Origin of the sequence: Variovorax sp. OK212 (assembly GCF_900112425.1) — a bacterium.
In the GTDB taxonomy this organism is placed as follows: domain Bacteria; phylum Pseudomonadota; class Gammaproteobacteria; order Burkholderiales; family Burkholderiaceae_C; genus Variovorax.
In genome coordinates this window covers 1-230009 of the sequence record NZ_FOLP01000004.1, presented here as the reverse complement: position 1 = coordinate 230009, position 230009 = coordinate 1, and the positions used below count along the sequence as shown (strand labels likewise).

Genomic DNA, 230009 nt, shown 5'->3' with positions numbered 1-230009 from the left:
CCGACCGCGAAGTCGCAGATGTCGATCATTTCCTGCACCTCGCCCGCGCCTTCGGACGGGATCTTGCCGGCCTCCAGCGTGACCAGGCGGCCCAGGTCGGCCTTGGCGGCGCGCAGCTCTTCGCCCAGCAGGCGCACCAGCTCGCCGCGGCGCGGGGCCGGCACGTTGCGCCAGGCCTTGTACGCGTCGTGCGCGCGGCCGATGGCGGCGGTGGCGTCCGCCGGCGAGGTTTGCGGCACCTGCGCGACCACCTCGCCGGTGACCGGCGAGCGCACCGTCAGCTCGCCGCCGGTATGGGCGGCACGGGGCACGCCGAGGCGCTCGAGCAGCTGTGCGACTTCGGTGGCTACGGGAAGGGAGGTGTGGGCTTCGGACATGGACGCGCTCCGGGAAGGAGGTGGAACAAGAAGGCAAAGGGGGTGCGGGACCCGGCCAATATCAGCGAATCCCGCGCGCTTGCCTAGTGAAAATATGGAAGGACTTGATGCGTTTGGCGAATGAACTACGGGGTCACATCTTCGTTCAACGCACGATGCATGGCGGCCCACAGGCCACCCACAGGCCCCCTGCACAATCGGCACGTGCCCCGAACCCCGCCCGACCTATCGCCCAAGCCCTACTGGCTCTACCTGCTGGAATGCGAAGGCGGCGTGTACTACGCGGGCATCGCGCTCGACGTGGAGCAGCGCTTCTTCCAGCATGTCTTCGGACTCGGCGCCAAGTTCACGCGCGCGCGGCCACCGCTGCGCGTGCTGGCGGCCCGCGAGTACCCCGACAAGGGCGCCGCGCTGCGGGCGGAGATCAGGCTCAAGGCGCTGCCGCGCGCACGCAAGCTGGCCTTCTTCGACGCGTAGCCGGCCTTTCGGTCGAAATTCAGGCCGGCGCGTCCGGCAGGCTGATCCGCTGCGCCGCCGGCGAGCCCGCGAGGCTCTGCGCGGGCCGCCGCAGCGTCGCATCGAACGGGTTGATCCTCGGCCCGATGGCCGCCGCCTCGCGCTTGAGCAGGTCGACCACCGTCGGCATGCGGTCGGCGTTGAGCCGGTCGGCGATGGTGCCCACGCTCAGCGCCGCCACGGCGCGCCCTTCGCGGTCGAGGATCGGCACGGCCACGCCGGCCATGCCTTCGAGCAGGCCGGTGTTGCGCCCCGCATAGCCGTTCTGGCGCACGCGCTCGATCTCGGTGCGCAGGTAGACCTCGTCGTACACGCCGTACTCGCGCACCCGCGACAGGTTGAAGCGGATCACTTCCTCGCGCTCGGCCTCGGGCAGGAACGCCAGGATGGCCAGCGCGCCCTGCCCCACGCCCAGCGCAATGCGCCCGCCGATGTCGCCGGTGAACGAGCGGATCGGAAACGGCCCCTCGCTGCGGTCCAGGCAGATGGCGTCGAAGCCGCTGCGCGCCAATAGGAAGATGCTGTCGCCCAGGCTCGCGCACAGCCGCAGCAGCACCGGGCGGCAGATGGAGCGCAGGTCGCCGGGGTTGCCCGCGCTGGCCGCGAGCGCGAAGAAGTCGATGCTCAGGCGGTAGAGCTTGCTGCGCTCGTCCTGCTCGACCATGCCCTCGGCCATGAGCGACTGCAGCAAACGGTGCGTGGTGGCCTGGGTGAGGCCCACCGACCGCGCGATCTGGGTCACGCGGCCGCCCTCGGCCTGCACCGCGCCGAGCGCGCGGATCACCGAAAACACGCGCGGCACGCCGCCGCTGGACGCCGCCGTGGCCGGGGTGCTCGCCGGGGTGTTCGCCAAAGTGCTTTCCATACCTTGCTCCTGCAGAATCAGATCCATTGTTTCAGGTCATCATATTCCATTGAACGGAATAAATTGAAGAAAGATTCTGATTAATGGAATACCCGAGGCGATCTGGCGCAATCGTTGCAATAGAGTGAATCGAAAGCAGCCAGCCGTCCATGGCCCGCACCAAGATGAACCGTGGTGCCTCCAGCCCTCTTTTCGCCCCCGCAGAAAGGCACCGTTCCATGTCATTCCTCCGGCTCACCGACGTGACCAAGTTCTACGGCACCACCCGCGCGGTCTCGGCCATGAACCTCACGGTGGAAAAAGGCGAGTTCGTCTCGCTGCTCGGCCCGTCGGGCTGCGGCAAGACCACCACGCTGCAGATGATTGCGGGCTTCGAGGCCGTGAGCAGCGGGCGCATCGAACTTGCGGGCAAGGACATCACGCACGCCAAGGCCAACACGCGCGGCCTGGGCATCGTGTTCCAGACCTACGCGCTGTTCCCGCACATGACGGTGGCCGACAACGTGAGCTTCGGCCTGGAGATGCGCAAGATGCCCAAGGCCGAGCGCACCGAACGCGTGAAGCAGGCGCTGGCGCTGGTGCACCTGGAGGCGCACGCCGCGCGCTACCCGCGCGAGCTCTCGGGCGGCCAGCGGCAGCGCGTGGCGCTGGCCCGCGCGCTGGTGATCGAGCCGCCGGTGCTGCTGCTGGACGAGCCGCTGTCCAACCTGGACGCCAAGCTGCGCGAAGAGATGCAGTTCGAGCTGCGCCAGATCCAGCGCAAGGTGGGCACCACCACGGTGATGGTCACGCACGACCAGAGCGAGGCCATGTCCATCAGCGACCGCGTGGTGGTGATGGAAGGCGGCTGCGCCACGCAGATCGACCATCCGCAGCGCGTGTACGAACACCCGAGCACGCGCTTCATCTCCACCTTCGTGGGCAAGGCCAACCTGCTGGACTGCCGCGTGTCCGGCAGCGGCGCCACGCGCACCTGCGTGGAAGTGGGCGCGCTGTCGCTCGACGTGGACGACACCGGCTTCAGCGTCGACGCCGCGGCGCTGCTGAGCGTGCGGCCCGAAAAGCTGCAGCTGGTGGCGCCGGGCCGCGGCCGGCTCGACGGCGAGGTGCAGGAGCGCTTCTTCCTCGGCAGCCAGTGGCTCTACCGCGTGGCCACGCCCGTGGGCGACCTCACGGTGCTCAGCCCCAACGACGGGCGCGACGCGCTGGAAGAAGGCGCGCGCACCGGCATCGACTGGCCCGCGCACTGCATGCGGCTGCTGCCGGCGGACGCCGGCGCGGCCAAGGCGGTTGCCGCATGAGCACCTTGCAGAACAAGGCCACCCCGTGGTGGCTCTCCGGCCCCGCGCTGCTGCTGTTCACCGCGCTGCTGGTGGTGCCGCTGCTGCTCACCGCGGTGCTGTCGTTCAACGTGTACGACCCGGCCACGGGCCCGAAGGCCGGCGAGTTCACGCTCGAGCACTACGCGCTGGTGTTCTCCGACTCGTACTACCTGGGCATCTTCTGGCGCACCTTCTGGGTCTCGGGCCTGGTCACGCTGATCTGCGTGCTGGTCGGCGCGCCCGAGGCCTATGTGCTCAGCCGCATGCGCAACCCGTGGCGCTCGGTGCTGCTGCTGGTGGTGCTGGCGCCGCTGCTGGTGTCGGTGGTGGTGCGGGCCTTCGGCTGGAGCATGCTGCTCGGGCCCGAGGGCGCGGTGAACGGCCTGCTGCAGCTGGTGGGCATCGGCCCGGTGAAGATCCTCTACACCAACGCGGCGGTGGTCATTGCGCTGGTGCACGTGATGCTGCCCTTCATGGTGATTCCGGTGTGGACCTCGCTGCAGAAGCTCGACCCCGGCGTGGAGAACGCGGCCCTGTCGCTCAACGCCACGCCCTTCACCACGCTGCGGCGCATCGTGCTGCCGCAGGTGATGCCGGGCATTCTCTCGGGCAGCCTGATCGTGTTCGGCCTGGCCGCGAGTTCGTTCGCGATTCCGGGCCTGCTGGGCGGGCGCCGGCTCAAGATGGTCGCGACCATCGTCTACGACGAATATTTGAGCGAACTCAACTGGCCGCTGGGCGCCGCGGTGGCGCTGGTGTTGCTGGTGGCCAACCTGGTCGTGATGCTGAGCTACAACCGCCTCGTAGAAGGCCGCTACAAGAAAGCGCTGGGCTGAAGCGATGAACAAGAACGGCCCCATCGCGCTCGCGTTCAACGCGCTCGTCATCGTCTTCATGCTGGCACCGCTGGTGGTGGTGTGCATCGTGGCGTTCACGCCCGAGAACACGCTGACCATTCCGACCACCCACTTCTCGCTGCGCTGGTTCAAGGCGGTGTTCGCGCACCCCGACTTCATGCAGTCGTTCTGGAACAGCCTGTGGCTCGCGCTGAGCTCGGCCACCATCGCCACGCTGCTGGCGGTGCCGGCCGGCATGGCGATCACGCGCTACGAGTTCCCGGGGCGCGACTTTCTCAACGGACTGTTCCTGTCGCCGCTGATCGTGCCGCACCTGGTGCTGGGCGTGGCGCTGCTGCGGCTGTTCGCGCTGGTCGGCGGCACGGGCAGCTTCGCCTGGCTGGTGATGGCGCACGCGCTCATCGTCACGCCGTACACGCTGCGGCTGGTGGTGGCGGCGCTGGTGGGCTTCGACCGCAGCGCCGAGCAGGCCGCACTCTCCTTGGGCGCGAGCCAGGCCACGGTGTTCCGCCGCATCACGCTGCCGATGATCCTGCCGGGCGTCACGGGCGGCTGGCTGCTGTCGTTCATCAACAGCTTCGACGAAGTGACGATGTCGATCTTCGTGACTTCGCCCAGCACGGTGACGCTGCCGGTGCGCATGTACATGTACGCAACCGAGTCGATCGATCCGCTGATGGCGGCCGTGTCGGCGCTGATGGTGGCGGTGACGGCCGCGGCAATGATCGTGCTCGACCGCGTGTACGGCCTGGACCGCGTGCTGGTGGGGCGCAGATAGATGACGAAGACCTCCCCTGCCTTGCTGCACCGCGTGGCCGAGACCACCGGGCGCGACGCCGTGCCCTTCACGCTCGACGGCGCACCGGCCAGCGCCCTGGCCGGCGACACCGTGCTGACCGCCGTGCTCACCCAATGCGGCCAGCTGCGGCGCAACGAATTCAGCGGCCTGCCGCGCGCGGGCTTCTGCATGATGGGCGCCTGCCAGGACTGCTGGATCGCCACCGCCGAAGGCGAACGGCTGCGCGCCTGCTCGACCTTCATCGCGCCCGGCATGGCGCTGGTCACCGGAAAGAACGGCGCATGACCGCTGCAAGCGAACTCCGTCCCGTGATCGTGGGCGCCGGCCCGGCCGGCGTGCGCGCCGCGCAGACGCTGGTGGCGCACGGCCTGCGGCCCGTGGTGATCGACGAGGCGCCGCGCGCCGGCGGCCAGATCTACCGCCGCCCGCCCGCGGGCCTGGCGCAGCGCACCGCGAAGACGCTCTACGGCTTCGAGTCGAAGCGCGCCGATGCGCTGCACGCGGCCTTCGACGGCCTGCGCGGGCGCATCGAACACCACCCCGACAGCCTCGTGTGGAACGCGCAGGACGGCCAGCTCGACGTGATGCACGGCCCCACGCAAGCCACCCGCCAGGTGCCCTACAGCCACCTGGTCGTGGCCACCGGCGCCACCGACCGCGTGCTGCCGGTGCCGGGCTGGACGCTGCCCGGCGTCTACACGCTGGGCGGCGCGCAGGTGGCGCTCAAGTTCCAGGGCTGCGCCATCGGGCGGCGCGTGGTGTTCATGGGCACCGGGCCGCTGCTGTACCTGGTGGCCTACCAGTATGCGAAGACCGGCGTGGACGTGGCCGCGGTGCTCGACACCGCGCGCCTTGCGGACCAGATCGCCGCCACGCCCGCGATGCTCACGCAACCCGCGGTGTTCGCCAAGGGCGTGTACTACGTCGGCTGGCTGCGCGCGCACGGCGTGGCGCTGCACAGCGGCGTGCGGCCGTTGCGCGTGCTCGGCGACGACGCGCAGAGCCGCGTGACCGGGGTGGCCTGGCAGGACGGCAACGCCGAACGCACGCTGGCCTGCGACGCCATCGGCTTCGGCTACGCGCTGCGCTCCGAGACGCAACTGGCCGACCTGCTCGGCTGCCGCTTCGACTACGCGCCCATGCACCGCGCGCACCTGCCGGTGCGCGACGCGGCGGGCCGCGCGAGCGTGCCGGGCGTGTACCTCGCGGGCGATGGCGCCGGCATCATGGGCGCGGACGCGGCCGAATGGGCCGGCGAGCGCGCGGCACTGGCGCTGCTCGCGGACAACGGCGTCGCGATCGACACCGCGCGCGCGGCGCAACTCGAACGCCGGCTCGACAGGCTCACGGGCTTTCGCCGTGGCCTGGAGCGCGCCTTCCCGGTGCCGCAGGACTGGGCCGCGCACGCGCCCGACGACCTCGTGGTCTGCCGCTGCGAGAACGTGACCGCGGGCACCTTGCGCCAGACCGTGGCCGTGAACGGCGCGAACGAGATGAACCGGCTCAAGGCGCTGTCGCGCGTGGGCATGGGCCGCTGCCAGGGCCGCATGTGCGGCGTGGCCGCGGCCGAGATCCTCGCGCATGCCACGCAGCAGCCGCTGCAGCAGGTCGGCCGGCTGCGCGGGCAGGCGCCGATCAAGCCGATTCCGATCCGGCTCGTGCCGGCCGAAGGGAGCGGCACATGAGCACCCGCCCGTTCACCGTTCTTCGGTCCTGGTCTTGCCCCCGCCCCAACCCTCCCCCGGAAGGGGAGGGAGAAAGACAGGGAGCACCCGCATGAGCACGATCCAGAAACTGCGAACGGACGTCGTCATCGTCGGCGGCGGCATCGTCGGCGCCTCGGCCGCGCTCGCGCTGCGCCGCATGGGGGCCGCCGTGGTGCTGCTGGAGCGCGACCTGTGCGGCTCGCGCTCCAGCGGCGTGAACTTCGGCGGCGTGCGCCGCCAGGGCCGCCCGGTGAGCCAGCTGCCGCTCGCGCAGCGCGCGCACCGCATCTGGGCCCAGCTGCCCGCGCTGCTGGGCACCGACGGCGAGTACATCCGCTCGGGCCATTTCAAGATCGCGCGCAGCGAAGCCGACATGGCCTCGCTGGAGCGCTACCGGGCGCTCAGCAGCGACTTCGACCTGGGCCTCGAACTCATCTCCGCCGCGCGCCTGCGCACGCAGTGCCCCTGGCTCGGCACGCGCGCGGTGGGCGGCTCGCTGTGCCTCGAGGACGGGCAGGCCAACCCGCGGCTGGTGTCGCCGGCCTTCGCGCTCGCCGCGCAGCGCGCGGGCGCGCAGGTGCTGGAGCGCCACAAGGTCGAAGAGGTGGCGCACGACGGCGAACTGTTCATGGTGCGCGCCGCGCATGCGCAAGGCACGCTCGAAGTGCAGGCCCCCGTGCTGCTCAACTGCGCTGGCGCATGGGCCGGCGCCATTGCCGCCCAGTTCGGCGAGACACCGCCGCTGACCTGGCGCAGCCCGCTGATGGCCGTGACCGAACCGGTGGCGCACTTCATGGACTGGAGCCTGGGCGTGGAGGGCGGCGGCATCTACTGCCGCCAGGTCGAACGCGGCAACCTGGTGATCGGCGGGGGCAACGGCCTCACGCTCGGCCCCGACCGCGCGCGCGCCGAGCGCGAGGGCATTGCGCTGCTCGCGCAGCAGGCCGTGGAACTGCTGCCCGCGCTGCGCCATGCGCACATCATCCGCACCTGGGGCGGCACCGAGGGCTACCTGCCCGACCGCCAGCCGGTGCTCGGGCCCAGCCGCACCACGCCCGGCCTGTTCCACGGCTTCGGCTTCTCGGGCGCGGGCTTCCAGATCGGCCCGGCCGCCGGCGAGGTGCTGGCCGACCTCGCGCGCGACGGGCATACCGAGACCCCCATCGACGCCTTCGCCATCGAGCGCTTCGACACGCCGCCCGTTTCCCTGTCCGCCACGGTTTCCGCCGTTCCCACCGCATCCCCCACCTGAACTTGATTGGAGAGCATCACCATGTCCCGCACCGCCAAGTCCCCAACGTCCCTCCTCCTCCTCGCCGCGCTGCTCGCAGCCACCGGCGTCGCCAGCGCCCAGACCAGGACGCTCTACATCGGCATGAACGGCGGCACCATGGAGAAGGCGTACACGCAGTACGTGTTCCCGGCCTTCGAGAAGGCCTACGGCGCCAAGGTGGTGGTGGTGCCGGGCACCTCCTCCGACATCCTGGCCAAGGCGCAGGCCAACAAGGACAAGCCGCAGATGCACGTGATGTTCCTGGACGACGGCATCATGGTGCGCGCCATCGGCATGGGCCTGTGCCAGAAGCAGAAGCCCAGCCAGTCGCTCAGCGAGATCTACCCGGCCGCGCGCTTCAAGGACGACATGGCCAGCGGCGTGAGCCTGGGCATGACGGGCCTGGCCTACAACGCCAAGATGTTCAAGGAAAAGGGCTGGGCGCCGCCCACCTCGTGGATGGACCTGGCCGACCCCAAGTACAAGGGCAAGGTGGTGTTCCAGTCGATGTCGTCCTCGTCCTTCGGCCTGCACGGCTTCCTGATGTTCAACCGCATCCAGGGCGGCAACGACAAGAACGTGGAACCCGGCTTCAAGGCCTGGCCCACCACGGTGGGGCCGAACGTGCTGGAGTACATCCCGAGCTCGGCCAAGCTGTCGGAGATGGTGCAGACCGGCGAGGCCGCCATCTTCCCGCTCACGCCCACGGCCGTGGCGGCGCTCAAGACCAAGGGCATTCCGGTGGAGTACGCGCCCCCCAAGGAAGGCGCGGTCGTGCTCATGGTGGGCCAGTGCGTGATTGCCAACAACAGCGAGCCCGAGCTGTCGCAGAAGCTCGCCGAGTTCCTGCTGAGCCCGGTGGCGCAGGCCAACGTGCTGCAGTACGGCGCGCAGATCCCGACCAACCCCAAGACCCCGGCCGAGGGTGAAGGCGCCGCGCAGGTGGCCGACATCAACAAGTGGATGAAGACGGCCGTGACCATCGACTGGGAAAGCATCAACGCGAACCGGCCCGCGTGGAACGCGCGCTGGAACAAGACGATCGAGCGCTGAACCCGCGCGCCCGAGCGCCCGAGCGCCCGAGGGCGTGACGGTGAGCGCTGCGGGCGCCAGCTAGCGCGACGTCTTCAGGTCGATGATCGTGCGCTGGTCGCGCAACGACGACTCGGAGCGCCTGAACATCGGCGTCGCGCCCTCGCGCTCGGTGGCCGCGGGCGGCGGCATGGCCATGGCGCGGGCCTTTGCAGACGCCTGGCTCGGCGCCTTGGCGCCCGCGACGATGCGGCGGAAGGTCGACATCACGGTCTTCTCGTCGTCGTCGAAGTCGCCGTGGTGCATGGCGCCCGAGGCGCTCTGCGAATCGTCCGGCTGGTTGTTCGGCGCGAGCACCAGCTCGGCGCCGAGCTTCTGGAAGGTCTGGCGCAGGTCCGCGTCGATCCAGCGTTCCATGCCCAGGATGGGCTCGCCCTCGCGGAACAGCGGAATGCGCGCCTCCTTCTCGAAGGCCGCCGACACCAGGTACAGCAGCGACTTGTTGTAGATCTTTCCGCAGTTGTCGTCGCGCTCGGTCTTGTCGCTGAGCGCGAACACGGCCATCTTGCCGAGCGTGCCCTTCTGCATCGCCGGCAGGTAGGCCGAACGGAACAGTTCCACCGTGCAGGCCGGTGCCCACAGCGTGCAGGTCTGCACCTTCAGGCCGCGGTCGTTGAGCAGCTTGACCACCGGCGCGAGCAGGATCGAGCCCGCGCTGTGGCCCACCATGTGGATCTCCAGGCCCGGCAGCTTCTGCGCGAGCGCCTTCAGGTGGTCGGCCACCAGCACCGCCGCCCCGCCGGGGCCACCAGTGGCCAGTGCGTTCTGCTTCATCTCGTCCCACGCCGACTTGCCCGTGAGCACGCGCGCCAGCGGCTCCAGCGCGTCGTCCAGCCGGTCGAGCATGAAGTCCTTGGTGGCGTCGAGCGCGCCTTCGGGCCGCCGGCGGCTCACCGTGTCCTTGAGGATGTTGGTGACGGTGGTCCAGTAGTCGGTGCGCCAGATGAAGGCCAGCGGGTACACGTTGCCGCCCAGCAGCGGCGGGCGGTACTCGGCCAGGCGCTGCGTGGCGGCCTGCTCGCTCACCAGCCCGCCGTGCGCATACAGCAGGATGCGCGGCTTGTCCCAGCCCTGGGTCACGCGCGGAATGTCGTCCTCGAAGATGCGCGCGAGCTCGGCCTCGGTGCAGCCGTAGTCGCCGCCCGCCTTGAGCATGCCGTTGTTGCCCACGCTCACGATGTGCGGGCGCAGGTCGGCGAACGAGTAGGCGTTCGACTGCGCGGCCGCCGCGGCATGCACCGCCGCGATCGACTCGAGCCGGCGCAGCGTGACCGGCGCGCCGAGCCGCGCCACCCAGGTGTCGCTGCCGTTCTCGAGCCAGTCGTCGTAGCTGATGCGCGCGAAGCCCTGCCGGCCCCAGCCCGCGCCCCACGAATTCTGCAGCCAGAAGCCCTGGTCGTCGAAGGCCACGATGGCGAAGGCATGGCCGCCGGTGATGGTGGGCGACTGCGTGATGACGCCGTCGGCGCCGACGGCGTTCCAGCCCGCGTGCACGGTGCAGGTGACGTACAGGATGCCGACCTCCGCCAGCGCGGAGTGCATGGCCACGATGTCCTTGTGGTTCACGCGGAAGTAGGCGCCCAGCGGCCGGCGCAGCGCGTCGGAGGTGCGTGCGTCGGTCAGGCCCTGCGGGTCGCTCTTCTTCGCGGGCTTGTAGGGGAACAGCGTCTCGGAGCACACGCCGTGCTTGTGCCAGCCCTTCATCGCACCGCGCGCGCTGGAGCCGCTGTAGTTCTCGCCCGGCCACTCGTCGTAGCGGCGCGCCAGTTCGTAGAACATGCGCGGGCTCACCGGCACGTTGTCGGGTATCACGCGGCGGCGCAGCAGCAGGTAGTTGGCCACCGTGGCCAGCCCGAAGCCGGTGCACGCGCCTTCGCTGCCCTGGTCGAGGATGGGCACGCCGTAGTCGATGTAGTCGCCCAGCGGCACGTGCGTGGGCACCTCGATGAGCGTGGGCGTGTACATGAGGTCGCGGAAGTCGAGCGTGTCGGGGCGGGCGTCGAGCACGCGTTCGGGCGTGCCCGCATCCGCGGCGGCGCCGGCTTGCGCCGAAGCCGGGCGCTTCTTCGCGCGGCCCGTGGACGGCTTGGCCGCCACCGGTTCTTTCGCGGCCTGCGCCGCCGTGTCGAGGGCGATCAGCTCGGGGCCGCGTTCGAGCGCGTCGGCCGCTGCCGTGCCGGCGCGGGCCTTGGCGCTCCTGCCGGAACCTGCGCCGGCACCTGCACCGGCACCTGTACCCGCGCGTGCCGAAGCCTGCACCGGCGCGCTCGCGCCCAGCACCTGCCTGGCCACCGCATAGAAGCGCTCGCGGTCGGCCGCGCCGTTCTGCCCGCCGTTGATGCGCTGCGTCACCTCCGTGAAGTTGCCCGCGTCGGCCAGCGCGTTGAGGCCCTTGCGCTCCCAGAACAGCCCCGCGACGGAGAAGGCGACCTCGGGCGTCGCGGCCTGGTCGGGGTTGCCCACCAGGTCCAGCCCCATCAGGTCGCCGAAGGTCTTGTAGTTGGCGCGCCCGGTGATCTGGATCGGCCCGCGCCCCTTGAAGCGCCGGCCGTCGCCGGGCTGCGTGTTGCCCAGCCTGCGCGCGAGGTCGCTGGGCGGCTCGTAGCGTTTCTGCGCGGCGGTCGGCCCCCAGATCTCCTCCATGAACTGCAGCTCGCCCGACTCGTGCGCCAGTTGCGCGAGAAAGGCCGCCATGCGCAACGGCGTGTCGATGCCGTGCGCGCTCATGGCGTCGTTGAGCGGCTGCAGGAACAGCGCGCGGCGGCGCTGCGAGGCGTTGCGCATGATCTGCGCAAGTTGGAGATCGGTCAGCATGGGAAGGGCTCCTTCGGGCGACGACGTGTCGCAAGCTGTGCGGCCTGCGCATCTTTCCGCTTGCGGGCGGCGAAGGAAATTCCACGAACTGCGTATGCCGAAGGTGGAGCCCGGCTGTAACGCTTCGTGCGCCGCGGTTCAGGGCGTCACGGGCCGTACGGCCTTCACGCGCTTCGCGCGCTTCACGGGCTTCACGGGCTTCAAGGTCCGCGCGGCGCGATCTTCGCCAGCAGCACCGGCAGGCACAGCACGTACACCGCCGCGCCCGCGAGCCACACGATGCCCGGGAAGGTGGCGCGGTACGCGAAGTACAGCGGGCTGATCAGCAGCGGCCCGAGCACCGCGGCCAGGCTGGTGATGCTCGCGAGCACGCCCTGCAGCCGCCCCTGGTGGTCCTCGCCCACGCGCGACGACAGCGAGGAGCGCAGCGCCGGCGCGGCGACACCTCCCAGGCACAGCACCGGCAGCAGCGCGAGCGCCATCCAGCCGCGCGTGGCGAAGGCGATCAGCGCGTAGGCCGTGAAGTCGGCGGCGGTGCCGATGGCGATGGTCGCGCGCTCGCCCCAGCGCTCGGCCACCGGACCGGCCACGAAGGCCTGCATCAGCGCATGGAACAGCCCGAAGCACGCGAGCGAGAGGCCGACCATGGTGCCGTTCCAGGCGAACTTGTCCTCGCCGTAGATGACCCATGTCGTGCCGGCGACCTCGCCCACCAGCACCAGCACCCCGAACACGCCGAGCATCGGCAGCAGCGCCGGAAAGCCCGCGGCCCAGCGCAGCGGCGCGAGCGGATGCAGCACGCCGCGGTCGAAGGGCTGCGCCACGAGCGCCGGCGGGCGCGACTCGCGCAGCAGCAGCAGGCCCGCCAGGAAGGTCAGGCCGTTGAGCACCGCGGCCGCGACGAAGGGCAGCCGCACGCCGTGGTCGCCGAGCACGCCGCCGATCGCCGGCCCGGCGATGAAGCCCAGCCCGAAGCACGCGCCCATGCGGCCGAACCAGCGCGCGCGCTGGTGCTCGGGCGTGAGGTCGGCAATGGCGGCCGAGGCCACCGCCATGCTCGCGCCGGTCATGCCCGCGACGGCGCGGCCCACGAACAGCATCCACAGCGAGGGCGCGAAGGCCATGAAGAGCGCGTCGATGGCCGCGCCCGCCACCGAGACGAGCAGCACCGGCCGGCGGCCGAAGCGGTCGCTGAGCGCGCCGAGCACGGGCGCGCAGAGGAACTGCATCAGCGCGTAGAGCGAAAGAAAGGCGCCGAAGCGCCAACCGAGGTCGCCGGTGTGGCCGACCTCGCGCAGCAGGCCCGGCACGATCGGCATGACCAAGCTGATGCCGACGGCGTCGAGCGTGACAATCGCCAGGATCACGGCATGCGCGTGGCGGCTGCTGCTCGCCGGAGCGGGTGGGGAATCGTTGAAATTTATCATTGATAAGGAAATTATCAGCGATAAATTCTGGCGTGTGAAGCACCCGCGCACGTCACCGTCCGCACCATCCACACTCCAGCACACCCATCGGCACACCTACATCGGCATGAAACTGGACCGCGAAACGATCCTCGAGGCGGCGCTCGCGCTGCTCGACGAGGTCGGCATGGACAAGCTCAGCACCCGGCTCCTGGCCGAGCGGCTCGGCGTACAGCAGCCCGCGCTGTACTGGCATTTCCGCAACAAGCGCGCGCTGCTCGACGCGATGAACGGCGAGATCCTGCACCGCGCGCACGAGCGCAAGCTGCCGTTGCCCGGCGAGACCTGGGACGCGTTCCTGCGCGAGAACGCGCGCAGCTTTCGCCGCGCGCTGCTGGCGCGGCGCGACGGCGCGCGGCTGCATGCCGGCTCCGAGCCCGACCCGGGCGACCTCGACATGGTCGAGGCCCAGATCGCGGCCGTGGTCGGCTTGGGCGTGCCCGTGGTGCAAGCGATGACGCTGCTGATTGCGCTGGGCCGCTACACCGTGGGCTGCGTGCTCGAGCAACAGGCCACGCCGCCCGACGCGGCCGCGCAGCAGCAGGCGCTCGATGCCGCCGCGGCCTCGCACCCGCTGCTGGCCGAGGCGTTCGCCAGCTACCGCCGGGCCGGGCCCGACGCGCTGTTCGAGATCGGCGTGGACCTGATGCTCGAAGGCGCGAAGGCGCGCCTGGCAGAGGACTCGCCCGAGGCGCCCGCCCCTGCCCCTACCCCACCCGCCCCCAAGCGGCGCAGCCCCGCGCCGCGCCGCTGAAGGCGGCTCGGCCTCAGCCCTTCACGAAGGCCAGCAGGTCGGGGTTGATCACGTCCGCGTGCGTGGACAGCATGCCGTGCGGGTAGCCGTCGTAGCTCTTGAGCGTGCCGTGCTTGAGCAGCTTGGCCGACAGCGGGCCCGAGTCCGCATAGGGCACGACCTGGTCGTCGGTGCCGTGCATCACGAGCACGGGCACGTCGATCTTCTTCAGGTCTTCGGTGAAGTCGGTCTCCGAGAACGCCTTGATGCACTCGTAGTGCGCGTTGGCCGCGCCCATCATGCCCTGCAGCCACCAGCGGTCGATCAGGCCCTGCGAGACCTTCGCGCCCGGCCGGTTGAAGCCGTAGAACGGGCCGGTGGGCACGTCGATGAAGAACTGCGCGCGGTTGGCCGCGAGCGCGGCCCTGAAGCCGTCGAACACCTCCAGCGGCAGGCCGCCGGGGTTGGCCGGCGTCTTCAGCATGATGGGCGGCACGGCGCTCACCAGCACCGCCTTGGCCACGCGGCCCGGCTTGGCGCGGGCCACATAGCGCGCCACTTCGCCGCCGCCCGTGGAGTGGCCGATGTGCACGGCGTTCTTCAGGTCCAGGGCGTCGGTCAGTGCGGCGACGTCCGCCGCGTAGGTGTCCATCTCGTGTCCGTCCGCGGTCTGCGAGGAGCGGCCGTGGCCGCGGCGGTCGTGCGCGATCACGCGGTAGCCCTTGCCGACGAAGAACAGCATCTGCGTGTCCCAGTCGTCCGCGCTCAGCGGCCAGCCGTGGTGAAAGACGATGGGCTGCGCGTTGCGCGGTCCCCAGTCCTTGTAGAAGATGTTCGCGCCGTCCTTGGTGGTGACAAAGCTCATGGGAGATCCTTTCAAGTGGTTGGGAACCGGTGGCGCCGCGTGTTTGGGCGCGGCAGCCGCTGTTGAAGTACCGAAGGCGGACGCGGACACGATGCCGGCCGCACCCGCCAGAATACGGCGCCGCGATGCACCTGTCGTGTCTGCCGTGCCGGTCTCGGGGGTCGTGTGGGTGTCGGACATGCTTCTTTCCTGGCTGGGTTGTGCGCCGGCGAACGCGGAATTGCTGCGCCGGGCACGAGACTGTCGGCCAAACGGCGCGGCGCATCTTGAACAAAATGCCGGTGCCTTTCACGTTCTCACCGGTGCTCGACGCGCGGTGCGGGCCGGTCTAGAGTCGCCGTTCTTCCACCCCTCAGCCGCAACCCCCATGACGCGCCATTCCGCTGCCCCGTTCCGCCGGACGGGCTCCTCCGCCCGCCGCGGCGGGCAGGCCGCGCCATGAGCCCGCCGCCGGCGGACTGGTTGCTGCGCGGCGCCGGCAACGGCGGCCTGGAGCGCATCGAGGCCTTCTTCCAGGGCGACGCGTACGCCCTGCACCGCCACGACACCTACGCCATCGGCTGCACCATGGCCGGCGTGCAGTCGTTCACCTACCGCGCCTCGCTGCGCCACAGCCTGGCCGGCAACACGGTCGTGCTGCATCCCGACGAAGTGCACGACGGCCACGCCGGCACGGACGAAGGCTTTCGCTACCGGATGCTGTACGTGGAGCCGGCACGGCTGCAGCAGGCGCTGGGCGGTGTGGCCTTGCCCTTTGTCACGGGCGGCGTGTCCACCGACCGGCGCCTCGCCCACGCGGCGCGGGCGCTGCTGGACCACCTGGACTCCCCGCTGGAAGCGCTCGAGGAAGACGACGCGGTGCTTTCGCTGGCCCTCGCCTTGCAGGCCGCCGCCGGGTCGCCTGAACGCAAGGTGGCGGGCGACTTTCGCGCGGCCCGGATCGCGCGCGAATTCATCCACGACGAGCCCGATCGCGTCGTCACGCTGGACGCGCTCGCCGCGGCGGCGGGGCGTGACCGCTGGAGCCTCTCGCGCGACTTTCGCGCCTTCTTCGGCACGAGCCCCTACCGCTACGTCACGCTGCGCCGGCTCGACCGCGCCCGCGGCCACATGCTGGCGGGCCGGCCGCTGGCCGATTGCGCGGCCCTGGCGGGGTTCGCCGACCAGAGCCACATGACGCGGCAGTTCGCGGAGGCCTTCGGCGTGACACCGGCGCGGTGGCTGCGCATCTTCAGGGCCGGGCACGACCTCACGAACGACGCACGATCGTTCAAGACGACCGGTGGAGGGCCTTCTAGAGTGCGGTTCGATTGAATCTTCAGGACCGCCAAGCGCCATGACACCGACCCACACCGTCCACACCATCCCCACGCCTGCTGCCCGCACCTACGCCAGCGTCAACCTCGCCCACAAGCTGTCGCTGCTGCACGAACACTGGTCGCAGCGCGTCGTCGCCGAGATGAACGACTACCAGTTCAAGATCGCCAAGCTGCAGGGCGACTTCGTGTGGCACAGCCACGCCGACACCGACGAGTGCTTCCTCGTCGTGGCCGGCGAACTGCGGATCGATTTCCGCGACGGCGCCGTCACGCTGCGCACCGGCGAGATGTTCGTGGTGCCCAAGGGCGTGGAACACAAGCCGTTCGCGAGCGGCGAAACGCACGTCCTGCTGGTGGAGCCGCGCGGCGTGGTCAACACCGGCGACGCGGAAAGCGACCGCACCCGAGCGAACGACGTGTGGATCTGACGCGGGCTCAGCGGTTGTCTTCGACGATCCAGCCCGCGGCCTTCTCGGCCATCATCAAGGTCGGGCTGTTGGTGTTGCCGCTGGTGATGGTGGGCATCGCGCCCGCATCGACCACGCGCAGGCCGTGCACGCCGCGCACGCGCAGGCGCGAATCGAGCACCGCCATCGGGTCGGCATCGGCGCCCATCCGGGTCGTGCCCACCGGGTGGAAGATGGTGGTGGCGATGTCGCCGGCCAGGCGCGCCAGGTCTTCGTCGGTCTGGTACTGCGCGCCGGGCTTCCATTCCTGCGGCTTGTATTTGGCCAGCGCGGGCTGCTCGGCGATGCGGCGCGTCACGCGCAGCGAGTCGGCCGCCACCTTGCGGTCTTCGTCGGTGCTCAGGTAGTTGGGCGCGATGGCCGGCGCGTCTTCGAAGCGCTTGCTCTTGATGCGCACCGAGCCCCGGCTGGTTGGGTTGAGGTTGCACACGCTCGCGGTGAAGGCCGGGAAGCTGTGCAGCGGATCGCCGAAGGCGTCGAGCGACAGCGGCTGCACGTGGTACTGCAGATTGGGCCACTCGCACTCGGGCGAGCTGCGCGTGAAGGCGCCGAGCTGCGAGGGCGCCATGCTCATCGGGCCGCTGCGCTTGAGCAGGTATTCGAGGCCGATCTTCGCCTTGCCCACCATCGACGAGGCCATCACGTTGAGCGTGGGGGCGCCGTCGATCTTGTAGACAGCACGAATCTGCAGGTGGTCCTGCAGGTTGGCGCCCACGCCCGGCGCGTCGAGCACCACGTCGATGCCGTGCTGGCGCAGCAACTCGGCAGGGCCCACGCCCGAGAGCTGCAGGATCTGCGGCGAGCCGATGGCGCCCGCGCTCAGCACCACCTCGCGCGAGGCGGTGGCGGTGGTCATCTCGGTGCCGTTCCACACCTCGGCGCCGGTGCAGCGGCGCGTGCCGTCGGGCAGGGTCTCGAACAGCAGGCGCGAGACCTGCGCGCCGGTCCACAGCTCGAAGTTGGGCCGGCCGTAGCAGGTCGGGCGCAGGAAGGCCTTGGCGGTGTTCCAGCGCCAGCCGTTCTTCTGGTTGACCTGGAAGTAGCCCACGCCCTCGTTGCTGCCGCGGTTGAAATCGGTGGAGTGCGGCACGCCGGCCTGCACCGCGGCCTCGGCGAAGGCGTCGAGGATGTCCCAGCGCAGGCGCTGCTTTTCCACCCGCCATTCGCCGCCCGCGCCGTGCATCTCGTTGGCGCCCAGGTAGTGGTCTTCGTGCTTCTTGAAGGCCGGCAGCACGTTCTGCCAGCGCCAGCCTTCGTCGCCGGTCACGTCGGCCCAGTGCTCGTAGTCGCGCGACTGGCCGCGCATGTAGATCATGCCGTTGATGCTCGAGCTGCCGCCCAGCGTCTTGCCGCGCGGATAGCGCAGCACGCGGCCGTTCAGGCCCGCGTCGGGCTCGGTGCTGTAGAGCCAGTCGGTGCGCGGGTTGCCGATGCAGTACAGGTAGCCCACCGGGATGTGGATCCAGTGGTAGTCGTCCTTGCGGCCCGCCTCGATCAGCAGCACGCGCTTGTGCTTGTCGGCGCTCAGCCGGTTGGCCATGAGCGAGCCCGCGGTGCCGGCGCCGATGATGATGTAGTCGAAGGTGTTGTCGTTGTCTCTCATCTTTTTTCTCAGGGTTTCACGGTCATGGTCTGGGCGGTGCCCTCGCCGAAAACTTCGGGTGCGTACATGGCCTCGGCGCGCACCGGCGGCAGCTTGAACTCGCCCGCGTTGTTCAGCCGCACGGTGTACTCCACGCGCCAGTTGCCGCGCGGCACGTAGCGGAAGTAGGCACGGTAGCTGTCGGTGGCGCGCTCGATGTAGCTGGGCCAGGCCCAGCCCGCGCCGCTTTCGTCGCGCTGCGCGAGCTTGCTTTCGCGGCCCAGGCCGCGCCCGAGCTGGCTGGCACCCGAAGGCACGGCGTCGCGCACCACCACCCAGGTCTGCTCGGCGGTGGATTCGAGGTCGAGCCGCACGCGGTAGACATCGCCCACCGACCACTGGCCCTTGCGCTTCTGCTCCACCGGCGTGACGCTGCGGCGCACCACGAGGCCGTTGGCCACGGGCTGCGCGTTGCGCACAGCGGCCAGCGTGCTGACGGTGGCCCAGGGCTTGCCGTTGCCTTCGTGGCGAAGCTGCAGCGTGCCCTGCGCCGCTTGTGCGGGCCACGGCAGCAGCATGCCCGGCGCCTTGGCGTCGGCCCATGCGGCATCGCGCGTGGTGCGGCCCAGCGTGGCGCGCGTGGCGCCGTCGACCGGACCGGCCTCGAACTGCTGCTGGAAGCGGCGCAGCGCCACCGTGCTCCAGGCGTTGCCGGTGGTGGTGCCCCAGCGGCCCGCGTTCTGCCGGCCGACCAGGCCCTGCGTGATGAGCGGTGCGTCGGCCTTCCAGGCCGCGTCGGTCTCGGCCCACTTCTGCGCCAGCAGCGCCATGCGCGCGGCGGTGCTGTCGCCGCTCCACATGAACCACCACCAGTGCAGCGCCGACTCGTCGCGCCAGCGCAGCCGCGTGCCCTGCACGTCGAAGCGGCTGCGCAGCTGCGCGCCGGCCTGCTGCAGTGCGGCGTCGCGTTCGGCGCCGGCGGGCATGGCCATGAGCGTGCGCGACCAGTCGACCAGCGACTGGGCCGAGAGCGCGTCGAGCGCCTTCGGCCGCACCACGATCTTCGCGCGTCCATGCTCCACCAGCGTGGCCTGCGCGGCGAGCTGCTGCGGCTCGAGGTCGTTGCGCGGCGCCCAGTCCTGCGCGCCCAGGCGGCCCTGCAGCAGGGCGTCGAGCGCGTCGAGCATGCGGCCGCGCTGCGCCTCGGGCACCGGCCAGTCCTTGGCGCGGGCCAGGTCGAGCAGCTGCACGGTGAGCATCTCGCTGCCTGCCAAGGTGGCCTCCGGGAAGTAGCGCGCCAGGCCCTTGCCGTCGAGGTACTTCGGCAGCTCGGCCATGAGCTTGTCCCAGCCCGCGCGGTCGTCGAGCGAGACGAAGCGCGAGCTCTGCTGCTCGAGGCACATGTACGGGTACTGCGCCATCCAGCGCATCGACTCGGCCAGCGCGGCGTCGACCAGGCTGGACTGCAGCGCGACGCGCACGCCGCCGGTGAGCGGCACCGCGTCGCGCGGCTGCACGACGGGCACGGCACCGGCGTCGGCCACCGCCAGCAGCGTCGATTGCCGCACGGTGGCGGCCAGCGCGGGCACCACGCGTTGGGCGATCTCCAGCGCGTCGCGTTCGCCACCGCCCTGCGCGCCGATGCGCCAGCGCAGCATGCCGGCACCCGCGGGCACGGCCACGGGCCACAGCACTTCCTGCGTCTGGCCGGGCGCGAGCTGCACGCGGCGTTCGATCTTCAGGCCGCGCGCGGCCAGCGCGTCGGCGGGCACCACGTCGCGCGCGCCCGGCCAGTCGCCGTCGGGCTCGACGGCCGCTTCGGCCTTGAGCACCACGGCCAGCGGACCGGCGCCGGTGTTGCGCAGGCTGAGCTTCTGCACGATGGCGTCGTCCGCGCGCAGCAGCTCGGGCAGGCCGCTGAAGATCTGCAGCGGCTGGGTGCTGGTGATCGTGGTCTCGCCCTGGCCGAACTGCGCCTCGCCCGCGCTGGCGATGGCGACGATGCGGAACTGCGTGAGCGCGTCGTTCAGCGGCACGGTGACGCGGGCGATGCCCCGGGCGTCTGTGCGCAGGTCGGTGCGCCAGAGGACCAGCGAAGACAGGTCGCTGCGCGGCGGGGGCGGTTCGTCGGCCCCGCCACCGGGCTTGGCGACGCGCATCGCTGCAACGGCGGCCGGTGCCGGCACGGCGCCGAACGCGCCGCGGTCGGCCTCGTCGTTGGGCTGGTGCTGCGGCTGCGGACCGGTCTCGACGCGGCGCAGCAGCCGGGTGTCGAGCGCCGTGCTGGTCACGGCGTTGCCGCGCGCCGCGAACATGACCTTGGCCAGCGACCAGGTGTCGTTGGGCTTGAGCGCCAGCAGGGCCTGGTCGAGCGCCACCAGCGTGACGCGCGCGTCGGCCAGGGGCTGGCCGGCGGCGTCGCGCACCGTGACTTCCATCGGCACCTGCGTGCGCGGCCGCGCCACGGCGGCCGTGGGCCGCACACTGACCGACAGCGTCCAGGCCTCGGGGCGCACCGGCACGTCGGCGCGTTGCGTGCTGGCGATGGGCTCGTCCTTGCCGGCGCCCTGCAGCGGGTACACATAGCGCGCGGCCAGGTGCACGTTGGGCGCGTGCTGCGCGGTGAGCGGCAGGTCGATGCGCTGCTCCATCGCGCCGAGCACATGCACGCTGGCGGCAATGACGCCTTCGCGCTCGGTGGTGAGCAGCAGGTACGCCGGCAGGCGCTCGGGGCGCGCGACGACGAGCGCCGTGTCGCCGGGTCCGTACGACGGTCCGTTCTCCAGCTTCAGCGCGGAGCGCGCCGCGGCCTCCTGCCAGCCCAGCGCCCAGCGGTACTGCAGCATGGCCGTGCGCACGACGGCGCGGCTGTGCTTCAGGCTGGCGGCGCTGGCGTTGAACAGCCACAGCTCGCTCACCTGCTTGTGTTCCTGCACGGCGGGCAGTTGCCATTCGCACGACCACTGGCCCTGCGCGTCGGTGCGGGTGCTGCACACGTCCACCTCGGGGCCGAGGTCGGTGAAGCGCTGGCGGCCGCTGTTCCAGTCGCGCTGCACCGGCTTGACGCGCACGGTGACGGGCTCGTCGGCCAGCGGCTGGTCCTTGTCGTCGAGCGCGATGCCTTCCACGGCCTGCGCCCGGTCGCGGTCCTTCGCGCGCATGCGCAGGCCGAGCTTCATGCGGTCGGGCCACAGCATGGTGCCGGCGCCCACCGTCTGCGTCTCGCCGTTCGGGTCCTGGAACTTGAGTTCGGTCTGCAGCAGCATCGGCCGCTCCAGCGGCGGCGCCTTGAGCCGCAGCTGCGCCTTGCCGGCGGCGTCGAGCTTCGTGGATTGCACCGCGATGGCCGGCGGCGTGGTCAGCGCGGCATCGGCGTCTTCCTCATAGAAGGTGTAGCCGGGGCGCGGGCCCTGCACGTCGCGCGTCCAGCCCTGCTGCACGGTCACCGGCAGGCCGGCGGCCGCGCCGCCCGCGAAGTAGCTCAGCCGCGCATCGACCACCGCGAGCTGCGCATCGCGCTCCCACAGCGCCCTGGCGCGCAGCTCGCTGTCGAACACCGGGGTGCGGAACTCCTCGACCTGGAACTGCGTGCTGGCCAGCTGCCGCCCGCCCTGCGACACCGCCACCGTGTAGACGCCGAGCCTGGCGGCGACGGGAATCGTCCACTGGTGCGAGGCGCTGCCGTCGGCGCCCAGCGGCACGCTCGCGGTGTGCACCTTGTCGCTCCAGCCGTAGCGGATCTCCACGTCGAGCGTGCCCGCCGGCGGCAGCGCGAAGCCGCGGCTTTCGAGCAGCCGCACCACGTGCTGCATGCTCACCGTCTCGCCGGCCTTGAACAGGGTGCGGTCGAGCACGGTGTGGGCGCGGACGTTCTGCGCGTTGCGCCCGGCGTAGAAGCCGTTCCACCCGGGCGAGACCTGCATCAGCGCCATGTCGTCGCCGGCGCGCACCACCACCCAGGGGCTGTTGTTGCCGCCACCGCCACCGAAGCGCGGCGCCACGGGGCGCGCGCTGTCGTAGCGGCACGCGAGCTTGCCGCGCAGGGCTTCGCCGGGCTGCGCCAGGCCCTGCGCATCGGTCTTGCCGCGCCAGAGCAGCTCGCGGTTGCACGCGTACACGGCCACGTCGGCACCGGCCACGGGCTTCGCGCTGTCGAAGGCGGTGACCCAGATCACCGACGCGCCGCCGTCGCTGAAGCTCGCGCCGGGGTTGAGGTTGGTGGCCTGCACCACCGCATAGCGCTGGCGCGGCGCGGTGTCGCGCGCCTGGCCGGCGGGCAGCGCCCGCGTGTCGATGTACTGCGCGAACGCGGCGCTGTCGGCGCGCACCACATGCAGGCCGGGCGCGGTGAGCGGCACGCCGACGAATTCCATCGCGCCGCCGCGGGTGTCGAGCGTCGAGGTGCGGGGCGCGCCGGCCCTGGTGTTCAGCTGGTCGGAGGGCCACTGGCCGTCCTGCTGGCCTTGCAGCAACTCGATGGCGTAGGCCTCGATGCCCGCGCCCATCTCGCCGCCCAGGCGCCATTGCCGCAGCGGCAGCGACTTCTCGGCGTGGCGCACCGCGAAGGCGGCCACCGCCTCGGACTTGCCAGGTTGCCACGGCATCACCGCCAACGGGTTGGCCACGCCGAGGTACGGCGGCAGGCGCGCGAACTCGACGGTCTTCGGAAACTCCGCCGCATTGGCCAGCGGCCGGCCGAGCACGTCGCGGAAATCCTCGGGCAGCCGCACGGTGAACCGGGTGCCTTCGCCGAAGCCGTTCTTCGCGGGCGGCACCTGCAGTTGGCGCACCTCGTCGCGGCGCCACCGGTCGACGACGTCGAACGGCAGCTCCGCGCCCGACGCGTCGGTCAGCCGGAACATGCCGGCGCGGGCCGGACCGATGCCGCCCGAGAAGTTCAGCATGACCGGCTGGCGCGGGTCGCAGGCCTTCTGGCCCGCCGGGTAGTCGAGCACCGTGCAGGAGAGCTGGGCCGTGAAGCGGGGGCGCACGGTGTAGTTGAAGCGCTTCGGCTCGGCGTTGCCGGCGCCCGCCTGGCTCAGGCGAAGCTGCGCGCCTTCGGGCAGCGGCTGCGCGCAACGCAGCCCGAGCGCATACGAAGTGCCCTTCGGCGCGGCGCGCACGGCCACCGCCAATGCATCGCCGGTGACGGCCACCGCGGGCTGGCGCAGCACCTTGTCGCCGTCGCGCTGCTCGCAGCTGAAGCCCGCGGCCAGTGCCTGCGGATCGCCGGTCGGCTGCGGGTCGATGTGCTGCAGCAGGAAGACCTGGTCGGGGGCGACTTCCGCGCCCTCGCCGGGGTAGGAGGCAAAGAAACCGTAGGGGCCGGCAACGAAGCTGGCCGCGGGCGGCGGGGTCACCGCGTCGCCGGCCAATGTCTTGAGGCCGGGCTTGAAGACGACGTTGCAGCGCGTGCCGCCGCGCACGTCCTTCGCGAACTCGAAGGCCCAGGCGCGCGGGCCGATCCAGCGCGCGCGGCCTTCGGGGGTCTGGGGGGAACATTGGAGCGTGGCCGGCTCGGCGCCGTCGCTCTGGCCGAGGGGCACCATGTCGGCGTCGAAGCGCACCGACACCTGCCGCACGTCGCGCGCCTCGCCTTGCGGGCTCACGCCGAGCACGCCGGCCGCATGCAGCGGCGGCGCCGCGAACGCCGCGGCGAACGCGGTCGCAAGGGCCAGCAGGCGCCACGGCGCGCCGCCGGCAGGCAGGGGGAAAGTCTTGTTCTTCGTGCGGTTCGCGGCCATCGTCTCCTCGCTCCTCTCTGGGTGTTCTGGAATTGGACCTAAAAGGCGTCCATGTTTCTAACTGTTCATTGCGAACTCTACGAAAGAAAAACTTCAGAACCGCAGGAGGAAGGAAAACCCGGCCCGGCACTGCACCGGGTCCGGGGGCCGCGCACGCGGACGGGAGCGGCTTACTTGGCCGTGGGCATCACGAACTCGGCGCCCTTGCCGATGCTCTCGGGCCAGCGCTGCATGACCGACTTCTGCTTCGTGTAGAAGCGCACGCCCTCTTCGCCGTAGGCGTGCATGTCGCCGAACAGCGAGCGCTTCCAGCCGCCGAAGCCGTGCCAGGCCATGGGCACGGGAATCGGCACGTTGATGCCGACCATGCCCACCTGGATGCGGCGGCTGAACTCGCGCGCCACGTTGCCGTCGCGGGTGAAGCAGCTCACGCCGTTGCCGAATTCATGCGCATTGACGAGGTCGACGGCGTCCTTGAAGTTGGCCACGCGCACGCAGCCGAGCACCGGGCCGAAGATCTCTTCCTTGTAGATGCGCATCTCGGGCGTGACGTGGTCGAACAGCGTGCCGCCCATCCAGAAGCCGTCGCCGCAGCCTTCGCCGGCCTTGCTGCCGTCGAAGCCGCGGCCGTCGACCAGCAGCTTCGCGCCTTCCTTCTCGCCCAGGTCGATGTAGCCCGTGATGCGCTCGTGCGCGGCACGCGTGACGATCGGGCCCATCTCGGCGGCGAGGTTGGTGCCGTTGAGCACCTGCAGCGCACGGGTGCGCTCGACCAGCTTGGGAATGATCTTGTCGGCCACGTCGCCCACCAGCACCGCCACCGAAATGGCCATGCAGCGTTCGCCGGCCGAGCCGTAGCCCGCGCCGATGAGGGCGTCCACGGTCTGGTCGATGTCGGCGTCGGGCAGCACCACCATGTGGTTCTTCGCGCCGCCCAGGGCCTGCACGCGCTTGCCGTGGCGCGCGCCGGTTTCGTAGATGTAGTTGGCGATGGGCGTGGAGCCCACGAAGCTGATGGCCTTCACGTCGGGGTGCTCGAGCAGCGCGTCGACGGCGACCTTGTCGCCCTGCACCACGTTGAACACGCCGTCGGGCAGGCCGGCTTCCTTCAGCAGCTCGGCCATGCGCAGCGAGGCGCTCGGGTCGGTCGGGCTGGGCTTGAGCACGAAGGTGTTGCCCGCGGCAATGGCCACCGGGAACATCCACATCGGCACCATCACCGGGAAGTTGAACGGCGTGATGCCGGCGACCACGCCCAGGGGCTGGCGCAGCGTCCAGTTGTCGATGCCGGTGGAGACCTGGTCGGTGAAGTCGCCCTTGAGCAGCTGCGGAATGCCGCAGGCGAACTCGACGATGTCGATGCCGCGGCTGACTTCGCCCTGCGCATCGGTGAAGACCTTGCCGTGCTCGGCGGTGATGAGGTGGGCCAGCTCGTCCTTGTGCTCGTTGAGCAGCTGCAGGAACTTGAACATGACGCGCGCGCGGCGGATGGGCGGCGTGTCGGCCCAGGCCGGGAAGGCGGCCTGCGCGGCGGCCACCGCGGTGGCGACCTGCGCGGCATCGGCCAGGCCGGCCTTGCCGGTGACGGCGCCGGTGGCGGGGTTGGTCACGTCCTGCGTGCGGCCGGAGGTGTTGGCGGCGGGCTTGCCGGCGATGAAATGGTCGATGGAGGTGGACATGAGAAGGGCTCTCGCAGGCGAAGGGATGGGAGGGATGCGGCCAGTTTAGGCAGCGAGCCGGCCCTCGCCTAGTCACGAGGCTTGAACTTATTGTTCATCCTGGCGAACAATGCAAGCATGAAACCTCAAAATATCGAGGCGCTGTGGACGCACCTGCACTGGCTCACGGTGCTCGCGCAGCAGGGCAGCTTCACGGCCGCGGCGCTGCGCCTGGGCGTGAGCAAGGCGGCCATGAGCCAGCGCATTGCCGAGCTCGAACGCGCGGCCGGCGCGCCATTGGTGCAGCGCACCACGCGCAGCGTGCGGCTCACCGAGGCGGGCCAGCGGCTGGTGGAAGACATGCGCGGGCCGTTCGAGCAGATCGCCCACAGCTTTGCCGGCGTGCGCGACCTGGCGGGTGTGCCGCGCGGGCTGGTGCGGGTGACGGCGCCGGTGGCCTTCGCGCGCCAGCAGCTGGTGCCGCGGCTGGCCGACTTTTTGCGCGCGCAGCCCGAGGTGCGCATCGAGCTCGACCTGTCGGACCGGCTCAGTTCGCTGGCCATGGAAGGCTTCGACCTGGCCATTCGCCACACGGCCGCGCCGCCCGACACGCACGTGGCCTGGACGCTGTGCGAAACCCGCTCGGTGCTGGTGGCGAGCCGCGCCTACCTGCGACGGCGCGGCACACCGCGCGAACCGCAGGCGCTGGCCGACCACGACTGCCTGCACTACCCGCGCGCGCAGGACACGCCGACCTGGCATTTCGAGGCGAAGACGTCTGCGCCGCGCATCACGGTGCCGGTGTCGGGCCCGCTGGTCGCCAACAACAGCGAGGCGCTGCGCGACGCCGCCCTGAGCGGGCTGGGCATTGCGCTGGTGCCCGACTTCAGCGCCCAGTCGGCGCTGCAGTCGGGCAAGCTGCAGCAGGTGCTGCCGCAGTGGCGCTCGGTAGGCGCGTTCGGCGAGCGGCTGTATGCGATCCGGCCCTACGCCACCCACGTGCCGCAGGCGGTGACGGCCTTCGTCGGCTGGCTGCGCGCGACCCTCGCGGCGGGCTTCGCGGCCTGAAGCGGCGCTCCAGCAAACATGAAGAACGCATGAAGAAAATGGCGGCAGCCGGCCCGCGGGCGGGGATTCTGAAAGGAAACTGAAAAAACGGCGTGGCGCCCTACGCAAACGAAGGGTCTGCGACACACGACGCACGGATGCACCCGGTTACGATGCGCGCTTCCCCCTGCTTTTTTTGTTAACTTTCCCTCTCCTTTCTCTCTCGTCCGCCCTATGTCCCCTGCCACATCGCCTGCCGACGCCTCAGCCGCCGACAGCGCGTGGCCCCGCGTCGGGCAGCGCGAGCAGGACGGCCGGCAATGGACGGTGGCCAGCGGCCGCTGGACCACGCTGGCGATGTCGTCCAAGCCGGCCTGGCAGGCGCTGTCAAAAAGCCTGAAAGACGCGCCCGCCGCCGACGACCGCGCCTGGGACCTGCGCCCGATCGAGCAGCTCGACCACATCGGCGCGCAGCTGCTGTGGGAGCACTGGCGCCACCAGTGGCCGGCCACGCTCGAGATGTCGCCCCAGCACAAGGCGGTGCTCGACCAGGTGGCGCAGTACACCGTTTCCACGCCGGCCGAACCCGCGCCTTCGCTGAACGAGCGCATCCGCGCGTTCGCGCACCACGGGCCGCGCGCCATGTTCGTCATGCGCGACCTGACCGGGCTGGTCGGCCAGCTCGCGCTGGACATCGGCACGCTGATCCGCGCGCCGCACCGCGGGCCGTGGCGCGACTTCTCGGGGCACCTCTACCAGTTCGGCGCCACGGCGCTGCACATCACGGCGCTGGTCGGCCTGCTGATCGGCGTGGTGCTGGCCTACCTGATCTCGCAGCAACTGCGCCAGTACGGCGCCGAGAGCTTCGTGGTGAACATCCTCGGGCTGTCGCTGGTGCGCGAGCTCGGGCCGGTGCTGGCGGCCGTGCTGATCGCGGGGCGCTCGGGCTCGGCCATCACGGCGCAGATCGGCGTGATGCGGGTGACGGAAGAACTCGACGCCATGCGCGTGATGGGCATTCCGCACGGCTTTCGGCTGGTGATGCCGCGCGTGCTGGCGCTGGCCATCGCGATGCCGCTGATCAGCCTGTGGACCTCGATGGCCGCGCTGGCGGGCGGCATGATGGCGGCCGACGCGGCGCTGGACATCTCGCCGGCCTACTTTCTCTCCGCGCTGCCGCGCGCGGTGCCCATTTCGAACCTGTGGCTGGCCATGGCCAAGTCGGCGGTGTTCGGCGTGATGATCGCGCTGATCGGCTGCTACTTCGGCATGAAGGTGAAGCCCAACACCGAGAGCCTCGGGCGCGGCACCACCTCGTCGGTGGTGACGTCGATCACCGCGGTGATCCTGGTCGACGCGTTGTTCGCCGTGCTCTTCAAGGGCATCGGTTTCAGGGCCTGACACCATGAGCATGCCCGTGCGTCCCGACACCGACGCCACCGTGGTGGACATCCGCGGCCTGTGGACCGTGTTCCAGACCGCCGACGGCGAACAGGTGGTGCACCGCGACCTGCAGCTGCACATCGACCGCGGCGAGGTGCTGTCGCTGGTGGGCGGCTCGGGCACCGGCAAGACGGTGCTGCTGCGGCAGATTCTCGGGCTGGAAAAACCCACGCGCGGCAACGTCGAGGTGCTGGGCCAGGAGCCCGGCGAACTCAGCGCCTCGGGCGCGGCCAACGTGGGCATGCTGTTCCAGCACGGCGCGCTGTTCTCGGCCTTCAGCGTGCTGGAGAACATCGCCTTTCCGCTGCGCGAGCTCAAGCTGCTGCCCGACGAACTCATCCGCCACGCGGCGCTGGTGAAGCTGCAGATGGTGGGCCTGGGCCCGCAGCATGCGAACAAGAGCCCGTCGGACCTGTCGGGCGGCATGATCAAGCGCGTGGCGCTGGCGCGCGCGCTCATCATGGACCCGCCGCTGCTGCTGCTGGACGAGCCCACGGCCGGCCTCGACCCCGAGGCCTCCGACAGTTTCTGCGACCTGCTGCGCGGCCTGCACCGCGAGCTGGGCCTCACGGTGGTGATGGTCACGCACGACCTGGACACGCTGTTCGACCTGAGCACCCGCATCGCGGTGCTGGCCGACCAGAAGGTGATCGTCTCCGGCGCGGCGCGCGAGGTCATCGCGTATCCGCATCCGTTCATCCACGAATACTTTCTCGGCGGGCGCGGCCAGCGCGCCCTGGAAGCGCTGCATGACAAACCCGCCGGCGCCCCCGACGCATCCGGTACACAAGAGACGCAGCCCGCCCCGCAGGCGGGCCGCTGAAAGGTAGGTAGCCACCATGGAAAACAAGGCCCATGCCCTCGCCGCCGGCGCCTTCGTGCTCGGCTTGATCGCCGCGCTCGTCGCGCTGGTGATCTGGTTCACGCGCGACAACACCGTGCGCAACGTCTACGAGCTGTCCACGCGCGAGGCCGTCAGCGGCCTGCAGCCGCAGGCCATGGTGCGTTACCGCGGCATCGCGGTGGGCAAGGTGACCTCGATCGACTTCGACCCCAAGGTCGCGGGCAATGTGCGCGTGCGCATCACGGTCGACGAGCGCGTGCCGCTCACCACCTCCAGCTTTGCCACGCTGAGCTACCAGGGCGTGACCGGCCTGGCCTTCATCGCGCTGGACGACAAGGGCGAGTCGAAGGTGGCGCTGAAGCCCGACAACGACGACCCGCCGCGCATTCCGCTCAAGCCCTCGATGCTGGCGCAGCTGCAGGACCGCGGCGAAGCCATCATCAACCAGGTGGAAGAAGTGACCAAGCGCGCCAACCAGCTGCTGAGCGACCCCAACCAGAAGCGCGCGGCCGATGCGCTGGAGAACATCGCGGCTGCCTCGGCCAGCGCCAACACGCTGCTCAAGACGCTGGACAACACCGTGAAGACCGGCCTGAACCCGGCGCTGACGAAGCTGCCGGACACCATGGCCTCGGTGAAGAAGGCGGCCAGCGACGTCTCGCGCGTGGCCAACAACTTCAACACCACCGTGGGCCGCCTGAACGCGCCCGACGGCCCGGTGGAGCGCCTGAGCGACGGCACCAAGGCGCTGGCGCAGGCGGTGGATTCGTTCAACGCGGCCACGCTGCCGCGCGTGAACCGCGTGGCCGACGACACCTCGCACGCCGTGCGCCGGCTGGGCCGGGCGGCGGACAGCATCAACGACAACCCGCAATCGCTGCTGTTCGGCAACGGCGGCGCGGCGGCGGGCCCGGGCGAACCGGGTTTCAGCGCGCCGGCCGCGGCGCGGCCCTGACAGCGGACCCCGGGAGCGCAGGAGCACCGACCATGAACACCATCCGATCCCTGACCACGCCGCTGGCCCTCGGCCTCGTGCTGCTGGCCGCCGGCTGCGGCGCGCTGCCCGACAAGCCCCAGCGCGCCACCCTGTACGACTTCGGCCCCGGCGTGCCCGCGGCATCGGCCACCGGCACCACCGTGGCCAATGCCGCGCCCGCCACGCTGCCCACGCTGGCGCTGGCCGAGTTCGAGGCCAACGCCCGGCTCGACGGCACGCAGATCCTGTACCGCCTGGGCTATGCCGACGTGAACGAGTTGCGCCCCTACGGCCAGTCGCGCTGGAGCCTGCCGCCCGCGCAGCTGCTGCGCCAGCGGCTGCGCGACACGCTCTCCGAGCGCCGCATGGTGCTGGGCCCGGAAGAAAGCGCGACCATCGCGCGCGGCAAGGGCGAGGTGCCCGACATGCTGCGCATCTCGCTCGAGGAGTTCAGCCACTACTTCGACTCGGCCAGCGCCAGCACGGGCCTGGTGCGGCTGCGCGCCACGCTGGTCCGCAGCAGCACGGGCGGCGACCGCGTGCTGGGCCAGCGCCTGTTCACCGTGCGCCGCCCCGCCCCCAGCGCCGACGCGCCCGGCGGCGTGAAGGCGCTGATTTCGGCCAGCGACGGCGCGGTGGCCGAGGTGGTGCAGTGGGTGGACCAGTTGCAGCGGCAACAGCCCAGGCAGTAACCTGCGCCCACCTGAATTCATCTGAACCCCAGAGGCGCTACCCCATGAACGCAACACGCATCGTCGGCATCCTGCTGATCGTGGCGGGCATCGCCGCCCTGGCCCTCGGCAGCTTCAGCTTCACCAAGGAAACCCACCAGGCCAAGCTCGGCCCGCTGGAGTTCTCGCTGAAGGAGAAGGAAACGGTCAACCTGCCGGTGTGGGCCGGCGTGGCTGTGATCGCGGTGGGCGGGGCGCTGCTGCTGTTCGGCGGCAGGAAAAGTTGAAGCGCTGGCTAGCTTGAAGCGCGCTTGAAGGGCTGAAGCGCTTCAGCCCAGGCCCGCCAGCAGCTTCGGCAGCAGCTCTTCCGAGGTTCCGCGCAGCACCGCCGAGGCCGCATCGTCCAGGTGCGGCAGCGGCTCCACATTCAGCGTGACCAGCCGCGCGCCATGCGCCAGCGCGGTCTGCGGCAGCTCGGCCGCCGGGTAGACGATGGTGGTGCTGCCGACCACCATGAACAGGTCGCACTCCTGCGCCGCCACCTGCGCGTCGAGCAGCACGCCGGCATTGAGCATCTCGCCGAACATCACCACGTCGGGCCGCGCATGCGAGCCGCAGCGCAGGCAGCGGTGAAAGGGCCACGGGCCGCTGCGGTTGCCGCAATGGTCGCAGCGCCAGCGGCGCAGCGAGCCGTGCAGCTCGAGCACATCCTGCCCGCCGGCCTGGGTGAGCAGGCCGTCGACGTTCTGCGTGACCAGCCGCGTGGCCGGGCGCAGGCGCTGCAGCTGCGCCAGCGCGGCATGGCCCGGGTTGGGCAGCGCCGACTCGATCACCGACAGGCGCTGCGCCCAGAATCTGGTGAAGCCGGACGGGTCGCGCGCGAGGTCTTCGGCGTGGGAGAACTGCAGGGCGTTCTGGCTTTTCCAGAGGCCGTCGGCGTCGCGGTAGGTCGGAATGCCGGAGGCGCGCGACAGGCCCGCGCCCGAGAAGACGACGGTGCGCCGCGCGTTGCGCAGCAGTTCGATGGCGGTCTGGAGGGAAGAGGAAAGATCGGGTGTGACTGGCGTCATCGCTCTGGTCTGGGGGAAATCGCCGAGGCTCAAGCTGAGGTGGGGGAAGCCGGGGAAGCTGGGGAAGTGGGAGCGGGGGCGCCCAGGCGCTGCGACACGGTGTCCGCGCAGGCCTTGAGCGCACGGGCGATCTCGCCGTCCCACGCGGTGTTGAAGATGGCGGCCGAGCCGATGGCGGTCACGGCCAGCACGATGGCGCCAGTGTGGTCGAAGACGGGCGCGGCCATGGCACTGACCCCCTCGATGACCTCGCCGTCGGAGCGGCTGATGCCGTGCGCGCGCACTTCCCGCAGCTGGCTTTGGAAATCGCTCCACGACGGCAGCGGCTGCACCGGCGGCATGCCGGCGGGCGGTGGCGGCTCGGCCTTGCGTTGCTTCTGGCGCTGGCGCTCTTCCTCGAGCAGCCGGCGCACCACCTCGGCGTCGAGGTAGGTCGCGAACACGCGGCCCGAGGCGGTGTTGGTCAGCGAGAACACCGTGCCATGGCGCATGTTCACGTGCACCGGCGAGGGCGACTCGGCCGTGCGCACGATGGTCGCGCCGCGCGCGCCCCACACGGCCAGCGCCACGGTGTGGCCGATCTGCTGGGCCAGCTGCGCGATCAGCGGGGTCGCGATGTGCACCGGGTCGGCCTGCTGCAGGCTGATGAGCCCCAGTTGCAAGGCAAGCGGGCCGAGCAGATAGTGGCCGCTGGCGCGGTCCTGCTCGATCAGGCCCAGGCGCCCGAAGCTGACCATGTACGGGTGCGCCTTGGCGGGCGTCATGTCGGCCTCGCGCGCGAGGTCCTTCAGCGCCATGGGGCGGCCGTGGTGCACCAGCGCGCGCAGCAGCTGTCCGCCGACTTCGATGCTCTGGATGCCGCGCTGGGCGCGGTCGGTGTCATTGGCTGCCATGGCCCGCCCGTCGTTCGTTCATGAAGAAGGGATTAGACATTAACTGATCCGAGGCTTACACTGCGAAAATTCGTTCAGAGCAAATTCATTCGCGTTAGACGAATTACTTTCGAACCGATTCAGATCCATCCCACCCTGCGACCCCACCGGAGACAACGATGAGCCAAACCAAGAAATTCGCCAGCCAAGCCGACATGGAAGAGAAGAAGGTCACCTTCAGCCAGATCTCGGAACATGCCTGGGCCTACACCGCCGAGGGCGACCCCAACACCGGCATCATCATTGGCGACGACTGCGTGCTGGTGGCCGACACCCAGGCCACGCCCGCCATGGCCGCCGACGTGGTGCGCCGCATCCGCGAAGTGACGGACAAGCCCATCCGGTACGTGGTGCTCACCCACTACCACGCGGTGCGCGTGCTGGGCGCGGCCGGCTACTTCGACAAGGGCGCCGGCCACATCCTGGCCAGCCAGGACACGCGCGACCTGATCGTGGAGCGCGGCGAGGAAGACAAGGCCAGCGAAATCGGCCGCTTCCCGCGCCTGTTCCAGAACGTGGAGAGCGTGCCCCCGGGCCTGACCTGGCCCACCATGACCTTCACCGGCAAGATGACGCTGTGGCTCGGCAAGCTCGAGGTGCAACTCATCCAGCTGGGCCGCGGCCACACCAAGGGCGACACCGTGGTCTGGCTGCCGCAGGAGCGCACGCTGCTGTCGGGCGACCTGGTGGAGTTCGGCGCCACGCCGTACGCCGGCGACGCCTACTTCAAGGACTGGCCGCAGACGCTGGACAACATCGCCGCGCTGAAGCCCGCCGCGCTGGTGCCGGGCCGCGGCGCCGCGCTGACCACGCCGGCCGAGGTGGCCGAGGGCCTGACGGGCACGCGCAACTTCATCTCCGACGTGTACGCCAGCGTGCAGGAAGGCGTGAAGGCCGGGCGCGACCTGAACGCGGTCTACAAGGACACCTACGAGAAGCTCAAGCCCAAGTACAGCCAGTGGGTGATCTTCGACCACTGCATGCCGTTCGACGTGAGCCGCGCGTACGACGAAGCCTCGGGCCATGCGGACCCGCGCGTGTGGACCGCGCAGCGCGACATCGACATGTGGAAGGCCCTGGAGGGCTGATCGGCATTCGCTCCCTCCCCTCCGGGGGAGGGCAGGGATGGGGGCGGACGGCCTCGAGCGCCGCGCGGCATTGAAGGCCGCTTGCCCCCATCCCAGCCTTCCCCCGGAAGGGGAAGGAGCAAAGACAGAAGACACAAGAGACACGGAGACAACACGTGATCGACTATCAAAGTCTGCGCTTCGACTACCGCCACCATGCCGACCAGGACGCGGCCACGCCCGCACGCCACCCGGTCGTGATCGTCGGCGCGGGCCCCGTGGGCCTCACGCTGGCCATCGACCTCGCGCTGCGGCAGGTGCCCGTGGTGCTGCTGGACAACGACAACACGCTCTCCAGCGGCTCGCGCGCGATCTGCTTCGCCAAGCGCACGCTGGAGGTGTTCGACCGCCTGGGCTGCGGCGACCGCATGGTCGACAAGGGCGTGTCGTGGAACGTGGGCAAGGTGTTCTTCCACGACGAGCAGGTCTACCGCTTCGACCTGCTGCCCGAGCCCGGCCACGAGCGCCCGGCCTTCATCAACCTGCAGCAGTACTACGTGGAGGGCTACCTGGTCGAGCGCGCGGCCACGCTGCCGCTGATCGACCTGCGCTGGAACCACAAGGTGACGGGCATCGAGCAGCGCGACGACGGCGCGGTGCTCACCGTGGAAACGCCCGACGGCAACTACCTGCTGCAGGCCGACCACGTCGCCGCCTGCGACGGCTCGCGCTCCAACCTGCGCCAGCTGCTGGGCCAGGAGGCCAAGGGCCGCGTGTTCCGCGACCGCTTCCTGATCGCCGACATCACCATGGACGCGCAGTTGCCCACCGAGCGCCGCTTCTGGTTCGACCCCTCGTTCCACCCCGGCCAGAGCGTGCTGCTGCACAAGCAGGCCGACGGCATGTGGCGCATCGACTTCCAGCTCGGCTGGGACGCCGACCCGGTGGAAGAGCGCAAGCCCGAGAACATCACGCCGCGCGTGCGCGCGCTGCTCGACAGCATCGGCTTCGCGGACGTGCAGTTCCAGATCGGCTGGGCCAGCGTCTACACCTTCGCCTGCCAGCGCATGGAGCGCTTTCGCCATGGCCGCGTGCTGTTCGCGGGCGACTCGGCGCACGGCGTGTCGCCCTTCGGCGCGCGCGGCGCCAACTCGGGCGTGCAGGACGCGGACAACCTCGCCTGGAAGCTCGCGGCCGTGGTGCAGGGCCAGGCGCCCGACGCGCTGCTGGACACCTACGCCAGCGAACGCGAGTTCGCGGCCGACGAGAACATCCGCAACTCCACGCGCGCCACCGACTTCATCACGCCCAAGAGCGAGGTCAGCCGGCTGTTCCGCGACGCGGTGCTGGAACTGACGAAGCGCCATGCCTTTGCGCGCACGCTGGTCAACAGCGGGCGGCTGTCGGTGGCCACGGTGCTGCGCGATTCGCCGCTGAACACCACCGATGCCGACACCTTCGCCGGCGCGATGATGCCGGGCGCCGCGGCGGCCGATGCGCCGGTGGCGCGCGCCGACGGCAGCACCGGCTGGCTGCTGCGCGAATGCCATGTGGCGCGGTTCACCGCGCTGGTGTTCGGCCAGGGCGAGGCCGCCGAGCGCAGCCTGCAGGTGCTGCAGACCAGCGACCTGGCACTGCACGTGGTGCGCGTGGAAGGCGGCGGCGCCGACGGCCAACTGGCCACCCAGCGCTACGACGCGCAGCCCGGCACCGTGTACCTGCTGCGGCCCGACCAGCACGTGTGCGCGCGCTGGCGCCGGCCCACGGCGGCGAACATCCGCGCGGCCGCCGACCGCGCACTGGCCAAGGCAACCCCATGAGCGCCATGCAGCAACACCTGATCACCACGCCCAACCTCGAGGCGCCCGACGACTTCTACGAGGCGCTCATCGAGGCGCACCAGGGCCTTTCCACCGAGGAAAGCCACGCCTTCAATGCGCGCCTCGTGCTCGTGCTGGCCAACCACGTCGGCGCGCTGGCCGTGCTGCGCGAGGCCTTCGACGCGGCGCGCGCCGGCTGAGCGGCCCGCACAGACACATGCACATCCAACCTCATCGCGATTTTTTCGAAAGAGAAAGCACATGACCCAAGCAACCCTTGCTTCCGAGCGGCGCTACCAGAGCGGCTTCGGCAACGAGTACGCCTCCGAGGCCGTGCCCGGCGCCCTGCCCCAGGGCCGCAACAACCCGCAGCGCGGCCCCTTCGACCTGTACACCGAGCTGCTCTCGGGCACCGCCTTCACCGCGCCGCGCCACGAGAACCGCCGCACCTGGCTGTACCGCCGCCAGCCCTCGGTGGTGTCGGGCCGCTACCAGCCGTACGCGCAGGCGCACTGGAGCACCGGCGCCGACCGCGAGGTGGCGCTGCCGCCCGAGCCGATGCGCTGGCACCCGATGCCGCTGGACGGCGCGGCCGAGGCCGACTTCATCGACGGCATGCACACCGTCGCGGCCAACGGCGATGCGGAGTCGCAGGTCGGCATCGGCTCGCTGATGTACGTGGCGGGCCGCTCGATGGAGCGCCGCGCCTTCGTCAACGCCGACGGCGAAATGCTGCTGGTGCCCCAGCAAGGCCGCCTCGTCATCACCACCGAACTCGGCGTGCTTGAAGTGAAGCCCGGTGAAATCGCCGTGCTGCCGCGCGGCATGGCGTTCAAGGTCGCATTGCCTGATGGGCTCTCGCGCGGCTACGTCTGCGAGAACTACGGCGCGCATTTCCGCCTGCCGGAGCTGGGCCCGATCGGCTCGAACGGCCTGGCCAACGCGCGCGACTTCCAGGCGCCCGTGGCGGCCTTCGAGGCTGAAGAAGGCGCCTACGAGATCGTCAAGAAATTCGGCGGCCGCTTCTGGCAGGCTCCGATGAAGCAGACGCCCTTCAACGTGGTCGCCTGGCACGGCAACCTGTCGCCGGTGAAGTACGACACGGCGCACTTCATGGCGATCGGCTCGATCAGCTTCGACCATCCCGATCCGTCGATCTTCACCGTGCTGACCTCGCCCAGCGACACGCCCGGCACGGCCAACTGCGACTTCGTGATCTTCCCGCCGCGCTGGATGGTCATGGAGAACACCTTCCGGCCGCCCTGGTTCCACCGCAACCTCATGAGCGAGTTCATGGGCCTGGTGCTGGGCGAGTACGACGCCAAGCCGGGCGGCTTCAAGCCCGGCGGCGCGAGCCTGCACAACTGCATGGTGCCGCACGGCCCCGACGAGGAAGCCTTCGACAAGGCCACCCGCGCCGACCTGAAGCCGCACAAGCTGGACAACACGCTGGCCTTCATGTTCGAGAGCCGCTACCGCTTCATTCCGACCAATTTCGCACTCCAGAGCCCCGCGCTCGACGCCGACTACGCCGACTGCTGGGCCGGCCTCAAAGATCAATTCAAAGCATGAAGAACGCATTCACCCTCACCCGCCGTGCAGCGGCCGTCGCGCTGCTCGCCGCACCTTTCCTTGCGCATGCGGCGGACTACCCGACCAAGCCCATCCGCTTCGTCGTGCCCTACAGCCCCGGCGGCACCACCGACCTGGTGGCGCGCACCGTGGGCCAGAAGGTGTCGGAGAAGCTGGGCCAGCCGGTGCTGATCGACAACCGCGGCGGCGCGGGCGGCAACATCGGCATGGACGCCGTGGCCAAGGCCGCGCCCGACGGCTACACCATCGGCTTCGGCGCCATCTCGACCAACGCGCTGAACCCGCACATCTACAAGTCGATGGCCTTCGACCCGCGCAAGGACTTCACCGCCATCAGCCTGCTGGGCACCTCGACCATCGTGCTGGAAGTGCCGGCGGTCTCGCCCATCAAGACCGTGCCCGAGCTGATCGCGGCCGCCAGGAAGAACCCCGGCATGCCCTACGCCACCGCGGGCGCCGGCACCTCGATGAACCTGGCCGGCGTGATGTTCGCGCAGATGACCGGCACCGACCTCGTGCACGTCGCCTACAAGGGCAGCGGCCCGGCCATCACCGACATGCTGGGCAACAACATCGGCGTGATGTTCGACAACCTGCCGGCCTCGCTGCCGCACATCCAGTCGGGCAAGCTGCGCGCACTGGCCGTGGCGGGCCCCGCGCGCTCGCCCTCGCTGCCCGACGTGCCGACCATGGCCGAAGCCGGGCTCAAGGGCTATGCGCTGGACCCCTGGTTCGGCGTGTACGGCCCGGCGAAGCTGCCGGCGCCGATCGTGAAGGCGCTGAACGAGGCCTTCGTGGAAGCGCTCGCCATGCCCGACGTGAAGGCCAAGCTGCAGCAGGCCGGCTTCTCGCCGCGCGGCTCCAACGCGCAGGAACTGGCCACGCTGAGCGAGACCGAATACAAGCGCCTGGGCGATGTGGCCAAAAAGGCCGGCATGACGGCCGATTGAACCGATTCACAGAAAGACATCCATGACCGCACTCAACGCCACCCATGACCCGAAGCTGCGCAGCTGGGTCGCCTCGGCCAATGACGCCGGCACCGACTTCCCGGTGCAGAACCTGCCCTTCGGGCGCTTCCGCACCGCGGGCAGCAGCGAAGCCTTCCGCATCGGCGTGGCCATCGGCGACCAGGTGCTCGACCTGCGCGCCACCGGCCTCGTCGACACCGACGACATGAACGTGCTGATGGACGCCAGCGTGAAGGACCGCCAGGCCCTGCGCGCCGCCATCTCCGCCGGCCTGGCCGAAGGCAGCGACAAGCAGGCCGCATGGTCGAAGGCGCTGCTCGCGCAGGCCAAGGCCGAGATGACCGTGCCTTGCCGCATCGGCGACTACACCGACTTCTACACCGGCATCCACCACGCCACCACCATCGGCAAGCTGTTCCGCCCCGACCAGCCGCTGATGCCCAACTACAAGTGGGTGCCCATCGGCTACCACGGCCGTGCGTCGTCCATCGGCGTGAGCGGCCAGAGTTTCAAGCGCCCGCAGGGCCAGACCAAGGCGCCCGATGCCGCGTCGCCGAGCTTCGGCCCGTCGAAGCGGCTCGACTACGAACTGGAGCTGGGCTTCCTGGTGGGCCGCGGCAATGCGCAGGGCGAGCCGATTGCCATCGGCGAGGCCGAAGACCACCTGTTCGGCGTGACGCTGCTCAACGACTGGTCGGCGCGCGACCTGCAGGCCTGGGAATACCAGCCGCTGGGCCCGTTCCTGTCGAAGAACTTCGCCAGCACGCTGTCGCCGTGGATCGTGACGACCGAAGCGCTGGCGCCGTTCCGCGCCAGGTTCGAGCGCCCCGCCGGCGACCCGCAACCGCTGCCCTACCTCGACTCGGCCGCCAACCGCGAGAGCGGCGCGCTCGACATCACGCTCGAAGTGCTGCTGCAGACCGCGAAGATGCGCGCCGAAGGCGTTGCGCCCGTGCGCCTCACGCGCGGCAACACCACCGAAGCCGCCTACTGGACCGCCGCGCAGCTCATCGCGCACCATACGGTGAACGGTTGCAACCTGCAGCCGGGCGACATGCTGGGCTCGGGCACGCTGTCGGGCCCGAAGCCGGACGAAGCGGGTTCGCTGATCGAGCTGACGCTGGGCGGCAAGCAGCCGATCACGCTGCCGAACGGCGAGAAGCGCACGTTCCTGGAAGACGGGGACACGCTGGTGATGCGCGGGTACTGCGAGCGTGCGGGCGCGGTGCGCATCGGGCTGGGTGAAGTCGCGGGGACCGTGGTCGCCTGAGGCTTCGGTACGGTTCCCTTTCCTCGCGTTGTCCCCTCTCCCTCTGGGAGAGGGTCAGGGTGAGGGCAGCGGCCTCAAACATCGCGCGGACTTGATGGCCGCATGCCCCCACCCTCCCCCGGGAGGCGAGGAAGCAAGACGAATCAGGGCGCGGCCGCCGGCGTTGCAACAGGCGACGGCCACGCCACTTCGCTTGCCACGCGCGGCTTGCCGATCGGCGCGGTCGCCTTGCCGATCTTCATCGCGGCCAGGTCGGCCTCGCTCGGGTACTGGTTCGCGAGCCAGTAGTCGAACACGCGGCGCGCAATGGGCGCCGCGGCACCGGCGCCCCAGCCGGCGTTTTCCACGATCACCGCAATGGCGATCTTCGGGTCGTTCACCGGCGCGAAGCCCATGAACAGCGCGTGGTCGCGCTGGTGCTCTTCGAGCGCGCGGGCGTTGTACTTGGTGTTCTGCGCCTGCGTCACGGCCTGCGCCGTGCCGGTCTTGCCGGCCGCCTGGTAGAGCGCGCCCGCGAACACGCCGCGCGCCGTGCCGCTGGTGACCACGCTGGTCAGGCCTTCGCGGATCACCGAGATGGCCGCCGGCGTGTAGCCGAGGTTTTCCGCCGGCACCGGCGGCAGCGGCACCACCTGCCCGCTCACTGTATTGCGCGTGGCCAGCACCAGGTGCGGCCGGTGCTTGATGCCGCCGTCGGCCACGATGGAGGTGGCCTGCGCCAGCTGCAGCATCGTGAACGCGTTGTAGCCCTGCCCGATGCCCAGCGAGATGGTTTCGCCCGCGTACCACTTCTTCTGCTCGGGGCGCTTGTAGGTATTGCGCTTCCACTCGGTGCTGGGCAGCACGCCGCGCACCTCGCCGCCCAGGTCGATGCCGGTGATCTGGCCGAAGCCCAGCGGCTTCATGGAGTCGTGGATCAGGTCCACGCCCATCTCGTTGGCCAGCGAATAGAAATAGATGTTGCTCGACAGCTGGATCGCGCGGCGCATGTCCACGCCGCCCAGGTTGCCTTCGGGGCTGCCGAAGCGGTGGCCGCCGAAGTTGAAGAAGCCGGGGTCGTTCACCACCACGCTGGGGCCGCGCTTGCCCGTCTGCAGCGCCGCCAGCGCCATGAAGGGCTTGTAGGTGGAGCCGGGCGGGTAGGTGCCGCGCAGGGCGCGGTTCAGGAGCGGCTTGTCCAGCGACTCGGTCAGCGCCGCCCAGCTCTCGTTGTCGATGCCCTCGACGAACAGGTTGGGGTCGAAGGTGGGCTTGCTCACGAAGGCCAGCACCTCGCCCGTCTTGGGGTCGATGGCCACCACCGCACCGCGCCGCTCGCCGAACATGTCTTCGACCAGCTTCTGCAGCTTGATGTCCATCGACAGCATCACGGTGTTGCCGGGCGTGGCCGGATGGCTCGCCAGGCGGCGCACCGCGCGCCCGCCGGCCGAGGTCTCCATCTGCTCGACGCCGGTCTGGCCGTGCAGCGTCTTCTCGTAGCTCTGCTCGATGCCGAGCTTGCCGATGTAGTCGGTGCCCTTGTAGTTGGCCTGCTCTTCCTCGTCCCAGTCTTCCATCGCGACCTTCTCGCGCTGGTTGATGCGCCCGATGTAGCCGAGCACGTGCGAGGCGAGCTCGCCCTGCGGATAGTTGCGGAACAGCCGCGCCTTGATTTCCACGCCCGGGAAGCGGTAGCGCTGCGCCGCGAAGCGCGCGACCTCTTCGTCGCTCAGGCGGGTGCGGATGGGAATGGAGTCGAAGCTGCGCGAGTCTTCGCGCAGGCGCTTGAAGCGGCGGCGGTCGCGCGGCGACACCTCGAGCACCTGGGTCAGGCTGTCGATGGTTTCATCGACGTCGGCCACCTTCGAGGGCGTGATCTCCAGCGTGTAGGCCGAATAGTTGGAGGCCAGCACGATGCCGTTGCGGTCGAGGATCAGGCCGCGGTTGGGCACCACCGGCACCACGGCCGTGCGATTGCTCTCGGCCTGCTCGGCCAGGTCTTCATGGCGCGTGACCTGCAGGTAGATCAGCCGCGCGCACAGCAGGCTGAAGGCGAACAACACCGCCATGCCGATGACGATCACGCGGCGCTTGAAGCGCGCGAGGTCGGCGGCGACGTTGCGGATTTCGGTCATGGCGGTGGGAGCTTAGGCGCGTGCAAGTGCTTTTGGCAAATGCACATGCACAAGGCACATGCAGGCAGCAGATGCGGGCAGCAGGGCTTAGAGGGGGCGGTTCTCGTCCGGTTCCGGCGTGCGGCGCTGGGGGGCAAGTAACAGTGCTGTTGCCAGAGGCCACAGCGCAGCTTCTATCGCGGGCGAGACCAGCACCGTCCAGCCGGGGAACACCCCGCCGCCGATCATGCGCGTGACCACCTCGATCAGCTGCGACAGCGCGAACAGCGGCAGCACCTGCAGCGCCTGCGAGAGCACCGGGTACCACAGCAGGCGCCGGTGGATGGTGATCGCGAAGAAGCCCAGCGTGGTGTAGGACAGCGCATGCTGGCCGAGCATCGACGACTGGTGCACGTCCATGCACAGGCCGAAGACGAAGGCCGCGCCGATGCCCACGCGCGAGGGCTGGTGCACGCCCCAGAACACGATCACCAGCGCCAGCAGGTCGGGCATCCAGACCGCGCGGCCGATGGGAACCATGTTGACGAGCAGCGCCACCACGAGGCTCGACCACATGAAGAAGGGGCTGACGGGCAGCAGCAGCTGCTGCTGGCCTGGTCGCTTGATCACCGGCGTTCCCCCTGCTTCTTCTCGTTCTTGCCCGCGCCGGGCTTGCCTTCGGGCCGCTTGCGCGGCGTGGCCGCGGGCGCGGCGGGCGGCGGCGCGGCCGGGTTGCCCGTGGGGGCCAGCACCAGCACGTAGCGCGCGGCCATCACATGGGCCAGCGGCACGCAGTAGATGCGGGCGAAGGCCGAGTCGGCGCGCCGTTCGATGCGCTCGATCTTGGCCACCGGCAGGCCGGCGGGATAGATGCCGTCGACGCCGCTGGTGGAGAGCAGGTCGCCCTCCTGCAGGTCGGCGTTGGCGGCCATGAAGCGCAGCTCCAGCCCGCCGCCGTGCGCCGAGGCGTCGCCGAAGGCCACGCTGCGCACGCCGGTGCGGGTGTTCTGCACGGGAATGGACAGGTCGCGGTCGATCACCAGCGTGACCTCGCTCGTGAACGGCAGCACCTGCGTGACCTGGCCGAGCACGCCGCGCGAATCGATCACCGGCGAGCCGGGCGCCACGCCCTGGGCGAGGCCCTGGTCGATGACGATCTTGCGGGTGTACGGGTCGGCCGCGTCGTAGAGCACCTCGGCGGCGCGGCCCGGCGTGGTGGTGGTCTGGCGCAGCTCGAGCAGCTCGCGCAGGCGGGCGTTGTCCTGCGCCAGCGTGTCGGCCTGCGCGGCGCGTTCGGCCTGCATCATGAGCGCCTTGCGGGCGTCGTCCTCGTTGCGCTGCGCGGTCTGCAGGTCTTCGAAGTAGCGCCCGCCGCCCAGCACCGCCTGCACCGGCTTCAGCGCCATCCATTGCACGGGGTAGAGCACCGCGCCGAGGCCCGCTCGGATCGGTTGCACGATGTGGAAGCGGGCGTCGGCCACCATGAGGAACAGGGCCAGCGCGCCGAAGAAGATCAGCTTGCTGAGCGCCGACTGCCCCTGGTTGAACAGGGGGGGCGCTGTGCGATCGAGCGTGCCCAGAGGCATGAGTTCAGACCCGGCGGTGGTGCGGAATCAAATAACAAAAAGCCGGCCTGCGCAAGCAGAGGCCGGCGATGAGGACGGGGGTCCGGTCACTCACTCGTGAAGATGCTTCCGAGACGGTCCATGCGCTCCAGCGCGATGCCGCAGCCGCGCACCACGCAGGTCAGCGGGTCTTCGGCCACCAGCACCGGCAGGCCGGTTTCCTCGGCCAGCAGGCGGTCCAGGTCGCGCAGCAGCGCGCCGCCGCCGGTCAGCATCATGCCGCGTTCGGCGATGTCGGCGCCCAGTTCGGGAGGCGTCTGCTCGAGCGCGTTCTTCACGGCCGAGACGATGTTGTTCAGCGGATCGGTCAGGGCTTCCAGCACTTCGTTGCTGCTGATGGTGAAGCTGCGCGGCACGCCTTCGGAAAGGTTGCGGCCCTTGACTTCCATTTCCTTGACTTCGGAGCCCGGGAAGGCCGAGCCGATGTTCTTCTTGATGACTTCGGCCGTCGGCTCGCCGATCAGCATGCCGTAGTTGCGGCGGATGTAGTTGATGATGGCTTCGTCGAAGCGGTCGCCGCCCACGCGCACGGAGCCCTTGTAGACCATGCCGCCCAGCGAGATGACGCCCACTTCGGTGGTGCCGCCGCCGATGTCCACCACCATCGAGCCCGAGGCTTCGCTGACGGGCAGGCCGGCGCCGATGGCCGCGGCCATGGGTTCCTCGATGAGGTAGACCGACGTGGCGCCCGCCGCTTCGGCGGCGTCCTTGATGGCGCGGCGCTCGACCTGGGTCGAGCCGCAGGGCACGCAGATGATGATGCGCGGGCTCGGCGTGAGCAGCGTGCGCGGGTGCACCATCTTGATGAACTGCTTGATCATCTGCTCGGTGATCACGAAGTCGGCGATGACGCCGTCCTTCATCGGGCGGATGGCCTCGATGTTGCCGGGCACCTTGCCCAGCATGGCCTTGGCCTCGCGGCCGACGGCCTGGATCACCTTCTTGCCGTGGGGGCCACCTTCGTGGCGGATCGCGACGACCGAGGGCTCGTCCAGCACGATGCCCTTGTTGCGGGCGAATATCAGGGTGTTGGCGGTGCCGAGGTCAATCGCCAGGTCGGTGGAGAAGTACCGACGGAAAGCTCCAAACATGTGCGGAATCCTCTGAGCACGGCCTGCGCACCGGCAGGTCGTCGCTCTATTTTTTGGGTCGTTTGACGGGGTGGATTGATCGTTTTTGGCGCAAAAGCCGGCGTGTTCGCGGGGGTTGCGGCAAAGGCGGGATAATACCCGAATCCCCTCTGATTCCTGTACTAGCACCCGCTTCGGCGTGCGATTCCCCCGCTTTTTTGGGCCGTCCCGTCATATGTCACTTTCCGCATCCGATATTGCGCGCATCGCCTCGCTGGCGAGGCTGCAGCTTGCCCCCGATGAAAGCGAGCGCATGCTCAACCAGATCAACGGCTTCTTCGACCTGGTCGAACGCATGCGTTCGGTGGACACCGCCGGCGTCGAGCCGCTGGCCCACCCCGTGGCGGCGCTCGAAGACATCACGCTGCGCCTGCGCGACGACGTGGTCAGCGAGCCCAACAACCGCGAAGCCAACCAGAAGAGCGCCCCGGCCGTCGAAGCCGGCCTGTTCCTCGTGCCCAAGGTGATCGAATAATGAGCAGCAGCGGTGAATTGCATCAATTGAGCGTGGTCGCGCTGGCCAAGGCGCTGGCCGAACGCAAGGTCTCGGCCGTCGAGGCCTCGCAGGTTTTCCTGGGCCGCATGAAGGCCCACCAGTCGCTGGGCACCTTCGTGGACGTCAATGAAGAGGTCACGCTGGCCCAGGCCCGCGCCGCCGACGCGCTGATCGCCGCCGGCAACGCCCCGGCGCTGGCCGGCGTGCCGATTGCGCACAAGGACATCTTCGTCACCACCGATTTCGCCACCACCGCCGGCTCGAAGATGCTGGCGGGCTACCGCTCGCCGTTCGACGCGACCGTGGTGCGCCGCCTGGCCGAGGCCGGCGCGGTCACGCTGGGCAAGCTGAGCTGCGACGAATTCGCCATGGGCTCGGCCAACGAGAACGTCGCCGTGCCCGCCGTGGGCCACGACACCGCCGTGCCGGTGCAGAACCCCTGGAACCGCGAGCGCATTCCGGGCGGCTCGTCCGGCGCCAGCGCGGCCGCCGTGGCGGCGCGCCTGGCGCCCGCGGCCACCGGCACCGACACCGGCGGCTCCATTCGCCAGCCGGCGTCGTTCTGCGGCGTCACCGGCATCAAGCCGACCTATGGGCGCGCCTCGCGCTACGGCATGGTGGCCTTCGCGTCGAGCCTCGACCAGGCCGGCCCGATGGCCCGCTCGGCCGAAGACTGCGCGCTGCTGCTGTCGGCCTTCTGCGGCCCCGACCTCGACCGCGATTCCACCTCCATCGACAAGCCCGCCGAAGACTTCAGCCGCTCGCTGAACGACTCGCTCGAAGGCCTGCGCATCGGCGTGCCGAAGGAGTTCTTCGGCGAAGGCGTGGCACCCGGCGTGCGCGCGGCCGTGGACGCGGCGCTCGCGCAGTACGAGAAGCTCGGCGCCAGGCGCGTCGAGGTCAGCCTGCCGCGCACCGAGCTGTCGATTCCCGTGTACTACATCCTCGCGGCCGCCGAAGCATCGAGCAACCTGAGCCGCTTCGACGGTGTGAAGTTCGGCCACCGCGCCAAGGACTATTTCGACCCCGCGAGCAAGAAGAGCCCGCTCACGCAGATGTACGAACGCACGCGCGCCGAAGGCTTCGGCGACGAGGTGAAGCGCCGCATCATGATCGGCACCTACGTGCTCTCGCACGGCTACTACGACGCGTACTACCTGCAGGCGCAGAAGGTGCGCCGCATGATCGCCGACGACTTCCAGCAGGCCTTCAGGCAGTGCGACGTGATCGCCGGCCCCGCCGCGCCCACCACCGCGTGGAAGCTCGGCGAACACGGCGACGACCCGGTGGCCGACTACCTGGCCGACATCTTCACGCTGCCCGCCTCGCTGGCCGGCCTGCCGGGCATGAGCGTGCCCGCGGGCTTCGACAGCGGCATGCCCGTGGGCCTGCAGCTGATCGGCAACTACTTCGGCGAAGCGAAGCTGCTCAACGCAGCGCACCGCTTCCAGCAGGCCACCGACTGGCATGCACGCACGCCGGAGGGCTTCTGACATGAGCGAGACCGTGAACACATTCGAAGCACAACAACAGGGCCGCCCGACCGGCCCGCTGGTGCGCGGCTATGAAGTCATCATCGGCTTCGAGACGCACGCCCAGCTGTCGACGAACAGCAAGATCTTCAGCCGCGCCTCCACCGCCTTCGGCGCCGAGCCCAACACGCAGGCCTGCGCCGTCGACCTGGCGCTGCCCGGCACGCTGCCCGTGATGAACAAGGGCGCGGTCGAACGCGCCATCAGGCTCGGCCTGGCGCTGGGCTCGCACATTGCGCCGCGCAGCGTGTTCGCGCGCAAGAACTACTTCTACCCCGACCTGCCCAAGGGCTACCAGATCAGCCAGTTCGAGATTCCGGTGGTGCAGGGCGGCACGGTGTCATTCTTCCTCGGCGAAGAGCAGAAGACCGTGCGCCTGGTGCGCGCCCACCTCGAGGAAGACGCGGGCAAGTCGCTGCACGAGGACTTCATCGGGCAGAGCGGCATCGACCTGAACCGCGCCGGCACGCCGCTGCTCGAAATCGTGACCGAGCCCGACATGCGCTCCACCGCCGAGGCCGTGGCCTATGCGAAGGAGCTGCACAAGATCGTGACGTGGATCGGCATCTGCGACGGCAACATGCAGGAAGGCAGTTTCCGCTGCGACGCCAACGTGTCGGTGCGCAAGCCCGGCGACAAGCTCGGCACGCGGCGCGAGATCAAGAACCTCAACAGCTTCAAGCACATGCAGCAGGCGATCGACTACGAGATCCGCTGGCAGATCGAGGAGATCGAGGACGGCCGCAAGATCGAGCAGGCCACCGTGCTGTTCAACGAAGGCACCGGCGAGACGCGTGCGATGCGCGCCAAGGAAGACTCGGCCGACTACCGCTACTTTCCCGACCCCGACCTGCCGCCGCTGGTGATCGCCGCCGACTGGATCGAACGCGTGAAGGCCGAGATGCCCGAACTGCCGCGCGCCATGGCCGAGCGCTACGTGAGCACGCACGGCCTGTCGGCCTACGACGCCGCGCAGCTCACGCAGAGCGCCGCGCTGGCCGGCTACTTCGACGAAGCCGTGAGCGCGGGCGCCACGCCCAAGCTCGCGAGCAACTGGATCACCGGCGAGATGGCGCGCCGCCTGAACGCCGCCGAGATCGGCATCGAGGCCGCGCCCGTGAAGGCGCAGCAGCTGGGCCAGCTGGTCAAGCGCATCGCCGACGGCACGCTGCCGAACAACGCCGCGCGCCAGGTGTTCGACGCCCTGTGGACCGGCGAAGGCAGCGATGTCGACGCGATCATCGAGGCGAAGGACCTGAAGCCGATGGCCGACACCGGCGCGCTCGACACGATCCTCGACGAGGTGATTGCGAAGAACGCGAAGAATGTCGAGGAGTACCGCGGCGGCAAGGAAAAGGCGCTGAACGCCCTGGTGGGCCAGGTCATGAAGGCCAGCGGCGGCAAGGCCAACCCGGCGCAGGTCACCGAGCTGCTCAAGGCCAAGCTGGCCGCCTGATCGAAGGAAAAAAGCCTGGGCCTTGCGCAAGGCCCAGGCGGGCTCAACCGGGGGGCATCTACGACCCCGTCGGCCTCAGCGCGGGTTGCCGCCGTTCTGCGGCGTCCACAGACCCTTGAGCCGCGTGCGCTCTTCGTCGAAGCGCGCATTCACCCGCTTCTTCTCTTCTTCCTGCTCCGAGATGAAGCGGTTCTGCACGGCCACGCTCTGCGTGTTGTCCTCGAGCTTGCGGCGCACCGCGCCGGGCGCCTTGGTCGGGTCCTGCTTGTAGAACTCCATCTCCTCGTCGATCTTCTTGCGGTCTTCGCCCAGTTCCGCAATGCGCTTGCGCGCCGCCTGGCTCACCACGTCGACCTGCGCCAGCGCCTCGGCGCGCTCGCGGTCGTGCGTGGTGGCGTTCGGGTAGCGCACCAGCAAGGCCCGCTCGCGGCGGCGCTCGTCGGTGATGCGCGCCGCCTGCACGGCGGCTTCACGGGCGCGGTCTTCGCGCTCCTGCAGCTCGCGCGCCGTGTAGGTCGGCTCGATCTTGCGGCGCACCGAGCCGCTCGGGTTCAGTTCGCGCTGCTCGCGGTCGCTGCACTCGGCAATGGGCCGGTCGGCCGTGAGCGTGCGCCCGCGCGCGTCGGTGCAGGTGAAGATGCCGGCGCCCGCGCCTTCCAGTTTCTGCGTTTGCGCATGCAGCGCGCCGCAGAAAAACAGGGACGAGGTTGCCAGGAGCGTGAACGCCGTCGCCAGCAGGCGAGCCGGTTTGCCGTGATCGCGTGCGTGCATCGGGCTGTGCCTCAGCTGGCGCCGTAGCGCGTGCGGTAGGCCAGCACGCGCTCGTGGTGCGCGCCCAGGTCGGCCGCGGCATTGCCCGAGAGGTAGCTCAGCAGGTCGTCCAGCGTGGCGATGGCGATCACCGACAGGCCGAGCTGGTTGCGCACGTACTGCACGGCGCTGTGGTTCACGTCGACACCGTTCTCGGTGGCCTTCTCCTGCCGGTCGAGCGCGATGGCCACGGCATGCGGCGTGGCGCCGGCGGCCTGGATGGCGGCGATCGACTCGCGCACCGCGGTGCCGGCGGACATGACGTCGTCGACGATCAGCACGCGGCCCTGCAGCGGCGCGCCCACCAGGTTGCCGCCCTCGCCGTGCGCCTTGGCTTCCTTGCGGTTGTAGGCAAAGGGGTAGTTGCGACCGCGCCGCGCGAGCTCCGCGGCCACCGTGGCGCCCAGCGGAATGCCCTTGTAGGCGGGGCCGAAGATCATGTCGAATTCGAGCCCGCTCTCGATCAGCCGGTCTGCATAGAATCCGGCCAGACGGGCGATCTTGCCGCCGTCGTCGAAGAGCCCCGAATTGAAGAAATAAGGACTCATTCGACCGGCTTTGGTCTTGAATTCGCCGAAGCGCAGCACGCCGGCATCCAATGCGAACTGGACGAAGTCCTGTGCGACCGCGCTGCTTTTCTCACCATCTACAGCCATCGGAAATTCCTTGTGTTCAAACTGACCAGTCTCAATCTCAATGGCCTGCGTTCGGCCGCTACCAAAGGCGTGGCCGACTGGGTGGCCGAACTTGCGCCGGATTGTATTTGCATGCAGGAGATCCGGGTCCAGGCCAGCGACATCGAAGGCCGTTTCGAGGAGATGGCCGGCCTCAAGGGCCATTTCCACTTCGCCGAGAAAAAAGGATACGCCGGCACGGCCGTCTACACCAAGCACGCACCGAGCCAGGTGGTGGTGGGCTGGGGCGACGCCGAGTTCGACGCCGAGGGCCGCTACCTCGAGCTGCGCTTCGATACGCCCAAGCGCAAGTTCTCGGTCATCAGCTGCTACTTCCCCAGCGGCAGCTCGGGCGAGGAGCGCCAGCAGGCCAAGTTCCGCTTCCTGAAGGGCTTCTTCCCGCACCTGCTGGCGCTGAAGAAGGAGCGCGAGTTCGTGCTGTGTGGCGACATCAACATTGCCCACCAGCAGATCGACCTGAAGAACTGGCGCGGCAACCAGAAGAACAGCGGCTTCCTGCCCGAGGAGCGCGCCTGGATGACCCGCCTGCTCGACGCCGGCACCGACGGCGCGGGCCTGGTGGACGTGTACCGCATGCTCAAGCCCGAGACCACCGCCGACGCCTACACCTGGTGGAGCAACCGCGGCCAGGCCTACGCGAACAACGTGGGGTGGCGGCTGGACTACCACCTGGCCACGCCGGCCATCGGCGCGCTGGCCCGCACCGAGCAGATCTACAAGACCGTGAAGTTCTCGGACCACGCGCCGATCACGGTGGACTACGACTTCACGCTGTAAGCCGGCCCTTCAGCCGCGCCCCCGGCCTCGGCCCAGGCTTCAGCGCGACAGCGCGGGCAGCGCCTTCTCCAGTGTCGCCACGAAGGCCTGCATGGCCTCCGTTTCGTGTGCGCCGCGCTTGGCGATGCGATAGAAGTCGAGCCCGACCTTCGGCTTGGTCAGCACGTCGGTGCGCACGCGGTGGCGGCGGCAGGCCGCGAGTGCAAAGGTCGGCATCACGGCCGTGCCGAAGCCGGCCTCCACCATCGAGATCAGCGTGCCGAAGAAGTTGAACGCCGGACGCTGCGCGTCGGCCAGGCCGATGGCGCCCAGGTGCTGGTCGATCACCTTCTGGATCGGGTTGCCCGGTGGCAGGCCGATGAGCTCGTCGCCGCGCAATGCCGACCACGGCGCCTGGCCGAAGGCCGGGGTCGCACGGCTTGCATCGCCGTCGTTGCCGCCATTGCCGCCATTGCCGCCATTGCCATCATCGACCGGCGCCACCCGCATCAGGTGAAAGCGCCCGACCGGCGTGCGTTGCAGGCCCGGTGCGGCCTTGAAGAAGAAACCCAGCCCCATGTCGGCGTCGCCCGCCGCCACCATGGCCTCGACGTCGCGCAGGTCGGCGTCGAACAGGCGCAGGCTCACCTGCGGGTGCGCCGCGTGGAAGCTGTTGAACACGCGCGGCAGCAGGTGCGACGACACCAGCGGCGTGGCCGCGATGCGCAGCGTGCGGCGCGCCGCCTCGCCCGCCGCGCCCAGCTCGGCCGCCACGTCGTCCAGGTCGGTCACCAGCCGCTCCACCACCGGCAGCAGCCGACGGCCTTCGGGCGTGAGGCTCACCACGCGCGTGGTGCGGTCGAACAGCCGGCAGCCCAGCTGCTTTTCCATCTCGCGCACCAGGATGCTCAGCCCCGCCTGCGTGATGTGCGCCTGCTCGGCCGCGCGCGTGAAGTTGCCGATGCGCGCCACGTGCAGGAACGCGCGCATCTGGCGGGTCGACAGGTTCATAAGCATTCATGATAAATCCATATCACATCTAAATTTCCCAAATGGTTGATCTGCGTTCCTAATCCGGCCCGAGACAACCCCGGGCGCAACGCGCGCATTCACCATGAGCAACGAAGTCATCATCCTGGGCGCCGGCATCGGCGGCCTGACCCTGGCGCTGAGCCTGCACCAGGCCGGCATCGCCTGCCGCGTGTACGAGGCCGTGCCCGAACTCAAGCCGCTGGGCGTGGGCATCAACCTGCTGCCGCACGCGGTGCGCGAACTCACCGAACTCGGCCTGCTGCCCGCGCTCGACAAGGTCGGCGTGCGCACGCAGGAGGCCGTGTTCTTCACCGAGCACGGCCAGCTGGTCTTTCGCGAAGCCGCGGGCCAGCACGCGGGCTACGACTGGCCGCAGTTCTCCATCCACCGCGGCGACCTGCAGACGGTGCTGTACGAAGAGACGCTCAGGCGCCTGGGCCCCGACAGCGTGGTGTGCGCGCGCCGCTGCACCGGCGTCGAGCAGGACGCGCAAGGCGTCACCGTGCACTTCGCCGACGCGCCCTCGGTGCGCGGCGCGGTCGCGGTCGGCTGCGACGGCATCCACTCGGCGCTGCGCAAGCAGCTCTACCCGAACGAAGGCGCGCCGCGCTATTCGGGCGTGAACATGTGGCGCGGCACCACGCGCTGGAAGCCGTTCCTCTCGGGCGGCAGCATGGTGCGCGCGGGCTGGCTCACGGTCGGCAAGATGGTGATCTACCCGATCCGCAACGACATCGACGCCGAGGGCCACCAGCTCGTCAACTGGGTCGCCGAGATCCATGCGCCGCAACCCGCGCTGCGCGACTGGAGCCGCGCCGGCCGCCTCGAGGACTTCCTGCCGGCCTTCGCCGACTGGCACTTCGACTGGCTCGACGTGCCCGCGCTGATCCGCGCGTCCGACACCATCCTGGAGTACCCGATGGTCGACCAGGACCCGCTGCCGCGCTGGACCCACGGGCGCCTCACGCTGCTGGGCGACGCCGCGCACCCGATGGTGCCGCGCGGCTCCAACGGCGCGGGCCAGGCCATCATCGACGCGCGCTTCCTCGCCGGCGCGCTGAAGGACATGGGCGTGAGCCCCGCCGCGCTCGAGGACTACGACCGCGTGCGCGTCAAGGCCACCACCGACGTGGTGCTGACCAACCGCAGCAACCCGCCCGACACCATCCTGCGCGAGGTGTACGAACGCGCGGGCGGCAAGCGTTTCGAGAAGATCGAGGACGTCGTGCCCGTCGCCGAGTTGCAGGCCATCTCGGACAACTACAAGCGCGTGGCCGGCTACGACCCGGTCGCACTGAAGGCCCGGCCTTCCTTCCTTTGACATTCGAACATTCCCGGAAGAACACGGAGACAACGACATGCGTTCAATGCGCTCACTGACCAAGACCCTCGCCACCCTGCTCGCCGCCGCCGGCATGGCCACCGCCGCGCACGCCTGGCCCGACCAGCCCATCACGCTGGTGGTGCCCTACACGCCCGGCACCGGCATCGACCTCGTGGCACGCCAGCTCTCGGCGCGCCTGCCCGCCCTGCTGGGCCAGCCGGTGATCGTGGAGAACGTGGCCGGTGCCAGCGGCAACATCGGCAGCGAGCGCGTGGCGCGCGCCAAGCCCGACGGCTACACGTTGATGGTGCAGGTCAATACGCTGGTGATGAACCGCAGCCTCTACAAGTCGCTGAGCTACGACCCCGTGGCCGACTTCGCGCCGGTGTCGCTCACCTCGTGGGGCACGCTGCTGCTGGTGACCAACCCGAACGTGCAGAAGGTCACGTCGGTGCAGCAGATGGTGAGCGCGGCCAAGGCCGCGCCCGGCAAGCTGACCTACGCCACGCCCGGCGTGGGCACGCCGCACCACCTGTCGATGGCGCTGCTGATGCAGGGCACCGGCACCGAGATGCTGCACGTGCCCTACAAGGGCACGGCCGGCGCGGTGACCGACCTGCTGGGCGGGCGCATCGACTACATGTTCCTGCCGGTGCACGTGGCGCTGCAGCACATCCAGGTCGGCAAGCTCAAGGCCATTGCCACCGGCAGCGGCAAGCGCCTGGCGCAACTGCCCGACGTGCCCACCCTGGCCGAGGCCGGCGTGACCGCCGACAACGTGGACATGTGGTACGGCGTGCTCGCGCCGAAGGGCACGCCGGCGGACGTTGTCGCGCGGCTCAACACCGAGATCGCGAAGGTGCTGAAGCAGCCGGACGTGGCGAAGTCGTTCGAGTCGCAGGGCATGGTGCCGGCCAGCTCGACGCCGGCGGAGTTCGGCGCGCTGATGAAGAAGGATGCGGACCGCTGGGCCAGCGTGGTGAAGCGCGGAAACATCACTGCGGACTGAGCCCGGTCTTTTCCTTTGGTATTTCTCCCTCCCCTCCCGGGGGAGGGCCGGGGTGGGGCACGACGGCTTTTGAGAAGGTTGCTGCCTGTGCGTAGGCCGCTTTCCCCCATCCCAGCCTTCCCCCGGAAGGGGAAGGAGCAAGACCCCTCAGCGCGGCGCCGGCGCCTTGCCCGCATGCCGCGCCAGATGCACCTGGTGCAGCGTGATCTTGCGCACCTCGGCCTGGCTGGTCTCGATGTGCGCGCGCAGCAGCATCGCGGCCTGGTCGCCGCGGTTCGCGCGGATGGCCTTCAAGATCTTCGCGTGTTCGTCGTAGGTGGCGTCGATGCGCGGCTGCTTGGTGAAGTCGAGCCGGCGGATGATGCGGATGCGGTCCGTCACGTCGCCGTGCACGCGCGCCATCTCGGCATTGCCGGCGGCCGCCACCAGCGCGCAGTGAAAGGCCTCGTCCCACTGCGCCACCTGCGCCATGTCGCTGCTGCGCTGCGCCGCGGGCACCAGCCAGATGTCGGCCAGCGTGTCGAGCAGGCCGCGGTCGATGTGGCGATCGGTTTCGCACAGCCGGTGCACGGCGGTGGTCTCCAGCACCATGCGCAAATCGTAGAGCTGCTCGAACTGCTCGAAGTCGAACGGCAGCACGCGCCAGCCGCTGCGAAACAGCACCTCGACGAAGCCCTCCTGCTGCAGCCTGAACAGCGCCTGGCGCACCGGCGTGCGAGACACGCCGAGCCGGTCGCTGATCTCGTTCTCGGTGAAGCGGTCGCCCGGCACCAGGATGAACTCGGCCACGTCGCGCTTGAGCTGCGCGTAGACCTCGTCGGCCCGCGTGCGGAAAACCGTCGCGTCGACAGTGGGGGCGACGGCGGCGGCGGCGGGGGCTGAAGGTTCGGGACGGGGTCGGACGGTAGACACGGGTGGGATGTTAGTCGTTGGCGCCGTGGTCACGACGGCGTGTTCAGCGCACCAGGCGCATCCAGTGCGTCCAGCAGCGCGACGCTCGGCGCGGTCCAGCCGACGATGCCGCCCTGCGCGCGCACCATGTCGAGCGTGGCCGCCTTGAACGCCGGAAAGTAGCTCTCGGTGCAATCCTCGAGCAGCAGGCTGTCGTAGCCGCGGTCGTTGGCTTCGCGCATGCTGGTCTGCACGCACACCTCTGTCGTCACGCCGCCGAACAGCAGGTGCGTGATGCCGCGCTGCCGCAGCAGGTCGTGCAGCCCGGTGGCGTAGAACGCGCCCTTGCCCGGCTTGTCGATGACGACCTCGCCGTCGACCGGCGCCAGCGCATCGATGATCTGGTTGCCCGGCTCGCCCGTCACCAGGATGCGGCCCATCGGACCCTCGTCGCCGATGCGCAGCGTGGGGTTGCCGCGGTTGCGCTTGGCGGGCGGACAGTCCGACAGATCGGCGGCATGCGCCTCGCGCGTGTGCACCACGAGGCCGCCGGCCCGGCGCCAGGCGCGCAGCGCTCGCTGCGTGGCCGGCACGATGGCCTCCAGCAGCGACACGTCGTTGCCCAGCGTCTCGCCGAAGCCGCCGGGCTCGATGAAGTCGCGCTGCATGTCGATGAGCACCAGCGCCGTGCGGGCGACGTCGAATTCGTAGGGGAAGGGGTTGGCTTGCTCGATGCGCATGGTGCGGCTCGCTGGTTGTTTCAACGCGAATGCGGCGCTCAGGCCGCGGCCCTCGCGACATGCGCGGGCTCGTGGTGCCCGCCACCCATGTGCGCGCCGATCACATGCCGCTCGGCGCCCGCGGCCGGCGTCTCGAACACGATCTGCCCCTCGCTCATCACCACGATGCGGTCGGCCAGCTCCAGCAGTTCGTCGAGGTCCTCGCTGACCAGCAGCACCGCCCCGCCCTTCTCGCGCACCTGCACGATGCGCGAGTGGATCTCCGCAACGGCCGCGAAGTCGAGACCGAACACCGGGTTCGCGGCAATCAGCACGTTGATGTCGCCGGCCAGCTCGCGCGCCAGCACCGCGCGCTGCACGTTGCCGCCGGACAGGCTGCGAATCGGCGCGCCCTCGCCCTGCGTCTTCACGCCGTACTCGGCGATCCATTCGCGCGCCCGGCTGCGCCAGTACGGAAAGCTCAGCACGCCGCCGCGCGACAGCGGCGGCCGGTCGAAATCGCGCAGCGCCATGTTCTCCGCCACGCTGAGGTCGCCGACGCAGGCATTGCGCAGCGGCTCCTCGGGCAGGCTGCGCACCTTGAGCTCGCGGTTCTCCGCGCGGTGCGCGCCGTAGGGCCGGCCCATCACCGTGACCTTGCCCGCCAGGCGCGGGCGTTGGCCGACGAGGGCTTCGACGAGTTCGCGCTGCCCGTTGCCCGACACACCGGCCACGCCGAGGATTTCGCCGGCGCGCACGGACAGGCTCAGGTCGTGCAGCGCCAGCGTGCCGCGGTCGCCCTGTGCCTTGAGGCCTTCGACCTTCAGCGCGACAGGCGCATCGGCAGGCAAGGGCTTGCGGCTGACCGGTGCCTGCGAAGACGACTGCGCCTGCTCGCCGCCCATCATGGCCTGCGCCAGTTGCGCCGGGCTCGTGTCCACCACGCGGCAGTGGTGCACCGCCTTGCCGCGCCGCAGCACCGTCACGCTGTCGGCATACGCCATCACCTCACGGAACTTGTGCGTGATGATCAGCACCGTGCACAGCCCGCTGCGCGCGAACTCGCGCACATGGCCCAGCACCTCGTCGGCCTCCTGCGGCGTGAGCACGGAAGTGGGCTCGTCGAGGATCAGCAGGCGCGGCTTCAGGTACAGCTGCTTCAACAGCTCGAGCTTCTGTTTCTCGCCAGCGGCCAGCTCCGACGGCCGCACGTCGAGGTCGAGGCTGAACGGCGTGGTCGCCAAAAAGGCCTCGAGTTCCGCGCGCTTCGTTTTCCAGTCGATCAGCGCGGGCGTCTTGCCGCCCGCGAGCAACAGGTTCTCGGCCACCGTCATGCCCGGCGCCAGCGTGAAGTGCTGGTACACCATGCCGATGCCCAGCGCGCGCGCCACGATCGGGTTGGCGATGTCCTGCTCGCGCCCGTCGATGAGGATGCTGCCCTCCTCCGCGCGCTGGAAGCCCGCCACGCACTTCACCAGCGTGCTCTTGCCCGCGCCGTTCTCGCCCAGCAGCGCATGCACCGTGCCGGGCTCGACGCGCATCGTCACGCTGTCCATCGCGGTGAAGGCGCCGAAGCGCTTGGTCAGCCGGTAGGTGTCGAGCGCGAGTGCGCCGCTGCCCATGGGCAGGCCGCCGATGGCGTGGGGAGAGATTGCGCTCATGGCATTCATGGCGTTCAGCCCAGCGTGGCCAGCAAGGCCCGGGAGGTGGCGTGCGCGCCGAACACGCCGCCCTGCATCGTGACCATCTTCAGCGCCGCCAGGTGGTTGCCATGGTCCGTCGCAGCGGTGCAGTCCGACAGCAGCAGGCACTCGAAGCCGCGGTCGTTCGCATCGCGCATCGTCGTGTGCACGCACACGTCGGTCGTGATGCCCGCCAGGATCAGGTTCTCGATGCCGCGCGTGCGCAGGATGAGTTCCAGGTCCGTCGCATAGAACGAGCCCTTGCCGGGCTTGTCGATCACCACCTCGCCCGGCAGCGGCGCCAGCTCCGGAATGATTTCCCAGCCCGGCTGGCCGCGCACCAGGATGCGCCCGCACGGCCCGTCGTCGCCGATGCCCACGCCGTTCGCGCCGATCTGCCGCGAGCGCCAGCGCTTGTTGGCCGGCAGGTCGCCCAGGTCGGGCCGGTGGCCTTCGCGCGTGTGGATGATGTGATAGCCCAGCGGGCGCAAGGCGGCCAGCGTGCGCGCGATGGGCTGGATCGGCGCCTGCACCAGCGACAGGTCGTAGCCCATCACGTCGACATAGCCGCCCTTGCCGCAGAAATCGGTCTGCATGTCGATCACGATCAGCGCGGTGTTGTCGGGTCGCAGCGCGCCGTTGTACGGCCAGGCGTAGGGCTCGGCCGCCACGTGGCGCTCGGTGGTGTTGGCGATGGTGGTGGTCATGGTTTTCGCGTCATACCCGGTAGTTGCGCTCGGGCGGCGCGAAGCCGCAACTGGTGCCGTCGGTCACCTTCACCTCGGCGCTCCACGGCAGCTTGTAGGTGCCCGCGGCCATGTCGCGCATGTAGGTGTACGGGCAGTCCTGGGCGCCGCCCTTCACCGCCACGTAGCCGCGGTGGTACAGCTGGTAGATGTTGTTCTCCACGCCCCAGCCCGTGCGCGCCTCGCGCACCAGGTCGGGCCGCAGCTCGGCGGTGACGATCTCGTCGACACGCCCGCCGCCCTCGGCCAGCACCGTGCCGTCGAAACGGCAGAACATGCCCTCGCCCATCGAGTCGAAGCTGCCGTCGCTGCCGCTGAGGCACACGCTCGCGGTGTAGGCCAGGTTGCAGAAGGCGTTGGCCTGGTTGGTGATCTTCCACGCATGGCGGATGGGCGCGGTGTAGCCCGCGGTGCGCAGGATGATGTCCGCGCCCTTGTACGCGGCCTCGCGCGCCATCTCCGGGAACATGCCGTCGTGGCAGATGATGAGCGACAGCGTGCTGCCGTTGGGCCCTTCGCACACCGGAATGCCGAGGTTGCCCGGCTCCCAGGGCTCCACCGGCACCCACGGGTGCAGCTTGCGGTAGTAGAGCTTGACGGCGCCCTGGTCGTCGATGATCAGCCCGCTGTTGTACGGGTTGCCGCCGGGGTTGGCCTCCATGATGGAGAAGCAGCCCCAGATGCGGTGCTCGATGCAGGCCTGTTTGAAGGCCGCCACCTCGGGGCCGTCGAGCGTGCACATGATCTCGGGGCTGGTGTCCATCGACAGGCCGTGCAGCGCGTACTCGGGGAACACCACGAGGTCCATCGTGCCCTGGTTGCGGCGCGCCTTGCCCACCATGTCGCAGATGCGCCGCGTCTGCGCGGCCAGGTCGGCCGGTGTCTTCACGTTGGGCAACTGCAGTTGCACCAGGCCGACGACCACGCCGTGCGCCGATTTGTTGAGACCTCCGAGACCGCTCATGGCATTCAGCTCCTTGTCGATGAAAGTTCGCCGGGGCTGCCGACGGCCGCGCTGCCCGGCTTGCAGGTGAACACCAGGATCACCAGCGTGAGCACGTAGGGCACGGTGTTGAAGAGGTGGTAGCCCCAGCCGATGCCGATGGACTGCAGCGCCGGCCCGATGGCGCCCGCGCCGCCGAACAGCAGCGCCGCACCCACGCAGCGCAGCGGGCTCCAGCGCGCGAAGATCACCAGCGCCACGGCGATCAGGCCCTGGCCGCTGGAGATGCCTTCGTTCCAGCTGCCCGGATAGAACAGCGTGAGCGACGCCCCGCCAAGGCCCGCGATGAAGCCGCCCGCCGTGGTCGCCGCGATGCGCAGGCCCGACACCGAATAGCCGAGCGCGCGCGTGGCCTGCGCAGAGTCGCCCGCCATGCGCACCAGCAGGCCGGCACGCGTGCGCGCGAAGCCCCACCACAGCAACACCGCGAGCGCCACGCCGATGGGCACCAGCGCGTTGAGCTGCAGCGCCGAGCGCACCACCGTGTTGTCGCTCCAGAAGCCCAATGGAATGGCGGGAATCTGCGGCGCCTGCGGCTGGATGAGCGGCTTGCCCAGGTAGAAGGCGAGCCCCGTGCCCAGCAGCATCAGCGCGATGCCGGTGGCCACGTCGTTCACGCGGTCCAGCGAACACAGCAGGCCGTGCAGCAGCGCGAGCAAGGCGCCCGCCACCGCGCCGATCAGCACGCCGAGCCAGGCCGAGTCGGTGAGGTACGCGCCGCCGAAGGCCGCCATGGCCGACAGCACCAGCACGCCTTCGAGCCCGAGGTTGATGCGGCCCGATTTTTCGGTGAGGCACTCGCCCAGGCTCACGAACAGGAACGGCGCGCCCACGCGCAATGCGCCGCCCACGATGCCCGCCACCAGCGCGATCCATTGGTCGGCGGTCATGCAAGAGCACTCCTGTCGTAATGCTTCGCCTCGGGCAGCATCCGGTCGCCGAACTTCTTCCAGTTGACCGTGCGCAGCCCTTCGCTCGCAAGGATCAGCACGAAGGCGATGCCCTGCAGCACCAGCACCGACGCGTCGGGCAGGCCGACCCGGCGCTGCAGCAGGCTGCCCGCCGCGCCGAAGCCGCCGAACAGGATGGCCACCGGCACGATGGCCACCGGGTTGTGCCGCGCGATGAACGACACCAGGATGCCCGCGTAGCCGTAGCCCGCGATCAGCGAGGCATTGGCGTTGGTGTGCACCGCCGCCACTTCGACCGCGCCCGCGAGCCCCGCGCATGCACCGCCGAGGCCGCAGGCCGAAAGAATGAGCCGCGTGGCCGGCAGGCCCACCAGCTGCGCGGTGCGCGGGTTGCCGCCCACCACGCGCACCGAGAAGCCCGAGGCCGTGGCGCGCAGCCACCAGCCCAGCCCCAGGCACGCCACCACGCCGATCGCCAGGCCCCAGTGCACGTCGGAACCCCCGATGCCGCCGATCAGCATGCCCTCGTTCAGCGCATAGGTGGACGGCTTGTTCAGGCTCGCCGGATCGCGCAGCGGCCCTTCGACCAGGTGCTTGAAGATGCCGATGGCGATGTAGGCCAGCAGCAGGCTGCTGATGGTTTCGTTGATGCCGCGGAACTGGCGCAGCCAGCCCGCGAGCATGATCCACAGCGCGCCGGCCACCGCCCCCGCGATGCACACGGCGACCGTGCCGACGACGTTGCCGGGCAGCGGCACCGCATGCGCGAGCGCCGCGCAGGCCAGCCCGCCGAACACCAGCGCGCCTTCGCCGCCGATGATGATCAGCCCGGCGCGCGCGGGCAGCGCCACGCACAACGCGGTGAGCATCAGCGGCGCGGCGCGCTGCAGCGTGTTCTGCCAGGAGAACCAGTCGCCGAACGCGCCCTTGAACAGCGTGGTCCACACCTCCACCGGGTCGACCCCGGCGAAGGCCACCACCAGGCCGAACAGCAGCAGCGCCGCCGCGATGGCGAACACCGGCAAAGAGAATTCCTTGAGTGCGTGGCGCATGATTTTTCAGTGAAATCGGCCGCCGCCGGGCCACCCCAAGGCGGGCCGAGCCTCCCCCTCGGGGGGTGGCGAAGCACACGCAGCGGCAAGCCGGGGGGCTGACATTTCTAGACGGAGCCGACCACGCCTTCGACCAGGTAGTTCATCTTCTCGAGCTCGAGGTCGGTCTGCTTGAGCACCTTGCCCGCCGGCACCACCACCGCGCCCTTGTTGTCCTTGATGCCGTCCTTGAAGATGTCGAAGCTGCCCGCGATCATCTTCGCCTTGATGTCGTCGGCCTGCTTCTTCGCGGCGTCCGGCACCATGGGGCCGTAGGCCGACATCTTCACGTAGCCCTCCTTCAGGCCGCCGCGCAGGAAGTTGGGATGCGGCTTGCCGGCCTGCGCGGCCTCGATGGTGGTCTTGTACGCAGTGAGCCAGTTCCACTCGGCCCCGGTGAGGTAGGCGTTGGGTGCCAGCTTGGCCTGGCTCGCGTGGTAGCCGCAGACCATCTTGCCGCGCTTGGCGGCTGTCTCGACCACCACCTTGGGGCCGTCCACGTGCATGGTGAACACGTCGCAGCCCTGGTCGGCCAGGCTGTTGGTGGCCTCGGCCTCCTTCACCGCCATCGACCAGTCGCCCGTGAAGATCACGCTGCAGGTGATGTTCGGCTTGACCGAGCGCGCACCGAGCGTGAAGGCGTTGATGTTGCGCAGCACCTGCGGAATGGGCTTGGCCGCGACGAAGGCGATCTTGTTGCTCTTCGTCATGTGCGCGGCGATCACGCCATTGAGAAACTGGCACTCGTCGATGTAGCCGAAGAAGCTGCCCACGTTCTTCGGGTGCTTGCCTTCGGTCCAGAGGCCGCCGCAGTGCGAGAAGCGCACGTCGGGGTTCTTCGGCGCCACGGCCAGGATGTGCGGATCGAAGTAGCCGAAGGACGTGGGGAACAGCAGCTTGGCGCCGTCCTGCGAGATCATGCCGGCCATGGTCTTCTGCACGGCGGCGGTCTCGGGCACGTTCTCTTCCTCGACCACCTTGATGCCGGGGAGCTTCTTGATCTCGGCGGCGGCCATGGCGTGCGCCTGGTTGTAGCCGTAGTCGTCGCGCGCGCCGACGTAGATCACGCCCACGGTCAACGCTTTGGCCTGCGCACCGGCCAGGGCGCTCCAGCCCCCGAGCGAGCCGGCGGCGCCCAGCGCGGCCAGGGTCTTCAGGGAATCACGGCGGTTGAATTGACTGGTCATCACGTACTCCGTTCTTGGAAACAGTTGGGGTGGGTGCAAGGAAATCGTGGCCTCAGCCCAGCAGGCTGACGTGCGCCGAGACCACGCGCCAGCCTTCGGGCGTGCGCATCCAGGTCTGGCTCTGGCGGCCGGTGCGCCCGGCGCCCTCGCGGCGGAACTCGCAGTTGGCGGTGGCGAAGTCACGGCCGTAGCTGGTGATGACGGTGATGAGCAGCTCGCGCGCCAGCCCCTGCGACGGGCGCGAGGCGCGAAAGGCGCGGATCTCGTCGTAGCCGTACAGGTTCTCGGTGGCGCCGTAGCGCAGCGTGGTCGGGCTGTTCCAGAACAGCTCGTCGAGCACCTCGACCTTGTTGTTGACCAGCGCGTCTTCGTAGCGCGCGAAGGCCGCCTTCACTTCGGCCAGCACGTCGGGCAGGTTGATGTCGCTCGCGTTCATGCGGGGGTCTTCTCCGGGGTCAGCGCGGCGACGGGCGCATGCGCCACGCCGGCCGCTTCGAGCGCCGCGGCCACGCGCAGCACGAGGTCTTCGCGCCAGGGCGCACCGATCACCTGCACGCCGATCGGCAAGTTGGCGTGCGCGCCCCACACCGGCACCGCGCACACCGGCAGGCCGATGCACGAGAAGGGCTGGGTCAGCAGGCCCATGTTCGGGCGCACCGGCAGCGGGTGGCCGTTGACCTCGAAGGTCTCGGCGCCGATGGGCGTGGCCGCGCTGGGCGTGGCCGGCGCCAGCAGGATGTCGTAGCGGCCGAACAGCCGCGCCACCGCTTCGGCATAGGCCAGGCGCACGCGCTGCGCGCGCGACACCCAGGCCGCCGGCAGCAGCGCGCCCGCGAGGAAGCGGTCGCGCGAGAGCGGCTCGAAGTCGTGCGCGCGGCGGCGCAGGTCGGCCAGGTGCAGCGCGGCGCCTTCGGCGTTGGTGATGAGGAACGCGGCGGCGCGCCCCGCCTCGACCATCGGCAGCTCGACGCTGCCCGGCGAGACGATCGCGCCCAATGCCTCGGCCACGCGGTCGACGGCGGCCGACGCCTCGGCGCCCGCGCGCTCGCGGAAGTAGCCGCCGAGCACGCCGACACGCAAGCCGCGCGTGCCGTGGCCCAGCGAAGGCGACACGGGCTCGGCGGCGCGTTGCGCGCAGCCGGGGTCGTGCGGGCCGCCCGCTTCTTCGGGCCCCTGCATCGCGTCGTACACCCGCGCCAGGTCGCGCGCCGAGCGGGCGAACGGGCCGAGGTGGTCCAGGCTCGACACGAACGGAAAGCTGCCGGTGCGCGGCAGCCGCCCGAAGGTGGGCTTCAGGCCGAACACGCCGCACAGCGAGGCCGGCACGCGGATCGAGCCGTTGGTATCGGAGCCCAGCGTCAGCGGCACCTGCCCGGCCGCCACGGCCGCACCCGAGCCGCCCGAGGAACCGCCCGCGATGCGCGTGAGGTCGTGCGGGTTGCGCGTGGGGCCTTCGTGGCTGTTCTCGGTGGTGAAGCCGTAGGCGTACTCGTCCATGTTGAGCGCGCCGACCAGCACGGCGCCCGCGCGCTCGAGCCGGCGCACCAGCGCGGCGTCGGCGCGGGCGGGCGCGGTCTGGTGTTCGATCTTCGAGCCGGCGAGCGTGGGCAGGCCGGCGATGTCGAACAGGTTCTTCACCGCGAAGGGCACGCCCAGCAGCGGCAGTTCGCGGGTGCGCGCGCCGTTGGCCGAGGCGAGCGATGCATCGACCTGCGCGGCGCGGCGCAGCGCGCGCTCGGACAGCACCGACGTAAAGGCGTTGACCCGGTCGTCGGTCGCGTCCACGCGCGCCAGGCTGGCCTGCACCAGCGCGGTGGCGCTGGCGGTGCCGGCGCGCACCGCATCGGCCATGGCGCAGGCGTCGCGCCCCAGCAGCTCGGCGGCGCTCATGCTTCTTTCTCCTCGGGCGCGACGGGCGCGAAATGCACGGCGGATTCGGCCGACATCGACAGCGGCACGGCCTCGATCAGTGCGGCGAAATCGGCGGCGAGCGCGAAATAGCGCAGCACGCCGGGCCGGTGGGCGGGCGACAGCGGCAGTTCGAGCGCCGCGGCGGCGGCGGCTACATAGCTTTCGATCTGTGTGGGGGTCATGGTCATCGCGTTGCTCCTGCTGAAGGCGCCCTAGCGGCGAACCTCGCGCTGGAAGATGTCCAGGCTGAGCTTCTTCATGGCGACGAAGCTCTCGGTGCTCAACGTCTCCACGGTGCGCGGGCGCGCATCGCCATAACGCAAGATCTCGGCCACCCTGGTGGGCCGCTTGGTGAGCAGCAGCACTTCGTCGGCGAGGTACACGGCCTCTTCCAGGTCGTGCGACACCAGCAGCATGGTGGTGCCGGTCTGCATGAACACCTCCTGCAGCTTCTCGCGGATGAAGAGGGTCATCTCGAAATCGAGCGCGGAAAACGGCTCGTCGAGGAACAGCACCTCGGGGTTGGGTGCCAGCGCGCGCATGATCGACGCGGTCTGCTGCTGGCCGCCCGAGAGCTCGTACGGAAAGCGCTTCAAGTCGAACTTCACGTCGAAGGACGCCACCAGTTCTTCCATGCGGCGGTCGACCTCGGCCTTGCTGCGGCCTTCGAGCTTCAGCGGGTAGGCGATGTTGTCGATGGTGCGCATCCACGGGAACATCGCCTCGCGGTAGTTCTGGAACACGTAGCCGATCTTGGTGTCCTTGCGCTGCTTGCCGTCGAACAAAATCTCGCCCGCGTCGATGGGAATCAGCCCCGCGATCATGTTGATGAGCGTGGACTTGCCGCAGCCGTTGGGGCCGAACACCGAGACGATGGCCTGCTTGGGAATGTCGAGGTCGAAGTTCTCGTACAGCGGCCAGCCCGCGAAGTACTTGGTGAGCCCGCGGATGGTGATGTGCGTGCCGGCCGGGCCGGGCCTGAACGCGGGCTTGGGCACGTCGGCGTACACCGGGCCGTTGATGACGATCTCGGGCGTGACTTTCATCGACCGCTCCAGTGCACGATGCGGCGCTCGGCAACAAGAAAAAGAATGTTGAGCGCATAGCCCAGCGCGCCGGCCGCGAGGATCGCCGCGTACATGCTCTTCACGTTGAGCACCTGCTGCGCGTCGATGATGCGGTGGCCCAGGCCGGTGTCGGAGCCGATGAACATCTCGGCCACGATGACGATCACCAGCGCCATCGACACCGCGGAGCGCAGGCCCACGAAGCTGGGCTGCAGGCTCTCCCAGATCAGCACGTCCTTGAAGACCTGCCAGCGCGAGGCGCCCATGACCTTCGCGGCCATCACGCGCTGCTTGCGTGCGTTCATCACGCCGTAGGCGCTGTTGAACACCACGATGAGCAGCGCGCCGAAGGCCGCGATGGCGATCTTGTTGACGTCGCTCACGCCGAAGATCAGCAGGAACAGCGGGATCAGCGCGGAAGAAGGCGTGGAGCGGAAGAAGTCGATCAGGAACTCCACGCTGCGGTAGGCCTTCTCGTTGCTGCCGAGCAGCACGCCCAGCGGCACGCCGACCACCGCCGCGATGAGGAAGGCCTGCAGCGTGCGCCACACGGTCATGGCGAAGTCGGTGAGCAGCGGTCCGCCCGCGAGCCCCGTGATCAGCGCCGCGATGGTGTCGGCGGGCGTGGGCAGAAGAATGGGCTTGATGAAGCCCAGGCGCACCACCAGGTCCCACGCGATGAACAGCACCACGGGTCCGATGAAGGGCAGCAGCCGGTCGCGCAGCGGCGTACGGGGCACGGCGGTGGCGGCACCGGCGGCCGGCGGGGTCCACGGCGCGGCCGTGGTCGGGCTTGCGTCGGCCATGCTCAGGCCTTGTAGAGAAGGCCGTCCACCGCGACCTTCTTCTCGAAGATGCCCTTCTCGGTGAACAGGTCGTAGAACTTCTGGAAGTACGCCACGTCGCTGGGCTTGAACTCGTTGTAGAGCATGTACGACGCGAGCGGCACTTCGGCCGTGAGCTTGCCTTCGATGGCGGTGTAGCCCTTCATGAACTGGCGCGCTTCGTCGGGCTTGGTGCGCACCAGCTCCACGCCGCGCGCATAGGCGGCGATGTACTTCTTCGCCACCTCGGGGTTCTTCTTGATGAACTCGGTGGTGAGGCTGGCCGCGCCGCCGTGCCACGGCGCCATCGGGTCGCCCAGGATGTATTTGGCGACCACGCCGGCCTCGATGACGCGCGTGGTGCCGTTCATGCGGCCCACGGTGCCGGTGGGCTCCAGCGTGTAGCAGGCGTCGACCTGGCCCGCCACCAGCGCGGCCACGTGCTGGCCGATGGGCAGCTCGCTCACGCTCGCGCCCTTGGCGCCGGCGCGCTCCAGCATGGTCTTGCACAGCGTGACGTTCTGGATGCCGGGGCCCGAGGCGACCTTCTTGCCGGCCAGCTCGGCCATGCTCTTGATGGGGCTGTCCTTGGCCACGATGAACTCGTCGAGCACGAACTTGGCGTTGCTCGGGTTGGTGCAGAAGATCTTGAAGAGACCCGGCTGCGCGATCTCGCCGATGGCGAGGTTGGCCGAGCCGGTGCCGTTGGCGCTGCCGTCGCAGCGCCCGGCGAGCATGCCTTCCATGACCTGCTGGGCGCCGGCGAACTTGAGCGGCTCGACGTCGAGGCCGGCTTCCTTGAAGTAGCCCTTGTCCACGGCCGCGAAGAACGGCAGGCCGGCGGCCACCGGCCAGAAGCCGATGCGCAGCTTGGGCGTGCCCTGCGCGCGCACGATGGCGGGCGCGGCCAGCACGGCCAGGCCCGCGGCGCCGGCCTGCAGCAATCGGCGGCGGCGGTGCGACGCGGATGGTTTGTCTTGGGTGCTCATCAGGGCTCCTGGGTCAAGGTCAAAGAGAAGAAGGAGAAAAAGAAGAAGGGGTGGTGCGGCTCGCGACGTAGGCACGCCAGCCGCCATGCGAAGTCACGTCCTGCGCGCCGGCCAGTGCATGGCCTTCGCAGATGAAGCCCTTCACCCAGCTGCCGTCGGCCAGCTCGACGCTGCCGAGGCCCAGGGGCGGCGGGATCAGCGCGAGGAAGCTGCCGACCTGCGCGAGGGGCACGGCCCAGACTTCGAGCGCGATGGCGGCGCCTTCACTGCCCTCACTACCTTCACCACCTTCGGCCACGCGCTGCAGGCCGGGCTTGGGCGGCACGGTGCCGGGCAGCGCATGCAGGCGATAGGCCGGCGCGGTGGTGGTGGCGCGCAGCAGCGTGGCGCCGCGCTCGGTGAGCTGGCTGTTGAGCGGCATGCCCGACAGGTGCGCGCCGACGACGGCGATCGGCAGCAGGTCGGCACCCTCGGCGGCGAGCCCCGGAATGGCGCGCATCGCCGGCAGCGGCGTGCCCGTTGCGCCCTGCGGGAGGCCGGTGGAGTGATGAAAGCGCTGGCCCAGATCGGCCAATGCCAGGTCGCTGCCGCAGGGCCCGATCAGCGTGATGCCGAACGGCAGGCCGTCGGCGCGCAGGCTGCCGGGCACCGAGAGCGCGGCGTAGTCGAGCAGGTTGACGAAGTTGGTGTACGCGCCCAGGTTGCGGTTGAGCACGACCGGGTCGGCGCGCATCTGCTCGCGCGTGTAGTGCGTGGGCGCGGTGGGCACCACCAGCACGTCGATGTGGCGCCACATGGGCTCGACCTGCTGGGCAATGGCGCGCAGGCGGGTCTGCGCGTCGAACACGTCGGCGGCGGTGTAGCCCTGGCCCTGGGCGAGGATGCCGCGCACGGGCTCGATCACCTCTTGCGCATGGGCGTCGAAGAACGAACGCACCGCGGCGTAGCGCTCGGCGACCAGCGCGCTTTCGTACAGCAGCGCGGCCGCCTCGGCCAGCGGCGCGTAGGGAATGGTGACGGGCGAGCCGCCCAGGGCCAGCAGCCGCGCGGTGGCGTCGTTGAAGGCCTGCTCGGCGGCGGTGTCGCCGAAGAAGCTCAGCGTGTCGGGCACGCCGAAGTTGAAGCGCGCGGGCAGCGGCTGGCGGCGCAATGGCAGGTCGCGCGAGAAGTCCCGCGAGTACGGGTCGCGCGCATCATGGCCGGCGGCGGCCAGCAGCACATCGACGGCGGTGGCGACGGTGCGCGCGAAGATGGAAACGCAGTCGGCGCTCTGCGCCGCGGGCACCACGCCGAAGGCGCTCAGCAGCCCGCGCGAGGGCTTCAGCCCGACGATGTTGTTGAGCCCGGCCGGCACGCGGCCCGAGCCGGCGGTGTCGGTGCCGAGCGCGAAGTCGACCTCGCCGGCCGCCACCACGTAGGCCGAGCCCGAGCTGGAGCCGCCCGAGACGTAGCGTGCGTCGAAGGCATTGGGCACCTCGCCGTACGGCGAGCGCGTGCCGTTCAGGCCGCAGGCGAACTGGTCGAGGTTGGTCTTGCCGGCCAGCGATGCACCGGCTTCGAGCAGGCGCTGCACCACGGTCGCATGAACCGAGGGGTGCCGCTCGAAGGCCGGGCAGGCGGCGGTGGTGGGCACGCCGGCCACGTCGATGTTGTCCTTGACCGCGAAGCGCAGGCCGGCGAGCGGCAGGGCGAAACCGAGGGCATCGCCGGCCCGTGCGTGCGCGACGGGTTGCGCGAACTTCGCGATCCAGGCGGCGGCAGGCGATCCGTTTTCTTCATGCACCATCATCAGGCATCCAAACTTGTGTACAAGTCGAGATGCAAGCGGCGTGCCAGCGGGAATGGGTGTTGGATTGGCTCCTTCCTCTCCCGGGGGAAGGTTGGGATGGGGGGCAGGCCTTCGATCAGGCGCCGTGGTTGTTCGAAGGCCGTCATGCCCCCACCCCTGCCCTCCCCCGGGAGGGGAGGGAGAAATGCAGGCAGCCTGCGATGCACGACATGTGTCTTGCTCCTTCCCCTTCCGGGGGAAGGTTGGGATGGGGGCAGGCCTTCGATCAGGCGCCGTGGTTGTTCGAAGGCCGTCGTGCCCCCACCCCGCCCTCCCCTGGGAGGGAACGGAGAAAGGCAAGCAGCCTGCGATGCACGACGTGTGTCTTGCTCCTTCCCCTTCCGGGGGAAGGTTGGGATGGGGGCGCGCCTTCGATCAGGCGCCGTGGTTGTTCGAAGGCCGTCGTGCCCCCACCCCGCCCTTCCCCGGGAGGGGAGGGAGAAAGGCAAGCAGCCTGCGATGCACGACGTGTGTCTTGCTCCTTCCCCTTCCGGGGGAAGGCTGGGATGAGGGCGCGCCTTCGATCAGGCGCCGCGCTTATTCGAAAGCCGTCGTGCCCCCACCCCTGCCCTCCCCCGGAAGGGGAGGGAGAAACTCAGCTCTTCCTGGCGTCGCGGTAGAGCTTCTCCACCTTCGGCAAATTCGCCTCCAGCTTCGCAATGCGGTCCGGCCCGGTCGGGTGCGTCGACAGGAAATTCAATCCGCCCTGGTTCTTGGAGGCCGTGGCCATCTTCTGCCACAGCGACACCGACGCCTTCGGATCGAAGCCCGCGCGCGCGGCGAGCTCCAGGCCCACCAGGTCGGCCTCCGTCTCGTCGCTGCGGCTGAACTTGAGGGTGATGAGCTGCGTGCCGGCGCGCGCCGCCAGATCGCCCACCTGCCCCAGGCCGAGCAATTGCGCACCGATGGAGAGCGCCGCGCCGGTGCCCGCGCTCTTGGCCATGCGGGCGCGCGCGTGCTCGCGCAGCGCGTGGGCCATCTCGTGGCCCATGACCATGGCGACTTCGTCGTCGCTGAGCTTGAGCTGCTCGAGGATGCCGGTGAAGAAGGCGATCTTGCCGCCGGGCATGCAGAAGGCGTTGATCTGCTTGCTGCCGATCAGGTTGACCTCCCACTTCCACTCGCGGGCACGTGCGTTCCACGGCGTGGCGAAGGGAATGAGGCGGTTCGCGATGGCGCGCAGGCGCTGCAGCTGCGGGTTGCCGTCGCCCGCCAGCGCGCCCTTGGCGCGTGCCTGTTCGAGCAGCTGGCCGTACTGCTGAACGCCGGCCGCCTCGATCTTGTCGGCGGGCACGAGGTTGCGCGCCATCGAGGCATTGCCGACGTTGACCTGCGCCAGCGCCGCGCCGCTCAGGGCCGTGCCGGCCACGCCGGCCGCGGCCAGCAGGAAGGCCCGCCGTGGATTCCAGGGCGACGCCGCGGCCGGCGCGGCGAATTCGGAGCGATCGCATCGTATGCACATAGGGGCCGGATCATAGGAACAAATGAAGACAAACGGCGCCCCGATGGCCCCCGTCACTCATGGACAATCCCTCACCCATGTCCGCATCGCCTGCAGAAACCCCCACCTCCCCCACCCCGCCCTGGCGCGACGCGCTGAAGGTCTACCTCGAACCCGCCACGCTGCGCATGCTGGCGCTGGGTTTTTCGGCGGGGCTGCCGCTGCTGCTGGTGCTGGGCACGCTGAGCTTCCGGCTGCGCGAGGCGGGCATCGACCGCACCACCATCGGCTACCTGAGCTGGGTCGGGCTGGCCTACGGCTTCAAGTGGGTCTGGGCGCCGCTGGTCGACCGGCTGCCGCTGCCGCCGCTGACCACGCTGCTGGGGCGCCGGCGCGGCTGGCTGCTGCTGGCGCAGGGCCTGGTCGTCGCGGGGCTGGTCGGCATGGCCATGAACGACCCGCGCCTGGGGCTCACGCCGCTGATCTGGTGCGCGCTGCTGGTGGCCTTCGGCTCGGCCACGCAAGACATCGCGCTGGACGCCTTTCGCATCGAATCGGCCGAATCGCGCAAGCAGGCCGCGCTGGCCGCCGCCTACCAGACGGGCTACCGGCTCGCCATGATCTGGGCCGGCGCGGGCGTGCTGTGGGTCGCGGCCTGGGCCGAGGTGGCGCCGGCCGTGGCCGCCACGGGGGCCGCGGCCTACCAGAACGGCGCCTGGAAGACGGCCTACCTGGTGATGGCCGGCTCGATGGCGGTGGGCGTCGTCACCGTGCTGCTGTCGCCCGAACCGGTGCAGCGCGCGCTGCCCAAGGCGAAGAACGCGGCCGAATGGCTGCAGGGCGCGCTCATCGAGCCCTTTGCCGACTTCATCCGCCGCTACAAGTGGCAAGCCGCGCTGATCCTCTCGCTGATTGCCATCTACCGCATCAGCGACGTGGTGATGGGCATCATGGCCAACCCGTTCTACGTGGACATGGGCTTCACCAAGGACGAGGTGGCCACGGTCAGCAAGATCTACGGCGTGGTCATGACGCTGGTGGGCGCCTTCGTGGGCGGCGTGCTGTCGATGCGCCTGGGCGTGATGCGGGTGCTGATGCTGGGCGCGGTGCTCAGCGCCGCCAGCAACCTGCTGTTCGCCTGGCTGGCCTCGCGCGGGCACGACCTGACGGCGCTGATCGCCGTGGTCTCGGCCGACAACCTGGCCGGCGGCATCGCCTCGGCGGCCTTCATTGCGTACCTGTCGAGCCTGACGAACATCAGCTACTCGGCCACGCAATACGCCCTGTTCAGCTCGCTGATGCTGCTGCTGCCCAAGTTCATCGCCGGTTATTCGGGCGTCTTCGTCGACGCCTACGGCTACAGCACCTTCTTCATTGCCACCGCGCTGCTGGGCGCGCCGGTGCTGGTGCTGGTGGCGCTGGCGTCGCGGCTCACGACCACCCGCGGCGACCCGCACGGACGTCGGGAAGACGCGGACACCCTATAGGACAAGGCCGACGCCGGGCGCCCCGCGCAACTGGTAGGCTGTTCGCGTTTACATTCGTTTCCTGACGTTTTTGATACTTTTCTGCGCTTCGCGCGCCTTGCCAGCCAGCCCAACTACAAGATCGTGCCGTCCCGAATCTCTCCTCTCCAAATCACCGCCTACACGGCGACGTCCGCCGTCGGTGTCGGCAAGGAAGCGCTGGCCGACGCGCTGGCGCAGTCGCGCAGCGGCCTGCGCGCCAACGACTTCGGCGACGCGCCGCTGCCGACCTGGATCGGCCGCGTCGAGGGCGTCGAGGACGTGCGGCTGCCCGGGCCGCTCGCCCACTGGGACTGCCGCAACAACCGGCTGGCCTACATGGGCCTGCAGGCCGACGGCTTCATGGAAGCGGTGGCTGCCGCGCGCGAGAAGTACGGCGCCTCGCGCATCGCGCTGATCCTGGGCACCTCGACCGCCAGCATCGGCGAGACCGAGCTGGCCTACACGCAGCTCGACGCGCAAGGCAACTTTCCGCCGAACCAGCGCCGCGCCGCGGTGCACACGCCGCATTCGCTGGCCATGTTCACGCAGGAGCTGCTGGGCATCAGCGGCCCGAGCGAAACCATTTCGACCGCCTGCTCCTCGAGCGCCAAGGTGTTCGCCTCGGCCGAGCGGCTCATCCGCCTGGGCCTGGCCGACGCGGCCGTGGTGGGCGGCGCCGACACGCTGTGCGGCAGCGTGCTGTTCGGCTTCAACTCGCTGGAGCTGGTCTCCACCGAGCCCTGCCGCCCGTTCGACGCCCATCGCAACGGCATCAGCCTGGGCGAGGCGGCGGGCTTCGCGCTGGTGGAGCGCGTGCAGACCGGCGCCGACGCCGCGCCGCTGCACCTGCTGGGCTACGGCGAGGCGAGCGACGCGCACCACATGTCCACGCCGCACCCCGAGGGCCTGGGCGCCGAGCGCGCGCTCGACGAGGCGCTGGCACGCGCGGGCCTCGCGCCGGACGCCATCGACTACATCAACATGCACGGCACCTCGAGCCAGAAGAACGACGAGGTCGAGGGTGCGCTGGTGGCGCGCCGCTTCCCCGCGCGCACGCACGCCAGCTCGACCAAGGGCTTCATGGGCCACACGCTGGGCGCGGCGGGCATCGTCGAGGCGGTCGTCAGCCTGCTGGCGATCGAGCGCGGCCTGATGCCGGGCACGGTGAACACGCGCACGCTGGACGAAGGCTTCGGCCCGCAGATCCGGCTCGAACCGGCGCGCGGCGAGGTGCGCTACGCACTGAGCAACTCCTTCGGCTTCGGCGGCAACAACTGCTCGCTGGTCTTCGGCAAGGCGGCATGAGCCCCACGAGCCCCACCAGCCAGATGAGCGACATGAACACCACCGCCCCCGTGCCCCCCACCCTCTACATCGAAGGCCCCGCCTTCTGGACCCCCACCCTGCCCGGCTGGGACGCAGCCAGCGCCGCCTTCCGCGGCGAAGGCGCGCTGGCCGACCCGCCCGCCAAGCGCCCCGCCCCGCAGGTGCTGGCGCCGGCGGAGCGGCGCCGCGCGCCCGACACCGTGGCGCTGGCGCTCGAAGTGGCGGCCGCCGCCATGGCCGCGTCGGGCCGCAACGCCGCGGACGTGCCCTGCGTGTTCACCTCGGCGCACGGCGACCTGTCGATCAACGACTACATGTGCGGCACGCTCGCGACCGACCCCAAGGTGCTGTCGCCCACCAAGTTCCACAACTCGGTGCACAACGCGGCCGTGGGTTACTGGACCATCGGCACCGGCTGCATGGCGGCCAGCAACGCCGTGTCGGCCTACGCGCACAGCTTTGCCTCGGGCCTGCTCGAGGCGGCCGTGCAATGCGCGGCCGACCAGGAGCCGGTGCTGCTGGTGGGCTACGACACGCCCACCGTGGGCGCGCTCACGTCCGTGACCGACAGCCGCGGCCTGCTGGCGGTGGCGCTGGTGCTCGCACCCGCGCCCACCGAGCGCACCGTGGCGGCGCTGCACTGGTCGATGGCCAGCGGCGCCGATGCCGCGACCGAGGCCACGCAGCCGCGTTCGGACGCGGCGAAGTCGCTCGCCGGCATCAACCCGATGGCCGACGCGCTGGGTCTCTTCGAATCGCTGGCGCATCTCGGCAAGGAGCCCCCGGCCCCCGTCGACCTGCCGCTGTCCCCCACCCTTTCACTTCGGCTGCAGCTGCAGCCGCTCAACCGGAGCTGACCATGACCGACACTGCGCCCGACACCTTCGACGCAGTGATCATGGGAGGCGGGCTGGCGGGCCTCACGCTGGCGCTGCAGCTGCGCCAGCGCTTCGCCGACCTGCGCGTGCTGGTGCTGGAGCGCCGCGCGCACCCGGTGCCGCATGCGGCGCACAAGGTGGGCGAGTCGTCGGTGGAGATCGGCGCGCACTACTTCGACACGGTGCTGGGCCTGAAGGCCCACATGGACGAGGCGCAGCTGCGCAAGTTCGGCTTTCGCTTCTTCTTCAGCGAAGGCCGCAGCGACATCGACAACGTCACCGAGATCGGCGCGAGCCGCTACCTCTCGGTGCCCAGCTACCAGATCGACCGCGGCATCTTCGAGAACTTCCTGGCCGAGGAGGCCGCGCGGCGCGGCGTGCGCTTCGTCGACGGCGCGCTGGTGCGCCGCATCGACCTGGCCGACGACCCGAAGGCGCTGCACGCGATCGAATGGACCCGCGGCGAGCACACGCACCACGCGCAGGCCCGCTGGGTGATCGACGCCTGCGGGCGCGCCGGCATGCTCAAGCGCAAGCTGGGCCTGGCCGAGGCGAATGCGCACGACGTGAACGCGGTGTGGTTTCGCATCGGCGAGCGCATCGCCATCGACGACTGGAGCGACAACGCCGAGTGGCGCGCGCGCTGCGACCCGCAGGCGCGCTGGCTGTCCACCAACCACCTGGTGGGCGCGGGCTACTGGGCCTGGCTGATCCCGCTGGCCTCGGGCTCGCACTCGGTGGGCATCGTGGCCGACCCCAAGCTGCACCCGCTGGACACCATGGACACCTTCGACAAGGCCATGGCGTGGTTCGCCACCTACCAGCCGCGGCTGCACGAGGCGCTGAAGGACAAGCGCCACCTGCTGCAGGACTTCGCGTTCCTCAAGCACTTCTCGCACGGCTGCAAGCAGGTGTTCTCGGGGCGCCAGCGCTGGGCCATGACGGGCGAGGCGGGCCTGTTCCTGGACCCCTTCTATTCGCCGGGCAGCGACTTCATCGCCATCGGCAACACCTACATCACCGACCTGATCGCGCAGGACCGCGCCGGCCGGCCGCTGGAGGCGCGCGCGCAGCTGTACGACCAGCTCTATCACTCGTTCTACGAAAGCACGCTGGCGCTCTACCAGGACCAGTACCCGCTGTTCGGCGACCCCGAGGTGCTGCCGGTGAAGGTGATCTGGGACTACGCCTACTACTGGGGCGTGCTGTCGCAGATCTTCTTCCAGCAGCGCCTCACCGACCTGCACGCGCTGGGCGGCCTGAAGAACGAGATGCAGCATTGCCAGCGGCTGAACTTCGCGGTGCAGAAGCTGCTGCGCCACTGGTCGGCCGCCAGCAGCCGCGCCAACCCGGCCGTGATGCTCGACCAGGCTGCGATGCCGTGGTTCGCCGAACTCAACCGCAGCCTGCGCGACAAGCTGGACGACGCGGCCTTCCGCGCGCGCATCCGCGCCTCGACCGTGCAGCTTCGGCAGCTGGCCGGTGAAATCCTCGAGCGGGCGCGCGCCGCCGACGCTGGCGTGGACGCCGGCGAGCTGCCCGCGTTACTCGCGGAGAATCTCGACCTCCCCCCGGTGGCCACTGGACAGGGCGCTATGCTTTTCGCAGCGAGTCCCGTTGACATGGCCGCCTGAGGTTTACCCAACTTTACGGAGCGTTCAAGCCTGCTTGCTCCCTGTGGACGACCATGAAGCGCATGAGCACCCCCCAACTCCTGATGATCGAAGACGACGCCCGCCTGGCGCAGATGGTGGGCGAGTACCTGACGCAGTCGGGTTTCGCCTTCAACCACGCCGGTGACGGCACGAGCGGCCTCGAGCAGCTGCAGCAGCACGCGCCCGACCTGGTGATCCTCGACCTGATGCTGCCCGACACCGACGGGCTCGAAGTCTGCCGCCGCATCCGCGCGCTGCCCGGCCCGCTGTCGAAGGTGTCGGTGTTGATGCTGACCGCCAAGGGCGACCCGATGGACCGCATCATCGGCCTGGAGATCGGCGCCGACGACTACCTGCCCAAGCCCTTCGAGCCGCGCGAGCTGCTGGCGCGCATCCGCGCCGTGCTGCGCCGGCGCAGCGAGAACGCCACCGAGAGCGAAGCCTCCACGGTGATGCGCTTCGGCACGCTGGAGATCGACCGCAACGCGCGCACCGTGTCGGTGGCCGGCGCGCTGGCCGACCTGACCTCCTACCAGTTCGACCTGCTGGTGGCCATGGCCGAGCGCGCGGGCCGCGTGCTCACGCGCGACCAGATCATGGAGGCCGTGCGCGGGCGCGAGCTCGAGGCCTTCGACCGCTCCATCGACGTGCACATGGGCCGCATCCGCGCGGCCATCGAGGTCGACGCGAAGAACCCCAAGCGCATCCTCACGGTGCGCGGCGTGGGCTACGTCTTCGCCAAGCAGCAAGACTGAGGGCTGCCGATGCTGCGCAGCTTCTATTCCCGGCACCTCTACGTGCGCATCTGGCTGGCGGTGGTCGCCGGCGTGGTCATCCTCACGCTGATGGCCAACTGGATCGTGCGCGAGGCGGCCGAGGCCGAGCGCGAGCGGCTGGCGCCGGTGCCGCGCAACGTGGTGGTGCTCGACGAGCAGGACAAGCAGATCGGCACGGGCACCGCGCTGCGCGTGCCGGGCCAGGGCCTGGAGTTCGACGTCACGCTCGGCGACGGCAAGGCCGTGACGCTGCGCGTGGCGCCGCGCGAGCGGCCCGGTGGCACCGGCGGCTTCGCGCCATGGCGCACGCCGTTCGGGCTGGGCTGGATGATCGCCCTGGTGGGCGTGGCGGTGGCGCTGGGCGTCTACCCGATCGTGCGGCGCATCACGCAGCGGCTGGAATCGCTGCAGCGTGGGGTGCAGCGATGGGGCGAAGGCGATCTCTCGGCGCGCGTGACCGAAGAAGGGCAGGACGAAGTGGCTGATCTCTCCAAACGATTCAACGCGTCGGCGGAACGCATCGAGAAGCTGGTGCGCTCGCACAAGTCGCTGCTGGCCAACGCCTCGCACGAGCTGCGTTCGCCGCTCACCCGCATCCGCATGGGCCTGGAGCTGATGGGCGAGCGCCCGAGCCAATCGGCGCGCGAGGAAATCTCGCGCAACATCGGCGAGCTCGACCAGCTCATCGACGAGATCCTGCTGGCCAGCCGGCTGGACGCCAGCGAGGCCGACGTGGGCACCGTCGAGGCGGTCGACCTGACCGGCCTGGCCGCCGAGGAGTGCGCGCAGGTGAACGCCGAGCTCGACCTGGCCGCGGGCACCGACAACGCCAACCTCACCGTGCCGGGCGTCTCGCGCCTGCTGCGCCGGGCCATCCGCAACCTGCTGGAGAACGCCCGCCGCTACGGCGCCGGCGAAATTTCGGTGGAGCTGGGCAGCGCCAACGGCTATTCGACGGTGCGCGTCAACGACCGCGGCCCGGGCGTGCCGCCGGCCCTGCGCGAACGCATCTTCGAGCCCTTCTACCGGCTGCCCGGCGCCAGCGAGCGCAACGGCGGCGTCGGCCTGGGGCTGGCGCTGGTGAAGTCGATCGCCGAGCGCCACGGCGGCACGGTGCGCTGCGAGGACCGTCCCGGGGGCGGCGCGAGCTTCGTGATACGGCTGCCTGCGGCTTCGGTGGCCTCGGGAGCCTCGGGAGCCTCGGGAGCCTCGGGAGCCTCGGGGATGGCGCGCGGCCACTGAGCGTCCCCCGCCCCGCCGGGGCTGGTCAGGTTGGCGCCACGGTGCCCACCTAAAATCCCGCCCCTATGCAGAGATCGCACATCGTTCGGCCCGCGGCCATGTTCTGGGGGCTGGTGGTGTTCATGCCGGTCGGCGTCACCTACCTTTCAGCCCTGCTGCTGCTTGCGACCATGCTGCTCGCCGGCGGCTACCGCGAACGCTACGCACGGCTGCGCGCCAACCCGCTGTGGTGGCCGGTGATGGCCTACCTGGCCTGGATGCTCGTCGTGCTGGCCGTGCGGCCGCACTACCCCGAGACCCCCTCCAACCTGTTCCACGGGCTGCGCATCGGCCTGACGATGCTGATGGCGATGGCGCTCGCGCGCGAGGAGGCCATCTGGGCGCTGCGCGGCTTCCTGCTGATCGCGGCGCTCAACGTGCTGCTCATCGTTCTCTACTACGCCATCGGCTTTCCGGTCTGGTCGCCGCTGCGCGCGGTGGTCATGGAGGTCGGCAACAAGTCGATCAGCAACGCGCTGCTGTTCAGCGTGGTGGCCGCCACGGCCGCCGTGTGGGGCATTGCGCAGATCGCCGCGCACAAGCCGCTGCGCGCCATTCCCGCCTTCCTGCTGATGCTGGGGCTGGGCCTGGTGGTGGCGCTGCCGCTGACCTCGCGCACCTCGGTACTGGCGCTGCTGCTGGTGATTCCGGCGGTGTGCGTGCACCAGTGGCGCAGCCACCTGAAGATGCTCGTGGGTTCGCTGGTGCTGGGCGCCGTGGTGCTCGGCGCGGGGCTCTACCAGCTGCCGCAGCTGCAGCACAAGGTCGAGACCGGCGTGCAGGAACTCGAGGAGGCGCAGGCCGGCGCGGTCTTCAAGGGCAGCTGGGTCATCCGCTACTACATGTACCGCGACACCGGCCTCATGATCGCCGACCGCCCGCTCACGGGCTGGGGCATCGGCGGCTGGACCGAGCAGTGGCACAAGCGCGGCCCCGCGCTCTTCGCCGACTCGAACATGCCGCACAACGACTTCCTGTGGGTGGGCGCGCAGGGCGGCCTGCCGGCATTGCTGAGCCTGCTGGTCATCATGGTGGCCGCCGTGTGGCAGGCCTGGAAACGCCCGGACATGGCGGGCCGCTACGCGCTGGCGGCCACGCTGATCGCGCTGATTGCCTCGAGCGTGAACTCGGCGCTGCGCGATGCGCAGATCGGGCTGGCGCTGCTGTGGATCGCGATGGTCTACCTGCGGCTGGCGCAGGAGCGGTTCGACCCGGACCCCTGGCACGACCTGCTGCCGAGGCGCCTGGCGGGCAAGATCTCCAACCCGGGCTGAATCCGCCCGTCATGCGGTCGCTGCGCCCTGCACAGGGAACCGCAGTGTCGACCGCAGCGCCGATATCCGTGCCGCATCAGCGCCGCGTGCAGCCTCAACCGTTGGTGTTGTTGTTGCCGCTTGCGCGCCTGGCCTCGGCTGCCGCGTACTGCTTGCCCGCGAAGCCGACGAAGAACCAGATCACCGCCGCGTGCAGCGCTGCCACGAAGAGCAGCACCAGCGCCAGGAAGGGCGCGCCGGCGAAACGGCTGATCGCGAACGTGACGACGACCTGCATGAGGACGTCGATGGCGAGCATGCCGAGGATCGCGCGCTTCTTCTCGTCAGGCGTGAAGTAGCGCCCGTTCTTCTTGGCGAAGTCCATGCAGACCCAGGTCACGGCCGTGAGCAGGGCCGCGACGTTGCCGCTGGTGTTGGACGCAGCTCCCGCCAGGTGCAGCGCGACGGCCACCACGGCCAGCAGCACCAGGTACGCCGCCGCGAAGCGGCGCAGGAGCGCGGGGAGCGTCAATGCCGCGAAGACACCGTCTCGCCGGCCTTCAGGCGGTACACCGTGCCGCAGTACGGGCACTTGGCTTCGCCGGTGCGCGCCACGTCGAGGTAGACCTTCGGGTGGTTGTTCCAGAGCTTCATGTCGGCCTTGGGGCTGGGGCAGAACACGCCGCCTTGATGATTGAGCTCCTTGGCCAGGAGTTCGACGACTGCATTGGTGGACATGGGATTCAGACTTTCGTGAGCCAGTGGGCGTACTTGGGATTCTTGCCGTTCACGATGTCGAAGAAGGCAGACTGGATTTTCTCGGTGATCGGGCCGCGCGAGCCGCCGTCGCCGCGGTTGCCGATCTCGACGCGGTCGAGTTCGCGGATGGGCGTCACTTCAGCGGCCGTGCCGGTGAAGAAGGCCTCGTCGGCAATGTAGACCTCGTCGCGCGTGATGCGCTTCTGCACCAGCTCCAGGCCCAGGTCCTTGCACACGTGCAGGATGGTGTTGCGCGTGATGCCGTTGAGGGCGCCGGCCGACAGGTCGGGCGTGTACACCACGCCGCCCTTGACCACGAAGATGTTCTCGCCCGCGCCTTCGGACACGAAGCCGCTCGCGTCGAGCAGCAGCGCCTCGTCGTAGCCGTCGTCCAGCGCTTCCATGTTGGCCAGGATCGAGTTGGTGTAGTTGCTCACCGTCTTGGCCTGCGTCATCGTGATGTTGACGTGGTGGCGCGTGTAGCTCGACGTTTTCACGCGGATGCCGCGCTTCATGCCTTCCTCGCCGAGGTAGGCGCCCCACGACCAGGCCGCGACCATGGCGTGGATCTTGTTGCCCTTGGGGCTCACGCCGAGCTTCTCGGAGCCGATCCAGATCAGCGGGCGCAGGTAGCAGCTTTCGAGCTTGTTCTCGCGCACCACCTGTTTCTGGGCCTCGTTGAGCTGTTCCTGCGTGAACGGGATCTTCATGCGCAGGATCTTGGCGCTGTTGAACAGGCGCTCGGTGTGCTCGGCCAGGCGGAAGATGGCCGTGCCGCCGTCTGCCGTCTTGTAGGCGCGCACGCCCTCGAAGGCGCCGCAGCCGTAGTGCAGCGTGTGGCTCAGCACGTGGATCTTGGCGTCGCGCCAGTCCACGAGTTCGCCGTCCATCCAGATCTTGCCGTCACGGTCGTCCAGCGAGGGGGGGATCGAGCTCATTTCCTGATTCCTTTGGGGAGCGGTGTGGGGGTGCGACCCGGGGGAAGTCGCAAAAGCTTTCGATTTTACGGCGGCGGGATTCCCGAGGTGCCCGACAATGATTGGTTGTCCAAACCAGTGGAAAAAGGGTTCCCGTGTCCGTATTCAAGAACGTCATCGTCTATCGCATCGAACCTGCCTGGTCCCAAACACTGGCCGAGGCGGAAGAAGGGCTCGGCAAGCAGCGCTTCGTGCCTTGCGGCCCCTCGCAGGAAAAGTCCGCGGGCTGGGTCGAGCCCCGCGGCGAGGCCAACGGCCCGCTGGTGGAGTCCATCGACGGCCAGTGGCTGGTCGAGTACATGGTCGAAAGCAAGCAGGTCCCCGGCTCCGTGGTGCGCCGCAAGCTCGACGAGCGCTGCGCCAGCATCGAGACCACCACCGGCCGCAAGCCCGGCAAGAAGGAAAAGAAGGAGCTCAAGGAAGACATCACCCTGGAGCTGCTGCCCATGGCCTTCACGCGCAGCGCGCGCGTCACGGTGTGGATCGACAAGGCCGAGAACCGCCTGGTGATCAACAGCGGCAACGCCTCGCGCGCCGACGAAGTGGTCACCAGCCTGGTGAAGTCGTTCGACGGCTTTGCCGTGGCGCTGGTCAACACGCAGATCGAGCCCGCCGCCGCCATGGCCAACTGGCTGCTCACGCAGGAGCCGCCGGCCGGCTTCACCATCGACCGCGAGTGCGAGCTCAAGGCCTCCGACGATTCCAAGGCCGTGGTGCGCTATGCCAAGCACCCGCTGGACATCGACGAGGTGAAGCAGCACATCACCGACGGCAAGCGCCCGACGCGCCTGGCCATGACCTGGGACGACCGCGTGTCCTTCGAGCTCACGCAGGGCATGCTGATCCGCAAGATCACCTTCCTCGAAGGCACGGGCGACGGCGCATCGGGCGGCAAGAAGGAAGACAACTTCGACGCCGACGTGGCCATTGCCACGGGCGAGCTCGGCCAGCTGGTGCCGGCGCTGCTCGACGCGCTGGGCGGCGAGGCGGCGTTCTCGGCGGCGCTGCCGGACGAGGCGGCCAAGCCTGCGGCTGCAACTACCGCTGCTGCCGCTGCGAAATCGAAGGCCCCGAGCGACGAGCCCGAGGAAGAAGACGCGCCGTTCTGACGCGCCTTCGAGCAGACCGCCAGGCTGAGCTTGAGGCTGAGCTTCAGGCCACCAGGTAGGTCTGCGCCAGCCGCACCCAGCAGGCGGCGCCCAGCGGCAGCACCGCGTCGTTGAAGTCGTAGCCGGGGTTGTGCACCATGCAGCCCCCGAACTCGCCCTCCCCGTTGCCGAGCATCAGGTAGCAGCCCGGCAGCGCGGCGAGCATCCAGGCGAAGTCCTCGCTGCCCGCGAAGCCCTTGGGCGCCTGCGTGAGCACGTTCTCCTCGCCCACCAGCTCCGCGCACACCTGCGCGGCCAGCAGCGTCTCGGCCGCGGTGTTGACCACCGGCGGCACCAGCTGGCGGTAGTCGATCTCGGCCTCCACGCCGTGCGCCTGTGCGGTGAAGCCCACGATCTCGCGGATGCGCTGCTCGACCAGCGCGCGCGTCTCGGGCCGCGCCGCGCGCACGTTCAGGCCCAGCGTGACCGACTGCGGGATCACGTTGTGCGTGGCGCCGCCGCGAATGAAGCCGACCGACACCACCGCCGTGTCGTCGGGCGCCACGTTGCGCGCCACCACCGTCTGCAGCGCAGTGACCACCGCAGCGGCGGCGGCGACCGGGTCGCGCGCGCGGTGCGGCATGGCGCCGTGGCCGCCCACGCCCTTGAGGGTGACGTCGGCCACATCGGACGACAGCGTCACCGGCCCCGTGACGGCCAGCATCGTGCCCACCGGCACGCCGGGCGCGTTGTGCAGCGCGTACACCGCATCGCAGGGAAAGCGCTCGAAGAGGCCGTCTTCGATCATCGCGCGCGCGCCGCAGAGGTTCTCTTCGTCGGGCTGGAAGATCAGGTTCAGCGTGCCGTCGAAGTTGCGCGCCTTGGCCAGCGCCTTGGCCGCCGCCAGCAGGATGGCCGTGTGGCCGTCGTGCCCGCAGGCGTGCATGCGGCCCGCGTTGCGGCTGGCGTACGGCAGGCCGGTGGCCTCGGTGATGGGCAGCGCGTCCATGTCGGCGCGAATGCCCAGGCGGCGCGTGCCGGTGCCCAGCTTCAGCTGCGCCACGATGCCGGTCCTGCCGATGCCGGTGTGCACTTCGTAGCCCCAGCTGCGAAGAAGGTTGGCGACGAGTTCGCTGGTGGCGCTGACCTCGAAGCCGAGCTCCGGGTTGGCGTGGATCTGGCGGCGGATGTCGACGAAGGCCTGCGTGTCGACGTCGGCCTGCGGCAGCAGGCGCGACAGGATCTTGTGGGTCTGGGGGCTGAGTTGGCGGGTCATGGAAAGAGGTCCGTTTCAGATAGGTCCGTTGCAGCGATTCAGGCAGCCTTGCGTTCGCGCAGGCTCAGCAGCGCGCCCAGGCTCAGCACGCCGCACACCATCATGTAGAAGGCCGGCGCCATCGGGTTGCCGGTCTTCGCGAGCAGCCAGGTCACGATGAACTGCGAGGAGCCGCCGAACACCGTCACGCCCACGCTGTAGATCACCGAGATGCCGCTGGCGCGCACGCCGGCCGGCAGCATCTCCAGCAGCATCAGGAACATGGGCGTGGTGCCGATGTTCACGCTCGCGGTCAAGAGCGCCGACAGGGCCAGCACCAGCGGCACGCTCGGGTAGTGGCTGATGAGCCAGAACACCGGGTACACGGCGAGCACGCTGAACAGCAGCGAGCCGATCACCAGCGGCTTGCGGTTGGGCAGCCTGTCGGCCAGGCGCCCCGCCACCAGCGACACCACGAACAGCGTGATGCCCGTGACGCAGCCCGACAGCAGCGACAGCGACGGCGGCATGTGCAGCACGCGGATCATGTAGGTGGGCATGAAGAACACCACCAGGTACATGGTGGCCGTGCCCGCGGTGGTGGCCAGGATGCCCTTGAGCACCGTGGGGCCGTGCTCGCGCAGCAGCCGGCCGACCGGGCTCGACTCGTGGCTGTCGGCGGTGTGCGTCTCTTCGAGATTCGCGCGGATGTACAGGCCCACGGGCGCGATCAGCAGTCCGAGCAAAAACGGCAGGCGCCAGCCCCAGCTTTCGAGCGAGGCCTGCGGCAGCGCGGCGTACAGCGCGGCGCCGGTGAGCGCGCCCAGCAGCGCCGACACGCCCTGGCTCGCAAGCTGCCAGCTCACGCGAAAGCCGCGGCCCTTCACGCCGCCGGCTTCCATCAGCATCGAGGTGGCCGCGCCCACTTCGCCGCCGAGCGAGAAGCCCTGCAGCAGCCGGCCCGCGACGATCATCAGCGAGCCGAACACGCCGGCCGATGCGTAGCTGGGCGCGAAGGCAATGCACAGCGTGCCGAGCACCATGAGGCCGATGGTCAGCGTCATGGCGGCCTTGCGGCCCTTGCGGTCGGCGTAGTTGCCGATGATCACGCCGCCCAGCGGGCGCATCACGAAGCCGATGCCGAAGGTGGCCACGGCCAGCAGCAGCGAGCCGTAGGGGCTGTCGGAGGGAAAGAACAGCTTGCCGATCAGCAGCGCGAAGAAGCTGTAGACGGTGAAGTCGTACATCTCCAGCGCGTTGCCCAGCGAGCAGGCCGCGATCAGGCGGAACTGGCTCTGCCTGGGCTTGCCGCGAACGGAGGCGGGCGCGGCGCTCGGCGGTGAAGAAGCCCCGATCGGGCTTGCGGGCAATGCGGCTTCGCTCATCTAATGTGTCTCCACGAACAGGTTGCGCAGGATCGGACGACCCCTTTGCGGCGGAGTATTCAGGCAAAGCGCGGCAGCGCAGAATCACAAATTTTCATGCCGATAACCAAATGGAATCCCCGTCATAAAGAGGCGCTGGAGACCATCGGGACAAGTACCAAGGCGGCGCACGCGCGCCCCTTTTTCGAGAGCACGCAGAAAGAACGGCACCACGATGAAGCTGCAACAGTTGCGCGTCCTGCTGGCGGTGGCCCAGCACGGCAGCATCCATGAAGCCTCGCGCAGCCTCCACACCACGCAGCCCGCGCTGTCCAAGACCATCTCCGAGCTGGAACGCGAACTCGGGGTGACGCTGATGTCGCGCTCCACGCGCGGCGTGAGCCTCACGGCCTACGGCGTGGCGCTGGTCAAGCGCGCGAGCCTGGTCGAGCAGGAACTGCGGCATGCGCTGGAAGACATCGAGGCGATCCGCGGGCACGACGAGGCGCAGCTGAACATCGGCTTCACCGCGGTGGCGTCGAGCGGGCCGCTGCCCGATGCGATGGCGTCGTTTCGCCAGCGCTTTCCGAACGTGGCGATGCGCGGCTTCGAGCTGCGCCCGCAGCAGATCTTCGAGGGGCTGCGCGAAGGCCGGCTAGACCTGGGGCTGATCTCGACCTGCAACGGGCCGGGCACCAACGTCTTTCAGTGGGAGCCGCTGTTTTCGGTGGCCATGCACCTGTCGGTGCGCGCGGGCCATCCGCTGCGGCGCGTGCGCAAGCTGCAGCCGCTGCTGGACGCCGACTGGCTGGTGCTCGACCCGATCGACGACGCGGGAAGCCCGCTGGTCAGCACGATGCAGATGCACGGGCTGGAGATGCCCAGGCGCATGGTGCAGAGCGCATCGAACCTGCTGGGGCTGCAGCTGGCCACGCAGACCGACATGATCAGCATGTGGTCGGACTTCGTGTTCCACGGCGCGGGGCCGCTGCGCCTGCAGCCCGGCTTGCTGGAGAAGCTGCCGATCACCGACGAGCTGCCGGATTTCGACGTGTTCCTGGTCTACCGCTCGGCCGACCTGATGACGCACGCGTGCGCCGAGTTCGCGAAGGAAGCGCGCCACCAGGCCAAGGCGAACCCGCCGTGGCGGCTGCCGCGGCGCAAGGCCGGGGCCGGGGCCGGGGCCGGCTGAAGCAGGTCAGGCGGCGGGGTTCTGCGTCTCGTCGTCGGCTGCGTTCTCGGGCCGCGTCATGGTCCAGCTCTGCAGCTTGCCGCCCACGAACACGGCGTCGACATACGAATCGCCGCCGTCGGTCCAGCGGTAGTGCTCGGGCTGCTCGTCCTTGGGCGAGCGCAGTTCGCCGAGGGCGCGCGTCATCGCGATCACGTGCATGAGCGTTACTCCGGGCTTGAGCTTGGCGTTGAGCATCACGGCGCTGCCCACGTAGCCCACGGGCCGTTCGGCGGCGCGCTTCAACACCTGCATGGCGCGGTTGAAGTGCAGCAGCAGGAACATGATGATCGCGCCGCCGGCCAGGGCGACGCCGCCCCAGCCGCCGCTGCGCCAGGCCAGCCCGAGAAGAAGGATGGCACCGACAGGCACCAGAAATTTCTTGAAATTCATGGCGCGCATTGTCGCCGCCCCGACGTGTGTCACGAAGTAGCGGCCCCGACTACCGCCGGGGGCGCAGGACGGTACTCGGCGCCAAAGACGCACGCCCCGGGAGCGCCAGCGGGCACATTTCGCTTCACGGGCATCAGCCCGGGCCACTGAAAAGCGTATGACCATTCCGCGTTCCGTCACTTTCGTTCGTCTCACCCTCGCCGCCGCGCTCGCCGCCACCGCATTGAGCGGCTGCTACGTGGTCCCGCTCGGACAACCCGCTCCCGCCGTGCCGTCTTCGCAGTCGTACGCCGTGGCACCGGGCCCGATCGCACAGACCTTCAACGCGCGGCTGTACCCGTCGAACACCGAAGCCGCGCGCTACGGCGCCGTCGCCGGCACGGTCACGAACGACATGAACGGCCGCGGCCACTTCAACGCGCAGATCGGCGGTGAACAGTTTCAGGGAGAGGCAACACGGGTCGCAGGCTCGCGGGGCACCGGCGTGGCGAATGCCACCGGCAGCCGCGGCGGCAACCTGAGTTGCCAGTACACGATGAACTCGGCCACGTTGGGCAGCGGCCAATGCGTGCTCAACGGCGGACCGGCGTTCACGATGCACATCGGGGGGTAGGAGGGAGGGTAGGCCCGGCGCGCGTATGTGCGCCGGGTCATTTTTTGCCGGCCTGCCGGCAACGGATCAATCGAGGCGGCGGACCACGTCCATCGCCTCTTCGATGCGGTCGACGGCGTGGATCGTCAGCCCTTCGATTTCCTTCGCGCCCTTCCTGGGCGCGTTGGCCTTGGGAACCACCGCCACGCTGAAGCCCAGCTTGGCGGCCTCGCGCAGGCGCTCCTGCCCGCGCGGCGCCGGGCGCACCTCGCCGGCAAGGCCCACTTCACCGAACGCGATGAAGCCCTTGGGCAGCGGCTTGCCGCGCAGGCTCGAGGTGATGGCCAGCATCACGGCCAGGTCGGCCGCGGGCTCGCTGATGCGCACGCCGCCCACCGCGTTCACGAACACGTCCTGGTCCATGCAGGCCACGCCGGCATGGCGGTGCAGCACGGCCAGCAGCATGGCGAGGCGGTCGCGGTCCAGGCCCACCGACAGGCGGCGCGGGCTGGGGCCGCCGTTGTCGACCAGCGCCTGGATTTCCACCAGCATCGGCCGCGTGCCTTCCAGCGTGACCAGCACCACGCTGCCGGGCACCGGCTCGGCATGCTGGCTCAGGAAGATGGCGCTCGGGTTGGTCACGCCCTTCAGGCCGCGCTCGGTCATGGCGAACACGCCGATCTCGTTGACCGCGCCGAAACGGTTCTTGATGGCGCGCACCAGGCGAAAGCTCGAGTGCGTGTCGCCCTCGAAGTACAGCACCGTGTCGACCATGTGCTCGAGCACGCGCGGGCCGGCCAGCGCGCCCTCCTTGGTCACGTGGCCCACCAGCACCACGGCCGTGCCGCTGGTCTTGGCGAAGCGCGTGAGGTGCGCCGCGCATTCGCGCACCTGCGCCACCGAGCCGGGCGCGGAGGTGAGCTGGTCCGAATACACGGTCTGGATCGAGTCGATCACCGCGATCGCCGGGCGCGTGGCGTCGAGCGTGGCGATGATCTTCTCCAGCTGGATCTCGGCCAGCACCTGCACCTGCGAGTGATCGAGCCCGAGCCGCTTGGAGCGCAATGCCACCTGCGAGCCGCTCTCTTCACCGGTGACGTACAGCGCGTTCTGCCCCGCGCGCTGCAGCGCATCGACCGCCTGCAGCAGCAGCGTCGACTTGCCGATGCCAGGGTCGCCGCCGATCAGCGTGACGCCGCCCGAGACGATGCCCCCGCCCAGCACGCGGTCGAGTTCGTCGAGTCCGGTGGGTGTGCGCGCGACATCGGTGGCTTCGATTTCGGAAAGCGTCGAGAGCTCCGATGCGCCCGCGAGCGACGCGAACTGCGTGCCGAAGCGGTTGTTGGCCGCGCCGCCCGCGCCCGCGCCCGCCACCTGTTCGACGAGGGTGTTCCATGCACCGCAGCTCGGGCATTTGCCGAGCCACTTGGGGCTGGTGCCGCCGCATTCACTGCAGACGAAAAGTGTTTTGTCCTTGGCCATCCGTCGAGTTTAGGTGTCCGCACAAACCCTGATGACTGCGGCCTAGGAAAGCTTCGGCGAATCATTTAACATGTTAAGTAATTTCAAAGAGAGACTTGCCTTGAGCACGACATTCACGCACCGCAATTTGCCGCGCCTGCTGCTGCAGGCCCGCGAAGCCGTGATGGCCCACACCCGGCCCAGCCTGCGCGAGCACGCGCTGTCCGACCAGCAATGGCGCGTGCTGCGCGTGCTGGGCGAACACGGCGCGGTCGACACCGGCCGCGTGGCGCGCGAGGCCTTCATCCTCGGCCCCAGCCTCACCGGCGTGCTGGCGCGCATGGAGCGCGACAACCTCATCACCCGCGCGCGCGATCCGGCCGACCAGCGCCGCACCGTGGTCGAGGCCACGGCGCACGGCATGAAGCTGGTGAAGCGGCTGTCGACCAGCATCGAGGCGCACTACGACTGGATGGAAGAGTCCCTCGGCAAGGCCAAGCTCACGCAGCTCTACGGGCTGCTCGACGAACTCATCGCACTGGAGCAACCCTCATGAGCAGCGCACCGCATTTCATTCCGACGGGCACGGTGTACGGCACCCTGCTGAACTTTCGCGCCGAGGTCGAGGCGCTCGCGCCGCAGATGACGCAGCCGCCCTACAAGGCACCGCCGAAGGCGCCCGTGCTCTATGTGAAGACGGCCAACACCTGGAGCCCGCACGGCAGCGCCATCGCGGTGCCGGCCGGCGTGCCCGAGGTGGAAGTCGGCGCGAGCATCGGCATGGTGATCGGCGCCGAGGGCGACGTCGAAGGCTTCGTGCTGATGAACGACCTGTCGATCCCGCACGCGAGCTTCTTCCGCCCGCCGGTGAAGTTCAAGTGCGTCGACGGCTTCCTCGGCATCGGCCCCGTGCTGCGCGACGCGCAGGAGGTGGCCGACCCCGCGAGCTTTCGCGCCGAGGTGCGCATCAACGGCGAACTGAAGCAGTCGCTCGACTTCTCGCAGCTCGTGCGCCCCGCGCGGCAGCTGCTCGCCGACGTGGGCGACTTCATGACGCTCGCGCACGGCGACGTGCTGCTGCTGGGCTGCGCCCCGGGCCGGCCGCTGGCGCGCGCCGGCGACCGCATCGACATCTCGGCGCCCGGTTTTGAAACCCTCGGCAACACGCTGGTCGACACGCCGGTGAAGGAAGCCGCATGAAGCACGCACGCGTCATTTTCGAAGGCCGCGAACACACCGGCACCGCCCACGAGTTCAACGGCCAGGCCGACGCCGCCGTGCGCCTGGACGACGGCCGCGTCGTGCCGCAGGCGCAGCTCACCTGGCTGCCGCCGCTCGCGCCCACGGCACGGCCGCGCACCATCCTCGCGCTCGGCCTGAACTACGCCGACCACGCGAAGGAGCTGGAGTTCAAGGCACCGGAAGAACCGCTGGTGTTCGTGAAGGGCCAGAGCGCGCTCATCGGCCACCGCCAGCTCACGCACCGCCCGGCGGGCGTGCAGTTCATGCACTACGAATGCGAGCTCGCCATCGTGGTCGGCAAGACCGCGAAGAACGTGAAGCGCGCCGACGCCTACGGCTTCATCGGCGGCTACACGGTGGCCAACGACTACGCCATTCGCGACTACCTGGAGAACTGGTACCGCCCCAACCTGCGCGTGAAGAACCGCGACACCTGCACGCCGCTGGGGCCGTGGTTCGTCGATGCGGCCGACGTGCCCGACCCGATGGCGCTGGCCTTGCGCACGACAGTGAACGGCACCGTCACGCAGCAGGGCAACACGCACGACATGATCTTCGACGCGCCCTTCCTCATCGAATACTTCAGCCGCTTCATGACGCTCTCGCCGGGCGACCTGATCCTCACGGGCACGCCCGACGGCGTGGTCGACTGCCAGCCGGGCGACGTGATCGTCACCGAGATCGACGGCATCGGCGCGCTGGTCAACACCATCGCGGCGGCCTGAGCCACGCGCCACCGCGCACAACTGCCGCGCCGCAACGCGCAACCGAAGCGCGCGACAGCGCGCCTCCTCCCTTGCCACATTCACAACCCGATCAGCGGAGACAACACGACATGATCAACGGCAAAAAGCTCCTCCACGTCACGGCCGCCGCATTGGCGCTGGCCGCCTCGGCTGCTGCGTTCGCGCAGGCCACCTACCCCGCCAAGCCCGTGCGCTGGGTGGTCGGCTACCCGGCCGGCGGCGGCACCGACTTCCTCGCACGCACCGTGGGCGCGCAGGTCTCGCAGCAGCTGAGCCAGCCGGTGCTCGTGGACAACCGCCCCGGCGCGGGCGCGATCATCGCGTCGGAGAACGTGGCGCGCTCGGCCGGCGACGGCTACACCGTGTTCTCGGCCGACAACGGCGTGCTGGTCTACAACCCCGCGCTCTACAAGAAGCTGCCCTACGACGCCGAGAAAGACTTCGCGCTGGTCGGCATGATGGGCCGCTCGCCGCTGATCATCACGGCCGCGCCCAATGCCGGCATCGCCGACGCCAAGGCGCTTCTGGCCGCGCTCAAGACCTCGCCCGGCAAGTACAGCATCGCCACGCCGGGTACCGGCAGCCCGCACCACCTGGCGCTCGAGCTGTTCCAGCGCGAGGCCGGCGTGTCGATGCTGCACGTGCCCTACAAGGGCGGCGCGCCCGCGCTGCAGGACCTCATGGGCGGCCAGGTCGCGCTGATGATGCTCGACCTGCCCAGCGGCGTGAGCGCGGTCAAGGCCGGCAAGGTGATTCCGTTGCTGGCCATGTCGGCCGAGCGCGTGCCGCAGCTGCCCAACATCCCCACCGCCAAGGAACTCGGCTTCGCCAGCGTCGAGGCCTACACCTGGCAGGGCCTGGTCGCGCCCGCGGCCACGCCGAAGGAGGTGCAGGCCCGGCTGGGCACCGAGCTGCAGAAGGCCATGGCCGAGCCGGGCGTGCGCCAGAAGCTCTACGACGCCGGCTGGGAAGCCCGCCCCGCCGACGCCACCGAAATGACGCGCTACACCGACGCGGAACGCAAGAAATGGCACGCCTTGATCAAGGCGCGCGACATCAAACTCGACTGACCCCGACCGGACACTTCTTCATGCAACAGATCAACCATCTCATCGGCGGCAAGTCCGTCACCGGCAAGGACTACTTCGAAACGGTCAACCCGGCCACGCAGGAAGTGCTGGCCGAAGTCGCCTCGGGCGGCGAGGCCGAGGTGAACGCGGCCGTGGCCGCCGCCAAGGAAGCCTTTCCCAAGTGGGCCGGCATGCCCGCGCCCGAGCGCGCCAAGCTGATCCGCAAGCTGGGCGACCTGATTGCGAAGAACGTGCCCGAGATCGCGCAGACCGAAACCAACGACTGCGGCCAGGTCATCGCCCAGACCGGCAAGCAGCTGATTCCGCGCGCGGCCGACAACTTCTACTACTTCGCCGAGATGTGCACGCGCGTGGACGGCCACACCTACCCCACGCCCACGCACCTGAACTACACGCTGTTCCACCCGGTGGGGGTGTGCGCGCTCATCAGCCCGTGGAACGTGCCCTTCATGACGGCCACCTGGAAGGTCGCGCCGTGCCTGGCCTTCGGCAACACGGCCGTGCTGAAGATGAGCGAGCTGTCGCCGCTCACCGCCGCGCGCCTGGGCGAGCTGGCGCTGGAAGCCGGCATTCCGCCCGGCGTGCTGAACCTGGTGCACGGCTACGGCAAGGAAGCCGGCGAGCCGCTGGTGGCGCACCCCGACGTGCGCGCCATCTCGTTCACCGGCTCCACCGCCACCGGCAACCGCATCGTGAAGAGCGCGGGGCTGAAGAAGTTCAGCATGGAACTGGGCGGCAAGAGCCCGTTCGTGATCTTCGAGGACGCCGACCTCGACCGCGCGCTCGACGCGGCCGTGTTCATGATCTTCAGCAACAACGGCGAGCGTTGCACGGCCGGCTCGCGCATCCTGGTGCAGCAGTCGATCTATGCGGACTTCGCCGCCAGGTTCGCGGAGCGCGCCAAGCGCATCACCGTGGGCGACCCGCTGGACGAGAAGACCATCGTCGGCCCGATGATCTCGCAGGCCCACCTGGCCAAGGTGCGCAGCTACATCGAACTGGGCCCGAAGGAAGGCGCGACGCTGCTGTGCGGTGGCCTGGATGCACCGTCGAACCTGCCCGACCGCGTTCAGCGCGGCAATTACGTGATGCCCACGGTGTTCGCCGACGTCGACAACCGCATGAAGATCGCGCAGGAAGAAATCTTCGGCCCGGTCGCCTGCCTGATTCCGTTCAAGGACGAGGCCGACGCCATCCGCCTGGCCAACGACATCGCCTACGGCCTGAGCAGCTACGTGTGGACCGAGAACATCGGCAAGGCCCATCGCGTGGCCGCCGCCGTGGAGGCCGGCATGTGCTTCGTCAACAGCCAGAACGTGCGTGACCTGCGCCAGCCCTTCGGCGGCACCAAGGCCTCGGGCACGGGCCGCGAAGGCGGCACCTGGAGCTACGAGGTGTTCTGCGAGCCGAAGAACGTGGCGGTGTCGCTGGGCTCGCACCACATTCCGCACTGGGGCGTGGCGTGAGCCAGGCCCCAAGACTCTCGCTGGGGCGTGGCGTGAGCCAAACCCCAAGACTCTCGCTGGGGTGTGGCGTGAGCCAGGTCCCCGAACTCCCACTGGGGCGTGGCGTGAACGCCAGCCGTCGCACGCTGCTGCAGGGCGCGGCCGCTTTCGCCGCGCTGCCTTCGCTGGCACGCGCGCAGGCCGCATGGCCCAGCAAGCCGATCCGCGTGATCGTGCCCTTCACCCCCGGCGGCACCACCGACTTCGTCGCGCGCCTGGTGGGCGTGGAACTGTCGAAGGCGCTGGGCCAGCCCGTGATCGTCGACAACAAGCCCGGCGCGGGCACGGTGATCGGCGTCGATGCCGCCGCCAAGGCCGCCGCTGACGGCTACACCTTCGTCTGCGTGGCCAACAGCTTCACGGCCAACCAGACGCTGATCCGCAAGCTGCCCTACGACACGCAGAAAGACCTGCGCCCGGTCGCGCTCATGGGCATGTCGGAGCACGTGCTGGCCACGCACCCGAACAGCGGCCTGAAGACGCTCGCCGACCTGCGCAACCAGGCCAAGGCCAAGCCCGGCACGCTAAGCTTCGCCTCCTTCGGCAACGGCACCTCGGCCCACCTCTCGGGCGAGATGCTCAAGCTGCAGATGGGCCTGGACATCGTGCACGTGCCCTACAAGGGCCAGGGCCCGGCGCTCACCGACCTGCTCGGCGGCCAGGTGACGATGATGTTCGGCAACTGGCCCGAGTTCCGCAGCCATGTGCAAAGCGGCAAGCTGGTGGCGCTGGGCATGGCGACCGCGCAGCGTTCGCAGTACGCACCGGCCATACCCACACTGGCGGAACAGGGTGTGGCCATCGAGTCCAATTCGTGGAACGGCCTGCTGGCCCCCGCCGGCACGCCCGACGCCGTGGTGCAGCGCATGAACGCCGAGGTGAACCGCGCGCTCGCGAGGCCGGTGGTGACGGAGACTTTTCACAAGGGCGGCATCGCGTCGCTGTCGGGCACGCCGGAGCGCTTCGCGGCGTTCATCCAGAGCGAAATCGCGAAGTACGGCGACGTGATCCGCAAGGCCAACATCCAGGTCGAGGGCTGAACGATGAGCCTCTATGCGATGCAGAAGTTCCTGTTCGCGCTGAACCGCGAGCAGGACGTGCAGCGGCGCTACGCCGAAGGCGGCGACGCGCGCGCCACATTGCTCGGCGGCTACGACCTCAGCGACGAAGAGCGCGAGGCCATCGACAGCGGCGACATCGGCAAGCTCTATGTGCTCGGTTGCAACGGCCAGTTGCTGATGCACTTCGCGCCGCTGCTGGGCATCGCCTGGGCCGACTACCTCGAAGCCATGCGCGAGGGCGTGCGCAAGTACGGCCCGGTGCGCGCGGGCATCTATGCAATGACAACCGGCACCAACGAGAAAGTGGCAGGCGTATGAGCCTCGTATTCGCAGGCGTGTGCAGCCACGCCCCCGGCATCACCGGCCGCGCGCACCTGGCCGACCCGGCGGTGAAAGACGAGTTCCACGCGCAGTTCCACCGCTTCGGCGAGGCGATGCGCGCGACCAAGCCCGACGCGGTGATCGTGATCGCGGCGGAGCACTTCGCGAACTTCTTCATGAACAACATGCCGGCCTATGCCATCGGCATGGCCGACAGCTACGAAGGCCCCATCGAAGACCCGAAGTGGCTGGGCATTGGGAAGCACACCATCCCCGGTGACGCCGCGCTCTCGCAGCGCCTCATTCGCGAGGTGATGCAGACGGTGGACGTGGCCTACGCGGAAGAATGGAAGTTCGACCACGGCATCATGGTGCCGCTGAACTTCCTCACGCCGAACTTCGACACCAAGGTGATCCCCGTGAACATCAACTGCCAGGGCCCGCCGCTCACGCCGCTGCACCGCGCATGGGCCTTCGGCGAAGCCTTGCGCCGCGCCTGCGACAAGGTGCCCGAGCGCATTGCGCTGGTGGGCACCGGCGGCATCTCGCACTGGCCGGCCACGCCCGACTCGGGCAAGGTCAACGCCGAGTGGGACGCCGAGTTCATGCGCCGCTGGTGCGCCAACGACCGCGAAGGCATGCTCTCGCAGGACGACTACGGCGACGAGGCCACCTACCGCGAAGCGGGCCAGGGCGGCTTCGAGATCCGCACCTTTCTCAGCGTGGCCGCGGCCGCGCGCGGCAAGGGCGAGATCTTTCACATGAAGGCCATTCCGATCTTCGCGGTGACATGCACGGCCGCGACCATGTCGGTGGAATGAACGGAGAACGACGATGCCCCACCTGGTGATTCTGTACACGCCCAACATCGAGGCCGAGACCGACATGTCGGCGCTGTGCCGCACGCTGGCCGACACCATGCTCCAGCAGCGCGACGAGGCCGGCAAGCCGGTGTTCCCCATCGGCGGCACGCGCGTTCTGGCCTACCCCGCCGCGCATCACGCGGTGGCCGACGGCAAGGCCGACTACGCCTTCGTGTACCTCAACATCCGCATGGCCGCGGGGCGCTCCGAGGCGGTGAAGAAGAAAGCCGGCGACGAACTGCTGGCCGACGTGCGCGCGCATTTCGCGCCCATCTTCGACCAGCGCCCCATCGGCATCACGCTGCAGATCGACGAAAGCCCCGGGCAGGTGTACGACGGCAAGCACAGCAACCTGCATCCCCTGTTCAACAAGAACTGAACGAGCCGAACCCATGCTCTCCCAAGCCACCATCGCCCAACTGGCCGCCGAGCTGCACGAAAGCGAGAAGTCGCGCGTGCAGGTCGAGCATTTCTCCAAGCGCTTCCCAGAGATGACCATCGAGGACGGCTACGCCATCTCGCGCGAATGGGTGAAGACCAAGATCGCCGAGGGCCGCACGGTGAAGGGCCACAAGATCGGCCTGACCTCGCGCGCCATGCAGCAGTCCAGCCAGATCGACGAGCCCGACTACGGCACGCTGCTGGACGACATGTTCTTCGAGCAGGGCGGCGACATCCCGTTCAAGCGCTTCATCGCGCCGCGCGTCGAGGTGGAGCTGGCCTTCGTCCTCGGCAAGAAGCTGCAGGGGCCGAACGTGACCATCTTCGACGTGCTGGCCGCCACCGACTACGTGGTGCCCGCCATCGAGATCATCGATGCGCGCATCGAGCAGTTCGACCGGAACACCAAGGCCATGCGCCGCGTGTTCGACACCATTGCCGACAACGCGGCCAACGCCGGCATCGTGATGGGCGGGCGCCCGGTGAAGCCCGACGCGGTCGACCTGCGCTGGGTGAGCGCGCTGCTCTACAAGAACGGCGTGATCGAGGAGTCGGGCGTGGCCGCGGCCGTGCTCAACCACCCGGCCACCGGCGTGGCGTGGCTGGCCAACAAGCTCGCGCCGTGGGACGAATGCCTGGAGGCCGGCGAGGTGGTGCTGGGCGGCTCGTTCACGCGCCCCACCACCGCCCTGCCCGGCGACACATTCCATGCCGACTACGGCCCGCTCGGGTCGATCGCCTTCCGCTTTGCATGACGCTCGCCCCCAGGCTTCGCGCACTTCGTGTCGCTTCGCCAACCCCCTACCGGGGGCAACACCAGCGGCCCGGCAAAGCCGGTTCCGCGGTGTTCCACGAATGAAGACAGCACCCTTCCATCTACTGGACTGAACAATGCAAACGCCCCTCAACACCTTCAAGCAGGCCCTGCAGGCCGGCAAGCCCCAGATCGGCCTGTGGGTCGGCCTGGCCGACGGCTATGCGGCCGAGATCCTGGCCGGCACCGGCTACGACTGGCTGCTGGTCGACGGCGAGCACGCGCCCAACGACGTGCGCTCGGTGCTCGCGCAGCTGCAGGGCATCTCCAGCATGTGGTCGGCCCAGCCCGAAGCCGAGCGCTCGCACCCCATCGTGCGCATTCCGGTGGGCGACACCACGCTGATCAAGCAATACCTGGACATCGGCGCGCAGACGCTGCTGGTGCCCATGGTCGACACCGCCGAGCAGGCCGCGCGCCTGGTGCAGGGCATGCGCTACCCGCCCGAAGGCATCCGCGGCATGGGCAGCGCGCTGGCGCGCGCCTCGCGCTGGCAGGCCTACCCCAACTACCTGCACGAAGCCAACGCGCAGACCTGCCTGCTGGTGCAGGCCGAGACGGTGGAGGCGATGAAGAACATCGACGCCATCGCGGCCACGCCGGGCGTGGACGGCGTGTTCATCGGCCCGGCCGACCTGTCGGCCTCGATGGGCTTCGTGGGCCAGCCCAACCATCCCGAGGTGCAGGCCGTGATCGCCGACGCCATCGCGCGCATCCTCAAGGCCGGCAAGGCGCCGGGCATCCTGTCGACCACCGAGGAGCAGGCGCGCAAGTGGCTCGCGGCCGGCGCGCTGTTCGTGGCGGTGGGGGTGGACACCATCGTGCTGGCGGCCGCGGCCAAGGAATTGCTGGCGAAGTACAAAAACCGCACGGCCAACACTGGCTCGCCGGGCTACTGAGCGGCGCTCGGACAGCGCGCTCACGGCAATGCATGCTAGATTTGACGTACGTTAAATTCATCGTACTTCAATGAAAATCAACCCAGGCGGCGCGCTGGCGCTCGAAGACATCGTGGGCCGGGACACCTTGGTGGCCGAGGTCATGGACATCCTCGAAACCCAAAGCCTGCAACTCGTCGCCGAACGGCGCATGGGCAAGACCCACGTGCTCAGCAAGCTCGAAGCGCAGCAACGCGACGGTTGGGTGATGGTCAAGCGCGACCTGGAAGGCGTACGCAGCGCCAACGAGTTCGTCCAGTACGTGATGGCCGATTTGCACCCGCTGCTCAGCAAGGTCAAGAAGTTCAGGGAATGGCTTGCGGGCATCGGTTCGGAAGCCGCGGGGCTGAAGATCGGTCCGGTCACGCTCCCGAACTTTGCCGCCAAGACGTGGAAGCAGGGTCTGGTCGATACCCTGGCCCACCTGGGCGAATCGGCGCAGACGCAGTGCGTGGTTTTCCTGTGGGACGAACTGCCCATGATGCTGCAGAACCTCGCGAAGACCGCACCGCAGGACGCGATGGAACTGCTGGACGTGCTGCGCAGCATCCGCCAGGAAAACGCCAAGGTCCGGATGGTGTTCACCGGCTCGATCGGCCTGCACCACGTCGTGCGGCACTTGAAGCAGCAAGGCTATGTCAACGCACCGGTCAACGACATGGCCACGATGGAGGTGCCGCCCCTGGCGCATGCCGATGCGGTGTCCCTCGCGCTGCAGCTGTTCCAGGACAACCGCATTGCCATGGCCGAAGACGCCGTGGCCGGCGTGGTGGCTGCAGAGGTCGACAACATCCCGTTCTACATCCACCATGTGCTCAGCAAGCTCAAGGCCAGGCACGCGGGGTCGGCCTACCGCGTGACGGCCGATGACGTGCGCAAGGAAGTGGCCGATGCCATCCGGTCCGCGCTCGACCCCTGGCATCTGAAGCACTACGAGGAACGAACGCGCGAGTACTACACCCACGATCGCACGGCATGCCACGCGTTGCTGGACGCGGTGGCGTCGACGGCAGGTTCGATGTCCATGCAGTCCGCCATCAACCGTGCCAAGAGCGTTGTTCCGGCGCTGGACCGTGAAAGCTGGCTCGAGCTTACGCACCTGCTCGAGCGCGACTATTACTTCGTGCGCCACCCGGACAGCGGGGAGCTTCACTACAAGTTCAGCATCGTGGCGCGTTGGTGGCGCTGGCACCGCGGCGTGCCCGTGACGGAAGGCGGTGTCGCATGACGAAGAAGAATGCGCCTTCCGTCGTGCCCACGCCAATGACGCAGATGGCGCAGAAGGCGCTCTATCTCTCGCATTTCACGCCGAGCATGATGCAGCCCGACACGCTGCAGCACATGCTGGTTCAACGCCAGCCATTGATCGACGCGTGCTGCGACGATGTCGTGCACAGCGTGACGACACGCGCCAAGCACCACTACCTCTTCGTCGGCCCGCGCGGCATCGGCAAGACCCACCTGATCTCGCTGCTGCATCACCGGCTTTCGACGTCGAAGGAAATTCAAGAACGAGGCTTGATCGCATGGATGCGCGAAGAAGAATGGGGCGTGACCAGCTTCTTCGAACTGGTATTGCGCATCCTGCGCACGCTGGACCAACAGGCTCCAGCACTGGGCATCGCGGCGCAAACGGCGCCGTTGTATGAGCTGACGCTCAAGCAGGCGGAGTCGCAAGGCACGTCGCTTCTGTTGGAGGTGCTCGGCAACAAGACGCTTGTCGTGCTGATGGAAAACCTGGACGACCTCTTCGATCAGCTTGGCGATGCCGGCCAGCGCCAGTTTCGGGCGTTCATCCAGAACCACCCGCAACTCGTTCTGGTCGCCACGACACCCGCCCTGTTCGCTGGCGTGAGCCTTCAGAAATCGCCGTTCTACGGCTTCTTCGATATCCAGGCATTGAAGGAACTCAGCCTCGAAGACGTCGTCGATCTGCTGAAGAAGATCGCGGTGGAGCGCGGCGACAGTGCCTTGACCGAGTTCATGGAAACACGAAAGGCTCGTGCACGCATTCGCGCGGTGCACCACCTCGCGGAGGGCAACCCGCGCATCTACGTGATCCTTGCGCAATTCCTGAGCCGCGAAGCGCTCGACGAACTGGTGCAGGCAGTGATGCACACGCTGGACGAACTCACGCCCTACTACCAGGCGCGCATGAAGGAGCTTTCGGGGCAACAGCGGAAGATCGTGGAATACCTCGTGAGCTATCGCGGCGCGGCGCCGGTCAAGCAGATTGCAAAGGCCTGCTTCATCACGCCCCAGACCTGCTCGGGACAGCTCAGGCAGCTGCGAGAGAAGCGCTATGTGCACTCGATCGAAGCAGGACGCGAGAGCTTCTACGAGTTGACCGATCCGCTGATGCGGCTTTGCATGGAAGTGAAGCAGCAGCGAGGCGAGCCCGTCGGACTGTTGGTGGAGAGTCTGCGCATCTGGTATGCCGAAGCCGAACTGCGCGAAGGGCTCGACCGTGCCGAAGGCAAACGGGAAGTCGATGAGCACCATGGCTCGGGCGAGCGGATATTCAATGCACTTGCCGAACCGGCAGTGAGCGCCGAATTCGAAAAGATCGTTCTGCGCGTGATGCAAGCGGCGTCCGCGTGGAAAAGAACCGGCGATGAAAAGCACCTCCTCGTACTGCCAAGGGAAGAACGCGCCCTGGCAGTGAATCTCAAGACAGACTGACCTCATGCACTGGAGCCTCTCGATGCAACGCACCACCCTGGCGGCCCTGGCCGCGGCAGCCACCTTGTTCCTCGCCGCCTGCGCGCCCATGGGCGGCGGCAAGCCGGGTACCACGGCCACCACGGCCCAGCAGGAAGCCAACCGCCAGGCCGTGCTCGCCTTCTACGAGAAGGGCCTGAACCAGAAGGACGCCGAGGCGGCGCTGCAATACGTGGGCAACCGCTACGTGCAGCACAACCCCACGGCGGCCGACGGCCCCGAGGGCTTTCGCAAGTTCATCGCCTTCCTGCGCGAGAAGTTTCCGAACTCGCGCAGCGTGATCAAGCGCAGCTTCGTCGACGGCGACTACGTGATCCTGCATGTGAACGCGGTGCGCGAGCCGGGCACGCGCGGCAGCGCCATCGTCGACATCTTCAAGCTGGAGAACGGGAAGATCGTCGAGCACTGGGACGTGGTGCAGCCCGTGCCCGAGACCGCCGTGAACACCAACGGCATGTTCTGACACCCCTTCGCCTTCATTGAAATCACGCCAGCCCATGCCAGCCCGATGACCACGCCTACCGACCCGAACAAGCGCTTTCGCTCCGCCACCATCCGCGAGGGCACGATCCGCGCGACCACGCGCAGCTTCCTGCACGCGCTGGGCCAGGACGACGAGGACATCGCGCGCCCGCACATCGGCGTGTTCCACACGGGCGGCGAGATGAGCCCGTGCAACCTCAACCTGCGCGAGCAGGCGCAGCACGCCAAGACCGGCATCTACGCCGGCGGCGGCACGCCGCACGAATGCCCGGTGGTGTCGATCAGCGACGGCCTGACGATGGCGCACTCGGGCATGCGCTTCTCGCTGATCTCGCGCGAGCTGATCGCCGACAGCGTGGAGGCCTCCACGCGCGGCCACCAGTGGGACGGCATCTTCGCCATCGGCGCCTGCGACAAGAACCTGCCGGGGCTGATGATGGGCATGGTGCGCTGCAACGTGCCCAGCGTGTTCGTGCACGGCGGCTCGGCGCTGCCGGGGCAGATGCCCGGCCCCGACGGGCGCGACCTCAACGTGGTCGACACCTACGAGACCATCGGCAAGGTGCTGGCCGGCACGGCCACGCCCGACGAGCTCGACGCCATGAGCCGCGCCTGCCTGCCCACGGCCGGCGCCTGCGCCGGGCAGTTCACGGCCAACACCATGGGCATGGTGTCGGAGGCATTGGGCCTGGCGCCCATCGGCTCCAGCATGGTGCCCGCCGTGTTCAGCGAGCGCGCACCGCTGATGCGCCGCGCCGCCAAGACGCTCATGAAGGCGGTGATGGGCGACAGCCCGCTGCCGCGCGACATCGTCACGCGCAAGGCACTCGAAAACGCCTGCGCCGTGGTGTCGGCCACGGGCGGCTCGACCAACGCCGCGCTGCACCTGCCGGCCATCGCGCACGAGGCGGGCATCAAGTTCCACCTCGACGACGTGGCCGAAGTGTTCGCGCGCACGCCGCTCATCGCCGACCTGCGCCCGGGCGGCCAGTACCTGGCGCGCGACGTGTTCTACATCGGCGGCGCGGGCGTCATCCTGCGCACGCTGCTGGAGCAGGGCTTCCTGCACGGCGACGCGCTCACCTTCACCGGCCGCAGCATGGCCGAGGAACTGGCCGGCGCGCTGGCGCCCGACGGCCGCGTGGTGCGCGAGGCCGGCAACCCGATCACGCGCGACGGCGGGCTGGCGGTGCTCAAGGGCAACCTGTGCCCCGACGGCGCGCTGCTCAAGACCGCGGGCCTCAAGGGGCTGGTGTTCCGCGGGCCGGCGCGCGTCTTCAACTCCGAGGAAGAGGCGCAGGCGGCAGTGCAGAACCGCCGCTATGAGCCGGGCGACGTGATTGTGATCCGCAACGAAGGCCCCAGGGGCAGCCCCGGCATGCGCGAGATGCTGGGCATCACCGCGCTGCTCTACGGCCAGGGCATGGGCGACAAGGTGGCGCTGCTGACCGACGGGCGTTTCTCGGGCGCCACGCGCGGCCTGTGCATTGGTTATGCGGGGCCTGAAGCCGCGGACGGCGGCCCCATTGCGGCGCTGCGCGACGGCGACGTGATCGCCATCGACGCGCGGGCCGAAGCGCGCAACATTTCGGTGGAACTGACGGCGGAAGAAATCGCGTCGCGCCTTGCCGGACGTGAGGTAAACGCGGGGGCGCCAAAAGGCGGTTTGTTGGAAAAATACGCGCTCACCGTGCGCCCTGCCCACCAGGGCGCCGTGACCCACTCGGGCGCGGTCACCTGGCTGCGCGACGAGTCTTGACCCTCCACAACAACCGTCCGGAGAGAGACACCATGAGCTTCACGCGCCGCCAGATCCTGCAGACCACCAGTGCCTCGGCCTTGATGGCCAGCCTGGGCCAGAACGTCTTCGCGCAAGCGATGAACATCGAGACCGCCACCATCGTTACCGGCTTCGCGGCCGGCGGCACGTCGGACACGACCTGCCGGCGCCTGGCGCTGAAGCTCAGCCCCGAGTACGCCAAGACCGCCGTGGTCGAGAACCGCACCGGCGCGGGCGGCCAGATCGCCGTGAGCTACGTGAAGGCCCGCCCGGCCGACGGCAGCACCATCCTGCAGACGCCGACCTCGATCCTCACGATCTACCCGCACATCTACAAGAAACTGCCGTACGACCCGATGGTCGACATCACGCCCGTGAGCCTGGCCTGCATCTTCGACTTCGGCTTTGCCGTGGGCCCGGCCGTGCCGGCCAGCGTGAAGACGGTGCCCGAGTTCCTGGCCTGGGCCAAGGCCAACCCCGAGGGCGCCAACTTCGGCTCGCCGGCCGCGGGCTCCACGCCGCACTTCATCGGCGCGCTGCTGGGCAAGAAGGGCGGCGTCGAGCTCAAGCACGCGGCCTACCGCGGCACGCAGCCGGCCATGCTCGACTTGCTGGGCAGCAACATCTCGGCGGTGTCGGGGCCCATCGGCGACATCACGCAGCACCTGCAGTCGGGCAAGGTGCGCATCCTGGGCGTGTCGGGTGCCAAGCGCAGCCGCTTCGCGCCCGACGTGCCCACCTTCGGCGAACAAGGCCTGAAGGACATGGCGCACAGCGAGTGGTTCGCCTTCTTCCTGCCGGCCAAGGCCTCGCCGGAGCTGGTGACCAGGCTGAACACGGCCATGAAGAACGCCCTGGCGCAAAAGGACGTGATCGACGGCCTCGGCACCTTCGGCCTGGAGGCGATGTCTTCCACACCGGCCGAGCTGACCGACCTGTTGAAGAAAGACACCGCCAAGTGGGCGCCGATCGTGAAAGAGGTCGGCTTCACCGCGGAAGGCTAAACCCATGAAGGAACTGCAATGAACACACTCGCCACCCCCGCGCCGTCGTCCACGTCGGCGCTGGTCCATCCCTCGATCCATCCCGACGAGCGCGCCGCGCGCGAGGAGCTCGCGGCCTGCTACCGCGTGTTCGCGATGCTGGGCTGGGTCGAGATGATCTACAACCACATCACGGTGCGGCTGCCCGACAGCGTGACCGGTGGCGAGAAGCAGTTCCTCATCAACCCCTTCGGGCTTCACTACAGCGAGGTCACGGCCAGCAACCTGGTGAAGATCGACCTGCAAGGCAAGGTGCTCGACGGCTCGACGCACAAGGTGAACCCGGCCGGCTTCGTGGTGCATGCGGCCATCCACGACGGCCTGCCGGGCGCGCACTGCGTGATGCACACCCACACCACCGCCGGCGTGGCCGTGGCCTGCCTGCAGGGCGGCCTGCAGCAGACCAACTTCTACACCGCGCAGCTGCACGGCATGGTGGCGTACCACGACTTCGAGGGCATCACCATCCATGCTGACGAAGGCCCGCGCCTGCTCAAGAGCATCGGCGAGCGCAACGCGGTGATCCTGCGCAACCACGGCCTGCTGGCCTGGGGCCAGACGCTGCCGCAGACCTTCGCGATCCTGTGGACGCTGCAGCGCGCCTGCGAGATCCAGATGGCCACCTTCTCGATGGGCCAGGCCATTCCGGTGAGCGAGGAAATCGCCCGGCGCTGCACGCGCGACGCGCTGCAGTTCAGCCCCGAGCACGGCGCCGGGCAGGATGTGTTCAATGCGCTGGTGCGGCAAGTGGACCGCATCGACCCTTCGTACCGCAACTGAACCTGAAGCGACAGACCCCATGAAGATTTGCATCTACGGCGCCGGCGCCATCGGCGGCTGGATCGGCGTCAGCCTGGCGCAAGCCGGCGAACGCCTCAACGTGGTGGCGCGCGGCGCCACGCTCGACGCGCTGCAGCGCGACGGCCTCAGCCTGATGCGTGGCGACGTTCGCACGCGCGTGCCCGTCAACGCGGTGGCCGACCCCACTGAGCTCGGCGTGCAGGACCTGGTGATCATCGCCGTGAAGGCGCCCGCGCTGGCCGGCGTGGCCGAGCGCATCGGCCCGCTGATCGGCGCCGACACCCTCGTGCTGGTGGCCATGAACGGCGTGCCATGGTGGTTCCTCGAAGGCGGCTTCGGCGGCGAGATCACGGGCCACCGGCTCGCGGCCGTCGACCCCGAAGGCGCCATTGCGCGCGCCATTCCGTCGCGCAACGTGATCGGCTGCGTGGTGCATTGCAGCTGCTCGCTCGACGCGCCGGGCGTGGTGCGGCACCACTTCGGCAACGGGCTGATCGTGGGCGAGCCGTCGGGCGAAGCCACGCCGCGCGTGCAGAAACTGGTCGAGCTGCTCAGGAGCACCGGCATCGACACCACGCTGTCGCCGCAGATCCAGAAGGACGTGTGGTTCAAGCTGTGGGGCAACATGACGGTGAACCCCATCAGCGCGCTCACCGGCGCCACCACCGACCTGATCATGGGCGACGACTACGTGCGCGGCTTCATCTCGGCCGTGATGCTGGAGGCCAAGGAAATCGGCCGGCGCATCGGCATCGAGATCACGCAGAGCCCGGAAGACCGCCACGCGGTCACGCTGAAGCTGGGCGCGTTCAAGACCTCGATGCTGCAGGACGTGGAGGCCGGCCGCTCGGTGGAGCTCGACGCGCTGGTGACGGTGGTGCGCGAACTCGGCGAACTGACGGGCGTGGCCACGCCGTTCACCGATGCGCTGCTGGGGCTGGCGCGGCTGCGCACGCGCCAGCTCGGGCTGTACTGAAGCCCGGACGGATCGCTCAGGCGCTGGGTGCGGCAGGCCTCATCCAGTCGGCCGCGAAGGTCTGCAGCGCCGTCGCCACCCATGCCTCCTCGTCTTTCGACAGGGTCTGGAACGGCACGCCAATGCGGTCCTTCGCATGGTCGTCGCCGAGTTCGGCGCGGATGCGCTTGTGGGTGCCTTCCACGTTGCTCAGCGTGCGCGTCACCACCACCTGCGCACTTTGTCGTTGCAGCGTGAAGCGGAAGTAGAAGCTGCCGACCTCGACCAGCACGCGCTGGATGTCGATGTGCAGCCGGTCTTCCAGCACCGTGAAGTACATGAAGTCTTCCGGGTCCTCGGGCGTGCCGAAGCAGTCGAGGGACGTGCCGGCGGCGCTGCCGTGGCGCGCCAGGATACGGGCCAGGTTCGCGGGGTCCCTGATGTCCATGGTTGAAGCAGTTCCAGACGGATTGGCGCTCGACAGGCGTGGGGCAGCTCGCACAGGCCCGCAGCCCTTGAAAGGGCCGCGGTGGCGCGCAGTCACCAGAACTTTTCAGGCGTGGCGGCCAGCGCGGCGGTGCAGGCGGCCACGGCCTTGGCGCGCTCCTCGCGCAAGCGCTGCCAGTTGTCGGCCTGCCACTGGGCCCACGCGACGGGCTCCGACTGGTAGAAGCATTCGGCCGGCGGGCGCATGAAGCCCGCGCGGCCGAGCTGGGCACCGAACTTCAGGCGGAACAGCTCGTCGGACCCCAGCAGGTTCTCGTAGACCAGGTGCCACGGACCCGGCAGCAGCGGCGTGTCGGCCTGCGCCTGGACCTTGGCCGCCTCCGCGATCTCCTCGGGTGTGGAGCCGTCCGTGAGAGCCAGGGCGTGCGCGGCTTCGGCGCGCTTGCGGTAGATGCCGGTGGCGACCTTGCCGAGCGCGTCGGTCAGGTCGCTGATGGCCGGGTTGACGCCCAGCGGGTCTTGCTCGAGCGCCGCGAGCGTGGTGCCGCCGAGGTCGTCCTTCGAGAAGCCCTGCGCGGCCATGCCACCCGCCAGCACGGCGAACGCCACGTTCAAGGCAACCTGTCCCGCGGCGTGGCCGACGGTGTCCTCGCGGCGCACCACGCGAAGCTTCTCGATGCCCGGCTTGTAGACGCCGAGCTTGAAAAGCACACGGGTCTGCGGCAAGGCGGGTGCGGGTGCGGGTGCGGGTGCGGGTGCGGGTGCGGGTGCGGGTGCGGGTGCGGGTGCGGCTACAGGTTCGGCGGGCGTCTGCGCGGCGGGAGCCTCCGTGGCGAGCGTGGCCGGCGCCGCCGCATCCGGCTCGGCGTGGGCCACGAAGCTCAGCGCGGCCAGCGCGATGCCGCAGGCGTGCATGGCGGCACGTTGTTTTTTCTTCGAGATCATGTGAACGGAATTCCTCCGGCGCGGATTGTCTCCGCACCGCACCGCACCGCACCGCACCGCACCGCACCGGGCGGGGCCGCCTGCTCACCCGCGCCGCAAGCGCGCGTCAGGCCAGCGCGCGCCGGATCGCCCCCACGGCCCGCAGCGTGCGTGCCGTGGCGATCGCATCGATCGGCTGGTTCTGCGACGACAGCTTGGCAATGACCAGTTCGTTGCGCGGGTCGACGAACAGGTGCTGCCCGTGGATGCCCATGGCGAACAGCATGCCCGGCGCGTCGTCGACCACGTACCAGCCGTTGCGGTAGCGCATGCGCATGCCCGCGAAGCCGGCGGCGAACTCGCCCTGGCGCCAGGCCTCGGCATCGCCGCCGTGCCACGTGTCGTCGATCCAGTCCGCGGGCACCACGGCGCGGCCGTCGGCGCCGCGCCCGCCCTGCGCCACCATCCAGCCCACGCGCGCGAGGTCGCGCGCGGTGGCGCACAGGCCGCCGGTGCAGCGGGCGGCGCCCTTCGGGTCGACGGTGATGCAGGCGGCGTCTTCGGCGCCCAGCGGGGCCCACAGGCGCTCGCTGGCCAGCGTGGCGAACGGCTGGCCCGCGGCGCGCTCCATGACGAGGCCGAGCAGGTCGGTGTTGGCCGAGGTGTACTTGAACGGCCCGCCGTGCGGCGCGTGCATGGCCGTGGTGGTCTCGAAGAAGGTGCGCAGGTCCGACTGCGAGCCGCCGGGCGGCGCCGGGTCCCAGCCGGTGGACAGGCGGTAGGCCTCGAGCGCCTGCGCGTCCATGACCACGCCGGTGCGCATGTCGAGCAGCTGCTGCACGGTGGCGCCTTCGAAGGCGGTGCGCGCGAGCTCCGGCACGATGTCGGACACCGGCGCCGCCACGTCGAGCAGGCCCGCGCCATGCAGCGTGCCGGCCACCAGCCCCACGACGGACTTGGTCGCCGACATGAGGATGTGCGGCGTGTGCGCCGTCATGCCGCTGTCGTAGAACTCGTGCACGACGCGGCCCTTGTGCATGACGACGAAGCCGTCGGTGCGGGTGAGCTGGTGGAACTCGGCCAGATCAAGCGCGGCGGGCTCGGCGGGCTCGGTGGGGAATGGCGTGGCGCGGGCCGGGTCGTTGGCGATGTCGGCCACGGGCACGATCTCGCGCACATGCTGGAAGGCCCAGGTGCTGTGCGGCCGGCTGCGCCAGTTGCCGTGGTTCGCGGCGGGAAGTTCTGCGTCGGTAGATTGGTCCATGCCCCTAGTCTAGGGAGCGCGGGCTTCGCGATCCATGCGCGGGGCGCCCGGATTCTTCGTCGATCGTTCGCGCGGCGGCAGCGTGACCCACCACGCGGACGCCACGATCAGCAAGCCGCCCGCCCAGCCCCACGGCCCGACGCGCTCGCCGAAGCCGTACACCGCGATCAGCGCGCCGAACACCGGCTCGCTGCCCATCAGCAGCGACACCCGGCTCGGGCTGGTGCGCGAGGCGGCATGGTTCTGCGCGAAGAAGGCGAACACGGTGCACAGCAGCACCAGGTAGGCCATGCCCCACCAGAACGAGGCGGTGGCCGGCGGCAGGTGCCATGCGCCCTGCGCGGGCGAAGCCACCAGCGAGACCAGCGCCGCGCCCAGCGCCATCACGCCCGCCTGCACGGCCGTGAGCGTCAGCGCCGGCAGCGTGTGCCGGCCGGCCAGCCGGCGCGTGAGGCAGACCATGACGGCGCGCAGGAACGCCGCGATCACCATCAACCCGTCGCCCCAGCCCACCGACATCTCGGCTGGCGAGGTCGCTGAAAGCATCGCCGCGCCCAGCGCCGACAGGCCCGCCGCCCAGAACATGCGCCGCGCCGGGCGCTGCCGCAGCAGCCACCATTCGACGAAGGGCGTGAACGCGACGCACAGGCTGATGAGGAAGGCGGCGTTGCTGGCGCTGGTGAGCGACACGCCGAAGGTCTCGCACACGAAGATGGCCAGCAGGTTGGCGCCCAGCAGGCCGCCCACCGCCAGGCCCTGGCGCCGCCCGGCGTTGCGCGCGCCGAACAGCGGCCCGAGCGCCGGCAGCAGCACCACGAAGGTCAGCCCGAAGCGCAGCGCGATGAACTCCAGCACCGGCAGCTGCTGCGTCGCCTGCTTGGCCACGGCATAGCTGCCGCCCCACACAGCCGCCACCAGCAGCAGCATGAGTTCGGCCCCGCCGATGCCGGCCCATTTTCTTGACGCCATACTGTCGCCCGCTTCCCAACAACGAAGAACCCATGAAGAAGGCCGGATTGTTCGGGGCATCACCCGGGCCGAACAGCCGTCGGCCGGAACAGGACTATTGCGCCGTGGGAACGAATTCATTTCTCAAAGTGCTGCCGGAGATGGTGACCTTCGTGCGGGTCGCCGAACTGGGCAGCTTCTCGGCCGCGGCCGACCTGCTGGGCATGACGCCGTCGGCCGCGAGCCGGCAGGTGAAGCGGCTCGAAAAGGAAATCGGCGTGCAGCTGCTGCAACGCACCACGCGCCAGCTGCGCCTGACAGAGGCCGGCACCGAGGCCTTTGCGCGCTGCCGCGAACTGGTGCTGGCGGCGCAGGGCGCGATGGACGTCGGCCCGCAGTTCGCCAGCCGGCCCGGCGGGCTGGTGCGCATCAGCGCGCCGAAAGCCTTCGCGCGGCGCGTGCTGCACCCGCACATCCTGGTGTTCCTGCAGCGCTACCCGGAGGTGGACGTGCAGCTCATCGTGAGCGACCGCGACGTCGACCCGATCCGCGAGGGCGTCGACCTGGTGGTGCGGCTGACCACCGAGCCGCCCGAAGGGCTGGTGGCGCGCCCGCTGATGGCGGTGGAGCACATCCTGTGCGCGACGCCGCGCTACCTGGCACGGCACGCGGCCATCGCGCACCCGGACGACCTGCTGGCGCACAGCTGCCTGTCGCTCGGCGAGCACGAGCGCGACAACCACTGGCGGTTTCGCAAGGACGGGGAGCCTGACGCCGAGGTCATCGTGCGCGGGCGCTACATCTCCAACCACAGCGAGGTGCGGCTCGAAGCCGCGCTGGCCGACCTGGGCGTGGCCTGCGTGCCGGCGTTCATGGCGCGCGAGGCGCTCGATGCGGGCGAGGTGGTGCGCGTGCTGGCCGGCTGGGCGTTCCAGGGCAACTACCACGGGCATGCGTACATCCTGTACCCGCCGAACCGCTTCACCGCGCCCAAGTGCCGGGTGCTGGTCGACCACCTGCGCGAGGCGCTGGCGGGCGGCTGAAGCCGTTCAGCCGCGCAGGGCTTCGGCGCGCAGCAGCAGGTCGTTGGCTTCCTGCGCGTTGCGCTTGTCGAGCCGCGCGGCCCACGCCCTGAAGTGATCGAGCTCGCCCAGTGCGACGTCGAGCGCCAGCACATTGCGCCACTGCATCTTGCCGCCCAGGCACCAGCTGTCGTCGCCGGCCACCGCGTCCCTGGCGGCCGCCATGCCCGCGAAGCGCTCGAAGAAGGGCACGGCCATGCCGCGGACCGCGGTGGCCATCTCGGACACCAGGGTGGCGTCGGGCGGCGTGCCGATGTGGACGCTCCAGCTGCCGCGGCCCGGCCCGGGCATCGGCAGGTTCTTCATGGACGCGCGGTTCAGCGAGTACTGCACGATGTGCGGGCCGGCCTGCAACCCGAGCTGCTTCGCCACGGCCTTCGCGGCGCCGTAGCTGCAGCCGAAGTGAAAGGCGACGTCGACAAAGGGCGAGTGGCGCATCGCGCCGCCCAGGGTGACGAGGTTCTCGCCCGCTTCGGTGGCCGCGCGCAGTTCGAGCGCGGACTTGTAGAAGCGGTAGCCGGGCCCGAGGGCCTCGGCGAGTTCGGCGCCCAGCGCCTGCAGGTATTTCTTCGCGTCGCCCGACATGCTGCGCGTGGCCCCTTCAGTGCGTCTTCAGCAGCACGCGCACCGCCTCGGGCAGCGAGTGGACCTGCGGCATGAAGTGGTCGAGCAGCGCGCCCAGCGCCACCGCGCAGACCACCGCGCCCAGCAGCGGCTTCCAGGTGAGCCGCACCGCCGCCATGAGCCAGCCTTCGCGCGCCACGCGCACCGCGGCGCGCGCCGACACGTACGAGAACGCCACCTCGATCGCCACCGCCAGCAGCGCGTCCCAACTGAAGTACAGCAGCACCAGCGAGCCCGCGCCCAGCACCACGGCCGTGCAGAGCAGGAAGATGGCGACCACCGGCACGACGATGACCGCGCCTTCGTCGGCGGCGCCCGCCACGTCGAGCGCGCCGCTGGCGACGTCGGTCAGGCCGCTGCCGCCCTCCCCGCCACCACTGCCACCACTGCCCCCCCCGCCGCTGCTTTCACCGGAGTTCACGTGGCTGTGCGAGCCGCCACCGCTCCGCCCACTGCCGAAGTCCATGTCGGGCGCGTCGAGGTCGGCGTTCAGCTCGCGCCCCTCGACCAGCCGCTTGGCCCACCAGCGCAGCACCAGCAGGTAGCCCAGGTAGCCCACGCCCAGCGTGAGGAAGTAGCGCACCGCCAGCGAGTCGACGTGCAGCAGGTGCATCTGCAGCGCCGACACGCACCACATCAGCAGCAGCGTGAAGCTGCCGATCAGGATGCCGTGCGTGCGCAGGCTGTAGTTGCGGTGCAGGTCGCGCTCGACCTGCGTTTCCCAAAGGCGCACGGAGCGCCAGTTGGAGAGGACCTTCATTCGCCGGTCAGTCGCCCGTCATTCACCGTCATTCAACGTCGGCAGGCGCGAACGGCACGCGCTGCGCCACGGCGCACATGAGCTCGTAGCCGACGGTGCCCGCCGCGCGCGCCACCTCGTCGATGGGCAGCACCGCGCCGGTCTTCGCGGACTTGCCCCACAGCGTGACCTCGCTGCCGAACTTCGCGTCGGGCACGCCGGTGAGGTCGACGGTGATCATGTCCATGCTCACGCGCCCGACCATGCGGGTGCGCACGCCGTTCACCAGCACGGGCGTGCCGGTGGTGCAGTGGCGCGGATAGCCGTCGGCATAGCCGACCGCGGCAACGCCGATGGTGAGCGGGCCGTCGGCGGTGAAGCTGGAGCCGTAGCCGATGGTGTCGCCGGCCTTCAGCGTCTGCACCGAGATGAGCTGGGTCGCGAGTGTCTGGGTCGGCTGCAGCTGCCAGTGCGCCGCGTCGTGCTCGGGGAAATCGGGCGCGCTGCCGTACAGCACGATGCCGGGGCGCACCCAGTCGCCGCGTGTGATGTCGGCGTGGCGCAGCGTGGCGGCGCTGTTGGCAATGGAGCGCTCGCCCGGCAGGTCGCGCGTGACGCGCTCGAAGGCCTCGACCTGGTGGGCGATGCCGCGCGTGCCGTCGGCGTCGCTGAAGTGGGTCATGAGCGAGATCTCGTCGACCTGCGTCAGCGCGTTCAGGCGGGTCCAGGCGGAGCCGAAGCGCTCGGGCGTGAAGCCCAGGCGGTTCATGCCGGAGTTCATCTTGAGGAACACGCGCTGCGGCTTGAGCGTCTTGTGGGCGGCGAGCATGTCGATCTGCTCGTCGCAGTGCACGGTGTGCCACAGGTCCAGCCGCGAGCACAGCTCCAGGTCGCGCGCATCGAACACGCCTTCCAGCAGCAGCACCGGGCCGCGCCAGCCGAGGGCGCGCACGCGCTCGGCCTCGGCCAGGTCGAGCAGCGCGAAGCCGTCGGCGCCGCGCAGACCCTCATAGACCCGCTCGATGCCATGGCCATAGGCATTGGCTTTCACGACCGCCCAGACACGGGCGTCGAGGGCCGAGCGGCGCACCCGGTCGAGGTTGTGGCGGAGGGCGTCGGTGTGGACGGTGGCGAGAATGGGGCGCGGCATGGTGCTCAGCGAGGGTTCGGGGAAAATGCAGACCACGTTTTAGCATCTTCGGGAATGGGGTCGAACACCGTGGGGATGCCCAATTTGACGTCGCACCCCCGTGCTATAACCGCCCATTCGCCCACCACGCGACACTTTTTCACTACCGCCAGCAGACCCTCTGGCCAGCCAGCCCATCGATGAAGCGCGGTTTCTACACGATCATGTCGGCCCAGTTCTTTTCGTCACTGGCCGACCAAGCGCTTTTCGTTGTTGCCGTCGACCTCATGCGAAGTTCCGGCGCGCCCGAATGGCAGCGCGCCGCACTGGTGCCGATCTTCGCAGTCTTCTATGTGGTGCTGGCGCCGCTGGTAGGCGCCTTCGCCGACGCCTTGCCCAAGGGCAAGGTGATGTTCATCAGCAATGCCATCAAGGTGGTCGGCTGCCTGATGATGCTGTTCGGCTCGCACCCGCTGCTGTCCTATTCCATCGTGGGGCTGGGCGCCGCGGCGTACTCGCCGGCCAAGTACGGCATCCTGACCGAGCTGCTGCCGGCCTCCCAGCTGGTGAAGGCCAACGGCTGGATCGAGGGGCTGACCATCGCCTCGATCCTGCTGGGCATCGTGCTCGGCGGCTCGCTGGTGGGGCATGCCGTTTCCAGCAAGCTGCTGGCCTTCGACTTCCCGTTCATCGACACCGGCATCGACTCGCCGGCCGAAGCCGCGATCTCGGTGCTGATCTTCGTCTACGTGCTGGCGGCCTGGTTCAACACCCGCATCCCGCACACCGGCGTGGAAATGCGCCCGCTGCGCTCCAACCCCGAGCACGGCATGGTGCGCAACATGGTCGCGCTGCTGCCCGACTTCTGGCACTGCAACTCGCGCCTGTGGCGTGACCGCCTCGGCCAGATCTCGCTGGCCACCACCACGCTGTTCTGGGGCGCGGGCGGCAACCTCAAGTACATCGTGCTGGCCTGGGCCTCGCTGGCGCTGGGCTACAACACCACCCAGGCCTCGGCGCTGACCGGCGTGGTGACCATCGGCACGGCCGTGGGCGCGGTGGTGGCGTCGATGCGCATGCGCCTGGACATGGCGACCCGCGTGATCCCCATGGGCATCGCGATGGGGCTGATGGTGATCTGCATGAACTTCATCGGCAACGTCTGGCTGGCGGTGCCGTTCCTGATCATCCTGGGCGGCCTGGGCGGCTTCCTGGTGGTGCCGATGAATGCGCTGCTGCAGCACCGCGGCCACAACCTGATGGGCGCCGGCCGCTCCATCGCCGTGCAGAACTTCAACGAGCAGGCCTGCATTCTCCTGCTGGGCGGCTTCTACAGCGTGTGCACCGGCCTGGGCCTGTCGGCCTACGGCGCCATCAGCGCCTTCGGCCTGGTGGTGGCGGGCTGCATGTGGCTCATCAAGCGCTGGCACGAGAACAACCTGAAGAAGTATCCTGAAGAGGTCGAGCACCTGCTGGCCATTGCCCGCAGCGACAAGCATCACTGACCTCGCGCGCCCGCGTTGGTGAAACGCCTGGCGCTTCCACCGCGTCCGGCCCCCACCCTTTTCCAACGCCCCCATGCCCGCGCTCGCCCTGATCTTCAACGCCTTCGTCTGGGGCGTCTCGTGGTTTCCGTTCCGCCAGATCGCGAGCCACGGCCTGCATCCGCTGTGGACCACCTGCCTGATCTACCTGGCCATTGCCGTGCTGATGGGCCTGGTGCGCCGCAACGCCTGGAAGGGCTTCGCGGCCTACCCGATGCTGGTGGTGCTGGGCTTGGCGGCCGGCTTCACCAACGTGGGTTTCAACTGGGCCGTGACGCAGGGCGACGTGGTGCGCGTGGTGCTGCTGTTCTACCTGATGCCGCTGTGGAGCGTGCTGCTGGGCTGGCTGCTGCTGGGCGAGCGCCCGTCGGGCGGCGCGCTGGCGCGCGTGGCGCTGGCGCTCACCGGCGTGGTGGTGGTGCTGAAGGCGCCGGGCACCGACTGGCCCGTGCCCTCGAGCCTGCCCGACTGGCTGGGCGTGGCGGCGGGCTTCGGCTTCGCGGTGACCAACATCGCGCTGCGCCACCTGCGGCATGCGCCGGGCGAGTCGCGCGCGCTGGCCATGTTCTGCGGCTGCACCTTCCTGGCGGGCACCGCGGCGCTCACCGGCACCGCGATCGGCGCGATCGATTCGCCGATGCTCGCGTCGCCGGGCTGGCTCGGCTGGGCCGCGCTGCTGGGCACCGGCTTCGTGATCGCCAATGTGTGCCTGCAGTACGGGGCGGCGCGGCTGGCGGCCGCCGCCACCTCGGTGATCATGCTGTCGGAGGTGCTGTTCGCCAGCATCTCGTCGGTGGCGCTGGGCGCGGCCACCATGGACCCGCGCATCCTCGTGGGCGGCGCGCTGATCGTGCTGGGCGCGGTGTGGTCGGCGTTTGCGCGAACGACCGTGCGCGGCGATGATCGCGCCTCCAGCGCCACTTCCGCTCACTGAGGACATCCCATGACCACCGTCTACGACTTCGAAGCCAACCAGATCGACGGCAAGCCGGTGAAGCTCTCGGCCTTCAAGGGCCAGGTGCTGCTGATCGTGAACACGGCCAGCAAGTGCGGCTTCACGCCGCAGTTCGCCGGGCTGGAGGCGCTGCACGAGAAGTACGCCGGCCAGGGCCTCACGGTGCTGGGCTTTCCGTCGAACCAGTTCGGCTCGCAGGACCCGGGCAGCAACGAGGAAATCGGCGCCTTCTGCACCAAGAACTACGGCGTGAGCTTTCCGATGATGGAGAAGATCGACGTCAACGGCGGCAACGCCGCGCCGCTGTACCAGTGGCTCACCAAGGAAAAGCCGGGCCTGCTGGGCAGCACGGCCATCAAGTGGAACTTCACCAAGTTCCTGGTCGGGCGTGACGGCACGGTGCTCAAGCGCTACGCGCCGCTGGACACGCCCGCCTCGCTCACGCGCGACGTGGAAGCCGCGCTGGCCGCCGCCGGCTGACACCTCGGCGACCTCGGCGACCTCAGCGCCGGTTCGCCGGCCCGGTGCCCGTCACGCGGCGCTCCCACAGGTCGAGGTCGTTCAGCCACCACAGCAGCGCCGGGTCTTCCACCGGCGAGGTCAGCAACTGGTACACCGGCGGCGCGCGCATCGCCGCCGGCAGGCGGTGCAGGCATTCCATTTCCGACGGATGCACCACGTACAGCACCGGCAGCCGCCGGCCGGCCGCGTCGTTCACGTCGAACAGCGACGACACCGTCTTCAGCGCGCCGGCGTGCAGCCCGAGCACCACGGCGTCGAACTGGTGGCCCGCCTGGATCGCCTCGATCACGTCGCGCATTTCCTCGAACGCGACGTGGTCCGCGCCGACGTTCGACAACGAGTTGCCGGTGCACAGGCGCTGCAGCGCGTCCGAGTCGACCAGGGCGACGCGGCAGACCAACTGAGTCCAGCCGTTCATCGCGTTCATGGCGTTCGTTGCGTTCATGGCATTCATTGCGCTCGCGCCCCCGCAGCAACGGCGATCTCCACGCGCCGGTTGGGCTGCAGGCAGCGCAGCAGGGCGGGCGATGCGAGCGTGCTGCGGGTGCCGCGGCAGTCGACCACCAGCGGCTCGCGCTTGCCCATGCCGACCGTGCGCACCCGCTTGCGCTCGATGCCTTGCTGCACCAGCAGGTCGCGCACGGTGTTGGCGCGCTCCAGCGAGAGCGCGTCGTCATAGGCGTCGCTGCCGAGCCGGTCGGTGTGGCCTGTCACGACGATGGCATCCTGCGCGCCGGCGTCGCGGCGCAACTCGTCGGCCAGCCGCTCGAGGCGCGCGCGGCCCGCTGGCAGCAGGTCGGTGAGCGATGCGCCGTCGAAGCGGAACAGGCCGTCGGTGGCGAGGGTGCGCTTGCGCGGGATGCCATCCGTTGTGACGGCCACGGTGGGCACGGGCGCAACGGCAGCAGCGGCAGCGGCAGCGGCAGCGGCAGAGGCAGAGGCAGAGGCAGTGGGAATCGGCACCGCGGCCGGCGGTTGCGCCAGCAGCGCGCAATCGGGGTCCTTCCACCATCCGCCGGTGGACAGGCCTTCGCTGTCGAAGCGCACCATGTACTGGCAGGTCACGTACGCCGCGCTGTTGCTTGTGCCCATGCCTGGGCCTCTGCCCATGCCGTTCCCCGTGCGGAAGTGGAAGAGATAGTTCCACTCGCGCACGCCCCACAGGCCTTCGCTGAAATGCGGCCAGCCCAGCAGACCGCGCATCTGGTCCTTGCCCATGCCGGGGCGGATGCGGTCGAACACGCCGGCGCCGGGAAAGGCGCCCTGCTTCCACCGGGCGCTGTCGGCCGCGGGAAAGTCCGCGGGCTTGGGCGCCGCCGGCTGCGCCGCCACGGCGCGCGCCTGGGCGCCCTGGTCGATGGCCGTGCCGGGCGTGGCGCAACCCTGCATCGCCGCCACGAAGGCAGCCATGGCCACCATGGCTGCGGCCCGCCTCGTCGTCGCGTTCGTCATCTGCTTGCGCATCGCTGCCCTGTTCAATTGAAGACCCACTCGGCGCCGACCGTGGCGGCCGCGCCCGCGCGGCTCACGCCCACGCCGCCGGTGAGGCTCCATGCGTTGTTCTCGGAGGTGCGGCGAAAGCTCACGCCCACCGCGCTTTCGCCCTTGAAGGTGCCGTAGCCGATGCGCATGACGGTCTTTCCGGGCACGTAGGTGCCGGGCATCTGCACCGCCATGGCGGCGGCCACGCCGGCGTAGGCGTTGCGCGCCACGGTGCGCAGGTCGCTGCCGAGCGCGTTGACGCGCGCGTCGGTGTAGGCCGTGCCGGCGGCGCTGCTCTGGTTGAGCTGCTGCACGTTGACGGCGTCGGTGGGCGCCACGCCGTTCGCCACGTTGTGCACCGCGACGGGCCCGCTGGCGCCGCCGTTGCCCATGGTCACGCTGTTGTAGTCGACCGTGCCGTCCACGTGGGTGTCGTAGCGCACCGCGCCTTGCTGCACGGCCTGCAGCTGGCGCACGTTCACCGCGTCGGTGGCCTGCGTGCCGCCGGCCACGTGGGTGATCTGCCGCTCGTTGCCCGCGGAGCCCACCGACACGCCGCCCTGCGTGGACAGCACCGAGACGCTGGAGAACAGCTCCTTCTGCCCGTTCATGCCCGCGCGGTCGGCCACGGCGCCGTTGCCCAGCGCCACGGCGTTGCCTGCCGCGGCGGTGGCGACCGCGTTGGCGCCCAGCGCGATGCTGCCCGCGCCGACGGCCTGCGCGGCGCTGCCCGTGGCAATGGCGCTCGCGCCCAGCGCGATGGCCTGCGGCCCGATGGCCACGCTTTCCGCGCCGGCGGCCTGCGAGTCGGCCGCCTGCGAATTGGCGTGGAAGTACTTGATGCCGCCGCCGCCCGTCTGGATGTTGTTGACGGCCTGGTTGGTCGCGTACAGCTGGCTGCCGTTCACCGCGTCGGTGCTGTTGGCGCCGAGCTGGCCGGCCGCCAAGTTGGTGACCTGCCGCTCGGCACCCGCGCTGCCCACGCTCACCACGCCCACAGGGTTGGCGCCCGCGAAGCTGTAGGCCTGGCCCTGGATGGTGGTTCCGGCCGTCGGCGTGGCGGCGGCGGTGGTTGCGCCGTTGCCCAGCGCCACGCTGTTGCCGGTGGTGGCGGTGGCGCCGGTGCCCACGGCCACGCTGTTGTTGGCGTTGACCACCGCGCCGGAACCGACCGCGGTGCTCTCGGTGCCGGTGGCGACCGGTGCCAGGTAGGTGGTGGTCTGCGAGCCCGTGACCCACTTGCTGCCGGCGATCACGACCTGGCTCGACACGGCCTGCAGCTGCGCGACGTTCACCGCGTCGGTGGGCGCCGTGCCCGCCGCCACGCCGGTGATCTGCCGGTACTGGCCGTTGGCCACGTCGCCGACCGAGACCGCGCCGAGCGTCAGGGCCATGGTGGCCAGGATGGACGCCTGCTGCGCCGCCGACGCGCCCAGCGGCACGAAGCCCGCCACGCCCGCGTCGGTGGACGCCACCGAGCCCAGGCCCAGCGCCACGCTGCCCACGCTGCTGGCCACCGTGCGCGAGCCGAGCGCCACCGAATCGGTGGCCTGCGCGCCTGCGCCGTAGCCGATGGCCACCGCCCGGTCGGTGCCCGCGTAGGGCGTGGAGAAGGTGCCGATGCTGATGCTGTCGTTGGTGGTCGCGCCGCCGCCCGGGCCGGCATTGGTGCCGAGCGCCAGGTTGCCGTTGCCGCTGGTGCCCTGGCCCGCGTTGCTGCCGAAGGCGTAGTTGCTGTCGCCGCTGGAGTCGTTGCCCGCGTTGCTGCCGATGAAGGCGCTGTCGCGGCCCGCCACGTTGTTGCCCGCCGCGTAGCCGATGGCGACGATCCCCGCGGCGCTGTTGGTGCCGCTGTTGGCACCGGCGATGTAGCCGATGTAGACGTTCGCGAAGTTGCCGCCGCTTCCCGTCGTGCCCTGCCCCGCGCCGGTGCCCATCGACACGCTGCCCTGCCCGTAGGTCTGCGCGTCGCGCCCGATCGCGATCGACTCGATGGCCGGCACCTGCGCGCGCAGGCCGATGGCGATGCTGTTGCCGGCCGATGCGCTCGCACCGGAGCCCACGCTGACCGACTGCGCGCCGCTGGCGACCGCGCCGGTGCCGATGCCCAGCGCCGAGGCGCCCGTGGCCTTGGCGCCGTCGCCGACCGCCAGTGCGCTGTCGGCCTGCGCCTGCGCGTTGGCCCCCAGCGCCGTGGCGTTGATGCCGTTCGCATTCGCGCTGTCGCCCGCCGCCAGGCTGCTCTTCTTCAGCGCCCGCGTGTTCGCGCCGAGCGCCGTGGCGTTGATGTCGCTGGCGCTCGCGCGGTCGCCGGCGGCCAGCGTGCTGGTGGCCACCGCGGTGGTGTTGGCGCCGATGGCGGTGGCGTTGGTGCCGAAAGCCTGCGCCACGTTGCCGATGGCCGTGCTGCTGACACCGCCCGCGGTGGCGACGGCGCCGACGGCGGTGGCGAACACCGCGGTGGCATTGGCCGTGTCGCCCAGCGCCACTGCGCTGACCCCGGAGGCGTTGGCGCCCGGGCCGACGGCCATGGCGTTGGCGCCCGTGGCGCCCGAGTTGGCCTGCGTGGAGTTGCCCACGGCGGTGCTGTTGACGTGGAAGTACGGCGTGTCGTCCACGCTCACCCAGCGCCCGCCCTTCCAGGTGACGAGCCCCGCCGACAGGCCGTTCGCGCCGCTGGAAGCCAGCGTGTTGAACACCACCATGCCCTCGACCGGCGTGTTGCCGGCCAGGGTCCAGGTGGCGGCGTCGGTCAGCGCCACGCGCGGCATCAGCAGGCCGCGCTGCGTGCTGTTGAGGTCCACCAGCGCACCCGGCGCCGGGTTGGCGCCGGGCACGCCGGTGCCGTCGTTGATCTGGACCTGTGCCTGCGCGCCGCCCGCGGCGATCAGCAGCGCCCCAACCCCCATCCCCACCAGCGCGCGCACCCCGCGGGCCCCCTTGCCGCGGCTCCCCGCAACCTCGGAAACGGCGACCCACGTCCCCGCCTGCTCGCTCCATATGGAGCGATACGTCTCGTTCATTCGGCAATCCCTCGGCTTCGAACCACAACCGCCCGTGAACCATCTTTTCTTGAGCCGGGCGGGGGCGGTTTCCGCACGGCTGTGGCTCTGCACAGGCGGCGGATGATGTCGAGGGGGTCCCCGGCGCGAGGGGCGGCTGCGAGGTTTGGTCAGGTTTCAGGAAACCTTTTCCGTCTATTTGTGAATTTCTTTACTACAACGTCAGCAACCGTGAACGCCGCGCCAAGCGCTGGCGCTTAGATTCGTTGGACTCCCGCCGCCAACGAACGCACGCATGCGCATCGCCATCCTCGAAGACGACCCCGGCCAGCTGTCGCACCTCGTGCGCACGCTGGAACAGCTGCTCACGGTCGGCGACACCACGGTGGCCTGCGTCGCCTTCTCGGACGGCGCGATGCTGCAGAACGTGCTGCGCCGCGAGAGCTTCGACCTGCTGGTGCTCGACTGGAACGTGCCCGGGCTGGAAGGCGTGGAGCTGCTGAAGTGGCTGCGCACCTGGCAGGCCGACCGGGTGCCCGCGCTGATGCTGAGTTCGCGCACGTCGGAGCAGGACGTGGTGCAGGCGCTGGGCTTCGGTGCCGACGACTACATCGTGAAGCCGTTCCGCCCGCTGGAACTGGGCGCGCGCGTGCAGCGCCTGCTCGCGCGCCGCGCGCCGCTGCTGCAGGCCGACGCGCAGCGCTTCGGCCGCTGGGAGTTCGAGCGGCGCACGCACAGCGTGCTGGTGCACGGTGAGCACGGCGAACACGGCGAACACGGCGAAAGTGCGCCGCCGCAGCGCCACGCGCTGAGCGACCGCGAATTCAAGCTCGCGCTGACGCTGTTCCAGCACTTGGGCGGCATCGTCTCGCGCGCCCATCTGCTGGAAAGCGCCGGCTACAGCACCGAGGAGCTGCCGTCGCGCACGCTCGACAGCCACATCTACCGCCTGCGCAGCAAGCTGGGCCTGGACGCCGAGCGGGGCCTGAGCCTGCGCACGGTGTACGGCCGCGGCTACCGGCTGGAGGCGCTGCAGCCGCAAGCGCAAGCGCAAGAGGTGACCGCCTGATGGACTCCGCCGCGCGCCTTTCACCAGGTTCACCAAGTTCACCAAGTTCACCAGGCCTGGTGCTGCGCGCCGGGCTGCTGCTGGCCGGCGCCTGGTTCGCCGCATCCGCCACGCTGGCGCAGCAGGCCGCACCCGCCCCCACCGCCACGCCCCCCACCAACCTCACGCCGCACGTGGTCCAGCCCGGCGAAACGCTCTGGGGCATTTCCGGCCAGTACCTGCAGTCGCCGCAGCGCTGGCCCGAGGTGCAGCAGCGCAACCAGGTCGGCGAGCCGCGGCTGCTGCAGCCGGGCCGGCTGCTCTACTTTGCCGACGGCCGCCTGGTGCCCGACGGCACGGCGGTGATCGCGGCGGTGGAAGGCCAGGCCTGGCGCCGCCGCCCCGGCGGCGCCGAGCAGCCGGTCACGCCCGGCATGGCGGTGCAGGCGGGCGATGTGCTGGCCACCGGCGGCGACGCCTTCGTCACGCTCGGCCTGCCGGGCGGCAGCCGCACCGTGCTGCCCTCGCGCAGCACGATCGAAGTGCAGGCGGTGGACGCGCGCACGGTGCGGCTGCGGCTGATCGAAGGCCGCGTCGAGTCGCAGGTGCGCAAGCAACGGCCCGACCAGCAGTTCGAGATCCGCGCGCGGTCGATGGGGCTGGGCGTGCGCGGCACCCACTTCCGCGTGCGCGACGAAGGCGGGCAGCTCACGGGCGAGGTGATCGAGGGCGAGGTGGTCGTGAGCCAGGACATCACCGCGAAGCACGAGCTGGTGCTGCGCGCGGGCCAGGGCGCGGTGCTGCCGGACAACGGCAGCGCCCAGGCGCAGGCGCTGCTGCCCGCACCGCAGCTCGCCCCGCAGACCGCCGCCGAGGCCGGCGCGCGGCGCGACCGCACGCTGCGCATCGTGCCGGTGGCCGGCGCGCAGACCTACCGGCTGCAGCTGGCGCGCGACGCCGGCTTCCTGCAACCGGTGCACGAACAGCGCGGCCCCGGCCCGGCGTTCACCGTGCCGCCGGCGGTTGCCGCGGGCCCGGTGCAGGTGCGGGTCACGGCCTTCGACGCCGGCGGGCTCGAAGGCCTGCCGGGCGACAGCGCCGTCTCGCTGCCCGCATCGCCGGCGGCCGGTGCCGGTGCCGTTGAGGGCACGGCCACGCCGATGCCCGACGGCCGCGTCGAGATCCGCTGGCCGGGCGTGCCGGGCCGGCGCTACAGCTTCGAACTCTCGCGCAGCGCGGACTTCGCCTTGCTGCTGGTCGACGCACCCGCCGTCCATGCCGCCGGCATGACGGTCGGCCCGTTCGTGCAGGGCGGGCGCTACCACTGGCGGGTGCGCGAAGACGGCAGCGCGGCCGCGTTCACCGGCAGCTTCGATCTGCCGGCGCGCTGATCCGCCTGTCCGCCCATCCGCCGATCCGCTGATCTGCCGAGCCCCTCCGACGCGATGCGCGCGCGCCTGGTCATCGAACGCCTGCTGATGGCGCTGCTGCTGCCGCTCGTGCTGCTCGCGCTCGCGCAGCGGCCGGGGCTGCTGCAGCTCGATGCGTCCATCCACGACCGCATGCTGGCGATGGTGTCGCCCGAGGCGGCGCCGGACATCCTGATCGTCGCCATCGACGACCGCAGCCTGAACGAACTCGGCCGCTGGCCGTGGCCGCGCGACACGCATGCGCGCCTGCTCGAGCGGCTGGCCGCCGCCGCGCCGCGCGCCGTGCTGCTCGACCTGTTCCTGACCGAGCCCAGCGCCAACCCCGCCGACGACGCGCGGCTGGCGCGGGCGATGGGGCTGCTGCCGGTCTACCTGCCGCTGCTGCATGCGAGCCCGATCACGCCAACGCCAACGCCAACGCCGAAGTCGACGTCGACTTCGAACGCGGCGAACGCCTGGCCCGGCTTCCTCCCCCCACTGCCCGCCTTCGCCGCGCAGGCCCGCGGCGTGGGCCATGCCGGCCTGACGCCCGACGCGGACGGCGTCGCACGCACGCTGTACCTGCGCGAGGGCTTCGCGGGACGGCTGCAGCCGTACGTGGGCGCGCTGGTCGCGGGACGCGTGCCGGCGGACACACCGGCAGGCGATGAGGGCCAGGAGAGCACGGCGCAGGGCCACTGGCTGCGCGAAGACCCGCTGCGCCTGATGTTCGCCGGCCCGCGCGGCAGCTACCGCACGGTGCCGTACGCGAGCGTGTTGCGCGGCGAGGTGCCGCCCGAGCTGCTGCGCGGCAAGCTGCTGCTGGTCGGCGCGACCGCGCCCGGCCTGGGCGACCAGGCGCTGACGCCCAGCGCGGGCTTTGGCGCAGGTTCTCGCGGCGTGCTGCCCGGCGTCGAGGTGCACGCCAACGCCATCGACGACCTGCTGCACGGGCGCAACGTCGGCGAGTTCTCCCCGGCGGTGCGCGCGCTGTGGACGGTGGCGCCGCTGTGGCTCGCGCTGTGGCTGCTCGTGCGCATGGCGCACCATGCGCTGCCGATCACCTTCGGCCTGGCCGCGGGCTGCCTGCTGGCCAGCGCCGCGGCCATGTCCGGCGGCCGCTGGTGGCTGCCGCCGGCGGCGCCGATGTTCGGCCTGTTCGTGCTGTACCTGCTGTGGAGCTGGCGCCGGCTGGAGTCGCAGTTCGCCTACTTCCGCGTGCGCGCGCAGGCGCTCGACGCGCTGCCCGCCGGCGCGTTCGAGGTGCTGCCCGCGCTCGCGCCCCCCGTGGCCGACCCCGTCGCGCGGCCCAAGCAGGCGCTTGACCGGGCCATCGCGCGCGTGAAACGTATGCAGGTGCTGATGGACGAGGCGATGCACACCATGCCGGTGGCGATGCTGATCTGCGACGACGAGGGGCGCATCGGGTCGGGCAACGCGGCGGCGTTCCGGTTGCTGGGTGCGGGCGGCGATGGGAGCGGGACGCTGCAAGGCGCGTCGTTGCAGGCGCTGGTCGCGCCGCTGGCGGAGCCGGCCGCGGCAACCGCCGGCCCGACAGGCGCGCACTGGACCGACCGCCTGCGCGGCGAATACACGACGCCCCAGGCGCGCGTGTTCCGCCTCGAGGCCGCGCCCTTCGGCGGGCCCGCCGCGCAAGACCGCGCCTGGGTCATCGTGCTGCCCGAACTCACGGCCGAGCGCGAGGCGCAGCGCCAGCGCGACGAATGGCGCCGCTTCCTGTCGCACGACCTGCGCAGCCCGCAGGTGACCATCCTGAGCCTGCTGTCGATGCACGACGCCGCCACGCCGCCGGACGCCCTGCTGCGCGCCATCCGGCGCGAGGCCGAGCGCACGCTGTCGCTCGCCGAGGGCTTCATGGACTTCACCGAGGCCGAGTCGGACGACTACCGCTTCGCCGAGACGCACGTGGGCGCGTTGCTGCTCGATGCGCGCGACCAGGTGTGGCCCTACGCGCAGGCGAACGGCGTGCGCATCGAGGCGCAGCTCGGCGAAGCTGGCGAGGCCGGCGGGGCCGGTGGGACTGGCGACATGGTCGTGCGCGCCGACGGCTCGCTGCTGACCCGCGCCGTCGTCAACCTGCTGAACAACGCCGTGCGCCACAGCGCGCGCGGCAGCTGCGTGACGCTGGGGGTGGCGCGGGTCGAAGGCGCCCTGCGAATCGCCGTGAAAGACCAGGGCGCGGGCATGACGCCGCAGCAACTGCAATCCCTGCTGAACGCGCCGCGCGGCCAGCGGGCGACAGGCACGAAGGACGACAGCGCCGGCTCATCGCGGGGGGTGAGCGCCGCGCGCGGCATGGGCCTCGGGTTCTCCGTGGTGCGCGCGGTCGTGCACCGCCACGGCGGGCGCATCGAGGCGCGCAGCGCGCCTGGCGAAGGCAGCAGCTTCTGGCTGGTGCTGCCCGTGGCCTGAGGTCGAAGGCCGAGGGCCGAGGGCCGGAAAGCGGAGGCCTGGGACTGGCTTCTAGAACCTGAAGTCCGCCGTCTTCGAGCCGCCGCCGACCGTCACGGTCTGGCTCTTCACCGCGCCGCCGGCAGCGGCGGCGTCGATCACGTAGCGCCCGTTGGGCACGTCGACCAGGCACACCGGGCCGGTGGCGCGGAAGGCCAGCGCGGCGGCGTTGTTGGCATCGCCGCCCTTGATGGTCACGTCCACGTTGGCCATGTAGGCGCCGTCGGCGCGCGCGAACAGCAGCGCCAGCGGATGCTCCTTCATGGCCGAGCGCATGGCCGCCGACTCGTCGGAGCCGATGCCGCCGCACACATAGCGCGCAGAGCCCGCGCCCTGCCAGGGCGGCATGGCGCCCTGCGCCTGCGCAGGCACTGCGGCCATCGCGCCGGCCGCGCACGCGCAGGCCAGCAGCGCACGGCGCAGCGCGGGGGAAAAGAGGGGTGCGACAACAGGGGACATGGCACGGGCTCCTTGCAGATTCGGTGCGGCCATGATGCGCCGCTGCCCGCCGTTGCGCGAGTCGGACCAACCCCCTCCCGGTTGTGCGATCAGGCCGCGTCCAGCGCGGCGTCCAGCAGCTCGACCCAGTGCCGCACGGGCGTGTCGCCGCTGCCGCTTTGCAGGTGCGTGATGCAGCCGATGTTGGCCGACGCGATGGCCGCGGGCTGCAGCTGCTTCAGGTGGCCCAGCTTGCGGTCGCGCAGCGGGTACGCCAGCTCTGGCTGCAGCACCGAGTAAGTGCCCGCCGACCCGCAGCACAGGTGCGATTCGTTCATGGCCACGCGCACGTCGAAACCCAGCGCGCGCAGGTGGGTCTCGACGCCGCCGCGCAGCTTCTGGCCGTGCTGCAGCGTGCACGGCGGGTGGTAGGCCACCACGCCGGACGGCGCCTTCACGCGGGCCTTGAGCGTGGGCACCAGGTCGGGCAGCAGCTCGCTCAGGTCGCGCGTGAGTTCGCCGATGCGCGCGGCCTTCAGCGCGTAGGCCGCGTCGTGCTGCAGCAGGTGGCCGTACTCGCGCACGGTGACGCCGCAGCCCGAGGCGTTCATGACGATCGCCTCGACCTCGTTGCGCTCCACGAACGGCCACCACGCGTCGATGTTGGCGCGCATCTGCGCCTTGCCGCCGTCCTGGTCGTCGAGGTGGAACTTCACCGCGCCGCAGCAACCGGCCGCTGGCGCAATCACCGCCTGGATGCCGGCCGCGTCGAGCACGCGCGCGGTGGCGCTGTTGATGTTCGGCATCATCGACGGCTGCACGCAGCCCGCGAGCATCAGCACCTTGCGCGCATGCGTGGCGGTGGGCCAGGCGCCGGCCTCCTGCCTGGCGGGCACCTTGGCCTTGAGCGCCTCGGGCAGCAGGCCGCGCACGGCCTGGCCGACCTTCATGGCGGGGCCGAAGAGCGGGGACGGCAGGCCCTCTTTCAGCAGCCAGCGCTTTGCGGATTCGGCAGCGGGCCGCGGCACTTTCCGGTCGACGATCTTGCGGCCGATGTCGACCAGATTGCCGTACTGCACGCCGCTCGGGCAGGTGCTTTCGCAGTTGCGGCAGGTCAGGCAGCGGTCCAGGTGCATCTGCGTGCTGCGCGTGGGCGCCTGGCCTTCGAGCACCTGCTTGATGAGGTAGATGCGCCCGCGCGGGCCGTCGAGCTCGTCGCCGAGCAGCTGGTAGGTGGGGCAGGTGGCGGTGCAGAAGCCGCAGTGCACGCACTTGCGCAGGATGGCTTCGGCCTCGCGGCCTTCGTCGGTGCCCTGGAATTCGGGAGCGAGCTCGGTTTGCATGTCGGTTCTTGTTCTTTGTCTTACGTGGCGGCGAGCAGGCGGCCACGGTTGAAGAGGCCGTGGGGGTCGAACTCGCGCATCAGCGCGCGCTGGATGCGTTCGACGGGCGCGCTCATGGCGTCGAAGCGCGGCACGCCGTCTTGCGCATCGGCATCGGCGTTCGCATTCGCACTCATGGCCGGCCGCCGGAACAGCGTGGCGTGGCCACCCGCCGCGCGCGCGATCTCGCGGATGCGTGTGGCCTGTTCGGGCGCGGCCTTGTACCAGCGCTGGCCGCCGTGCCATTCGATCAGCGGCGCGGCGCCGTCGAGCGCGAGCACCGGTGCGGTCTGCGGCACCGACAGCCGCCACAGCGCGTCGGGGCCCTCGGGGTTGGCGAACCACGGCAGCTGCTGGTCGCGCAGCGATTGCCAGTCGGCGGCGGCGCGCGCGTTGTCCTTGCGCTCGCCGCCGAGGTGCGCGCATGCTGCTTCCACGGCCGCGACGGCGCCGCGAAGGCGCAGGTACAGCGCGCCCGCGCCGGCGTGTTCGAACCAGCAGCTCGCGTTCAAGGGCAGCGGCCGGCCGCCCCATTCGTTGAGCAGGCGCAGGGCGTCGGCCTGGCCGCACGCGAATTCGAGCGTGGCCTCGGCGGGCGGCACGGGCAGCACCTTGAGGCTGACCTCGGCGATCACGCCCAGCGTGCCGAGCGAGCCCGCGAGCACGCGCGACACGTCGTAGCCCGCGACGTTCTTCATCACCTGGCCGCCGAAGGTCAGCACCTCGCCGCGGCCGTTGACCAGCGTGGCGCCGAGCACGTAGTCGCGCACCGCGCCGACGCTGGCGCGCGCGGGGCCGCTGAGGCCCGCGGCGACCATGCCGCCCACGGTGCCGGTGCCGGTGCCGTTCCCGTGGCCGCCGAAGCGCGGCGGCTCGAACGGCAGGCACTGCCCTTTCTCGGCCAGCGCGGCTTCGAGCTCGGCGAGCGGCGTGCCGGCACGCACGGTGACGACCAGTTCGCTCGGCTCGTAGCTCGTGATGCCGGTGAGCGCGCGCATGTCGAGCAGCTCGCCTTGCGGCGTTTCGCCGTAGAAATCCTTGGTGCCGCCGCCGCGGATGCACAGCGGCGTGGCGGCGGCGGCCGCGGCGCGGATGCGCTCGGCAAGGTCGTGGAGTGCGGTGTCCATGGCCATCAGAACCTCGGAAGATCAGGATGCTGCAGCTTGCCGCCGCGAACCACCTGCTTGCCGTATTCGGCGCAGCGCTGCAGCGTGGGAATCACCTTGCCGGGGTTCAGCATGCCCTCGGGATCGAAGGCCCGCTTGACCCCGAACATCTGCTCGTTCTCGCTCGCGGTGAACTGCACGCACATGCTGTTGAGCTTTTCCACGCCCACGCCGTGCTCGCCCGACACGGTGCCGCCCATGGCCACGCTGGTCTCCAGGATGTCGGCGCCGAAGAGCTCGCAGCGGTGCAGCTCGTCGGGGTCGTTGGCGTCGAACAGCACCAGCGGGTGCAGGTTGCCGTCGCCCGCGTGGAACACGTTGCAGCAGCGCAGGTTGTATTTCTTCTCCATCTCCTGGATGGCCAGCAGGATGTCGGCCAGCCGCTTGCGCGGAATGGTGGAGTCCAGGCACATGTAGTCGGGGCTGATGCGGCCCGAGGCGGGGAAGGCGTTCTTGCGCCCGCTCCAGAACTTCATGCGTTCCTCTTCGCTGTTGCTCACCGCGATGGCGGTGGCGCCGCAGCCGCGCAGCACGGCGGTCATGCGGCCGATTTCCTCTTCGACCTCCTCGGGCGTGCCGTCGGACTCGCACAGCAGGATGGCCGCCGCGTCGAGGTCGTAGCCCGCGCGCACGAAGTCTTCGACCGCGGCGGTCATGGGCTTGTCCATCATCTCCAGGCCCGCCGGAATGATGCCGGCCGCAATCACCGCGGCCACCGCGTCGCCGGCCTTTCGCACGTCGTCGAAGCTGGCCATGATGCAGCGCGCCAGCTGCGGCTTGGGCACCAGCTTGACGGTGACCTCGGTGGTCACGGCCAGCATGCCTTCGCTGCCGATGACCAGCGCGAGCAGGTCGAGCCCCGGCGCGTCGAGCGCGTCGCCGCCGAACTCCACGGGCTCGCCCTCGGCCGTGAAGCCGCGCACGCGCAGCACGTTGTGCAGCGTGAGGCCGTACTTCAGGCAATGCACGCCGCCCGAGTTCTCGGCCACGTTGCCGCCGATGGTGCAGGCGATCTGGCTCGACGGGTCGGGCGCGTAGTAGAGGTTGAACGGGGCCGACGCCTCGCTGATGGCGAGGTTGCGCACGCCGCACTGCACCACGGCCGTGCGGCTCACGGGGTCGATCTTCAGGATGCGGTTGAACTTGGCCAGCGACATCGTGACGCCCATGGTGTGCGGCATGGCGCCGCCCGACAGCCCGGTGCCCGCGCCGCGCGCCACCACGGGCACGCCCAGCCGGTGGCAGGTCTTGAGCACGGCGGCCACCTGCGCCTCGGTCTCGGGCAGCGCCACCACCAGCGGGCGGGCGCGGTAGGCGGTGAGGCCGTCGCACTCGTAGGGCGTGGTGTCTTCGGCGTGCCAGATCAGCGCGTGAGCTGGCAGATGGGCCTGGAGCGCACGCACCACCTGGGACTGGCGCTCTGTTTTTTGTAGCGAATCTTGCTGCGTGGGGGTGAGCGGCGCATTCATGCGGCGACCTCTTTTCTTCTGTTCGCGGGATGTCCCGGAGTATCTGGTGGCTCTGCGCACTCTACGGACATTGCGGCCGCCGCGGGTTGAAGGATTTTTGCCGGGTGCTTGAGAGAACTTCGCGCCCCGGCCCTCCCTGCCCGTCCCTGCCCTTCGCTTCCTCTATCTCAGGCTCTGCTCGAGCCAGTCGGCGAAGGCCGCGCACTCCCAGCGCTCGAGCGTGCCCGGCTGCCAGCAGATGTAGTGCCGGTGCGGCGAGGGCACGGCCTGCTCGGACAGCGCCACCAGCCGCCCCGACTCGAACCACGCCGCGCCCATCTTCTGGCGCACCAGCGCCACGCCGAAGCCGCTGGCGGCCGCGTCGTACACCAGCCCCAGGTCGTTGAACTGCGAGCCCATGAGCGGCTCGGGCTGGTCGAGCCCGCAGCTCGCGAACCAGGTGCCCCAGGGTTCGAGCGGGCTGCGGATGAGCCGCGCGCTGGCGATCTCGGCCGCGGTGCGAAACCCCGTGAACGGCCCGAACTCGTTGAGGTAGCTCGGGCTGCAGGCGGGCACCACCTGCTCCTGGAGCACCAGGCGGTGCTCGCAGTCGGCGTAGCCGCCGGGGCCGTAGCGCACCTCGAGGTCGGCCTGCTCGGCCGTCACGTCGAGCAGCGGAATCGACACCTGCAGCACCAGCTCGATGTCGGGGTAGATGTTGCGAAACAGCTCCAGCCGCGGCATGAGGAACTGCCGGCTGAAGGTGGGCGTGACGGCAATGCGCAGCCGCGTGGCGCGCTGCGCGGCATTGGCGCCGAGCGGCGTGGCCTGCAGCGCCGCGAGCCCCGTGCGCACGTTCGCCAGGTAGGCCGCGCCGTCGGCCGTGAGGCTGAAGTCGCTGCGCCCGAAGAGCTTGAAGCCGACGTGCGACTCGAGCTGCCGGATGCGGTGGCTCACCGCGCTGGGCGTCACGCAGAGCTCGTCGGCCGCGCGGCCCGCGTGCCGCAGCCGGGCCACGGCCTCGAAGGTCAGCAGACACTGGATCGGCGGAATGTGCTGCAGGGCCATGTCCGGTGGCGGGCCCTCAGTCTTCGAAGAAGTCAACCGGCAGGCCGGGCGTGTCCACGCGCATCGAGATCACCGAGCCCGAGGCCGGGCGCTGTTCGATCTCGGCGGCGGGCCGGCCCTTGCGGGCGCTGGTGACGAACAGCGTCTTCAGGTCGTCGCCACCGAAGCACGGCATGGTCGGGCACTGCACCGGAACGGGCAACGCGGCCACGATCTCGCCCGAAGGCGCGAAGCGCAACAGCTGCGCGCCTTCGAACATCGCCACCCAGTAGTGACCCTGCGCGTCGACGGTGGCGCCGTCGGGGCGGCCCTGGTAGCCCAGCGGCGCCCCGGTGGTCCAGCCCTCGCGCTTGGCGTCGAACTGGTGGAACACGCGGGCGTGCGAGAGCGAGTTGCCTTCGGCGTCCCAGTCCCACGCGCACACCACGTGCGCGGCGGTGTCGGCCCAGTAGAGCGTGCGCGCGTCGGGAGAAAACGCGAGCCCGTTGGCGGTGGTGGACTCGTTGGCCATCTGCGTGATGGTCGGCGAGATGCCGGTGCCGGTGCGCGCGTCGAGGCAGTAGAGCGCGGCGTTGGCGCGGTCCTTGGCCTCGTTGAGCGAGCCGCCCCAGAAGCGCCCGAGCGGGTCGCACTTGCCGTCGTTGAAGCGCATGGTGCGCACGTCGTGCTCCACGCGCGCCATGGCCACCAGCTCGCCGCCCCACGCGCGTGCGCGGTAGATGCCGTCGCGCAGCGCGATCACGAGGCCGCCGCTGCGCGCGGGGGCCATGCAGCCGGGCTCGGTGGGCAAGGCCCAGCGCTCGACCGTGGCGGCCGAAGAGCCGACGTCGCCGCGCGTGCGCAGCACCGCGCGACCGGGAATGTCGAGCCAGTAGAGCGCGCGTTCTTCGGGGTGCCAGAACGGCGACTCGCCGAGCTCGCAGAGGCTGTCTTCGATGGTGGTCCACATGGTGTCGCGATTGTGCCCCCGGCCATGAAAGCGACGGGCAAAAAAAAGCCCGCTGGCGCCGGAGCGCTCGCGGGCTGAACATCCAAAGGAGACCTCGCTTGAAAAATCGTTACGAAGAATTCTTCTTGTACATGTGCAGAAGGGGTGGGTGTTGTTGTCGATTGCGAGGCGGCCCGAAGGCAGCCCCGCAAAGGCAGATCAACGGTTGTAGGCGGTCTCGCCGTGCGAGGTGATGTCGAGGCCTTCGCGCTCTTCTTCTTCCGACACACGCAGGCCGATGGTCAGGTCGGCGATCTTGTAGGCAATGAAGGCCACCACGCCGGACCAGACGATCGTGAGCGCCACGCTCTTGATCTGGATCCACACCTGTGCGCCCATGGCGAAGGTGTCGGGCGTTGCGCCGCCGGTGCCGCCGAGGCCCTTGGCTGCGAACACGCCGGTCAGGATGGCACCCAGGATGCCGCCCACGCCGTGCACGCCGAACACGTCGAACGCGTCGTCGGCGCCGAGCATGCGCTTCAGGCCGCCCACACCCCACAGGCAGACCAAGCCGGCCAGCAGGCCCAGCACGATCGAACCCATCGGGCCGACGAAACCGGCGGCAGGCGTGACAGCCACGAGGCCGGCCACGGCACCGGACGCAGCGCCCAGCATCGAGGCCTTGCCCTTGTGCAGGCTTTCACCCAGGATCCACGACAGCGCCGCGGCGGCGGTGGCGAGCACCGTGTTGATGAAGGCCAGGCCGGCAACGGCGTTGGCTGCACCGGCCGAGCCGGCGTTGAAGCCGAACCAGCCGACCCACAGCAGCGAGGCGCCGACCATGGTGAGCGTGAGCGAGTGAGGCGTGAACGCTTCCTTGCCGTAGCCGACGCGCTTGCCGACCATGTAGGCACCGACCAGGCCGGCCACACCGGCGTTGATGTGCACCACGGTGCCGCCGGCGAAGTCCAGCGCGCCGTCCTTGCCCAGCAGGCCGCCGCCCCACACGATGTGGGCGATCGGCACGTAGCTGAAGGTGAACCAGATCACCGAGAACAGCAGCACGGCCGAGAACTTGGCGCGCTCCGCGAAGGCGCCGACGATCAGCGCCACGGTGATGGCCGCGAAGGTGCCCTGGAAGGCGACGAACACGTATTCGGGAATCGTGGTCAGCGCGCCGAAGGTCTCCTGCGTGATGCCCTTCATGAAGATCTTGTCGAATCCTCCGAAGAAGTTGCCGTCACCCGAGAAGGCCAGGCTGTAGCCGTAGATGGCCCACAGGATGCTGATCAGCGAGAAGATCACGAAGACCTGCATCAGCACCGACAGCATGTTCTTCGAGCGGCCGAGGCCGCCGTAGAACAGCGCCAGGCCGGGGATGGTCATCAGGATCACGAGCAGCGTGGAGGTCAGCATCCAGGCGGTGTCGCCGGAGTCGATCTTCGGTGCCGGAGCAGCGGCAGGCGCCGCGGCTGCCGCTGCGGCGGGGGCCGCGTCGGCTGCAGCAGGCGCGGCCGGGGCCGCGGGAGCGGCTGGCGCGGCGGCAGCCGGTGCCGAAGCGGCAGGCGCTTCGGCCGGGGCAGCGGGCGTTTGTGCAAGGGCGGCGGTGCCGGCAGCCAGCACACTCAAACCGAACGCAAGAGAGACAAGCAGTTTTTTCATAATCGTTGTTCTTTCGGGCCTGGACTCGATCAGAGGGCTTCGCGGCCCGTTTCGCCGGTGCGGATGCGAACGACCTGTTCGAGGTTGTAGACAAAGATCTTGCCGTCGCCGATCTTGCCGGTGCGGGCAGCACCCTCGACGGCCTCGATCACGCGATCGACGAGGTCGTCGGAGACGGCCGCTTCGATCTTGACCTTGGGCAGGAAGTCGACCACGTACTCGGCGCCGCGGTAGAGCTCGGTGTGGCCTTTCTGGCGACCGAAACCCTTGACCTCGGTGACGGTGATCCCCTGCACGCCGATGGCCGACAGTGCTTCGCGCACCTCGTCGAGCTTGAACGGTTTGATGATGGCTGTGACCAGCTTCATGAGTTTTCTCCTTCGGATGGAAATGAAACGGTGCGGCAGCGTGGGCCGCACCTCGTTGTTCTGTGGCTTACAGCGTCTTCGTCAGCGTGAGGATGAAGCGCGCCTTGTTCGGCGAGTAGGTGGTCTGGCCGAAGGTGCCGAAGCCGTAGTCCACGCCCGGGTTGCTCACGGCGAGGTACGAGCTCTTCTTGTTCGCGCCCTGCACCGAGCCGGTCAGCGACAGGCCGTTGCCGAAGTCGTAGCTGGCACCGACGTTGTAGTCGACGTAGCTCTTGTAGCCCAGGCTGCGGATGTCGCTGGACATGTTGGTGTAGCCGACCGCTGCCTTCAGCGTGACCTTGGGCACGATTTCCTTGCTGTAGGCCAGGTTCAGGTAGCCGGTGTTGGTGCCCTTCAGGCCCGAGCCGGCCTTGTTGCCGGCGTAGCCGAAGTAGTCCTTCGACACGGTGTGCGAGTACTTGGCGGTGAACGAACCGAGGGTTTCGTTGGCGTAGGTGCCCGCGACATACAGCTCGGTGGTGTTGCCCGAGGAGTTGCCCGGGTAGATGTAGGTGAGCGCACCGACGTCCATGTCCAGCGGGCCGGCCTTGAACTTGTAGCCACCGTACAGGTCCATCTCGATGCTGTTGCCCTTGAGCCAGTTGACGCTGGAGTTCCAGCTGCCCACGTAGAAGCCGCTGTCGCCGAAGGCGTAGTCCAGGCCGCCCTGGATGGCCGGCTTGAAGCCCTTGGTCTTGGCGTAGTCGTTCTTGCCCAGCATGTCCTGGTCCTGGCCGCGGAACTTGTAGTTCGTGGTCAGCGAGATGTTCCCCGTGAGGTTCGGTGCGGGGGCGGGTGCGGCCGCTGCGGCGTCGGTCGTGGCCTGCGCCAGGGCGGCGCCCGAAGCCGTGAGGGCGGTGGCCAGAACGATCAGCGCCTTGGCGGCGGTACGGTGCGTCATCGGGTAACTCCTCGCAAGTGGTGTGTTGTTGGGACCTGGAAGGCTCAAAGCAGGGAGCGTGCCAAACTGCACAAATACGGCCGTGCAAGACGGCGGACGGCCCTTTCTGTGAGAGCCAAATCGTTACAACCCTCGTTGCGAGTGGTTGCAGTTGCACGAGGCGCTGCACCACGGCGGCGCGCCCACCAACGGCGCACCATCTTGGGGAGAGGGAGAAGAATGAGTCTGTCTTTGGTGCAAAGCCGCGCTTTGCTGGGGCTGGAAGCGGCCAGTGTCACGGTCGAGGTGCATCTGGCGAACGGCTTGCCCAGCTTCACGCTGGTCGGGCTGGCGGAAACCGAGGTCAAGGAGGCGCGCGAGCGGGTGCGCTCGGCCATCCAGAACGCGGGGCTGGAGTTTCCGAACAACAAGACCGTCAATCTGGCGCCAGCAGACCTTCCGAAGGACTCCGGCCGCTTCGACCTGCCCATTGCCCTGGGCATCCTCGCGGCCAGCGGGCAGATCGACAACGCCCGCCTCGCCGGCCACGAATTCGCCGGCGAACTCTCGCTGTCGGGCGAGCTGCGGCCCGTTCGCGGTGCATTGGCGATGGCGCTGGCGCTGCACACGCGCGGCGTGGCCACCAGGTTGGTGCTGCCCATGGACAGTGCGCAGGAGGCCGCGCTGGTGCCCGGCGGCGAGGTGTACGGCGCCGCGCACCTGCTGGACGTGGTGCGGCAGTTCGTTGCCGGCCACGACGCGGCGGCGCAGCAGGCAGAACCTGCCGCGGGCGACAACCACGACGGCTGGGCACGCATAGAGGCCGCGGCCGGCGCGCCCGCGCCGCGCTATGCCGACCTGTGCGACGTCAAGGGCCACGCAGGCGCCAAGCGCGCGCTGGAGATCGCGGCGGCGGGCGGCCACAGCCTGTTGATGGTGGGCGAGCCGGGCTCGGGCAAGTCGATGCTCGCGCACCGCTTCGCGGGCCTGCTGCCGGCCATGAGCGTCGACGAGGCACTCGAAAGCGCCGCCGTCACCAGCCTCGGCGGGCGCTTCGCGGCCGAGCGGTGGATGTGCCGGCCGACCTCGGCGCCGCACCACACCTCCAGCGCGGTGGCGATGGTGGGCGGCGGCGCACCGCCGCGGCCCGGCGAGATTTCACGGGCGCACCACGGGGTGCTCTTTCTCGACGAGTTCCCCGAGTTCGCACGCTCCGCCCTCGAAGCGCTGCGCGAGCCGCTGGAGACCGGCGCCATCACCATCTCGCGCGCCGCGCGCAGCGCCGAGTTCCCGGCGCGCTTCCAACTGATCGCGGCCATGAACCCGTGCCCGTGCGGCTACCTGGGCTCCGCGCTGAGGGCCTGCCGCTGCACGCCGGCCCAGGTGTTGCGCTACCAGGCCAAGCTCAGCGGCCCGCTGCTGGACCGCATCGACCTGCACATCGAGGTGCCCGCGGTGTCGGCGCAGCTGCTGCTCGACGCGCCGCCGGGCGAGTCGACCGACAGCATCCGCGCGCGCGTGGTCGCTGCGCGCGCGCACGCGATGCAGCGCCAAGGGCATGCCAACCAGGCGCTGCAGGGCGGCGCCATCGACAGGCACGCCGCGCTCGACGCGGCGGCGCGCCAGTTCATGTTCAACGCGGCGAACAAGCTGGGCTGGTCGGCGCGCAGCACGCACCGTGCGCTCAAGGTGGCGCGCACCATCGCCGACCTGGCCGGGGCCGGCACGGTGCAGGGGGTTCATGTGGCGGAAGCCGTGCAGTACCGCCGGGCGCTCGGGCGCGTGCAGGGCAAATGAGGGGCGCCTTTAGCGCCCGGTGAACGAATAGCGCTGCGCCGTGCGCGCATAGCGCTTGAGCGCATCGACCGCCCCGATGGCTTGCGGCCCCACCGCTCCCTGGTAGACGTTCAGCGCGCCTGACAGCAGCAGCGTCGCATCGGGCGGCGCCACCTCCATGGGCAGGCGGCTGCGCAGCGTTTCCACCGTCTCGCCCGGCACCGCGCCTTCGAGCAGCCGGGTCCACGCGGGCATCAGGTCGGGGCTGCCGGTGGCGACGGCCAGCAGCGTCATCAGCGCGCGGTAGTCGCCCGAGGACAGCAGCGTCAGCCGCTCGCTCGTGAGCCCCGCCTTGACGAGGCGGTACACGTTCATGAAGCGCAGCACGCGCCGGGGCGACAGGCCGATGAACGGCGCGAGCTCGTTCATGTAGCGCGACTCGTCGCCGTCGATCGACAGCGTGCGCGTGTCCAGCCGCTCCAGCGGCGGCGCCACGGGCACGAGCGCGGGCGGCACACCCGGCTGGTCCGAAGGAATCAACCGGTGCTGCAGGAAGCCGCGCGCGCCCTCGGCGTCGAGCGGGCGCACCCAGTAAGGCACCTGGAAGATCTTCTCCAGGTAGTCGGAAGCGCTGATGGCGTCGCGATCACGGGCGCGGTCGGCGGGGCCGGCGCCGTCCTCGCGCCTGTCGGCGACCAGCAGCGCGGGGTACTGCGCCGCGAGCGACTTGCGGATCCACCGCACGTCGACCGCCACCAGCACCACGAACAGCTCGAAGGTCAGCAGCAGGTGCACCGCCTGCAGCACCTCGACGACCTTGTCGGGCGCGCAGCGGTCGAGGTCGTCGATGTACAGCACGATGCGCTCGAACGCTGGCGCCGGCGGAGCCGTGAACGCGGCGGACGCCACCAGCGTGCGGATCTCGTCGGGCGTGAGCACGCGCCTGTCCTTGCGCACGAGCGCCGCGATGCGCTTGCGAAAGGCCGCCTGTTCGCGCGCGATGGCCTCCGGCACCGGCGCCCCCACGGCGGCCACGCCGGCGGCCAGTTCCTCGAAGTCCCTGCGCACGCTGGCCACCAGGCTCAGGTGCCGTGCGTACTGCCCGTCGGCGGCGCGCGCCCGCACGAAGCGGATGAGCCGGCCCGCGCCGGTGCCCGAGGCGTAGTCGAGCGTGGCGCGGGCCAGCCGGTCGCTCGACGCGTCGACCAGCGCCTTGGCTTCCTCGACGTCGGCCGTTGCGCGGGTGAGCGCGCTCTGCCGGTCCTTCACGGCCTGCGCCGGCGCCTGCAGCCGGGCCTCGACCACGGCGTCGAGCGCGGCCTTCGACTTCTCCAGGCGGCCCAGCGCGGCGCGCGAGATGCGCAGCACGCGCGCACCCAGCGCACTCAGGCCCGCCAGCGCGCCGCCGAGCGCCAGAATGCCTTCGTGCAGCCCGCTCAGCGAAGGCATCCGCTGCACCATCAGGCCGGTCGCGGCCATCACCACCAGCGGCGCGACGAACACGGCAAGCACGAACAGCCCGACGAAGCGCCACTTCTGGAACTGGTTGAGCAGGCTCGACCCGAGCAGGCGGGCGCGCCCCGCTTCGTCGGCCAGCGCGCACGACAGGCGCTCCAGGTCGCGCGCGCCGTCTTCCACGCGGCCGAGCCCCAGCGTCTCCAGGCTGTTCTTGAAGGCCCGCACCTCGGCGGCGTCGGCGGCCGGGTCGCCCAGCGCCGCCTTGAACGCCTCCCAGTAGGCCTCCGCGGACACGGTGGCGGTGCGCCGCTGGGTGTTGAGCGCCAGCTCCGCCTGCTGCAGCCGCTCGATGGCGTCGCGCTGTTCGCGCCGGCGCCGCACCAGCTCTTCGGCCGCCTCCAGCGTCAGGGCGCGCGCGGTCGACAGGTTGCCCAGCGCGGCGTCGGCCTGCTGCGCGCCGCTCTTCTCTCGGATCCATCTGTCGAGCTCGGTGAACAGGTGGTCCACCAGGCTGGCCCAGAGGTTGGTCTCGGCGTAGTGCCATGCGTTGAAGCGCACCTGCACGATGTTCCGGTGGAAGGCCGTGTCCTCGGCTTCGGGCGCCTGCGGCGAGGTCTTGCCTTCGGCCAGCAGCGCGATGTGCGCGTGCACCAGCCGCATGAAGAACGACTTGCCGCTGCCCCAGTCGCCGAACACGCCGATGGCCAGAGGCGGCGAGAAGTCGCGCGCCGCCGCCAGGCGCGCGAAGGCCTTGGCCTCGTCGGACACGCCGAGCTGGTCGTCGAGCTTGGGCGCCCAGGGGTCGTCGCTGTGCGGGGTGGCGATGGCGACTTCGGGGTGGCCGGGGTCGAAGTTCGGCGTCGGCGTCGGTGTCGGCGTTGGCAGTGGTGGCGCCGGCGGAACCGCCGCGGACTCGGGCGCATACGCCGACGGGCTTTCCGCGCGCACGTAGGTTGGCGTCTCGAGCTCCGGCACGAATTCGCCGGACGACACCTGTTCCAGGTCGGCCTGCTTTCTCCTCGGCGCCGGTGCCTGCCGTGGCGCGGCCGGGGGCGGCATCGGCGAAGGCGGCGGCGGCGGTGTCGATGGCGGCATGCTGCTTTCGGTCATGGACGGCTCTTCCTGTTCAGCGCTTCAGCGCACCAGCGCGTCGATCCACCGCGCGACCAGCACCTGCTCCTGGTCGAAGTAGTGCGTGTGCGCGCCGCTGCCCAGGCACACGTCGTGTTCGGGTCCGGCCGTCACGGTCACCGGCGGCGACGGCTTGTACAGCGGCGGATCGGCCCACAGCCAGCGCCCCACGTAGTCGCCCGTGGCATAGGCGTTGACCCAGCGGCACACGCCCACGTCGCCGGCCCGGGCCTGCATCACCCACTCGTACAGGTGCGGAAAGCGCGCCGCATAGAGCTGGCGCAGCGGGCAGCCCGCGGTGAGCAGGTCGACCCGGCCTTCCAGCTGCGACCACAGCTTCACGACGCGGTCGTTCGGGCAGGCCTGCGCGAGCCAGCGCGCGCGGTGCTGCAGGTAGCGCAGCAGCTCCGCCGAGATCACCGTGCCCTGGCTGTGCGCCACGATCACCACGTGGTCGTAGCCCTGCGCCGCCACGCTCTCCAGCAGCGCGACATAGCGCGAGAAGATGCGCGCGCGCGGAATGGCGCTGCGCGGAAACTCGCGAAAGTGGTTGTCGACGTCCAGCGCCACGTCCAGCGGCAGCCGCACCCACGGCGCGTAGCGCGACAGCACGCCGCCGAAGGCCGACAGCGCCGCCGCCGCGGTGGCGGCGCTGAGCACCAGCGGCTTGAGCACGAACTCCGACAGTTCCCCCACGCCATGGGCCGCGGCGCCGACCCAGCCGTCGGGCTCGACGCCGAGCCGCGCCAGCGCCAGCAGCACGCCCACGCCGCAGGCCATGAGCACGCTCGCGATGGTCAGCCCCGTCACGAAGCCGTCGAGCCGCCGGTAGCCGCCGGTGAGCCAGCGGCCCAGCGCATGCGCGGTGCCCACGGTCTTGCGGACCTCGGCCAGCACGCTGGGCACCAGCACCACGCCGAGGTAGAGCGCCAGCGCCAGCGTGAGCCCGGCGGCCAGCGCGAAGGTCTCGGTGCTGCGCTGGTAGCGCAGGTGCAGAAAGCTCCCGCCATTGAGAAAGCACAGCAGCCCGCTCTTGAACACCTGCGGGTCGTACGCGGTATGGGCCGCGCCGAGTTCCACGAAGGTGGTCATCAGCGCCCAGATGGCCATGGCCAGCGTCACGAAAGAGGCGATCGACACGAACAGCCCCAGCCGCCCCGTGGCCACGCTGGCGCGCGCGGCGTCGTCGTCGCGCGCCGCCAGCTGGCCGAACACGGCCCACGCAATGAGCAGCCCGCCGGCCAGCAGCCACCAGATGACGATGCCCAGCAGCACGTACTCGACGGTGCGCAGGCCGGCGCGCACCCAGTCGTCGAGGCTGCCGGCGCCGTTGCCTGCGCCATCGGGCCCGAACGAGGCCATGGCCACGTGCGCCAGCAGGGTCAGGGCCATGGCGCCCAGGAACACGAGCCCCGCCGCGCGCATCGCGGGAAAGCGGGTGTCGGCCACGCGCAGGCCGTAGTTGAAGAGCAGGCCCAGCAGCGCCAGCCACGTGAGGCCGATGAGCCAGTGCGCCCACGGCGCCGGCACCAGGCACAGCCCCACGGCCGCCAGCACGGCCAGCGCCACGGCCCAGCTGCGCCTGAGCGGCCGCAGCACGTGCAGGTAGCAGTACCACCAGGCGGCCAGCCCCGGCAGCAGCAGCGCCAGCGCGATGTGGATCCGGCCCGCGTGCGGCGCGGCCAAGCCCAGCCCCGCGATCACCAGGCCGGCCAGCAGCAGCTGCAGGAACAGGTTGGCCAGCACGCCCGAGAACGCCCAGTCCAGCGCCATCTGCAGCCTGATGAGCCAGCCCCAGGCGAAGGCGCCGCGCGTGCGGTGCTTGGCGGCATGAAGGCCCGCGCGGTCGACCGCGTCGCGCCCCAGCTGCGAGAGGCGGAACACCATGGTGAAGAGCTCGGTGACGATGCGCGGCAGCACGCCCGACAGCCGCGACAGGTCGGCCCAGTACATCTCGTGCACGTCCACGCGCCGCTCGATGCCCGAGGCGTTCTCGCGCCGCGTCATGCGGATGCGCGTGGCCTCGTAGGCCTCGTGGCCGGCGCCCTGCCACTTGAACAGCAGGTAGTCGCTGAAGGCGATGCCGGCGTCGGCGGACATGAGGCGCGCGGGGGCGGACTGCGGCCTTCCAGGTGCCGCGGTTGCGGTTGCAGCGGCTGCAGCACTTGCAGAGGTGGTGGCAGAGGCACTGGCGGCCTGCGTTGCCGCCGCGCCGGCCGGCGGCTGGCTGGCGGTGCTCCAGTTGTCGCGCAGGAAGTCGGAGCGCACCGACTGGCGCAGCGCCTTGCGCAGCGACACCGCGGGCGGCTTGTCGGTGCCCGCGGCGGCGGGCGACGCGTCCCGCGGCACCACGCGCTTGCGCGCCGCGCCCTGCCCGTGCGGCCCGCTCTCGACCATCGACAGCAGCGGCGGCACGGCCACGATGTAGCTGTCGCAATCGCCCCGGGTGTAGCGCGCCCGCGGCGCGCCGGCGTTGACCATCAGCGAGGCGATGGCGCGCGCCGTGTCGCCGGCCTTCTGGTCGGCCACGCCGTGGATGACGATGACGGCCACGCGCCCGGCACGGGGCGTGCCGGAGGATGGCGGTGCGGGCGGGTGTGCGGGCGGCGGTGCTGGCGGTGCGCTCATGCGTGCTCCTGCGGAGACGCATTGTTTTCCCGCGCCGCGGCGCCGCGCCATCCCGCAAACGCTGGGTGCGGCCTATCGCCTACGGCCTAGGACCTCGCCGGGCGCGAGGGCAAGGACTTACTTGAACTCGTGGCTCACGACCGGTGCCGACTTGCTGTCCTGCACCGTCACGCGCTGGCGGAACACCTCGAGGTCGCCGTTGCGCACCTCGATGTTGTAGATGCCCGGGCGCAGCGGCAGCGACTTGAGCGGCGGGCTCACGCCGCGGTCCGCACCGTCCACGAACACCTGGCCCCACGGGCGGATGTTGAAGTTCACGCGGCCCATGCCCGGCGGTGCGGCGGGCGTGGTGCCTGCCACCGGCGTGCCCGGCGGCAGTGCCGACGGGTCGACGGCGGCCACGGGCGGCGGCGGCGCGAGCCGGTTGATCTCGGCGATCGCGTTGCGCGCCTCGCGCGCATGCAGGCCGCGGCGATAGCGGCGCAGGTAGGCCTCGTAGCCCTCGCGCGTGTTCTCGGTCTGCGCGAGGTTCCAGTCCTCGGTCTCGGCCGTGGCCAGCGCGGTTTCGGGCGGAATGGTGGTTGGCGGCGGGTTGACCGGCACGCTGTCGAGCGGAGTCAACGGGCCCGTGGAGGCCACGGGTGCGCTGGCCGGCTGGGCTGGTGTGGGCGATGGCGCAGCGCCAGCCACGGCCGTGCCGCCGGCCGCCGGCACGCCATCGGTTGCGCCCGGCGTGCCCACCGCGGCGGCGGTGCCCGTGCCCGGCGGCATGGCGGCGGGCGGTGAACTGGTGTTCGACATCGGCGCGCTCGGCGGCGGCACCGGCACCATGGCGGTCGAGGTGTCCTGCTTGGTCGCGGTCAGGCGCAGGCCGATCCAGCTGCCCACGGCCACCAGCGCCACGACCAGGCTGCCGACCAGCAGCCACGACAGGCCCGACGGCTTCTGCTTGTGCTTCGTCTTCTTCGGCGCGGAGGACGCCGAAGCCGGCGCCGCGGACGGTGACCCGGCCGCGGCGGTCTTCACCTTGGTCGAAGCCGCGACCACCACCGGTTCGGCCGCCGCGGCGGGCGGCGTTGCGAAGCTGGGCGCGCCCATCGGCTCCAGCGGCACCGGTGCCGAGGCGGGCGGGAAATGCTGCGGCGCGAGTTCCGGCGGCGGCGGCGCCGAAGGCACGGGCGCCGCGGGAATGATCACCGTCGGCGCGGCCATGCCGTTCACGTAGAAGTCGCCGAGCTTCATCAGCCCGAGCTCGGCCGCGAAGGCCGCCACGGTCTGCGTGCGGTCCTTGCTGTGCACGGCCAGCGTGTGGTCGACCGCGGCGCAGAACGCCGGGCTCAGGTCGGCGCGGCCCATCGACGACAGCGGCACGTAGGCGTCCTGCACGCTGCGCACCACGGCCGACGGCGGCGGGTGGCCCGTGACCGCGCGGTACAGCACCGCGCCCAGCGCGTACAGGTCGGTCCACGCGCCCTGCAGCAGCGTGTTGTCGTCGGCGTACTGCTCGATCGGCGAGTAGCCCGACTTCACCATCACCGCCACCTCGTCGACCAGGTCGGCGATCGACTTGCGCGCCGCGCCGAAGTCCAGCAGCACGGGCGAATCGTCGTGCTGCACGAAGATGTTGTCGGGCGCGATGTCGCGGTGGAAGCAGTGGCTGCGGTGCAGCGTCTCGAGCGCCCCCAGCAGCGGGCCCAGCATGCCGAGCAGCCAGGTCTCGGTGACCCGGTCCGGCTCGTCGTCGGCCAGGCGGCGCAGCGTGCGGCCCTTGTAGAGCTGGATCGCCATGTAGGCGGTGGAGTTGGCCTCCCAGAAGCGATGCACGCGCACCAGCGCCGGGTGGCTGAACTGCGCCAGCGTGCGCGCCTCGTTGATGAAGCTGCGCAGGCCGGCCTCGAAGGTGGCGGTGAGCCGCTCGGAGCGCACATGCACGCTGTTGTCGCCCACGCGGCGCGCGAGCATCGACGGCATGTATTCCTTGATGGCCACCTCGCGCTGCAGCGAGTGGTCGTAGGCGCGGTAGACGATGCCGAAGCCGCCCTCGCCGATCACCTCGAGCAGCTCGAACTCGTCGAGCCGGTGGCCCACGCCCAGCGGGTGCGGGCGCTCCTGCGGCTCGGCGGGCAGCGTGCCCAGCCCCGAGCTCAACCCGGTACCGTACGTCGTCGTCATGCGCTTTCTCCTCCTGCAGGACCGTGGCTCTTGTGGGTCTTTCGAGTCATTCGACTTCTCACGCCCATGGCACGTGCCCCTGCGAAAACAACTTTGAAAACAGCGGCGTGTTGAGCCCGCCGCCATGGGCCGCGGTGCGCAACGGCGACCCGTCGGCCTGGTTGGTCCACCAGTAGCTGGTGCTGCCGAAGGGGTCGAAACACAGTGGAAGCTCGGGCCAGCCCAGGCGCTGCTGGGCGCTCTCGCCACCGGCTGTAGGCCCGAGGATCGAGAGGATGTCGTCCGAGCCGCCGCTGGCCGTCTGGAAGCCCGCGCGGCCCGCGGCCAGCACCTGGGCGTCGAACTGGTCGGGCGCCACGCCGTGGCGGATCGCCTGCAGCAGCGCGCCGCCGCACTGCCAGTACCACGCCGCCGAGCCCTCCAGCACCGACGGGCGGTAGTTGCGCGCGGCCACCTGCAGCGTGACGCACACCGGGTAGTAGCGGCCCACGCGGTCGCAGCTCGGTGCGATGCAGCCGAACTGCACCGCGTCCACGCCGTGCGTGGCGGGAATCGCGAAGTTCCACACTGGCGCCACCGCGTAGTGGCGCGTCATGGCGTCGGGCCAGCGCTTGAAGCTGCCCAGGCCGTTCTGCATCCAGCGGTCCCACCAGGCCTGCAGCTCGCGCGGCATGCGGCGGTAGAGAAAGTCGCCGGCGGAGGGCAGCTTGCCGTACCAGCCGATCTGCTCGTCGACCGGCACCCAGGCCTGCGGGGGAATGCTGCTGTTCATCTCAGGATTTCCCCGGGCACGAGAAGCTGTTCATCTGCGGCAGGCGCAGCGGGTTGTAGACGCTGTTGGCCGTCACCGCCAGCACCACCTTCTTGCCCTGCAGGTCGAAGGTCGCGTTGAACGACTCGGGCGACTTGCCCGCGGAGATCGAGGCCTTGTCGAACAGCCGGTGCAGCGCCCACGGCCCTTCGGTCACGATGCCGCCGGCCGGCGTGCCGTTGGCCGTGGTCACCTGCAGGCGCACCTGGTTGCTGTTGCGCGGACCCGGCCACTTGACGGTGCTGGGCGCCTGCGGGCCGTGCGCGTAGCGCACCGTCTGGCCGTCGACGTCGAGCGTGAACTGCGTGAGCGCGGCGTCCATGTCCTCGGGCCGGATGTCGAGCGTGAACGACGGCGTGCGCCCGCCCGCCATGCCCGAGAAGAACACGTCGCGGATGGCCTGCGCCTTCTGGAACGAATCGAGGTAGGCCGAGCGCCCCGCCGCCGCGCCGTCCACGCCGCGCTTGAAGGCCCACGGATTGACCGAGGTGTCGACCTGCGTGACGAGGTTCTTCTGGAAGAAGTCGTCCATCATCCCGCCCGGCGCGAACAGCTGCGCGAAGTCGCCCGAGGCCACGTCGCGGTTGGAGCCGCGCGTGAACGGGTAGCGCCCCCCGATGGCCTGGTTGCAGAACGAGCCGATGCTCGCGGCCGCCGTCTGCCCGATGTTCTGCCGCGTCACCGCCGCCGCCTTCGACGAGGCCGTGGCCGACAGGTCGTTCAGCATGCCCTGGAACGGCACCGGCAGCCGCCCCGCTTCGGCCTGCACCTTGGTCACGGCGTCGCTGGACGGCGGGATGTTGCCGCTGCGCAGCGCCGTGTCGGTGGCGGTGAGGAAGTTGTAGAGCTCGTTGATCAACGCGGCCGTGGCGTCGATGGGGGCCTGCCCGCCCTGCTTGGGCGCGGTGACCATGCGGCGCAGCGGCTCGAAGTGGTTGTCCACCAGCGACTCGGGGCGGTCGAGCTGCGTGTTGCGGCGCTGGCTGCCGTCGGGCTGGCCGATGAGTTGCTCGATGCGCTCGCGCGTGCTCTGCACGCGGTTCTGCGCCTGGTCGAGCAGGCTGCGCGCGGCCTCGTCGTGGTTGCGCAGCAGGTCGGTCTCGCGCGCGGCGCCGCGGATGATGCGCGACATCGGCGACTCCGAGGTCGAGAGCACGCGCGTCATCTGGATGCTCTGCAGCAGCGAGCGGCTGTCGGCCAGGCGGATGTCGACCAGGTACTCGTCCCACACCTTGATGTAGTCGGTGAGGTAGAGCCGTCGCACCTCGCGCAGCAGCAGCTCGCGCGAGGTGATGTCGGCCATGCCGGGCGCGCGGATCTGCAGCACCCAGCGGTCTTCCTGCTCGAGCGACAGCGCGGTCTCGGCCACGCGCTTGTCGAAGATGTCCCAGTAGCCGCGGTAGGTGAACAGCGTGGGAATGCCGTCGGTCAGCGGCTTGCCGCTCGCGCGGCGGATCACCAGCGCCGACTCGGCCCCGCCCGCCTCGGCAATGGTGAAGGCGTTGGGCTGGCTGGTCTGCAGCAGGACGCGGCGCAGCCGCGCATACGAGCGCTGCGCCAGCGGCACGCCGGCCAGGCGCTCGCGCGTCTGCGTGACCAGGCGGTCGTCCTTGGCGAACGGCGAGGTCAGCACGCGTCCCACGAACAGCGCCTTCAGGTGCGACTCGAGATTGGCGCGCTGCTCGCGCGTGAGCGACGCGCCGATCTTGCGGTCCACGTCGGTCAGGAGCCACGCCTGAAGAAAGTCGGCGTCGTAGCGCTCGGCGTCGTACAGCATCAGGTACGCCTTGAGCGCCTCGTAGCTGTATTCTGCGTCGCCCTTCGCGGCCTCGCGCAGCGACTGCTCGATGCGCTGCGAGGCCTGCGGCAGCAGCACCGTCTCCAGCGCGCGCTGGTACACGCCGTCGGTGGCGGCCTGCAGCTTCTCGCCCTGGTAGAGGCCGAAGCGGTACGACATGGGCGGCTCGCCGATGTCGAAGCGGGTCGACCTGGGCAGGTCGCGCAGCTTGTCCAGGATGAGCAGCGAGCTCGCGATGTCGCCGCTGGGGTCGACCACCGTGGGCAGCTCGCCGCGCGCCGCCGCCTTGTTGAAGGCCTTGGCATTGCCGTCGACCTCGGCCACGTAGTCCTTGTTGTTGCGCCAGCTGTTCACGCACGCGCCCAGCAGCAGCACCAGCAGCACGCCGATCACGCTGTAGCCCGCGATGTCGATGGCGCGCTTGCGCCGGTACCAGCGCAGGTTGGTGCCGGCCACGCCCGCGTCGCGGAAGATCACCTGCTGCAGCAGTTCCTTCAGGAAGTAGCTCTTGCCCGGGCCCGGCGGCGGCGCCGGCGGCGCGTTGACCTGCAGGTAGCGCTTGATGGCGCCCATCACGCGGTCGAAGGCCGTGCCCTCCTGCGTCCCGCTGGTGAAGTACACGCCGCGCAGCATCGACGCGGCCTCGAACTTCGACGGGTTGAACACGTCCGCCAGGAAGGTGCCCAGGATGTCCTCGAAACTCGCGAACTGCTGCGGCAGCAGGTAGGCCTGCGCGCGGCGCATCGGGTCCGACTCGGCCGCCAGCAGTTCGGGCAGGCGCTCGTCCAGGCGCTGGTGCAGCAGCTTGTATTCCTGGTGGAAGCGCTCGCGCAGGTCGCCGTTGACGGCGGCCGCGCTCTTGCCGTCCTTGCCGGCCTTCTTGCTCGCCGGGTTGCCCTGGATCGGAAAGGTGAAGCCCCACACCTGCTGGCGCTCGGCGCGGCCCAGCGAGCCGAAGTATTCGTTGAAGCCCGCCAGCAGGTCGGTCTTGGTGACCAGCACGTACACCGGGAAGTCGATGCCCAGGTCGTTGCGCAGCTCCAGCAGCCGCTTGCGCAGCGCCATGGCATGGCGGGCGCGCTGGGCGTCGTCGGCCAGCGGCAGGTCGGCGATGCTGATGGTCAGGATCGCGCCGTTGATCGGCTGGCGCGGACGGAAGCGCTTCAGCAGGTCGATGAAGCCCTTCCACTCGCCCTCGTCGGTCTCGCGGTTGCTCTCGTGCGTGGTGTAGCGGCCCGCGGTGTCGATCAGCACCGCCTCGTTGGTGAACCACCAGTCGCAGTTGCGCGTGCCGCCGATGCCGCGCACCGCGGCCTTGCCGAGCTGGTCGGCCAGCGGAAAGTCGAGGTCGGAATTCACCAGCGCCGTGGTCTTGCCCGAGCCCGGCGCGCCGATGAAGATGTACCAGGGCAGCTGGTACAGGTACTGCCGGTCGAACAGCGCGAAGCGGCTCGCGGGCTTGCCGTCGGCGCCCGTGCTGAAGCGCATGTTCTTCAGGATGGCCGTGGCGTCGGTGAAGCCGCTCTGCAGCTCCTTGATCTCGGGCGCGTCCTCGGGCTTGGCTTCTTTCTCCTTCTTGGAGGGCGTGCGCAGCTGGTTGAGCAGCTGCGCGTTGAGCCGGCGCTCGCGCCACTTGCGGTAGATGACGCGCACCAGCCAGATCGCGAACATCAGCACGATCACGGCGATGCGCACGATCTCGTCTTCGAGCGGGCGGTAGCGGCCCACGGCAATGGCCGGGCCGATGATCCAGATCAGGAACGCGACGGCGACCAGGCCCAGGAAGACCCAGAGGTCGCGGCTGATGAGGAAGCGGAAGATGGCGCGCAGCATCAGCGGGCACCTCCGGCTTGCGGGGCGGGCGCGCCCGACGCGCTGGACGAGCCACCGGCAACCGGCGCCACCAGCAGCGTCACTTCCACGCGGCGGTTGCGCGCGCGGTTGGCCGCGGAGTCGTTCGGCACGATCGGGTCGGCATCGCCGCGGCCTTCGGCGCGCAGGCGTTCGGGCCGTGCGATGCGCTGCGAGATCATCTTCTTCACCGCGTCGGCGCGGGCCTGCGAAAGTTGCCAGTTGGACGGGAAGCGCACGCTGCGAATCGGCTGGTCGTCGCTGAAGCCGCTGACCAGCACATTGCCTTCCACCGAGTTGAGCGCATCGGCCACGCGCGCGAGCACCGGCGCGTAGCGGTCGAGCACGCGGTCGGAGCCCGAGGCGAACAGGCCGTCGCCGCGCAGCACCACCACGCTGCGGTCGGCCTCGTCGCGCACGGTCAGCAGGCCGTCGCGGATCTCGGGCTCGAGAAAGCGCTGCAGCCGCGGCTGCGGCGCGGGCATGACCACGGCGCGCGCGGTCTGCGGCAGCCGCACGGCGTTGACCGCCGCGAAGGCGCCGTCGGAGGTGCCGGCCAGGTTGAAGGTGAGCAGCGCGAACGCCAGCACCAGCAGCACCGCGGCCACCGCGCCCACGGCCCACACCGGCAGCCAGTTGCGCGCGCGGCGCACCGGCGCGCTGGCGTCCTGCCAGTGCGGCGACAGCGGCACCGCGATCTCGCCGCGCGTCTGGCGAATGATCTGCAGCAGCCGCTGCTTGAGCGTCTCGAGCTGCGTGCGGCCATTGTCGATGACGCGAAAGCGCCCTTCGAAGCCCATGGCCAGGCAGAAGTAGATGAGCTCGATCAGGTGCAGGTGCTGCTGCGGGTTCTGCACCAGGCGCGACAGCAGCTGGAAGAACTTCTCGCCGCCCCAGGTCTCGTTGTGGAACATCACCAGCAGGCTCTGCGACGACCAGATGCTGCCGCCCCACGGCGTGAGCGCGGCGGCCTCGTCGACCGCGGTGCACAGGCAATAGCGCGCGCCGATGATCACCTCGGGCGAAATGCCGGCCTGCTGCGCGCGCGTCTCGAAGCGGCGCACCTCGTCGACCAGGTGCTCGCGCAGCTGCGCGGGCGAAGGATGGTGGCCGGTGGCGCGGATCTGCGGGATCAGGTCGAGCAGCGGATTGGCCGCGGCCACCAGCGGGTTGTTGCCCGCGATGGCGGTGTCGCCCGCGTGCGGGCGCCGTGCGTCGTGCCACGCGGTGAAGGACTCGGGCTGTGCGCCGAGGCCGCGCGGCTGGGAGAGGCCGTCGCCCATGCCGTTCCCTGCACTGCTTCCATTCGCACCGCCACCCGGGTTCGGCGGCACGAAGCCGCCCGGGCCCACGGCCATGTCGTTGTTCATAGGGTCCCTCACGGCCGAATGGCCCAGAACTCCATGGCCAGCCCCGGGAAGTCACCGGCCAGGTGCATCGCGACGCCGCCCGACTTCTCGAGCTGGCGCCACATGTCGCCGCTCTTGTCGAGTTCGAAGTAGTGGTAGCCCGCGTTGTACGGAATCTGCCGCGGCGCCACCGGCAGCGGGCGCACCACCACGCCGGGCAGCTGCAGCTGCACCAGGTCGCGGATGCGCTCGACCGAGCCGATCTTCACCTGCGTGGGGAAGCGCTGCTGGATGGCCTCGGCCGGCAGGTCGGCATGCACCGCGAGCACGAAGCCCGCGTTGCGCACCAGCACCGGGTCGGGCATGCGGCCCACGCGCACGCCGTGGCTGCGCTCCTCGAGCTCGATGGCGATCGCGCTCTGTTCGAGCACCGCCGACAGCGAACGCCGCAGCTCCTCGATCAGCGGGCGAATGCTCTCGTTGAGGTTGTCGTGGTCGTACACCGGCCACACCACCGGTCGGCGCGTGGGCGAGGTGTGCGTGGCCAGGTGGCAGGCCAGCTTGAGCCAGTCGACGAACAGCGCCTCCGGGTGCACCTGCACCGCCTGCTGCGCATGCCAGGTGAGCGCGAGATAGCGATTGACCAGCTCCAGCAGCAGGAAGTCGGACACCTCGCTCACGCCGCCGCGCCCCGGTTGCGACAGCCGCGAGGCCAACGCCTCGGAGCGCTGCGTGAGCAGGCCGTGCAGTTCCGCGATCATGCTGCGCAGCATGGCGTGCGCGGAGGCGTCGAGCACCGGCGGAATGTAGTTGGCGTCGACCACCAGCTTGTGGTCGGTGCGCCGCTCGATCACGCGCACCGCGCCGATGGCTTGCCACTCGGCCGTGAGCGACGACGCGCGCGCAAGCCGCAGGCGCGGCGATGCAAGTTGCAGCGTGGCCGGCCCGAGGGCCACGGCATTGCCGTCGTTCACTTCGCGCTCGATCACGCCGAAGCGCGCGGCCGAGCCTTCGTCTTCCGCGAAGATGACTTCCTCGCTGCCGGGCCTGCGCAGCGGCAGCGCGAGCACGATGAGCTCGTCGGTGAGGTCGGTGGGCACTTCGTAGGGCAGCGGCGCGTCTTCGGCGCCGAACGAGAACGGCGTGCCGTCGGGCAGCACGCCCGCGCCGCCGAGCAGCGACACGCGGCCCAGCGCGTAGGCGTCTCGGTCGATCTCCAGGTGAAGCCATCCCCAGTAGGCGCCTTGCAGGCCGGCGGTGCGGCGCGTGATGTACTGCTCGACATAACGCTCCAGCTGCTGGAAGTGCTGCGGCCGCAGGTACATGCCCTCGGACCACACCACCCTGTTTGCCAACGCCTGCGGATGAGCGCCATTTCTTGCGGCGCCCGGATTGCGGACTGTCACCAAAGAACCTCCTGGGATTGCTCACTGGGAGCGCGGAGGTGCGTTGATGAACGACCTCCCGATCGACCGGTTTTTTTCTCTTCTGATGCTACACGGCGAGTCTTACGTTTTGCACCGCTTTTCGCGCGCGAACCGCTCGCACTTTGGTACTAGATAGCGCCGGAAATTAAGGACTTGGTAGCAACTCGATGCCCGTCTTGCGCACGGCGACCTGCACTGCCTGTTCGCTCGGCGAGAACTGCCACACCTTGTAGAGGTTCGTCTGCTTGGGCTCCTTCAGCGGCAGCACGATGCGCCAGCGCGCGGCCTCGAGCTTGCGATAGCCCGCGATGATGCCGATGGCACGTGAGTCGAGGCCCGCCTCGCGCTTGAACACACGTTCTTCGCCGCTGCGCATGATGGCCTGGTCCGCGTTCACGAGCTCGGTCATGAGCGTCTCGCGATCGCGGTCCTGTAGTGCAAAGTAGTCTGCGGTCTCGAAGTTACCGGAAGATTTCAGTTCGAAGACTTTGACGAGTATCGGAGCGGCCTGCCCGCGCCCGTCGGGGTTCACGCCGTCGTCGATCCTGATGGTGACCGCGTAGGGCGTGGGCATCGACTTGGCCGTCGATGCGCACCCACTGACAAGGCCTGCAAACAAAGGTGTCGTTGCAAGTGCGCCTTGTAGCAAGCTTCTTCTGTGCATTGAGATCTCCCCGTGATGTTCGCGACCTATATTATCGAAAGCATGCGCATTTACGATGGCGCATCGCGTGCTTGTCGCAACTGAGCGGCACACTATCTCGAACATTGCATTCAGCAGGTAGGAGAAAAGATTGAAGTCATGTCTGCCAGCTCTGGCGTTCACTCTTTTGGTGGTATCGGGTTGCACGACAACGCCGCCACCCGAACCGACACCGCAACCCGAACGCCTGAGCCAGCAGGTCGCGCGCACCACGCTCGAACGCGCGCAGCAGGCCTATGACGAAGGGGACTACGCCAAGGCCATCAGCACGCTGAAGAGCGGCGGCGTGTCGGTGTTCGATGCCGCGGAGCCTTCCATGCGGCTCGACGCGATGAAGCTCGAGGCCTTCAGCTATTGCGTGGCCAACCAGATCCCCGAGTGCCGCGCGCAGTTCCGCAAGATCCTGGACGCCTTCCCGACCTTCGACCTCAACGTGGCCGAGCGCAAGCATCCGGTGTGGGGTCCCGCGTTCGAGGCCGCCAAGCGAATGAAGCGCTGATGGTGCCGACGGCACCGATGGCGCTGATGACGCAGATCACGCGGACCGCGGCCGGCCCTGCGCGGCGCGGCGGGAACACGAAGAACAAATCGAACAAATCGAATAAGACGACGTACACGGAGGTGCCATGCGTTGGACAGTGATCGAACATGCCGGCAGTCCGGTGACGGCGGGCCCGTCGGCCCTGCTCGCGGCGCCGGGCGGAACGATCGGACGCAGCCCCGACAACCACCTCGTGCTGCCCGACGAGCAACGCCAGATCTCGCGCCTGCAGGCCACGGTGCGTTTCGACGAGGAAGGCGCGGCCGTGCTGCGCAACATGAGCGCGGTGCTGCCCATCAGCGTGAACGGCCAGACGCTGGCGCACGAACAGGAATCGCGCGTGGGCGACGGCGACCGCGTGACGATCGGCAGCTATGTGCTGGAGGCTGCGAGCGGGCAGCGCGCGGCGGCGCTTCAGGTGCAGGCCGCGCAGCCGCCTGTCGAACCACCACCGCCGCCAGCTCCGTCTTTTCCTCCTCCGCCACCACCACCGCCTGCTGCATTGCATCCGCAGCCTTCCACGTACGCCGCGTCGGCGCCGGTGCAGGCGAACCCCATCGGCGACCTGCTGCCCGCAGCAGGCGGCTCCGATGTGTTCTCCGACCTGTTCGGCGAAGGCGCACTGCCCATCGGCGACGCGCAGCCCGCCGTGGCCGTGCCGCCACCGGCGCGGCAGGCACCGACACCTTCGCCGGCCTTCGCCGAGGCGCCCGCACCTTCACCTGCACTCCCGCCTGCGTTCCCACCGGCATTCCCTCCTGCTTTCCCTCCAGCCTTTCCTCCGGCGTTCCCCCCGGCCGCGGCGCCGGTCGACGATTTCGCCGCGCTGCTGGCCGCGCCCGCGCCCATGCAGCCGCCGCAGCACGCCCCCGCTGTGCCGCCCAGGGCCAGCCACAACAGCAGCAGCAATGCCGCATCGCAGATGCCTTCCGCGGCCGACTGGGACGCCATCCTCGCCAACGCGCCGCGCCGCGTGGACACCACGCCCGCGCCCATGTCCGACCCGATGGCGCACGAGCCTTTCGAGCTGCCTTCGCAGGCACGGCGCAATCCGGTCGATCCGCTGGCCGAGCTGAACCCGCAGGCGGCCGACGACATGTCGAACATCGCGTTGAAGCGCGGCGTCGATCCGCTCTCGTTCTTCGCGGCCGACGACAGCGCGCATTCGCCGCTGGCCGATCCGCGTCCGACCGCGCTCACGCACCACGACCAGCTGCTGCCGGGCGAGGCGCATCCCGCGCTCGACCTGCTGCAGAACAACAAGCCGGCGGCGCAGGGCTACAGCCACTCGAACCATGCGCGCGAAGTGGCGGCGCAGTTCCGTCCGCCGAACCCGGTCGCAGCGCCGGTGAAGGTCGAGGCCCCGCCGCCTCCGCCGCCGCCACCTCCTCCACCCCCGCCTCCCGCACCACCGCCCGTCGTCGCCGCGCCGGTGGTTCCTCCGTCCGTGGCTGTTGAACTGCCAGCAGCCATTGCCGAGCCAGTTGTCGAGCTCATTCCCGAGCCCATTGCCGCACCCGCCGTCTCCCCAGTTGCCGCTCCGCCTGCTGCACCGGTCGCAGCGCCCGCCCCAGCCGCACCGCAAGCCTCATCGTCGTCCGAAGCGCTGTTCAAGGCCTTCCTCGAAGGTGCGGGCGTGCCCGAGCTGGCCGGCCAGCAGCCGATGGACATCGAGGCCATGCAGCGCCTGGGCCGCATCATGCGGGCCTTCACCGACGGCACCATCGAGCTGCTGTCCTCGCGCGCCATGCTCAAGCGCGAGGTGCGCGCCGAGATCACGATGATCGTGGACGAGGAGAACAACCCGTTCAAGATCCTGCCCAACGGCCGCGCCGTGCTGATGCAGATGTTCGGCGCGCGCATGCCCGGCTTCCTGCCCCCCGAGGCCGCCGTGCACGACGCGCTGGGCGACCTGCAGTCGCACCAGCTCGGCATGGTGGCCGGCATGCGTGCCGCGCTGCTCACGCTGCTCAAGAGCTTCGACCCCGCCACGCTGAACCGCGAGACGCCGCACGACGGCGGCCTCGGCGAGAAGCTGCTGCCGGGCGGCCGCGAGGCGCGCCTGTGGCGGCGCCTGCAGGCGCTGCACACCGAGACCACCGCGGCCGTGGAAGACGACTTCCAGGCGGTGTTCGGCCGTGCCTTCCAGCAGGCCTACGACAAGGAGATGGAACGCCTGAAGGAGGCCCGCCGTGCCTGACACCATGGACCGAGCCATCCGCTCCTTCGCCGTGCCCATCTCGACCTCGCAGTTCTCCTGCGTGGGCGAGCGCAGCGGCAACCAGGACGCCATCGGCTACCACCTCGAGGAACGCAACGCCTGCTTCGTGGTGAGCGACGGCGTGGGCGGCAACGCGGGCGGCGAGCTGGCCTCGCGCATCGCGGTGGACACCGCGCTCAACACCTTCGTGGACGACCCTTCGCTGGGCGCCGACAGCATCCAGCGCTGCGTGAAGTCGGCGAACGACGCCATCCTGGCCAAGCAGCGCGAGCTCGCCGACCAGAGCCGCATGAGCGCGACCTTCGTGTCGCTGTTCGTCGACCGCGACACCAACCAGGCCTGCTGGGCCCACGTGGGCGACAGCCGCCTCTACTGGTTCCGCCGCGGCGCGCTGATGCAGCGCACCGAGGACCACAGCCTGTCGGAGCGCTCGGGCGACGCCGCCGCGAGCCAGCACGGCGGCGAGCGCCTGGTGAAGACCAACCTGCTGTACCGCGCGCTCGGCGCGCGCGCCACGGCCGAGGCCACCATCACCGCGCCGCAGCGGCTGGCCGACGGCGACGCGTTCCTGCTATGCACCGACGGGCTCTGGCAGCTGATCTCGCAGCAGGTGATGGAGCGCTCGCTGCAGCTGGCCGACAGCGCGGAAGAGTGGCTCGCGCTGCTGCGCCGAGCGGCCGAGGCCAAGGCCGACGAGTCGCAGGACAACTACTCGGCGCTGGCCGTGTGGGTGGGGTTTCCGCAGCAGGTGACGCTGGCGGGGGCGGCTGCGCCGCAGCGCGCCGCGGTCTAGGCGCCCGGCAGGATCAGGCCGACAGGATCACGACCTTGAACTGGCTCGGCACGATCCGGGCTCCCACCATGTTGCAGCGGTTCTGCGTGGTGAGGCTGGTCATGCGCGTGGCCGGCGTGCCCTTGATGATGGTCTTGAAGGACCCGGTCACATGGCGCGCCTGCTGCATGAAGGTCTGCGAGACCACGCCTCCGAGTGCGCCGGGCTGATCGCCCAGCGTGATGGGAATGGTGGTCGCCATGTTGTGCGCCGGCATGGCCATGATCAGGACGTTCCACGCATTGGGCAATGCCATGAAGCCCATGCCCATGTTCGGAAACGGAATCGGCACCGGCGTGCGGCAGACGTCGGGAAACGCCAGGTCCATGCCCATCAGCTGACAGTTGGCAAACACGATAGGACTCCTTGTTCAACCCATGTGGATCTGCGACGCATCGACCTTGACCAGGTCGGTGCCCGTCACCAGCGTGTGCCGGGCATGGATGCGCACCGACTGTTCGGCCTCCACGTCCATCTGCCCGACACGCACCTGCTCCGTGTCGTCCACGATGCGAAAGGCGTTGCGCGCCATCTGCATCACGCGGTCGGCCACGGTCTCGAACACCTTGCCGAAGAAGCGGGCATGCCCCACCGTGGCATCGGCCTGCTGGCCGGTGTAGTGCATCTCGTCGACGCGGCATTGCGCGCGGTCCGCCTGGAGCTTCCACTGCGCGGCCTGCATGTCGAGGGCGCCCGTGGCGCGCAGCCGCACGTCGGCGGCACCTTCGATCGACACCGATCCCGTGGCCGATGCGAGCACCACGTCGCCCGGCGCGTCGATCCGGCTCACCGACGCGTCGGCCTGCTCGACGACGGCAATGAGCCAGACGCGCAGGCGGTCGGGGCCCGAGATCATCACCGTGTCGCCGGGCTGCGGCTGGAGCAGGCAGCTTGCGGCGCGGCGGCACGACCAGGCCGCGCCCGACTCGTCTTCGACACCGACCTGGCCGTCCGGCGCAACGGCCGTCACGCGGCCGAGCAGGTGGACCGGTTCCGAGGCGACCGGCGCGGGGCGCAGTGCAACGACGTTCATGGCGTGTTTCCTTTTTTTGTTCAGCACAAGTGAAAGAAAGTGGCAACGCTGTGGCTCATGGCATCCCGGACCAGGTTTCGGCCTTGTGAAGCTCGGGATCGTTTTCGATGATGCCACCGCGGGACGAGAAGCGGGCGCCCTCCTGCCGCGCGCGGTGCATGCGCGTGCGCATGAAGCGCGCGTCCCGCAGGTCGGCGTTCGAGAGATCGGCGTACGCGAAATCGGCGTCCTGCAACCGGGCTTCGCGAAAGCTCGCGCCCGCGCAGCGCGCACGATGAAACACGCACAGCGGCACGTGGGCCTGCTCGAAGTTCGCGCCCGCCAGCATGGCGTCGGCCCAGATCGACTGTTCGAAATGGCCGCCGCTGCAGTTCGCGCCGCTCAGGTCGGCCTCGGGAAACATCGCATGCGCGGCGCGCACGCCGTCGAAGCGCGCATTGCGCAGCGAGGCGCCCTTGAAGTTGCTCTGCGTCAGTTCGGCGCCGGAGAAGTCCGCGTCGTCCAGCCGGCTGTCGGTGAACTGGCACAGCGCCAGGCGCAGGCCCGCGAAGCGCTGCGCGGTCATGTCGCAGTCGATGAACATGCAGCTTTCGCCGGCGGCCTGCGCGAACAGCGCGCTGCGCAGGTCGAGCTTGTGAAAGGTCACGAAGCTGAGCGACGCCTGCGAGAAGTCGGCCCTGTCCAGCGACGACTCCGCGAACGTGGCACGGTCGAAGCGCTGCGTGCGCAGGCGCGTGGCGCTCAGGCGGCTCCTGATGAAGCTGCACAGGTCGAGAACGGCCTCGCTCAGGTCGGCTTCGTCCAGGCCCGACTCGAAAAAGGAGGCACCGCCCGCATCGGCGTGCACCAGCCGCGCGCCCGCCAGGTCGCAGCGCTGGAACTTCGCGCCCTGCAACCCGGCATGCGTCAGGTCGGCCTGCTGGAGCGCGCATCCCATCAACCGGCTGTCCTCCAGGTTCGCACCGGCCAGGCGCGCACCGGCGAGATTGACCCGCTCCAGCAACGCGCCGGACAGGTCGGCGCCGCCAAGGTCGAGATTGCGAAGATCGGTGTCCACGATGGGTATGCCGTGTCGGATGTTGTCCTGCAGTTGGTCCAGCGTCATGTCTCGGTGGGCGTTCGCTTCAGGGCTGTGGCGCGTCGCGGCGGACCGGCCGCGTCTTCGCGTGGTGCGTATAGGCCCCGTCGATGCGCGTGGCCGGGTCGACCAGCGTCTGCGAGACGTCGGCGCGAAACAGGTTCGCGCGGCTCAGGTCCGCCATCGGCAGCAGGCTCTTCGACAGGTTGGCATCGATCAGGTTGGCCCCGCGCAGCGTCGCACCGGTGAAATCGGTTCGCACGAAGAGGCTCTCGCCCGCCACCACGAGATCGAGATTGGCCTGGCGCAGGTCGCATTCGGAAAAGTCGCAGCCTTCCAGCCGCGCGCCCGACAGGTCGGCGCCGGGCAGCGCGGTGCCGCGAAGCCCGCACTGCCTGGCCTGCGCGCCGCGGAACACGGCGCCGGCAAAGGAGCTTTCGTGCGCGAAGCTGCAGGCCACGAGCGTCGCCATCGAGAAATCTAGGCCCTGGTCGCCGCGCGAGGCGGTGAAGCCGCACTGCTGCAGGCTGGCGCCCGCATACGACACGTCGGCCAGCGTGCACTTGATCCAGACCGTCTGCTTGAAGCGCGCCGCGTCGAAGCGGAGGTTCGACAGCGTCATCTCCATGAACACCACCTGCGCCCATTGCGAGCGGCTCAGGTCGCAGGCCTCGAAGCGGCTTTCGTGCAGGCGGACCTGTTCGAAGCGCGCGTCCGACAGGTCGCAGCCCGAGAAGACCGTCTTCTGGCAGTTGGTGCGCAGCAGGCTGGCACCGGCCAGCACGGTGCGCGTGCAGTGCGCCCCACCCAGGTTGGCATGGTCCAGCCGGGCCCGCGCCATCGACGCGCCGTCCAGCCGTGCGCGGGCCATCACCGCGCGCGTGAAATTGCAGTCGTCGAGCAGCGCGCCTTCGAGGTTGGCGTCTTCCAGCAGCGCCTGCGTGAAGTCGGCGCCGCGCAGGTCCATGCCCGAGAGGTCGATGCCGGTGAAGTTCATGCGCGCGAAATGGCGCGCACCGGGCGGCGCGGCCTCGAGCCGGCGGCGCATCTTGCCGGAGCGGAATGAACGCGCCGCCGGTGCGGGCGCCGACAGGTGCGCGGCATGCAGATGGCCGTCGCGCATGCGCTCCAGCATGCCCTGCTTCACCGGCGCCGAAAACAGGGGCGTGGCGCCGCGTTCCTTGTCGATGTCGACCGCCGCACCCGTGGCCTCGGCCCGCCGTTCGGCGCGGCGGAAGTCGCGCAGCGCGTCGTGCAGGTCGAAACGGTGCGCCTGCGCGGACTCCTCCCGCACATCCTCGGCCACGAGCGGATCGGACAGCACGCGTGCCTTGAGCGCCCTGTCGTCGGCCTCCAGCTTCTCGCGCTGCGCAGCCATCTCCTTCTTCTTGCGCTCGCTGAACTCGGCCAGGTCGTCGATGTCCGTGGGCACCTCGTGCGGTTCGTCGGCGGGCAGGTACAGCGACGGGTCGAGTCCCTGCGCCTGCAGTTCGGCGCTGCGGCGTTCTCGCTCGCGCAAGGCGCCGGCGCGCATGTTGCTCGCCAGCGGGCCCGAACGGCGGTCGGGCAACTGCGCCGCGGGCCAGGGCCCGAACACGGAACGCGGCACCAGGTCGCTGTCGCGCAGCACATGGACCGCGGTGCGCGGATCGATGCGCCGCTGCAGCACCTCCTGGTAGTGCGACAGCGCCCGCGGCGCGTCGGCCAGCTCGAGCGCCGGCATGATGTGCTTCATGTCCGCGGCGTCGTCCTGCGCAATGTCGAAGCTGCCGTGCCAGATCAGCACCGCGCGCCGCAGGTGCGGCACGAACCACACCGTCGTCAGGCGCAGCGCCGCCTCGCAGAGCTCGCCGCCGTCCTCGTGGAAGCTGGAGAAGCAGCGCGCGCGCCAGTCGGGCAGGCGCCCGGCGAGCACCGCCTGCGTGGGGTGCATGTTCCAGATCTCGTAGGCCGCGCCGCTCGGCACCTCCTGCGCGCCGGCCCACCGCTGGTCGGGCGGTGCCGCGTTGAAATAGGCCCAGTCCATGTCGCTGGCAAAGCCGGGGAAGTCGTTCTGCAGCCATGCATCGCCATAGTCGGTGCCCATCAGCGCCATGCGCTGGGGCCAATGCGGCATCAAGGCGCCGAAGCCCGCGCTCGCCGCCGGCTGGCCCGGCGCGACGCTGCCCCGGCCCGGCATCTCCACGTGCGGCAGCCGGCGCACCTTGAGGCCGTTGACGATCTCGTCGGCACTGCCCATGCCGAGCGGGTTCTGCGCCACGTCCGCGCCGCCGTAGGCATGACTCCAGTCCACGCGCATGGATTCGAACGGCGCGGGCAGCGTGATGCGCCCGTCGAGCCAGTAGCGTTCGCCGAAGACGGTGAGCGTCTTGTCGATGCCGCCCACGTGCACGCGCACCGCGGCGGCCCTTTTTTCTTCCTGGTGCGCGGTGTAACAGTGGCCGCTCACGAGCATCTCGGGCGCCGCCTTCGGCACGCCCAGGTCGAGCACGCCGCCGGGGTCGATCTCTTCGGCCATGGTCTGCCAGAGCTCCTGGTCGGCCATCAGCAGCGGGGTGTCCTCCAGGCTGGCCATGCCCATGACCGCCACGCCCAGCTTGTCGCCGCCCCGCCAACGGTAGGGCCGGGTCAGGATGCCGAGGCGGAAGGGCTTGATGGTCTTCAAGGGCCTGTCACCGGATGGGCTGGTCGATCACCACGCGGCTGCGCTGCGTGGCGTCGACCTTCACGCGGATCTCCTTGCCGCGCGCGAACTCGGGGATCTGCACCGGCGAGATCGCCGCCAGCGTCTCGGCCTCGAAGGCGCCGAAGTCCGCCGTGCCGCGCACGGCCAGGCGAAGGCGCACGAGGATGTAGATGCGATGGTTGCGAAGGCCGGTGTCCTGCACCTCGAGCACCTCGGCCGTCGAGGCGATGCCCGGCCCCACCAGATGGGTCACCGCGCGGGCCTCGCGCGCGCGCTGGCCCATGTACCTGCCCACGGCAAGCAGGACCGAGCCGAACACCACGATCACCACGACGGGGACCAGGAGCACGAGGAGGTAGTTTTTGTCGTTGAACAATGCGTGTCACCGGGCCTGCGCGGACCTGCGCCCGCGCAGGGGACCTAGAAGAAGCTGAACAGCATGCCGATGCGCGAGGCCAGGCCGAAGGTGTTGATGTCCGCGCCCCAGTTGTCCTCCTTGAACGCAGCCTGCGTGCTGGTAAAGCCACCCAGCGACTCCTTGGCGCCGAAGAGTTCGAAGCCCGCGCCCGAGAAGTTGAGCGCCAGGCCCAGGTTGGAATTCGACACCCCCGACGAGAAGCTGGTGGCGCCGTTCGCCACCACGCTGGCCCACGAGGACGCGCCCTTCACCGGCGCGTAGTCCCACTGGAAGGCGCTGTGCTTCAGGTAGAGGTGCGTGCCCTGGATGGTGATGGTGGCCGGCGCCGTGATGTCGATGTTGCCGGCCGTGGCGTCGATCTTGATGTTCTTCGCCTTGCCGATGTAGTCGCCGCCGCTCACGGTGCTGGTGTGGTTGCCCGTGATGTTCTCCGTCAGCGTCGACTGCAGGGTGTCGGTGGTGGCGCTGGTGACGGTGCGCGTCGACGTGCCGAAGACGGTCTCGATCACCGGCCCGATGGTGGTGTCGATCACCGGCCCGACCGTCAGTTCGCTGAACGGCCCGAGGTTGGTTTCCACCACGCCGCCGATGATCAGCTGGTTCTTTCCGCCCAGCACCGCGCGCTGCTGGCCACCGATGACGGTCTCGCTCGCGCCTTCGGTGATGGTGCGCGTCTCGCTGCCCGAGACCGACTCGACGGCACCGCCGGTGACGGTTCGCGTCTCGCCGCCGTCGATGGTCTCCACCGCGCCTTCGGTGATGTGGCGCTCCTCGCCCGACTTGTAGGTGGCCGACTCGTGCCCGGTGATCACCGTGGTGCGGGAGCCGCCCGTGTCGTGCGTCTCGTCGGCCTCGACCGACACGTCGAGGTTGCGCTCGGCATGCAGCGCCACGAACTCGGCGCCCATCTTGTCCTCGAACACCAGCGAGTTCGCCGTGGCCGCCGAACCGCCCGGCGTGGAGCGCGTGACCAGCCCGCTCTTGGTGTCCTCGCCCGGCAGCGAGAAGGGCGGCATGTGGCGCGGGTTGTACACGCGCCCTGTGATGATGGGGCGGTCGGCGTGGCCGCCGATGAAGTCGACGATCACCTCCTGCCCGATGCGCGGCGTGAACACCGTGCCGAAGCCGTCGCCCGCGAACACCTGCGACACGCGCACGAAGCACGAGCAGTTCTCGTTGCGCCGGCCGCTGCGGTCCCAGCGGAACTGCACCTTCACGCGGCCGTACTGGTCGGTCCAGATCTCCTCGCCCTCGGGGCCCACCACCACGGCCGTCTGCGGACCGCTGGTGCGCGGCACGTCCGTGACGCGGGGCGCGCGATACGGCAGCGACGTGGGCTGCACCGCGAAGGCGAAGCTGTACTCGCCCGGCTCGGCGCCCGTGGCGTAGCCGCCCTCGCGCAGCGCATACACCACCGACACGATCAGGTACTCGCGGTTGTCGTCCGGGCGCGGCGAACTCCGCATCGTGAACTTGTAGCCGGGCGCCATGCCGCGCACGGTGGCGTGGCCTTCGCTGCGGTCGCCCAGCGCCTGCACCTCCTCGAGCCGCACGCGCGCGTAGTGCTCGCCTTCGCCCGGATTCGTGAACTCGCCCAGCCACTCGTACATCTCGTAGTCGGCGTGATCGTGCGGTTGCGGCTGGGCGCGCACGGTCGTCAGGTCGCTGCCCGGCGTGCTGAAGTTGAAGTCGTCCACCGTGTAGCGGCCGGTGCGCACCTCGCCGGTCACGCGCCAGTCGTCGATCACCTCGATGTCCTGCGTCACATCGCGGTCGGACGCGAAGCAGTCGATGGTTTCGTAGCCGGGCATCGGATCGTGCGCGCCGATGTCGTCCGCCAGCACCAGCGTGTGCTGGTTCTGCTCATGCTTGAAGTAGTAGTAGATGCCTTCCAGCTCCATGAGCCGGCTGACGAATGCGAAGTCGCTCTCGTTGTACTGCGCGCAATGCTCCCACTGCCGGTACGAGGCGGTGAGCTTCTTCTCGAAGGCGAAGTTGTAGTCGGCGAACACCTCCTCGAGCATCTCGACCACGGTCTTGTTCTGGAAGATGCGGTAGCCGCTCGTGCGCGTCAGGTACCAGAGCCAGGGGCGCACGGTGGCGCGGTAGACCGTGTGGCGCGAGGTGCGGCCCTCGCGCCCGATCATCGAGAAGCGCACCACCTGCCCGCTCAGGAAGCGCGGCGCGCCGGCCGTCTGGATCTCGAGCGACAGCGGCTTGCCCAACACCGACTGCATGTCGATCGTGGCGCTCGGGCTCAGCAGGTCGACCTCGAACTCGAACAGCTGCGACAGGCCTTCCGTGCCGTTCATCGAACGGAACATCAGCTGCTCTTCTCCAAGCGGCGTATGGGCTTTGACGACACGGTCCATGGGCTACTCCCTTTCTTGGCTTGCCTCTCGCATCAGCGTTCGGCCTCAGAAAATTCGTAATGAAAGTCGTCTCCGGCGGCGCTCAGCTGCACCGCGGCGAGCTTGCGCGCACTCACGGTGGCGCCGATGACTTCCTCGCTCAATCGCGGAAGGATGGTGTGCGTGAGGATCGCATCGATCATCCGTCCACCCGACTCTATGGCCGTACAGCGCCGCGCGACCAGTTCGACGGCGCTGTCGTTGTAAGCCAATGCAATGCCGTGGTTCGCCTGCAGGCGCGCCGCGATGCGATCGAGCTGGAGTCGGATGATGCGATGCAACGCCTCTGCGTGCAACGGGTAATAAGGCACTACAACCAGGCGGCCCAGCAGCGCGGGCGCGAACACTTTGAGCAGCGGCTCGCGCAACGCGGTGGCCAGCGGTTCGGGGTCGGGGCGCAGGCTCGGGTCTTCGCACAGCTGCATGACCAGGTCGGTGCCGACGTTGGAGGTCATGATGATCACGGTGTTGCGAAAGTCGATGTGGCGGCCCTCGCCGTCTTCCATCCAGCCCTTGTCGAACACCTGGAAGAAGATCTCGTGCACGTCGGTGTGGGCCTTCTCGATCTCGTCGAGCAGCACCACGCTGTAGGGCCGGCGGCGCACGGCCTCGGTGAGCACGCCGCCTTCGCCGTAGCCCACGTAGCCGGGCGGCGCACCCTTCAGCGTGGAGACGGTGTGCGACTCCTGGAACTCGCTCATGTTGATGGTGACGAGGTTCTGCTCGCCGCCGTACAGCGCCTCCGACAGCGCCAGCGCGGTCTCGGTCTTGCCCACGCCCGAGGGGCCGCACAGCAGGAACACGCCGACCGGCTTGTTGGGGTTGTCCAGCCGCGCGCGTGCGGTGCGGATGCGCCGCGAGATGGTCTCCAGCGCATCGGGCTGCGCGACCACGCGCGCCGACAGGATCTCGCCGAGCTTGAGCACCGACTGCGCGTCGTCGCGCACCATGCGGCCGATGGGAATGCCGGTCCAGTCGGCCACCACGGTGGCGATGGCCTGCGCGTCCACCGCCGCGAGGATCAGCGGCGACTCGCCCTGCAGCTGCACGAGCTTGTCCTGCGCGTCGTCGAGTTCGGCGCGGATGTCTTCGGGCGGGCGCGCGGGTTCGACCGGTGGCACGTCGGCCTTGCTCTCTTCATCGGCCTCGCGCGCTTCATCGGCCTCGCTCTTTCCATCGCCCGGTGCTTCGGCCTGCACCGGCACCGCCGCCGGCGACAGCAGTTTGCGCAATGCCACGATGCGCTCGACCAGCGCGCTTTCTTCCACGCGCCGTGCCTCCAGCAGCGCGAGCTCGGCCCGTGCCTGCGCGACCAGGGCCGCGATGTCTTCCACGCGCTGGTGCTCGCCCACGCCGATGGCGGCCTCGCGCCCCGCGATGCCCGACTCGATGTTCAGTACCTCGATGCGCCGCTGCAGGTCTTCGATGGCCGCGGGCAGCGCATGCTGGCTCAATGCCACGCGCGCGCACGCCGTGTCGAGCAGGCTCACGGCCTTGTCGGGCAGCTGGCGCGCGGGAATGTAGCGGTGCGACAGGCTCACGGCCGCCTCGAGCGCGGCGTCGAGAATGAGCACACCGTGGTGCTTCTCCAGCTCGGCCGAGATGCCGCGCAGCATGATCACGGCCTTGGGCTCGGTGGGCTCGTGCACCTGGATGGTCTGGAAGCGCCGCGTGAGCGCCGGGTCTTTCTCGATGTACTTCTTGTACTCCGACCAGGTGGTGGCGCCGATGGTGCGCAGCCGTCCGCGTGCGAGCGCCGGCTTGAGCAGGTTGGCCGCATCGCCGGTGCCGGCCGTGCCGCCCGCGCCCACCAGCGTGTGCACCTCGTCGACGAACAGCACGATGGGCCTGGGGCTCTTCTCGACCTCGTCGATCACCTGGCGCAGGCGCTGCTCGAACTCGCCCTTCACGCCCGCGCCGGCCTGCAGCAGCGTGGGGTCGAGCACCCACAGCGACACGTCCTTCAGCGAGGGCGGCACGTCGCCCGAGGCCAGGCGCGAAGCCAGCCCTTCGACCACCGCCGTCTTGCCCACGCCGGCCTCGCCGGTGAGCAGCGGGTTGTTCTGCCGGCGGCGCATGAGGATGTCGATGATCTGGCGGATCTCGTCGTCGCGGCCGTACACCGGGTCGAGCTCGCCCGCGCGCGCCTTGGCGGTGAGGTCGCTCGCGTACTTGGCCAGCGCCGAGCCGCCGGCCGCGGGGCCGTCGCCCTGGTGCGAAATGGCGGGTGCGCCTGCTGCGGCGCCGGCGCTGGGCGTGGCATCGAAGTCGTCTTCGGGCGAGCCTTCGGTCCAGGGCGCGAGCTGCGCCACCAGCACGTCGGGCACGATCTTGTCGAACTCGCGCGAGATGCCCGAGAGCACCTGCCGCAGGCCCGGCGTCTTGATGATGCCGGCCAGCAGGTAGGCGCCGCGGATCGAGGTGGCCTCGAAGCGCAGGCTGGCGTAGACCCATGCACGTTCGACCGCGTTGTCGACGTGCTCGGAGATGTCGCTGATCGAGGTGGCGCCGTGCGGCAGCCGGTCGAGCGCGCGCACCATGTCCTGCTCGACCGCGTCGAGGTTCAGGCCCGCGCGCTTGATGATGCGCAGCATGTCGCTGTCCTGCAGCTGCAGGATCTGGTGCAGCCAGTGCACGAGTTCGACATACGCGTTGCCGCGCAGCTTGGCGAACGCGGTGGCGGTTTCCAATGCCTTGTAGAGCATCGGGTTGAGCTTGGAGAACAGAGAGACGCGGCGGATGTCGGTCATAAACCCATGGAAGAAGATGCGGATGCGGCAGCGGGTGCCGCCGATGCGGAACGGGAAAACAATGCTTCGGGCTGGAACACCATGTCGCCGGCGTCGGTGTCCGCCAGGCGCGTGCCGAGCCAGCTGCCCCAGCCCAGGCGCTGGCTGCCGCCAAGCTGGGTGGGGCGCGCGTCCTGCTTCTTGAGCACCAGGCGCAGCTCCCACGCGAACTCGATGCCCACGTACTGGCGCACCCAGTCGACCACCTGCTGCAGCCGCTTGCTGCCGGGCAGGAACTCGCGGAACTCCTCCTGCGAGAGCGGCCCGAGCTCGAGGCGGAACTTGCTCTGCGCGTCGCGCACGGCCAGGCCGATGGTGGCGCCGCCGCCGAGCCGGTTGTTGCGCCCGAACAGGCCGAGCCGGCTGACCTCGCGCTCGTCGATCATCACCCAGTCGCTCACGAATTCCTCGACGCGCACGGGCACGTCGAAGTAGAGCTTGAGGATCTGGATCAGGCCCTCGGGGTTGCGCGTCTGGCGCACGAGATGGCCGGCCATGAAGGTGCGCGCATGGTCGGCGATGCGGTCGCGCTCCTTCAGGCCGGGCTGCCCCATGTTCATGAGGCTGGCCACGTAGTCGACGAAGCGGTGGCCGTCGGGGCGGTCCAGGCTGTTGACCGATTGGGCGTCGGCCCAGGCCCGGTAGAACAGCAGAATGAGCCGGTGATGGAACAGGTCGGCGAACGCGCTGAGGGTGTCGTCGGCGTGGTGGCGCTTGCGCTCGCGCGCGTACTCGGTCAGGTGCAGCGGCAGCGGGCCGTTGGGGCCGAACAGGCCGAAGCCGTAGATCGAGATGCGCGGCGGGCCGTCGCCATCGACGTCCACGCCCGACACGTTCGACGGCGCGAACGCCATCGAGGGCTCCTGCCCCAGCCGCAGCGGCTCGTCGACCGGACGCGGCGCGCGGCCCAGCAGCGGGTGGCCGCCCTGCGCGTCGAGGCGGCGCAGCAGCATGAACAGGTCGTGCTCGAAGGGCTGCTCGACCAGCCGGGCCCAGAGCACGGGGTCGGCTTGCGGCACGCCGCGCGGCGGCGCGGCCGGCGTGCTGCCTTGCGCGTATGGTGCGTGTGGCGCATATGGCGCGGCGCCGCGGCGCTCGGCCGCGTCCACCGCCAGCTCGCCGTCTTCGGCCGGCGTGGCCTGCATGCCGTCGGTGAAGCCCGCTTCGCTCATACGGCGGGGCGGCGTCCCACGCGCGGCGTCCAGCGCGCGATCTCGCCGCGCTGCAGGCTCGACAGCGCGAACTCGGTGAACGCATTGAGCGACACGTGCCTGCTGAAGAACTGCTCCAGCACGGCGCCGAACAGGTAAGGGCTCGCGCCCGAGAAGGCGACCTCGTCGATCTTCAGCGCGATCTCCACGCCGCGGCCGAACACGATCGGGCCCGGCTCGGGCAGGCGGCGGAACACCGGCGCCAGCGCCATCGAGCGCACGCCCTGGATCTGGCGGCGCACCGACGGGTCGGCGAGGTTGCCGTACAGGTCGAGCATTTCGCGCAGTGCCGAGGCGCCCTGCGCGGCATCGACGTCGGTGAGGCTCAGGTAGTTCAGGCCCAGGTGGCTGATGAGGCGCCAGGTGAGCGCGCCTTCGGCCAGCGCGGGGTACGGCCGCGAAGGCCCGCGCAGGATGCGGATGGAGCGCACCGGCGCCGACACGCGCAGCGTGAAGTCCGACTCGAGCCCGGTCGGCAGCAGCAGCGGCAGGTCGCGGTTGGTGCACAGCGCGTCCAGCGTGATGTGGCGCAGCGTGTGCGGGAACGGCGCGTCTTGCTGGTCCACCAGCGACACGTAGACCTCGCTGCCCGTGTAGCTGGTGCGCGTGCCTTGGGCCCGCGCGCGGTCGGACACCAGGCGAGGCTCGCGGCGCAGCGAGAAGTAGGCGCCGAAGTCGCCGTCGTCGGCCGCGAACGAGCCGAGGAAGGGCCGAAACTCGCGCTCCTCCGAGCCGTTGGCCATGTGGCCGGTGACGCGCTCGACGGTGAAGATCTCGAAGTCGCGCGGCCGCGTGCGGTCGATCACCGCATGGTGCTCGTGCTGGCCCGGCCCCACCGGGATGCGGTCGCTGCGGCGCGGCACGAGGTTGATGATGGGCGTGCAGAACAGCGAGAAGTGCTTGGCGTCCACCAGCCGTTCGAGGTCGGCGTCGGCACGGTCGAGCAGGATCACGATCTCCATCGTGGTGCCGCCCATGGCCGAGGCCGCCGCTCGCAGCTTGTTCACGCTGAAGAACAGGTAGCGGTCGGGGAACGCGAAGTACTCGTGCAGCAGGCGGTAGCCCTGGAACGAGCGCGCGTCGTAGGGCAGCAGCGCCTGGTCGGGGTCGAAGCCCTCATGCTTGATGGCATCGTCGCCCAGCGGCACGATGCGCGCACCACCGCCCGCACCACCTGCACCAGGGCCGCTGCGGCACACGACACCCACGCCGTGGTGCGTCGCGAGCTCGAGCACCCGCAGCGCATGCAGCTCGGCACCCGACAGGAAGAACTCGAGCCGGTCCAGCGGCATGTCGGCAAAGCGCGCGCCGCCCACCGCCTCGAGCTTGATGGTGATGGCGCTCCTGGCCTGGCGCGCGACCACGGGCATGGCATGCGCGATGTCCGCCGGCACCGGGCCGATGCCGGCCTCGGCGATGCGGATGGGCCACAGCGTGACGGCGTGGCCGGTGCGGAACTCGCAGGCCGTCTGCTCGCCCTTGATCATGCGACCGCGCAGGATGGTGTGGCGCGGCAGTTCGTAGCCGGCCTTCAGCGAACCTTCGTTGAGGTTGCCGTCGATCTGCACCACGGCCATGGCGGGCAGCGGCGCCAGGAAGTTGGGGTACACCACCTCGAGCAGCCGCTGCGAGAAGCGCGGAAACTCCGCGTCCATCTTCAGCTGGATGCGCGCGGTGAGAAAGCTGAAGCCTTCGAGCAGGCGCTCCACATACGGGTCGCTGACCTCGATGCCGCGCATGCCCAGGCGCCCCGCGATCTTCGGGTAGCGCTGCGCGAACTCGGCACCGAGCTCGTGCATGTACGTGAGCTCGCGGTTGTAGTAGTCGAGGAGCTTGGCGTCCATCAGTGACTCTCCCCCAGGCTTCGCGCACTTCGTGTCGCTGCTCCTGCCGCCTCACCGGGGGCAACACCCGTGGCCAGGCAAGGCCGGTTCCACGGTGTTCCTCGAATCGAAGACCGGGGAGTCACTGGAACGCCGCGCCGCATCAAAGCCCTCCCGTCGGCCGCAGCACCATGTGCCCGCTTTCCAGGTCCAGCTCGGAGCGCAGGATGAACTCGATCGGGTACGGCACCGACCACAGCGTGCCGCGGATCTCCAGCGCGAGCAGGTTGTGGTGCTCGAGGTCGCCCGCGTCGGTCACGCAGCGCACGTCGATGCTGTCCTTCATGATGCGCGGCTCGAAGTCGATGATGGCCGCGCGGATGGCGGCCTCGACGTCGGCGAAGTCGACCTCCGACATGCGTCCGCCGGCCCAGCCGCGCACGCCGTAGTTCAGCACCGAGCGGCGCGCGCGCGGCATGGCGTTGATGTCGTGGTCGGCGCCGAAGTTGGCGGTGTTCAGCAGCCACTGCAGGTCGCGCAGCACCGAGTCGCGCAGCAGCTTGCCGCTCATGAGGAACGCGCCCGCGCGCTCCTGGCGCGTCTGCGGCGTGGTGTCGGTCAGGCGGTCGAGCAGCACCGGCTGCAGCCGGTCGCGCGCAACGCTTTCCTGCTGGTCGCCGTCCATGTCCATCATCGCGCTCATGCGGGGTCGGCCTCCCGCGTGAATTCGACCAGCCGCAGGTCGAGCAGCGAATGGTCGCCGGCCTCGCTGATCAGCGTGCGCTGGCCCAGGCCCGCGTACTGCTCCTCGCCGGCCAGCGGCAGCCAGTCGGTGCGGCGGCCCAGCGTGGTCTCGTCGTCCAGGCCTTCGAGGCTGCCCGGGTAGCGCACGGGCACCAGCCCGTTGAGCGCGCGGCCGTCGTGCAGCTCGATCTCGGCGGGCGCCCACAGCAGGTCGACCAGGTGCTGCGGACGCGAGAACTTGATGCGGCGCACCTCGGGCAGCGGCAGCCAGGCGTAGCCCGACGGCGTGAGCAGCTCCAGCACGGGGCCGATGCGCACGTCGCCGTCGCACAGCCAGCCGAAGTCGCTGCGCTCCACGGGCTCGCCGTCCAGCGCCTGCACGGCGCGCGCATCGGAACGGTCGACGCTGGTCAGTGCGCCCTGCAGCGCGGGTGCGGCTTGGCGCGCGGTCTCGCGCAGCGCGGCGGCTTCCACGGCGCGTTCGGCGGGCAGTGCCGCGGCGGCGATCAGCTGCTCGACCCAGTCGGCGTTGCCGCCCAGGATGGCGGGCGCGCGTCCGCCGGACCAGAAATCGGCGCGATGGCGCTCACCTGCGAGCGCCATCGAACAGGTCACGCTCGCGGGCGTGAAGGTGGGGTCGAGCTTGGTGGCCAGCTTGAGCTGGTCTTCGGCGCGTTGCCACTCGCCGCGAAGCGCAAGGAAGTGGCACAGGGCAAGACGCAGGCTGGCGTTCTGGGGACTGGCGCGGATCTGCCGCTGTACCCATTCGGTGTGCTCGGCCACGGAGCGTTCTCCCAGCACTGCAAACCCATCTCCCATGAAGCTTCCTCGCTGACTGACTGGCACACGGCGCGAAAGGCCGGTGTGCGAAGGACGGCCGCGAAGGCCGTCGGGAAAACATCGCGGCCGGCCCGGGGGCCGGCCGCGCATCGGAAAAAGGAAATCAGGCTTCCTTGTTTTCCTTGATGTTCCAGCCCAGGACCGTCTCGGCGCCCTTGCCGCCCTTGTCGGTCTGTTCCCAGTACTGCTGCTTCACCTTCGCGGCCTGGAAGGCGTACTGCACGAACACGGCGTCGGAGCCTTGTTCGGCCGTGTACTGCACCGAGGTGACCAGCACTTCCTCGAGCGTGACGCGCGTGTATTCGATCTGCGAGCCGCCTGCCTTGCACACCGACACTTCGATCTTCGCCAGGTGCTTGCCGCTGGCGCAGTTCTTCATGACGGACGGTGCCGCCTTGTCGATGCGCGCGAGCACCTGCAGGTCATTGAAGCTCGCCTTGCCCACACCGCCGCCACCGCCGCTGACCATGTTTCCAGGCTGCGTCGCTCCCCAGGCAAACGACTTGATATCCGTCCAGTCCTTGTGGTTCGAGTCCTTGGATTCGCCGTTTGCGCCCTCGACGCGCATGAACATGTCTACTGCCATGATTAACCCCCAAAGTTATTTGTGCCCGGATTCGGGACACTGTTGAACTAGCTGCTGTCCTTCTTGTTGGATGGCAGCTTCGAAACCAGCCGCAACGACACCGTCAGCCCTTCGAGCTGATAGTGCGGCCGGAGAAAAAACTTGGCGGCGTAGTAGCCCGGGTTGTCCTCGATGGCTTCCACCTGGACCTCGGCCGCCGCCAGCGGCTTCATCGCCTTCGTGTCCTGCGACGACGTGCCGGGGCTGCCGTCGACGTAATTCATGATCCAGTCGTTGAGCCAGCGCTCCATGTCCTCGCGCTCGCGGAACGAACCGATCTTGTCGCGCACGATGCACTTCAGGTAGTGCGCGAAACGGCAGCACGCGAACAGGTACGGCAGGCGTGCCGCCAGGTTGGCGTTGGCCGTGGCGTCGGCGTCGTAGTACTCGGCCGGCAGCTGCAGCGACTGCGCGCCGATGAAGGCCGCGAAGTCGGAGTTCTTGCGGTGCACCAGCGGCATGAAGCCGTTCTTGGCGAGCTCGGCCTCGCGCCGGTCGCTGATGGCGATCTCGGTCGGGCACTTCATGTCCACGCCGCCGTCGTCGGTGGGGAAGGTGTGGGTGGGCAGGTTCTCCACCGCGCCGCCCGACTCCACGCCGCGGATCGACGTGCACCAGCCGTACTGCTTGAACGAGCGGTTGATGTTCACGCCCATGGCGTAGGCCGAGTTGGCCCAGGTGTAGCGGTTGTGCGCGGCCGAGTCGGTCTCTTCCTCGAACTCGAATTCGTCCACCGGGTTGGTGCGCGCGCCGTAGGGCAGGCGCGCCAGGAAGCGCGGCATGGCCAGGCCGATGTAGCGCGCGTCTTCCGAGTCGCGCAGCGAGCGCCACGCGGTGTGCTCGGTGTTCTGGAAGATCTTGGTGAGGTCGCGCGGGTTCGACAGTTCCTGCCACGAGTCCATCTGCATCACCGTGGGCGACGCGCCCGCGATGAACGGGCAGTGCGCGGCGGCCGCGATCTTGGCCATCTCGGCGAGCATCTCGACGTCGGGCGGGCTGTGGTCGAAGTGGAAGTCGCCGATCAGCGCGCCGAAGGGCTCGCCGCCGAACTGGCCGTACTCGGCTTCGTAGATCTTCTTGAACAGCGGGCTCTGGTCCCAGCCGATGCCCTTGTGGCGCTTGAGCGAGCGCGCCACTTCGCGCTTGGACGCGCACATCACGCGGATCTTCAGCTGCTCGTCGGTCTCGGTGTTGTTCACGAGGTAGTGCAGCCCGCGCCATGCGCCTTCGAGCTGCTGGAAGTCTTCGTGGTGCAGGATCTGGTTGATCTGCTCGGAGAGCTTGCGGTCGATCTCCGTGATGATGGCCTGCACCGTGCGGTAGGCGTCGTTGGAGATGGTGACGGTGCTTTCCAGCGCCTGCACGGCCAGCGTCTTGACGGCGTTTTCCACCGCCTCGCGGGCCTGGTCGGTCTTGGGCTTGAACTCGCGCTGCAGCAGGTCGGAGAACTCGTTGGGCGCAAGCGCCTCGACGGTGGCCTGCGCCTGCGCGGCGGTCTTCTGGGGTGCGGTGCTCATGATGGCTTTCCTTGGCTGCTCTTGCTGCTGCTCGCGCTCACTCGGAAGCGGTGCCGGAGGCACCCGACTTCTCGTTCGCGGCTTCCACGGCCTTGGCAACGGCCGGGTTCGGCGCCGTCGCCAGCGACTTCAGGAGCGCCGGGTTCTGCAGCGCCTGCGCGATGAGTTGCTCGGCGCCGTTCTTGCCGTCCATGTAGGACAGCAGGTTCGCCAGCTCGGTGCGGGCCTCGAGCAGCTGCTGCAGCGCGCCCACCTGGCGTGCGATGCGCGCGGGCGAGAAGTCGTCCAGGCTGTCGAAGGTGATGTCGACGTTCATCTGGCCGTCGCCCGTGAGCGTGTTGGGCACCTGGAAGGCCACGCGCGGCTTGATGGACTTCATGCGCTCGTCGAAGTTGTCGATGTCCACCGCCATGAACTCGCGCTCGGCGATATCGGGCATCGGGTCCACCTGCTTGCCCGCGAGGTCGGCGATGACGCCCATCACGAAGGGCAGCTGGATCTTGCGTTCGCTGCCGTAGATCTCCACGTCGTACTCGATCTGCACGCGCGGCGCGCGGTTGCGCGCGATGAACTTCTGACCACTGTTTCTGACACGGTTGTCTGCCATAAAGCTTCCTCTTGAATCTGAAATGCGTGGGGGTCGCGCCCCTCTCCCTGCCGCGCCGGACAGTTGCCTGTTCGTCGCCGCTTATTCGCCGCTGGCCGCGCCGCTCAAAGGCCGCCCGGCAAGGCTCTCGATTTTTTGCAATCCCTCTGGCACGAGCTCTTCGATGATCTGGAAGAAATTGAGGTCCAGAAGCCGCTGTGCCCTTCTTATCAACATCGGTGCCGGATGACTGGGCTCCGCCCGCTCCAGGTAGTCGCAAGCTTTTTCCAACAAGACTTGCACATCATCACGATTGGATATTTCAATATCTTTAATAAGTACCGTGCGTAGGCCGACACCGCCATTTGAGGCGCCCGCGGCGGCGCCCTGCGCCACCGGCGCGGCCTGGTCCGTGCCTTGCGGATCGGCTCCAGAGTGGGATGGAATGGCTTCGCCCGCATCGGCCTGCGCCTGCTCGGGCAACAGCTGGACCACGCTGCGCAGCGACTTCTCCAGGCGCGTGAAGTCGGGCGCCCAGTTCTGTCCCAGCGCGCGTTCGCAGGTCTGGCGAATGCGCTGCAGGTACTCGAGCGCACCGCGCAGCGCCAGCACCGGCGCCGCGGACTTGTCCTGCGCGCGGCGCGCCGCGTCCTTCAGGCGGCCGATGCCGCCGGGGTAGTCGATCTGGTGGTCGGTCTTGCTCGAATCGAGCAGGGCCTCGACCTGCCGCAGGCTCATCAAGGTGCCTGCATCGTCGAGCAGCCGCGCATCGCGCACGCTGCGCCCGAGGCCTTCGGGTTCGGTCAACGAGGCCAGCGCGTTCATGCGCGGCAGCGGGTCTTCGAAGCCGTCGTCGACGACGCGCGGATGCACGTCGTCCCAGAATTTCTGCAGCACCGCATCGACCAGCCGCAGGCCGTCGACATAGCCCGGCAGGCCGCGGTTCTCGGTCCATGCCAATGTGAGGGGCACCAGCACGCGAAGGTCTCGTGTGCGGGTGCAGAGCTGCTTGGCGAGGCGCTCCACGCGGGCCCAGTCGGGCGGCTCCGCGGGAATGATGGTGGAGCCGAATTGCTGCTCGCGCTTGCCCGTTGTCGCTTGGTGCAACGCCAGGAAATCGGGGTCGTATTCGAGGTCTTCACCGCACGCAAGCGGGCCGTCTACAGGCGACTGCAATAGTTCGATCTCGCTTTGCGACAACCTCTTCTCCCTAGTTAACCATTCGTCAACAACAGTTATCTTGAGGGGAACGCGAAGCGCGGTCAACAGCAACAGAGTGCAACGCAGAGGCTTTGAATCACAAAGAAGTACAACTCCTTTTATTCAATCAACAGAACGTCTACGGAACGTTTACAGCAGTCCACGTCCACCCAGGTTGCGCATCAACGCGCCGACACCAAAAGTCCACCGCGGCGCCTGGTCCGCGTGCACCACGCGGTTGATCAGTGCGCCGAGTTCGGGTGCGGCGATGCGCACGCGGTCTCCCACGACATGGGTGAATCCTTGCCCAGGCCCGTGACGGTCTTGTGTCGGCGCGAACATGGTTCCGAGAAACAACATGAAACCATCAGGGTAGGCGTGATGCTTGCCGATGGTCTGTGCGACGAGGTCGAGCGGGTCGCGGCTGATCTTCGACAGCGAACTGGAGCCCTCCAGCGTGAAGCCTTCGGGGCCCGTGACTTCGAGTGCCACGGTGATGCGGCGCACGTCGGCAATACCGAAGTTCTCATCGAACAGCCGAATGAAGGGGCCGATCGCGCACGAGGCGTTGTTGTCCTTCGCCTTGCCCAGCAGCAGTGCGCTGCGGCCTTCGAAGTCGCGCAGGTTGACGTCGTTGCCCAATGCGGCGCCCAGCGTCTCGCCGCGGCTGTTGACGGCGAGCACGACTTCGGGCTCGGGGTTGTTCCACACCGAGCCCGCGTGGATGCCCACGTCGGCACCCGTGCCCACGGCCGCAAGCACCGGGGCCTTGGTGAAGATCTCGGCGTCGGGGCCGATGCCCACCTCGAGGTACTGCGACCACACGCCCTGCGCGATCAGCACCTCCTTCACCTTCATGGCCTCGGGCGAGCCGGGCACGATGTCCGCGAGGTTGTCGCCCAGCACGCCGCCGATGGCCGCGCGCGTGGCCTCGGCCCTGGAGGCATCGCCGCGTGCCTGTTCCTCGATGACCCGCTCCAGCAGGCTCGCGACGAAGGTCACGCCGCTGGCCTTGATGGCCTGCAGGTCGCAGGGCGCGAGCAGCCAGGGCTTGCCGGTGTCGCGTGCCGTCTCGTCGCTGTTGGCGATGGCCTCGTCGAGCGAGGCGATGCGCGGTGCGCTCTTCAGTGCGCGGCGAACGGCTTGGGCAGGCGCTTCGTCGCGTTCGAGCAGGTCGCTCATGGTGGGCGCGAGCGCCGACAGGTCGTGCAGGCCGCCTTCGTGCACCGCCACCAGCACCGGCCCCACGCCGGGTTGCCAGAGGCGCCCGACGAGGGTGGCGCGTTCGGCGTCGCGGGGCAGGCTGGAAGATGTCGAAAGATTCAATGGCATGGCGGGTGTCTCCGTGGATGTGTACTTCGCTACGGTGCATCGTAGCGGCGCATCCACGGCAACGCCCGACCAGGGCCCTTGTCGTTGCGCTCAGTGCCCCGGCGTTGCCCGCACGCGCGCCACCTCGGCCGGCAGGTCCTTCCACGCCGGCTCCTGCGGTGCGAAGCGCGCGCGCATGTAGCCCGCGAGATCGGCGATCTGCCGGTCGTCGAGCGCCTCGCGAAACGCCGGCATGAAGCCGATGTCGCGCGTGGCGGGCTCGCGCACGCCGTCGAGGATGGTGCGCAGCAGGTTGTCGGGCCTGGCGCTCGTGAGGTTGCTGTTGAGCGCGAGCGGCGTGTTCACGCCCAGCAGCGTGGGGCCGTTGCCGTCGTGGTGGCAGGCGGCGCAGGCGCTGTCGAACATGCGTTGCGCGGGGCCGAGCAACTGGCCCTGCGTGCGCGCCGCGTTGTCGACCGCCTGCTCTGCCACGGCCTGCGGCTGCGCCACCGGGGCGGGGTTGAAAGACCCCAGGTACGTGGCCATGGCGCGCACGTCTTCGTCGGGCACCTGCTGCAGCTCGCGCACCACCTCGGCCATCGGGCCGCCGGCGATGCCGTGGCGTTGCGTGTGGCCGTGGCGCAGGTAGCGGTAGAGCTCGTCGGCATCCCACGGCAGCGCCGACTTCGACAGCTGCGTGAGCGCGGGCGCCTCCCAGCCGTCGACCATCGCGCCCGAAAGAAAGGCCTCGCCGCCCTGCTCCGCGCCCAGCGCGTTGCGCGGCGTGTGGCAGGCGCCGCAATGGCCCAGGCCGTTGACCAGGTAGGCGCCACGGTTCCACTCCGCGCTTTGCGCGGCCACGGGCTGCAGCGGCGCGGGGTCGTGGAAGAGCGCGTTCCAGCCGGCCATCAGCGGGCGCATGCTGAACGGGAACTTGAGCTCGGACTTCGGCGTTTGCGCGCGCACCGCGGGCATCGACATGAAGTACGCATAGAGCGCCTGCAGGTCGTCGTCGCTGGTCTTGGCGAAGGCGGTGTAGGGGAAGGCCGGGTACAGGTAGTGGCCGTCGCGCGAGACGCCTTCGCGCATCGCGCGCTGGAAGGCGCTGAACGACCAGCGGCCCAGGCCGGTCTCCGCGTCGGGCGTGAGGTTGGTGGTGTAGAGCGTGCCGAAGGGCGTGTCCATCGCACGGCCGCCCGCGTTGGGTGCGCCGCCCGCTGCCGTGTGGCACACCGCGCAGTCGCCGGCCGCGGCGAGCACACGGCCGCGTTCGATGGTCGATTGGCTGTACACCGGCGCGGTGAGCGACACCGGCGCGATGGCGGAACGCCAGCCGAGCAGGCCGGCAATGACGCCGATGCCACCGACCACGAGCGCGGCGCCGGTGGCCCAGAGGCCCTTCCTTCGGGGCCAGACTGCATTGCTCCTTCCCCCTCCGGGGGAAGGCTGGAATGGGGGCACGACGGCGTCACCACTCGCAGGCTGCCGGCCCTCACCCCAACCCTCTCCCGGAGGCAGAGGGGGCAAATCCGAAGTCAACGGACTCAACCCGGCCAGCACCGTCTCCGGCGTGAACGGCGGCGACCTGAAGCGCACGCCCGTCGCATCGAAGATCGCATTCGCGATCGCCGCCGTGCCCGGCACCGACGACGACTCGCCCGCGCCCAGCGACGGTTCGCCGGGCCGCGGCATGTGCATCACCTCGATCACCGGCACTTCGCGGAAGTTGATGATCGGGTAGCTGCCCCAGTCGCGGCTCGCGACCACGCCCGAAGGCAGCACGCCCGGCAGCAGCGCGCCGCCGGCGGGTGCGTCGCCCTGCTGTTGCTGCTGCGGCGCGAACTGCACGCGCTCCTTCAGCGCACGGCTGGTGGTCTGGATCACGTTGCCGTGCACCTGGTGCTCCACGCCCGCCGGGTTGATCATCAAGCCCGCGTCGTGCCCCACCACCACGCGGCGCACATGCACCTCGCCGGTCTTGCGGTTCACCTCGACGTCGGCCACCCATGCCGCCCACGCCGCGCCGAAGCCCGGCCACTTGCTGTGGATGTAGCGCGCGTACGCAAAGCCCTGGCCGAAGAGGATGTCGCCGCCTTCGCCGAGCCCGCCGTCGGCGTTCTCCTGCGGCCCGGTGCGCATGCGCCAGCCGGCCTTCTGCGCGGTGGCCTGCACCAGCTCGATGGCGCGCGGGTCTTCCAGGTGCCGCAGGCGGAACTGCACCGGGTCCACACCCGCGGCGGTGGCGAGCTCGTCGATGTACGACTCGTGCGCGAACGAACTCGGCAGCGCCGACACGCCGCGCAGCCACGAGGCGCGCACGATCGGCGCCATGTCGTTCACCTTCACGCGCAGGTTGTCGTAGCTGTAGGGCGGCCGCGCGGTGCGGTCGCCCATCTCGTAGGCCTGCGCCACCGGCTCGATGGTGCGCGTGAGCAGCAGCGCCAGCGTGGGCGCGCCGTTCGACGGATAGGAGGTTTCGAAGTCGTAGGCGGCCACGCGGCCGTCGGCCATCAGGCCGCCGTCGATCTCCATGAGCTGCGCGGCGCCCTTGGGCTCCCACGCATGTTCCTGCTCGCGCGTGAGCTGCACGCGCACCGGCGCGCCGACCGCGCGCGCGAGCAGCGCGGCATCGGCGGCCACGTCGTCGGCGCCGTTGCGGCCGTAGCAGCCCGCGGCCTCCATGCGGACCACGTCGACCTGCACGTCTTCCACGCCCATGAGCCTGGCCAGGTCGACACGCAGCACGTGCGGGTTCTGCGAGCCGGCCCAGCAACGCAGCTGCATGCCGCTGCCGTCGTCGGGCTGCCAGTCGGCCAGCGCGCACGACGGGCCGATGGACGCATGCATCTGGTACGGCCACACGTAGGTGCGCTGCATCGGTTGCGCGGCGGCGGCAATGGCGCCGTCCACGTCGCCTTCGTCGACCAGCAGGCGCTGCGTCGAGGGGTTGTCGCGCAGGGCCTGTGCCACGTCGCTCAGGTCGGGCATGCCGGGCCACGGCTTCCACGTGACGCGCAGTTCGCGCAGCGCCTGTTCGGCGTGCTCCTCGCGCTCGGCGACGATGCCGACGAAGTCGCGCACGACGACCACGGCGCGGATGCCGGGGATGTGCGCAATGGACGATTCGTCGACCGCCTCCAGCGTGTTGCCGATGAACTCGCCGTGGTCCGCGCCCGCGTACGGCGGGCGCACCACGCGCCCGTGCAGCATGCCGGGCACGCGCATGTCGTGCACGAAGACGAGTTCGCCCGCGAGCTTGGCCGGGATGTCCACGCGCGCCTGCCGCGTGCCGACCACGCGATAGTCGGCCGGGTCCTTGGGCTGCGCCTTGGTGTCGAGGCGCAGCACGGTGCGCTGGCCGGCCACGAGCTCGGCGTAGCCGACGTGACGCTCGGGTGTTTCGGTGACGCGCACCACGCCGTTGCGCACCTGCAGTGCCTCGCATGGCACGCCGAGCTTTTCCGCAGCGCGTGCCAGCAGCCAGCCGCGCGCCTGGGCGGCGGCCAGGCGCAAGGGCTGCGAATGGATCTGGATGGAGGCGCTCGCGATGGTCGCGCCCTGGTTGGGCACGCGCGCGGTGTCGCCGAGCATCACGCGCACGCAGGGCATGCCGAGGTCGAGTTCCTCGGCCACGATCTGGCCGAGCGCGGTCTGGATGCCGGTGCCCAGGTCGACGTGGCCGTTGAGCGCGGAGGCACTGCCGTCGTCCCATACGGCCAGCAGGACCTCGTCGCCTTCGATCGGGTTGCCGGCGACCAGCGCGGGCTGGCCCTTGACGGGCGGCGGCGCGGGCGGCGCCTCGCGCACCACGAGCAGCACGCCGTCGGCCGAGAGGAACTCGGCGCGGGTCTGGGGAAGGTCGGCGCGGCGGGTCATGGCCTTTGCGTTCCTTGCCGCTCTTGCTCCCTCTCCCTTCGGGAGAGGGTTGGGGTGAGGGCCAGCGGCGGTAGCGAAGGCCGTGCTTTTGCACAGGCACCTGCCCTCACCCTGACCCTCTCCCGCGAGCGGGAGAGGGGACAACGCGGGGCATTCATGGCATCGCTCCCGCGCGCATGCGCACCGCGGCGCGCTGCACCGCGTCGAGAATTTCAATGTGCGTGCCGCAGCGGCACAGGTTGCCCGACAGCTCCGCGCGAATGCGCGCCTCGCTGGCCTGCGGGTCGCGTGCCAGCAGCGCCGCCGCCTGCATCACCATGCCGTTGAGGCAGTAGCCGCACTGCGCGGCCTGTGCGTCTTCGAACGCGGCCTGCACCGGGTGCCAGCTGCCGCGCGCGCCGAGCCCTTCGAGCGTGGTGACCGCGCGGTGCGCCACGCCGTGCGCAGGAATCACGCAGGCGCGCGCCGCCACGCCGTCGACATGCACGGTGCATGCGCCGCACTGCCCCAGCCCGCAGCCGTACTTGGGGCCGTTCAGCCCCAGGTCGTTGCGCAACACATGAAGCAGCGTCGCCTCGCGCGGCACGCCCTCCAACGATCGCGCCTGGCCGTTGACCTGCAGGTGCAGCGGCTCAGCGCCGCAACTGGCCGTCACGGGTGTACATCTCCAGGTCCACGAAGGTCGAGCCGTTGTGGTTCTTCGCGCTGTACTCGATGGGGAAGTCGCCCATGCGCGTGCTGCCGATGCTTTCCAGACCGGCAATGAAGCTGTCGCGCGTGAGCGTCTTGCCGCCGCGGCGCAGGCCTTCGACCATCACGCGCGCGACGATGTAGCCCTCCAGCGCGGTGTAGCTGTCGATCTTCTCGCCGAACTCCGCGCGGTCGCGCTGGTAGTCGGCCACGATGGGCACGCGCTGCGCCTGCGGCGGCGGCACGATGCTGGCCGTGACCAGGCCCGCGAGCTTGCCGTCGAGCCGCTTGGCGGAGCCGGCCGCGTCGGTGATGCCGACCGACAGCGTGTACAGCGGCGCGCCGCCGGCGCCCGCGCGGTAGTCGCGCATGAACACCTCGACCATGCGGCCCGCCATGATCATCACGACCGCGCCCGGCTTGGCTTCCGCCAGGCCGGTGACGACCGTCTTCGCGTCTTCCGCCGTGATGGCCAGCGGGAAGGTCTTGACCACCTTCACCTTGTGGTCGGCCGCCAGCTCCTCGCAGGTGGCGAGGTTCGACTTGCCGAAGGCGCTGTCCTGGTAGACCACCGCGATCGACTGGATGCCGATGGTCGAGAGGTGGCTGATGATCTTGCGCAGCTCCAGGTCGTAGCCCGCGCGCACGTGGAACAGGTAGCGGTTGACCTTGGTGCGGAACGAGCTGGTGCCCACCAGCGGCGCGAACATCGGCACGCCCGCCTTCTCGGCCAGCGGCATCGCGGCGGCCAGGTTGCCGGTGGCCACGTAGCCGGTGAGCGCGAAGACCTTGTCCTCGTCGATCAGCTTGGCCGTGTTGACGGCGGTCTTGGCCGGATCGTAGGCGTCGTCGTAGGTGACGAGTTCGATCTTGCGGCCGTTGATGCCGCCCGACTTGTTGACACGGTCGAAGTACAGCTTGATGCCCGCGCGGTAGTCGACGCCGAAGTCCTTGGCCGGACCGCTGAACACGGCCGACTGGCCGATGCGGATGGTGGTGTCGCTCACACCGTTGTCCGCGCGTGCCTGCCGCAGCAGGCCGGGGCCGAGGGCCAGGGCCGCGCCGCCCGCCACCATGGCGCGCCTTGAGATCGAAAGCTTCATGCGTCGTTGTTCTCTGGGTTCTCGTGGGTCTTGCTGCTGTTGCCGCTGCTGTTGCCGCTGATGTCGCGGCTGTTCAAGCGGCCTGGATGTCGGCGGACTGGATGCGCTTGACGCCCTTGGCCGCCATCTGCTTCCACGCCGCGGCCAGCGAGCCGTTGAGGTCGATGCCGCGCGTGGCGTCCTCGATCACGTAGGCGTCGAAGCCGGCCTTGCGCGCGTCCATCGCGGTCCAGGCCACGCAGAAGTCGGTGGCCAGGCCGGTGACGTACACCGTCTTGATGCCGCGCGCCTTCAGGTAGCCGGCCAGGCCCGTGGCCGTCTTGTGGTCGGCTTCCTCGAAGGCCGAGTAGCTGTCCATGTCCTTGTGGAAGCCCTTGCGGATCACGAGCTGCGCGGTCGGCACCTTCAGCTCCTTGCCGAGCGCGGCGTCGTCGGTGCCCTGCACGCAGTGGTCGGGCCACAGCACCTGCGTGCCGTAGCTGAGCTTGGTGGTCTCGAAGGGCTTCTTGCCGCTGTAGGTGCTCGCGAACGACGCATGGCCGGCCGTGTGCCAGTCCTGCGTGACGACGATGTTCTCGAACGCGGGCGCCAGTGCGTTGATCACCGGAATGACTTCGTTGCCGCCCTTCACCGCCAGCGTGCCGCCGTCGAGAAAGCAGTTCTGCACGTCGACCACGATCAGCGCCGCCTTGGCGCCGGGCTTGATCTTGCCGGCCGCGAAGGCGTTGAAACCGAGGCCGCCGGCCAGCCCGAGGGCGGCGGCGGATTTCACGAGGGTTCTGCGATGCATGGCGTGGACTCCGGTGGGTTGAAGAAGAACAACAAGCTCAGACGCTGAGGTAGGCGCGGCGCACTTCGTCGTTGGCCGCAAGCTCGGCCATGGTGGCGTGGTAGCGGATCTGCCCCTTCTCGAGCACATAGGCGCGGTCGGACACCAGCTCGGCGAAGTGCATGTTCTGCTCGGACAGCAGGATGCTCACGCCCTGCGCCTTGAGCTCCAGGATCATGTTGGCCATCTGCTCGACGATCACCGGCGCCACGCCTTCGGAGGGTTCGTCGAGCAGCACCAGGTACGGGTTGCCCATGAGCGTGCGCGCCACGGTGAGCATCTGCTGCTCGCCGCCGCTCATGCGGCCGCCCGGACGGTTGGGCATCTCGCCCAGGTTGGGGAACAGCTTGAACAGGCGCTCGGGCGTCCACAGCGGCGCGTCGGTGCCGTCGGCCCAGCGGCGCGCGGGCTGCTTGCCGACCTCGAGGTTCTCGGTGACGGTGAGGTCGGTGAACACGCGCCGGTCTTCGGGCACGAAGCCCAGGCCCAGGCGCGCGGCCACGTGCGGCTCGCTCCTGGAGATGTCGTGGCCCAGGAAGCGCACCGCGCCGCGGCGCTTGGACAGCATGCCGATCAGCGTCTTCAGCGTGGTCGACTTGCCCGCGCCGTTGCGCCCCATGAGCGCGACCACTTCGCCGCGCCGCACTTCGAGATCGACGTCGTACAGGATCTGCGCGGCGCCATACCAGGCGCACACGGCCTTCGCTTCGAGCAACAGTTCTCCGCTCATGCGGCTTCTCCCAACGCGGCCGAGACCGCTGCAGCCTTCTCGGCGATTTTTTCGAATGTCTTGCCGCTGCCGAAGTACACCTCCTGCACCTTCGGGTGGTCACGGATCTCCAGCGGCTTGCCCTGCGCGATGAGGCGCCCGCGCGCCAGCACGATCATGCGGTCGGCGTACGCGAACACCACGTCCATGCTGTGCTCGGTGAAGAGCACCGCCAGGCCGCGCTGCACCACCAGCTCCTTGGTGAGCGCCATGAGCGAATTGCGCTCCTTGGGCGCCATGCCCGCGGTGGGCTCGTCCATGAGCAGCAGCTTGGGTGCGTTGGCCATGGCGATGGCCAGTTCCACGCGCTTGACGTCGCCGTAGGCGAGCTCGCTGCAGGGCCGGTCGGCCTGCGCCTTCATGCCGACCTGGTCGAGCAGCACCAGCGCCTCGTCGCGCTTGTGGTCGGCGGCGCGGCGCCACATGGAGAACAGCTTGCCGTCGTGCGAGAGCATCGCCATCTGCACGTTCTCGGCGACGGTGAGCGAGGCGAAGGTCTCGGCGATCTGGAACGTGCGGCCCACGCCCTTGCGCCAGATCGCGCGCGGCTTCTGGCCGACGAGCTCGTGGCCGTCGAACAGGATGGAACCCTGGTCGGCCTTGAGCTGGCCGTTGACCATGTTGAAGGTGGTGGACTTGCCGGCGCCGTTCGGGCCGATGAGGGCGAGCAGCTCGCCGGCATGCAGCTCGAAGCTGATGCCGTCGACCGCCTTGACGCCGCCGAAGGACTTGCCGAGGTTCTCGACCTTGAGCAGGGGTGCGTGGGACGTGCTCATGCCTTGGCCTCCTTCACTTCGGAAACAGGGGGAGCGGCGGGCGCCGCATCGGCCTTGCCCCGGCGCAGCAGGCGTTCGGTGAGCTGCTTCGCGAAGCCCGCGATGCCCTGCGGGAACAGCAGCACGAGGATCAGGATGATGGCGCCCAGCGTGGCACGCCAGTAGTCGGTGTTGCGCGCCACGGTGTCGTGCAGCCAGCTGAAGGTGACGGCTCCGACGACCGGCCCCGCCAGCGTCTGGATACCCCCCAGCAGCACCATCACCAACCCATCCACGGACTTGTCGACACTGAGGCTCTCCGGCGAAATGCTCCCCTTGGAGAACGCATAGAGCGACCCAGCCAGCCCCGCCGCCGCACCTGCGATGACAAACGCAGTCCACTGCATGCGTTTCACGTCGATGCCGATGGCGTCGGCGCGCAGCAGCGAGTCGCGGCCCGCGCGCAGCGCATAGCCGAAGGGCGAGAACAGCACGCGGCGCAGCAGCAGGATGCCGGCGGCCACCAGCACCAGCGTGAGCCAGTAGTACGCACGCTTGTCCGACAGCCACTCCGAGGGCCACACACCCGTGAGCCCGTTGCTGCCACCGGTGAAGGAGTCCCACTGGTAGACGATGGCCCAGGTGATCTGCGCGAAGGCCAGCGTGAGCATCGCCAGGTACACGCCCGACAGCCGCACCGCGAACCAGCCGTAGACGAAGGCGCCGATGGCCGCGACCACCGGGGCCACGATGAGCGCCACCTCCATCGGCAGCCCGCTCGCACGCACCAGCAGCGCGGCGCCGTAAGCCCCCAGGCCGAAGTAGGCCGCGTGGCCGAACGAGTGCATGCCGGCCGGGCCCATGATGAAGTGCAGGCTCGCGGCGAACAGCGCGGCAATCAGCAGGTCGATCATCAGCACCGTGGTGTAGGGCGAATCGGCCGTGAGCAGCGGCATGGCCATGAGCACCACGCCCAGCGCGGCCACCAGCCACAGGTAGCCCTTGCTCGCGCGGCGCAGCGGCTCCTCGGCCATGCCCACGTAGCGGCTCGGCGCCTGCGGCCGGCCGAACAGGCCCCACGGACGCCACACCAGCACCACGGCCATGACGATGAAGTCGACCACCAGCGTGAGCTTGGAGAAGGACACGCTGTAGCCGAAGATGTCCACCACGCCGAGCCAGATGCACACGGCCTTGATCTCGGAGATGAGCAGGGCCGCCGCATAGGCGCCCGGAATGGAGCCCATGCCGCCCACCACCACGACCACGAAGGCCGCGCCGATGGTGTTGAGGTCCATCGCCAGCGTGGCCGGTTCGCGCGGCAGCTGCAGCGCGCCGCCCAGGCCCGCGAGCATGGCGCCCAGCCCGAACACCGCGGTGAAGAGCCAGGCCTGGTTCACGCCCAGCGCGCTGACCATCTCGCGGTCTTGCGTGGCGGCGCGCACCAGCGTGCCCCAGCGGGTGCGCGTGAGCAGCAGCCACATCAAGCCGAGCACGACCGGGCCGACCACGATCAGGAACAGGTCGTAGGTCGGGAACTGGCGGCCCAGGATCTCGACCGAGCCCGACAGGCCCGGCGCACGCGGGCCGAGCAGTTCGTCAGGGCCCCAGAAATAGAGCACCGCGTCCTTGATGACCAGGACGAGGGCGAAGGTGGCCAGCAGCTGGAACAGCTCCGGCGACTTGTAGATGCGGCGCAGCAGCACCATCTCGATCAGCGCGCCGAGGATGCCGACCGCGATCGCGGACAGCACCACGGCGGGCCAGAAGGCCATGCCACCGCCGAGCTTCTCGACCAGCGTGTAGGCCAGGTAGATGCCGACCATGAAGAAGGAGCCATGCGCAAAGTTGACGATGCGCGTGACGCCGAAGATCAGCGACAGGCCGGCCCCCACGAGGAACAGCGACGAAGCCGACGACAGCCCGGTGAGGAACTGAAGCAGCAATGACGAAAGACTCATCCGAAGGCCTTTTGGTGGCGGTTTTCATTCATGGGGGAAGCGCCCGCATTCGATGTGTGGCTCGGCGGCTGGCGCCGTCGTGCCCCCACCCCGACCCTCCCCCGCAAGGGGAGGGAGAGAGCTGGCGACACGACATGCGCGCAGCCTGGGGGCGAGCCGATCAGTCTGCGGCGCGGGACTTCTTGACGTCTGCAGCCGAAGGCTGGAACTTGGCGCCGTCGAAGTAGGTGTAGTCGACCATCACGCCCTTGCCGTTCTCGTTCTTCGTCTTGCCGACGAAGGCGCCCATGGTGGACTGGTGGTCTTCGGCGCGGTAGCTGATCTTGCCGAACGGCGTGTCGACCTGCAGGCCCTTGAAGGCTTCGACCAGCTTCGGCGTTTCGGTGCCCTTGGCCTTGGCGATGCCGGCCGCGACCGACTTGATCATGCTGTAGCCCACCACCGAGCCCAGGCGCGGGTAGTCGTTGTACTTGGCGTGGTACGCGAGGAAGAAGGCCTTGTGCTCGGGCGTCTGGATGCCGTACCAGGGGTAGCCGGTGACGATCCAGCCGTTGGGCGTTTCGTCCTTCAGCGGGTCGAGGTACTCGGGCTCGCCGGTCAGCACGCTGACGACCGAGCGGTCCTTGAACAGGCCGCGCGTGTTGCCTTCGCGCACGAACTTCGACAGGTCGGCACCGAACAGCACGTTGAAGATCGCGTCGGGCTTGGCGTCGGCCAGGGCCTGCGCCACGGCGCCGGCATCGACCTTGCCCAGCGGCGGCGCCTGTTCGGCGACGAACTCGACGTCGGGCTGCGCGGCCTTCAGCAGCGTCTTGAAGGCGGCCACGGCCGACTGGCCGTATTCGTAGTTGGGGTACACGACGGCCCAGCGCTTCTTCTTGAGCTTGGCGGCCTCGGGCACGAGCATGGCGGCCTGCATGTAGGTGCCGGGGCGCAGGCGGTAGGTGTACTCGTTGCCGCCCTGCCAGGTCATCTTGTCGGTCAGCGGCTCGCCGGCCAGGAAGAAGATCTTCTTCTGCTTGGCGAAGTCGGCCACGGCCAGGCCGGTGTTCGACAGGAAGGTGCCGGTGAGCACGTCGATCTTCTCGCGCGCCACCAGCTCTTCGGCCACGCGCACGGCGTCGCCGGGGTTGGCGTTGTCGTCGCGCGTGATGAGCTCGACCTTGCGGCCGTTGACGCCGCCCTTGGCGTTGATCTCTTCGACCGCCAGCTCCATGCCCTTCTTGTAGGGCTCGAGGAAGGCGGGCTGCGACTTGTAGCTGTTGACCTCGCCGATCTTGATCACACCCTGCGCGTGCGCGGGAACGAGAGCAGTGGTCAGCGCGGCGAGGGCCGCGGCGCTGAAGACGTGACGCAATGGGTTCATGGGAACAACTCCTTGGGATCGAAAGAGAAAAGAAAACACCGTGAGTGAGCGAGTGCGAAGGCGGCTTCAGCGAAGACCGTCTTCGCCCTTGATTTCATGCGCCTGCAGGCCGCCGATGCGCGGCAGCGGACGGCCGCTGTCGGTGACGGCAACCGCCACCACGATTTCGTTGGCGCGCGGCGCGTCGGACACGCGGGCCTCGATGGCGTCGAAGTGGCTGCGCACGAAGGCCGCGTCCTTGTGGCCCAGCGGCACGTCGATGGCGGTGCCCAGCGTGCCTTGCTTCTTGGCCGAAGGCACGAGCGCCGCGCCCTTCTCGACCGCCACGCGCAGCGGCGCGCCCAGCTTGGGATGCAGGATGGCCGCGGCGTGCTCGAGCTCGCCGCGCTCGCCGACGATGGCGGCCTTGCCGTAGCTCTGCGCCTGGCCGGGCTCGATGCCCAGCGCCTTCACGGCCTTCTGGCCCAGCAGCGCGCCGAGCTCCTCGCCGATGGCGATGAGCTCGTCGAGGTTCTCGCTGTAGCGCCCGGCATAGGGGTTCTCGATGACGGCGATGGCGACGGCGCGGCGCGTGGGCGGCGTGACGTCCCGGCCCATTTCCTTGCGGGTTTCATCGACCTGGATGACGAGCTTGCGGATGTTGGCGGTCATGTTCTGTGTGTTCCTTGTCTTGTCTCTGTGCAGTGCGGTGCGTGCCTGTTTGCTCGGCGGCTCAGCGCAGGCCGTCCCACTTGGCGATGTCCTTGGCCAGCAGGCCGCCGACGCGCGCATGGATGCGGTAGCCGGTGCTCATCGCGAGGATGAACACGATCTCGTCGGCCGCCGGCGCACCGGGCACGCGCACCTCGATGGCGTCGAACTGCCCGCGCACGTAGCTGGCGTTGATGTTGGTCAGCGGCACGTCGAGCGCGGCGCCGGGCGGGCCGACCTTCTTGGTGGACGGCACGATCGACAGCGCATTGCCGGGCTGGCCGGTCTTCTTTTCTTCGACCGTGCCCGCCGTGTAGGCCGCGCGGTCGCCCTTCCAGCCGAGCAGCTCGCGCATGGCGTAGCCGCCGGGCACATGCCACAGCGCGCCGTGCTCGAGCTCGCCGTCGGCACCGACGATGGCGCCCTTGCCGTAGGTCGCGATCTGCTCGAGCGGCACGTCCATGGCGGCGTGCAGCCGGTGCGCCATGTCGACGCCCACGGGGTCGAGCAGCGCCATCATCGGCAGGATGTCGGGCTCGTAGCGGCCCGCGAACGGATTGGTCAGCACGGCGCCGATGGCACCGCGCACCAACGGCGTGTCGGCACGGGGCCCGAACTCGTGGTGGATGTGCTCGACCTGGGTGAAGACGCGTCGGATTTCGATCATGAAGAAGAACCTTGCTTTTCGTTAAGCAAATACTGAACCAACTGATTTCGGCAGCTCCGTCTTGAGCGCCTTCGAGCATAAGGGCTCGACAAGTCGCCACTGCCCCTGACAAACGAGTAGAGCGGCCCACACGAGCCCGCCTTTTTGCAGGACCTTGGCGCACACCGCGCCCGTATCGAGTGCGCTGCGCACCTGCGCGGACGCGAGCGCGGGCACGTCGACGGTGACGAGGGTGTCGCCCAGGTCGCTGTTGTCCTTGCACTCGCTCGCGGGGCGCCGCGCGATGGCGTCGTCGTCCACGTCGACCGCGTTGGCGATCACGGTGGCGGCCGCATCGGCCTGCGCCGCGGTGGGGGCCAGCACCGTCACGCTGTCGGCGATGCCCAGCGAGAAACTGCGACCGCGCCAGCCGCTGGTGGCCACGCCGCGCACGGGCTGGTCGGCGCGCAACTCGAACTGGCCGTCGGTGGTGAGGAGGCCGCTCTTGCCTTCGATGCTCTCGCGCCAGTCGAAGCGCGCGATGTCGGCGAACACGCCCACGCGCGCCGACTGGCCGGGCGCGAGATGCAGCGCGATGTCGCCGCCGTTGTTGATCCACGCGCGCTCGATGCCGGGGCGCTCGTAGAACGCGATGAGCTCCTGCGCCACCGAGCCGGCAACGGCCGCCATTGGCGTGATGAAGGTCGGCGAGAACGCGGCGCACGCGTCCCACATGCGGCGCGCCACCACGCTGCGCGGGCGCATCCGGTCCGTCACCGGCAGGCGCAGCAGCGGCAGTTCGAGCACGAGCTCGTCGAGCACGTGGACGAAGCGCGCCCACGCCGCGTCGTGCGCGGCCGCGACGGCGTACGGGTCGCCATGCGCCTCGGCCACGATGTCGATCGGGCCGTGGTTGAAGTGCCAGCGGCTGCTGTCGAGCGCGCTGCGTTGGGCGGTCATGGTCAGCCCAGCATGGGGGTGTGGCCGAGCGGCCACGGGTTGGCGTCGTCCATCGCCAGCCATTGGCGCGCGAGCGGTGCGCCGTCTTCCTGCCACGCGCCGCGCGCGAGCGCCTGCTCGAGCGGGAAGATGTGTTCCATGTGGCCGCCGAGCGCGGCGTAGTCGTCGCGCCGCATGCTGAACTCGATGGGCGCGACGATGGCCGGCGTGGGCACGGTGCCGAAGCTGTTGTCGGGCATGCGCATGACGTCGGCCATCACGGTGATGCCGCCGCCGGGCCACACATAGGCCGGCGCGCCGCCGCAGGTGACGTTGACCAGCGCGCGCTTGATGGCACGCGTGAGCAGCACCGGGTTCTCGGTGACGCCGGCGCGCAGGCTGCCGCCCGCACCACCGAGGAACAGCACGGTGCACAGCGATGGTTCGCAGTTCTCGCCGATGCGCTCCACGATGCGCCGCACCTCGGCGGGCATCGGCTGCTCCACGGGCTGCAGTGCGTCGTCGAGCACGTACCACTGTGCGTGCTCGCCGGTGGTCGAGGTCATGAGCAGGCGCAGGCCGGGGCGGGCCACGCCCTCTTCCCAGCCTTCGATGATGGACAGCGGATCGGCGATGTCGGTGCCGCCCCAGCCGTTGCCGGGGTTGGCCACCTGGAAGTAGCGCCCGGGCGTCGACTTGCGACCCAGCATGTGGATGCCCGAGGGCGGCATGTCGAGGCAGCGGCCGGCCTGGTGCTCGGTGAGCACGCCGGTGATGTGGTCGTCGACCACCACCACCTCGTCGGCCACGCCCGCGAACTGGCGCGCGAAGATGCCGACCGCCGCGGAGCCGCAGCCCACGCGCATGCGCTGCTCTTCCACGCCGTTGACGATGGGCGCCTTGCCGGCCTGGATCACGAGGGTGGAGCCGCCGTCGATGGTGCACTCCACCGCCTTCTTGTTGCCCAGCAGCTGCATCAGCTCGGCCGTCATGCGGCCTTCCTTCTTGCTGCCGCCGGTGAGGTGGTGCACGCCGCCCAGCGAGAGCATCTGCGAGCCGTACTCGGCCGTGGTGACGTGGCCCACCACCTCGCCGCGGTAGCGCACGTTGGCCTGCTCGGAGCCGAGGAAGCGGTCGGTGTCGATCTTCACCTTGAAGCTGCAGTAGCTGAAGATGCCTTCGGTGACCACCGTGACCATGTCCACGCCCTTGGCCTTGGAGGCCACGATGAAGGGGGCGGGCTTGTAGTCGGGGTAGGTGGTGGAGGAGCCCACGCCGGTGACGAACACCTCGTCGGCGTGCAGCAGGTCGCCGTTCCAGTCGGGCGCATTGGCGATGGCCTCGGCCGTGGCGGGCTCGGCGCCGGGACGGTCGAAGGCCACCAGCGCCGGCGCCTCGCTCTCGATCGTGCGGCGCAGCAGCACCACCGGGTCGACGCGCACCAGCACGCCTTCGCGGTTGGCGTAGCGGTCGCATGCGCCGGTGCGCCCGTCGGAGATCTGGCACAGCACCGGGCAGGCGTTGCACTCGACCTTGGCCGTGCTCATGCGGTCGTTGCGCGGCGGCGCCTTGCCGAAGGTGCTGGCGTCGGCCAGCACGGGCATGTCGATGCCGGGGAGGCCATCTGTCTTGGTGTGTTCAGTCATCGGGGCGATCTCGTGGGGCGTGTCAGGCATGTGTGAGGAGCGAATCCGGTGCGGGGGTCTTTGTCTTTTTTCTTTGCAACAAACGTGCCGTGCGAGCGCTTGTGCACCGACTTCCGTTTGTGTAGCATTCCCTACACTTTCATGTTGCGTTCACTACATTCGAGATCAATGTAGCAAACGGGCCCGATGCTTGCAATGGTGTTTTCTCGCGATGTTCATCGGGGTTTTTCCGACCAACGACAATGGAGGGTTCGCAGCCGGCCGACGTTTCATGCCCCAAGGGCGTGCATGTCGGCTCAGCCAGCCCCCCTTGTTTCCAACCTACTCTTGAGTTCCGTATGAGTGCATTCAGCGAAGAACGCGTCCTGAGCGTCCACCACTGGACCGACCGCCTGTTCACCTTCACCACCACGCGCGACCCCGCGCTGCGCTTCTCGAACGGTCATTTCACGATGATCGGCCTGAAGGTCAACAACAAGCCCCTGCTGCGCGCGTACAGCATCGTGAGCCCGAACTACGAGGAGCATCTCGAGTTCCTGAGCATCAAGGTGGAAGAAGGCCCGCTGACCTCGAAGCTGCAGCACATCCAGGTGGGCGACACCGTGATCGTGGGCCGCAAGCCCACCGGCACGCTGCTGATCGACTACACGCTGCCGGCCAAGCGCCTGTACCTGTTCGGCACGGGCACCGGCCTCGCACCGTTCATGAGCATCATCCGCGACCCGGAGACCTACGAGAAGTTCGAGCAGGTCATCCTGGTGCACGGCGTGCGCCAGGTCGACGAGCTGGCCTACCACGACCTCGTGACCGACCACCTGCCCAAGCACGAGATCCTGGGCGAGATGATCGAGAAGCAGCTGCTGTACTACCCCACGGTCACGCGCGAGGAATTCCGCAACCAGGGCCGCATCACCGACCTGATCGAGAGCAACAAGCTCACCGACGACCTCGGCCTGCCGCCGCTGAACGTCGAGGAAGATCGCGTCATGCTGTGCGGCAGCCCCGGCCTGCTGGTCGACCTGAAGCACATCCTGGAAAAGCGCGGCTTCAAGGAAGGCAACACCTCGACGCCGGGCGACTTCGTCGTCGAGCGCGCCTTCGCCGAGAAGTAGGCAGGACGTCGCGCGCACGATGGCCGACAGCCGCACCGCCGCCAAGCCCAAGCCTCAGCGCCGCACCGGCGTGCGCGAGGCGGCCGCCCAGGCCACGCGCGACAGCATCCTCAAATCGGCGACCAAGGTGTTCGCCAGGTACGGCTACGACGGCGGCAGCGTGGAGAAGATCTCCAAGGCCGCCAAGTCGTACGACCGCATGATCTATTACTACTTCGGCAGCAAGGAAGGCCTCTTCATTGCGGTGCTCGAAGGCATCTACAAGCGCATGGACGACGCCGAGGCCGCCATTGCGCTGGACGTGTCGCGGCCGGTGGAGGCACTCACCGAAGTCATTCGCTTCGTGCTGGGCTACTACCGCAAGAACCCCGAGTTCGTCACGCTGCTGAACACCGAGAACCTGCACAAGGGCCGGCACATCTCGAAGTCATTGCGCGCCCGCGAATACTCGTCGCGCGCGGTGGCCATCATCGAGGAGATCCTTGCCAGCGGCGCCGCGCAGGGGCTGTTCCGCAAGGATCTGGTGGCGCGCGACATCTACCTGCTGATCGCGTCCACGGGTTATTTCTACACCTCCAACCGGCACACGCTCACCGCCTTCCTGGGTGAGCCGCTGGAGTCGCCGGAGGCGATCACGCACTGGGAAGACTTCGTGATCGAGACGCTGCTGCGCACGGTGCGCGCGGACGAGCCACAAGACAACACACCACCCCACGAGGACACATCGAAATGGCAGAAATCGCAGCCGGCGGCAAGTCGGGCAAGGTCGTCATCAAGAACATAGGGCTGCTGCTCTCGGGCGACATCGACAAGCCCATCCTGGACGCGGACACCATCGTGGTGAACGACGGGCTGATCGTCGCGGTCGGCAAGGAAAAGGACTGCGACCTCGAAGGCGCGCAGACCGTGATCGACGCGCGCAAGACCTGCGTGGCGCCCGGGCTGATCGACAGCCACGTGCACCCGGTGTTCGGCGACTGGACGCCGCGCCAGGGCCAGCTCGGCTGGATCGACTCCACCATGCACGGCGGCGTGACCACCATGATCTCGGCCGGCGAGGTGCACCTGCCCGGCCGCCCGAAGGACATCGTCGGCCTGAAGGCGCTGGCCATCACCGCGCAGCGCTCGTTCGACAACTTCCGCCCCAACGGCGTGAAGGTGCTGGCCGGCGCGCCCGTGATCGAAAAGGGCATGGTCGAGAACGACTTCAAGGAACTCGCCGAAGCCGGCGTGGGCCTGCTGGGCGAAGTGGGCCTGGGCACGGTCAAGGCGGGCTACGAGGCCAAGGAAATGGTCGCCTGGGCGCGCAAGTACGGCATTCAAAGCACGATCCACACGGGCGGGCCGTCGGTGCCGGGCTCGGGCTACATCGACAAGGACACGGTGCTGGAGGCCGATGCCGACGTCATCGGCCACATCAACGGCGGCCACACCTCGCTGCCCGAGGCGCATGTGTGCGAACTGTGCGAGAAGAGCACGCGCGCGATCGAGATCGTGCACAACGGCAACGAGAAGGTGGCCATCGCGGCGGCCAGGGCCGCGATCGAACTGAAGTGCCCCCACCGGGTCATCCTGGGCACGGACGGCCCCGCAGGCTCCGGCGTGCAGCCGCTGGGCATCCTGCGCATGGTGGCCTTCATCTCGGCCTTCGCCAACATTCCGGCAGAACAGGTGTTCTGCTTTGCCACGGGCAACACGGCGCGCATCCGCAAACTCAACTGCGGCCTGATCGAAGTGGGCCGAGACGCCGACTTCGTCTTCATGGACCGTGCGCAGCATTCGCCCGCCAAGGGCCTGCTCGAAAGCGTGCAGCTGGGCGACCTGCCGGGCGTGGGCATGGTGATGATCGACGGCATCGTGCGCTCGGGCCGCAGCCGCAACACGCCGCCCGCGACCGAGATTCCGGTGGTGGTGTCCGGCGCGCACTGAGCGCCGGCCGGGCACTGCGGCGCTCAGCCGCCGCGGTGCGAGCGAAAGACCAGGTAGCGCGCCGACAGGAAGTTGACGCTCATGCCCGCCACGCTGCCCACGGCCACGCCGAGGGCAGCCGCCCAGCGCCCCTCGACCCAGTGCAGGGTCAGCACATAGGCGCCGTAGTTGAGCACCGCGCCGCCGGCCATGGTGGCCAGGTAGCCCAGGTATTCACGCCAGACGGAGCGGCCGGCCGCCGCGCTCGCTGCACTCGCCGCGAAGGTGTAGCGCCGGTTGAAGGCCCAGGTGGTGGTGGCCGCCGCCAGGAACGACACCACCCGCGCCACGTACCAGCCCAGCAGCGGCGCCAGCAGGTACAGCACCGCCACGTCGACCACGAGCCCGATCACGCCGACCACGGCGAACGACAGGAACTCGCGCCCGATCTTCATGGCGCGGCGGACGAAGCCCGCTCGCGCACGCCCGGAATGGCGAGGTAGCGCAGGCGCTTGGCCTCCTGGCGCCCCAGCGTGACGGTGTGCATGACGATGCCGCACACGAAGGACAGCATCGCGCCCAGCATGGCGCCCGTGGCCAGCACCGCCGTGGGGAGCCGGGGCACCAGGCCGGTGTGCATGTAGGTCATGAACAGCGGCACCACCAGCGCGATCGACAGCAGCACCAGCACCCCCGCGATGGTCGAGAAGAACTGCAGCGGCCGCTCGCTCACGAACAGCTTGCAGATGGTCTTCAGGATGCGCCAGCCGTCGCGGTAGGTCGACAGCTTGCTGACCGAGCCTTCGGGCCGAGTGCTGTAGGCGGTGCTTTCCTCGGCGTAGGGCATGCGCAGTTCGAGCGCGTGCACGGTGAGTTCGGTCTCGGTCTCGAAGCCGCGCGACAGCGCGGGAAACGACTTGGCATAGCGCCGCGAGAACACGCGGTAGCCCGAGAGCATGTCGGTGAGCGCGCCGCCGAACAACTGCGCCACGGCGCCGGTGAGCATGCGGTTGCCCAGCCGGTGGCCGGCGCGGTAGGTGAGCGCGTCGTGGCCGTCGTCCACGCGGTTGCCCACCACCATGTCGAGGTTGTCGCCTACCAGCCGGTCGATGAGCCGGCGCGCGGCGCCGGCGTCGTAGGTGGCGTCGCCGTCGACCATCACGTACACGTCGGCCTCCACGTCGGCGAACATGCGCCGCACCACGTTGCCCTTGCCGCGCAGCGCCACGTGCGTGACGGTGGCGCCGGCCGCGCGCGCGACGGTGGCGGTGTCGTCGCTGGAGTTGTTGTCGAAGACGTGGATCTGCGCCTCGGGCAGCGCGGCACGGAAGCCGGCCACCACCTGGGCGATGGCCAGCGCCTCGTTGTAGCAAGGGATGACGGCGGCAATGCGCAAGGCGCTGCGGCGGTCGCGGACGGCAAGGGCTTCGGTGTCGGTCATGGTGCTGCGGCGGGAAGGATACGGTAGACCCGGCTGCCGTCTTTCTCGTACTGCACCGCGAAGTACCTGTCGAAGTCGACACGCGCGCTGAACACCGGCACCACCGCGTTCGGCAGCACGATGGCGGTGAAGCCCAGGCCGCCGAGCTTGCGCGCCAGGTCGCCGCCCGACAGCGCGCCGAAATCGGTGTAGCGCCAGGGGCCGAGCGTGTCGCCCCAGATCGGGTTGGGGCCGTAGTAGATGGCCTCGTTCAAGGCGATCTGGTAGACGCGGCCGGTGGCGTTGTGGCGCAGGTAGTCCATGACGGCATAGCCCGGCACATGCTGGCGCAGCACGGCCTCGCGCGCCTCGGGCGTGGTCGAGACCATGGCGACCTTCACCGCGGTCTGGCGCACCGCCACGGCGGCCAGCACGGCCAGCAGCAGCACGAGCACCCAGTCGCCCGCGCGGGCGCCGGAGCGCGCGGTGTCGCGGCTCATGGCGCCGGTGGCCACAGTGGCTGTTGCGGAGGCTGCAGAGGTTGCGGCATCGGACGCGGGCTTGTTCCCGCTCATGCGGCGCACGCCGGCCGCGGCCCAGCCGAACAACACCTGCCAGCCGATGGCCGCGATGGCCGCCAGCAGCGGGAACGAGGCCGTGAGGTAGCGCGGGTAGCGCGAGGTCACGACCCACACGACCACCGAGTACAGGCAGAACCAGCCGGCGGCGCGCACCGCGGCCGAGCGCTTCCACAGCACGCTGAACGGCGCGAAGAACACGGCCCAGATCAGCGCGTTGGGCAGCTCGGCGTGCACGCGCACGTCGGCCACCTGCTGCACGTAGTCGGCGGGCGTCCACTCGGTGAAGCCGAACACGCGCGCGCCGATCGGGTTGAACGGGTCGCCGGTCATGATGGCGTTGCGCGCGTACCAGTAGATGCACGGGAGCAGGAAGCAGGCGAACACCAGCGCCCAGGCCTTGACCCGGCGCTCGTGGCGGATGACGAACAGCGTCACCAGCGGCAGGAAGATCAGCGCCTGGTACTTCGAGCCCGCGGCCAGGCCGAGGCAGAAGCCGGCCACGCCGAGCCAGCGCATGCCGCCGTGAATGCCCTTGCCGACTTTGCCCGGTTCGCCCGGCTCCGATTCGCGCCACCACCACAGCGCCACGCAGGCCGACAGCACGAACAGCGCGACGCCCATGTCGATCAGCGCGTTGGAGTAGTCGCCCAGCCCCAGCCAGATGGCCGCGCCGATGCAGCCCGTGAGCCGGCTCGCGTGCAGCACGCCCAGGCGGTAGACCATCACCACCGACAGTGCGCCCGCCAGCGCGTTGAGGAAGTGCGGCAGCACGTCGTCGCCCACCTGCAGCGCGGCGGCGTAGAGCAGGTTGTAGTTGTACGGGAACCAGGGGTAGCGCAGCCACTCGTGGATGCCCAGCGAGCCCTGCTGCGCCACCTGGCGCGCGTAGGGCAGGTGGTACATGAGCTCGTCGAAGGCGATGGGCGGGGCCAGCGGGGCGACCAGCGCGGGCAGCGCCACCAGGGCCAGCGCGATCATCGCGACGCGCTCGACGTAGCGCCACGGCGCGGCAACCTCGTTCGCGCGCATGGCACGCAGCTCGCGCCGCTCGCGCAGCCACGACGGCAGCTGCACCGCCGCGGCCACGAAGCCCGCCACGACCACCGTCACGGTCGCGGCGGTCTTGAAGGCGCCGAAGATGGCGAGCGCCTGGAACGCGCAGATGAAAAAGCCCACGCCCAGCGACACGGCCATGGCCGCCTCCAGCGCGGCGTCGCGGCGCGGCGGCGGCGCCAGGCGGCCCAGCAGGGCGCGGCCGAAACCCCAGCAGCTGAAGACAAAGACCGCCAATGCCGCGTAGTGCGCGGCTGCAAACATCAGCTTCTGAATAACAACTCCCGGGGCCGGTCGGCCACGCCGGCCGGCAGGTTCAAAGGTTCGGTGCCAGCAGGCGCTCGAGCTCGGCTTCGCTCTGCTTGCGCCGCGCGGCCTGGTCCTGCAGCTGGTCGTGCCCGATCTTGCCGACGTTGAAGTACGTCGCATCGGGGTGACCCAGGTAGAAACCACTGACGCTGGCGGCGGGCATCATAGCGAGGCTTTCCGTCAGGGTCATGCCAATGTCCGCGCAACCCAGAAGGTCGAACATCGGGCCCTTCACGCTGTGGTCGGGGCAGGCCGGGTAGCCCGGCGCCGGGCGGATGCCGCGGTATTTCTCCGCGATCATGTCGTCGTTGCTCAGGCCTTCCTCGGGCGCGTAGCCCCACAGGTCGGTGCGCACGCGGTGGTGCATCGCCTCGGCAAAGGCCTCGGCCAGCCGGTCGGCCAGGGCCTTGAGCATGATGGCCGAGTAGTCGTCGAGGTCGTCGATGAAGTACTTCTCCTTCTTCTCGACGCCCAGGCCGGCCGTGACGGCGAACATGCCCACGTAGTCCTTCAGGCCGCTGTCCTTGGGCGCGACGAAGTCCGAGAGGCAGCGGCTCGGGCGCATCACGCCGTCGATCTGCTGCTTCTCGGTCTGCTGGCGCATGCCGTACCAGGTGAGCGCCACCTCGCTGCGGCTTTCGTCGGTGTACAGCTCGATGTCGTCGTCGTTCACGGTGTTGGCCGGCCAGAAGCCGATCACGCCGCTGGCGCTGAGCCAGCGCCCTTCGATGAGGCGCTTGAGCATGCGCTGGCCGTCGGCGTACACGCGCACGGCCTCGGTGCCGACGATCTCGTCCTTCAGGATGGCCGGGAACGGGCCCGCCAGGTCCCAGGTCTGGAAGAACGGGCCCCAGTCGATGTACTTGGCGAGCTCGGTGAGGTCGAAGTTCTTGAACAGGCGCCGGCCGATGAACTTGGGCACCGGCGGCAGGTGGCTCGCGAAGTCGACCGGGGTCTTGTTGGCGCGCGCCTTGGCCAGCGGCCACAGCGGCACCTGCTTCTTGTTGGCGTGCTGCGTGCGCACCTTGTCGTAGTCGGCGTTGATCTCGTCGATGTACGTGGCGGCCTGGTCGGAGAGCAGGCTCTGCGCCACGCTCACGCTGCGCGAGGCGTCGGGCACGTAGACCACGGGGCCTTCGTAGTGCGGCGCGATCTTCACGGCCGTGTGCACGCGGCTGGTGGTGGCGCCGCCGATCATGAGCGGGATCTTCTTGATGCGGAAATGGTCGTCGCGCTGCATCTCGCCGGCCACGTACTGCATTTCTTCCAGGCTCGGCGTGATCAGGCCGCTCAGTCCCACGATGTCCGCGCCCTCGACCTTGGCACGCGCCAGGATCTCGTGGCACGGGACCATCACGCCCATGTTCACCACTTCGAAGTTGTTGCACTGGAGCACGACGGTGACGATGTTCTTGCCGATGTCGTGCACGTCGCCCTTCACGGTGGCGATGATGATCTTGCCCTTGGTGCGCACATCGCGCCCCGCGGCCTCGTCGCGCAGCTTTTCTTCCTCGATGTAGGGCAGCAGGTGGGCCACGGCCGACTTCATGACGCGCGCCGACTTGACCACCTGCGGCAGGAACATCTTGCCGGCGCCGAACAGGTCGCCCACGATGTTCATGCCGTCCATGAGCGGGCCTTCGATCACGTGCAGCGGGCGGCCGCCCTTGGCCAGGATCTGCTGGTAGGCCTCTTCGGTGTCCTCGACGATGAAGTCGGTGATGCCGTGCACCATGGCGTGCGACAGGCGCTGGTTGACGTGCACCGGGTTGTCCGGCGTGCCACGCCACTCGAGGCGCTTGCTCTCGTCTTTCGCGCCGCTCTTGGCGGTCTCGGCCACTTCGACCAGGCGCTCGCCGGCGTCGGGCCGGCGGTTGAGCACCACGTCTTCCACGCGCTCGCGCAGCGTGGGCTCCAGGTCGTCGTACACGCCGACCATGCCGGCGTTGACGATGCCCATGTCCATGCCCGCCTGGATCGCGTGGTACAGGAACACGGTGTGGATGGCCTCGCGCATCGGGTCGTTGCCGCGGAAGCTGAAGCTCACGTTGCTCACGCCGCCCGACACCTTGGCGCCCGGCAGGTTCTGCTTGATCCAGCGCACGGCGTTGATGAAGTCGACGGCGTAGTTGTCGTGCTCCTCGATGCCGGTGGCAATGGCGAAGATGTTCGGGTCGAAGATGATGTCTTCGGGCGGGAAACCCACCTCGTCGACCAGGATGCGGTAGGCCCGCTCGCAGATCTCGACCTTGCGCGCGTAGGTGTCGGCCTGGCCCTTCTCGTCGAAGGCCATGACCACGGCGGCGGCGCCGTAGCGCTTGACCAGCTTGGCCTCGTGCTTGAACTTGTCCACGCCCTCCTTCATGGAGATGGAGTTGACGATGCCCTTGCCCTGGATGCAGCGCAGGCCGGCCTCGATGACGTCCCACTTCGAGCTGTCGACCATCACCGGCACGCGCGCGATGTCGGGCTCGCTGGCAATCAGGTTCAGGAAGCGGACCATGGCGGCCTTGCTGTCGAGCATGGCCTCGTCCATGTTGATGTCGATCACCTGCGCGCCGTTCTCCACCTGCTGGCGCGCGACGGCCAGGGCGTCTTCGAACTGGCCGTTCAGCACCATGCGCGCGAAGGCCTTGGAGCCGGTGACGTTGGTGCGCTCGCCGATGTTGACGAACAGCGTGCCCGCGCCGATGGCGACCGGTTCGAGACCGGAGAGCTTCATGGGGGGCGGAGCGGCCTGGGCGCCGGAAGCACCGAAAGCGCTGGGAGCGCCGGAAGAGGAATCTGGGGTGGCTGGAGCGGAAATCTGGGACATGGCCTCACCTGCGGAAGAGTCGAACAGGCGAGCGTCGTTGTCGCCCCAAGCCTGACGGCGGGCCTGTGAGGCCCACCGCTGCAACGCTCCTTGGGAAGTCGCGCATTTTAGGGCGATTCGAAACCTGCCGGGGGAAAACCCCAGTTTCCATTCCCGCCTCGATCCACAGAATGCGGCCACCGTTTCCGAACGAACGTTCGTTTTTTTAACCAACGCGAAAGCGACGAAAGGGAGTGCCGAATGGCCAAGACGTGGAACGTGGTTCTTTGCTGCGCAATGGCAGCCGCAGCGACTCTGGTGACACCCGCGGCCCGGTCGGCCGCCAGCGGCAGCTCGACACTGGTCACGGCACGCGCCACGTCCAGCGAGGCGAAGACGAAATACCCCATCGTGCTGGTCCACGGCCTGCTCGGCTTCGACAACCTGCTGGGCGTCGACTACTTCTACGGCATTCCCGATGCGCTGGCCGGCGCGGGTGCCCGGGTCTACGTGGCCCAGGTGTCGGGCACCAACACCTCCGAGATCCGCGGCGAGCAGCTGCTGCAGGAGCTCAAGACCATCCGCGCGATGGAGAAGAACCCCACGCTCAAGTTCAACCTGATCGGCCATTCGCAGGGCGCGCCCACGGTGCGCTACGTGGCCGCCGTGGCACCCGACATGGTCGCCTCGGTCACCTCGGTGGGCGGTGCCAACGGCGGCTCGAAGGTGGCCGACCTGCTGGCGAAGCTGCCCGAAGGCGGCATCGGCCAGACCGCGGTGGTGAAGGCCGTGGGCCTGCTCACGAGCGTGATCGGCTTTCTCTCGGGCAAGGACCCGGGCCAGCTGCCCGAGGTGCCGCTGAACGCGCTGGCCTCGCTGACCACCGCGGGCGGCGCGGCCTTCGACGCCAGCTTTCCGCAGGGGCGGCCCGCGCCGGGCGCCTCGTGCGACGTGAAGAGCGGCGCGGCCGTGGTCAACGGGGTGCGCTACTACTCGTGGTCGGGCGTGTCGACCGGCTTCAACCTGTTCGACCTGAGCGACGCGCCGCTGTCGGCGCTGGGCACCCTCGCCTTCTTCGGCGAAGCCAACGACGGCCTGCTCGCCACCTGCACCACCCGCCTGGGCACGCACCTGGGCGACTACCGCCAGAACCACCTCGACGAGGTCAACCAGGTGCTCGGCAACACCTACGGCAGCCAGTTCCCGTACTACGAGAAGAAGGTGCCGGCGATCTTCAAGGAACAGGCCGCGCGGCTGAAGAGCGCGGGGCTCTGAGCGCATTGGCCTTGGCATCTCGCACGCGCTGGACGCTGTGGGCCGCGGGCGGCGCGCTGCTGCTCGCCGTGGGCGGCGGCTGGCTGGCGGCCGGCTCCGACGTGGCCGACCTTCCGGCCCTCGTTGCAGAAGCACAGGGCACCGCAGCTGCCGCCGCGCCAAGCCTCGAACCCCGGCCGCTCGCGGCACCCGCCGCGCCGGACGCCCTGCTGAGCAGCGGCCTGATCGCCATCTTCGACCAGGTGCTCTCCGAGGCCCAGGCCGACAGCAAGGCCACGCTCATGGCCCGCGCCCCCGCCCTGCTGGCCAGGTACCTGCGCGAAGACTGGCGCGTGCGCGCCCTGGGCCTGCTGGAACGCTACGTCGACATGCACGAGGCGCTGGTGACGCTGCCGCCGCCCGCGCCCGGCGACCCCGCGCAGCTGCGCCGCAGCCTGGAGGCGCGCGAGGCGCTGCGCCGCCAGTACTTCAGGCCCGAGGAAATCGAAGGCCTGTTCGGCGACCAGATCCGGCAGGACCGCTTCATGACGGAAAAGCTGGAGGCGCTCGCCAACACCGCCCTCACGCCCGAGCAGCGCACCGCCGCGCTGGCGCAGAGCGAGCAGGCCTGGCTCTCGCCGGAGCAGCGCGAGGTGCGCCGCGAGGCCGTGGCGCACGGCGACGTGATGCGCCAGACCGAGGCGCTGGACGCGCGCGGCGCGAGCCCGCAGGAGCGCTTTGCCGCGCGCAGCGAGGTCTACGGGCATGAAGTGGCCAGCAACCTCGCGGCGCTCGACCAGCAGAACCAGGAATGGAACGCCCGGATCGACCGCTACGCGCGCGCCTCCGAGGCCGAGCAGGCCCGGCTGCGCGAGACGCTGTTCAATGACACCGAGCGCCTGCGCCTGAACGGCGCCCTGGCGATGCGCGCCGCCGGCGCACGCAAGCCCGCAGCGACCGGCAATGGCAGCTAAGTAAGCGCAGGCTTACGCGGCCGTCATGCCGGTTGTGCTTCGCCCGTGGCGGAGGCGGGCAGGCCGAACACGCGGTCGAAGACCCAGTTGAAGACGAAGGTGTAGACCAGGAAGAACACCACCAGGCCCAGGTCCATCACCAGCGCCTGCCACAGCGACACGCCCAGGCCCCAGGCGAACATGGGCACCAGGAAGGCGATCAGCCCGCCCTCGAAGCCGATGGCGTGGGCGATGCGGCGGCGCACGCTGCGCCCGCGCACGGCCTGGCGCGATTCCCAGCGCTCGAACAGCGCATTGAAGACCAGGTTCCAGATCACCGCGATGACCGACGCGCCCACCGCCAGCACGCCCGAATGGCCCAGGCCGGCGTCCGTCATCAGCGCCAGGCCGGCGCTGGCCGCGACGATGGCGATGCCTTCATAAAGGCTGATGTAAACGATTCGACGCTGAATGCCCTGCATGACGCTTCTCTTTGGTTGTTGACTGCGATGACTGGACTTTATGTGTCCCTTGCTGATATAAAAAGTTAACTTGTTTCAGTTTTATTGATAGATCGACCGCCATGGCCTTCTCCAGCGACAACGTCGAAGTCTTCCTGGCCGTGATCGACCACGGCTCCTTCTCGGCCGCGGCGCGGGCTTTGCGCAAGGTGCCATCGGCCGTCAGCATGGCCATCGCCAACCTCGAGGCCGAGCTCGACCTGCCGCTGTTCGACCGCAGCGGCCGCGAGCCCCAGCCCACGCCCGCGGCGCGTTCGCTGGAGCCGCAGGCCCGGCTGCTGGCGGCGCAGCTGCGGCAGCTGCAGGTGCAGGCGCTGGCACTCACGCAGGGACTGGAAGACCGGCTCACGCTGGCCATTGCGCCCGAGCTGCTGGCCGCGCCGTGGAGCGGCCCGCTGGCCGAACTGGCGCGCGAGCACCCGCTGCTTCAGGTCGAGGTGCTGGCCGCGCCGCAGGCCGACGCGCTGGACCTGCTGCACAGCGGTCGCGCCCAGTTGGCGCTGGTGTTCGAGCGCCCGAGCCTGGATGGCCGCGAGGGCTTCCAGGAGGTCGGCAGCGACCTGATGGTGGCCGTCATCGCGCCCGACCACCCCGTGCTGGCGACCAACGGCGGCCGGCTGCGCGAGGACCACCTGACCAACACCCGGCAGATCGTGGTGGCCGGGCGCGACCTGGCCACCAGCGACCCGCGCTTCGTGTTCGCGCGCCACGTCTGGCGCACCGACAACGCGCTGGCCGCGCTGAGCCTGATCACGGCCGGGCTGGGCTGGGGCTGGCTGCAGCGCAACTTCGCCAAGCCGCACGTGGCGGCGGGCGCGCTGATCGAAATTCCGTTCGAGAACCTCAGCAACGGGCTCGACCTGTGGGTCGACGTGGTGTGGTCGCGCGAGCGCCCGCTGGGGCTGGGCGCACAGCGCTTCGTCTCGCTGATCGCGCGCGACCGGCAGGCCGCGGGGACCTGCGGCGTCAAGACCGGCGGAATCTAGGCCGGGCCGGCGGCCGGTTCAGCGGCCATGCCCACCGCCGTGGCCGCCCCCATGGCCACCACCGCCGCCGTGGCCCCCATGCCCGCCACCACCACCACCGCCGTGCGGACGCCCGCCGCCGCCCGGGTGCGGATGCGGCATGCCCGGTGCGGGGCCGGGACGGAAACCGGGCTGCGGCCGCGGCGGCCTGAAGCCCGGGTCCGGTGGCGGGCGGAACCCCGGCGCGGGCGGCGGTCGGAACCCGGGGCCCGGCGGCCGGAACCCCGGCCCGGGTTGCCAGGGCCGCGGTTGCCAGCCCGGGCGCACCGGCGGCGGCGGACGCCAGCCCGCCATGGGCGGCGGCGGCCGGTTGCCCCACCAGCGCCGGTCGCCGTACCAGGGGCGGTCGCGGTAGTAGTCGGCCCAGTAGCTGCCGATGGCGAAGGCGACGATCGGCACGCCGATCACCGCGCCGTAGGTGGCCAGCGGCACGCGCTGGTCCTGGTAGGCGTAGTCGAGGTTGCGCGACCAGACCCAGCCGCGCCCGCCGTCGGGCAGCACCACGTCGCACCAGCCGTAGCCGCTGGTGCAGCCGACCACGTCCACCGGCTGGCCGGGCGCGAGCCGGGCCACCAGCGGGTAGTCGCCCGAGGGGCCGGCGCGCAGGTTGACGGCGCCGCGGGTGAAGGCCTGCTGCGCCTGCGCCGCGAGCGGCAGGGCCAGGGCGAGCGCGCCGATACCGATCCAGCGCAGGGCGAATGTGTTCATGGCGAGGCTCCTTGCGCCCCAGCGTAGGCGGGGGGCCGAGAGCCTGTCAATCGGCCACCAGCGCGACCGCGCGTTCATGCATCGATTGCGACCGCGCGTTCACGCATCGAGTGCGACCGCGCCATGACGCATCGAGCACGACCGCGCGCCCAGACATCGGACACAACCGCGCGCCGACGCACCGAGCGCGACCCTGCGCCTACGCCGCTTCTTTGTAGAAGCCGGCGTTGTTGCCGCCGAGCGCGCGCCCGGCCATCGGCGCCACGGCCTGGCCGATGGCCGCGATGTGGTCCGGCGTGGTGCCGCAGCAGCCGCCCACGATGTTCACCAGCCCCTCGGCCGCGAACTCGTGCAGCAGGCGCGAGGTGACGTCGGGCGTCTCGTCGAAGCCGGTGTCGCTCATCGGATTGGGCAGGCCGGCGTTCGGGTAGCAGCTGATGAAGGTGTCGCCGGCCACGCGCGCCAGTTCCTGGATGTACGGGCGCATCAGCGCCGCGCCCAGCGCGCAGTTCAGGCCGATGGCCAGCGGCTGCGCATGGCGCACGCTGTGCCAGAAGGCGGTCACGGTCTGCCCGCTCAGGATGCGGCCCGAGGCGTCGGTCACCGTGCCGCTGATGATCAGCGGCAGGCGGTTGCCGCTGTTGTCGAAGTACTCGTCCACCGCGAACAGCGCGGCCTTGGCGTTGAGCGTGTCGAAGATGGTCTCGACCAGGATCACGTCGGCGCCGCCCTCGACCAGCGCCTCGGTCTGCTCGTAGTAGGCCGCGCGCAGCGACTCGAAGTCGACGTTGCGCGCGCCCGGGTCGTTCACGTCGGGGCTGATGCTGGCGGTCTTGGGCGTCGGGCCGAGGGCGCCGGCCACGAAGCGCGGCTTGTCGGGCGTGCTGTACTTGTCGCAGGCCGCGCGCGCCAGCTTGGCGGATTCGAGGTTCATCTCGCGCGCCAGGTGGGCCATCTTGTAGTCCTCCTGCGCGATGGTGGTCGCGCCGAAGGTGTTGGTCTCGATCAGGTCGGCGCCGGCCGCGAGGTAGGCCTCGTGGATGTCGCTGATCACGTCGGGGCGCGTGAGCGAGAGCAGTTCGTTGTTGCCCTTGACGTCGCGCTCGAAGTCCTTGAAACGCTCGCCGCGGTACTGCTCCTCGGTGAGCTTGAAGCGCTGGATCATCGTGCCCATGGCGCCGTCGAGGATGGCGATGCGCTTGGCGAGGATGCCGGCCAGGGCCTGGCCGCGGGTGTAGGTAACGGGCTTCATAGCCCCCGATTGTAGAAACCGCGGGCCGGCCCTGACACGCGTCAGCCTTTTCTCAGCCGTCAGCCTTTTCTCAGCCGTCGGCCCGTTCTCATCCGTCAGCCCTTTCGCGGACCTTCCACGTACGCCAGCACCGCCTCCAGCATGCGCCGCACGTGCGGCTGCACGCCCGCAGCCACTTCGGGCAGGTAGTCGAAGGGCAGCTTTTCCTGCATGTAGCTCGACTGCGTCATCTCCAGCTGCACCGCCTGCACGCCGCCGGCCGGGTTGCCGTACTGGCGCGTGATGTGGCCGCCCTTGAAGCGGCCGTTGAGCACCGCGGTGTAGCCCGTGGCCGACTTGCCGATGCCCAGCAGCGTCTCGGCCAGCGCCGGGTCGCAGCTGATGCCGTTGCCGGTGCCCAGGTTCAGGTCGGGCAGCTTGCCTTCGAAGAAACGCGGCAGCACCGAGCGGATGGAGTGCGCGTCCCACAGCGCCACGGTGCCGTGCACGGCCTTCATGCGCTCGAGCTCGGCCTGCAGCTGGCGGTGGTACGGCTGCCAGATGGCGTCGCGGCGCTGGGCGACCTCCTCGTCGCGCGGCACGTCGGCGGCGTCGGCATAGACCGGCGTGTCGTCGAAGGTGTCGACCGGACACAGGCCGGTGACGCTCTGGCCGGGGTACAGGCTGGCGCCGTCCGGCGGACGGTTCAGGTCGACCACGTAGCGCGAGTGCGTGGCCGCGAGCACCGAGGCGCCCAGCGCGTCGGCGAAGTCGTAGAGCTGCTCGAGGTGCCAGTCGGTGTCGGGCACGTGGCGCGCTTCGTCGGTGAAGCGTGCGGCCAATGCGGGCGGCACATGGGTGCCGACGTGCGGCATCGAGATGAGCAGCGGGCGCGTGCCCTGGCGAAAGCGGAATGACGGTTCGGTGGTGGTGAAGGCCATGGTGGGGTCAATCCTTGAGTAGTTGGGTGCGCGCGGCCACGAAGGCGGCCGCGGCTTCGCCGTGCAGCGCGTGGCGGCCGGCCGAGACGCGCGCCCGGCCTGCCACCCACACGGCGCCGATGGCCGAGGTGCGGTGGCTCGCGAAGACGTGGGCCGAGAGCATATCGGGCGCCGACAGCCCCTGCAGCGCAAGGTGCGATGCGTCGAGCACCACGAAGTCGGCCTGCTGGCCCGCGGCCAGCCCGCCCACGGCGCGGGCGGCCGCCTGCGCGCCGCCCTGCACCGCCGCGAGCGTGAACGCAGTCGCCACATGCGGCTGCGCGGCCGTGGCGCCCACGTTGCGCTGGCGCTTGCCCAGGCGCTGGCTGTATTCGAGCATCAGCAGTTCCTCGGCGGCGTTGACGCTGGCGTGGCTGTCCGAGCCCACGCCCCAGGCGCCGCCGTGGCCGCGCCACTTGGCGAAGTCGAAGATGCCGTCGCCCAGGTTGGCTTCGGTCGTCGGGCACAGGCCCGCCACCGCGCCGCTCTGGGCCGCGTATTCGTACTCGGCGTCGTTCATGTGCGTGGCGTGCACGAGGCACCAGCGCGCGTCGACCGGCGCATGGTCGAGCAGCCACTCGACCGGGCGCAGGCCGCTCCAGGCCACGCAGTCGTCCACCTCCTTGGTCTGCTCGGCGATGTGGATGTGGATGGGCGCGGTGCGGTCGATGGCGTCGAGCCCCGCCAGCGCGTCGCGCAGCGCCTCGGGCGGCACGGCGCGCAGCGAATGCGGCGCCAGGCCCAGCCGCGCGCCCTGCGCGTCGCACACGGGCTTGAGCGCTTCGAGCAGGCGCAGCATCGACTCGGTCGAGCGGATGAAGCGGCGCTGGCCGTCGGTGGGCGGCATGTCGCCGAAGCCGGCGGTCTGGTAGAGCACGGGCAGCAGCGTGAAGCCGATGCCGGTCTTCTGCGCGGCGCGCAGCAGGGCCAGGCTCAAGGTCGCGTCGTCGGCGTAGGGGCGGCCGTCCACGTCGTGGTGCACGTACTGGAATTCGCACACGCTGGTGTAGCCGGCCTCGAGCATCTCGGCGTAGAGCCAGGTCGCGATGGCTTCCATGTGCTGCGGGCCGAGGCGCGCGGCAAAGCGGTACATCAGCGTGCGCCAGCTCCAGAAGCTGTCGTGCTGCTCGGCACGGTGCTCGGTGAGGCCCGCGAAGGCGCGCTGGAAGGCGTGCGAATGCAGGTTGGGCATGCCGGGGATCAGCGGGCCTTCGGCGGCTGGCGTGCCGGCGGGGCGTGGCACGCCGGCCTGCACCTGCGTGAGCTGGCCGGCGTCGTTCCACGCCAGAAGAACGTCCTTGGCCCAGCCCTCGGGCAGCAGCGCGTCGGCGGCGAAAAGCGTGTGCGTCATGCGGCGGCTCCCACGGCGATGCGGCCTTGCCGCACCACGGTGCGCACCGGCCGCTGGCCGAACCAGTAGGCCAGCTCGGCCGCCTCGCGCACGTTCCACAGCACGAAGTTGGCCGGCATGCCGGGCGCGATGGCGCCGTGCGTGGCCTGCAGGCCCAGCGCGCGCGCCGCATGCACGGTGACGCCGTCGAGAGCCTCGGGCACGGTGAGGCGGAACAGTGTGCAAGCCATGTTGACCATCAGCAAGAGACTCAGGGCCGGCGAGGTGCCGGGGTTGTGATCGGTGGACACCGCCATCGGCACGCCCGCGGCGCGCAGCGCGTCGACGGGCGGCAGGTGCGTGTCGCGCAGCGTGTAGTACGCGCCGGGCAGCAGCACGGCCACGGTGCCCGACCGGCGCATCGCCGCGATGCCCTCGGCCGACAGGTGCTCGATGTGGTCGCACGAGAGCGCGCCGTAGCGCGCGGCCAGCGCCGCGCCGCCCATGTCCGACAGCTGCTCGGCATGCAGCTTCACCGGCAGGCCCAAAGCCTTCGCGGCCTGGAAGACCTGCTCGGTTTCGGCGAGCGAGAAGGCGATGCGCTCGCAGAACACGTCGACCGCATCGACGAGGCCTTCGGCCGCGAGCGCGGGCAGCATCTGGTTGCAGACGAGGTCGATGTAGTCGGCACTGCCATTGGGCTGGCCGGCGTATTCGGGCGGCAGCGCATGCGCGCCCAGGAAGGTGGTGCGCACGGTGACGCCGTAGGCTTCGCCCAGGCGCCGCGCCACGCGCAGCTGCTTGCGCTCGTGTTCCAGCGAAAGGCCGTAGCCCGACTTGATCTCGATGGCGCACACGCCGTCGGCCAGCAGCTGTTCGAGCCGCGCGGCGGCTTGCGCGAAGAGCGTGTCTTCGTCGGCCTCGCGCGTGGCGCGCACCGACGACACGATGCCGCCGCCGGCCTTGGCCACTTCCTCGTACGTCGCGCCCGCCAGGCGCATCGCGAATTCGTTGGCGCGCTGGCCGCCGTAGACCAGGTGCGTATGGCAATCGACGAGGCCCGGCGTGACGAGCGCGCCGCCGCCGTCGTGCGGCGCAAGGCCCGCGAACTCGGCGGGCAGTGCGCTGCGCGCGCCGACCCAGCGGATGGCGCCCTGCGCGACCACGATGGCGGCTTGCGCATCGGGGGCGGCGGCGAGCCGCAGGCCGGTCCAGAGGCCGTCGGCCGAAGGGTGTTCGTGGGCGGGGTTCATCTGTGTCTTTGCTGTCGTTGTTGTCGTTGTTGTCGTTGTTGTTGTTGTTGTTGTTTCAGCTCAGGCCGGCACGATGCGCACCGAGATCAGTCGCGCATCGTTGCCGCCCGATCCCTCGAGCACCGCTTGCCACGCCTGTGGCGCATCGGCCCACTGCAGGCCTTCGCCTTCGCGCAAGGCTTGGTCGTTCAAGCGCCACGCGCCGCGCAGGGCCAGCAGCACACCGTGCGGCGCGGCCTCGAGGGCGCTCGCGCCGTCGAGCACCCGCACGTCGGCGCGCCACTGGCCGCGCCGCGTCATCACGTTGAAGTCGTTCGATGCGCCGCCGAACATCGTGCAGTCGATGGCCTCGTCGCCGCTGAAGGCGAAGGGCTGGTGCGGCACGTCGAGCAGGTGGTCGATGCGAGCGTCGTGCGTGAAGAGGCGCACGCCGTCGCCCTCCAGCAGCATGATGGTGCGGTCGATGCCCGCGAACACCGAGAACGGCCCCGCCGCCGCGATGTTGGCGATGCTCACGCGCCAGCCGAAGCTGTCGAGCCCCGCGCCCTGCGGCCAGCTGGCGATTTCCTGGGTGGTGCCGCCGCCGTTTTTCCAGGGCATGACGGGCAGCGTGGCGCGGGAGAAATGCTGTACGCCGCTCATGGCGATCTCTTTTCTTGCTCCTTCCCTCTTTGGGGGAAGGCTGGGATGGGGGCAGCGCGCAGCGAGCGCTGTGAATGGGTGAAGGCCGTCGTGCCCCCACCCCTGCCCTCCCCCGGAAGGGGAGGGAGAAATGCAAATGCCGATGCGCCGCTCATCGCATCAACCCGCCTTGGCGCAGCCGCTGCTCGAAGTGGCGCAGCACCAGCGTCATCGTTCCCGTGAGCACGAAGTACACGAGCGCGATCGCCAGGTACACCTCCAGCGAGCGGTACGACACGCTGATGATCTTCTGCCCTTCATGCATCACGTCGTGGATGGTCAGCAGCGACACCAGCGCCGAGTTCTTGATGAGCGCGATGAACTCGTTGCCCAGCGGCGGAATCATGCGCACCACCGCCTGCGGCAGCACGATCTGGCGCATGGCCGTGCCGGGCGTCATGCCCAGCGATTGCGCGGCCATGGTCTGGCCCTTGTCGATCGACTGGATCGCGCCGCGCACGATCTCCGACACGTACGCGCCCGAGTACACGCCCAGGCCCAGCACGCCGCACAGGAAGGCCGGCAGCAGGATGCCGAAGTGCGGCAGCCCGAAGAACAGGATGAACAGCTGCACCAGCAGCGGCGTGCCGCGAATGACGGCCACGTACGCGGTGCACACGCCGTAGATCCAGCGCCGCTTCGGGTTCAGCCGGCCGATGCCGACCAGCAGGCCCAGCACGCAGCCCAGCGCCAGCGCGCACGCGGTGATCTCCACCGTGACGAGCGCGCCGCGCAGCAGGTCGGGCCAGCCCGTCCAGACGGGCGAGAAATCGAGATCCATGGTGCTGCTTCGCGCTTACTTGGCCGTGGCGCTGAACCACTTCTTCACGATCTGGTCGTAGGTGCCGTCGGCCTTGAGCTTGTCGATGGCGCCGTTCACGGCCTTGGTGAGCTCGGGCGTGTCCTTGCGGATGGCCATGCCGTATTCCTCGGTGGTGATCTGCTCGGGCAGCACCTTCAGGCCGCCGCGCGTGCGCACGTACTGGTAGGCGGCGGGCTTGCCGGTCACGGCGGCGTCGGCGCGGCCGATGTCCACCAGGTTGAACATCTCCTGGTTCTTCTCGACTTCCAGCAACTGCACCTGCGGGTACTTTTCCTTCGTGAAGGAAACCGACTTGGTGCCCACCTGCACGCTGACCTTCTTGCCGTTGATGTCGGCCGGCGTCTTGATGGCGGTGTTGCCGTCCTTCACCATCACGACCAGGCCGCCCGCGTAGTACGGCACGGTGAAGTCGACGACCTTCTTGCGTTCGTCGGTGATGTAGATGCCCGAGACGGCCATGTCGAAGCGCTTGGAGATCAGGCCCGGCACGAGGCCCTTGAAGTCGATGTCGATCCACTCGATCTTGCGGCCCAGCGTCTTGCCGACGGCTTCGACCAGCTCCACGTCGAAACCGGTGCGCTTGCCGTTCTCCACGAACTCCATGGGCGGGAAGGTGGCGTCGGTGGCGACGCGCAGCGGCTCGCCCTGTGCCATGGCATTGCCGGCAAGGCCGAGGAAGGCAAGGCTGGAAAGGGCGGCTGCGACGAGGGTGCGGCGGGTGTTCATGGTGAGGCTTTCGTGAGACTGAAGGGAAGGAAAAAGGCAGCGCGCGACTACTGCAGGGCGCGGGAGATGCGGGCCGCCGTGACGACGGTCATGTGGAGCAATGCAGCTTCCATGCCCTCGACGCGCGTGAGCGGCGCCATGAGCGTGATCGCGCCGCGCAGGCGCCGCCCCGATGCCAGCACCGGCGCGCTCGCGCCCCACACGCCGGCGTCGACCTCGCCGTGCGTCACGGCATGGCCGGCTTCGCGGATGGCATCGAGTTCGGCGGCACGCTCGGCGTGGCGCTCGGGGCTTTCGTCGAGGCCTTCGAGCAGGGCGTCGCGCTGGTCCGCCGGCAGGTGGGCCATCAGGCACTTGGCGCTGGCGCCGTCGCGCGCGGGCACGCTGCGGCCGCGGTCGAAGGAGCAGCGCAGCGACTGTTCGCTGTCGATCATCTCCAGGCACACGACGCGTTCGTTCACCAGAATGAGCAGCGCCACGCTTTCATGGCTTTGCCGGGCCAGCACCCGCATGTCGGCGCGCGCGGCCATCACGAGGTCGGAGTTGCCGTCGAAGCCGCTGGCGAGCTGCACGCTCACCGGGCCCGGCGAGTAGCGCCCGTCCGACTCCATCACGAAGCCCCAGCGCCGCAGCGTGGCGACCTGCCGGTACAGCGTGCTCTGCGACAGGCCGGTGGCCTGCACCAGCTCGGCCGCCGTCATCGCCGTCTTGCTCTGCGCCAGCACCGACAGCACGAACAGCGCGCGGTCGCTATGAGCGTTCTGGGCGGGAGCGTCGGTCGGAGGCGTCATCGGAAGCAGTCGCAGGGATGTCGAAAGTGGAGCCGGCGTGCAGTATCTTGCTCGCCGTTCTCACTTCCAAGCCTTTATTCCCAACGAGTGGGAATGGCTGCGTTTTTTCTTTCTACCTTCGTCTTACCCGAATGCGCGCCGGGCTCAGCCCACCAGCAGAGGAAAGCGTGCGTCGTCCATCGGCGCGCCCGCCGGCAAGCTCTCGGCCAGCCCGGGAAAATCGGGCGAGGTCTTCCAGCTGCGCGGCGCGTGGCGGATGTCGTCGCCCAGGAAGCGCACCGAGAACACGCGGCGCCGGTCCGGCCCCTCCACACCGGCCGCCGCATGCAGCGTGAGCATGTGGAAGCAGACGAAATCGCCGGGCTCGATGTTCCAGCCGACGATGGGAAAGCGCTCGCGCGCGCCCTCGATGTCGGGCAGGTCCTGCAGGCTGCCTTCGGGGAACCACTTGGCGTGGTTGTCCATGAAGGTGCGCGGCATGAGCCACGGCCCCTTGTGGGAGCCGGCCACGAACTCGAGCGTGGCGGCGCGCGACACCGGATCGACCGGAATCCACATGCTGACGTTCTGCTCGCCCTCGATGTTGTAGTACGGCTGGTCCTGGTGCCAGGGCGTGCGCTGGCGCGTGCCGGGCTCCTTCACGAGCAGGTGGTCGTGGTACAGCCGCACCGTGTTCGAGCCCATGAGCCGCTGCGCCAATGGCGCGAGCGGCGCCTCGAAGATGAAGCGGCGAAAGGCGTCGATGTCCTGCCAGTTGCAGAAGTCTTCAAAAAAGCGGCCCGGGTCGTCGGGCCGGCTCGCCACCTTGGCGCGCGGGCTGGGCGCGGCCAGATTGGCCTCGATGCCGTCGCGCAGCAGCGCCAGTTCGTCGGCCGTGAGCAGCTGGCGGATGCAGACCGCGCCGTCGCGCTGGAACTGCGCGACCAGCGCGTCGCCCACACACGCATCCACGCGCGCCTGCACGCGGCGCCGCAGTTCCATGGCGTCGGGGAGCGCGGCGCCCGCCATCACTTCACCATCGGCAGCTTCAGGCCCTTGGCCTTGGCCGTGGCCACCGCGATGTCGTAGCCCGCATCCGCATGGCGCATGACGCCGCTGGCCGGGTCGTTCCACAGCACGCGCTCGATGCGCTTGGCCGCCGCGTCGGTGCCGTCGGCAACGATCACCACGCCCGAGTGCTGCGAATAGCCCATGCCCACGCCGCCGCCGTGGTGCAGGCTGACCCAGGTCGCGCCGCCCGCGGTGTTGAGCAGCGCGTTGAGCAGCGGCCAGTCGCTCACGGCGTCGGTGCCGTCCTTCATGGCTTCGGTCTCGCGGTTGGGGCTGGCGACCGAGCCGGTGTCCAGGTGGTCGCGGCCGATGACGATGGGCGCCTTCAGCTCGCCGTTCTTCACCATCTCGTTGAAGGCCAGGCCGGCGATGTGGCGCTCGCCCAGGCCCAGCCAGCAGATGCGCGCCGGCAGGCCCTGGAAGCTGATGCGCTCGCGCGCCATGTCGAGCCAGCGGTGCGTGTGCGTGTTCTCGGGGAACAGCTCCTTGATCTTGGCGTCGGTCTTGTAGATGTCTTCCGGGTCGCCCGACAGCGCCACCCAGCGGAACGGGCCCTTGCCCTCGCAGAACAGCGGGCGGATGTAGGCGGGCACGAAGCCGGGGAAGTCGAAGGCGTTCTTCACGCCCTCGTCGAACGCGACCTGGCGGATGTTGTTGCCGTAGTCGACCGTGGGGATGCCCATGGCCTGGAAGTCGAGCATGGCCTGCACGTGCACGGCGCACGACTGGGCGGCGGCCTTCTTGAGCGCGTCGTGCTGCGAGGCGTCCTTCATCGCGGCTTGCCACTGCGGCACGCTCCAGCCCGAAGGCAGGTAGCCGTTGATCAGGTCGTGCGCGGAGGTCTGATCGGTCACGAGGTCGGGCTTCAGGCCGCCGGCCTTCGCGCGCTTCACGAGTTCCGGGAGGATGTCGGCGGCGTTGCCCAGCAGCGCGATCGACACGGCTTCCTTGGCGTCGCAATGTTGCTTGATGAGTTCGAAGGCGTGGTCGATGTCGCGCGCCTGCTTGTCGACGTAGCGCGTGCGCAGGCGGAAGTCGATGCTCGACTGCTGGCACTCGATGTTGAGCGACACCGCGCCCGCCAGCGTGGCGGCCAGCGGCTGCGCGCCGCCCATGCCGCCCAGGCCGGCCGTGAGGATCCACTTGCCCGCGAGGCTGTTGTCGTAGTGCTGGCGGCCGGCTTCGACGAAGGTCTCGAAGGTGCCCTGCACGATGCCCTGGCTGCCGATGTAGATCCAGCTGCCCGCGGTCATCTGGCCGTACATGAACAGGCCTTGGCGGTCCAGCTCGTTGAAGTGCTCCCAGTTGGCCCACTTGGGCACGAGGTTGGAGTTGGCCAGCAGCACGCGCGGCGCGTTCTCGTGCGTCTTGAACACGCCCACCGGCTTGCCCGACTGGATGAGCAGCGTCTCGTCGTCGTTCAGTTCCTTCAGCGACGCCAGGATCTGGTCGTAGCAGGCCCAGTTGCGCGCGGCGCGGCCGATGCCGCCGTACACCACCAGGTCTTGCGGGCGCTCGGCCACCTCGGCGTCGAGGTTGTTCTGCAGCATGCGGAACGGGGCCTCGGTGAGCCAGCTCTTGCAGTTGAGCTCGCTGCCGCGCGGGGCGCGGATCACGCGGGTCGGGTCGTGGCGCGGATCGGCAGCTTCGGGGTTCTGCAGGGCGAATTTCTCGGGAGCGTTCATGGCGTGGTTCTCCTAATCGGGTGAGGTTTTACGAGTGACTGGGCAGGATGTCGAGCAGCGCGGCCGGCAGCTCGGCCGCCAGCGCCCACTGGCGCATGGCTTCGATGTCGGGCGCGAGGTAGCGGTCGCGCTCCAGGAACGCGACCTTCTGGCGGATGGCGGCGAACTCGGCCTCCACCAAAGGGGAACTCTTGAGCCCGCGCTTGAGTTCGATGCCTTGCGCGGCGGCCATGGCCTCGATGCCGACCACCACGGCGGTGTTGTTGACCATGTCGCCCAGGCGGCGGCCCGCGAAGGTGGCCATCGACACATGGTCTTCCTGGTTGGCCGAGGTGGGCAGGCTGTCGACGCTGGCGGGATGCGCGAGCGACTTGTTCTCCGAAGCCAGGGCGGCAGCGGTGACCTGCGCGATCATGAAGCCCGAGTTGAGGCCGCCGTCGCGCACCAGGAACGGCGGCAGGCCCGAGAGGCCCGTGTCGAGCAGCAGCGCGATGCGGCGTTCGGCGATGGCGCCCACTTCGCTGATGGCCAGCGCGATGATGTCGGCCGCGAAGGCGACGGGTTCGGCGTGGAAGTTGCCGCCGGAGATCACCTCGCCGGTGTCGACGAACACCAGCGGGTTGTCCGACGCGGCGTTGGCTTCGATGACCAGCACGCGCGAGGCGTGCGCGAGGTTGTCGAGGCAGGCGCCCATCACCTGCGGGATGCAGCGCACCGAATACGGGTCCTGCACGCGGCCGCAGTCGGCGTGCGAGGGCACGATCTCGCTGCCGTCGAGCAGCGCGCGCACGGCACCGGCCACGGCGATCTGGCCCAGCTGGCCGCGCGCGGCGTGGATGCGCGCGTCGAAGGGCTTGATCGAGCCCTGGATGGCTTCGAGCGACAGCGCGCCCGACATCAGCGACGAGGCGAACACGTCTTCCGCGCCGAACAGGCCGAACAGCGCCAGCGCCGTCGACACCTGCGTGCCGTTGAGCAGCGCCAGGCCTTCCTTGGGGCCGAGCACGAAGGGTTCGAGGCCGATGCTGCGCATGGCTTCGGCGCCGCCGACCACCTTGCCGTCGGCCAGGGTCGCCTCGCCTTCGCCGATCAGCACGCAGGCCATGTGCGCGAGCGGCGCCAGGTCGCCCGACGCACCGACCGAGCCCTTGCACGGAATGCTCGGCACGACGCCCGCGTTGAACAGCGCCAGCAGCGCATCGACCAGCGCGGGCCGCACGCCCGAGTGGCCGCGCGCCAGGCTCACGGCCTTGGTCGCGAGCACCATGCGCACCACCGGCGCGGCCAGCGGCTCGCCCGTGCCCACGCTGTGCGACAGCACCAGGTTGCGCTGCAGCTCGGCCAGATGGTCGTTGCCGATGCGCGTGCTGGCCAGCTTGCCGAAGCCGGTGTTGATGCCGTAGACCACTTGGTCGTTCTCCACGATGTGGCGCACGGCGGCTTCGGCGCGAAGCATGCCGTCGCGCACCGACGCATCGAGCGACAGCCGCACGCCACCGGCCTGGATGCGTCGCAGCATCGCCAGGTCGACCTGGCCGGGCGTGAGGGTCAAGAGGGCTGGGGAGGAGGTGGTGGATGTGCTTGTCATGTGAGCCTGTCTATACAAGTAGGGGCGAGAGAAAACGATCGGTCTTCGTGGACGAAAAAATCAGCCGAAGGTGGCGTTGCCGTCGGCCTTGAAGCGGCTGCCCAGGCTGTAGCGCGAAGCGGGGTGCAGGCAGCGCACCCAGGTCACGGGGATGTTGCGTGTCCAGGTGCGGCGCGTGAGCAGCAGGCAGGGGTCGGTGGGCGCCATGGCGAGCCTGTCGGCCTGCTCCTGGTTGGGCAGCACCGCGTCGACCACGTGCTCGATCTGGTCGAAGGGCACGTTGCGCACCAGGTACTCGCTGGGCGGCATGGCGGCGAAGTCCTGCTCGAGGTAGTCGGGCACCACCTGCGGGTTGACGTAGCGCTCCTCAAGCTGCACGGGCGTGCCGTTTTCCAGGTGCAGGCACACGCTGTGGAACACCGAGGTGCCGGCGCGCATGTCGAGCCACGCGGCCACGTCGGGCGAGGCGGCCAGGCGCTCGACCTCGATCATGTCGCAGCGGTAGTCGTGCCCGCGCTGGCGGATCTCGCTGGCGATGTTGGCGATCTGCAGCAGCGTGGACTGCGGCTTGTTCTCGGCCACGAAGCTGCCGACACCGGCCACGCGCACGATGCGCCCCTGCTCCACCAGCTCGCGCAGCGCGCGGTTCACCGTCATGCGCGCCATGCCGAACTGGGCGACCAGTTCGTGCTCGGACGGCAGGCGGTGGCCGGGCGGCCACGTGCCGTCCTGGATCTTGCGGGAGATGTGATCCTTGACTTGCGCGTAGAGCGCGAGGGTCGGCAGGTCGCGTTTCATCTGGCTTTCAGTGCTCCGCCGCGGCCATCGATTCGGCGCGGATTTCTTCGGTCAGCCGCGCCTTGATGTCCATGAACTCCGGCGAGGTCTTGATGGTGTAGCTGCGCGGGTGCGGGAAGTCGACCGCGATCTCGGTCTTGATGCGACCGGGCCGCGCGCTGAACACCGCGACGCGGTTGGCCATGAAGATGGCCTCGTCGATGTCGTGCGTGACGAACAGCACCGTCTTCTGCGCCGATTCCCAGATGCCCAGCAGCAGCTCCTGCATGAGCACGCGGGTCTGGTTGTCGAGCGCGCCGAAGGGCTCGTCCAGCAGCAGCATCTTGGGGTCGTTGGCCAGCGCGCGCGCGATGGCCGTGCGCTGCTGCATGCCGCCGGAGAGCTGCTTGGGAAAGTGATGCTCGAAGCCGCGCAGGCCGACCTTGGCAATGAAGAACTCGCTGCGCGCCTTCTGGTCGGCCTCGCTCATGCCGCGCTCGCGCAGGCCGAAGCGGATGTTCTGCGCCACCGTGAGCCACGGGAACAGCGTGTAGCTCTGGAACACCACGCCGCGGTCGGCGCCGGGACCGTCGATGCGCTCGCCGTCGAGCAGCACCTGGCCGGTGGTCGGAAAGTCGAGCCCCGCCACGATGCGCAGCAGCGTCGACTTGCCGCAGCCCGAGGGGCCGAGGATGGTGACGAAGTCGTTCTCCTTCACCTCGAAGTCGATCGGCTGCAGCGCCTGCGTGCGCTGGCCCTTGGCGCCGGTGAAGACGCGCGACACGCCCTGGATGGAGAGCTGGTTCTGGTTCGGGTTCTGGCTAGGGTGGGGGCTCACAGCGTGCTCCATGCGAACAGGCGGCGGTTCAAGGCCTTGAAAGCGAAGTCGGACAGCAGGCCGATGACGCCGATCACGATGATGCCGAAGATGATCTGGCCGGTGTTCAGCAACGCCTGGCTGTCGGTGATCATGTGGCCGATGCCCGAGGAGGAGCCGATCAGCTCCGCCACGATCACGTAGGTCCAGGCCCAGCCGAGCACCAGGCGCAGCGTTTCGGCGATGCCCGGTGCGGCGCCCGGAATGAGCACGCGCGCCACGATGCCGCGGCTGTTGGCGCCCAGCGTGTAGGCGGCCTCGACGAGGTCGCGCCGCGCGCCGCCCACCGTCACGGCCACCATCAGCACGATCTGGAAGAACGAGCCGATGAAGATCACCAGCAGCTTCTGCATCTCGCCCAGGCCGGCCCACAGGATCAGCAGCGGAATGAAGGCCGAGGCCGGCAGGTAGCGGCAGAAGGACACGAAGGGCTCGAAGAAGGCCTCCACGGCCTTCCAGGTGCCCATGGCGATGCCCAAGGGCACCGCGAACACGGCCGCCAGCAGGAAGCCGCCGAACACGCGCCACACGGTCATGCCGATGTCGCCCAGGAAACCGTACTCGGTGAACAGCAGCCAGCCCTCCTTGACCATGGTCGGCGGGCTCGCGAGGAAGGTCGGCGGCACGAAGCCGCCCAGCGTGGCAAGGGCCCACACCAGCACGAAGGCAACGAAGAAGGCGAGCCCCAGCAGCACGCGCGCACGCGTGCCGATGGGCTCGAGCGGCGCGAGGCCGCGCCGGCGTGCGGGCTTGAAGGAGGCGGCCTGCGCAGGCACCGCCGCCGCAGCGGCTGGAGCGGCGGAAGCGGCGGGCGCCACCTGCGGAAGCGCCTTACTTGACGAAGCTTGCATCGAAGGTCGCGGCGAAGTCTTCGGGCGCCTTGCGGATCACGCCGGCTTCCAGAAGGATGGGGGCGGCTTCCTTCATGAAGCTGGTGAGCTCGCCCGCGAAGAACTTCTGGTTGGCCGCCTTGTCCTGCCAGCGCAGGAAGGCCGACGACTTGGCGAACTGCTCGCCGCTCTGCTTCACGGCCGAGCCCATGAGCTCGTTCGACTTCTCGGGCTCGGCCTTGATCATGTCGAGCGCCTCGAAGTACGACTTGGTGAGCGCGGCGGCGGCCTTGGCGTTGGCCTTGAGCCAGGTGGGCGCGCAGCCGACGGTGTCCATCACCATGGGGTAGTCGAGCGTGGTGGCCAGGATCTTGCCGGCGGCGGGGTTGGCGCGCACGGTCGAAAGATACGGCTCGTAGGTCATGGCGGCGTCGTTCTGGCCGGCCACGAAGGCTTGGGCGGAGGCTTGCGGCGACAGCGTGGTGGTCTTCACGTCCTTCAGCGTCATGCCGTTCTTGTTGAGCATCCAGGCCAGGCCGAAGTAAGGCGCGGTGCCGGGCGCGTCCACGCCGATGGTCTTGCCCTTGAGGTCGGAGAACTTGCTGACGTCGCCGCGCACCGCGAGGCCGTCGGCGCCGTAGGACTTGTCCATCTGGAAGATCTGCACGATGGGCACGCCGTTGGCATTCCAGGCCACGTGCGTTTCCACCGTGGTGGCCGCGCACTGGATCGCGCCGGAGGCCAGCGCCAGGTGGCGGTCCTTCTGCGGGATCATCTTGAGGTCGACGTCGAGCCCGTTCTTCTTGAAGATCCCCGCCTTGTCGGCCAGCGACAGCGGCGCGAAGCCGGTCCAGCCGGACATGCCGAGCGCAATCTTCGTTTCCTGGGCGGCGGCCGTCTGGGCCATGCCCGCTGCACATGCACCGGCTGCCAGCAGCGAAGCGACTTTCACAACTACCGTCTTGACCATGGGTACTCCTGGTTCTGTTCTTGAGAGATGGCTCGGCGGCGCGCCTCGGTGGCCGGGCTGCGCACGCCTCGCATTGTTGCCAAGCGCCCCAACTTGTATATACAGGATAACCCGAAAGGTCATTTTTGGTGCATTTCCTTAGGAAATGCACCGATTTGCTGTCTAGACAAGAAAGGCCGCGGGACGGGGGCCACCATTGCAAACCTCGTGCCACAGTGATATCGGCGTGGCTGGGGGACAATCGGCGGCCCCGTTCTCCCCCTTCTCTTTCTGGCTCCCTCCGCCAACCTTCCGCCCTCCCCGCTGCCTGTGTCCTCTCTCGCTCCCCACCCCATCGACGCCTCCGGCAGCAGCGCACCCGCCGACATCCTCCACGAGGTCTTCGGCTACGCGCAGTTCCGCGGCGCCCAGCAGGACATCGTCGATCACGTGGTGGGCGGCGGCGACGCGCTGGTGCTGATGCCCACGGGCGGCGGCAAGTCGCTGTGCTACCAGATCCCGGCCATCGCGCGGCAGCGCGCGGGGCAAGGCGTGGCGATCGTGGTGTCGCCGCTGATCGCGCTGATGCACGACCAGGTGGGCGCGCTGCACGAGGCCGGCGTGAGCGCGGCCTTTCTCAATTCCACGCTCGACTGGGAGCAGACGCAGGACGTGGAGCGCCGCATGCTGCGCGGCGAGATCACGCTGCTGTACGCGGCGCCCGAGCGGGTGAACACGCCGCGCTTCCTGTCGCAGCTCGACTCGCTGAAGGAGCGCGGCAAGCTCTCGCTGTTCGCCATCGACGAGGCGCATTGCGTGAGCCAGTGGGGCCACGACTTCCGCCCCGAATACCGCGCGCTCACCGTGCTGCACGAGCGCTATGCCGGCGTGCCGCGCATCGCGCTCACGGCCACGGCCGACGCGCTCACGCGCGCCGACATCGTCGAGCGGCTGCAGCTGGAGGAGGCGCGCCAGTTCGTCTCCAGCTTCGACCGGCCGAACATCCGCTACACCATCGTCGAGAAGAAGGACGCCACCACGCAGTTGCTGCGCTTCATCGAGCGCGACCACGAAGGCGACGCCGGCGTGGTCTATTGCCAGTCGCGCAAGCGGGTGGAAGACGTGGCGGTGGCGCTGCGCGACGCGGGCATCAACGCGCTGCCGTACCACGCGGGCCTGGACGCCGCGGTGCGCCAGAAGCACCAGGACCGCTTCCTGCGCGAGGAAGGCATCGTGATGGTCGCGACCATCGCCTTCGGCATGGGCATCGACAAGCCCGACGTGCGCTTCGTGGGCCACCTGGACATGCCCAAGAACATCGAGGGCTACTACCAGGAAACCGGCCGTGGGGGCCGCGACGGCGCCGCCGCCGACGCCTGGATGGCCTACGGCCTGAACGATGTGGTGAACCAGCGCCGCATGATCGACGAGAGCCCCGCTGGCGAAGAGTTCAAGCAGGTGATGCGCGGCAAGCTCGACGCCCTGCTCTCGCTGGCCGAGGCCAGCGACTGCCGGCGCGTGCGCCTGCTGGGCTACTTCGGCGAGCAGAGCACGCCCTGCGGCAATTGCGACAACTGCCTGAACCCGCCGCAGGTGTGGGACGGCACCGACGCCGCGCGCAAGCTGCTGAGCACGGTCTACCGCGTGCAGCAACTCAACGGCATCAGCTTTGGCGCCGGCCACATCATGGACATCCTGCGCGGCAAGTCGACCGAGAAGGTGAAGCAGTTCGGCCACGAGCGCATCAGCACCTTCGGCATTGGCGCGGAGTTCAGCGAGGTGGCGCTGCGCGGCGTGCTGCGCCAGCTGATCGCCACCGGCGCGCTGGCGGTCGACGCGGAGGCGTTCAACACGCTGAAGCTCACCGAAGGCTCGCGCGCGGTGCTCAAGGGCGAGACCACGGTGACGCTGCGCGAATCGGTGTCGTCACCGGCGGAGCGCAAGTCGCGGCGCGAGAAGACCGTCAAGGGCGCGCCTTCGCCGGCGGCCGCCAAGCTCGACGACACCGGCAAGAAGCGCTTCGAGGCGCTCAAGGCCTGGCGCGCCGAAGTGGCGAAGGAGCACAACCTGCCGGCCTACGTGATCTTCCACGACGCCACGCTGGCGTCCATTGCCGAGCGCGCGCCGGCCACGCTCGAGGACCTGCAGGGCATCAGCGGCATCGGCACCAAGAAGCTCGAAGCCTATGGTGCCGAGGTGCTGCGGGTCTGCGAGGCTTTCTAGCTTCCGGCTTGCCCAGTCCGTCCGATTCGGCCGACTTGCCCAGTCCGCCCAGTCCGGTCAGTTGGCCAGGGGCAGCACCACCGGCACCGGCCGCGTGAGCAGGTCCACGTACAGCTCGAAGAAGCGCGCGTTGTCGAACTTCTGCACCACCGTCATCTTCTGCAGCGTCGCACCCACCGGCTGCGAGGCGTAGCCGATGGAGCGGCCGTTGTCGGGGGCGCCGGGCTTGGCGACCACGTCGACGTAGCGCTGCGCGGTCTGCGTGGCGTAGTTGGGGTCGATCAGGTACGCCAGCGTGAGCGTGTCCCAGATGTTCTGCGTGTAGCTGGGGTTGGTCTCGAAGCCGTTCTTGCCGTCGAAGCCGTAGCCGTTGAGCTTCTGGAACACGTCGGTCACGGCCGTGGGCCTGGCCGGGTGCGCGATGCGGTCGTAGATGGGCTTGGTGAGGAACACGGTGTCGGTCACGTCCAGCGGCACCACCACCTGCGGGATGGGCAGGCGCACCACGAACTGGGCGGCGTCGGGGTCGAACCACCAGTTGAACTCGGCCGCCTTGGTGGTGTTGCCCGGCACGTCGACCGCGCCGCCCATGTAGATGATCTTCTTGATGAGCGGGACGATCTCGGGGTTCTGCTTCACCGCCAGCGCGATGTTGGTGAGCGGGCCGATGGCCAGGATGGTGATCTCGCCGGGGTTGGCCTTGACGGTGTCGACGATGAAGTCGACCGCGCTCTTGCGCTGCACCACGGTGTGCTGGGCGAAGCCGTCGGGCGAGGGCTTGAGGTCGGCGTCGGTCCTGGGCTCGGGGCCGCTCCAGGCGCCCAGGTAGCCGTCGCCGCCCGCGCCGGCCGCCATCTCGGCCTCGACATCGGCGAAGCTGTGGTTGAGCGCGTAGTTCGCTCCCACGTACACGCCGATGCGGTTGCCCACGCCGAGCCGTTCCACCGACATGAGTGCGTCGGCCACGCCCTGCTTGAGCCACTGGTTGCCCGAGACCACGCTGATGCCCATGACCTGGACCTTGCCCTGCGCCTGCAGCTGCGCGGCCATGACGCCGAGCTGGCCGTCGTCGCTCATGGTGTTGTAGTCGCTGTCGATGATGATCTTCTGCGCGGTGGTGCCTGATCCGTCCGAGCCGCCCGATCCACCGAATCCCACGCCGAAGCCGCCGCCTCCGTTGCCCCCGCCGCCACACCCCGCCAGCACCGTGATGACGACGACGAACATCGCCACTGACCATTTGCGCATCTGCTTCTCCTGAAGGTAAGAGGTTGGTGTTCAGCGGGTCCCGTGACGGATCCGATGGGATACCAAGGTTCGCGCAAAGGTTTGCGCAAACGTTTTCCTAACTCTACGGCGCGTTCCGCGACGGTGGCAAGCGCCACCGCCTAGGGGTTTTCTAGGAGGTTTTGTCGAGAAAGGCGGGCGGCTCAGCCGGGGTCGGCCGCGGGCGCGAGCAGGCGGTTCTCGCGCAGCGGCGAGCGGTTGCCAAGGTACGGCTGCTCGGTCTCGAAGCCGGCCTGCGCCTTGTCCAGGCCCATGCCGGCCGCCTTGGTCGAGCCGGCTGGGCAGGCGCCCGTGCTGCGCAGCGTGAGCGCGGCGGCCAGGCGGGCTTCGGCGCTGTCGCCGAGCGGGTGGCCGAAGTCGTCGGCCACGGTGCAGTTGGGCGCGAAGCCGTCGCTGTAGTCGCCGTAGCCCGCCTGGTTCGCGCCCTTGAACTGGATCGCGAAATAGGTGGTGCCGCAGTTGTCCTGCGGAATGAAGCCGTAGGGCTTGCCGCAGGTGGTGCCGCCCACCAGGTTGACCGTGACGCCCACGCCGCGCAGGCTGTTGATGACCGACTCGCTGGCCGAGCAGGTGTCGGGGCCGGTGAGCACCGTGACGCGCGACAGCCCCAGCGTGGGCAGCGGCTGGCCGGAGCGGCTGGTTGCGACGAACGGCGTGAGGGTCTGCGCGGCGGTCTGGCGAAATGGGTTCTTGTCGTTGTAGACGAGCTGCTCGAACACCTTGCCGGCCGTCACCGACGGCGAGGAGACCATGTAGGCCAGCCGGCTCGCAATGGCCAGCTGGCCGCCGCCGTTGTAGCGCATGTCCAGCACCAGGTCCTGGATGCCGGCGCCCTGCTTGAAGGTGTTCACCGCGCTGATGAGCAGCGCCTCGGAGGTGGTGATGTGGTCGTTGAAGAGCAGGTAGCCCACGTTGCCACCGCTGACCGGTATGACTTTCACGTTCTGCACCGGCGTGCTGGTGACATTCGCCGCCGTCAGCTGAACGGTGGACTGCGTGCCCCCGGCGTCGAAGGTGAAGGTGTGCGCTTCGCCGAGGGCCTTGGGCGAAAGGGCGCCGTTGATCGCGTTGACGTTGGCGGTGCCCGTGCTGCCCACGACGTCCACGCCGTCGACCGTGAGCAGCTTCGCGCCGCGCTGCAGCCCGGCGTTGGCGGCCGGCGAGCCCGGCTCGACGAAGGCGATGCGGATGTCGCGCGGCGGCGAGCTGCGCACCGACGCCGTCTCCATGCCGTAGCCGGCCGACACGCCGCCCTGCGACAGCTGGCGGTACACCTCGGTGTCGTAGGTGAAGTGGAAGCGGTCCTTCGCGCGGCCCGAAGGCGTGGTGGCCGGCGTCTTGAGCACGTTGAACCAGGCGATCGGCGTGGCGTAGTCGCCTGCCTTGAGCGTGGTGGGCACCTCGGCGTACCAGAGGTAGGTTTCGTCGATCCAGCCGCGCACCCAGCTCTTTTCGTTGTCGAGCGTGCCGGCGCGATCTGCGAAGGCGGTGCCGGTGGCGGGGTTGGTGCCGCCGCGCGGGGCAGCGCAGAGGCCGGCGACCGTCGACGAAGGCACGATGGCGTTGCCGCCGCTGCCGTCATCGCCACCGGTGGCAGGCGGCGTGGTGCCGCCGGGCAGCAGGCCGATCGGCAAGCCGCCGCCGCCTCCACCCCCGCCACCGCCGCAACCCGCCAGCAGGCAGCTCATGGCGAGCGCGGCGCCCGCAACCCAGGCACATGAACGCGGCAGCCGCCGCACGTCGACCTTGCGAAAGCCCATCTGCTCCTCCTTGCGTCCGCAGTGACGGACGGATGTTCCGCCCCGCGGGCCGGCTGACAGGCCGCCCACGGCGCGCTCCCCGGGCTTCATCACGCCCGCTTGTTCTTGCGCTGTGCTTCTTCTTTTCTTTTTTCCGTCTTCACGACGGCAGGAAGCCCATGCCGCGCGTTTCGCGCACTTCGGGCTTGATGCGGTGCTCGGCCTCGAGCTGGTCCAGAAACTCGGCCGCCGTGAATTCCGTCGCCAGGATGTCGGTCTGCCGCTTCACGGCCGCGAAATCGCCTGGGCACAACTGGGTCAGCTGCACGAGCCGCGTGCGCAGCGCGCCGGTCATGAGCGCGCTGTCGCCCGCCAGCGCCTCGGTGACGAACATGCGCTCGCGCTGCGCCGCGGTGAGCGGCATGAACTTGATCTTGAAGGTGAAGCGCCGCAGCGCCGCCTGGTCGAGCCGCTCGAGCAGGTTGGTGGTGCACACGAAGATGCCGTTGAAGCGCTCCATGCCCTGCAGCATCTCGTTGACCTCGGTGACCTCGTAGGTGCGCTGCGCGCCGCGGCGGTCCTGCAGGAAGCTGTCGGCCTCGTCGAGCAGCAGCACGGCCTTCTCGTTCTCGGCCTCGCGGAACATGGCGGCCATGTTCTGCTCGGTCTCGCCGACGTACTTGCTCATGAGGTCGCTGGCCTGCTTGATGATGAGCGGCCGGCCGATGGCCTTGGCGATGTGCTCGGCCAGCGCGGTCTTGCCGGTGCCGGGCGCGCCGTAGAAGCACAGCGTGCCGTGGCCGCGCGCCTTCAGCGCCTCGACGATGCGCGGGATCTCGAAGCGGGTCTCGACGTTGAGCATGTCGAGGTCGTAGGTGGTGACGCTGCGGCGCTCGCCGCGGCCGGTGTCCAGCGTGCCCAGCGCCATGTCGGCGTTGCGCAGCTGGCGCTCGATGAGCGCTTCCATCGACGCGTCGTCGGTTCTTGCCAGTCCCGCGAAACGCACCGCCGTGCGGATCTGCGCGGGCGTGAGGCCCTTGCGCTCGGCCAGCTTGGCGGTGAAGGCTTCGGAGACGACCACGCCTTCGAGCGTCTTCTTCACGAGCTGCTCGCGCGCGCCGGGCGGCGGCGACTTGAGTTCGAGGTGGTACGCGAAGCGGCGGCGGAAAGCCGGGTCGATCTGCTCGATGCGGTTGGTGACCCACAGCGTGGGCACGGGGTTGGCCTCGAGGATCTGGTTGACCCAGGCCTTGCCGCTCACGCTGCCGCTGGTGGGCGCGGGAATCTGCTCGGCGCGCGCCATGAACTGCGCGGCCTCGGTGCTGATGGGCGGGAACACGTCCTCGACCTCGTCGAACAGCAGCGCGGCCTGCGCGCTGCCCTTCAAGAACACCTGCGCGATCTGCAGCGAGCGGTAGCGGTCGCGCCCGCTCAGCGAGTTGCCGTCGCGGTCGGCGTATTCGACCTCGAAGAGCTCGAGTCCCGCGGCGGCCGCCACCACCTTGGCCAGCTCGGTCTTGCCGGTGCCTGGCGGGCCGTACAGCAGCACGTTGACGCCGGGCTCCTTGCGCGCGACGGCCGCGCGCAGCAGCGTGACGAGCATCTGCGCGTCTTCCTGTACGAAGGAGAAGTCATGCGGCGTGAGCGAGCTCTTGGCCGAGGGCCGCGTGAACACGGCCATCAGTTCGTTGTGGTCGCGGTACTCGCGCATGAGCACCGGCGGCAGCTTCTCGCTGACCTTCATGAGGTCGGCAAGGTCGGTGATGTTGTGCTCGGAGATGAGGTTCTCGACAAGGCCGATGCGCTCGAGCCGCGAGCCCGCGCGCAACGCTTCGCCCACTTCGCTCGCGTTCACGCCCGCGATGTCGGCGATGGCCGCGTAGGCCTCGGGCGCGTTGTTGACCTTGAACTCGACCAGCAGCGAACGCAGGTCGCGCTGGTAGCGCGCGAGCGTGCCGTACAGCAGCAGCGCGCGCTCGGCCTTGTTGAGTTGCAAGAGGCCCGCCAGCGCATCGATGTTCTTCTCGACCAGCGTCGATTGCTTGCGCAGCGCATGCGTGAGCCAGTCGCGCGTGACGGCCAGCACCGAGAGCAGGTCCTTCGGCTGATCCTTTGCGTATTCGTCGAGATAGAAGAAGAGCGTGCCTTCCTCGTACGGGCCGCGCCACACGCCGTGGCGCTCCAGCAGCGTGCGTCCGTCGAAGTTCTCCACGCCCTTCCACGCTTCGTTGCCGGCGCAGCGGCGTCCGAGGAACTCGCGCAGCCGCTGCAGCACCGGCGCGGGCCACACCAGGTGGCGGCCGGTGAGCGAGAGCAGGCCGTTGATGTCGCGCCGCACGTTGAAGCGCGGCCCCTGCTTGGCGGCGAGCGTGAGCACGAAGTGCGAGCACATGAGCTCGAGCACCGGCGCTTCCTTGAGTCCAGGCGACGGCAGTGCCTGCCCGCGTACCGCAGCAGCCACGACATCGACACCCGCACGCTTGGCCATCAGGCAACCTCCAACGAGGAAAATCTCGGAGAGACCATAACGCAGACTTTTGGCTTCGGGAAGACTCGCAAACGGTAAAAACCCTGATGATGCGATTCCAGCCACAATGCGCGCCATGGTCGGAATCCAAGAAATCGAACGCGCCGCGGCGCGCCTGCAAGGCCAGGTGCTCAACACGCCTTGCGTGGAATCGCGCACGCTGTCGGAGATCGTCGGTGCTCAGGTTTTCCTGAAATTCGAGAACCTGCAGTTCACATCCTCGTTCAAGGAGCGGGGTGCGTGCAACAAGCTGGTCGATCTTTCGCAGAACGGTACACGCGGAGTGATCGCCATGTCTGCCGGCAACCATGCGCAGGGTGTGGCCTATCACGCGCAGCGGCTCGGATTGCGCGCGCTGATCGTGATGCCGCGCTTCACGCCCGGCGTGAAGATCGAACGCACGCGCGGCTTCGGCGCCGAGGTGGTGCTGCACGGCGACACGCTCGACGCGGCCCGCGCGCACGCCCTGGAGCTGGCCGACCGCGAGGGGCTGACCTTCGTGCATCCGTACGACGACGAAGCCATCATCGCCGGCCAGGGCACGGTGGCCCTGGAGATGCTCGACGCGGTGCCCGACCTCGAAACGCTGGTGGTGGCGGTCGGCGGCGGCGGGCTCATTGCCGGCATGGCGGTGGCGGCGCGGGAGCGCAAGCCCGGGCTGGAGATCGTCGGCGTGCAGACGACGCGCTTTCCGGCCATGGTCAACGCCGTGAAGGGCACGCACCACGTGCAGGGCAAGAGCACGATCGCCGAAGGCATCGCGGTGGGCACGCCCGGCGTGCTGACGCGGGAAATCATCGCGAGCAAGGTCGACGACCTGCTGCTGGTGGACGAAGGCGACATCGAGCAAGGCGTGCTGATGCTGCTGGAAATCGAAAAGACCCTGGTGGAAGGTGCGGGTGCCGCGGGCTTGGCGGCACTGATTCGGCATCCGGAACGGTTCAAGGGCAAGCGTGTCGGGCTGGTTCTTTCGGGCGGCAACATCGATCCGCTGCTGCTCGCGGCCATCATCGAACGCGGCATGGTGCGGGCCGGCCGGCTGGCCCGCGTGCGGGTCAGCGCGCGCGACGTGCCCGGATCGCTGGCCCAGATCACGGCCACTGTGGCAGAAGCGGGCGCTAACGTCGACGAGGTTCACCATCAGCGCGCCTTCACCATGCTGGCCGCGCAGAACGTCGACATCGAGCTGGTGCTGCAGACCCGCGGACGTGCCCACCTGGCCAGCGTGCTGGTCGCGCTGAGGGATGCCGGCTTCGAGGCCGAAGAGCAGCATTGAGCCGCACGAAGCAGGCCGGGGTAACCTGCCTGTAACCTGCCTGAGGGGCTCGCAACCCCCTAGAACGGTCGGAGGCTACCCGCCGGTAAAATGGCTGCAGTCTGTCAATTTGTGTAATCGAGGTACAACCCGATGTCCAACCCCACTCCCGTCGAGCCGAGCCACGGCGCCGCTGTTGAAAAAGACGCCGTCGAATCGGTCGTGCACCTGATGCCGCTGGTCCTTCCCCTGGCTGGCGGCGTGCTGATGCTGCTGCTGGCATCGATCGCTGTCTACATGGCCTGACGCTGACAGTCGTTGGCGAATTTGTCCGCGGGCGGTGCGGCCCGCGTTGACGCAATCTCCCGAAGCGAAACGTTTTCTCAAACGGACCTCCGTGCCTGAGCTGGCCCGGCGTCCCGTTCGGAAAGACGATTTTTCAACTTAGGAGATTTCTCGATGAACGCACCCACGATGCAGGGCCTCAATATCCAGGCGCCCTCATACGTCAAGAACGCGAAGCTGATCGCCTGGGTGGCCGACATGGCCGCCCTGTGCAAACCGGAAGCCATTCACTGGTGCGACGGGAGCAAGGAAGAGTACGACCGCCTCTGCCAACAACTGGTGGACGCAGGCACCTTCAAGAAGCTCAACCAGGCCAAGCGCCCCAACTCGTTCCTCGCGGTGTCCGACCCGAGCGACGTCGCGCGCGTCGAAGACCGCACCTACATCTGCTCCGAGAAGAAGGAAAACGCGGGTCCCACCAACAACTGGATGGCACCGGCCGAAATGCGCACGACCCTGCAGCCGCTGTTCGACGGCTGCATGAAGGGCCGCACGATGTATGTCGTGCCCTTCAGCATGGGCCCGCTGGGCTCGCCCATTGCACATATCGGCATCGAACTGTCCGACTCCCCCTATGTGGCCGTCAACATGCGCATCATGACCCGCATGGGCAAGGCCGTGTACGACGTGCTGGGCACCGACGGCGAGTTCGTGCCTTGCGTGCACACCGTGGGCGCACCGCTCGAAGCTGGCCAGAAGGACGTTTCCTGGCCGTGCAACAAGACCAAGTACATCGTTCATTACCCCGAAACGCGCGAGATCTGGAGCTATGGCTCGGGTTACGGCGGCAACGCGCTGCTCGGCAAGAAGTGCTTTGCACTGCGCATCGCCTCGAACATGGGCCGCGACGAAGGCTGGCTGGCCGAGCACATGCTCATCCTGGGCGTGACGAATCCCGAAGGCAAGAAGTACCACGTGGCGGCGGCCTTTCCGAGCGCCTGCGGCAAGACCAACTTCTCGATGCTGGTGCCGCCGGCGGGCTTCGAAGGCTGGAAGGTCACGACCATCGGCGACGACATCGCCTGGATCAAGCCGCAGGCCGACGGCTCGCTGCGCGCGATCAATCCTGAGGCGGGTTATTTCGGCGTCGCTCCCGGTACCAACATGCTGACCAATCCGAACTGCATGCGCAGCCTGGACGATGGCGTGATCTTCACCAACGTTGCGCTGACCGACGACGGCGACGTGTGGTGGGAAGGCATGGAGCAGGACGCACCGGGCAAGGCGCTGCCGGCGCACCTGGTCGACTGGCAAGGCAAGGACTGGACGCCGCAGATCGCCAAGGAAACCGGCGCGAAGGCTGCTCACCCGAACGCACGCTTCACCGTGGCTGCCACCAACAACCCCGCACTCGACGACGCGTGGGACGACCCGAAGGGCGTGACCATCGACGCCTTCATCTTCGGCGGCCGCAGGTCGACGACCGTGCCGCTCGTCACCGAAGCCCGCAATTGGGTCGAAGGCGTGTACATGGCAGCGACCATGGGCTCGGAGACGACCGCCGCGGCCGCTGGCCAGCAGGGCATTGTTCGCCGCGACCCGTTCGCGATGCTCCCGTTCATGGGCTACAACATGAGCGACTATTTCCAGCATTGGCTCGACCTGGGCAAGAAGCTCGAAGCCTCGGGCGCGAAACTGCCGAAGATCTACACGACGAACTGGTTCCGCAAGGGCGCGGATGGCAAGTTTGTCTGGCCTGGCTACGGCGAGAACATGCGTGTGCTGAAGTGGATGATCGACCGCGTCGAAGGCAACAAGACCGAAGGCGTGGAGCACCTCACCGGCGTGAGCCCGCGTTACGAAGACTTGAACTGGACCGGCCTGGATTTCAGCGCCGAGCAGTTTGCGACCGTGACCAGCATCGACAAGGCCGCATGGGAGGCTGAATTGAAGCTGCACGCCGAGCTGTTCAAGCAGCTCGAGCACCATCTGCCGAAGGAATTGCCAGAAACCAAGGCTGCGATCGAGCAGCGCCTGGCAGCCTGATCAATCACTGATTGCTCCAACAAAAAAGCCCGATGGATGGTCCATCGGGCTTTTTTATTGTCTGTACGGTTTGGTTATTGGCCTGTCGCCATTTCCAATGCGTTTGTGCTTCTATTTCTGTTCGCGCAAAGCAAAAAACCCCAGTCAATGTTGACTGGGGTTTTCTGGGCTGTAAGAGCCTGACGATGACCTACTTTCACACGGGAACCCGCACTATCA

Annotated in this window: 198 protein-coding genes and 1 riboswitch (1 of these 199 running past the window's edge); of the genes, 79 read left to right on the top strand and 119 right to left on the bottom strand. The window is 69.5% G+C overall.

The genetic code is table 11. From position 1 onward, the window contains the following. Positions 1-377 carry the 5' portion of an L-piperidine-6-carboxylate dehydrogenase gene (locus BM004_RS14815; RefSeq protein ID WP_093127676.1) on the bottom strand. It extends 1162 nt beyond the left edge of the window, so the window shows 377 of its 1539 coding nt (coding positions 1-377); the start codon lies at positions 375-377; the stop codon falls past the left edge of the window. A 204-nt stretch (positions 378-581) separates the two neighbouring features. Between BM004_RS14815 and BM004_RS14810 the strand changes: the two genes are divergently transcribed. After that, positions 582-854 carry a GIY-YIG nuclease family protein gene (locus tag BM004_RS14810; protein WP_093128109.1) on the top strand — a complete coding sequence of 91 codons (273 nt, stop codon included), beginning with the start codon at positions 582-584 and terminating at the stop codon, positions 852-854. 19 nt (positions 855-873) lie between these two features. Here the strand turns inward: BM004_RS14810 and BM004_RS14805 are convergent, their stop codons facing one another. Next, entirely contained in the window at positions 874-1758 is an 885-nt protein-coding gene (locus tag BM004_RS14805; RefSeq protein WP_093127679.1) for an IclR family transcriptional regulator, read from the bottom strand. 218 nt (positions 1759-1976) lie between these two features. Between BM004_RS14805 and BM004_RS14800 the strand changes: the two genes are divergently transcribed. From BM004_RS14800 to BM004_RS14770, 7 genes are all read left to right on the top strand, one after another. Next, on the top strand, positions 1977-3059 hold the full coding sequence (locus BM004_RS14800; protein ID WP_093214401.1) for an ABC transporter ATP-binding protein: 1083 nt from the start codon (positions 1977-1979) through the stop codon (positions 3057-3059). After that, the gene (locus tag BM004_RS14795; protein ID WP_093127683.1) at positions 3056-3916 is read left to right on the top strand and encodes an ABC transporter permease; all 861 of its coding nucleotides are present in this window, start codon (positions 3056-3058) and stop codon (positions 3914-3916) included. Before BM004_RS14800 ends, BM004_RS14795 begins: the two co-directional genes overlap by 4 nt. A gap of 4 nt (positions 3917-3920) precedes the next feature. Continuing rightward, positions 3921-4715 carry an ABC transporter permease gene (locus tag BM004_RS14790; RefSeq protein ID WP_093127686.1) on the top strand — a complete coding sequence of 265 codons (795 nt, stop codon included), beginning with the start codon at positions 3921-3923 and terminating at the stop codon, positions 4713-4715. Continuing rightward, positions 4716-5021 (top strand): (2Fe-2S)-binding protein, encoded by a 306-nt coding sequence (locus BM004_RS14785; protein WP_093214398.1) that lies wholly within the window; start codon positions 4716-4718, stop codon positions 5019-5021. Beyond that, complete coding sequence (locus BM004_RS14780; RefSeq protein ID WP_093214396.1) at positions 5018-6421, top strand: NAD(P)/FAD-dependent oxidoreductase; 1404 nt, start codon at positions 5018-5020, stop codon at positions 6419-6421. The genes BM004_RS14785 and BM004_RS14780 overlap by 4 nt, the downstream gene beginning before the upstream one ends. Before the next feature lie 91 nt (positions 6422-6512). After that, complete coding sequence (locus tag BM004_RS14775; protein ID WP_093127693.1) at positions 6513-7694, top strand: NAD(P)/FAD-dependent oxidoreductase; 1182 nt, start codon at positions 6513-6515, stop codon at positions 7692-7694. 21 nt (positions 7695-7715) lie between these two features. Next, the gene (locus tag BM004_RS14770) at positions 7716-8768 is read left to right on the top strand and encodes an ABC transporter substrate-binding protein (protein ID WP_093128111.1); all 1053 of its coding nucleotides are present in this window, start codon (positions 7716-7718) and stop codon (positions 8766-8768) included. Between the two features lie 60 nt (positions 8769-8828). Here BM004_RS14770 and BM004_RS14765 read toward each other — a convergent pair whose 3' ends face one another. Continuing rightward, complete coding sequence (locus BM004_RS14765; protein ID WP_218152696.1) at positions 8829-11621, bottom strand: glycoside hydrolase family 19 protein; 2793 nt, start codon at positions 11619-11621, stop codon at positions 8829-8831. A gap of 200 nt (positions 11622-11821) precedes the next feature. Then, complete coding sequence (gene tet, locus BM004_RS14755) at positions 11822-13048, bottom strand: Tet(A)/Tet(B)/Tet(C) family tetracycline efflux MFS transporter (RefSeq protein WP_093127698.1); 1227 nt, start codon at positions 13046-13048, stop codon at positions 11822-11824. A 106-nt stretch (positions 13049-13154) separates the two neighbouring features. On the opposite strand from tet, the gene tetR reads away from it, so the two are divergent. Further along, positions 13155-13841: a tetracycline resistance transcriptional repressor TetR gene (gene tetR, locus BM004_RS14750; RefSeq protein ID WP_093214393.1), complete on the top strand. Its 687-nt coding sequence runs from the start codon at positions 13155-13157 to the stop codon at positions 13839-13841. Positions 13842-13854: 13 nt separating this feature from the next. Here the strand turns inward: tetR and BM004_RS14745 are convergent, their stop codons facing one another. Then, complete coding sequence (locus BM004_RS14745; protein WP_093127703.1) at positions 13855-14685, bottom strand: alpha/beta fold hydrolase; 831 nt, start codon at positions 14683-14685, stop codon at positions 13855-13857. A gap of 438 nt (positions 14686-15123) precedes the next feature. Here BM004_RS14745 and BM004_RS14740 point away from each other — a divergent pair, with 438 nt between their 5' ends. Both BM004_RS14740 and BM004_RS14735 read left to right on the top strand, forming a co-directional pair. Then, a complete protein-coding gene (locus BM004_RS14740; protein WP_093214390.1) occupies positions 15124-15999 on the top strand; it encodes an AraC family transcriptional regulator in 876 nt (291 codons plus the stop codon). Between the two features lie 22 nt (positions 16000-16021). Next, entirely contained in the window at positions 16022-16432 is a 411-nt protein-coding gene (locus tag BM004_RS14735) for a cupin domain-containing protein (protein ID WP_093127708.1), read from the top strand. Between the two features lie 7 nt (positions 16433-16439). On the opposite strand, the gene BM004_RS14730 is transcribed toward BM004_RS14735, so the two are convergent. The 3 genes from BM004_RS14730 to BM004_RS14720 form a co-directional block, all read right to left on the bottom strand. After that, entirely contained in the window at positions 16440-18074 is a 1635-nt protein-coding gene (locus BM004_RS14730) for a GMC family oxidoreductase (RefSeq protein WP_093214388.1), read from the bottom strand. 8 nt (positions 18075-18082) lie between these two features. After that, positions 18083-23797, bottom strand: coding sequence for an alpha-2-macroglobulin family protein (locus BM004_RS14725; RefSeq protein ID WP_093214386.1), 5715 nt, complete (start codon positions 23795-23797; stop codon positions 18083-18085). 170 nt (positions 23798-23967) lie between these two features. Beyond that, positions 23968-25476, bottom strand: a complete 1509-nt coding sequence (locus BM004_RS14720; protein WP_093127715.1) for a CoA-acylating methylmalonate-semialdehyde dehydrogenase — start codon at positions 25474-25476, stop codon at positions 23968-23970. A 117-nt stretch (positions 25477-25593) separates the two neighbouring features. On the opposite strand from BM004_RS14720, the gene BM004_RS14715 reads away from it, so the two are divergent. From BM004_RS14715 to BM004_RS14690, 6 genes are all read left to right on the top strand, one after another. Continuing rightward, positions 25594-26523: a LysR family transcriptional regulator gene (locus BM004_RS14715; RefSeq protein WP_093214955.1), complete on the top strand. Its 930-nt coding sequence runs from the start codon at positions 25594-25596 to the stop codon at positions 26521-26523. Positions 26524-26736: 213 nt separating this feature from the next. Further along, positions 26737-27903 carry an MlaE family ABC transporter permease gene (locus tag BM004_RS14710; RefSeq protein ID WP_093127718.1) on the top strand — a complete coding sequence of 389 codons (1167 nt, stop codon included), beginning with the start codon at positions 26737-26739 and terminating at the stop codon, positions 27901-27903. A 4-nt stretch (positions 27904-27907) separates the two neighbouring features. Continuing rightward, complete coding sequence (locus BM004_RS14705; RefSeq protein WP_093127720.1) at positions 27908-28768, top strand: ABC transporter ATP-binding protein; 861 nt, start codon at positions 27908-27910, stop codon at positions 28766-28768. A gap of 16 nt (positions 28769-28784) precedes the next feature. Further along, positions 28785-29744, top strand: coding sequence for an MlaD family protein (locus BM004_RS14700; RefSeq protein WP_093214384.1), 960 nt, complete (start codon positions 28785-28787; stop codon positions 29742-29744). Positions 29745-29776: 32 nt separating this feature from the next. Continuing rightward, positions 29777-30457, top strand: a complete 681-nt coding sequence (locus tag BM004_RS14695) for an ABC-type transport auxiliary lipoprotein family protein (RefSeq protein ID WP_093127726.1) — start codon at positions 29777-29779, stop codon at positions 30455-30457. Between the two features lie 44 nt (positions 30458-30501). Then, the gene (locus BM004_RS14690; RefSeq protein ID WP_093127728.1) at positions 30502-30723 is read left to right on the top strand and encodes a hypothetical protein; all 222 of its coding nucleotides are present in this window, start codon (positions 30502-30504) and stop codon (positions 30721-30723) included. Positions 30724-30765: 42 nt separating this feature from the next. On the opposite strand, the gene BM004_RS14685 is transcribed toward BM004_RS14690, so the two are convergent. Beyond that, positions 30766-31506: an SIR2 family NAD-dependent protein deacylase gene (locus BM004_RS14685; protein ID WP_093214382.1), complete on the bottom strand. Its 741-nt coding sequence runs from the start codon at positions 31504-31506 to the stop codon at positions 30766-30768. A 29-nt stretch (positions 31507-31535) separates the two neighbouring features. Beyond that, positions 31536-32399, bottom strand: a complete 864-nt coding sequence (locus tag BM004_RS14680; RefSeq protein WP_093214381.1) for an IclR family transcriptional regulator — start codon at positions 32397-32399, stop codon at positions 31536-31538. A gap of 158 nt (positions 32400-32557) precedes the next feature. On the opposite strand from BM004_RS14680, the gene BM004_RS14675 reads away from it, so the two are divergent. The 6 genes from BM004_RS14675 (at position 32558) to fahA (ending at position 39159) form a co-directional block, all read left to right on the top strand. Further along, entirely contained in the window at positions 32558-33526 is a 969-nt protein-coding gene (locus BM004_RS14675) for an MBL fold metallo-hydrolase (RefSeq protein ID WP_093127736.1), read from the top strand. A gap of 155 nt (positions 33527-33681) precedes the next feature. Continuing rightward, positions 33682-35325, top strand: coding sequence for an FAD-dependent oxidoreductase (locus tag BM004_RS14670; protein ID WP_093214378.1), 1644 nt, complete (start codon positions 33682-33684; stop codon positions 35323-35325). Positions 35326-35330: 5 nt separating this feature from the next. Further along, positions 35331-35525, top strand: coding sequence for a DUF2783 domain-containing protein (locus BM004_RS14665; RefSeq protein WP_093128116.1), 195 nt, complete (start codon positions 35331-35333; stop codon positions 35523-35525). 61 nt (positions 35526-35586) lie between these two features. Then, positions 35587-36897 (top strand): homogentisate 1,2-dioxygenase, encoded by a 1311-nt coding sequence (hmgA, locus tag BM004_RS14660; RefSeq protein WP_093214376.1) that lies wholly within the window; start codon positions 35587-35589, stop codon positions 36895-36897. Then, positions 36894-37868, top strand: a complete 975-nt coding sequence (locus BM004_RS14655) for a Bug family tripartite tricarboxylate transporter substrate binding protein (protein ID WP_093214375.1) — start codon at positions 36894-36896, stop codon at positions 37866-37868. The genes hmgA and BM004_RS14655 overlap by 4 nt, the downstream gene beginning before the upstream one ends. A 22-nt stretch (positions 37869-37890) precedes the next feature. Continuing rightward, the gene (fahA, locus tag BM004_RS14650; RefSeq protein WP_093214372.1) at positions 37891-39159 is read left to right on the top strand and encodes a fumarylacetoacetase; all 1269 of its coding nucleotides are present in this window, start codon (positions 37891-37893) and stop codon (positions 39157-39159) included. A 143-nt stretch (positions 39160-39302) separates the two neighbouring features. Here the strand turns inward: fahA and mrdA are convergent, their stop codons facing one another. The 4 genes from mrdA to BM004_RS14630 all read right to left on the bottom strand — a co-directional run bounded on the left by mrdA (position 39303) and on the right by BM004_RS14630 (position 43968). Beyond that, positions 39303-41273, bottom strand: coding sequence for a penicillin-binding protein 2 (gene mrdA, locus BM004_RS14645; protein ID WP_093127749.1), 1971 nt, complete (start codon positions 41271-41273; stop codon positions 39303-39305). 87 nt (positions 41274-41360) lie between these two features. Then, entirely contained in the window at positions 41361-41882 is a 522-nt protein-coding gene (gene mreD / locus BM004_RS14640; protein WP_093127752.1) for a rod shape-determining protein MreD, read from the bottom strand. Continuing rightward, positions 41879-42838: a rod shape-determining protein MreC gene (mreC, locus tag BM004_RS14635; protein WP_093127755.1), complete on the bottom strand. Its 960-nt coding sequence runs from the start codon at positions 42836-42838 to the stop codon at positions 41879-41881. The genes mreD and mreC overlap by 4 nt, the downstream gene beginning before the upstream one ends. A gap of 86 nt (positions 42839-42924) precedes the next feature. After that, positions 42925-43968 carry a rod shape-determining protein gene (locus BM004_RS14630; protein WP_007833435.1) on the bottom strand — a complete coding sequence of 348 codons (1044 nt, stop codon included), beginning with the start codon at positions 43966-43968 and terminating at the stop codon, positions 42925-42927. 214 nt (positions 43969-44182) lie between these two features. Between BM004_RS14630 and gatC the strand changes: the two genes are divergently transcribed. Genes gatC through gatB form a run of 3 tightly spaced genes read left to right on the top strand, consistent with a single transcriptional unit; the run spans position 44183 to position 47491 of the window. Next, positions 44183-44482: an Asp-tRNA(Asn)/Glu-tRNA(Gln) amidotransferase subunit GatC gene (gene gatC / locus BM004_RS14625; protein WP_093127757.1), complete on the top strand. Its 300-nt coding sequence runs from the start codon at positions 44183-44185 to the stop codon at positions 44480-44482. After that, entirely contained in the window at positions 44482-45996 is a 1515-nt protein-coding gene (gatA, locus tag BM004_RS14620) for an Asp-tRNA(Asn)/Glu-tRNA(Gln) amidotransferase subunit GatA (protein WP_093214369.1), read from the top strand. Before gatC ends, gatA begins: the two co-directional genes overlap by 1 nt. A 1-nt stretch (position 45997) precedes the next feature. Then, complete coding sequence (gene gatB / locus BM004_RS14615; protein ID WP_093214367.1) at positions 45998-47491, top strand: Asp-tRNA(Asn)/Glu-tRNA(Gln) amidotransferase subunit GatB; 1494 nt, start codon at positions 45998-46000, stop codon at positions 47489-47491. A gap of 75 nt (positions 47492-47566) precedes the next feature. Here the strand turns inward: gatB and BM004_RS14610 are convergent, their stop codons facing one another. Both BM004_RS14610 and pyrE read right to left on the bottom strand, forming a co-directional pair. Then, positions 47567-48262: a DUF4124 domain-containing protein gene (locus BM004_RS14610; RefSeq protein ID WP_093214364.1), complete on the bottom strand. Its 696-nt coding sequence runs from the start codon at positions 48260-48262 to the stop codon at positions 47567-47569. Positions 48263-48273: 11 nt separating this feature from the next. Continuing rightward, positions 48274-48957, bottom strand: coding sequence for an orotate phosphoribosyltransferase (gene pyrE, locus BM004_RS14605; protein ID WP_093127767.1), 684 nt, complete (start codon positions 48955-48957; stop codon positions 48274-48276). A 12-nt stretch (positions 48958-48969) separates the two neighbouring features. On the opposite strand from pyrE, the gene BM004_RS14600 reads away from it, so the two are divergent. Further along, on the top strand, positions 48970-49773 hold the full coding sequence (locus BM004_RS14600; RefSeq protein ID WP_093127770.1) for an exodeoxyribonuclease III: 804 nt from the start codon (positions 48970-48972) through the stop codon (positions 49771-49773). A 39-nt stretch (positions 49774-49812) separates the two neighbouring features. Here the strand turns inward: BM004_RS14600 and BM004_RS14595 are convergent, their stop codons facing one another. After that, a complete protein-coding gene (locus BM004_RS14595; RefSeq protein ID WP_093214362.1) occupies positions 49813-50763 on the bottom strand; it encodes a LysR family transcriptional regulator in 951 nt (316 codons plus the stop codon). 103 nt (positions 50764-50866) lie between these two features. Here BM004_RS14595 and BM004_RS14590 point away from each other — a divergent pair, with 103 nt between their 5' ends. Further along, a complete protein-coding gene (locus tag BM004_RS14590; RefSeq protein WP_093214359.1) occupies positions 50867-52105 on the top strand; it encodes a flavin-dependent oxidoreductase in 1239 nt (412 codons plus the stop codon). A 46-nt stretch (positions 52106-52151) separates the two neighbouring features. After that, positions 52152-53117 carry a tripartite tricarboxylate transporter substrate binding protein gene (locus tag BM004_RS14585; RefSeq protein WP_093127779.1) on the top strand — a complete coding sequence of 322 codons (966 nt, stop codon included), beginning with the start codon at positions 52152-52154 and terminating at the stop codon, positions 53115-53117. 147 nt (positions 53118-53264) lie between these two features. Here the strand turns inward: BM004_RS14585 and BM004_RS14580 are convergent, their stop codons facing one another. The 16 genes from BM004_RS14580 to BM004_RS14500 all read right to left on the bottom strand — a co-directional run bounded on the left by BM004_RS14580 (position 53265) and on the right by BM004_RS14500 (position 69428). Continuing rightward, complete coding sequence (locus BM004_RS14580; RefSeq protein WP_093214356.1) at positions 53265-54029, bottom strand: GntR family transcriptional regulator; 765 nt, start codon at positions 54027-54029, stop codon at positions 53265-53267. A 29-nt stretch (positions 54030-54058) separates the two neighbouring features. Next, on the bottom strand, positions 54059-54748 hold the full coding sequence (locus tag BM004_RS14575; RefSeq protein ID WP_093214354.1) for a cysteine hydrolase family protein: 690 nt from the start codon (positions 54746-54748) through the stop codon (positions 54059-54061). 38 nt (positions 54749-54786) lie between these two features. Continuing rightward, positions 54787-56388 carry an ABC transporter ATP-binding protein gene (locus BM004_RS14570; RefSeq protein WP_093127788.1) on the bottom strand — a complete coding sequence of 534 codons (1602 nt, stop codon included), beginning with the start codon at positions 56386-56388 and terminating at the stop codon, positions 54787-54789. A gap of 14 nt (positions 56389-56402) precedes the next feature. Next, on the bottom strand, positions 56403-57116 hold the full coding sequence (locus BM004_RS14565; protein WP_093127791.1) for a biuret amidohydrolase: 714 nt from the start codon (positions 57114-57116) through the stop codon (positions 56403-56405). Between the two features lie 10 nt (positions 57117-57126). After that, a complete protein-coding gene (locus BM004_RS14560; protein ID WP_093214351.1) occupies positions 57127-58119 on the bottom strand; it encodes a formamidase in 993 nt (330 codons plus the stop codon). 5 nt (positions 58120-58124) lie between these two features. Beyond that, positions 58125-59048 (bottom strand): ABC transporter permease, encoded by a 924-nt coding sequence (locus BM004_RS14555; protein WP_093127795.1) that lies wholly within the window; start codon positions 59046-59048, stop codon positions 58125-58127. Continuing rightward, positions 59045-60121, bottom strand: a complete 1077-nt coding sequence (locus BM004_RS14550; protein WP_093127798.1) for an ABC transporter permease — start codon at positions 60119-60121, stop codon at positions 59045-59047. The genes BM004_RS14555 and BM004_RS14550 overlap by 4 nt, the downstream gene beginning before the upstream one ends. A gap of 107 nt (positions 60122-60228) precedes the next feature. Then, a complete protein-coding gene (locus tag BM004_RS14545; protein WP_093214349.1) occupies positions 60229-61347 on the bottom strand; it encodes a BMP family ABC transporter substrate-binding protein in 1119 nt (372 codons plus the stop codon). A gap of 52 nt (positions 61348-61399) precedes the next feature. After that, positions 61400-61783: an oxalurate catabolism protein HpxZ gene (gene hpxZ, locus BM004_RS14540; protein WP_093214346.1), complete on the bottom strand. Its 384-nt coding sequence runs from the start codon at positions 61781-61783 to the stop codon at positions 61400-61402. Further along, positions 61780-63237 carry an AtzE family amidohydrolase gene (locus tag BM004_RS14535; protein WP_093127807.1) on the bottom strand — a complete coding sequence of 486 codons (1458 nt, stop codon included), beginning with the start codon at positions 63235-63237 and terminating at the stop codon, positions 61780-61782. Before BM004_RS14535 ends, hpxZ begins: the two co-directional genes overlap by 4 nt. Further along, positions 63234-63446 carry an AtzG-like protein gene (locus BM004_RS14530; RefSeq protein WP_093127810.1) on the bottom strand — a complete coding sequence of 71 codons (213 nt, stop codon included), beginning with the start codon at positions 63444-63446 and terminating at the stop codon, positions 63234-63236. The genes BM004_RS14535 and BM004_RS14530 overlap by 4 nt, the downstream gene beginning before the upstream one ends. A 24-nt stretch (positions 63447-63470) precedes the next feature. Next, positions 63471-64304, bottom strand: coding sequence for an ABC transporter ATP-binding protein (locus BM004_RS14525; RefSeq protein WP_093127813.1), 834 nt, complete (start codon positions 64302-64304; stop codon positions 63471-63473). Further along, positions 64301-65131 carry an ABC transporter permease gene (locus BM004_RS14520; RefSeq protein WP_093127815.1) on the bottom strand — a complete coding sequence of 277 codons (831 nt, stop codon included), beginning with the start codon at positions 65129-65131 and terminating at the stop codon, positions 64301-64303. Before BM004_RS14520 ends, BM004_RS14525 begins: the two co-directional genes overlap by 4 nt. A gap of 2 nt (positions 65132-65133) precedes the next feature. After that, a complete protein-coding gene (locus BM004_RS14515) occupies positions 65134-66138 on the bottom strand; it encodes an ABC transporter substrate-binding protein (protein ID WP_093214344.1) in 1005 nt (334 codons plus the stop codon). A 19-nt stretch (positions 66139-66157) separates the two neighbouring features. Next, a complete protein-coding gene (atzF, locus tag BM004_RS14510) occupies positions 66158-67927 on the bottom strand; it encodes an allophanate hydrolase (protein ID WP_093214340.1) in 1770 nt (589 codons plus the stop codon). Positions 67928-68561: 634 nt separating this feature from the next. Further along, positions 68562-69428, bottom strand: coding sequence for a M48 family metallopeptidase (locus tag BM004_RS14500; protein WP_093127825.1), 867 nt, complete (start codon positions 69426-69428; stop codon positions 68562-68564). A gap of 59 nt (positions 69429-69487) precedes the next feature. On the opposite strand from BM004_RS14500, the gene BM004_RS14495 reads away from it, so the two are divergent. The 7 genes from BM004_RS14495 (at position 69488) to BM004_RS14465 (ending at position 78105) form a co-directional block, all read left to right on the top strand. Next, the gene (locus tag BM004_RS14495) at positions 69488-70894 is read left to right on the top strand and encodes an AmpG family muropeptide MFS transporter (RefSeq protein WP_093214335.1); all 1407 of its coding nucleotides are present in this window, start codon (positions 69488-69490) and stop codon (positions 70892-70894) included. Between the two features lie 123 nt (positions 70895-71017). Further along, positions 71018-72220, top strand: coding sequence for a beta-ketoacyl-[acyl-carrier-protein] synthase family protein (locus BM004_RS14490; protein ID WP_177206510.1), 1203 nt, complete (start codon positions 71018-71020; stop codon positions 72218-72220). Then, complete coding sequence (locus BM004_RS14485; protein ID WP_256219904.1) at positions 72217-73098, top strand: beta-ketoacyl synthase chain length factor; 882 nt, start codon at positions 72217-72219, stop codon at positions 73096-73098. The genes BM004_RS14490 and BM004_RS14485 overlap by 4 nt, the downstream gene beginning before the upstream one ends. Positions 73099-73100: 2 nt before the next feature. Then, positions 73101-74753, top strand: a complete 1653-nt coding sequence (locus BM004_RS14480) for an NAD(P)/FAD-dependent oxidoreductase (protein WP_093214333.1) — start codon at positions 73101-73103, stop codon at positions 74751-74753. Between the two features lie 53 nt (positions 74754-74806). Beyond that, positions 74807-75529 (top strand): response regulator transcription factor, encoded by a 723-nt coding sequence (locus BM004_RS14475; RefSeq protein ID WP_093127833.1) that lies wholly within the window; start codon positions 74807-74809, stop codon positions 75527-75529. 9 nt (positions 75530-75538) lie between these two features. After that, entirely contained in the window at positions 75539-76792 is a 1254-nt protein-coding gene (locus BM004_RS14470) for an ATP-binding protein (protein WP_093214330.1), read from the top strand. A 65-nt stretch (positions 76793-76857) separates the two neighbouring features. Continuing rightward, on the top strand, positions 76858-78105 hold the full coding sequence (locus tag BM004_RS14465) for an O-antigen ligase family protein (RefSeq protein ID WP_256219903.1): 1248 nt from the start codon (positions 76858-76860) through the stop codon (positions 78103-78105). 94 nt (positions 78106-78199) lie between these two features. On the opposite strand, the gene BM004_RS14460 is transcribed toward BM004_RS14465, so the two are convergent. From BM004_RS14460 to BM004_RS14450, 3 genes are read right to left on the bottom strand one after another with little or no spacing between them, the layout of a single operon-like run. Further along, positions 78200-78616, bottom strand: a complete 417-nt coding sequence (locus BM004_RS14460) for an ABZJ_00895 family protein (RefSeq protein ID WP_093214328.1) — start codon at positions 78614-78616, stop codon at positions 78200-78202. Next, positions 78613-78822 carry a zinc-finger domain-containing protein gene (locus BM004_RS14455; protein ID WP_093127844.1) on the bottom strand — a complete coding sequence of 70 codons (210 nt, stop codon included), beginning with the start codon at positions 78820-78822 and terminating at the stop codon, positions 78613-78615. Before BM004_RS14455 ends, BM004_RS14460 begins: the two co-directional genes overlap by 4 nt. 5 nt (positions 78823-78827) lie before the next feature. Beyond that, a complete protein-coding gene (locus tag BM004_RS14450; protein WP_093214326.1) occupies positions 78828-79781 on the bottom strand; it encodes a branched-chain amino acid transaminase in 954 nt (317 codons plus the stop codon). A gap of 134 nt (positions 79782-79915) precedes the next feature. Between BM004_RS14450 and BM004_RS14445 the strand changes: the two genes are divergently transcribed. Next, positions 79916-80929, top strand: coding sequence for a recombination-associated protein RdgC (locus tag BM004_RS14445; RefSeq protein ID WP_093127850.1), 1014 nt, complete (start codon positions 79916-79918; stop codon positions 80927-80929). A 43-nt stretch (positions 80930-80972) separates the two neighbouring features. Here the strand turns inward: BM004_RS14445 and BM004_RS14440 are convergent, their stop codons facing one another. Together BM004_RS14440 and BM004_RS14435 are read right to left on the bottom strand one after the other, a co-directional pair. Beyond that, complete coding sequence (locus BM004_RS14440; RefSeq protein WP_093214323.1) at positions 80973-82184, bottom strand: M20 aminoacylase family protein; 1212 nt, start codon at positions 82182-82184, stop codon at positions 80973-80975. A gap of 38 nt (positions 82185-82222) precedes the next feature. Further along, positions 82223-83548: an MFS transporter gene (locus BM004_RS14435; RefSeq protein WP_093127857.1), complete on the bottom strand. Its 1326-nt coding sequence runs from the start codon at positions 83546-83548 to the stop codon at positions 82223-82225. Between the two features lie 214 nt (positions 83549-83762). Here BM004_RS14435 and BM004_RS14430 point away from each other — a divergent pair, with 214 nt between their 5' ends. Continuing rightward, on the top strand, positions 83763-84719 hold the full coding sequence (locus tag BM004_RS14430; protein WP_093214321.1) for a LysR family transcriptional regulator: 957 nt from the start codon (positions 83763-83765) through the stop codon (positions 84717-84719). Positions 84720-84725: 6 nt separating this feature from the next. Here BM004_RS14430 and BM004_RS14425 read toward each other — a convergent pair whose 3' ends face one another. Next, complete coding sequence (locus BM004_RS14425; protein WP_093214318.1) at positions 84726-85160, bottom strand: glycerate kinase; 435 nt, start codon at positions 85158-85160, stop codon at positions 84726-84728. Positions 85161-85308: 148 nt separating this feature from the next. On the opposite strand from BM004_RS14425, the gene BM004_RS14420 reads away from it, so the two are divergent. Then, complete coding sequence (locus BM004_RS14420) at positions 85309-85764, top strand: hypothetical protein (RefSeq protein WP_093127865.1); 456 nt, start codon at positions 85309-85311, stop codon at positions 85762-85764. A 66-nt stretch (positions 85765-85830) separates the two neighbouring features. On the opposite strand, the gene radA is transcribed toward BM004_RS14420, so the two are convergent. Beyond that, a complete protein-coding gene (radA, locus tag BM004_RS14415; RefSeq protein ID WP_093214316.1) occupies positions 85831-87225 on the bottom strand; it encodes a DNA repair protein RadA in 1395 nt (464 codons plus the stop codon). A gap of 100 nt (positions 87226-87325) precedes the next feature. Here radA and hpaR point away from each other — a divergent pair, with 100 nt between their 5' ends. From hpaR to BM004_RS14325, 18 genes are all read left to right on the top strand, one after another. Continuing rightward, positions 87326-87760: a homoprotocatechuate degradation operon regulator HpaR gene (gene hpaR / locus BM004_RS14410; RefSeq protein ID WP_093127869.1), complete on the top strand. Its 435-nt coding sequence runs from the start codon at positions 87326-87328 to the stop codon at positions 87758-87760. Then, a complete protein-coding gene (locus BM004_RS14405; RefSeq protein ID WP_093127872.1) occupies positions 87757-88404 on the top strand; it encodes a fumarylacetoacetate hydrolase family protein in 648 nt (215 codons plus the stop codon). Before hpaR ends, BM004_RS14405 begins: the two co-directional genes overlap by 4 nt. Then, entirely contained in the window at positions 88401-89171 is a 771-nt protein-coding gene (locus BM004_RS14400) for a fumarylacetoacetate hydrolase family protein (protein WP_093214313.1), read from the top strand. The genes BM004_RS14405 and BM004_RS14400 overlap by 4 nt, the downstream gene beginning before the upstream one ends. A 110-nt stretch (positions 89172-89281) precedes the next feature. Then, positions 89282-90262: a Bug family tripartite tricarboxylate transporter substrate binding protein gene (locus BM004_RS14395; RefSeq protein WP_093214311.1), complete on the top strand. Its 981-nt coding sequence runs from the start codon at positions 89282-89284 to the stop codon at positions 90260-90262. A 20-nt stretch (positions 90263-90282) separates the two neighbouring features. After that, the gene (gene hpaE, locus BM004_RS14390; RefSeq protein WP_093127881.1) at positions 90283-91749 is read left to right on the top strand and encodes a 5-carboxymethyl-2-hydroxymuconate semialdehyde dehydrogenase; all 1467 of its coding nucleotides are present in this window, start codon (positions 90283-90285) and stop codon (positions 91747-91749) included. A gap of 104 nt (positions 91750-91853) precedes the next feature. Next, positions 91854-92828: a Bug family tripartite tricarboxylate transporter substrate binding protein gene (locus BM004_RS14385; protein ID WP_093214308.1), complete on the top strand. Its 975-nt coding sequence runs from the start codon at positions 91854-91856 to the stop codon at positions 92826-92828. A gap of 3 nt (positions 92829-92831) precedes the next feature. Further along, positions 92832-93167 carry an aromatic ring-opening dioxygenase subunit LigA gene (locus tag BM004_RS14380; RefSeq protein WP_093127885.1) on the top strand — a complete coding sequence of 112 codons (336 nt, stop codon included), beginning with the start codon at positions 92832-92834 and terminating at the stop codon, positions 93165-93167. Further along, complete coding sequence (locus tag BM004_RS14375) at positions 93164-93991, top strand: DODA-type extradiol aromatic ring-opening family dioxygenase (RefSeq protein ID WP_093214305.1); 828 nt, start codon at positions 93164-93166, stop codon at positions 93989-93991. The genes BM004_RS14380 and BM004_RS14375 overlap by 4 nt, the downstream gene beginning before the upstream one ends. A 13-nt stretch (positions 93992-94004) precedes the next feature. Then, positions 94005-94412, top strand: coding sequence for a 5-carboxymethyl-2-hydroxymuconate Delta-isomerase (locus BM004_RS14370; RefSeq protein ID WP_093214303.1), 408 nt, complete (start codon positions 94005-94007; stop codon positions 94410-94412). Positions 94413-94425: 13 nt separating this feature from the next. Further along, the gene (gene hpaH / locus BM004_RS14365; RefSeq protein WP_093127893.1) at positions 94426-95229 is read left to right on the top strand and encodes a 2-oxo-hept-4-ene-1,7-dioate hydratase; all 804 of its coding nucleotides are present in this window, start codon (positions 94426-94428) and stop codon (positions 95227-95229) included. Between the two features lie 136 nt (positions 95230-95365). Then, on the top strand, positions 95366-96187 hold the full coding sequence (gene hpaI / locus BM004_RS14360; RefSeq protein ID WP_093214300.1) for a 4-hydroxy-2-oxoheptanedioate aldolase: 822 nt from the start codon (positions 95366-95368) through the stop codon (positions 96185-96187). A gap of 70 nt (positions 96188-96257) precedes the next feature. Next, positions 96258-97454 carry an ATP-binding protein gene (locus tag BM004_RS14355; RefSeq protein WP_093214298.1) on the top strand — a complete coding sequence of 399 codons (1197 nt, stop codon included), beginning with the start codon at positions 96258-96260 and terminating at the stop codon, positions 97452-97454. Beyond that, positions 97451-98908: a hypothetical protein gene (locus BM004_RS14350; protein ID WP_143072434.1), complete on the top strand. Its 1458-nt coding sequence runs from the start codon at positions 97451-97453 to the stop codon at positions 98906-98908. The genes BM004_RS14355 and BM004_RS14350 overlap by 4 nt, the downstream gene beginning before the upstream one ends. 22 nt (positions 98909-98930) lie before the next feature. After that, complete coding sequence (locus tag BM004_RS14345) at positions 98931-99410, top strand: nuclear transport factor 2 family protein (RefSeq protein WP_093214293.1); 480 nt, start codon at positions 98931-98933, stop codon at positions 99408-99410. 45 nt (positions 99411-99455) lie between these two features. Further along, positions 99456-101189, top strand: a complete 1734-nt coding sequence (gene ilvD, locus BM004_RS14340; RefSeq protein WP_093214290.1) for a dihydroxy-acid dehydratase — start codon at positions 99456-99458, stop codon at positions 101187-101189. 32 nt (positions 101190-101221) lie between these two features. After that, positions 101222-102214, top strand: coding sequence for a Bug family tripartite tricarboxylate transporter substrate binding protein (locus tag BM004_RS14335; protein ID WP_093214287.1), 993 nt, complete (start codon positions 101222-101224; stop codon positions 102212-102214). 18 nt (positions 102215-102232) lie between these two features. Continuing rightward, on the top strand, positions 102233-103033 hold the full coding sequence (locus tag BM004_RS14330; RefSeq protein ID WP_093214285.1) for a class II aldolase/adducin family protein: 801 nt from the start codon (positions 102233-102235) through the stop codon (positions 103031-103033). A gap of 19 nt (positions 103034-103052) precedes the next feature. Beyond that, entirely contained in the window at positions 103053-104030 is a 978-nt protein-coding gene (locus tag BM004_RS14325) for a 2-dehydropantoate 2-reductase (RefSeq protein WP_093127909.1), read from the top strand. 16 nt (positions 104031-104046) lie between these two features. Here BM004_RS14325 and BM004_RS14320 read toward each other — a convergent pair whose 3' ends face one another. The 4 genes from BM004_RS14320 to BM004_RS14305 form a co-directional block, all read right to left on the bottom strand. Next, complete coding sequence (locus BM004_RS14320; protein WP_093214282.1) at positions 104047-104457, bottom strand: hypothetical protein; 411 nt, start codon at positions 104455-104457, stop codon at positions 104047-104049. Between the two features lie 92 nt (positions 104458-104549). Then, entirely contained in the window at positions 104550-105401 is an 852-nt protein-coding gene (locus BM004_RS14315; RefSeq protein ID WP_256219902.1) for a hypothetical protein, read from the bottom strand. Between the two features lie 106 nt (positions 105402-105507). After that, a complete protein-coding gene (locus tag BM004_RS14310; protein WP_093214280.1) occupies positions 105508-106644 on the bottom strand; it encodes a serine hydrolase domain-containing protein in 1137 nt (378 codons plus the stop codon). 9 nt (positions 106645-106653) lie between these two features. Next, positions 106654-107613, bottom strand: a complete 960-nt coding sequence (locus BM004_RS14305) for a DMT family transporter (RefSeq protein WP_093214277.1) — start codon at positions 107611-107613, stop codon at positions 106654-106656. Between the two features lie 104 nt (positions 107614-107717). Here BM004_RS14305 and BM004_RS14300 point away from each other — a divergent pair, with 104 nt between their 5' ends. Next, on the top strand, positions 107718-108635 hold the full coding sequence (locus tag BM004_RS14300) for a LysR family transcriptional regulator (RefSeq protein ID WP_093127920.1): 918 nt from the start codon (positions 107718-107720) through the stop codon (positions 108633-108635). 6 nt (positions 108636-108641) lie between these two features. On the opposite strand, the gene BM004_RS14295 is transcribed toward BM004_RS14300, so the two are convergent. Genes BM004_RS14295 through alr form a run of 3 tightly spaced genes read right to left on the bottom strand, consistent with a single transcriptional unit; the run spans position 108642 to position 111187 of the window. After that, positions 108642-109259, bottom strand: coding sequence for a hypothetical protein (locus BM004_RS14295; protein WP_093214275.1), 618 nt, complete (start codon positions 109257-109259; stop codon positions 108642-108644). A 16-nt stretch (positions 109260-109275) separates the two neighbouring features. After that, positions 109276-110058: a hypothetical protein gene (locus BM004_RS14290; RefSeq protein ID WP_093214272.1), complete on the bottom strand. Its 783-nt coding sequence runs from the start codon at positions 110056-110058 to the stop codon at positions 109276-109278. Between the two features lie 28 nt (positions 110059-110086). Then, positions 110087-111187, bottom strand: coding sequence for an alanine racemase (gene alr / locus BM004_RS14285; protein ID WP_093214945.1), 1101 nt, complete (start codon positions 111185-111187; stop codon positions 110087-110089). A gap of 179 nt (positions 111188-111366) precedes the next feature. Between alr and lplT the strand changes: the two genes are divergently transcribed. From lplT to BM004_RS14270, 3 genes are all read left to right on the top strand, one after another. Then, positions 111367-112671 carry a lysophospholipid transporter LplT gene (gene lplT / locus BM004_RS14280; protein WP_093127927.1) on the top strand — a complete coding sequence of 435 codons (1305 nt, stop codon included), beginning with the start codon at positions 111367-111369 and terminating at the stop codon, positions 112669-112671. A gap of 73 nt (positions 112672-112744) precedes the next feature. Then, complete coding sequence (locus tag BM004_RS14275) at positions 112745-113644, top strand: DMT family transporter (protein WP_093127929.1); 900 nt, start codon at positions 112745-112747, stop codon at positions 113642-113644. Positions 113645-113653: 9 nt separating this feature from the next. Next, on the top strand, positions 113654-114145 hold the full coding sequence (locus BM004_RS14270) for a glutathione peroxidase (protein WP_093127932.1): 492 nt from the start codon (positions 113654-113656) through the stop codon (positions 114143-114145). A gap of 22 nt (positions 114146-114167) precedes the next feature. Here the strand turns inward: BM004_RS14270 and BM004_RS14265 are convergent, their stop codons facing one another. From BM004_RS14265 to BM004_RS14255, 3 genes are read right to left on the bottom strand one after another with little or no spacing between them, the layout of a single operon-like run. Beyond that, positions 114168-114632 carry a hypothetical protein gene (locus BM004_RS14265; protein ID WP_093127934.1) on the bottom strand — a complete coding sequence of 155 codons (465 nt, stop codon included), beginning with the start codon at positions 114630-114632 and terminating at the stop codon, positions 114168-114170. A gap of 5 nt (positions 114633-114637) precedes the next feature. After that, the gene (locus tag BM004_RS14260; RefSeq protein WP_093214943.1) at positions 114638-115606 is read right to left on the bottom strand and encodes an OmpA family protein; all 969 of its coding nucleotides are present in this window, start codon (positions 115604-115606) and stop codon (positions 114638-114640) included. Positions 115607-115662: 56 nt separating this feature from the next. Beyond that, on the bottom strand, positions 115663-118692 hold the full coding sequence (locus BM004_RS14255) for an ESPR-type extended signal peptide-containing protein (RefSeq protein ID WP_093214267.1): 3030 nt from the start codon (positions 118690-118692) through the stop codon (positions 115663-115665). 274 nt (positions 118693-118966) lie between these two features. On the opposite strand from BM004_RS14255, the gene BM004_RS14250 reads away from it, so the two are divergent. The 3 genes from BM004_RS14250 to BM004_RS14240 are packed head-to-tail and all read left to right on the top strand — an operon-like array spanning position 118967 to position 123561. After that, on the top strand, positions 118967-119740 hold the full coding sequence (locus BM004_RS14250; RefSeq protein WP_093214265.1) for a response regulator transcription factor: 774 nt from the start codon (positions 118967-118969) through the stop codon (positions 119738-119740). Continuing rightward, entirely contained in the window at positions 119740-121110 is a 1371-nt protein-coding gene (locus BM004_RS14245) for a FecR family protein (protein ID WP_093214263.1), read from the top strand. The genes BM004_RS14250 and BM004_RS14245 overlap by 1 nt, the downstream gene beginning before the upstream one ends. A gap of 54 nt (positions 121111-121164) precedes the next feature. Further along, positions 121165-123561: a CHASE2 domain-containing protein gene (locus BM004_RS14240; RefSeq protein ID WP_093214261.1), complete on the top strand. Its 2397-nt coding sequence runs from the start codon at positions 121165-121167 to the stop codon at positions 123559-123561. 51 nt (positions 123562-123612) lie between these two features. Here BM004_RS14240 and BM004_RS14235 read toward each other — a convergent pair whose 3' ends face one another. From BM004_RS14235 to BM004_RS14195, 9 genes are all read right to left on the bottom strand, one after another. Next, positions 123613-124059: a hypothetical protein gene (locus BM004_RS14235; RefSeq protein ID WP_093214258.1), complete on the bottom strand. Its 447-nt coding sequence runs from the start codon at positions 124057-124059 to the stop codon at positions 123613-123615. Between the two features lie 89 nt (positions 124060-124148). Beyond that, positions 124149-125381, bottom strand: a complete 1233-nt coding sequence (gene glcF, locus BM004_RS14230) for a glycolate oxidase subunit GlcF (protein WP_093214256.1) — start codon at positions 125379-125381, stop codon at positions 124149-124151. A 20-nt stretch (positions 125382-125401) separates the two neighbouring features. Further along, complete coding sequence (gene glcE / locus BM004_RS14225) at positions 125402-126553, bottom strand: glycolate oxidase subunit GlcE (protein WP_371269524.1); 1152 nt, start codon at positions 126551-126553, stop codon at positions 125402-125404. Then, entirely contained in the window at positions 126553-128055 is a 1503-nt protein-coding gene (locus BM004_RS14220) for an FAD-linked oxidase C-terminal domain-containing protein (RefSeq protein ID WP_093127949.1), read from the bottom strand. The genes glcE and BM004_RS14220 overlap by 1 nt, the downstream gene beginning before the upstream one ends. 162 nt (positions 128056-128217) lie before the next feature. After that, a complete protein-coding gene (locus tag BM004_RS14215; RefSeq protein WP_093127950.1) occupies positions 128218-129102 on the bottom strand; it encodes a LysR substrate-binding domain-containing protein in 885 nt (294 codons plus the stop codon). A 16-nt stretch (positions 129103-129118) separates the two neighbouring features. Then, complete coding sequence (locus BM004_RS14210; protein ID WP_093214254.1) at positions 129119-130051, bottom strand: SMP-30/gluconolactonase/LRE family protein; 933 nt, start codon at positions 130049-130051, stop codon at positions 129119-129121. Positions 130052-130249: 198 nt separating this feature from the next. Beyond that, on the bottom strand, positions 130250-131692 hold the full coding sequence (locus BM004_RS14205) for an ammonium transporter (protein ID WP_093127953.1): 1443 nt from the start codon (positions 131690-131692) through the stop codon (positions 130250-130252). A gap of 29 nt (positions 131693-131721) precedes the next feature. Next, complete coding sequence (gene glnK, locus BM004_RS14200; protein ID WP_007833403.1) at positions 131722-132060, bottom strand: P-II family nitrogen regulator; 339 nt, start codon at positions 132058-132060, stop codon at positions 131722-131724. A 67-nt stretch (positions 132061-132127) separates the two neighbouring features. Further along, positions 132128-133000, bottom strand: coding sequence for a TorF family putative porin (locus BM004_RS14195; RefSeq protein ID WP_093127954.1), 873 nt, complete (start codon positions 132998-133000; stop codon positions 132128-132130). A gap of 219 nt (positions 133001-133219) precedes the next feature. Here BM004_RS14195 and BM004_RS14190 point away from each other — a divergent pair, with 219 nt between their 5' ends. Continuing rightward, positions 133220-134776, top strand: coding sequence for a YifB family Mg chelatase-like AAA ATPase (locus tag BM004_RS14190; protein WP_093214251.1), 1557 nt, complete (start codon positions 133220-133222; stop codon positions 134774-134776). A 9-nt stretch (positions 134777-134785) separates the two neighbouring features. On the opposite strand, the gene BM004_RS14185 is transcribed toward BM004_RS14190, so the two are convergent. The 8 genes from BM004_RS14185 to tssJ all read right to left on the bottom strand — a co-directional run bounded on the left by BM004_RS14185 (position 134786) and on the right by tssJ (position 150044). Continuing rightward, entirely contained in the window at positions 134786-137323 is a 2538-nt protein-coding gene (locus tag BM004_RS14185; RefSeq protein ID WP_093214249.1) for a P-loop NTPase fold protein, read from the bottom strand. 24 nt (positions 137324-137347) lie between these two features. Then, entirely contained in the window at positions 137348-139972 is a 2625-nt protein-coding gene (locus tag BM004_RS14180) for a hypothetical protein (protein ID WP_143072433.1), read from the bottom strand. 117 nt (positions 139973-140089) lie between these two features. Next, positions 140090-142144: a serine/threonine protein kinase gene (locus BM004_RS14175; protein WP_093214244.1), complete on the bottom strand. Its 2055-nt coding sequence runs from the start codon at positions 142142-142144 to the stop codon at positions 140090-140092. A gap of 58 nt (positions 142145-142202) precedes the next feature. Beyond that, a complete protein-coding gene (gene tagF, locus BM004_RS14170; protein ID WP_093127962.1) occupies positions 142203-142916 on the bottom strand; it encodes a type VI secretion system-associated protein TagF in 714 nt (237 codons plus the stop codon). Between the two features lies 1 nt (position 142917). Further along, the gene (tssM, locus tag BM004_RS14165; protein ID WP_093214241.1) at positions 142918-146586 is read right to left on the bottom strand and encodes a type VI secretion system membrane subunit TssM; all 3669 of its coding nucleotides are present in this window, start codon (positions 146584-146586) and stop codon (positions 142918-142920) included. After that, a complete protein-coding gene (locus tag BM004_RS14160; RefSeq protein ID WP_093214239.1) occupies positions 146586-147974 on the bottom strand; it encodes a DotU family type VI secretion system protein in 1389 nt (462 codons plus the stop codon). The genes tssM and BM004_RS14160 overlap by 1 nt, the downstream gene beginning before the upstream one ends. Positions 147975-147982: 8 nt before the next feature. After that, entirely contained in the window at positions 147983-149278 is a 1296-nt protein-coding gene (gene tssK / locus BM004_RS14155; RefSeq protein ID WP_256221499.1) for a type VI secretion system baseplate subunit TssK, read from the bottom strand. 247 nt (positions 149279-149525) lie between these two features. Next, entirely contained in the window at positions 149526-150044 is a 519-nt protein-coding gene (gene tssJ, locus BM004_RS14150) for a type VI secretion system lipoprotein TssJ (RefSeq protein WP_093214236.1), read from the bottom strand. Positions 150045-150174: 130 nt separating this feature from the next. Here tssJ and BM004_RS14145 point away from each other — a divergent pair, with 130 nt between their 5' ends. From BM004_RS14145 to BM004_RS14135, 3 genes are all read left to right on the top strand, one after another. Then, entirely contained in the window at positions 150175-150582 is a 408-nt protein-coding gene (locus tag BM004_RS14145; RefSeq protein WP_093127968.1) for a TssQ family T6SS-associated lipoprotein, read from the top strand. A gap of 127 nt (positions 150583-150709) precedes the next feature. Beyond that, entirely contained in the window at positions 150710-152824 is a 2115-nt protein-coding gene (gene tagH, locus BM004_RS14140) for a type VI secretion system-associated FHA domain protein TagH (RefSeq protein ID WP_093214234.1), read from the top strand. Next, the gene (locus tag BM004_RS14135) at positions 152817-153638 is read left to right on the top strand and encodes a PP2C family protein-serine/threonine phosphatase (RefSeq protein WP_256219901.1); all 822 of its coding nucleotides are present in this window, start codon (positions 152817-152819) and stop codon (positions 153636-153638) included. Before tagH ends, BM004_RS14135 begins: the two co-directional genes overlap by 8 nt. A gap of 13 nt (positions 153639-153651) precedes the next feature. Here BM004_RS14135 and BM004_RS14130 read toward each other — a convergent pair whose 3' ends face one another. From BM004_RS14130 to BM004_RS13995, 28 genes are all read right to left on the bottom strand, one after another. Beyond that, a complete protein-coding gene (locus BM004_RS14130) occupies positions 153652-154032 on the bottom strand; it encodes a DUF4150 domain-containing protein (protein ID WP_093127971.1) in 381 nt (126 codons plus the stop codon). 15 nt (positions 154033-154047) lie between these two features. Further along, the gene (locus BM004_RS14125) at positions 154048-154710 is read right to left on the bottom strand and encodes a DUF3540 domain-containing protein (RefSeq protein WP_093127972.1); all 663 of its coding nucleotides are present in this window, start codon (positions 154708-154710) and stop codon (positions 154048-154050) included. A 55-nt stretch (positions 154711-154765) separates the two neighbouring features. After that, entirely contained in the window at positions 154766-155815 is a 1050-nt protein-coding gene (locus BM004_RS14120) for a pentapeptide repeat-containing protein (protein WP_093214229.1), read from the bottom strand. 19 nt (positions 155816-155834) lie between these two features. Then, positions 155835-158453 (bottom strand): DUF2169 family type VI secretion system accessory protein, encoded by a 2619-nt coding sequence (locus BM004_RS14115; protein ID WP_093214226.1) that lies wholly within the window; start codon positions 158451-158453, stop codon positions 155835-155837. Positions 158454-158460: 7 nt separating this feature from the next. Beyond that, positions 158461-158823 carry a hypothetical protein gene (locus BM004_RS14110; protein ID WP_143072432.1) on the bottom strand — a complete coding sequence of 121 codons (363 nt, stop codon included), beginning with the start codon at positions 158821-158823 and terminating at the stop codon, positions 158461-158463. Between the two features lie 71 nt (positions 158824-158894). Then, positions 158895-161264, bottom strand: coding sequence for a type VI secretion system Vgr family protein (locus tag BM004_RS14105; RefSeq protein WP_093214221.1), 2370 nt, complete (start codon positions 161262-161264; stop codon positions 158895-158897). 32 nt (positions 161265-161296) lie between these two features. After that, the gene (gene tssH / locus BM004_RS14100) at positions 161297-164053 is read right to left on the bottom strand and encodes a type VI secretion system ATPase TssH (protein ID WP_093214219.1); all 2757 of its coding nucleotides are present in this window, start codon (positions 164051-164053) and stop codon (positions 161297-161299) included. Continuing rightward, positions 164050-165264, bottom strand: coding sequence for a type VI secretion system baseplate subunit TssG (gene tssG, locus BM004_RS14095; protein WP_093214216.1), 1215 nt, complete (start codon positions 165262-165264; stop codon positions 164050-164052). The genes tssH and tssG overlap by 4 nt, the downstream gene beginning before the upstream one ends. Continuing rightward, positions 165261-167147 (bottom strand): type VI secretion system baseplate subunit TssF, encoded by a 1887-nt coding sequence (gene tssF / locus BM004_RS14090; protein WP_093214213.1) that lies wholly within the window; start codon positions 167145-167147, stop codon positions 165261-165263. Before tssF ends, tssG begins: the two co-directional genes overlap by 4 nt. A gap of 142 nt (positions 167148-167289) precedes the next feature. Further along, positions 167290-167817 carry a type VI secretion system baseplate subunit TssE gene (gene tssE, locus BM004_RS14085; RefSeq protein ID WP_093128130.1) on the bottom strand — a complete coding sequence of 176 codons (528 nt, stop codon included), beginning with the start codon at positions 167815-167817 and terminating at the stop codon, positions 167290-167292. Positions 167818-167825: 8 nt separating this feature from the next. Beyond that, entirely contained in the window at positions 167826-168653 is an 828-nt protein-coding gene (locus BM004_RS14080) for a type VI secretion system accessory protein TagJ (protein ID WP_256219900.1), read from the bottom strand. 160 nt (positions 168654-168813) lie between these two features. Further along, complete coding sequence (locus BM004_RS14075) at positions 168814-169296, bottom strand: Hcp family type VI secretion system effector (protein ID WP_093127985.1); 483 nt, start codon at positions 169294-169296, stop codon at positions 168814-168816. Between the two features lie 47 nt (positions 169297-169343). Then, positions 169344-170852 (bottom strand): type VI secretion system contractile sheath large subunit, encoded by a 1509-nt coding sequence (gene tssC, locus BM004_RS14070; RefSeq protein WP_093127987.1) that lies wholly within the window; start codon positions 170850-170852, stop codon positions 169344-169346. Positions 170853-170889: 37 nt separating this feature from the next. Continuing rightward, positions 170890-171459 (bottom strand): type VI secretion system contractile sheath small subunit, encoded by a 570-nt coding sequence (gene tssB / locus BM004_RS14065; RefSeq protein WP_093127988.1) that lies wholly within the window; start codon positions 171457-171459, stop codon positions 170890-170892. A gap of 81 nt (positions 171460-171540) precedes the next feature. Next, positions 171541-172710, bottom strand: coding sequence for a type VI secretion system protein TssA (gene tssA / locus BM004_RS14060; RefSeq protein WP_256219899.1), 1170 nt, complete (start codon positions 172708-172710; stop codon positions 171541-171543). 78 nt (positions 172711-172788) lie between these two features. Next, positions 172789-173970 (bottom strand): fumarylacetoacetate hydrolase family protein, encoded by a 1182-nt coding sequence (locus BM004_RS14055; protein WP_093214207.1) that lies wholly within the window; start codon positions 173968-173970, stop codon positions 172789-172791. 90 nt (positions 173971-174060) lie between these two features. Continuing rightward, on the bottom strand, positions 174061-177825 hold the full coding sequence (locus tag BM004_RS14050) for a molybdopterin cofactor-binding domain-containing protein (protein ID WP_093214204.1): 3765 nt from the start codon (positions 177823-177825) through the stop codon (positions 174061-174063). A 154-nt stretch (positions 177826-177979) separates the two neighbouring features. Beyond that, the gene (locus tag BM004_RS14045; protein WP_093127994.1) at positions 177980-178480 is read right to left on the bottom strand and encodes a (2Fe-2S)-binding protein; all 501 of its coding nucleotides are present in this window, start codon (positions 178478-178480) and stop codon (positions 177980-177982) included. Then, on the bottom strand, positions 178458-179618 hold the full coding sequence (locus BM004_RS14040) for an ABC transporter substrate-binding protein (RefSeq protein WP_256219898.1): 1161 nt from the start codon (positions 179616-179618) through the stop codon (positions 178458-178460). Before BM004_RS14040 ends, BM004_RS14045 begins: the two co-directional genes overlap by 23 nt. Before the next feature lie 73 nt (positions 179619-179691). Further along, positions 179692-180408: a bifunctional nicotinamidase/pyrazinamidase gene (gene pncA / locus BM004_RS14035; protein ID WP_093214202.1), complete on the bottom strand. Its 717-nt coding sequence runs from the start codon at positions 180406-180408 to the stop codon at positions 179692-179694. A 37-nt stretch (positions 180409-180445) separates the two neighbouring features. Next, entirely contained in the window at positions 180446-181177 is a 732-nt protein-coding gene (locus BM004_RS14030) for an ABC transporter ATP-binding protein (RefSeq protein ID WP_093127998.1), read from the bottom strand. Next, positions 181174-181992: an ABC transporter ATP-binding protein gene (locus BM004_RS14025; RefSeq protein WP_093214201.1), complete on the bottom strand. Its 819-nt coding sequence runs from the start codon at positions 181990-181992 to the stop codon at positions 181174-181176. Before BM004_RS14025 ends, BM004_RS14030 begins: the two co-directional genes overlap by 4 nt. Continuing rightward, positions 181989-183932, bottom strand: coding sequence for an ABC transporter permease (locus tag BM004_RS14020; RefSeq protein WP_093214198.1), 1944 nt, complete (start codon positions 183930-183932; stop codon positions 181989-181991). Before BM004_RS14020 ends, BM004_RS14025 begins: the two co-directional genes overlap by 4 nt. Positions 183933-184092: 160 nt before the next feature. Further along, on the bottom strand, positions 184093-185298 hold the full coding sequence (locus BM004_RS14015; protein WP_093128002.1) for an ABC transporter substrate-binding protein: 1206 nt from the start codon (positions 185296-185298) through the stop codon (positions 184093-184095). A 66-nt stretch (positions 185299-185364) separates the two neighbouring features. After that, a complete protein-coding gene (locus BM004_RS14010; RefSeq protein WP_093128004.1) occupies positions 185365-185949 on the bottom strand; it encodes an amino acid synthesis family protein in 585 nt (194 codons plus the stop codon). A 61-nt stretch (positions 185950-186010) separates the two neighbouring features. Further along, on the bottom strand, positions 186011-186655 hold the full coding sequence (locus BM004_RS14005) for an amino acid synthesis family protein (protein ID WP_093128005.1): 645 nt from the start codon (positions 186653-186655) through the stop codon (positions 186011-186013). A gap of 21 nt (positions 186656-186676) precedes the next feature. Further along, positions 186677-187594 (bottom strand): UPF0280 family protein, encoded by a 918-nt coding sequence (locus tag BM004_RS14000; RefSeq protein WP_093128007.1) that lies wholly within the window; start codon positions 187592-187594, stop codon positions 186677-186679. 2 nt (positions 187595-187596) lie between these two features. Further along, positions 187597-189219, bottom strand: coding sequence for a 6-hydroxynicotinate reductase (locus tag BM004_RS13995; RefSeq protein ID WP_093214936.1), 1623 nt, complete (start codon positions 189217-189219; stop codon positions 187597-187599). A gap of 338 nt (positions 189220-189557) precedes the next feature. On the opposite strand from BM004_RS13995, the gene BM004_RS13990 reads away from it, so the two are divergent. From BM004_RS13990 to BM004_RS13980, 3 genes are read left to right on the top strand one after another with little or no spacing between them, the layout of a single operon-like run. Next, positions 189558-190331, top strand: coding sequence for a ferredoxin--NADP reductase (locus tag BM004_RS13990; RefSeq protein ID WP_093214196.1), 774 nt, complete (start codon positions 189558-189560; stop codon positions 190329-190331). Between the two features lie 19 nt (positions 190332-190350). Beyond that, entirely contained in the window at positions 190351-191115 is a 765-nt protein-coding gene (locus BM004_RS13985; RefSeq protein ID WP_093128011.1) for a TetR/AcrR family transcriptional regulator, read from the top strand. After that, positions 191061-192260 (top strand): amidohydrolase family protein, encoded by a 1200-nt coding sequence (locus BM004_RS13980; RefSeq protein ID WP_093128013.1) that lies wholly within the window; start codon positions 191061-191063, stop codon positions 192258-192260. Before BM004_RS13985 ends, BM004_RS13980 begins: the two co-directional genes overlap by 55 nt. Before the next feature lie 23 nt (positions 192261-192283). Here BM004_RS13980 and BM004_RS13975 read toward each other — a convergent pair whose 3' ends face one another. From BM004_RS13975 to metH, 4 genes are read right to left on the bottom strand one after another with little or no spacing between them, the layout of a single operon-like run. Beyond that, the gene (locus tag BM004_RS13975; protein ID WP_093214194.1) at positions 192284-192694 is read right to left on the bottom strand and encodes a GtrA family protein; all 411 of its coding nucleotides are present in this window, start codon (positions 192692-192694) and stop codon (positions 192284-192286) included. Continuing rightward, positions 192691-193680: a glycosyltransferase gene (locus BM004_RS13970; protein ID WP_093214190.1), complete on the bottom strand. Its 990-nt coding sequence runs from the start codon at positions 193678-193680 to the stop codon at positions 192691-192693. Before BM004_RS13970 ends, BM004_RS13975 begins: the two co-directional genes overlap by 4 nt. Further along, a complete protein-coding gene (locus tag BM004_RS13965) occupies positions 193677-195557 on the bottom strand; it encodes an ArnT family glycosyltransferase (RefSeq protein WP_093214187.1) in 1881 nt (626 codons plus the stop codon). Before BM004_RS13965 ends, BM004_RS13970 begins: the two co-directional genes overlap by 4 nt. 52 nt (positions 195558-195609) lie before the next feature. Next, entirely contained in the window at positions 195610-198417 is a 2808-nt protein-coding gene (gene metH / locus BM004_RS13960; RefSeq protein ID WP_093128019.1) for a methionine synthase, read from the bottom strand. A gap of 22 nt (positions 198418-198439) precedes the next feature. Beyond that, a riboswitch (S-adenosyl-L-homocysteine riboswitch) is annotated at positions 198440-198515 on the bottom strand. A 142-nt stretch (positions 198516-198657) separates the two neighbouring features. Here metH and BM004_RS13955 point away from each other — a divergent pair. Beyond that, positions 198658-199671 carry an esterase/lipase family protein gene (locus tag BM004_RS13955; RefSeq protein ID WP_093214185.1) on the top strand — a complete coding sequence of 338 codons (1014 nt, stop codon included), beginning with the start codon at positions 198658-198660 and terminating at the stop codon, positions 199669-199671. An 11-nt stretch (positions 199672-199682) separates the two neighbouring features. Beyond that, on the top strand, positions 199683-200624 hold the full coding sequence (locus tag BM004_RS13950) for a lipase secretion chaperone (RefSeq protein WP_093214183.1): 942 nt from the start codon (positions 199683-199685) through the stop codon (positions 200622-200624). 23 nt (positions 200625-200647) lie between these two features. Here the strand turns inward: BM004_RS13950 and BM004_RS13945 are convergent, their stop codons facing one another. Continuing rightward, the gene (locus tag BM004_RS13945; RefSeq protein WP_093128024.1) at positions 200648-201085 is read right to left on the bottom strand and encodes a PACE efflux transporter; all 438 of its coding nucleotides are present in this window, start codon (positions 201083-201085) and stop codon (positions 200648-200650) included. Between the two features lie 101 nt (positions 201086-201186). Between BM004_RS13945 and BM004_RS13940 the strand changes: the two genes are divergently transcribed. Further along, on the top strand, positions 201187-202110 hold the full coding sequence (locus BM004_RS13940; protein WP_093128025.1) for a LysR family transcriptional regulator: 924 nt from the start codon (positions 201187-201189) through the stop codon (positions 202108-202110). 18 nt (positions 202111-202128) lie between these two features. Here BM004_RS13940 and BM004_RS13935 read toward each other — a convergent pair whose 3' ends face one another. The 16 genes from BM004_RS13935 to BM004_RS13860 all read right to left on the bottom strand — a co-directional run bounded on the left by BM004_RS13935 (position 202129) and on the right by BM004_RS13860 (position 218449). Next, positions 202129-202857: an SH3 domain-containing protein gene (locus BM004_RS13935; protein ID WP_093214181.1), complete on the bottom strand. Its 729-nt coding sequence runs from the start codon at positions 202855-202857 to the stop codon at positions 202129-202131. A 199-nt stretch (positions 202858-203056) separates the two neighbouring features. Further along, on the bottom strand, positions 203057-204109 hold the full coding sequence (locus BM004_RS13930) for a homocysteine S-methyltransferase family protein (protein ID WP_093128029.1): 1053 nt from the start codon (positions 204107-204109) through the stop codon (positions 203057-203059). Between the two features lie 95 nt (positions 204110-204204). Beyond that, on the bottom strand, positions 204205-205029 hold the full coding sequence (gene hutG, locus BM004_RS13925) for an N-formylglutamate deformylase (RefSeq protein WP_093214179.1): 825 nt from the start codon (positions 205027-205029) through the stop codon (positions 204205-204207). Positions 205030-205036: 7 nt separating this feature from the next. Then, positions 205037-206419, bottom strand: coding sequence for a formimidoylglutamate deiminase (locus BM004_RS13920; protein ID WP_093214177.1), 1383 nt, complete (start codon positions 206417-206419; stop codon positions 205037-205039). Continuing rightward, a complete protein-coding gene (hutI, locus tag BM004_RS13915; RefSeq protein ID WP_093214174.1) occupies positions 206416-207651 on the bottom strand; it encodes an imidazolonepropionase in 1236 nt (411 codons plus the stop codon). The genes BM004_RS13920 and hutI overlap by 4 nt, the downstream gene beginning before the upstream one ends. Before the next feature lie 60 nt (positions 207652-207711). Continuing rightward, positions 207712-208293 (bottom strand): HutD/Ves family protein, encoded by a 582-nt coding sequence (locus BM004_RS13910; RefSeq protein ID WP_093214172.1) that lies wholly within the window; start codon positions 208291-208293, stop codon positions 207712-207714. Between the two features lie 151 nt (positions 208294-208444). Beyond that, positions 208445-209113, bottom strand: coding sequence for an amino acid ABC transporter permease (locus BM004_RS13905; RefSeq protein ID WP_093128037.1), 669 nt, complete (start codon positions 209111-209113; stop codon positions 208445-208447). A gap of 15 nt (positions 209114-209128) precedes the next feature. Beyond that, entirely contained in the window at positions 209129-209881 is a 753-nt protein-coding gene (locus tag BM004_RS13900) for a transporter substrate-binding domain-containing protein (RefSeq protein ID WP_093214169.1), read from the bottom strand. A 47-nt stretch (positions 209882-209928) separates the two neighbouring features. Beyond that, entirely contained in the window at positions 209929-210672 is a 744-nt protein-coding gene (locus tag BM004_RS13895; RefSeq protein WP_093128041.1) for an IclR family transcriptional regulator, read from the bottom strand. 144 nt (positions 210673-210816) lie between these two features. After that, entirely contained in the window at positions 210817-211653 is an 837-nt protein-coding gene (locus BM004_RS13890) for a phytanoyl-CoA dioxygenase family protein (protein WP_093214933.1), read from the bottom strand. A 26-nt stretch (positions 211654-211679) separates the two neighbouring features. After that, positions 211680-213407, bottom strand: a complete 1728-nt coding sequence (gene hutU / locus BM004_RS13885; protein WP_093214167.1) for a urocanate hydratase — start codon at positions 213405-213407, stop codon at positions 211680-211682. A 28-nt stretch (positions 213408-213435) separates the two neighbouring features. Next, entirely contained in the window at positions 213436-214995 is a 1560-nt protein-coding gene (gene hutH, locus BM004_RS13880; RefSeq protein WP_093214164.1) for a histidine ammonia-lyase, read from the bottom strand. Between the two features lie 60 nt (positions 214996-215055). Further along, complete coding sequence (hutC, locus tag BM004_RS13875) at positions 215056-215793, bottom strand: histidine utilization repressor (RefSeq protein ID WP_093128046.1); 738 nt, start codon at positions 215791-215793, stop codon at positions 215056-215058. 7 nt (positions 215794-215800) lie between these two features. Next, complete coding sequence (locus BM004_RS13870) at positions 215801-216610, bottom strand: ABC transporter ATP-binding protein (protein ID WP_256219897.1); 810 nt, start codon at positions 216608-216610, stop codon at positions 215801-215803. Continuing rightward, positions 216607-217500: an ABC transporter permease gene (locus tag BM004_RS13865; RefSeq protein WP_093214160.1), complete on the bottom strand. Its 894-nt coding sequence runs from the start codon at positions 217498-217500 to the stop codon at positions 216607-216609. Before BM004_RS13865 ends, BM004_RS13870 begins: the two co-directional genes overlap by 4 nt. Further along, entirely contained in the window at positions 217481-218449 is a 969-nt protein-coding gene (locus BM004_RS13860) for an ABC transporter substrate-binding protein (protein ID WP_093128049.1), read from the bottom strand. The genes BM004_RS13865 and BM004_RS13860 overlap by 20 nt, the downstream gene beginning before the upstream one ends. Positions 218450-218758: 309 nt before the next feature. Between BM004_RS13860 and recQ the strand changes: the two genes are divergently transcribed. Then, positions 218759-220651, top strand: coding sequence for a DNA helicase RecQ (gene recQ, locus BM004_RS13855; RefSeq protein WP_093128051.1), 1893 nt, complete (start codon positions 218759-218761; stop codon positions 220649-220651). Between the two features lie 57 nt (positions 220652-220708). On the opposite strand, the gene BM004_RS13850 is transcribed toward recQ, so the two are convergent. The 3 genes from BM004_RS13850 to BM004_RS13840 form a co-directional block, all read right to left on the bottom strand. Further along, positions 220709-221899, bottom strand: a complete 1191-nt coding sequence (locus BM004_RS13850) for a nucleoside hydrolase (RefSeq protein ID WP_093214153.1) — start codon at positions 221897-221899, stop codon at positions 220709-220711. A gap of 182 nt (positions 221900-222081) precedes the next feature. Continuing rightward, positions 222082-223698 (bottom strand): S41 family peptidase, encoded by a 1617-nt coding sequence (locus BM004_RS13845; RefSeq protein ID WP_093214150.1) that lies wholly within the window; start codon positions 223696-223698, stop codon positions 222082-222084. Positions 223699-223837: 139 nt separating this feature from the next. Further along, the gene (locus BM004_RS13840) at positions 223838-226165 is read right to left on the bottom strand and encodes an ATP-binding protein (RefSeq protein ID WP_093128056.1); all 2328 of its coding nucleotides are present in this window, start codon (positions 226163-226165) and stop codon (positions 223838-223840) included. Positions 226166-226280: 115 nt separating this feature from the next. On the opposite strand from BM004_RS13840, the gene BM004_RS13835 reads away from it, so the two are divergent. From BM004_RS13835 to BM004_RS41785, 4 genes are all read left to right on the top strand, one after another. Next, complete coding sequence (locus BM004_RS13835; RefSeq protein WP_177206508.1) at positions 226281-227480, top strand: threonine ammonia-lyase; 1200 nt, start codon at positions 226281-226283, stop codon at positions 227478-227480. Between the two features lie 132 nt (positions 227481-227612). After that, a complete protein-coding gene (locus BM004_RS41420) occupies positions 227613-227765 on the top strand; it encodes a hypothetical protein (RefSeq protein WP_177206507.1) in 153 nt (50 codons plus the stop codon). A gap of 153 nt (positions 227766-227918) precedes the next feature. Beyond that, positions 227919-229790, top strand: coding sequence for a phosphoenolpyruvate carboxykinase (GTP) (locus BM004_RS13830; RefSeq protein ID WP_093128060.1), 1872 nt, complete (start codon positions 227919-227921; stop codon positions 229788-229790). 32 nt (positions 229791-229822) lie between these two features. After that, on the top strand, positions 229823-230009 hold a 187-nt coding region (locus BM004_RS41785; RefSeq protein ID WP_218152695.1), incomplete at its 3' end, for a hypothetical protein.

Coding starts and splice junctions, on each gene's coding strand:
- BM004_RS14805 (WP_093127679.1), bottom strand. CDS start 1,758: ATGGAAAGCACTTTGGCGAACACCCCGGCGAGCACCCCGGCCACGGCG.
- BM004_RS14800 (WP_093214401.1), top strand. CDS start 1,977: ATGTCATTCCTCCGGCTCACCGACGTGACCAAGTTCTACGGCACCACC.
- BM004_RS14795 (WP_093127683.1), top strand. CDS start 3,056: ATGAGCACCTTGCAGAACAAGGCCACCCCGTGGTGGCTCTCCGGCCCC.
- BM004_RS14790 (WP_093127686.1), top strand. CDS start 3,921: ATGAACAAGAACGGCCCCATCGCGCTCGCGTTCAACGCGCTCGTCATC.
- BM004_RS14785 (WP_093214398.1), top strand. CDS start 4,716: ATGACGAAGACCTCCCCTGCCTTGCTGCACCGCGTGGCCGAGACCACC.
- BM004_RS14780 (WP_093214396.1), top strand. CDS start 5,018: ATGACCGCTGCAAGCGAACTCCGTCCCGTGATCGTGGGCGCCGGCCCG.
- BM004_RS14775 (WP_093127693.1), top strand. CDS start 6,513: ATGAGCACGATCCAGAAACTGCGAACGGACGTCGTCATCGTCGGCGGC.
- BM004_RS14770 (WP_093128111.1), top strand. CDS start 7,716: ATGTCCCGCACCGCCAAGTCCCCAACGTCCCTCCTCCTCCTCGCCGCG.
- BM004_RS14765 (WP_218152696.1), bottom strand. CDS start 11,621: ATGCTGACCGATCTCCAACTTGCGCAGATCATGCGCAACGCCTCGCAG.
- tet (WP_093127698.1), bottom strand. CDS start 13,048: ATGATAAATTTCAACGATTCCCCACCCGCTCCGGCGAGCAGCAGCCGC.
- tetR (WP_093214393.1), top strand. CDS start 13,155: ATGAAACTGGACCGCGAAACGATCCTCGAGGCGGCGCTCGCGCTGCTC.
- BM004_RS14745 (WP_093127703.1), bottom strand. CDS start 14,685: ATGAGCTTTGTCACCACCAAGGACGGCGCGAACATCTTCTACAAGGAC.
- BM004_RS14740 (WP_093214390.1), top strand. CDS start 15,124: ATGAGCCCGCCGCCGGCGGACTGGTTGCTGCGCGGCGCCGGCAACGGC.
- BM004_RS14735 (WP_093127708.1), top strand. CDS start 16,022: ATGACACCGACCCACACCGTCCACACCATCCCCACGCCTGCTGCCCGC.
- BM004_RS14730 (WP_093214388.1), bottom strand. CDS start 18,074: ATGAGAGACAACGACAACACCTTCGACTACATCATCATCGGCGCCGGC.
- BM004_RS14725 (WP_093214386.1), bottom strand. CDS start 23,797: ATGGCCGCGAACCGCACGAAGAACAAGACTTTCCCCCTGCCTGCCGGC.
- BM004_RS14720 (WP_093127715.1), bottom strand. CDS start 25,476: ATGTCCACCTCCATCGACCATTTCATCGCCGGCAAGCCCGCCGCCAAC.
- BM004_RS14715 (WP_093214955.1), top strand. CDS start 25,594: ATGAAACCTCAAAATATCGAGGCGCTGTGGACGCACCTGCACTGGCTC.
- BM004_RS14710 (WP_093127718.1), top strand. CDS start 26,737: ATGTCCCCTGCCACATCGCCTGCCGACGCCTCAGCCGCCGACAGCGCG.
- BM004_RS14705 (WP_093127720.1), top strand. CDS start 27,908: ATGAGCATGCCCGTGCGTCCCGACACCGACGCCACCGTGGTGGACATC.
- BM004_RS14700 (WP_093214384.1), top strand. CDS start 28,785: ATGGAAAACAAGGCCCATGCCCTCGCCGCCGGCGCCTTCGTGCTCGGC.
- BM004_RS14695 (WP_093127726.1), top strand. CDS start 29,777: ATGAACACCATCCGATCCCTGACCACGCCGCTGGCCCTCGGCCTCGTG.
- BM004_RS14690 (WP_093127728.1), top strand. CDS start 30,502: ATGAACGCAACACGCATCGTCGGCATCCTGCTGATCGTGGCGGGCATC.
- BM004_RS14685 (WP_093214382.1), bottom strand. CDS start 31,506: ATGACGCCAGTCACACCCGATCTTTCCTCTTCCCTCCAGACCGCCATC.
- BM004_RS14680 (WP_093214381.1), bottom strand. CDS start 32,399: ATGGCAGCCAATGACACCGACCGCGCCCAGCGCGGCATCCAGAGCATC.
- BM004_RS14675 (WP_093127736.1), top strand. CDS start 32,558: ATGAGCCAAACCAAGAAATTCGCCAGCCAAGCCGACATGGAAGAGAAG.
- BM004_RS14665 (WP_093128116.1), top strand. CDS start 35,331: ATGCAGCAACACCTGATCACCACGCCCAACCTCGAGGCGCCCGACGAC.
- hmgA (WP_093214376.1), top strand. CDS start 35,587: ATGACCCAAGCAACCCTTGCTTCCGAGCGGCGCTACCAGAGCGGCTTC.
- BM004_RS14655 (WP_093214375.1), top strand. CDS start 36,894: ATGAAGAACGCATTCACCCTCACCCGCCGTGCAGCGGCCGTCGCGCTG.
- fahA (WP_093214372.1), top strand. CDS start 37,891: ATGACCGCACTCAACGCCACCCATGACCCGAAGCTGCGCAGCTGGGTC.
- mrdA (WP_093127749.1), bottom strand. CDS start 41,273: ATGACCGAAATCCGCAACGTCGCCGCCGACCTCGCGCGCTTCAAGCGC.
- mreC (WP_093127755.1), bottom strand. CDS start 42,838: ATGCCTCTGGGCACGCTCGATCGCACAGCGCCCCCCCTGTTCAACCAG.
- BM004_RS14630 (WP_007833435.1), bottom strand. CDS start 43,968: ATGTTTGGAGCTTTCCGTCGGTACTTCTCCACCGACCTGGCGATTGAC.
- gatC (WP_093127757.1), top strand. CDS start 44,183: ATGTCACTTTCCGCATCCGATATTGCGCGCATCGCCTCGCTGGCGAGG.
- gatA (WP_093214369.1), top strand. CDS start 44,482: ATGAGCAGCAGCGGTGAATTGCATCAATTGAGCGTGGTCGCGCTGGCC.
- gatB (WP_093214367.1), top strand. CDS start 45,998: ATGAGCGAGACCGTGAACACATTCGAAGCACAACAACAGGGCCGCCCG.
- BM004_RS14610 (WP_093214364.1), bottom strand. CDS start 48,262: ATGCACGCACGCGATCACGGCAAACCGGCTCGCCTGCTGGCGACGGCG.
- pyrE (WP_093127767.1), bottom strand. CDS start 48,957: ATGGCTGTAGATGGTGAGAAAAGCAGCGCGGTCGCACAGGACTTCGTC.
- BM004_RS14595 (WP_093214362.1), bottom strand. CDS start 50,763: ATGAACCTGTCGACCCGCCAGATGCGCGCGTTCCTGCACGTGGCGCGC.
- BM004_RS14590 (WP_093214359.1), top strand. CDS start 50,867: ATGAGCAACGAAGTCATCATCCTGGGCGCCGGCATCGGCGGCCTGACC.
- BM004_RS14585 (WP_093127779.1), top strand. CDS start 52,152: ATGCGCTCACTGACCAAGACCCTCGCCACCCTGCTCGCCGCCGCCGGC.
- BM004_RS14575 (WP_093214354.1), bottom strand. CDS start 54,748: ATGCGCATCGAGCAAGCCAACCCCTTCCCCTACGAATTCGACGTCGCC.
- BM004_RS14570 (WP_093127788.1), bottom strand. CDS start 56,388: ATGAGCGCAATCTCTCCCCACGCCATCGGCGGCCTGCCCATGGGCAGC.
- BM004_RS14565 (WP_093127791.1), bottom strand. CDS start 57,116: ATGACCACCACCATCGCCAACACCACCGAGCGCCACGTGGCGGCCGAG.
- BM004_RS14560 (WP_093214351.1), bottom strand. CDS start 58,119: ATGAGCGGTCTCGGAGGTCTCAACAAATCGGCGCACGGCGTGGTCGTC.
- BM004_RS14555 (WP_093127795.1), bottom strand. CDS start 59,048: ATGACCGCCGACCAATGGATCGCGCTGGTGGCGGGCATCGTGGGCGGC.
- BM004_RS14550 (WP_093127798.1), bottom strand. CDS start 60,121: ATGCGCCACGCACTCAAGGAATTCTCTTTGCCGGTGTTCGCCATCGCG.
- BM004_RS14545 (WP_093214349.1), bottom strand. CDS start 61,347: ATGACCAGTCAATTCAACCGCCGTGATTCCCTGAAGACCCTGGCCGCG.
- hpxZ (WP_093214346.1), bottom strand. CDS start 61,783: ATGAACGCGAGCGACATCAACCTGCCCGACGTGCTGGCCGAAGTGAAG.
- BM004_RS14535 (WP_093127807.1), bottom strand. CDS start 63,237: ATGAGCGCCGCCGAGCTGCTGGGGCGCGACGCCTGCGCCATGGCCGAT.
- BM004_RS14530 (WP_093127810.1), bottom strand. CDS start 63,446: ATGACCATGACCCCCACACAGATCGAAAGCTATGTAGCCGCCGCCGCC.
- BM004_RS14525 (WP_093127813.1), bottom strand. CDS start 64,304: ATGAAAGTCACGCCCGAGATCGTCATCAACGGCCCGGTGTACGCCGAC.
- BM004_RS14520 (WP_093127815.1), bottom strand. CDS start 65,131: ATGGCCGACGCAAGCCCGACCACGGCCGCGCCGTGGACCCCGCCGGCC.
- BM004_RS14515 (WP_093214344.1), bottom strand. CDS start 66,138: ATGAGCACCCAAGACAAACCATCCGCGTCGCACCGCCGCCGCCGATTG.
- atzF (WP_093214340.1), bottom strand. CDS start 67,927: ATGATGGTGCATGAAGAAAACGGATCGCCTGCCGCCGCCTGGATCGCG.
- BM004_RS14500 (WP_093127825.1), bottom strand. CDS start 69,428: ATGTGCATACGATGCGATCGCTCCGAATTCGCCGCGCCGGCCGCGGCG.
- BM004_RS14495 (WP_093214335.1), top strand. CDS start 69,488: ATGGACAATCCCTCACCCATGTCCGCATCGCCTGCAGAAACCCCCACC.
- BM004_RS14485 (WP_256219904.1), top strand. CDS start 72,217: ATGAGCCCCACGAGCCCCACCAGCCAGATGAGCGACATGAACACCACC.
- BM004_RS14480 (WP_093214333.1), top strand. CDS start 73,101: ATGACCGACACTGCGCCCGACACCTTCGACGCAGTGATCATGGGAGGC.
- BM004_RS14475 (WP_093127833.1), top strand. CDS start 74,807: ATGAAGCGCATGAGCACCCCCCAACTCCTGATGATCGAAGACGACGCC.
- BM004_RS14470 (WP_093214330.1), top strand. CDS start 75,539: ATGCTGCGCAGCTTCTATTCCCGGCACCTCTACGTGCGCATCTGGCTG.
- BM004_RS14465 (WP_256219903.1), top strand. CDS start 76,858: ATGCAGAGATCGCACATCGTTCGGCCCGCGGCCATGTTCTGGGGGCTG.
- BM004_RS14455 (WP_093127844.1), bottom strand. CDS start 78,822: ATGTCCACCAATGCAGTCGTCGAACTCCTGGCCAAGGAGCTCAATCAT.
- BM004_RS14450 (WP_093214326.1), bottom strand. CDS start 79,781: ATGAGCTCGATCCCCCCCTCGCTGGACGACCGTGACGGCAAGATCTGG.
- BM004_RS14440 (WP_093214323.1), bottom strand. CDS start 82,184: ATGACCCGCCAACTCAGCCCCCAGACCCACAAGATCCTGTCGCGCCTG.
- BM004_RS14435 (WP_093127857.1), bottom strand. CDS start 83,548: ATGAGCGAAGCCGCATTGCCCGCAAGCCCGATCGGGGCTTCTTCACCG.
- BM004_RS14430 (WP_093214321.1), top strand. CDS start 83,763: ATGAAGCTGCAACAGTTGCGCGTCCTGCTGGCGGTGGCCCAGCACGGC.
- BM004_RS14425 (WP_093214318.1), bottom strand. CDS start 85,160: ATGCGCGCCATGAATTTCAAGAAATTTCTGGTGCCTGTCGGTGCCATC.
- BM004_RS14420 (WP_093127865.1), top strand. CDS start 85,309: ATGACCATTCCGCGTTCCGTCACTTTCGTTCGTCTCACCCTCGCCGCC.
- radA (WP_093214316.1), bottom strand. CDS start 87,225: ATGGCCAAGGACAAAACACTTTTCGTCTGCAGTGAATGCGGCGGCACC.
- BM004_RS14405 (WP_093127872.1), top strand. CDS start 87,757: ATGAGCAGCGCACCGCATTTCATTCCGACGGGCACGGTGTACGGCACC.
- BM004_RS14400 (WP_093214313.1), top strand. CDS start 88,401: ATGAAGCACGCACGCGTCATTTTCGAAGGCCGCGAACACACCGGCACC.
- BM004_RS14395 (WP_093214311.1), top strand. CDS start 89,282: ATGATCAACGGCAAAAAGCTCCTCCACGTCACGGCCGCCGCATTGGCG.
- hpaE (WP_093127881.1), top strand. CDS start 90,283: ATGCAACAGATCAACCATCTCATCGGCGGCAAGTCCGTCACCGGCAAG.
- BM004_RS14380 (WP_093127885.1), top strand. CDS start 92,832: ATGAGCCTCTATGCGATGCAGAAGTTCCTGTTCGCGCTGAACCGCGAG.
- BM004_RS14375 (WP_093214305.1), top strand. CDS start 93,164: ATGAGCCTCGTATTCGCAGGCGTGTGCAGCCACGCCCCCGGCATCACC.
- BM004_RS14370 (WP_093214303.1), top strand. CDS start 94,005: ATGCCCCACCTGGTGATTCTGTACACGCCCAACATCGAGGCCGAGACC.
- hpaH (WP_093127893.1), top strand. CDS start 94,426: ATGCTCTCCCAAGCCACCATCGCCCAACTGGCCGCCGAGCTGCACGAA.
- hpaI (WP_093214300.1), top strand. CDS start 95,366: ATGCAAACGCCCCTCAACACCTTCAAGCAGGCCCTGCAGGCCGGCAAG.
- BM004_RS14355 (WP_093214298.1), top strand. CDS start 96,258: ATGAAAATCAACCCAGGCGGCGCGCTGGCGCTCGAAGACATCGTGGGC.
- BM004_RS14350 (WP_143072434.1), top strand. CDS start 97,451: ATGACGAAGAAGAATGCGCCTTCCGTCGTGCCCACGCCAATGACGCAG.
- BM004_RS14345 (WP_093214293.1), top strand. CDS start 98,931: ATGCAACGCACCACCCTGGCGGCCCTGGCCGCGGCAGCCACCTTGTTC.
- ilvD (WP_093214290.1), top strand. CDS start 99,456: ATGACCACGCCTACCGACCCGAACAAGCGCTTTCGCTCCGCCACCATC.
- BM004_RS14335 (WP_093214287.1), top strand. CDS start 101,222: ATGAGCTTCACGCGCCGCCAGATCCTGCAGACCACCAGTGCCTCGGCC.
- BM004_RS14330 (WP_093214285.1), top strand. CDS start 102,233: ATGAACACACTCGCCACCCCCGCGCCGTCGTCCACGTCGGCGCTGGTC.
- BM004_RS14325 (WP_093127909.1), top strand. CDS start 103,053: ATGAAGATTTGCATCTACGGCGCCGGCGCCATCGGCGGCTGGATCGGC.
- BM004_RS14320 (WP_093214282.1), bottom strand. CDS start 104,457: ATGGACATCAGGGACCCCGCGAACCTGGCCCGTATCCTGGCGCGCCAC.
- BM004_RS14315 (WP_256219902.1), bottom strand. CDS start 105,401: ATGATCTCGAAGAAAAAACAACGTGCCGCCATGCACGCCTGCGGCATC.
- BM004_RS14310 (WP_093214280.1), bottom strand. CDS start 106,644: ATGGACCAATCTACCGACGCAGAACTTCCCGCCGCGAACCACGGCAAC.
- BM004_RS14305 (WP_093214277.1), bottom strand. CDS start 107,613: ATGGCGTCAAGAAAATGGGCCGGCATCGGCGGGGCCGAACTCATGCTG.
- BM004_RS14295 (WP_093214275.1), bottom strand. CDS start 109,259: ATGTCGGGCGACGCGAAGAAATACCTGCAGGCGCTGGGCGCCGAACTC.
- BM004_RS14290 (WP_093214272.1), bottom strand. CDS start 110,058: ATGAAGGTCCTCTCCAACTGGCGCTCCGTGCGCCTTTGGGAAACGCAG.
- alr (WP_093214945.1), bottom strand. CDS start 111,187: ATGCCGCGCCCCATTCTCGCCACCGTCCACACCGACGCCCTCCGCCAC.
- lplT (WP_093127927.1), top strand. CDS start 111,367: ATGAAGCGCGGTTTCTACACGATCATGTCGGCCCAGTTCTTTTCGTCA.
- BM004_RS14275 (WP_093127929.1), top strand. CDS start 112,745: ATGCCCGCGCTCGCCCTGATCTTCAACGCCTTCGTCTGGGGCGTCTCG.
- BM004_RS14270 (WP_093127932.1), top strand. CDS start 113,654: ATGACCACCGTCTACGACTTCGAAGCCAACCAGATCGACGGCAAGCCG.
- BM004_RS14265 (WP_093127934.1), bottom strand. CDS start 114,632: ATGAACGCAACGAACGCCATGAACGCGATGAACGGCTGGACTCAGTTG.
- BM004_RS14260 (WP_093214943.1), bottom strand. CDS start 115,606: ATGGTGGCCATGGCTGCCTTCGTGGCGGCGATGCAGGGTTGCGCCACG.
- BM004_RS14255 (WP_093214267.1), bottom strand. CDS start 118,692: ATGAACGAGACGTATCGCTCCATATGGAGCGAGCAGGCGGGGACGTGG.
- BM004_RS14250 (WP_093214265.1), top strand. CDS start 118,967: ATGCGCATCGCCATCCTCGAAGACGACCCCGGCCAGCTGTCGCACCTC.
- BM004_RS14245 (WP_093214263.1), top strand. CDS start 119,740: ATGGACTCCGCCGCGCGCCTTTCACCAGGTTCACCAAGTTCACCAAGT.
- BM004_RS14240 (WP_093214261.1), top strand. CDS start 121,165: ATGCGCGCGCGCCTGGTCATCGAACGCCTGCTGATGGCGCTGCTGCTG.
- BM004_RS14235 (WP_093214258.1), bottom strand. CDS start 124,059: ATGTCCCCTGTTGTCGCACCCCTCTTTTCCCCCGCGCTGCGCCGTGCG.
- glcF (WP_093214256.1), bottom strand. CDS start 125,381: ATGCAAACCGAGCTCGCTCCCGAATTCCAGGGCACCGACGAAGGCCGC.
- glcE (WP_371269524.1), bottom strand. CDS start 126,553: ATGGCCATGGACACCGCACTCCACGACCTTGCCGAGCGCATCCGCGCC.
- BM004_RS14220 (WP_093127949.1), bottom strand. CDS start 128,055: ATGAATGCGCCGCTCACCCCCACGCAGCAAGATTCGCTACAAAAAACA.
- BM004_RS14215 (WP_093127950.1), bottom strand. CDS start 129,102: ATGGCCCTGCAGCACATTCCGCCGATCCAGTGTCTGCTGACCTTCGAG.
- BM004_RS14210 (WP_093214254.1), bottom strand. CDS start 130,051: ATGTGGACCACCATCGAAGACAGCCTCTGCGAGCTCGGCGAGTCGCCG.
- BM004_RS14205 (WP_093127953.1), bottom strand. CDS start 131,692: ATGAAAAAACTGCTTGTCTCTCTTGCGTTCGGTTTGAGTGTGCTGGCT.
- glnK (WP_007833403.1), bottom strand. CDS start 132,060: ATGAAGCTGGTCACAGCCATCATCAAACCGTTCAAGCTCGACGAGGTG.
- BM004_RS14195 (WP_093127954.1), bottom strand. CDS start 133,000: ATGACGCACCGTACCGCCGCCAAGGCGCTGATCGTTCTGGCCACCGCC.
- BM004_RS14190 (WP_093214251.1), top strand. CDS start 133,220: ATGAGTCTGTCTTTGGTGCAAAGCCGCGCTTTGCTGGGGCTGGAAGCG.
- BM004_RS14185 (WP_093214249.1), bottom strand. CDS start 137,323: ATGACCGAAAGCAGCATGCCGCCATCGACACCGCCGCCGCCGCCTTCG.
- BM004_RS14180 (WP_143072433.1), bottom strand. CDS start 139,972: ATGAGCGCACCGCCAGCACCGCCGCCCGCACACCCGCCCGCACCGCCA.
- BM004_RS14175 (WP_093214244.1), bottom strand. CDS start 142,144: ATGACGACGACGTACGGTACCGGGTTGAGCTCGGGGCTGGGCACGCTG.
- tagF (WP_093127962.1), bottom strand. CDS start 142,916: ATGAACAGCAGCATTCCCCCGCAGGCCTGGGTGCCGGTCGACGAGCAG.
- tssM (WP_093214241.1), bottom strand. CDS start 146,586: ATGCTGCGCGCCATCTTCCGCTTCCTCATCAGCCGCGACCTCTGGGTC.
- BM004_RS14160 (WP_093214239.1), bottom strand. CDS start 147,974: ATGAACAACGACATGGCCGTGGGCCCGGGCGGCTTCGTGCCGCCGAAC.
- tssK (WP_256221499.1), bottom strand. CDS start 149,278: ATGTACCTGCGGCCGCAGCACTTCCAGCAGCTGGAGCGTTATGTCGAG.
- tssJ (WP_093214236.1), bottom strand. CDS start 150,044: ATGCACAGAAGAAGCTTGCTACAAGGCGCACTTGCAACGACACCTTTG.
- tagH (WP_093214234.1), top strand. CDS start 150,710: ATGCGTTGGACAGTGATCGAACATGCCGGCAGTCCGGTGACGGCGGGC.
- BM004_RS14125 (WP_093127972.1), bottom strand. CDS start 154,710: ATGAACGTCGTTGCACTGCGCCCCGCGCCGGTCGCCTCGGAACCGGTC.
- BM004_RS14120 (WP_093214229.1), bottom strand. CDS start 155,815: ATGACGCTGGACCAACTGCAGGACAACATCCGACACGGCATACCCATC.
- BM004_RS14105 (WP_093214221.1), bottom strand. CDS start 161,264: ATGGACCGTGTCGTCAAAGCCCATACGCCGCTTGGAGAAGAGCAGCTG.
- tssH (WP_093214219.1), bottom strand. CDS start 164,053: ATGACCGACATCCGCCGCGTCTCTCTGTTCTCCAAGCTCAACCCGATG.
- tssG (WP_093214216.1), bottom strand. CDS start 165,264: ATGAGCGAAGCGGGCTTCACCGACGGCATGCAGGCCACGCCGGCCGAA.
- tssF (WP_093214213.1), bottom strand. CDS start 167,147: ATGGACGCCAAGCTCCTCGACTACTACAACCGCGAGCTCACGTACATG.
- tssE (WP_093128130.1), bottom strand. CDS start 167,817: ATGGACATGGACGGCGACCAGCAGGAAAGCGTTGCGCGCGACCGGCTG.
- BM004_RS14075 (WP_093127985.1), bottom strand. CDS start 169,296: ATGGCAGTAGACATGTTCATGCGCGTCGAGGGCGCAAACGGCGAATCC.
- tssC (WP_093127987.1), bottom strand. CDS start 170,852: ATGAGCACCGCACCCCAGAAGACCGCCGCGCAGGCGCAGGCCACCGTC.
- tssB (WP_093127988.1), bottom strand. CDS start 171,459: ATGGCAGACAACCGTGTCAGAAACAGTGGTCAGAAGTTCATCGCGCGC.
- BM004_RS14055 (WP_093214207.1), bottom strand. CDS start 173,970: ATGCCATTGAATCTTTCGACATCTTCCAGCCTGCCCCGCGACGCCGAA.
- BM004_RS14050 (WP_093214204.1), bottom strand. CDS start 177,825: ATGACCCGCCGCGCCGACCTTCCCCAGACCCGCGCCGAGTTCCTCTCG.
- BM004_RS14040 (WP_256219898.1), bottom strand. CDS start 179,618: ATGAAGCTTTCGATCTCAAGGCGCGCCATGGTGGCGGGCGGCGCGGCC.
- pncA (WP_093214202.1), bottom strand. CDS start 180,408: ATGCATCGCAGAACCCTCGTGAAATCCGCCGCCGCCCTCGGGCTGGCC.
- BM004_RS14030 (WP_093127998.1), bottom strand. CDS start 181,177: ATGAGCGGAGAACTGTTGCTCGAAGCGAAGGCCGTGTGCGCCTGGTAT.
- BM004_RS14025 (WP_093214201.1), bottom strand. CDS start 181,992: ATGAGCACGTCCCACGCACCCCTGCTCAAGGTCGAGAACCTCGGCAAG.
- BM004_RS14020 (WP_093214198.1), bottom strand. CDS start 183,932: ATGAGTCTTTCGTCATTGCTGCTTCAGTTCCTCACCGGGCTGTCGTCG.
- BM004_RS14015 (WP_093128002.1), bottom strand. CDS start 185,298: ATGAACCCATTGCGTCACGTCTTCAGCGCCGCGGCCCTCGCCGCGCTG.
- BM004_RS14010 (WP_093128004.1), bottom strand. CDS start 185,949: ATGACCGCCAACATCCGCAAGCTCGTCATCCAGGTCGATGAAACCCGC.
- BM004_RS14005 (WP_093128005.1), bottom strand. CDS start 186,655: ATGATCGAAATCCGACGCGTCTTCACCCAGGTCGAGCACATCCACCAC.
- BM004_RS14000 (WP_093128007.1), bottom strand. CDS start 187,594: ATGACCGCCCAACGCAGCGCGCTCGACAGCAGCCGCTGGCACTTCAAC.
- BM004_RS13995 (WP_093214936.1), bottom strand. CDS start 189,219: ATGACTGAACACACCAAGACAGATGGCCTCCCCGGCATCGACATGCCC.
- BM004_RS13990 (WP_093214196.1), top strand. CDS start 189,558: ATGAGTGCATTCAGCGAAGAACGCGTCCTGAGCGTCCACCACTGGACC.
- BM004_RS13985 (WP_093128011.1), top strand. CDS start 190,351: ATGGCCGACAGCCGCACCGCCGCCAAGCCCAAGCCTCAGCGCCGCACC.
- BM004_RS13980 (WP_093128013.1), top strand. CDS start 191,061: ATGGCAGAAATCGCAGCCGGCGGCAAGTCGGGCAAGGTCGTCATCAAG.
- BM004_RS13975 (WP_093214194.1), bottom strand. CDS start 192,694: ATGAAGATCGGGCGCGAGTTCCTGTCGTTCGCCGTGGTCGGCGTGATC.
- BM004_RS13970 (WP_093214190.1), bottom strand. CDS start 193,680: ATGACCGACACCGAAGCCCTTGCCGTCCGCGACCGCCGCAGCGCCTTG.
- BM004_RS13965 (WP_093214187.1), bottom strand. CDS start 195,557: ATGTTTGCAGCCGCGCACTACGCGGCATTGGCGGTCTTTGTCTTCAGC.
- metH (WP_093128019.1), bottom strand. CDS start 198,417: ATGTCCCAGATTTCCGCTCCAGCCACCCCAGATTCCTCTTCCGGCGCT.
- BM004_RS13955 (WP_093214185.1), top strand. CDS start 198,658: ATGGCCAAGACGTGGAACGTGGTTCTTTGCTGCGCAATGGCAGCCGCA.
- BM004_RS13945 (WP_093128024.1), bottom strand. CDS start 201,085: ATGCAGGGCATTCAGCGTCGAATCGTTTACATCAGCCTTTATGAAGGC.
- BM004_RS13940 (WP_093128025.1), top strand. CDS start 201,187: ATGGCCTTCTCCAGCGACAACGTCGAAGTCTTCCTGGCCGTGATCGAC.
- BM004_RS13935 (WP_093214181.1), bottom strand. CDS start 202,857: ATGAACACATTCGCCCTGCGCTGGATCGGTATCGGCGCGCTCGCCCTG.
- BM004_RS13930 (WP_093128029.1), bottom strand. CDS start 204,109: ATGAAGCCCGTTACCTACACCCGCGGCCAGGCCCTGGCCGGCATCCTC.
- hutG (WP_093214179.1), bottom strand. CDS start 205,029: ATGGCCTTCACCACCACCGAACCGTCATTCCGCTTTCGCCAGGGCACG.
- BM004_RS13920 (WP_093214177.1), bottom strand. CDS start 206,419: ATGACGCACACGCTTTTCGCCGCCGACGCGCTGCTGCCCGAGGGCTGG.
- hutI (WP_093214174.1), bottom strand. CDS start 207,651: ATGAACCCCGCCCACGAACACCCTTCGGCCGACGGCCTCTGGACCGGC.
- BM004_RS13910 (WP_093214172.1), bottom strand. CDS start 208,293: ATGAGCGGCGTACAGCATTTCTCCCGCGCCACGCTGCCCGTCATGCCC.
- BM004_RS13905 (WP_093128037.1), bottom strand. CDS start 209,113: ATGGATCTCGATTTCTCGCCCGTCTGGACGGGCTGGCCCGACCTGCTG.
- BM004_RS13900 (WP_093214169.1), bottom strand. CDS start 209,881: ATGAACACCCGCCGCACCCTCGTCGCAGCCGCCCTTTCCAGCCTTGCC.
- BM004_RS13895 (WP_093128041.1), bottom strand. CDS start 210,672: ATGACGCCTCCGACCGACGCTCCCGCCCAGAACGCTCATAGCGACCGC.
- BM004_RS13890 (WP_093214933.1), bottom strand. CDS start 211,653: ATGGAACTGCGGCGCCGCGTGCAGGCGCGCGTGGATGCGTGTGTGGGC.
- hutU (WP_093214167.1), bottom strand. CDS start 213,407: ATGAACGCTCCCGAGAAATTCGCCCTGCAGAACCCCGAAGCTGCCGAT.
- hutH (WP_093214164.1), bottom strand. CDS start 214,995: ATGACAAGCACATCCACCACCTCCTCCCCAGCCCTCTTGACCCTCACG.
- hutC (WP_093128046.1), bottom strand. CDS start 215,793: ATGAAACGCGACCTGCCGACCCTCGCGCTCTACGCGCAAGTCAAGGAT.
- BM004_RS13865 (WP_093214160.1), bottom strand. CDS start 217,500: ATGCAAGCTTCGTCAAGTAAGGCGCTTCCGCAGGTGGCGCCCGCCGCT.
- BM004_RS13860 (WP_093128049.1), bottom strand. CDS start 218,449: ATGGTCAAGACGGTAGTTGTGAAAGTCGCTTCGCTGCTGGCAGCCGGT.
- BM004_RS13850 (WP_093214153.1), bottom strand. CDS start 221,899: ATGCGCAAATGGTCAGTGGCGATGTTCGTCGTCGTCATCACGGTGCTG.
- BM004_RS13845 (WP_093214150.1), bottom strand. CDS start 223,698: ATGGGCTTTCGCAAGGTCGACGTGCGGCGGCTGCCGCGTTCATGTGCC.
- BM004_RS13840 (WP_093128056.1), bottom strand. CDS start 226,165: ATGGCCAAGCGTGCGGGTGTCGATGTCGTGGCTGCTGCGGTACGCGGG.
- BM004_RS13835 (WP_177206508.1), top strand. CDS start 226,281: ATGGTCGGAATCCAAGAAATCGAACGCGCCGCGGCGCGCCTGCAAGGC.
- BM004_RS41420 (WP_177206507.1), top strand. CDS start 227,613: ATGTCCAACCCCACTCCCGTCGAGCCGAGCCACGGCGCCGCTGTTGAA.
- BM004_RS13830 (WP_093128060.1), top strand. CDS start 227,919: ATGAACGCACCCACGATGCAGGGCCTCAATATCCAGGCGCCCTCATAC.